This window comes from Oceanisphaera sp. IT1-181 (genome assembly GCF_033807535.1).
In the GTDB taxonomy this organism is placed as follows: domain Bacteria; phylum Pseudomonadota; class Gammaproteobacteria; order Enterobacterales; family Aeromonadaceae; genus Oceanimonas.
On sequence record NZ_CP136856.1, the window covers coordinates 902,166 to 1,132,851 of the forward strand.

Genomic DNA, 230,686 nt, shown 5'->3' on the forward strand with positions numbered 1-230,686 from the left:
TCAGCATTGCAGGATAGTGAGTGTTACAGCGGTCTGCTATAGGGCTTGGTGCCATAGTAGTCGTGGATACTCTTTTCCCACATCGCATCCGCCATATCGGGCCAGTCATCTTTCTCAAAGCCGGGAGCGTTATCTAACAGCTCTTTATTCGCGTCAAGTATGAAGCGTTTTTCGACGGTATCCAGCGTTAGCGCACTCCAAGGCACAGCGAAAAGCTTGGTGCCCATGCCTAAAAAACCACCAAACTCTAATACCGCATAGCTCACATGGCCTGAGCGCATATCGAGCATAATCTCTTTGATGTCACCTAAATTTTCATCTTGTCTGTTGTATACATTGTTGCCCGTCAAGGTGTTGGCACCCATTAGGTGAGGGCCGGGGCCATCTTTATCATCGATACTCGAAGAACCGTTTTGGAATGGTTTATACATACCTAAAGAATCACGATTTTCGTAGTTCATATTAGATCTCCGTAGCGGATGTTAATGGTTGTCTATGCATCGCATAGCAGGGTTGCTAAACCCGCATCAAAACCATAGTGGTGCCAGCGCAGACAGTCTGTACGGTATCGCACACTTCCCGCAATAGCCTTAGTGAATTGCCGGCAGTGGATGCCGGCTCTTTAGTACTCAGGCGTTTACTGCTGCGGTTTGGTGCGCCTGATCAGGCTGACTGCGTAAATCCATCTGCTGGGCCACCGCAGACAACAAAGCTTGTAGGGTGGCGGACGTGGTATCTTCGGCCAATGCGGCAGCGCTGCAGAGGGTATCGTTGATGCGTACGCGGATACACGCCAAGGCGTTGGCTTTGGTGCCTTCGCCTAAGGCGAATTCGTCATACGCTTCTACCGCCACTACCACACCGAACTGGGTTTTTAACGCTTCTGCCACCGCTTCTACCGCCCCCGAACCTTGCCCTTTAAGCTGCACTAAATTAGTGGGAGTGCCAAAGCGCACTTCGGCCTGTACACCGGCTTGGTCCCGCTGCAGATCATAGGTCGCTAACGCCCAGTTCGGATCCACCTTAAGGTATTTTTCCTCAAACAAACGGTGGATGGTTATTGAGTCAATTTCACCGCCATTGGTCTCAGCTTCTGCCTGCACCACTTTACTGAATTCAATCTGCAACCAGCGGGGCAGTGTAATGTCGTAATCACGCTCTAACACATAAGCTACACCGCCTTTACCGGACTGGCTGTTGATACGCACCACTTCATCGTAATGACGGCCAAGATCAGCCGGATCTATAGGTAAGTAGGCGACATTCCACACGTCGTCTGGTTTACGTAGTGCCAAACATTTGCGGATCGCATCTTGATGGCTGCCAGAAAATGCCGTAAACACCAGATCGCCGGCGTAAGGATGGCGCGGATGAGTCGAGATATCAGTACAGGCCTCAACCGTCTCCACAATTTCCGCCATACCGGATAAATCCAAGCGCGGATCTATGCCTTGGGAATACAGGTTCATCGCCATGGTGACCAAGTCCATATTGCCGGTGCGCTCACCATTACCCATCAAAGTGCCTTCCACACGATCGGCTCCCGCCAAGACAGCCAACTCCGCAGCCGCCACGCCGCAACCGCGGTCGTTATGGGTATGCACACTGATGCTAAAGTGCTCACGATGACGCACATGGTCGCATACCCATTCAATTTGATCGGCAAACACGTTGGGCGTCGACATTTCCACGGTAGCGGGCAAGTTAATGATCACCCCTTGGCCCAGATCCGGACGCCATACGTCATTCACGCTATCAATCACCTCGACGGCAAAATCCAGCTCGGTGCCGGTAAAGCTTTCAGGGGAATACTGGAACGTCCATTCGGTCTCGGGCGCCAAATCTGCGTGCTCTTTAACCCAGCGTGCGCCGTTAACGGCAATCTCGCGAATGCCTGCACGATCCAAGCCAAACACTTGCTCACGCTGCACCGTAGAGGTGGAGTTATAGACATGCACTATGGCTTTATCTGCACCTTTTAAGGCTTCATAGGTACGAGCGATCAAATCGGCCCGCGCCTGAGTTAACACCTGAATGCGCACATCTTTAGGAATGCGGTTTTCTTCGATCAGTTTGCGACAAAAATCAAAGTCTGGCTGGCTAGCAGCCGGGAAGCCAATCTCAATTTCCTTGAAGCCCAGCTTTACCAGCAAATCAAAAAGGCGCTGCTTTTGAGTCACGTTCATCGGCTTGATTAAAGCCTGATTACCGTCACGCAGATCAACTGCACACCAACGGGGTGCCTGCTCGATCACCTGGTCCGGCCAACGACGGTTTGTTTTGCCCACTGGCTTAAAAGCTACGTATTTTTTATGAGTAAAGTTTTGATGAGTAAAGCTCATGTGCAGACACCTTAAAATTTGGCTCGCGAGATATGCCAATAGAATACCGCACATGCTCAGGCTAAAGATTGCGTTCTAATGCTGCATAACCATTTTCTTAGCAATAATATCGCTTAATTTTTGGTTTTTGGGGGGATAAACGCCAAGTTTTTAAGGGTGGTGTATAGGTGGTGTGCTTGATTAGGAATTAGAGCGGGTGAGATCGTTAAGTAGAGTAAGGCCGGTCGACCGGGGCAGGGCATAGACTAATTACTCTTTGCCCTTGTAGGGTTTGGTGAAATTTGTAACGGATTGTCTGAAAAGTGGTTGAATAGGAATCAAGCGTGGAAAAAATTAACGCCGCATTCAGCGGTTTATTCGCTTCAATGTCTTGTTAGCTTTAAGCCTTATTCCAATCTTTAGACCGGATTCTCCCAGTCTGGTAGTAAGTTGAAACAAGCTCCATATAGTCGCGGAAGTCTTCATTTTCGATAAGTATTCTATTCGTAGACTCCCAATCAACATCTTGCCGAGATCGGGCAGGCAGTGTCATTTCGCTTTCACTTGGATTTTCAGGGTTCAGCAGAATGACCCCGATACCATGTAACGCCGACAACATCCTCAATTCTTTTTCTGTATTAGCATCGCTTATTGAAGTGGCAACCAAATACCCCTCGTTCGCCCAGCTAGAGTTACTGACAGCTTGGAAAAAGCTTCTTCGAGCGTTAGATACATTTAGCTCTTTTTTGACTTCAAATGACCATAGACGAACGCTCTGTCCTCCTCCTTGCTTAACACAGTTCCTGACTAACTCATTCCATTCCTTATCAATGGGCTGCATCGCAACAATATCAGGGTGAAGCCATTGATTGCCGCCACTGCCTCTTGAGTTTCTTGAGCGTTTCTCATCTATTCTTTGACAATAAAGCTTAAGTTCTGTCTTGAGATACTCTATTAATAAGGGGTACAGGTCATGCTCTGATAATGCGTGGCTTGTCGCTGGAGCAGTATCGATATCAACCTCGTCAGCATCAGGCCAATCAATACCTGTATTTTCTGGACTATCCGTAGATTTTTTATCTGGATCGTACCAATACAATCTGGGTCGGGGCTTATCCTGCCAAAACACATGAGGACTGCGGTTAGCAATTTGATCCTTCTGTGCCCCTATTTCAGCAACAATCTGAGTTAAAAAAGCTTTTTCATCAACGAATCTGGGGTTGGCGCGTTTCTCTGCGTAGTCTTCTGGGTATAAATTTACTATCGACTCAGCAATCGTGCGCGCGTTGAAGCGTTCTTTAGGGTTGCCACAAAGGAACTGAACCACTTTTTGTGACTGCGATAGTTTTGACAAAACCTACTCCTTTGTTTAACGCGATTCTTTGTAAAGCTAACATTTTTAATACTGCGCATACGCGTTTTTCACATAGCGCTGGTTATGCTCCCCTTGCTCTATGAGGCTGTTTTAAAACATAAAACCGTGGCTAAGTCCTCTTTATTAAAGAGACGGCCATACTACAAAAGACAGATGCAGTGTAGCCGTCCGGCTCTTCGGTGCAGAGGACTTCGACGGTGTGGCGATGCAAGATGATATGCTCAGTTAGATTTTCAGAATGCTATAAAAGCGCACAGGTATGACCTTTCTAATTCGGTGAGCTCGATCTGGAAGATCAATATGTCACTAGTCATTTTACTAGACGCTCGCTTACAGCAGGCTTCAAATAGGACTTTACAAGTTCCGCATTGTAGGCAGCACTGGGAGAGAAAGAAAGGGCTGGGCAGGAGTACGTGGCCATAGATTGATCTAGGGTATGTTTTAGATAGCATTATCAACTATTACCTGACATACCGACATTCGTATAAGTGACGGCTTGAACTAGCTATGTGGGGATTCTTGAGAGGCTGGTTTAAGAATTAATTTTAAGTTGTTGATTTATATGAAGAGCTGGCGCCCCCAGCAGGAATCGAACCTACAACTAAGTCTTAGGAGGACCTTGTTATATCCATTTAACTATGGGGGCGGCGCTGACTCGTATACTAACTTTTTTTAAGCTTGTAGCACAATACGCAAGCGGTTAAGTGGCGGTTTATTCGGCGGCAAGCACTGTTATACGTCTAACGCTGTACGCTGTCAGTTAAAGACGCACTGGTACTGCCTTTGACGTATGGCGCAAAATGTAAGACGGCTTTTAGATTAGGAGGCAAAATATTACTAGACGTTTTGCTGCGCAAAACCGGCCAGCTAAAGCGGCCTACAAAGTGCCAGCCCTTACCCCATCTAGATCCCTTTCAGATTTGATCCCTATTTTTCCGTGTTCTTCCGTGGATTCCGTGGCAAAAATAGCTTTAGTCTTTAAGAGCTAAACCGAGATCCTGACGTGCGTCAGGAAGTCGGCAAGGGGCGGACAAAAAATACCGAGCTATTGCTCGGTATTTTCTGCAGGTTTGATCTTTTACGTATCGCGTACGGCGTACGGCGTATGACGTAAAACGTTGCTTTACAGCGTGGCCGCTTTCATCTCTTTCACGAATGCGGTCAGGGCAGTCGTTAGCGCATTTATATCATCTTTATGTTGCTCGATGATTTTCACGATAGCGGAGCCCGATATTGCACCGGCTGCACCCGCTTTTATCGCTTCGCGCACTTGCTCAGGGGTAGAAATACCAAAGCCAAGCAAGGAGGGCGGCGCATTGTACTTAGCCAACGTGGCGAGCAAGGTATCTACTGGCTTGCCGGCTTTGGTCTCGGTACCGGTTACACCGGCGCGGCTTAGCAGGTACGTATAACCCGCACCGGCTTCGGCAATGGCTTTCAGTGTGGCTTCGTCGCCATTGGGCGGGGCGATAAAAATGGTTTCTATGCCCGCTTTGGTGGCGGCGGCTCTAAAGGGCGCCGACATTTCTAATGGTGCATCGGCTACTAATACTGAGTCTACACCTGCGGCTGCGGCGCGGCTGTAAAAGCTGTCCATGCCAGGTGCGTAAACCAAGTTGGCGTACACCAATAAGCCGATAGGAATCTCGGGATATTTAGCGCGCACTTGGGTCAGCATATCAAAGCAGGTTTGGGTGCGGGTACCGGCATTTAAGGCGCGAATACTGGCCGCTTGAATGGTCGGGCCGTCGGCTACCGGATCGGAGAAGGGAATACCTAGCTCCAATGCATCGGCGCCGCCGGCAATCAGCGCATCTATGACTTTGAGCGAGTCAGCCGGATTGGGATCGCCTAAAGTAATAAAGGGCACAAACGCACCTTGATTAGCCGTAGCTAAGCGGTCAAATAAGCGTTGATAACGGCTCATTACATTTCTCCCTTTTGCGCTAAAATCTCGGCGACGGTAAAGATATCCTTGTCGCCTCGGCCGGATAAGTTAACCACTAACACTTGTTCTTTTTCAGGCTCTGCTTCCGCCATTTTTAGGGCGTAGGCCAGAGCATGAGAAGACTCCAGTGCCGGAATAATACCTTCATTACGGGCTAATGCTTGGAAGGCATCGAGTGCTTCATCATCGGTGACCGACACATACTCGGCGCGGCCAGTGGTGGCCAAATGTGCGTGTTGTGGGCCCACAGACGGGAAGTCGAGGCCGGCAGACACTGAATAGGACTCAGACACTTGGCCGTCTTCGTTGTGCATCATCAAAGACAACATGCCAAAGAAAATGCCCTTGGTGCCTTCGCCCAAGGTGGCACCGTGCTCGCCGGTGCTAATACCTTTACCGGCAGGCTCAACGCCAATTAAGCGCACATTTTCTTCGTCGATAAAGTCGGCAAACATGCCAATGGCGTTAGAGCCACCGCCCACGCAAGCGATCACCGCATCGGGCAATTGGGCTTCGTGTTGCATGATTTGCACTTTGGTTTCTTCACCTATCATGCGCTGAAATTCACGCACTATGGTGGGGAAGGGGTGCGGGCCGGCGGCGGTGCCCAGCATATAGTGGGCGGTTTCGTAGTTACCAGCCCAGTCGCGCAGCGCTTCGTTACAGGCATCTTTGAGCGTAGATGAGCCGGCGTGTACCGGTATTACTTCGGCACCCATCAGCTTCATGCGAAATACGTTGGGCTCTTGGCGAGCGCAGTCTTTAGCACCCATGTAGATGCGGCATTTTAAGCCCATCAAGGCACAGGCCAAAGCGGTGGCCACGCCATGTTGGCCGGCGCCGGTTTCGGCGATAATTTCGGTTTTACCCATGCGCTTGGCGAGTAATGCTTGGCCCAACACTTGGTTGGTTTTGTGGGCGCCGCCGTGCAGTAGGTCTTCACGCTTTAAGTAAATACGGGTCTTGGTGTTTGATGCCAAATTACGCACGCGGGTTAATGGCGTGGGGCGGCCAGCGTATTCGGTGAGCAGTTCACGAAATTCGCGATCAAACTCAGGATCTTGCTGGGAGTCCACAAAGGCCTTTTCTAATTGCAGCAAGGCGGGCATTAGGATTTGTGGCACATACATGCCACCAAAATCACCGAAGAAGGGGTCGAGTAAGCTCATTATTTAATTTTCCTGCGGCCAAATGAACGAAGAGAAGTGAAAGCGGCTTTTAATTTCTCGGCATCTTTTTGGCCGGGGGCGCTTTCTACACCAGAATTAAAATCCAAGCCTACGCAGCCAAGGCTGGCGGCCTCTGCGGCGTTGTCTGGATTAAGACCACCGGCCAGCATGGCTTGGCTGCGGTCGGTTAATTTATTCAGCAAACCCCAATCAAAAGCCTGACCGGTGCCACCGTTTTGGCCTGCCGCTTGGGTATCAAACAACAGACGGTCGGCATTCTTTGGTAAAGAGTTGGGCAGCTGATCACTGACCGGCACCGACTTCCAGACCGCTAACTCTGGGTGAGCTTGCTTGAGGGCGTCGATAAAGGCGTCATCTTCTTCGCCATGCAGCTGCACTGCGTGCAAGCCTAATTCTTTAGCGGTTTGGCTGACTTCAGCAAGATCATGGTTTTGAAACACACCTACATAATGCAAGGGAGCGGCGGCCATAATGGTTCTGGCTTGAGCGGTGGTGACATAGCGCGGGCTATGGCTGACAAAAATCAGGCCGCCGTGCACGGCACCGGCGGCATAGGCGCTGGCTGCATCTTGCGGGCGAGTGAGGCCGCAGACTTTATTGGCGCCTAAAATTAGCTGGCGCACGGCCAATTCAACGTCGTCTTGGGCCATTAAAGAGCTGCCAACCAAGAAGCCATCGGCGTAAGCAGATAATTCTTGAACCTGAGAGTGATGGTGAATACCGGACTCGGAAATAACGATGCGATCAGACGGGATGAGCGCCGACAATTGTTTAGTGCGATCGAGGTCGATAGATAAATCCCGCAGGTCACGGTTATTAATGCCGATCACCTTGGCGTTTAGCGCGATGGCGCGGGCCACCTCTTCTTCGCTGATCACCTCTGTGAGTACGCCCATGCTGAGTGATTCAGCCACCGCATTGAGTGCTACGTATTCTTCATCGGTGAGTACTGACAACATCAGCAAGATGGCGTCGGCCTGATACAAGCGCGCTAGCTTAATTTGATAAGCGTCGATAATAAAATCTTTGCAGATCACCGGCTGGGTCACTTGGCTGCGCACTTGAGTGACGAAGTCGAATTGGCCCTGAAAATACTTCTCATCGGTTAATACCGAAATAGCCGAGGCATGACGACCATAGACTTGGGCAATGGCGTCTAAGTCAAAGTGTTCGCGAATTAAGCCTTTAGAGGGCGAGGCTTTCTTACATTCTAAAATAAACGCTGGGCTCTTGGCCTCAAGCGCCGCCACAAACGGGCGATCGCTGGGCGTTAATTTAGCCTCAAAGCTGCTTAATGGCTGGCTGACTTTGTGCTCAGCCACCCAGATTCTTTTGTCGGCAACAATTTTGCCTAATACGGTACTTAACATTGACTTAACTCCGCCAGTTTATTGGCCACATCCATGGCTTTGCCTGATTTTAACACAGCCAGCACCTGGGCTACGGCTTCTTTTAGGGTCTCGGCTTGGCCGCTCATCACCAGCAAGGGCGCCACATTTAGGGCAATGACGCCTTGTTGTGCGGGCGTACCGCCGCCTTGCAATAAGGCCACGGTAATATCTTTATTTTCGCTGGGCTCGCCGCCGGTAATGGCGCTGATGTCATAGCGCTCTAGGCCTAATTCTTCGGGGGTAATAGTGTATTCACTGATCTCACCGTCGAGAATTTCTGCCACCGAGGTGGGGCCATGAATGGCAATTTCATCCAAACCGCTGCCGTGTACCACCATGCCACGCTTAAGGCCCATGGCCAGTAAGGTGTCGGCGATGGGACGCACCAATTGCTCGGAGTAAACGCCAAGCAGCATAAAGTCGGGCCGTGCCGGGTTAATAAGCGGACCCAGCACGTTAAAGATGGTGCGGGTTTTCAGCGCTTTGCGCACCGGTTGGGCGTGGCGAATACCGCCGTGATAATTGGGCGCAAACAAGAAGCAGACGTTCACTTCATCGAGGCAGCGGCGGGCTTGCTCGGCACTCATATTCAGATCTATGCCTAGCTGCTCCAGTAAATCCGACGATCCAGACTTAGAGGACACGCCACGGTTGCCGTGTTTGGCCACCTTAATGCCACAGGCCGCAGCTACTAAGGCCGAGGTAGTGGAGACGTTAATGGTGTTCATGCCATCACCGCCGGTGCCGACTATATCGCAAAATGCGTATTCGGGACGCGGGAAGGGCGAGGCCGCATCCAACAGTGCTTGGGCGGCACCGGCAATCTCATCCGGTGTTTCGCCTTTCATTTTTAGTACCGTCAGCAAAGAGGCCATGGTCATTTGATCCATGTCGCCTTTGAGCAGCTCGCTAAATAAGCCATGAGACTGAGCACGACTGATGTGCTCGCCGCGAAACAGCTGATCCATGGCCTTGCCTTCTGGCGCGCTTAAAAAGGCCAAACTTTGGGCCAGCAGCTGCTCGCCTTCGGTGGTCATAATGGATTCTGGGTGAAACTGAAAACCGAGCACCCGCTTGGCGGTATCTTGCACCGCCATGGTCATGCCTTGGTAATCGGCAATCACCGGCAAAGAGCTGGGAATGTGCGTGCCCACCAGTGAGTGATAACGGGCCACGGGCAAGGGATTAGATAAATTGGCAAATACCCCTTGGCCATTGTGCGTAATGAGCGAGCTTTTACCGTGCTTAATTTCACCGGCGCTTTCTACCACGCCGCCGTAGTGCTCGACCAACGCCTGATGACCCAAACAAATACCCAAGATAGGGAAACGGCCGATACAGGTGGTGATAAGTGCGGGCATATTGCCAGCGGCACTGGGCACGCCTGGGCCCGGCGACAGTACTAAGATGGGCCGCTCATTTTGCTGCTCACTGGCTTCCATGGCGGCCATCAATTGCGCCACCGGCACAGTATTGCGATAAACCTTAACGTCACTGCCGAGGCTGCGAAATTGGCCGACCAAGTTATAGGTAAAAGAGTCGTAGTTATCGAGTAAGAAAACGGTATTAGTCATGGCTCACCTCCGCCAGTGTGCTGCCGTGGGCCAGTGCGATGGCGTTAAGTACTGCCGCCGCCTTGCTGCGAGTTTCATCGGCTTCGGCTTGCGGGTCTGAGTCATAGACCACACCGGCACCGGCTTGCACATGGGCCACACCGTCACTAACAAAGGCCGAGCGGATCACGATGCAGGTATCCATATCGCCATTGCCGTTTACATACCCCACGGCACCGCCGTAGCTGCCACGACGTTGTTGTTCTACTTCGCGGATAAGTTGGCTGGCGCGAATTTTTGGTGCACCGGTGAGCGTGCCCATGTTCATGCAGGCCTGATAACCGTGCAGCGCATCTAAGTCATGGCGCAGCGTACCGACTACGCGGGATACCAAGTGCATCACATGGCTGTAGCGGTCCACACTTAATAAGTCTTTCACGTAGCGGCTGCCGGGCTCGCTAATGCGCGCAATGTCGTTGCGGGCTAAATCCACTAGCATCAGGTGCTCGGCGGTTTCTTTGGCGTCTTGGCGCAGATCTAATTCGATGCGACCGTCTAAGTCTAAATTAATGCTGCCATCTTTATTGAGGCCGCGCTTGCGGGTACCGGCAATCGGGTACATTTCTACCATGCGGCTGGCATGGTCAAATTTCACCGAGCTTTCTGGGCTGGCGCCAAACAGCGTGAAATCTTGGTCGTTCACATAAAAAAGATACGGGCTGGGATTGGTCTGCTTGAGCTTACGATAAGCAGCCAATGGGCGTGGGCAGGGCAGGCTAAAGCTGCGAGAAGGCACCACTTGGAAAATATTGCCGACCTTAATGTGTTCTTTAAGATTGATCACGTCCGCTTTAAATTCCGCGTCGCTCTTGCTGACTTGAATCTTACCCTGCAATTGGGTGTCAGCCGTGGGTTGCGGATGAGTTTGGCCGCAACTGATGGCGAGAGCATCAAGGCGCGCTTGCAATCGGTCTTGCTCATTGGGCTCAAAAACACAGGCGCTAAGTTGGGCGCTGTCTTGTTTATGATCCAATGTGATCAGCGTTTCGGCGAGATAAAAGCAAAAGTCAGGGCAAGCGTTAATGCCCTCAGGCACGACATCTAACTGCTCGAAAGAGGCAATGAGATCATAAGCGAAGGTGCCGGCCATAAACACATGTTGTTGGCCAAGATTTGCACTAAAGCGTGTTAAGATTAGGCGCAAGGTTTGTAGCACCGACGGCGCTTTTAAGCGACTGTCTTCGTCTAAGGTATCGTCCGCTTGGGAGAAGGTGACCGTGAGTTGCTGCAGTGACGTCTGTTGCAGTGAAGCAGGCAGTGAAGTACGTTCACCGCCGAGCGCTTGCTCGACTAAGTCTAATGCCGGTAAGCCATTGGCATTTAAGGCGGTTAGCGTAACGGTGCGGCCTTGGCAAACGAGGCGTACACACGCATCCAGCATTAACAGGCTTTGAGTGCCGGCTTTGGTATCAATTTCTGCCGACTCCAGTAGCATGCTGTTGTCGCCCGCTTGAGTCAGGGCGGCAAATAACGCCAGCGGATCATCGGTATAGGGTGCATCTTGCAGTAAGACGTGGAGTGAACCATACGCCATGGAATATTCCTTATTAGTTAATCTCGATCATCAGGGATTTGCCTGATCACCTGGCGGGCAATGTCTTCATCTATGATGGTGACGAATGCCGTTGCGATTGGAGTTAGTCTCGATTGGGGTTGCCATCGCCAAAAATTACGCTGCTTTGGTTTCATCGCGCCACCTTTTGCTGGATAATAAAAAAGCCCGCACTGGGGCGGGCTTTTATGTTCGCTGAGACTTTGAGACGAAGACAGCAAATCACACCCGCAATTAAGGAGTGTGCCACCACCAAGTAATGCCTTGGCTAGAACTATCTTGGATAGCACTAGGGAGTGTGGAGATTTGCTGAACTAAGTCTTGAAAAAGCATGACGCTCTGCTCGTTGAACTGAAACTGTATACAGTTAAACGATATTAGGGGTGCCAAGTCAACCCTGAGGACAGGATTATTTTAATACGCATCGATTTGCACAGTCATTCCACCGCTTCTGATGGCCAATTAACACCCACCGAGCTGCTGGCGCGTGCTGCCGAAAAAGAGGTGGATATATTGGCGTTGACCGACCACGACACTCTGGGCGGATTAGCCGAGGCGGCAGTAGCGGCAGAAAAATATGGCGTGCGCTTAATTAACGGCGTAGAAATATCCTGTTTATGGCAAGCGCTCGAAATCCACGTGGTGGGGCTTAATATTGCGCTCGACCACGAAGGCTTGAATGCCTTATTGGCCGAGCAGCAAGTTAGACGCGAGCAACGGGCCCACTTAATGGCCGATCGCTTAGAGAAAGCCAATTTTCCGGGTGCCTATGAAGGTGCCCGTGCTTTGGCCGGTGACGCACCCATTACCCGCACCCATATGGCGAAATGGTTGTTGAGTCAGGGCGCGGCTGAGTCTATACCTAAGGTGTTCAAGAAATTTATTAGCCGTGGCAACACTGGCTATGCCCCGCCTAATTGGTGCTCGCTTGAAGAGGCCATTAGCGCCATTCAGCAAGCGGGCGGCGTGGCGGTATTGGCGCATCCCACCCGTTATGACTTGTCGAACAAGTGGGTGAGAAAAATGATTGTCGCTTTTGCCCAAGCCGGTGGTGACGCCATGGAAGTGTCCATGGGACAGCAAAGTCCTCAAGAAAGAGCCACCTTGGGCGAGTGGAGCAAAGAATACAATTTAGCAGCGTCAGTGGGGTCGGATTTTCATTTTCCCAGCCAGTGGCGTGAACTGGGGCGCCAATTATGGTTGCCCAAAGAAGCGACCCCAGTGTGGACGCGTTTTATTTAAATCATTCCGGGAGGAATCATGAGTCAGTATTTTGAACTGCACCCCGAAAGCCCCCAGCCACGCTTGATCAATCAAGCGGTGGCTATTATTCGCCAAGGGGGTGTTTTGGTGTACCCCACCGACTCTGGCTATGCCATTGGCTGCTTGGTGGGTGATAAAAACGCCATGGAGCGTATTTGCCGCATCCGAAAGATTGAAAAAGATCACAACTTCACATTAGTGTGCCGAGATTTATCCGAGCTGTCGTTTTACGCACGGGTGGATAACGGTGCTTTTAGGTTGATGAAAAATAACACCCCAGGTGCTTATACCTTTATTTTGCGTGCGACCAAAGAAGTGCCTAAGCGCCTGCAAAATCCGAAGCGTAAAACCATCGGCCTGCGAGTGCCGAATAATCCGATCACCCTGGCGTTGTTAGAGGCGCTGGGCGAGCCGTTAATGTCCGGTAGTTTGATTATGCCCAATGAGACAGAGGCGGAATACGATCCGCAATTGATCCGTGAGCAGCTCGAAAAGCTGGTGGACTTGATCATAGATGGTGGCGTGCTAGATCCTAAGCCGACTACCGTGATTGAGCTCTACGATGATACCCCTGTGATTGCCCGCGTTGGTGCCGGCGACACCACTCCTTTTGAATAAGTTCTTTGGTAAAAAGTGAACAACATGACTGAAAAATTACAAAAAGTGCTAGCGCGAGCCGGTAAAGGCTCACGCCGTGAAATTGAAGCGCTGATCAGCCAAGGACGAGTGAGTGTCGATGGTAAGGTGGCCACTTTAGGTGACCGCGTCACGGGTAAAGAGCAAATTCGCTTAGACGGCCATCAGGTAGAAACTCAGTCTGAAGCAGATGTGCTGTGCCGCGTATTGATGTATCACAAGCCAGAAGGCGAGATGAGCACCCGTAAAGACCCCGAAGGCCGGCCAACGGTATTTGATCGTCTGCCTAAATTACAGGGTGCGCGTTGGATATCCGTGGGCCGTTTGGACGTGAATACCTCAGGTTTATTGCTGTTTACCACAGACGGTGAATTAGCCAACCGCCTGATGCACCCCCGCCACGAAATAGACCGCGAATATGCGGTACGCGTATTTGGTGAAGTGGATGAAGCCATGCTGCAGCGCTTGCGCAAAGGCGTCATGCTGGAAGATGGCATGGGTAAATTCGACACCCTCAAGTACAGCGGTGGCGAGGGCATGAACAACTGGTTTCATGTGACGCTAAAAGAAGGCCGTAACCGCGAAGTGCGCCGCTTGTGGGAATCCCAAGAGATGCAGGTAAGCCGTTTGATCCGCGTACGTTACGGCAAGATTGAGTTGCCACGCAACGTGCCGCGCGGTGGCTGGATAGAAATGCCGTTAGACCAATTAAACTACTTGCGTAGCGAAGTGGGTTTAACGCCAGAGTCGGAAAGTAAAGTCGATGTGGATGCGCCTAAGCGTTACAAGCAAGTGGCACAAATTCGCAAGGCCGTACGCCGTCACAACTCCCGCACTAACAGCGGTGGCACCGGTGCCGGAGCGGGTGCCAGTACTGGCACTGGCCTGAAGAAAAAGCCCACCAGCCGCGCCCGTAATCCGCGCCAAAAGCAAAAGACACGGATTTAGAAATAGCTTTAAGCGGTACGCCTTACGCTGTACGTTTAAAAAACAGTACCTAGCTAAATAAAAAGCACTGAGCCTGAAAAAGGCTCGGTGCTTTTTTTATGTATTAAAGCGCAGGGCGAAATACTGCGGTTACGTCATGCTGATACTGAATCAAGTTCAGCATGACGTAGCCGGTATGACGGTTAAGTGCGCTGTAGCCTGTCCTTAAGCCGTCATCCTGATGCCCATCAGGATCTCGTTTAAGTTTTGATAATCCGAAGTCATACCAATCTAATTAAAAATATGACCTATCTCGTAATTTCGGTGAAGAGGACTTCAGCACAGTTTTTTACCTTGTAGCCGTCAACTTGTTCGACGGGCCAGCTTCGCTGGCTGTTTTAAAACATAAAACCGTGGCGAAGTCCTCTTTATTAAAGAGACGGCCACACTACAAAAGACAGATGCTGTGTAGCCGTCCGGCTCTTCGGTGAAGAGGGCTTCGACGGTCTTGCTAAGCTGGATGATATGATCTGTTAGATTTCCAGAATGGTATAAGACAGCAAGCAGCACCAAGAAAAACACCCAGCCTAGGCTGGGTGTGGGATCTTATTTTTCTAGCTTCTCGCTTTATTCCGGCATCGGCGGTTCGGTTTTCATGGAAAGCTGAACTTCGGCGGCAAATTCGCGGCGTGAGAAGCGTACTCGCTCTTCCGGACTAAAAGTTGCGTAGCGGCCGAGCTTTTCCACTTTACGAAGCCTAGGCACTAAGCCGGCGCCATTGGCAGTTTGAATGGCCAATCCTGGGCGGGCGTTTAGCTCCAGCAACATGGGGCCTTTAAACTTGTCCAATACCATGTCGGTGCCAATATAGCCTAAACCCGACATCTCGTAGCAAGAGGAAGATAAGCTCAAAATTAGCTCCCAGTTGGGTACCTTCAGCTCCAGCAAGTCACGGCCGGTATCCGGATGGTAACGAATCGGCAGGTTATGCTGCACGGCGCGAATTGCCTTGCCAGAATTAATGTCCAGCCCCACGCCCACCGCACCTTGGTGCAAGTTGGCTTTGCCATCTGAAGCTTCGGTAGACAAGCGCATCATGGCCATTACCGGAAAACCTTTAAACACGATCACGCGGGTGTCGGGTACGCCTTCATAAGAGAAGCCATCAAACACATCATCAAAGTTGATGAGCGCTTCGATTAGCGCCACATCGGGCTTGCCGCCTAAGGAAAACAGGCCAGCCAAGATGTTAGACACATGGCGTTCTAAGTCGTTGATGCTCTCTGCTTTGCCACTGGGCTTAAGGAAGTGTTGACCGTCTTGGCTGACGATCACCACTATGCCTTTACCGCCTGAGCCTTTGGCGGGCTTAATACAAAAGCCCGGCCAGTCTTTGATCTTATCGAGCAGGCTTGAGACCTGATGCTGAAACTCAATCACGCCAATCAAGTCCGGCACCGTGACGCCTGCATCTAGCGCGATGCGTTTGGTTTCCAGCTTATCGTCCACCAGCGGATATAAACGGCGCGGATTATAACGGCTGATATAAGAAATATTGCGCTGGTTCATGCCCATAATGCCCATGTCACCCAGCGCAAACGGAGACGCGTATTGTGCTAACCAGCGTTTAATCATGCTTTTTACCATCGGTTTTACTATCGGTATTGTATTCGTCTACCAAAGGCTTAAAACGCTTGAGCTCGGTTAGACGATAACCGGTGTAGTTACCCAATAGCAGCACTACCGCCATTACGATCAGCTGCAGTCCTAAGAAGTTAAAGGTGATGTGGCGAACCACTTCGCTGTTCATGGCCAAAAACGCCACCACTGCCACCATCAAGGAGCCACCGCCTTGCTTCACCACTTCTTTAGGACCTTCTTCTTCCCACAGAATCGACATGCGCTCTATGGTCCAAGCCAAAATAATCATCGGGAAGAAGGTGATCTTCATGCCCTCGGTCAAGCCGAGTTGATAGGCAATAATGCTAAAGAAGCCAATAATGCCGATTACCATGATGATCACCGCCGATATTCGCGCCACCAATAGCAGGTTTAAGTGCGACAGGTAAGAGCGCAAAATTAAGCCGGTGCCCACTATTATTAAGAAACCCACCAAGCCGGTAATCAAGCTGGTTTGAATAAAGGCCATGGCGATCAATACCGGCATAAAAGTACCGGAGGTTTTGATGCCGATAATGATGCGCAAAAACACCACCACTAACACGCCAATCGGCACCAGCAAGATACCTTTAAATAGCGCCTGTTCTTCTAGCGGCAAGTTATACAGCGACACGTTAATCCAGTGAGGCTGGTCAAACTTTTTCGCCAGCGCCACGTTCACCGGTTGCTCTTGCTCGATCATGGTAAAGGTGACGCGGGAATTGCTGCCGCCCACTAAATCCAGCACCGGAGAAGAATTATATTCCCACATTAAAAGCTGTTCTTGATTACCTTGCTCACCGGTGTCCGGATTAAAAATCTCGTACTCCTTGCCCTCATAGACCTGTACTAGGTTAACGAGTGGCTGGCGGCGGCGGCCATCTTCTAACTGCAAGCCTTGTAACAGACGGGCGGGCACGGCGGCTCTGTGCAGCATTTCAATGAGCAAAGGAGCTGGCGACTGATATTGCGCCAATAACTCGGCATTTTGACTGCTGTTCTTTAGCTCTTTCAGCAGCTCGCGGGCCAGCGTTAAGCCGTCGGCTGAGCGTTCTTCTGCTTGAGTCAGCACCTGATCCATGGCCGTGGCGTAGGGCTCGGGCACTTCGGTCTGGGCAATGCGCGGTATCTCGGTAGACAAAGGTGCCTTGGCGAACGGGTCGTGCATCATGTCGACTTTGTAGTACAGCTCTTGGGGGCCAGACGCATTGCGAATGCTCCACTCAGCACGGCTGCCGCCTTTAGCTTCGACAAACGCTAAGCCGTAGCCTGGCGAGGCCGCTGACTCGTTCATCAGGGTAAAGCCGGGCTGGCTACCGGGAATGGCCAATGAGGCTTTGACCGGTTTGCCTTTGGCTTCAAATTCGACCTTGGCTTCAATGGACCAAATTTGGCGTTTTTCGCCCGGCAACCAAGGCACTTCGTAGACGAAGTGGCGCTGTAACATTAACGCAAAGCCGATCAAAAACAGCGCGGCCACAATGATATAAAAGGGTTTACGAGAATACATTTACTTACTCGCTTGTAGCAGGAGTGGGGCGCTTAGGTTTGCCTTGGACGTTTTGACGGGCAATATCAACCACGGCGATGTCTTTTAAAAACTCACGGCCCAGCAGCACTGAATAGGTCATCTGGCTACGATCAGTCAGGGTAAATTCAGTTTTTTCCGCCAATCGACCCAAGCGCATGGTGAGCTCGACCACAGGGCGACGCTCTATGTCTTCGGCAGACGCTTGACGAATACGCACATAACGCACTAAGCGGGTCTCAACCTGTAGCTTTTCATCCACGCCTTCGTGCGCCATGTTAAAGCTCACCCAAGGTTTGCCATCGCGCTCGAACACCGTAATGTCTTGCGCACTTAATGATGAGGTGGTGGCACCGGTATCGATACGGGCCGCGAAGCTGTCGTTAACTATGTCTAACCACACTTGTTCGGTTTCACCGACCACCAGTTTGCCGTCTGTGGTTTCGTTTTTCGTTACTTCAGTGGTTTTGGTGGGTGTCGCGACCGGTTGCGGCGCGATCACGGGGCGATTGATCTGCTTTTTCAAGTTTCTAATATCCTGTTGCAATGCCGCCATAAAAGCATGGTGATTATTGCTCAGTTGCTGATTTTGCTCTGACATAGTGCCCAGCAGTCGGGTTTCTAGACCGGACAGACTAGCACTGAGCTCAGGCTCGGTTATAGGTTGAGGCTGGGGCAGCGCGTCCATCGGTGACGTCTGGCTAACACAAGCGGTTAGCAACAAGGGGAGGAACAGTGATGTCGCAACTTTAGTCATATTGTGCCTCTTGTTGATGGTTTTGTGGGTCAACCGGTTTATTGGCGATAATAATCGTCCGAAGAGGTGCCGGATAACCCTCTATGGTTTTACTTGCGTCCGTTGGATCTAAAAAGTCCGCAAGTGATTCGTTACGCATCCATTCGGTGCGTCTTTGTTCGTCTAGGCTGGTGGTACTTTCATCCACCACCCGGATATTTTCAAATCCACACTTTTGTAACCATCCCACTAGGGCGGCGGAGCTGGGAATAAACCAGACATTGCGCATTTTTGCGTAACGCTCGCCCGGCACCAGCACTTGGTTGGCGTCTCCGTCAATGACTAGCGTTTCTAACACCAATTCGCCGCCATCGCACAACTGCGCTTTTAATTGCAGCAAATGCTCGATAGGTGAGCGTCTGTGATAGAGCACGCCCATAGAAAACACAGTATCGAAAGCCCGCAGCTCTGGAAGCTCTTCTATACCTAAGGGCAATACTTGAATGCCTTTGTAGTCATTGGTGAAATGCTTAACGGCTTCAAACTGGCATAAAAACAGCGCTGAAGGATCTATGCCTACCGCCATCTTGGCGCCGGCACCGCGCATGCGCCATAAGTGATAACCGCTGCCACAGCCTACATCTAGCACATAGCGATGTTTAAGCGGGCTAATGTGCGGCAGTACTCGATCCCATTTCCAATCGGAACGCCATTCGGTATCTATGTGCACGCCGTGGATTTCAAACGGGCCTTTACGCCACGGATGAAACTGATCTAACAGGCTGTTGATCTTTTTTTGTTCGCCTAAGCTTATCTCGCCGGGGCGTCCGATGCTGACGCTATCAGTTAATTCTATGCGGTCAGTGTCGATATGCGGCAGTTTATACAGTGCGCGCACCCAGCGGGCCAGATCGCCATGCAGATTATTTTTTTGCCAAGCATGCAATTGCGCCGGCAAGCAATGCAGCCAGTGTTGTAGCCGACACTTGGCAATTTGCTGGTAAAAACTACTAAAATCAATCATTTAATAAAAATCCATTACTTGGCCGCGCGCTATTTAATGGCGACCTTTTACTTAACCGCGACCCGATACTTAATGGCAACCTGTTACTTAATCGCAACCCATTATTTAATGGCGACCATGGAGCCAAAATTAAAACACTGAAACCACATGTCCACATGACTAAAACCAACCCGGGCCAATCTGGCTTTATGTTGCTCTGGAGTGTCTGGGCGCAAGACGTTTTCTAATGCGGTGCGCTTTTGACTGACTTCCAGCTCGCTATAGCCATTGGCGCGTTTAAAGTCGTGGTGCAAATCAATCAATAGCTCGTTCACAGTGTCATTAGCGCTGATAAACTTTTCACTTAAAATAAGCACGCCGCCTGGGTTTAAGCCCAGATAAATACGACTTAATAAGGCTTCCCGCTTATCTGGGTCAATAAATTGCAGCGTAAAGTTCAGCACCACGATAGATGCGTTCTCAATGGCTATCTCGCAAATGTCCGCTTCAGTCAGCTCAACTACAGCCTCAGATTTAAACGATGCCAAATGACTGGCCGCACGCTCTAACATGGCCGGTGAATTATCTACCGCCACTATGGTGCAGCCAGGCTGGGACAAATTACGGCGCATTTCTTGAGTGGCCGCACCGAGCGAACAACCTAAGTCATACAGCTGGGTGTGTGGCTGGGCGAAGCGGGCGGTCATCATGCCGATGGCGGCAATAATATTGGAATAACCCGGCACCGAGCGCTTAATCATGTCGGGAAAAACCTCGGCCACTTTTTGGTCGAAGTTAAAGTCGCCAAGCTCGGCGATAGGGGTGGCGAAGATGTGATCTTTTGCTTGCATAACTAACGAATAATAACCTGTGTTGTACGCCAGCACTTAGCTGACACAATGGTCGCCATTGTAAAAGAAGCAACTGCAGGCGACAAACTAATTAACTGTTCACAGCAAAGAGCACTAAGCGCCAAGCGAAACACTGACCTAGCCCTTTGCCGTCATCCTGACGTACGTCAGGATGACGTTTTTGTTTTAAACCTAGTGCGAGATACTGGGGCGAGCCCGTAAGACGGCATAGGGAAAGGGCGGCGTTTTTTAACTTATAGCTTAAATCTGACGCCTCCCATGTCCTAAAACAATAGCCCCTGTGGGCTTGGGGCGAGTCCAGGAAAGTCGGGCAGGGGATGGTGCAGTGCTGCGGCAATCTCTGCCGCCAATATGGGCGCCAACTGATTATCGGCGGTGTGCACAAATAAATACACCGACTTGCCCTCAGTTAACCAGCCTTGAATGCGTGGCAGCCAAGCTTGCCAAAAACGGTGATTATACTCGGGCTGTGGATGACCAATAAAGCGGATCACCGGAGCTTGCCCCGTACTAATAATATGCACCGGTACTTGGGGCTTCTTTTGCTGGGCGTCGGCTAATGTCGGTGTCGTCGGTGGGCAAGAGAACACGGGGCGTGAGTCCATAATAATGCGATTGGCATTATATTCGAGTAATAAACGATTGAGCATGCGCTCCGCTTCACCCTTAGCAAAAAATGCCGGATGCCTAACCTCAACGCCGTATTGCAGATCTTGAGGCAGGGCGTTTAATAAGTGGGCAAGGCCATTGAGCTGTTCAGGCCCACAGGCGGCGGGCAATTGCAGCATTAGCATGCCGAGCTTATCGCGCAGTGGCGCTAGCTGTTCAATAAACGACAAAGCGATCGGTACATTATCGATCAACTGCCCTTGATGACTAACGCTAGCCGGAAATTTAAAGGTAAAGCGAAAATCATCCGGCGTTTGGCTGGCCCAGCGCACCAAGCTATGGGTATCCGGCACCCCATAAAAGCTGGTATTGCCTTCTACGGAATTAAACACTTGAGCGTAATCCAATAAATGCTCGGTACTTTTCAGGTTCTTACTCAGCAGTTGGCCAGGCCAAGCCGGATGCGACCACTGACTCAAACCAATATATAACGACGACATAAAGATCCTTACAAAAGCGCCAAGCACCAAGCTACAGATTAACAACAACTAACACTAAAAATACCAAGCCCTGATCTTAGCTCTTACCATTAATAAATAAGCTCTGTTCACTTGTCGCCAGTGAACTGCTTCCGTGCGTTCCTGTGCGTTACGTGGCAAAAATAAGGAACTGTCATTGGTTCATCCTTAGCTCGGCGCTGGGCGCTGTATTTCGAGAGCATCACATAAACACCTGATGAGTGCTACTATGGGCAGCCATTTTACAGCCAGCAGCAGTCTTGAATAACGCCATGTCTCCCATTCAGTCATCAGCCCCGTTATCACCTCCTAGTCATCCTAAGCCCAAAAAATACTTAGCCGATCAATCACTGCCTCGAGCCTTATTTAGCATGACCTGGCCGATGTTGTTTGGCGTGGTGGCGTTAATGAGTTTTCAGCTGGCCGACAGTGTCTTTATCAGTATGTTAGGGCTGCAAGAACTGGCGGCGCTGGGCTTTACGCTGCCGATACAGCAAGTATTAATCGGCGTACAAATTGGTATTGGTATCGCCTCCACCGCACTTATTTCTCGTGCCATTGGTGCGGGAAAATCAGGGCGCGCTAAACACATGGGCGGCTTGGTGGTACTGGCAGGTTGTTGCGTGACATTTCTATTGTGTGCCTTCATCTGGCTGCTGCGCATTCCGCTACTCACCGCCTTGGGTGCCAGTGCCGAGCTGTTGCCTTACACCGAAGGCTATTGGCTACCTTGGCTGGCCAGTGCTTGGTTGGGCGCTTTTTTATATTTTGCCAGCAGTGTTGCGCGGGCCAATGGCGATATGCGCTTACCCGGCTTAATGATGGTGGTCACCAGCATCATTAATATCCTGCTGGATCCGCTGTTTATTTTCACCTTTGGCTGGGGCTTGCCCGGCGCCGCCTATGCCACTATTGTCGCCTGCACGCTGGGCTCAGCCATTATGTATTCCCGAATATTAAAGCGTCATTGGCTGGACTTTAAACCCAGCAAACTGCCGATAGGTCCGGCGCTGCGTGATATTTTTAATACCAGCGCACCGGCCATGCTCAGCCAATTGATGCCAGGTTTGGCGGCGTTACTGGCCATTCGCTTAATCGCCGGCTTTGGTGGCTCGGCCATTGCGGCCTGGACGCTCGGCAGCCGCTTAGAATTGTTTTCCATTGTGATTGTGCTGGCGCTAACCATGGCGCTACCGCCAATGGTGGGGCGTTTACTGGGCTCCCAACAACTGGATCGCGTACATAGCCTAGTACTGGTTGCGGTACGTTTTGTAATAGGCCTGCAAGTCATTATCGCCTTGTTTTGGCTGGCCAGCCGCTGGTTAATTGCGCCGGCGTTGGCACCCGACGCTGACACCGAGCGTTATCTGCTCAGCTATATGTTGTGGGTGCCCATCAGTTATGCGGCGCTCGGGGTGTGCATGCTAATTGTGTCGGTGTGCAACGCGCTGGGTATGCCGATGCGGGCGGTGTGGATTTCCGTATTACGTTTGTTTGCCTGCTATCTACCGGCCTTATGGCTGGGCGCCACACTCGCCGGCATGAGCGGCTTATATATAGGAGTGTTGCTGGGCAACGTGGCCGCAGGGCTACTATCTTGGCAGTTTTATCAGCGTGGCTTAGGGCATTTAACACAGCGCCAAGCGCCCAGCTAAGAGATAAACCAACACCAAGACTGTTTTTGCAACGGAATCCACTGAAGAACACGGAAAAATAGTGATCAAATCTGAAAGTGACTTTTGTTGGTAAGAGCGCAAACAAGGCTTTACGCCATACGCAACATCTGCACGAATGTAGAGGCCGCTTTAGCTGGCCGGTTTTGCGCAGCAAAACTAAGCCACTCAGACAACAGCAGGCTTAACAAAGGGCGGTGTTACCCAATGTGAATGGTTAATTTTGAGTGTTGAATTAAAAAATTAGCCTTTTACATTGCCCGAGCCCGGTGTTTTATTTTAGCTGGGCGCTATTAATGCGTGGCGCTACACGCCACCGGCCAGCTGAAGCGGCCTCTACTGCGTAAAGAAGCGGGAAGGATTTTACCAAGCTCGCTGCTTTCCCTTATACTAGCGCGCTATTCAATAACAAATTCATGCGGTGCGGCCAAATTTCGCACCACAACACAATAGGAAGACTCCATGCGCACTCATTATTGCGGGCAAGTTGACGCAGCTCTGGTCGGTCAGAGCGTGACTCTAAGCGGCTGGGTAAATCGTCGTCGTGACTTAGGCGGTTTGATTTTTATCGACATGCGTGACCGCGAAGGCTTGGTGCAGGTGTTTTTCGACCCAGATAAAGCCGAAGCTTACGACTTGGCGTCGACCTTGCGTGCCGAGTTTTGTATTCAAATGAAAGGCATAGTGCGTGCCCGCCCCGAGTCGCAAGTCAATAAAGACATGGCCACCGGTGCGGTAGAAATTTTTGCCCATGAGCTGACCATCATTAATAAAGCCGAAGCTTTGCCGCTGGATTTTAACCAAAATAACTCAGAAGAGCAGCGTCTTAAATATCGCTACTTAGACTTACGCCGCCCTGAGCAGGCTATGTATTTAAAGACGCGCGCTAAGGTGACCAGCCGCGTGCGCCGCTTTATGGATGACCAAGGTTTCTTAGATATAGAAACCCCTATGCTGACCAAAGCCACCCCAGAAGGTGCGCGTGACTACTTAGTGCCAAGCCGCGTACACAAAGGCCATTTCTATGCGCTGCCTCAGTCGCCACAGCTGTTTAAACAGTTGCTGATGATGAGCGGCTTTGACCGTTATTACCAAATCGTGAAGTGCTTCCGTGATGAAGACTTGCGTGCCGACCGTCAGCCAGAATTTACCCAGATCGACGTTGAAACCTCTTTTATGAGCGCTGAGCAAGTGCGCGAGATCATGGAGCAGTTGGTCACCGAATTATGGAAAGATGTGATTGACGTGGACTTAGGCACCTTCCCCATCATGACCTATGCGGAAGCCATGCGTCGTTTTGGCTCCGATAAGCCAGACTTGCGTATTGCCACCGAATTAGTCGATATTGCCGACTTAGTCAAAGACGTGGATTTTCAAGTGTTCGCAGGCCCTGCTAACGACGCTAACGGCCGCGTAGCAGCTTTGCGCGTACCCGGTGGTGCGGCATTATCACGCAAGCAAATTGATGAATACGGCAAGTTTGTCGGCATTTATGGCGCTAAAGGCTTGGCGTGGATGAAAGTGAACGAAGCCGCTAAAGGCTTAGAGGGCGTACAGTCACCCATCGCTAAGTTCTTAAACGAAGAGATTGTGACCGAGCTGCTGGCGCGCACTGGTGCGACAGACGGCGATGCTATCTTCTTTGGCGCAGATTCAGCCAAAATAGTGAGCGACGCCATCGGCGCACTGCGCTTAAAGCTGGGCAAAGATTTAGACTTGTTTGAAAAGGGCTGGCGCCCGCTGTGGGTGGTCGACTTCCCAATGTTTGAACAAGAAGCAGACCGCTTATACGCCATGCATCACCCCTTTACTGCCGCCAAAGACTTAACCGCCGAACAGCTGCAAGCCGCGCCGTTAACCGCGCTGGCCAATGCCTATGACATGGTCATTAACGGCTACGAAGTGGGCGGTGGCTCGGTGCGTATTCACCACAGTGAGATGCAGCAAACCGTGTTCCGCTTATTGGGTATTAACGCCGCCGAGCAACAAGAGAAGTTTGGCTTCTTGCTTGAAGCATTAAAGTACGGCACGCCGCCGCACGCCGGTCTCGCCTTTGGTCTGGACCGCTTAGTGATGCTGTTAACCGGCACCGATAATATTCGCGATGTGATTGCCTTCCCGAAAACCACCACCGCCTCTTGCTTGTTGACCGATGCGCCTAGCTTGCCTAACCCTGACTCTTTATTAGAGTTGGCGATTCGCACCGAGATACCCATGAAAGCACCTAAGAATGAGCAAGCGGACAAGGCTGATAAAACCGAACAGGCTGGCAACTAAGCATGGCTTATAAGCACCCAGAGTCGGTATTGGTGTTGATCCACACCGATACTCACGTGTTGCTGTTGCAACGCTTGGATAATCCGGACTTTTGGCAATCGGTGACCGGCAGCTTGGAAGTGGGTGAAACCCGCTGGCAAGCGGCTGAGCGCGAATTACTGGAAGAAACCGGTTTACAACTGGGTGCGTGCGCCGAGCTGATTGAAACTGGGCGCCGAGTGCGCTTTGAGATTTATCCCCGCTGGCGGCACAGATACCGCCCGGGCGTGACCCATAATTGGGAATACGAATTTTACTTTCGTCTGTCGAAGACTACAGAGGCGGCGCTCACTGAACATCAAGCTCAGTGCTGGCTGCCTTTTGCGGAGGCCCGTGAAAAAGCCAGCTCATGGACCAATAAATTGGCCATCGACAGGCTGATCCAAGCTAAGAACAACTCTAAGCTTGGAATAAAACTAAGCTCAGAATAACTCTTAGCTAATAATAACTTTAGTTCTGAATAAAAAGGGAGAGAACACTGATGGCAGGTCATAGCAAATGGTCCAATATCAAGCACCGCAAGGCGGCAAAAGATGCCCAGCGCGGTAAAATCTTCACTAAATTAATTCGCGAACTGACCACGGCGGCCCGTGAGGGCGGCTCAGACGTAGGCACCAATCCACGTTTGCGCGCGGCGGTGGACAAGGCGTTGTCCAATAATATGACCCGCGATACGGTAGACCGTGCCGTTAAACGCGGCGCCGGTGAGTTGGATGGTGCCGCATTAGAAACCGTGATTTATGAAGGCTACGGCCCTGCAGGCACGGCGGTGATGGTGGAATGCATGACCGACAACCGTAACCGTACGGTGGCGGAAGTGCGTCACGCATTTTCTAAAAATGGCGGCAACTTAGGCACCGACGGTTCAGTGGCGTATCTGTTTGAGAAAAAAGGCGTGATCAGCTATCAAGGTCTTGATGAAGACACCGTGATGGACGCGGCCCTTGAAGCCGGCGCCGATGACGTAGAAGTGCATGACGATGGCTCCATTGATGTGTACACCCAGTGGGAAGCATTTGGTCAAGTAAAAGACGCGCTGGATGCAGCAGGGCTGGAAGCGGTCAACGCCGAAGTGACCATGATCCCCTCTACCAGTGCCGAGCTTGATGAAGAAACAGCGCCTAAATTTATGAAACTGATCGACATGCTAGAAGACGCAGACGACGTACAAGAGGTGTATCACAACGCCGATATCTCCGACGAACTGGCGGCATTGCTCTAAGCGAGAAGCGAGAAGCCGGAAGCTGGAAGCCAGAAGTGTTAAGCGGGAGCCTGAAGCTGGAAAATCTTTAGTGTTGGCTCTTCACGTTTCATTTCTGGCTTTTAGCTTCTAGCTGACAGCTTTAAGCTTATAGCTTTCACTGATGGCCATTATATTGGGCATAGATCCGGGTTCGCGTATTACCGGATATGGCGTGGTTCGCCAAGAGGGCAGTAAAATGACCTACCTTGGCTCGGGCTGTATTCGCATGACAGATACAGAATTAGCGCCACGGTTAAAGAAAATTTACGATGGCGTTAGCGAAATTATTTTACAGTTTCAGCCGGACTTATTTGCCATTGAGCAGGTGTTTATGGCGAAAAACCCCGACTCAGCACTCAAGCTCGGCCAAGCCCGCGGCGCGGCCATTGTGGCCGCCGCCAATGCGGGCTTAGAAGTAGCTGAGTATTCGGCGCGCCAAATTAAGCAGGCGGTAGTGGGGCAGGGCGGTGCCGATAAAGCCCAAGTGCAGCACATGGTAGTGCGGTTATTAAGCCTACCAGGCACGCCTCAAGAAGATGCGGCCGATGGTTTGGCGGTAGCCCTGTGCCACGGCCATACCTACCAAAGCCTGATCAGCATGGCCGGCCAAGTGCGCGGCACAGTGCGCGGAAGGATGCGTTGAGCTAACGCTCGTTAAACGTTAAACGCCGTACGCAATACGTTTAAGCAAATAGCGGTGTAGCAGTGTTTATCTTTAACGTACGACGTACAGCGTAAGGCGTATAGCTGTGTATTACTGGATATTCATCCAGTAATTTATTATTCTTATGCCCTTGCGTTGGTGTTAGGAGACGGGTGTGATTGGTCGGTTAAAAGGGATTATCAGTGAAAAACAGGCGCCGGAGATCTTATTAGAGATCAATGGCGTGGGTTATGAAGTGACGTTACCCATGAGCTGTTTTTATGACTTGCCCAATGTGGGTGAGCCCGCCACTGTGCTCACCCACTTTGTGGTGCGTGAAGATGCGCAGTTATTGTTTGGTTTTAATACCAAAACTGAACGCGCGCTGTTCCGAGAGCTTATCAAAACCAACGGCGTAGGCCCTAAGCTGGCGCTGGGCATTATGTCTGGCATGACCGCAGAACAATTTATTTATCATATTGATCAAGGTGATATTAAAGCCTTGGTGAAATTGCCGGGCGTGGGTAAGAAAACCGCCGAGCGTTTGATCGTGGAAATGCGCGACCGCCTGAAAAACTTCGGTGGCTACGATCTGTTTAATCCCGCTCCCGATGCAGTAACGCAAGCCGGCCAGATTGATGGTGCCAAGAATGAAGCCATTGCTGCGCTGCAAGCGCTGGGGTATAAGCCCGCCGCCGCAGAACAAATGATCACCAAAGTCGCTAAGCCCGGACTGGACGTCGAGCAGCTGATCCGCGAAGCCTTGCGTTCTCAGGCATAACTACTCAGGTATAAGCATGATTGAAGCAGACCGTTTTATCGATCCCGCACCGGTACCTCATGAAGAGGAAGTGATCGATCGCGCGATTCGCCCGCGATCACTGGCGGATTATCGCGGCCAAGATCATGTGCGCAGCCAAATGGAGATCTTTATCGAGGCGGCGCGCCGCCGTGAAGAGGCGCTGGATCACCTGTTGATTTTTGGCCCGCCGGGTTTGGGTAAAACCACCTTGGCCAATATAGTAGCGTTAGAGATGGGCGTGAGCATTAAAACCACGTCCGGTCCTGTATTAGAAAAAGCCGGTGACTTGGCGGCCATGCTGACCAATCTTGAAGCGGGCGACGTGCTGTTTATCGATGAAATCCACCGCTTAAGCCCAGTGGTGGAAGAAATATTGTATCCAGCGATGGAAGATTATCAGCTGGATATTATGATTGGCGAGGGCCCCGCCGCGCGCTCCATTAAGCTGGAATTGCCGCCTTTTACGCTCGTGGGGGCGACTACCCGTGCGGGCTCGTTAACTTCGCCGCTGCGGGATCGCTTTGGCATAGTACAACGGCTGGAGTTTTATCAAGTAGCGGATTTGGCCCATATTGTCAGTCGTAGCGCCAATAAATTAGGCTTGATTATTGATGACGAGGGCGCCTATGAAATGGCCCGTCGTGCTCGTGGTACGCCGCGTATTGCCAACCGATTGCTGCGCCGAGTGCGCGACTTTGCCGAAGTGAAAGGCAGTGGCGAAATTAACGCCGATATCGCCGCCCAAGCGCTGGATATGCTGGATGTAGACAAGCAAGGCTTTGACTACATGGACCGCAAGCTGTTGATGGCACTGTTAGATAAATTTATGGGCGGGCCTGTGGGTTTAGATAACCTAGCCGCGGCTATCGGTGAAGAAAAAGAAACCATTGAAGATGTGATAGAGCCGTTTTTGATCCAACAAGGTTTCTTACAGCGCACCCCCCGTGGCCGCATGGCCACGCCGCGTGCTTATTTACACTTTGGTTTCGAGCTGCCAGAAGGACGCTTGGCTGAAGCGGTGAGGAGTAAAGCGTGAGGAGTGAGGCGGTTTACGCCGTACGCAAGAGGCCACTTTGAGCGCGCCCGTGGCGTGCAGCGCCACGTATTGAATACAGTCGGTGTACCTATCGTTGCTGCTTTAGCTGCGCCCAAAGTAATTTACTTTCGCCATACGCTGTACGTTGAAGATAAAACCGTTATTGGTCTCAACTTATAGCGTACGGCGTAAAGCGTACCGCGCTTGCTTGTTCCCCTCACTCTTCACACCTTACCCTTCACCGGCGTGGCATCCATGCCGAGAATTGTCGTCGCTGTTGGCCATTGTCTTCTCTCCTAAATTTCTCTCATGTATAGTGTTGGCATGTTTTTTGGGCCTCTCTCAATGGTTGAACAAATGGGTTGAACAGTTGGGCTAAACAAATGGGCTGAACGAATGATGTCTAATGCAGTCTTTACTTGGCCGGTGCGGATCTACTACGAAGATACGGACGCCGGTGGTATTGTTTACAACGCTAATTATTTGAAATATATGGAAAGAGCGCGCACCGAGTGGTTGCGTAGTCTGGATGTAGAACAAGATACCTTGCTCGAACAAGGTGTGGCCTTCGTGGTGCGTAAGGTGGAGCTGGATATGTTGAGGCCCGCTCGCTTCAATGATGCATTAACAGTCACCGTGACGGTGAAAAAGCTGAAACGTGCGTCTATTGTGTTTGAGCAAGAAATTCTGGATGATGCGGGCCTTTCTCTGGTGCGGGGAACCGTGCTGATTGCATGTGTTCAAATAGCTCATATGAAACCCTTTGCCATTCCTGAGCCGCTGATGGGAGTAATATCAGGTGCATGCTGAAATATCGTTTATAGGTCTTTTTTTACAGGCCAGCTTACTGGTTAAATTTGTCATGCTGCTGTTGCTGGGCATGTCGGTATTGTCGTGGGCGATGATCTTTAATCGCCGTAAAATACTGACTACGGCACAAAATGACTCCACCAGCTTCGAAGATAAGTTTTGGTCAGGCTCTGATTTAAGCCGCCTTTATCATGAGAGCAATGCGCGCCGCGATAATTTAGCTGGCATGGAGCAAATATTTTACGCGGGCTTTAAAGAATTTATCCGTCTGCAAAAACAAGGTCGTTCTCAAGAAAGCCTGCTCGATGGTACCTATCGCACCATGCGCGTCGCCCTGTCTCGGGAAGTGGACCGTCTAGAAACTAATTTATCTATGCTGGCGACCATTGGCTCGATCAGTCCTTATATCGGCCTGTTCGGTACCGTTTGGGGCATCATGAACGCCTTTATCGCCTTGGCAGAAGTGAAACAAGCCACGCTGTCGATGGTGGCACCGGGTATTGCCGAAGCCTTGATAGCAACGGCATTGGGCTTGTTTGCCGCCATTCCAGCCGTTATCGCCTATAACCGTTTTAGTTATCAGGTAGAGCGTCAAGAGAACCACCTGGCCAACTTTATGGACGAATTTTCGACCATTTTGAACCGCCAAGTGGCGGCAGGTAAAGCCTAATGCAAGGCTACAAGCGCAGACGGCGCAAGAGCGTGGCCGAAATCAACGTGGTGCCCTATATCGATGTGATGTTGGTATTGCTGATCATCTTTATGGCGACCGCCCCCGTGATCACCCAAGGTGTAAACGTTGATTTACCCCAAGCGGAAGCGGAAATGATGCCCGAAGACAGCGATAAGCCGATTGTGGCGTCCGTGGATGCGGCCGGCGTTTATTATCTGGATATTGGTGACAGTGAGAGCCACATCATGGACTTGCTGACTTTGTCGGAGGCGGTGATGAGCCAACTGCAGGTGACGCCTAAATCACCGGTAGTGGTGCAAGGAGACGCTCAAGTGCCCTACGACGCCGTGATCAAGTTGATGGCCACGCTAAAAGCGGCCGGTGTGCCGAGCGTGGGCCTGATGACGCAGCCGGAGTCTTAAGGTTGTGATGACGGAGCAAGACGGAGTTAAACGATCAATCATCATCTCACTGGGCCTGCACCTGGTGGTGGGCGTGGTGTTGCTGGTCGGCATGGATTTTCAAGCGCCTAAGCGGCCGTCACAGCCAGCTTCTATTATTGAAGCCACCATGATTGATAGTGGCATGATGGCCCAGCAGGCTAAGCAGTTAGATGCGATGCGTGCCGAACGTGCGCAAACGCAAGCTGCAGAAGAATCGCAAGCGGCGGCCGCGGCCGCCGCAGAGGCAAAAGCCGCCCAACAAGCGGCGGAGCAAGCACAGTCTCAAGCGGCGGCGCAAACCGCAGCACAAGAAAAAGCCGTGGCGGCCGCACAAGCAGCAGCCAAGGCCGAACAACAAAAAGTGGCCGCGCAACAAGCTGCCGTGCAAGAGAAGCAAGCCGCAGAGGTGAAGGCTGCTGCCGATGCGAAAGCCGCTGCCGCGGCAAAAGCAGCAGCGGCCACTCAAGCCGCTGAAGCCAAAGCAATCAGTGATGCTAAGGCATTAGCCGCTAAGAAGCTGGCGGATGAAAAAGCAGTAGCGGATGCACAAGCTAAGAAGCAGGCAGACGCTAAAGCGCAAGAGGCTAAAAAAGTGGCGGAGGCCAAAGCTGCTGCGGATGCAGAAGCCAAAAAAGTGGCCGATGCCAAAGCACAAGAGGCCAAAAAAGCCGCTGACGCTAAGGCCGCAGCCGACGCTAAAGCACAAGAGGTTAAGAAGGCCGCCGATGCTAAAGCCGCCGCTGATGCTAAAGCGGTAGAAACCAAGAAAGCCGCCGAGGCTAAAGCCGTTGCTGATGCAAAAGCGGCTGAAGTGAAGAAGGCCGCCGACGCCAAAGCCGCAGAAGCTAAGAAGGTTGCTGATGCCAAAGCTGCTGCCGATGCTAAGGCTGCTAAAGCCGCAGCCGATGCAAAAGCGGCAGCCAGTAGCCAAGCATTAAAAGATTTGGAAGCTATGATGGGCGACGACTTAGGTAAGAGCAGTGCGCCGGCCGCCCCGTCACAAGGTGAGATTGATCAGGCCAGAGCTATGATACAACAAGCGGTTGAACGCCACTTTCAAGTGAGTTCAACCATGCAAGGTAAACAGTGCGTGGTGAATGTGCGTTTGGCCAACGATGGCTTAGTGCTTCAGGTAGGCGATGGCAGTGGCGATAATGCCGTGTGCCAAGCGGGTATAGTGGCGATCCGCAAGGCCAGCCCTTTACCTATGCCTAAAAACCCGGAACTAATTAAACAGATACAAAACCTGAATCTAACTCTGAAACCGAGGATCTAGTGATGACGAAACGATGGATGTGGTTATGGTTACCGCTGTTATTTTCCACAGCACTAGTGTTAACAACACAAGCAAACGCGGCCTTTGAAATTGAGATCACCGGCGGCACAGACAGTGCGCGTCCGGTGGCCGTGGTGCCGTTTAAATGGACCGGTAGTGGCGCCATGCCGCAAGATGTGGCGGACGTGATTGCCAGTGATTTTCGTAACAGCGGCATGTTTCGCCCGTTGGATCGCAATCGTTTACCCCAGCAGGTATCGAGTGCCAGTGAATTAGACCCTAATCTGTGGCGCCAACAGCAAGTGGATGCGGTGATGGTGGGCTCTATCGAGCCGGCCGGTAATAATCAATATCGTATTAGCTTTGAGCTGGCCGATGTATTGGATCAAAGTGGTGCTAAGTTGCTAGAAAGCCGTACCGCGACCGTGCCTGCGGCGCAGTTACGTCAATACGCACACCGCATGGCAGACATTGCTTTTGAAAAACTGACCGGCATTAAAGGCGCGTTTTTAACCCGTATTGCCTATGTGAACGTACATCACGGAGCGGAATTCCCGTATCAGCTGAAAATTGCCGATTACGATGGCTTTAATGAGCAGTTATTACTGCGCTCACGCGAGCCCTTAATGTCGCCAGCTTGGTCGCCGGATGGCCGTAAGCTTGCTTATGTGTCATTTGAGAACAAGAAAGCCGAAATTGTGGTACAAGACATCTATAGCCAGCAGCGCCAAGTGGTGAGCTCACAGCAGGGCATTAACGGTGCACCGCAGTTTTCACCAGACGGTAGCAAATTGGCGTTAGTGTTATCCCGTGATGGTCAGCCAGAAGTGTATGTGCTGAATTTAGGCAATAAGCAATATACGCGTATTACCAATAACCGCAGCATAGACACAGAGCCCACTTGGGCGGCGGATGGTCAGTCGATCTACTTCGTGTCTGAGCGGGGTGGTAAGCCGCAAGTTTATCAGGCGAACGTTAACTCCGGCGAAGCGCGCCGCGTGACGTTCCAAGGTGATACTAATTTAGGTCCTCGTGTAACGGGTGATGGCAAAAGCTTAGTGCTGGTCAGTCGCGCACAAGGAAAATACCGCATTGCTCGTCAAGAGCTGGATGGAGGTCAGTTGCAAGTGTTAACCGAAACACAGCTCGACGAATCCCCAAGCCCGGCTCCTAACGGCACTATGATTATCTATAGTACGACTTACCAGGGCCGTCAGGTGCTGTCTTTGGTGTCTATGGATGGTCGCTTTAAGGCCAGGCTTCCCGCACGAAATGGTGATGTTCGTGCACCAGCATGGTCACCGTACCTTAACTAATCTAATAAAAAACCAAAGGAAATAAAAAATGCAAATGAAGAAATTGCTGCAGAGTCTGGCCATAGCACTGCCGATGTTGACCTTAGCTGCTTGTAGCTCAACCAGTGACTCAGATGCCCTGGGCGGCGCTGACGACAGCTATCAGACTGGTGGCGGCGTACAAACTGGCGGCATGCAAAATGGCGGCGCTATGTCAGCCGAAGAGCAGATGCGTCAGCAATACGAAGCCCTGCGTCGTGAAAACGTCATCTACTTTGAATTTGACCAAGACGAAGTGAGCGGCCATTATGCACAAGTGTTAGAAGCGCATGCCAATTACCTGCGTTCTAACTCTTCTGTTAGTATTTTGGTGGAAGGTCATGCGGATGAGCGTGGCACGCCAGAGTACAACATTGCCCTTGGCGAGCGTCGTGCGAAAGCAGTGACCAGCTACCTGCAGAGCTTGGGTGTAAGTGGTGCTCAGTTGGCTATAGTTAGCTACGGCGAAGAAAAGCCAGCTGATGCCTCACACACTGACTCTGCGTTCTCTAAGAACCGTCGTGCGGTTCTGGTTTATTAAGGTTTAGATTGATCTTATGACCTATAAATTAGCGGCCATAGTAATGGCCGCTGTTTTATCCACCGCTTGCTTGGCGCAAGCGCCAGTAGGCAGTGTGGGTAGCAGCGGCTCGGTAAACGATAGATTGGCAGAGTTAGAGCGCGGTTTTAATGCCCGTAGCCAATCACAAATTACCCAACAAAATCAGTTGAACTCATTGCTGCGCGAAGTTAGCGAGCTGCGAGGAACACTGGAAGAACAAAGCTATCGTCTTGAACAGGTTATCGAGCGGCAAAAAGATATTTTGTTACAGTTGCAAGATATCGCACAGCCTCAAGCGGCGGCCACGCCACCCGCGCCCGCTTCTAATGAGCCTGACACCAAGACGGCCAGTAACAAAGCCGAACCTAGTGCAAGTAATGCAGCTGCAAGCACTAATAGCAGCACAGCTAACACCAGCACGACTACGGCCCACGGTAATGAACAAGCGGCCTACGACAATGCGGTGAACTTGGTATTGCAGGATAAAGACTATGCGGCGGCTATTCCTGCCTTTGCACGCTTTATCACGCAATACCCAGAGTCTAGCTATGTGCCTAATGCGCATTACTGGCTGGGGCAGCTGTTGTACACGCAAAAGCGATTCGATCAAGCTAAAGCGCAATTTGCGCGGGTGGTCGAGGCCTATCCTCAATCCACTAAGCGTGCTGAGTCGTTATTAAAATTAGGTCAGATCGCGAAAGAGCAAAATAACAATCCTCAAGCGCGTGTGTACCTAGAGCAAGTGTTAAATGAATATGGCAGCAGCAGTTCAGCGGCTTTGGCGCAACAAGCGTTAGATGGGTTGTAAAAGCAGCAATTAGATTTGTTGAATACTCATAGTGCTCACTCCTTAAGCAAACAACATTAAATGACGATTTAGCTGTTGCACCGAAAAATAAAATCCGTATTATAGGCCGCCGTTGGCAGGGGAGCTTTAGAGCTCTAGTTGCGGACGAGAAAAAGCGTTTTTAACGCGTAAGTAAAGAGCAAGTTTGGGGCATTAGCTCAGTTGGTAGAGCAGTTGACTTTTAATCAATTGGTCGCAGGTTCGAATCCCGCATGCCCCACCAGATTAAGCAGTGCAAGTACGTCCCAGGGTGATTAGCTCAGCTGGGAGAGCACCTCCCTTACAAGGAGGGGGTCACTGGTTCGAGCCCAGTATCACCCACCAAATTGAAATAAAGTTATGGTTTATTGGCAGGTGCCGTAAACGGTGAGTGCGGTAAACGGTAACAGAAACCCAGGGTGATTAGCTCAGCTGGGAGAGCACCTCCCTTACAAGGAGGGGGTCACTGGTTCGAGCCCAGTATCACCCACCAAATTGAAAGCAGTAACCGATTTATCGGGGCATTAGCTCAGTTGGTAGAGCAGTTGACTTTTAATCAATTGGTCGCAGGTTCGAATCCCGCATGCCCCACCAGATTAAGCAGTGCAAGTACGTCCCAGGGTGATTAGCTCAGCTGGGAGAGCACCTCCCTTACAAGGAGGGGGTCACTGGTTCGAGCCCAGTATCACCCACCAAATTGAAAGCAGTAACCGATTTATCGGGGCATTAGCTCAGTTGGTAGAGCAGTTGACTTTTAATCAATTGGTCGCAGGTTCGAATCCCGCATGCCCCACCAGAATTTGTGTTTAGTAATAAAGAGTAAGAACGTCCCAGGGTGATTAGCTCAGCTGGGAGAGCACCTCCCTTACAAGGAGGGGGTCACTGGTTCGAGCCCAGTATCACCCACCAATTTTAATGATAAGTGCCGTATGGCAGTTATTAGTACTACCGATTTATCGGGGCATTAGCTCAGTTGGTAGAGCAGTTGACTTTTAATCAATTGGTCGCAGGTTCGAATCCCGCATGCCCCACCAGATTTAGAAAAAATCCCAGGGCGCTTAGCTCAGCTGGGAGAGCACCTCCCTTACAAGGAGGGGGTCACTGGTTCGAGCCCAGTAGCGCCCACCACTCTTTTGAGTAGAAAGTTGAATAAATAGTAAAGCAGTAAAAGTAAGTCCCAGGGTGATTAGCTCAGCTGGGAGAGCACCTCCCTTACAAGGAGGGGGTCACTGGTTCGAGCCCAGTATCACCCACCATATTTGTAGTAGAAAATTGAACAGCAGTAACCGATTTATCGGGGCATTAGCTCAGTTGGTAGAGCAGTTGACTTTTAATCAATTGGTCGCAGGTTCGAATCCCGCATGCCCCACCATCTTCAGTACTATCCTTCCTGCATTACCCATTCTTAATATTCCTTTTTGACTATCCTTTTTAGATAAGTACTACAGCCGCACTGCGGATTTTTTATTTTGTTTTTTCGATTAACAGCCGGATAAAATCGTATGCCTTGTCCTTTATGCCTCGTAAATTTGGGTTACTCCCCCAGTAGCGTTATAATGCCAGCCCTTGACGCAATCCGGATGGAACACGGGAACCTGTTATGACTGAAGCTGTTGATATCTACGAATTTGACTATCCATTTCCCGCCAAGCCGGCTGTGCTGACGGTTGATCGGCAGCGGGAACTGACAGAGGAAATTAAAGGACTGCTCACTGCGCGTAATGCGGTGCTGGTGGCGCACTACTATACGGACCCTATTATTCAAGCTCTGGCCGAAGAGACCGGTGGCTGCGTGTCTGACTCGCTAGAAATGGCGCGTTTTGGTAAAGAACATCAAGCCAAGACGCTGATCGTGGCGGGCGTGCGTTTTATGGGCGAGACCTCAAAAATCCTCAGCCCAGAAAAAACCGTATTGATGCCCACTCTTAAAGCCGAGTGCTCGCTGGATTTAGGCTGCCCTGCGGATGAATTTACCGAGTTTTGTGATAATCACCCAGACCATACGGTAGTGGTGTACGCCAATACCTCGGCGGCAGTAAAAGCGCGCGCCGACTGGGTAGTGACGTCAAGTATCGCATTGGAAATTGTTGAGCACTTGGATAGCGAAGGTCACAAGATCATTTGGGCGCCGGATCGCCACTTAGGCGCTTATATCGAAAAAGAAACCGGCACCAAGATGCTGCGCTGGCAGGCGGCGTGCATCGTACACGATGAGTTTCGCGCCAAGGCCCTAAAAGGCTTAAAAGCACAATATCCAGAAGCGGCGGTATTAGTGCACCCAGAGTCACCGGCTTCTGTGATTGCGCTGGCCGATGCGGTGGGCTCCACCAGTCAGTTGATTAAAGCGGCACAAACGTTGCCCAACAAGAAACTGATAGTGGCCACGGATCAGGGCATCTTTTACAAGATGCAGCAAGCCTGCCCCGACAAAGAGTTGGTGGCCGCTCCTACCGGCGGTAACGGCGGTACGTGCCGCAGTTGTGCTAGTTGCCCGTGGATGGCGATGAACGGCTTAGAATCGATTCGTGACGCGCTACGGGACGGCGGTGCTACTCATGAGATACAAGTGGATGAAGCCACGCGTATTAAAGCCATGATCCCACTGGAGCGGATGCTCAACTTCGCCGCCGAGCTAAAAATGAAAGTGCAGGGGAATGCTTAACTGATAGTGAAGGGTGAAGCGTGAATAGTGAGGAGTAAAAGATAAAACACTTCGCCTGCAAATTCGGCGTTTTTCTCCTCACACATTACGCTTTCTCTTTACACAAAAAAAACGGCACCGAGATTACTCTCGGTGCCGTTTTTATTTTAGTCTTTTTCTTCTCACTGCCCTTATGCTGTCTTCCTGACGAAAGTCAGGATCTCGCTCTTTGTTGTTAGTGACTAAGAGCAGATACCGGGGCGAGCCCGGCACGACGGCATAAGGAAAAGACGGTATTTATCTTTAACTTACAGCGTAAAGCTTACGGCTTAAAGCTGTGTGTTACCGATTCTCTTCGCCGCCTAGGGCTTCGATAAGATCGGGTATGAAATTGGACAGCTCGCCGGTCACCAAGGCAAAGTCCGCGTCAAAGCGGGCGGCCACGTCTTCATTAGTCACGTCGTCGTTTTGCTCGCGCAGCTCTTCAGAGAATTTTAAGCGTTTTACGCTCATGTCATCAGAGAGAATAAAGCTGATGGTTTCGGCCCAGTTTAGCGCCAACTTAGTGACCAGTTTATCCGCCTCTAAATGCACTTTGATTTCTTCGCTGAGCAAGTCGTGTTGCTTGGCGCGAATAATACCGCCGTGCTCCAGCGCTGAGCGCAGCTCTACTTCGTCTTCTAAAGCAAAGCCAGCTGGTGCGGCACCTTCTTTAAGCCATTCGGTGAGGGTGAGCTCAGGCGGCGTGGTCATGGCCAGCGGCACTACTGGCAGTGAACCAATGCTCTTGCGCAATAAAGCTAATAAGTCTTCGGCGCGCTTAGCAGAGCTGGCATCCACAGCAATAAAGCCATCTTTCGGATTAATCCACGCGAAGGTTTGCTGAAAACGGCTAAAGGCGCGGGGCAGCAGGTCGACAATGATCTCTTCTTTGAGCGCGTCTTTTTCTTTTTTCTTCAGCGCGCGGCCTTGCTCAAGCTCAATGGCTTCTGCTTTTTCTGCCACCATGTCATTGATTACCGAGCCGGGTAGCATTTTGTCTTCTTTTTTCGCACACAGCAAAATCTGCTCACCGGCCACGTGAGTCATGGCCTGGCCGTGTTTGCCTAATGGAGAAACCCAACCAAATTTAGACTGTTCTTGGCTGCCACAAGGCGTAAAGGGTAGGGCTTCGAGCTGCTTTTCCAGATCTTCTAATGACACATCAAACGGGCGGGTAAAACGATAAATCTGCAGGTTCTTAAACCACATAGCATCCTCGATAGCGAGCCACAAAAAACGCATTGTACTGCAAACTGGCTTTGTGATCAGGCTGTCATTATCAAGCTTGGCTTACCGATCTGGCTCACAGTGCCTTATTAAAGGGCAATTGGCTTGCTTAAAGCTCTATACACTCAGCTAAACACTCAGCTAGACAAGCACCTAAACACGCACCTACACTTAAATTCTCGCCGGAGAGCAGCTAATGATACGCGCCGCCAAGGCTATTGATGAGGAAGCCATTCAAGAAGTCTGGCTACTCGCCTCCTTACAAGCCCATGATTTTATTCCCGCCGCCTTTTGGTGGCAGCAACAAGCTGCCATGCGTGCTCGCTATTTACCTGCCGCCGAAATTTGGGTGTGTGAGCGAGCACAAGAAGTACAAGGGTTTGTGGCCTTGGTCGATGATTACTTGGCCGCGCTGTTTGTTCGCCCAGATTGCCAGCAACAAGGCGTAGGCCGAGCGCTGCTCGACTTCGCTAAGCAACAACGCATTCAGCTGTCAGTAAAGTTGTATTGTGAAAATGACATAGCCGTGAATTTTTATTTAAACCAAGGCTTCACCGTGATTAAAGAGGGCACAGACGTTGCCAGCGGCCAGCCAGAGCTGTATTTGCAGTACCGACAGGCCACCGATGACAGAGCATCCCTTTCACTATGCCAACATACTTAGTGGGGCCCCATAGGTAGTGTAGACATAAGCCGTGCAGCAGCTAAATATGCCACGCCAAGGTGCTAGCTAATTCATATCCCGCTCATCGATCCCGTCTAATCATGTGGCTTTGTCATTAATGCCTAATCGGCAAGTCATTGATAAAAGGTAATCAATTCATAAAACTGTCACACTTACTGCTAATAATGGTCATACAGAGTCAAGGCCCGTAAGGACAGTAAGATGACACGGAAAATACTGGTAGTAGAAGATGAAGCCGCCATTCGCGACATGTTGTGTTTAATGCTGGAACAAAAAGGTTTTAGCCCTGAGCCTGCTGCTGACTTTCAGCAAGCGGTTAACCTACTCAAAGAACCTTACCCCGAACTGATTTTGCTGGATTGGATGTTGCCCGGTGGCAGCGGTATTCAATTTATTAAACAGTTAAAGCAAAGTGAGCTCACTCGTCAAATACCGGTGATCATGCTCACCGCCCGCGCCGAAGAAGAAGATAAAATCAAAGGCCTAGATGTGGGCGCCGACGATTACATTACTAAACCCTTTTCCTTAAAAGAGCTGACTTCGCGCTTAAATGCGGTGCTGCGCCGGGTAACACCCATGGCGGTAGATGAGGTGGTGGAGGTGCAAGGCCTCAAGCTTGATCCAGTGACCCACAGAGTCAGTGCCCATGAACAAGCGCTGGAGCTAGGCCCTACTGAGTTTCGATTATTACACTTTTTTATGACCCATCCCGAGCGCGTATATAGCCGCGAGCAATTGCTGAATAATGTATGGGGCACCAATGTCTATGTGGAAGACAGAACCGTGGATGTGCACATTCGTCGTTTACGTAAAGCGATATCGCTCGGGGGGCACGATCAAATGATCCAAACCGTGCGCGGTGCCGGTTACCGCTTTTCAACACGCCTTTAGACTGACATGCAATTATCAGCATCTAACCCAGGTTGGTGGTGGCGGCTGCTGCTTTATTACGGCGGTTTTGCGCTGCTGGGTTTGGCATTAGGAGAGGTCACACTCGGGCTATTGGTCGCCACCGTCGTGCATTTATTGTGGCACTCGCGGTTTCAGCGCAAGCTTGCCATTTGGTTATGGCGGGATCGCAGCTTGATCCCGCCGCAAGGACAGGGCAGTTGGGAGACCATTTTTAATGGTTTATATCGCTTGCAGCTGCGCCAACGCGCGCGGCGACGAGAGCTGGCACGTTTGATCCGCCGTTTTCGCCAAGGTGCCGAAGCGCTGCCAGACGCGGCCGTGGTGATAGGTCAAGATGGCGGTATTATTTGGTGTAATAAGTTGGCCCAGCAGCTATTAGGCTTTCGTTGGCCCGATGATGCGGGCCAGCATATTGGTAACTTGATTCGTACTCCGCTGTTTATTGCTTACCTGGAGCGCGGCGAGTTTCAAGACCCATTAGAGCTGGCTTCACCGCAGCGTGAACAAACACTGCTGGAGTTTCGCATCATGAGCTATGTGGAAGATCAATGGTTGCTGGTGGTGCGAGACGTCACGCGCTTGCGAAGCCTTGAGCAAGTGCGCAAGACCTTTGTGGCTAACGTTTCCCACGAGTTGCGCACTCCCTTAACCGTGCTAAAAGGCTACATGGAAATATTAGAAGAGCCGCCAGAGCCCGCCATGTGGCAAAAAACGCGCTTGGTGATGCTGGATCAAACTTTGCGTATGGAAGCGCTGGTTAAGCAATTGATGACCCTGAATCGTATTGAGGCTTCAAACTCGGTGGCCAGTGACCAAGTGGTGGATCTGCCGGCCATATTGGCGATGCTAAAACTGGAAGCGCAGGCGCTCAGTGGCGAAAAAGGCCATGAACTGTGTTTTGAGGTTGATGAGCAACTTTTGGTGTTGGGTGATCAGGAGCAACTGCGCAGCACTGTTTCTAACTTGGTGTATAACGCCATTCGCCATACTTCTGCCAACACGCGTATTGTGGTGGAATGGCGCCGCGAAGGGCAGCAAGCGCGCTTTTCGGTCACAGACTCAGGTGAGGGAATAGCGTTTGAACATCTTAATCGACTCACAGAGCGCTTTTATCGGGTTGATAAGGCGCGCAGTCGCCATACGGGTGGCTCAGGGTTGGGCTTGGCCATAGTGAAGCATGCACTGGCCCACCATGACTCACGATTAGAGATCAGCAGCCAGTTAGGCAAAGGCAGCTGCTTTAGTTTTACCTTGCCCGAGCACCGCGTACTTGAAAAAAAGCTTAAAGCTGAGAGTTAGAAGCGGGAAAGACCGCGTCTACAGGGTGTGCCGTGGATTTTAACTTCGGGCTTCTAATTTATAGCTTCCCGCTTTCTTTGTTCTTCATCGTATTTGTCACAGCTTGGTCATCGCTATTTCATCTCTCTGTCACATAGAAAGGCAATACTGGCGACGTCTAAAGGAATCGAACCCAAACGGAGATAAGCATGAAACTGAATACTCTAGTGACAGCTCTTGGTTTAACGGCCGCTCTGGCATCAGCGAATGTACTGGCTGCCGTAGATAGCAACTTAGCGGATTATGAAAAAGTAAGTGGTATTTCCGGTAACCTATCCTCGGTTGGCTCCGACACTCTGGCTAATATGGCCACGCTGTGGGGAGAGGCGTTCACTCGTCATTATCCGAACGTGAATATTCAAATTCAAGCCGCGGGTTCCTCTACTGCACCGGCTGCCCTCACCGAAGGCACGGCTCAATTTGGCCCTATGAGCCGCGGCATGAAAAGCAATGAAGTAGAAGCCTTTGAAAAGCGTTATGGCTATAAGCCGACCGCAGTGCGCGTGGCGATTGATGCCTTGGCGGTATTCGTGCATAAAGACAACCCTATCGAAGGCTTAAGCATCGATCAGGTCGACGCTATTTTCTCCAGCACCTTAAGCTGTGGTAGCGCTGAGCCCATTACTCAGTGGGGACAAACTGGGTTAAGTGGCGACTGGGCTGCTCGTGATATTCAGCTCTATGGTCGTAACTCAGTATCCGGTACTTATGGCTACTTTAAAGATGAAGCGCTCTGTAAAGGTGACTTTAAAAATAACGTGAATGAGCAGCCAGGCTCGGCCTCGGTAGTGCAATCGGTTTCTTCGTCTTTGAATGCGATTGGCTACTCGGGCTTAGGTTACAGCACCTCAAGTGTGCGGTCGGTCCCGTTGGCGGCAGCCGGCTCTAAAGATTATGTGGCAGCCAATGCCGATAATGCCACCAGTGGCGATTATCCCTTGTCGCGCTTTTTATATGTTTACGTGAACAAGCACCCTAACGAGCCGTTAGGGCCAATGGAAGCCGAATTCGTGAAGCTGATGTTATCTAAGCAAGGGCAAGAAATCGTCAATAAAGACGGTTATGTGCCGGTGCCAGCGAGCGTAATTGAAGCAGACTTGAAGAAGTTAGGTTTATAAAAGACAGTAATTTTTAGCCGCCAGATGTCAGTATCTAAATCACATTAGGCTGAGCTGTAACTGTTAGAGCATCCACTGTTATTTGATTTTTCCCCGAGCTTACCCTCGGGGTTTTTTGCTTTTTAGCGATATGATTTTTAGTCGTCTGCTTTGCCTTGCATTTTGGGTTGCCGTTTATGTCGCAACTTATGTTACTTGTGATGGTGATATGTAACTAAGAGGCGCTAAATCAAAGGAAAGTCGGCGATATAGGCAATAAATAGTGCAGAATGACCCTGCGATACCTTTTTTATTAGCGACAAATGTGGCTATATAGAGAGCCCGTTTAGGCGCACAAGGTAGCGGCAGGAGTCGACATGGAAATCAGAAAAATCCGCAGTGGTGAGGCCGGTAGCATTTGGCGCTTGCTCCACGATACCGTGCACCGCATTAATCAGGCGGATTACAGCCAAGATGAACTCGTGGTGTGGGCGCCCGATGAATATGATGCGCCCCATTGGGTGAGTCGCTTTATTCGCACTCATCCCATAGTGGCGACCGAAGGGCGAGAGCTACTCGGCTTTGCCGAGTTGGCCGAAGATGGGCGTATTGATTTATTTTACGTGCATCATGCGCATCAAGGTCTGGGTGTGGGGCGCGCCTTAATGCAGCGCCTTAAAGCCGAAGCCGGCGCCCGCGGTTTGCAACAGCTTTATTGTGAAGCCAGCATTACGGCTCGGCCTTTTTTTGAGCGCATGGGCTTTAGCTTTGTCGAGCAAAGAGAGTTGGAGCGCAAAGGCGACCGAGTGCCGGTATTGCTGATGGAGAGTAAGCTATAAGCTTGGTTTTGCAGAATTTCTGAGTATTTACTTCAACAAAAACGCGACCGCATATCGGTCGCGTTTTTGTTTTAGGTGCTGCTTTAGGTGTGTTATACCAAACGCACTAATTTTATGATCTAATATATGCTCAGATAGGAGCTTATATGACCCCTGATTTCCCCAAATTAATGCGCGAAACATCTGACGCAAGAATGCGCCTGAGACTACTTGCTATCTCTCATTTCGTAGATGGAAAAAATCGCACGCAAATCGCTGAATTCTTGAAAGTGAGTCGGAACAGCGTTAACAACTGGGTTAAGTCCTATCTAAACTTTGGGATAGAGGGATTAGCTGAGAAGCAACATACAGGCAGGCCCTCACAATTGACTGAAAAGCAGTTATTACAGTTGAAACGGTATATCGCTTCTAATGCAATTAAGCCAACAGGAGGTAGGCTCCAGGGCGCAGATATTATTGAATATATCAAAGAGGAGTTTGACCAATCTTACAGTTTGTCAGGTGTATATAAGTTATTGAGAAAACTAGATTTAGTGTGGATTACGACCCGTTCTAAGCATCCCAAGCACTCCCTAAAAGCGCAAGAAGCTTTTAAAAAAATTTCTCAACGACACGATCCTTAAGATCCCCGGTCATGTCTGCTTAAAAAACGTTAAAATCTGGTTCCAAGACGAGGCTAGGTTTGGTCAGCAAAATACAACTACACGGATTTGGGCAGAAAAGGGAAGTCGTCCCCGTGCGGTACAACAGCAACAGTTCGAATATGCATATTTGTTTGGGGCAGTATGTGTCAGCACCGGTGAATCAGAGGCAATTATTGCTCCGGTGAGCAACATGGAGGTGATGAAAAAGCACCTCGAATTAATCTCTGAGGCAACCCCCTTTGGACAGCATTCAGTTGTCATTATGGATTAAGCGAGTTGGCATCAATCCTATCTTGCTGATGAATTTGATAATCTCACCATAATCCATCTCCCACCTTACTCACCGGAGTTAAATTCAATAGAACAAGTTTGGAGCTGGTTGCGACAGAATGAAATTGCCAATCGATGTTTTGAGGGTTATGAAGATATCGTGGATAAACTATGTGGTGCTTGGAATCGGTTTCGCGAAGATAAAAACAGGGTCATTTCACTCTGCTTTAGAGATTGGACTAAACTGACTAGTTAATTAGTGTGATTGGTATTAGATACTTAGCTGTTAGCCATTTATGGGGCCAAAATAGGCTAGATCTCACGACAGCTCTGAAAAGCAGGCAATAAAAAACCCACCAGAAGGTGGGTTTTTTATTTGATTTGGTCGGCGTGAGAGGATTCGAACCTCCGACCCCTAACACCCCATGCTAGTGCGCTACCAAGCTGCGCTACACGCCGAATCGGTGGTCACTATATAAGCCCGTGTAAAAGGGCGCAAGCTCCTTTTGTTATTTCACGTTCGTTTGCTGCTTTCTTATCCGTTATGGACCTTTTTCGTGCATGTTAGCTGCAGGCTTCGCTTTTTTACGCTCACAAAGCCAGTATCGGCTTCATCAAGCGGCCGTGCTTTAGCCCTATGATGGTGTTTGCTGCTCACTATTTTCTGCAGCGCACTATTTTGTCATACTGGGCGGCCAGCGGGGACGATTGTCTTAATAAAGAGCGACGTCTTGCTAAACAAACTGAAATAAAGTGCTGATGAACCTAAAAGAGCTACCGATGAACCAACACGAACAAGACCAATATTGGATGCGCCAAGCCATGCGCTTGGCGGAAAAAGCAGAGGCGCAAGACGAGGTGCCGGTGGGCGCCTTGGTGGTCTACCAAGGGCAATGCATCGCCGAGGGCTGGAACCAATCCATTGGTAGCCATGATGCCACAGCCCATGCGGAGATCATGGCGCTGCGCCAAGCGGGGCTGGCCTTAGGTAATTATCGACTGTTGGACTGCACTTTATATGTGACGCTTGAACCGTGCATGATGTGCAGCGGTGCCATGGTGCACAGTCGTATTGCACGATTAGTGTACGGCGCGGCGGACGCCAAAACCGGTGCTGTGGACTCGAACTTACAGCTACTGGCCACGCCAGGCTTAAACCACAGGGTCAGCTGGCAGTCGGGTGTGTTAGAGCAAGACTGTGCCAGCCAATTGAGTGCTTTTTTTAAGCGCCGACGCGCCGAGCACAAAGCGGCGCGGCTTTTAGCGCGGGCGAATGAGAGCTAGCTGGTGGCAAATAAGAGTTAGCGCGTAGCGAGTAAGGTAGAGTAAGCCTGCAGTTAAGCTTGCTCTGAATCCTGCTATTTGAATCTTTTATAGCGTGGCGATCAGATCAAGACTCACCACTAGGTCCTCACCTAAGGCTTGCAGCTGCTGCAGTAGGTCGTGCAGCAATTGGCCATACGGCAAGTTGATCATAAAGTTAGCTTCAAAAACCTGGGTGTCGGTCGTGGGCGCCGCATAGCTGGCGGTGTGCAGTGATTTAATGCGGACATTGAGCGGTGCTAGCACCTCGAACAGCTCGGCCATGATGCCGGGGCGCTCAATGGCCGTCACCGTGAGGTGTGCCGCTTGGCCCATGGGCGTTGCCCCTCGGGCGGTTAATACTTGTATTTTCAGGTCGGGTAATTGTTGTAGCGCTTGGCTGAGTGGCGCACTGTGAATAATTGGGACTTGGATCTCTAACAGGCCCGCAATGTGTCCGGCCAGCTCGGTCAGATGACTGGCTTGCCAACTGCCTTGATGCTGTTTGATAAGGGTGGCGACCTGAGCAAGCAACGCGACGTTATCTGGGCCTACTTTATCATCGGCATCGATTTTCTCTGCATCAATTGAACCAAGAAGGGTAACGATGAGCGTCTGCATGATAGCTTCCAAGCAAAAAAGATAGATATGTTCAAGATAGTCGTGTCTGACCAAAAACGAATAAATCCCTCACACCCCACATTCTTTTCTCCTATAGGTGCCAGTTAGTGACTGGCCGCTATCACTTCAGGGGCGACTGTCGCTTCTTCTCCGATTACTGTCACATAGTTGTCATATCTTGCCCCTACAATAAACACCACTGGATATTTATCGAGGTGGACCCATGTCAACCCAAACTCAAGCCCAAGCCCTTGCTTTGTCGGGCAGTCGCAAGCGCTGGTTGAAAGACCGCATAGCGCAAATCGGCGTGACCACCGGCGGCATTTTGGTGCTGGTGACTTTATTATTGATTTTCTTATATCTGCTCTATGTGGTTAAACCCATTTTTGATAGTGCGCGGGTGGAGCCGGGTGCTGAATTCAGCTTGCAGGAACGCAGCGCCGGCACTAGTCGAGAATTGGGCGAGACGGTGTTGCTGGGGGTAGAAGAGCAAAATGAGTTGGTGTATCGCTTTAACGATCAAGGTGACGTCGATTTTTATTCTTTGCCACAACAGGGTAAGCGCGTTCATAGCCTGAATATCGACCGCGAGGTGACCAGTGTCGCCCGCAGCATTAGTCATAATATGGTGGCCTATGGCCTGATTGACGGCACCATTATGGTGCTGACGCCTAAGTTTAACGTCAGTTATCCGGATAATATTCGCACCATTGACCCACAAGTGACCTTTCCGTTTGGCGAGCAGCCCTTAGTGGTGGACGAGGCAGGGCAGAGCCTTACTCAGCTTAGCGTGACCAGCCAAGGTCAAGACTTGCTGGTGGCCGGTATTACTGAGTCAGGTCGTGGCGTGCTGACGCGTTTTGCCGGCAAAGAAAACTTTATGACCGGTGAAGTGGAGCTCAGCTCGACTCAAGTCGAGATTCCAGGCTTGCCCAGTGACGTGGATCAGTTATTGCTGACGCCGAATCTGCGCTTCTTGTTTGCGCGCAGCAAAAACGAAGTGTATGTGTTTGATGTGCGCAACATCAATAAAGTGGCGCTGCGCAACGTGCTCACCATGAATGCCAAAGGTGCCAATATTACGACCTTAAGCCTATTGTCAGGTGGTAACTCGATTTTGGTGGCCAACGATAACGGTAAAATATCTCAGTGGTTTGAAGTGGCGCGTGACGGCAAGCGTGAGTTTATCTTTATTCGCGACTTTGCCACCCAAGGCGCAGTGACCCAAATTACTTCTGAGATAAATCGTAAAGGATTTATTACCACGTCCAGCACGGGCAGCTTAGATATTTTCCACACTACCGGTGGCTCGCGACTGTTTTCTGCTCCCTTAGCTGAGTCGCCGGTGTCGGCGCTGGCCATGTCGCCGCGCAACTCCATGTTGTTGATGCAAAGCGGCGATACTGTTTCCACCTTTTATGTGGAAAATGAACACCCCGAAGTCACCTGGCGCGCGCTCTGGACCAAGGTGTGGTACGAAGGCTACCCCGAGCCTCAGTATGTGTGGCAGTCCACGTCGGGCAGCAGTGACTTTGAGTCTAAGTTGAGCTTGGTGCCTATCTCGTTTGGTACCCTGAAAGCGGCATTTTATGCCCTGTTGTTTGCCATCCCTATTGCCATTGCCGGTGCGGTGTACACCGCTTACTTTATGTCGTCGGGCCTGCGCAAAGTGGTTAAGCCTACGGTGGAGATCATGGAGGCCCTGCCAACGGTGATTCTGGGCTTTTTGGCAGGACTTTGGCTGGCACCCTTAATTGAAGGTCATTTGCCGGGCATGGTGATATTGCTGGTGATGCTACCGGTGTCGATTTTGGTAATGGCCTTTGCTTGGCATCACCTGCCTAAGTCTTTGCGCAATTGGGTGCCGGAAGGTTGGCAATGCATTATCTTGCTGCCGCTGGTGATCTTGGTTGGCTGGAGCTCTTTTGCTTTAAGCCCTTGGGTAGAAGACGTGTTGTTTGGCGGTGACGCCCGCGGCTTTTTGACCAACGAACTGGGCATTGGCTTTGATCAACGCAACTCTCTGGTGGTGGGTATTGCCATGGGCTTTGCGGTTATTCCCACCATCTTCTCCATTGCCGAAGATGCGGTGTTTTCGGTACCCCGGCATTTAACTAACGGCTCACTGGCGCTGGGTGCTACTACCTGGCAAACCCTGACCCGTGTGGTCATGCTGACCGCCAGTCCGGGTATTTTCTCCGCCGTGATGATGGGCTTAGGCCGAGCGGTAGGCGAAACCATGATAGTGCTGATGGCCACCGGCAATACGCCGGTGATGGATCTCAGTATCTTTAGCGGCATGCGCACCTTGGCGGCCAATATAGCGGTGGAAATGCCAGAGGCGGAAGTCAACAGCTCACATTATCGAGTGTTGTTCTTGGCCGCGTTTGTGCTGTTTATTTTCACTTTCATGTTTAACACGGTTGCTGAGTTTGTTCGCCAGCGACTGCGTGACAAATACAGTTCAATGTAGGGGCGGACCACATGAATAAATGGTTTAAATCGGGCGCGCCTTGGATCTGGATGACCGGCGGTGCCGTGAGCGTCAGTTTGGTGGCGGTATTGGGTTTATTACTGCTGATTGGCTGGCGCGGGCTGACCTTTTTCTGGCCGCACAGTATCTATGAGTGGCAGGTGAGTACGCCGGCGGGCGAGCAGTATACGGTGATTGGTGAAATTCATGATCGCGAGCAAGTGTCACTGGCGCAGCTGCGTGGCGCCGGTCTGGCCATGGAAGGGGTGACGGCTGAGACTTTAACGCGTTTTTTAATTAAAACCGGTAACCGAGAGTTTGTACCGCTCGATTTTCGCTGGTTACTGGAAACCAACATTGCGTCTCGGGCGCAGCCGACTGATTTAGTGGTGTTAGAGCGCTCTAATAACGGCAATTTTTACGGTTATCTGGAGCAGGTGCGCCAAGGTGACAATGCGGTAAGTGGCGACTTGCGTGAGCAGTTGCGTGACAGACTCGAACGGGTGCAGAATCTTAACCGTGAGATGAAGTCACTACAAAGAGGCGACATTGGCAGTATTAGTTATCAGCTTGAGCAGCTACGCCTAAAGCAGCGCCGCTTAGAGCTTGAAGGAACGGCCACAGAGAGTGCATTGGCGGATATTCGCAGTCAGGAGCAGCAGCTTAGAGCCGATTACCAGGTGTTAGAGAAGCAATTATTTGCACTGCGCACCGAGTCGCAGCGCGATAATATTGTGGTGCGTGATATGCGCGGCGAGTCGGTAACCTTGTCGTTGGGTAGCGTATTGGATGCCACTTGGCCCAATGACATGGGAACCCTGGCCAAAGCGCTACACTGGTTTTCACAAATAGGTAAGTTTGTGAGTGGTGAACCCCGTGAAGCCAACACCGAAGGCGGCGTGTTTCCAGCCATCTTTGGCACCGTATTTATGGTGATCTTGATGGCCATTATCGTCACGCCGCTGGGTGTGGTGGCGGCGATTTATCTGCACGAATATGCGGGCAAAAATAACCTGACCAAAATGATCCGCATCGCCGTGATCAACTTAGCCGGGGTGCCGTCCATCGTGTATGGCGTGTTTGGTTTGGGCTTCTTCGTGTATATGGTCGGCGGCTCGCTGGATCAGCTATTTTATCCGGAATCCTTACCCACGCCGACCTTTGGCTCGCCTGGGGTGTTGTGGTCCGCGTTAACGCTGGCGATTTTAACCTTGCCGGTGGTTATCGTCTCCACCGAAGAGGGCTTGTCGCGCATACCCAGCTCTGTACGCCAAGGGTCACTGGCCTTGGGCGCTACCAAAGCGGAAACCTTATGGCGCATCGTTATCCCCATGGCGAGTCCTGCCATTATGACCGGGCTTATTTTGGCCATTGCCCGCGCGGCGGGAGAGGTCGCACCCTTGATGCTAGTGGGTGTGGTAAAGCTGGCGCCCAACTTGCCGGTAGACGGTAACTTTCCTTTTCTACATGTAGAGCGAAAATTCATGCACTTGGGCTTTCACATCTACGACGTGGGTTTTCAAAGCCCGAACGTAGAGGCGGCACGCCCCTTGGTTTACGCCACTTCTTTCTTGCTGGTCACGGTAATAGTGGGGCTGAACTTGACGGCAATTGGCATCCGTAATCACCTGCGGGAAAAATTCCGCTCTCTCGATCAATAAGCGGTGCGCCTGTGATTTGCTTGCGCCAGAGACCCCAGTTTGAGGTAATAATATGATGAACATCGCCATGCCTAACAATCAGCACATGAGCCAAGAGCAGAATGTCACGCTAGAGCCGCAGCGCATGAGTGCGGAGCAAAAAGCATTGGAAATACGTAACCTGAATTTATTCTATGGTGGGAAGCAGGCGTTATTTGACGTCAATATGAACATTGCCAAAGGTCAGGTAACGGCATTTATCGGGCCTTCGGGCTGTGGTAAGTCAACCTTGCTGCGGTGTATTAATCGCATGAACGATTTAGTAGATCATTGCCGCATAGAAGGCGAGATCCTGTTACACGAGCAAAATATCTACCACAAAAGTGTGGATGTGGCGGCTTTGCGCCGTCGGGTGGGCATGGTGTTTCAGCGGCCCAACCCTTTCCCGAAGACCATTTATGAAAATGTGGTGTACGGTTTGCGCCTGCAAGGGATCAACGACCGCCGCCGACTGGATGATGCGGTGGAGCGATCGCTGCGCGGTGCGGCATTGTGGGATGAGGCTAAAGACAGATTGCATGAAAATGCCTTTGGCCTGTCTGGCGGTCAGCAACAGCGTTTGGTGATAGCGCGCGCCATTGCCATAGAGCCTGAAGTGTTATTGCTCGATGAGCCTACCTCGGCCTTGGATCCGATTTCGACCTTGGTGATTGAAGAATTGATCCACACCTTAAAAGATCAGTTTACGGTGGTCATCGTCACCCACAATATGCAACAAGCGGCGCGGGTGTCTGACAACACGGCGTTTATGTATATGGGTGAGCTGATTGAATACACAGACACCAATACCTTATTTACCACGCCGACTAAAAAGAAGACCGAAGACTACATTACCGGTCGCTACGGTTAAGGAACCAGCAGATGAATCAGCAAAAACTCAATAAACATATTTCTGGCCAGTTTAATGCGGAGCTCGAAGAGGTACGCAATCAGGTGCTGGTGATGGGCGGCTTGGTCGAGCAACAGCTCAGCGATGCTATTACTGCGATGCACAAGCAAGATCTCGATCTGGCACGCCAAACTGTCGCCAGAGACCAAGAGGTTAACGCACTAGAAGTGGAGATAGCTGAAGACTGCACCCGTATTATCGCTAAACGCCAGCCCGCAGCGTCGGATTTACGACTGGTATTGGTGGTGCTAAAAACCATTACTGATTTAGAGCGGATCGGCGATGCTGCTAAGCGCATTAGCCGTATGGTTATCGATAATGCCGATCAACCACAGCCGCCTTTGGTGTCGATTGAAAATATGGGACGGCGCGCGGTGAGCATGCTGCATCAAGGCTTGGATGCGTTTGCGCGTATGGACTTAACGGCCGCTATTGCAGTGCACAAACAAGATAGTCAGCTGAATCGTGATTATGAGTCTATAGTACGTGAGCTGATGACATTTATGATGGAGGATCCGCGATCGATCCCGCAGGTGCTTAAAGTACTTTGGTGTGTACGCTCGCTAGAGCGGGTAGGGGACCGCGTGCAGCACCTGTGTGAATACATCATTTATTTTGTGAAAGGCAAAGATGTGCGCCACCGCAGTGACGAAGATATTTACAATTTATTAGACTAAAAACTAAGCGCGCTCGTAAGTTAACGCCAGCCTGCGTGATTTATGTGGCCAGTAGCCCTGACATTACTGGGTGTATTTTTCGCAATAAAAGCGAAATTTATCGCTGCAGGGAAGAAAATGCTGAGTTTATAGTCAAATTGTTTTTTATTTTTTAAGCTGCTATCTATTTGAATTTTAAGTGTTTTAATTCACATAGTGAATATTTATGCACAATTGGCATAGATTGCGCTGTTACTAATAGCAATTCATTTTTGCCTCTGACTCCCTACAAGGGGTAAACTATGAAACCAAGCGATTAGGGTTAGTAATCGGTCTTAAACACACTACTGACAACTAGAATAGAAGAAGAAAAATATGACGGAACGTACTCATCTCGGCACTTTACAAGTTGCTACCGTTCTTCATGATCTGGTAGTAAACGAAATTATTCCCGGCACTGGTGTTGAGCCAGCAGCATTTTGGGCAGGTATGGAACAGATCGTTAACGATTTGGCTCCTAAAAACCGCGCTCTGCTAGAAAAGCGGGAAGCCTTGCAACACCAAATCGATGAATGGCACCAGGCTAATGCCGGTTCTTCGTTTGATGCGGCAACTTACAAGAAGTTCTTAACTGACATCGGCTATTTATTGCCGGCTGCAGCAGACTTCACCATTACCACTACTAATGTTGACGCTGAACTGGCTACCTTAGCCGGCCCGCAACTGGTGGTACCTGTGAACAATGCTCGCTTCGCGCTCAATGCCGCGAACGCTCGTTGGGGTAGCTTGTATGACGCCCTTTACGGCAGTGACGCTATTTCTGATAAAGATGGCGCAGAAAAAACCAAAGATTTTAATCCAGCTCGCGCCGCTAAAGTAGTCGCTTGGGGTCGCAATCTGCTGAACCAAGCCGCACCTTTAGCAGTGGGCAGCCACGCAGACGCGACCACTTACGCCATCGTAAACGGTGCACTGCAGATTACGCTGGAAAATGGCGAAGTGACGAGCTTAGCTGATAACAGCAAGTTTGTGGGTTATAACGGCGACACCGCCGCTCCCAGCTCGGTATTGATCCGAAACAACGGCATTCATATCGAACTGCAATTCGACCCTAATAGCCAAGTGGGCGCGACTGACAAAGCCGGTATTAAAGACTTAGTGCTGGAAGCTGCGTTATCTACCATCATGGACTGCGAAGATTCCATCGCCGCCGTTGATGCAGAAGACAAAGTGGGAGTGTATCGCAATTGGTTGGGCCTAATGAAGGGTACCCTGACCGAGAAGATCAAAAAAGGCGATAAAGAGTTCACTCGTAGCCTGAACCCGGACCGCGAGTACTTAGCGCCCAACGGTGAAGCCTTCAGCTTACATGGCCGTAGCTTGTTGTTCGTACGTAACGTGGGTCACTTGATGACCAACGAAGCGGTACTGGACAAAGACGGCAATGAAATACCAGAAGGTATTCTTGATGCCATGGTTACCAGCCTGATTGCGATGCACGACTTGAAAGGCAACAGCGAGTTCCGTAACTCGCGCACTGGCAGTGTATACATTGTTAAGCCGAAGATGCACGGTCCTGAAGAAGTAGCCTTTGCTTGTGAGCTGTTTGAGCGCACCGAGCAAGTGCTGGGCTTGAGCCACAATACTCTGAAAGTGGGTATTATGGACGAAGAGCGCCGCACCAGTGTTAACCTCAAGGCCTGTATTGCCGAAGCGAAAGAACGTGCGGTGTTTATTAACACCGGCTTCCTCGACCGTACTGGTGATGAAATTCACACCAGCATGGAAGCGGGCCCTGTGGTACGCAAAGGCAACATGCGCAAGCAAGCCTGGCTCAGCGCCTACGAAAATAACAACGTAGATGTGGGTTTGGCAACGGGCTTACAAGGCAAAGCACAAATTGGTAAAGGCATGTGGGCGATTCCAGATAAAATGGCCGAAATGCTCGAAACCAAAATTGTGCATCCCTTAGCCGGTGCTAACACCGCTTGGGTACCTTCGCCAACGGCCGCTACCTTGCACGCTACCCATTACCATCAGGTGAATGTGCATGACCGTCAAGACGAGCTGAAGTCTCGCGAAGCAGCTAGCTTAAATGCACTGTTGACCATTCCTTTGCTGACTCAAGAAGCAAAAGACAGCCTAACTGCCGCTGAAATCCAGCATGAACTGGATAACAATGCGCAGGGTCTGTTGGGTTATGTGGTGCGTTGGATTGACCAAGGTGTGGGTGTGTCCAAAGTGCCAGACATTAATGATGTGGGCCTGATGGAAGACCGTGCTACTTTGCGCATCTCAGCCCAGCACATTGCTAACTGGTTGCGTCACGGTATCTTGAACGAAGAGCAGGTGATGGAGTCCATGAAACGCATGGCCGCCATAGTTGACCAGCAAAACGCCGGTGATACTAAGTACACCAATATGGCACCAAGCTTTGATGGCATCGCCTTTAAAGCGGCTTGTGACTTGGTACTGGAAGGTCGCACTCAGCCAAGTGGTTATACTGAGCCACTGCTGCACGCTTATCGTCGTAAGCTGAAAGCCCAACAGGCTTAAAGCGCCCCGACTCATTGGCCTAGGCCCTTGGTTTGAGGAATACAGTCAGACGAGCACAAAAATCCCCAGCCCTAGCTGGGGATTTTTTTCACCCTAAAATTTAAGCGCCATCAATACTGGTTTGCCGATACTGGTGACCAACGCTGTCTGCCATTCTTCTACAGGCAAGATAGTGGTTCGCTGTTGCGGGTACAAAACACCCGTCCCTTCACGTTTTACATCGAAAGTTTATCCACGCCGCTGTTTAGTCTGGGTGAATACTGTCACTCTTAGCTGTTATTTTTCACTTGTTTTCGCAATTGTTATTACCACTTCACTCACTTAACTTTACGAATAGGGTTGGCATGCTTACACGTTTGGTTATTTCGCTGTCTGCGTTAATTTTCAGTGTCTTCTTACTTATGGGTGGCAACACCTTTGTGATGACCTTGCTCGGCGTTAATTTAGGTCTTAAAGGCGTTGAACCGACCCTGATTGGTAGCATTATGGTGTGCTACTCAGTGGGCTTCGTGTTGGGCTCTTTATATGGTCCTAGAGTGATTAAGCGAGTGGGCCATATTCGCGCCTTCGCCGTGTTTAGTGCCTTCTTGGCCAGCTCGACGCTGATCTTCCCGCTCACTGACAGCATCTTGCTCTGGTCTTTGTTGCGCGCCTTTGGCGGCATTGCCGTGGCCGGTTGTTTTATTGTTATTGAAAGCTGGTTTAGCGCTGTGGCCAGTAACGATAACCGCGCCACGTTGTTTTTCTCTTACCAAATTTGTACTTACTTGGCGGCCACCGCTGGTCAGTTATTAATTGGCTTTATTGACCCTATGGCGTATATCCCTTTTACACTCGGCGCCATAGTGCTGATCGCCGCCTTAGTGCCTATCTCATTGAGTCGCATGGATGCCCCCACCATAGAGCACAACGAGCGCATCAGCGTAAAGGCCATTATTAAAGAGGCGCCCGTGGGCTTATTGGCGGCGCTGTGCAGTGGCATGCTGATCAGTAGTTTCTACGCCATGGCACCGGTTTATGCCATTAATGTGGGGCTTAAGGTGGAGCAGTTATCCTACTTTATGGCCGCTTCCGTGTTCGCTTTTATTATTTTTGCCTTGCCGTTGGGCCGCTTATGCGACCGCTTAGATCGCAGCAAAATCATGGTGTGGATTAATGCTTTAGTGGCGTTAAGTGCGCTGGGCGTGGTATTTGCCGGACCTTATCATCTGGGCTTTTTAATTGGTTTTTCGGCGCTCTATATGGGCATGGTGGCGGCTATTTATCCGGTGGCAGTGGCCATTACCAATGACCGCATGGAGGCTCAACATATAGTAGCGGCCAGCACGACTTTACTGCTGAGCTATGGCCTAGGCAGCACCTTGGGGCCGTTGTTTAGCTCCAGTATGATGTCGTGGTTTGGTGCGCAAGGTTTGTATTATGGCTGTGGTGCTATCGCGCTTGTGTTGGGCTCTTACACTTGGGTGTGGCGTTTGAAGTCCAGAGTGGTGGAAGTGGAAGATCAGGCGCAATATATTCCGAGCTCCGCAGAAACCGTGGGTGTGATCAGCGAACTGGATCCGCGAAACGAAGAGTTTGTGGATGTGCCAGAAGAAGAGATTTATCCGCACTTAGAAGCAGAAGAAATTGCCCAAGCGCAAGCCTGTCAAATGGAGCTAGATTTGCCGGAGCCAGAGCTCGATGTAGGTGAAGAAGAGTCAATACTGGTGCCTCACTAGCCACACTACTAAAAACTTTTTACTAGTTACTAATACCGCATTCTTAATAGCCCTTTGATCAGCCACTGCTTAAAGGGCGGCTTTGCGTGCAGGGCTGGCAAGAGAGCTGTGATTAGCTATGCTTAATGGGTGTTGCGCTGTCATCGCAGTGTCAACTTTGAGTGCTAGGCTGCAGATTAAGCGTTGAGATTAACTCGCCGACACTCACGACAGATAATCACGACAACTCAATAGTAAGAGGGCTACATAATGGACTATGTTGCACAAAAAAATACTGCTGTTGCTACCACAACGCCCTGCATATGGAATGCAGACGATTGTTATCCCGCCAGTTTGTTGTACTGGCTACAACAACAAGCCGACCCGTCAAGGGTTATACTTGAGCCTACTGATTTAGCGCTGGAGGGCGCATAAAAGGTGTTATTACTTTAAACCCAGCTGCAAATGCGGCTGGGTTGTTGTTTTTAGCACCCCATCACAGCCACAGCCATTCCCCTTGCTTTGAATCCCCGTTAGACTTGAGCTCTGAATAATGCGCCACGCCAATGTGGGCCGCACTTTTGAGCTCAGCAGGAACCAGATTAGATGATCCGAGTCGCCATTAACGGCTACGGCCGCATAGGTCGCAGTATATTGCGGGCTTTTTATGAACGTGGCCTGCAGCCTTATATGAAAATTGTTGCCATCAATGAGCTGGCTGAGCCAGAAGCCATGGCACACCTGACCCGTTATGACTCCAGTCATGGTCGCTTTGGTGAAGAAGTGACGCTGTTACCCGGTGCGTTCGAGATTGCCGATGATATTATCCATTTATGTCATGAGGCGGATCCGGCGAAACTACCCTGGCGTGAGCTGGGTATAGACTTGGTGCTGGAGTGCACGGGCGTATTGTCGAGCCGAGCGGACGCCGAGCGTCATTTAAGTGCCGGTGCCAAAAAAGTATTATTTTCGCATCCCGGTGATAACGATCTAGATGCCACTATCGTCTATGGTGTTAACCATCAGCAGTTAACAGGCCTTGAGACCATGGTCTCTAATGCCTCTTGTACCACCAACTGCGTGGTGCCGGTTATCGAAACACTGCACCGGGTGTTTAATATTAAATGCGGTAATATCACCACCATTCACTCGGCGATGAACGATCAGCAAGTGATTGATGCTTATCATTCGGATTTACGTCGCACCCGCGCCGCCAGTCAGTCGATTATTCCGGTGGACACCAAGCTTGCCAAAGGCGTGGAGCGCATCTTGCCGCATTTTGCCGGCAAATTTGAAGCCATCTCAGTGCGCGTGCCCACCATTAACGTCACCGCCATGGACTTAAGCGTGCTGGTTGAGCACAAGGCGACGGTGGAGGCGGTAAACCAAGTACTGCGTGAAGCGGCACTGGGTCCATTAAAAGGCATCTTGGGCTACACAGAGGCACCACTGGTGTCGGTAGACTTTAACCACGACCCCCATTCGTCGATTATTGATGGTACGCAAACCCGAGTCAGTGACGCTAACCTGATCAAAATGCTGATGTGGTGTGATAATGAATGGGGCTTTGCCAACCGCATGTTGGATACCAGTTTAGCTTGGCTTAACGCCGTAAAATCTGCTTAAAAACACACTTAACCGCCTTACATTTAACTGAAGATAAGGGACGCCCTAATGTCTGTCATTAACATGAGTGAGCTCGATTTAGCCCATCAACGAGTGCTGATCCGTGCCGATTTAAACGTACCCATTAAAGACGGCGTAGTCAGCTCAGACGCACGTATTTTGGCCTCACTGCCCACCATTAAAGCCGCACTTGAGCAAGGTGCCAAGGTGATGGTGACCTCGCATTTAGGTCGTCCGACAGAAGGCGAATATTCGGCTGAGTTTTCACTGCAGCCGGTGGTCGATTATTTACAAAAAGCCTTGAGCGTGCCGGTGCGCTTGGCCACGGATTATTTAAACGGACTCGAGCTGGCTGAACAAGAGCTGGTGGTATTGGAAAACGTGCGCTTTAACGTGGGCGAGAAAAAAGACGACGAAACGCTATCGCGCCAATATGCAGCTTTATGTGATGTGTTTGTGATGGACGCTTTTGGTACTGCCCACCGCGCCCAAGCGTCCACTCATGGCGTGGCGAAGTTTGCGCCCATCGCCTGTGCCGGCCCTTTATTGTCGGCGGAGCTTAACGCGCTGGCCAAGGCCTTGGATAACCCCGCTCGCCCGTTAGTGGCGGTAGTGGGCGGCTCGAAAGTCTCGACCAAGCTGACTGTGCTAGAATCTCTGTCGACCATTGCCGACCAGTTAGTGGTGGGTGGCGGTATTTCTAATACCTTTGTGGCCGCAGCCGGTCATAATGTGGGCAAGTCGCTCTATGAAAAAGACTTGATCCCCGAAGCCCAGCGTTTGATGGCTAAATGCGCGATTCCGCTGCCCACCGATGTGCGCACCGCCACCGAGTTTTCTGACACCGCAGTGGCGACGGTAAAAGACGTGTCTGAAGTACAAGATAATGAGCTAATCTTTGATCTCGGTGATGAGTCCGCTCACGTGCTGGCCGAGATTTTAAAAAATGCCAAAACCATTATCTGGAATGGCCCAGTCGGCGTGTTTGAGTTTGAAAACTTCCGTGCTGGCACCGAAATCATCGCCAAGGCCATTGCCGAGAGCGACGCTTTTTCCATTGCGGGCGGCGGAGATACCTTAGCGGCCATCGACTTATTCGGCATTAAAGACCAAATTTCCTATATTTCTACCGGTGGCGGTGCTTTTCTTGAGTTTGTAGAAGGCAAAACCTTGCCCGCCGTAGCTATGCTTGAGCAAAGAGCCAAAGGCTGAGCTTAAACAAAAGCTCGAACCTAAACCCCAACACAGATTTATCTCGGGCGCTGCGTCTGTAGCGACCGATTATGCTTTAGAGAGGAGCGAGAAATGTCCCAGAAAATTTTAGATGTGGTTAAGCCAGGCGTGGTGTGTGGTCACGATATGCAAAAAATCTTTGCTATCGCCAAGCAACAAGAATTTGCTCTGCCTGCGGTAAACGTAGTTGGCACCGATTCGGTGAACGCCGTATTAGAAGCTGCCGCCAAGGTAAAAGCGCCGGTAGTGGTGCAGTTTTCTAACGGTGGCGCAGCATTTTTTGCCGGTAAAGGCTTAAAGATGGAAGGGCATCAGGCGGCGATTTTAGGCGCTATCTCAGGTGCGCATCATGTGCATGCTATGGCCGAAGCCTATGGCATTCCGGTGATCTTACACACGGATCACGCGGCAAAAAAACTGCTGCCTTGGATTGATGGCTTGTTGGATGCCGGTGAAAAACACTTTGCCCAAACCGGTAAGCCGTTGTTTAGCTCGCACATGATCGATCTTTCTGAAGAGAGCTTGGCAGAAAACATCGAGATCTGCGGCCAGTACTTAGCGCGCATGAGCAAAATTGGCATGACGCTGGAAATCGAACTGGGTTGCACTGGCGGCGAAGAAGACGGTGTCGACAACACCAGCATGGACAGTTCATTGCTGTATACCCAGCCAGAAGACGTGGCCTATGCCTATGAAAAATTGATCGCTATTAGTGACATGTTCACTATCGCTGCATCGTTTGGCAACGTACATGGCGTGTACAAGCCAGGTAACGTTAAGCTGACGCCAAAGATTTTAGATAATTCACAAAAATATGTGTCTGAAAAATTTGGGTTGCCGGCTAAGTCGCTGGACTTCGTGTTTCACGGCGGCTCAGGCTCATCGGCGGCAGAGATCAAAGAATCGATCGGTTATGGCGTGATCAAGATGAACATCGACACCGACACTCAGTGGGCGACTTGGGTGGGCGTAATGGATTACTACAAGGAGAAGCAGGATTACCTGCAAGGCCAAATTGGTAACCCAGAAGGCGACGATAAGCCAAACAAAAAATATTACGACCCACGCGTGTGGTTACGTGAAGGTCAAAACCAAATGATAGCGCGCTTAGAGCAGGCATTTACCGAGTTAAATGCGATTAACGTACTTTAAGTAAGTACTACTTCTAATTAAATACCGGCCCTGTGCCGGTATTTTTTTTGCCTGCTATTATTAAGCCACAATTTCGCTTTGACGAGCGCGCCTCGATACTTAACAATCAAGAATGGCACTGGTTTTGGGTGTCCATTATTGGATGGCGAAAGTGAGCAGGTGACAACAGCCAATCGGCGCTGAAATTAGACAACTTAGAGTGCAGCTTGCGGGCCAATCATGGTGACTATCGCTGTGGAGTGATGTTCGTGGCCGCATCGATATCGACCGGTTACAGAAACCTAAAATGAATTTGGACCATTAACTATGACACTCTATCGACAGCTTATACTTACCATGTTGTTACTGTTCGTCATGTTATTTCTTACCGTTTACACGGTGCAGTTTAACGCCACTAAAAATTATTTGGCCGCCCAGCAAGAAACCACCGTTATTAATACGGTTACCGCCTTAGGCTTGGCCTTAACACCTTATTTAGAAACCAGTGATGCGGTGGGGGCCGAGTCGGTGATTAACGCCATTTTTGATGGTGGCTTTTATAAGAAAATACAATTAGATCTGTTAGCCGCGGGCACACAAATTAGCCGTGAGCATGACGCACCCGTGCAAGGTATTCCTACTTGGTTTACTCAGCTTCATTTATTCTCCGGCGCTAAGCATGAAGCTACGCTTACCTCAGGCTGGTTACAGCTTGGCCGATTATCGGTTGAAGGACATGCGGGCCAAGCTTATTACCAGCTATGGCAAGTGATGAGTCGCCAAGCCTTTTGGTTTGCGCTGTGCTTTTTGTTGATATCCGCTTTGCTAGTGTGGGCATTGCGTTACTTGTTAGCGCCGCTGTATGACATTGAGCGCCAAGCTGAACAGGTGACCGAGCGTCATATTAATCAGCCTATTCCGTTGCCTAAAACGAGAGAATTAAGGAAACTGGTCTTCGCCATTAACACTATGTCTACTAAGTTGAGTGTCCAGTTTCAACAGCAAGCAGACGAAGCGGAGCGCTTACGCCGTCGTGCATTTTGGGATCCTACTTCTGAGTTGGGTAATCGTGCTTATTTCGTTACTCAAACTCAGTCTTGGTTGAGTGCAAGTAACCGCGGTGCAGTCATGCTAGTGGCCGTCGATATGTTAGCAGAGGTGGATCAAGAACAAGGTTTTGCGGCTCGAGATCAGATGATCAAACAGATCGCCGCGCAATTACGCCAGCTTTGCCAGCGCTATAGTGATCATGTTATCTCCCGCATTTCTGCCCGAGAGTTTGCACTGTTAATACCCGAATATAATAATGAGCATTTATTTTTATTAGGCGAGGAAGTTAATCGTTTAATCAGCGATTTAGTAGTGAAGCCCGCGCCTGCTGCTGTATCTTTGGTCGGCATTGCTGTGATCACCGCACAAGATAATGCCAGCTTATTGCTGACCCGTGCTGATAACGCATTAGGTCAGGCGCGAATGGATAATACTGCCGCTGTGGTCATCGAAAATGGTGGCGCACAAGCAAGCTTAGGCCGTTTGGCGTGGAAGCAATTAATTGAAACTGCGTTACGCGATGATTTATTTGAGTTAAGCAGCCAAGCCGTGTTTGCCGTTAATGGTCATTTACTGCACGAAGAATTATATATTGCTATTCGTACCCCTGAAGCTTGCTATAGCGCCGGGTCTTTCCTTGCCATGGTGGAGCAATTCAAATTAGGACAGCAGTTAGATCTGCATATTATTAACCGTGCACTCCAACACTTAGCAACCAAGCCTGAGCTGCGCTTAGCTGTTAACCTCACTGCATACAGTTGCCGCCAACCTGAGTTTTGGCATAGCTTAAACCAATTATTATCACAGCACACTCAAGTGAGTGAGCGATTACAGTTAGAGCTACCAGAGAGTGTATTTTTATTGCATAAGAGTGCACTGATAGCGCCCCTTAGCTCACTGACCTTGAGCTGGGGCATCGATCATTTTGGTCGACATTTTGACTTACTCACTCAACTGGGCGAGTTAAAGCCCGTCTACGTTAAGCTTGATTATGGCTATAGCGCTCAAGTGACACAGCCCGATTATGATGGGGCTTTTTTAGCTGCCGTGTGTCGTGCCGCCCATAATATGGGCGCGCAAACCATTGCCACTCGCGTCGAAACCGCGCAGCAGCTGGCCATCTTACAAACCCTCTATGTGGATGCTTATCAAGGCTTTGTGAGCCCGCCACGGCCTTTGGTTTAATTATCCTAAATTTTCGAACGGTATGAGCATAATTGACTGAGCTTGTGTCTTTATAATTGATGCTAATAGTTTTAGTCATCGTCTTTGCTATCGGCAGAGCCTGAGTCCGTCACCAGAGCCGTAACGATAAACGTGGAGGATATTTTGCAAGTTGCCGAGAGCTTGTTGCTACCGCTTAATGCGTCTACTATTGACACACTGGGCTTGAATACCGCCGCAGTGGACGATGTGCTTAATTGGCTAGCCGTGTATAGTCACCCTGACTTATGAAATGACTCATACTTTAATTCTGTTAGTTTTACACGCTAAACAATGAGGCCGTATTTATGCGCACCAAAGCCCTGAGCACTCTCTCCTTACTGCCGCTACTCATTAGCAGCAGCGCCTTTGCCATTGCCGTCCCCGATAAAGCGCACTTGATGACGCAAGGGCAATCTGAAATTCGCGTCGCTCCCGATATGGCTACCTTAACGGTGATGGTTACGGCGCTTAAACCCGAAAGCCTTGCTGCCAAAGAAGAAGTGGACACCAAAGTGGCGGCTTTATTCAGTAACTTGGCCAGTTTAGGCGTCACTAAGAAAGACATCGACAGCGGTAATGTGATCACGCGGCCCGATTATCAATACGGCAAAGATCAAGCACCGCCTAAATTACTGGGCTATCAAGCGGAACGCCAAATCAGTGTGCGCTTATATGATCTCGATAAACTGAGTGAAACCCTGAACACCATTTTAGTGCAGGGCGTACAAAATATTCAGCAAGTGAGTTACGACCGCCGCAATGCAAATGAGCTACGCCAACAAGCCCGTATCGCGGCCGTTGCTCACGCGCGCACCATTGCAGAAGAGCTTAGCCTGGCGGCGGATCGTAAATTAGGCGAGGTCTACGCCATTGAGTATCAGCAACCGCACCAATCCGCGTCGCGTCACTATGGCATGATGGATGCGAAAATGGCCTCCAGTGAAGAGCTAGATGCCAGCTATGTACAAAACGAAATAGAGTTTAGCGACCAAGTGCAGATGGTGTTCTTACTCAATTAATCGTCAAGGTAAGTAAAATGCGAGGGGGGATCATAGACATGAGTCCCCCTTTTTTATGCGAAAAGTAGTCGCCAAATATGGCTTAATAAACGTCAGTCAACGAGTGTCCGTAAGTAGTATATTCTTCTCGGCTAACCTTCAAAAAAAATTTATAACATCAAAAAATGTGACTTTGATAACATAAATTCCCTCAGGCCGCTGTTTTTGATACTTTAAGGCATACTCACGCAGCTGTCAGAAAGGAACAGGTCATGGCTATCTACTCTTTAGATAAAGATAAGATTAAAATTTTATTACTTGAAGGCGTACATACAGGCGCTGTTGAGATGTTCAAAAATGCAGGTTACAGCAATATCGACTATTTAAAGACCTCATTGACGGACGAAGAGTTAAAAGAACGCATAAAAGACGCACATTTCGTGGGGTTGCGCTCTCGCACCCAGATCACCGAATCGGTACTGGATGTGGCAGAAAAGCTGGTGGCCATCGGTTGCTTCTGCATCGGTACCAACCAAGTAGACTTAGACGCAGCGGCCATTCGCGGTATTCCGGTATTTAACGCGCCCTTCTCCAACACCCGCAGTGTGGCCGAATTAGTATTGGGCGAAATACTGTTGTTGTTGCGTGGTATTCCTGAGCGTAACGCGAAGGCACACCGTGGCGAATGGCAAAAAACTGCGACTCATGCCTTTGAAGCTCGCGGCAAGCGCCTAGCGATTATCGGTTATGGCCACATTGGTATTCAGCTGAGCATTATTGCTGAAAGCATTGGCATGCAAGTGTCTTATTACGATATTGAAACCAAGCTGTCATTGGGTAATGCCACTCAGGTCTACGACCTAGAACAGCTGCTGAGTCAGGCTGATGTGGTGACCTTGCATGTGCCGGAAACCCCACAAACTCAGAACATGTTTGGTGCCGCCGAGCTAGCCATGATGAAGCCCGGCTCCATCTTGATCAACGCCTCACGGGGTACGGTAGTGGACATAGATGCGCTGGCCAGTGCGCTCACCACTAAGCACCTTGCCGGTGCGGCCATTGATGTGTTCCCGGTTGAGCCTGCGTCTAACGACGAAGAGTTTGTGTCACCGCTGCGTAACTTCGACAACGTGATCTTAACGCCGCACATTGGTGGCTCTACCCAAGAAGCACAGGAAAATATTGGCTACGAAGTAGCAGGCAAACTGATTAAGTACTCAGATAATGGTTCTACTTTATCTGCGGTTAACTTCCCAGAAGTGTCGTTGCCAGAGCACCCAAATACCAGCCGTTTGCTGCACGTACACCACAACAAACCGGGTATTTTGAGCCAGATTGTGCAGGCGTTTTCTGTAGAAAACATCAACATTGCTTCTCAGTATCTGCAAACCACACCGACCATTGGTTATGTGGTGATTGAAGTAGAAACGGCACAAAGTGAGCAGGCACTGATTAAGTTGAACAGCATTGAAGGCACTATTCGCGCCCGTATCGTGCACTAAGATAATTGCTAAGCTTGAGTGAACACAGGTTTAGTGAGTAAGAGCTTGAGTGAGTAACAGTGTGAGTGAGCAAAAAGGGGCCATGTTGGCCCCTTTTTCATCTCTAAAATTATTCATTTGCCGCTAAAAATTAAGCCGCTTAAAAGCTAGGTGGTTGAATATCCATTTCATCCACAAACCGCTCCACGTTCATCTCTGCCTGCTTAACCGCATCAAAACTGGCAATGTGAAATACCGCGTCGCCTTCATTGACTAACGGCATGGTCAAACAGCCGATAACAATGCCGCTCTTAGGTGCAATCACTTCCCGCTCTTCGGCGCTTAAGGGGGCAGTAATAGTACCCAGGCATTGACCTTTACTGACCCGATCGCCCAAACGCGCTTTAAGGTGCAATAAGCCATCTTGCTCGGCCCGGATCCAGTTACTAGACTTGGCAATCATGGTGTTCATCTGTGCTTTTTTTACCGTGGGTTTGAGCATGCCTAAGGTGCGCATCACGTTTAAAATGCCACGAGTGCCCGCTTTAATGGCCACCGGCTCAAAGCGCAGTGCTTCTCCCGCCTCATATAAAATCACCGGAATATCACGGCTCTCGGCCACGGCGCGCAGTGAGCCATCACGAATACTGGCATCCAAAATTACCGGTGCGCCAAAGCTTTCTGCCATGCTGCGGGTAATATCACAGTCTAACTTGGCGCGAATTTGCGGCAGGTTGGCTCTGTGAATGGCACCCGTGTGCAAGTCGATGATGTGCGAGCAATGACTGACGATTTGATCGACAAAAAAATGCGCCACTCTCGAGCCTAATGAGCCTTTTTCACTACCGGGAAAGCAGCGATTTAAATCGCGACGATCCGGTAAGTAGCGAGACTTATTAATAAAGCCAAACACATTCACTACCGGCACGGCGATAAGGGTGCCCTTTAAGCGCGCCGGATTGACACGGCTCAGCACTTGATTGACGATCTCAATGCCGTTGAGCTCATCCCCATGAATGGCAGCACAAATCAGCAGCACGGGACCGGGATGCTTACCGTGAATAATCTCCAGCGGCACCGTTAATGGCGACTGGGTATACAGTTGAGCCAAAGCTAACTGCAGCACCTTGCGCTGGCCTGGTGCGACTTCAATACCCGCTAACGTAAAGGGTGCCGTCATTAGCCACGCTCGCGAGTTTTGGATTTCTTGTGGCTGTGCTTTTCAATGTAATCGATCATCATGTCGGCTACATCTTTGCCGGTGGCCACTTCAATACCTTGCAAACCCGGTGATGAGTTAACTTCCATTACCAAAGGCCCACGCTTAGAGCGCAATAAATCCACACCCGCTACGCTTAAGCCCATGGCCTTGGCGGAAGCAATGGCGGTTTTACGCTCTTCTGGCGTAATACGAATAAGCTCGGCGGCACCGCCGCGGTGCAAGTTAGAGCGAAACTCACCTTCTTTGGCTTGGCGCTTCATGGCGGCAATCACTTTATCGCCGAGCACGAAACAGCGAATATCAGCACCACCGGCTTCTTCAATAAATTCCTGCACCATAATATTGGCTTTTAAGCCCATAAAGGCTTCTAGTACGCTCTCTGCGGCCTTGCGGGTTTCTGCCAATACCACGCCAATGCCTTGCGTACCCTCAAGTAGCTTGATCACGAGCGGCGCGCCACCCACCATATCGATAAGATCCGGCACATCGTCAGGTTTGCAAGCAAAGCCGGTGACGGGCATGCCGACCCCTTGGCCTGACAACAGCTGCAAGGAGCGCAGTTTATCCCGTGAACGGCTGATGGCTGCCGAGTGATTCAGCGAGTAGCAGTTCATCATTTCAAACTGTCGCAATACGGCACTGCCGTAAAAGGTCACACTGGCGCCAATGCGGGGAATGATGGCGTCAAACTGTTCCAGCTCTTTACCGTGGTAGTGAATGGAGGGCTTATTATCATTGATGTTCATATAACACTTGAGGGCATCAATAACGCGCACCTCATGGCCGCGAGCTTCGGCAGCCTCGCGTAAGCGACGGGTAGAATAAAGGGAGGCATTGCGAGACAGAATAGCGATTTTCATGGGTGTGGTGAGGCTCTCTATACGTTGTGAGGTGAACTATGACTGCAGGCCCGGTTAACTATCCTGATTGTTTCTTACTATTTGCACTAATTATTCGCACTATTTACGCTAACAATGCGCTGAGCGCCATCAAGAAAAAACCGGTCTGGGCACAAAAAAAATTGAATAGGTGCTTAACTTATCGGTAATGGCCTACGGTTAAGTTAGTCATAATAACAAATCCCCGCAGGCATTGGGCTTTCATTGTCTGCGGGACTGTGTCTAAATGGTGTCATACAGAGCTAGCTACTAACGCTAGCCGTTTCCATCGCTAGGAGGAAATGATGTCTACTGATCTAACTGCATCCAACAATCCATCTTCTAACTCACGTTATATAGACACGCTGACTGTGGGTCAGCATGCTTATCTTTATTACAGCTTAGCAAAGCTTGACCACGCTAACGCCATTTCTGAGCTACCCAAATCCTTAAAAGTACTGACTGAGAACTTGGTACGCAACTTAGATAGCGACACCGTCACGGCTCAAGATATTGAGGCCATGCATGAGTGGCTAAAAGATGCGCGCTCGACTCGGGAAATTGCCTTTCGCCCGGTGCGGGTGTTAATGCAAGACTTTACCGGCGTGCCGGCGGTGGTGGATTTGGCCGCCATGCGCGATGCGGTGCAACGTTTAGGTGGCAAAGCCGAGCAGGTTAATCCGCTGTCGGCGGTTGACTTGGTGATTGACCACTCGGTCATGGTGGACGCCTTTGCCAGTGATCAGGCTTTTGACACCAACGTCGACATGGAAATGGCGCGTAATGGCGAGCGTTATGCCTTTTTACGCTGGGGCCAGCAAACCTTTGATAACTTCAAAGTGGTGCCACCGGGTACCGGTATTTGCCATCAGGTTAACCTCGAATACTTAGGCCAAACGGTCTGGCAACAGCAAGTCGGCACAGATACGGTCGTGTGCCCAGATACCCTAGTGGGTACCGACTCACACACCACCATGATTAACGCCCTCGGCATACTGGGTTGGGGCGTGGGCGGCATTGAAGCGGAAGCGGCCATGCTGGGCCAGCCGATTTCTATGCTGATCCCAGAAGTAATGGGCTTTAAACTCACCGGCCAATTACGCGAGGGCATTACCGCCACCGACTTAGTCTTAACGGTGGTAAAAATGCTGCGTGATCGTGGCGTGGTGGGTAAATTTGTGGAGTTCTACGGTGATGGTTTAGCCACGCTACCATTGGCGGATAGGGCGACCATCGCCAACATGGCGCCAGAATATGGCGCGACCTGTGGCTTCTTCCCGGTGGATGAAGAAACCCTGCGTTACTTAACGCTGACCGGTCGTAGCGCTGAGCAAGTTGAGCTGGTTGAAGCTTACAGCAAGGCGCAAGGTTTATGGCGCCACGCAGGTGACGAGCCAACATTCAGCGATACAATGAGTCTGGATATGGGCACGGTCACCGCCTGCTTAGCGGGCCCCAAACGTCCGCAAGACAGAGTCGAATTATCGCAAGTGCCGCAGGCGTTTAGTTTAAGCCGCGAGCTTAGGGTTGAGCCCAGCGCAGAGTCAAAGACGCGCTTAGAAAACGAAGGTGGACAAACCGCGGTGGCGGTCGAGCAATCATTAACCAGCGCTCAATTTTGCATGAACGGTAATAACTATCAGCTGGAAGAGGGGGCCGTAGTGATTGCCGCCATTACCTCTTGTACTAACACCTCTAACCCTAGCGTGTTGATGGCAGCCGGTCTGCTAGCTAAAGCGGCGGTAGAAAAAGGCTTAACGCGGGCTCCTTGGGTGAAAACGTCATTAGCCCCTGGCTCCAAGGTGGTCACGGATTATTTAATTGCCGCCGGATTGATGCCCTATTTGGAGCAGCTCGGTTTCTATTTGGTCGGCTACGGTTGTACTACCTGTATTGGTAACTCAGGTCCCTTGCCAGATCCGATTGAAGAGGCCATTAAGAAAAATGATATGACGGTGGCAGCAGTGTTATCGGGCAACCGTAACTTTGAAGGCCGTATTCATCCATTGGTGAAATCCAATTGGTTGGGCTCGCCGCCGTTAGTGGTCGCCTATGCGCTGGCGGGCAGCATGAATGTGGACATCACCACAGAGCCGCTGGGTAAGGACCCGCAAGGTCAGCCGATTTACTTGAAAGATATTTGGCCATCGCAACAAGCCATTGCCGATGCGGTACAGTTAGTGACCAGCGACATGTTCCATAAAGAATATGCGGCGGTTTTTGAGGGCGATGAGCACTGGCGCGCCATTAAAGTGGAGCAAAGCGCTACCTTTAACTGGCAGGCAGATTCCAGCTATATCCAGCATCCGCCGTTTTTCCAAACCATGGAAAAAACGCCTGAGCCTGTGGCCGACATTAAGGGGGCGAGATTACTGGCCATCCTCGGTGACTCTGTGACTACCGACCATATCTCACCGGCAGGCAGCATTAAGGCCGACAGTCCGGCGGGGCACTATCTGCAATCTTTAGGCATTGAAGAAAAAGACTTTAACTCCTACGGCTCACGCCGCGGTAACCACGAAGTCATGATGCGCGGCACCTTTGGCAATATTCGTATTCGTAACCTTATGCTAGAAAATGTGGAAGGCGGCGAAACGCGCCACTACCCCAGCAATGAGCAGTGTTCGATTTATGATGCGGCCATACGCTATCAAGACGAAGGCGTGCCTTTGGTGGTAGTAGCCGGTAAAGAATACGGCACTGGCTCCAGTCGCGATTGGGCAGCAAAAGGAACCTTGTTACTTGGGGTACGGGCTGTAATTGCTGAGTCCTATGAACGCATTCACCGCTCAAACCTGATCGGCATGGGCGTAGTGCCGCTGGAGTTTATCAGCGATACCGCCGAAAGCTTAGGCTTGAAAGGAGATGAGCTGTTAAGCATCAAAGGCTTGAACGACTTAAGCCCCGGCAAAACGCTGACCGTGGTGATTGAGCGCGCAGATGGCAGTAGCCAAGAATCTCAAGTGCGGTGTCGTATCGATACCAGCAATGAGCTGACCTACTACCAGCACGGCGGCATCTTGCACTACGTGATCAGGCATATGCTGGAATAACTAGCGATAAGTTTGAAGCTGTAAGCTAGAAATTAAGCTCAAAACTAAATCAAAAGCACCGAACCTAAAGGCTCGGTGCTTTTTTTGTTCTTTTTAGCTTGGCTCTGTCTTATCCCAGCGTGGCTAAGATCACCTGAGCCGGTGAAAAGTGGGCGTAGGCTAAATCGCCTGGGTGCCAAATTATGGCTTGATGGTTAGCTGTAGTTTGCTCGCTATGGTGCGGCAGTTGGGCACACAAAGCTTCACCTATCTCTAATTGCAGCAGTACCTCATCAAACTCCTCGCCGACTAATACTTCACTAATAATGCCTGCCAATACATTATCGCCTTTAGGGACTTGAAGGGGGTCTTTGGTGAGGCTTACCCATGGTGCCTTAATCAGCGCTAAGACTTCTTTCTTAGCTTCCAATCCTAAACGTGCACAGCTAGCGGCGGTTATGTCGGCGTACAAGGAAGTGTCGCCATCTAGCGTTAAGCAGACTTTACCACTCAGATCACTTAAATCCAGAGCACTGACTTTGGCAAAAAATTGATTGCGGGCACTGGTTTGTAAGGAAAATCGCGCTACTACTGACAACAAACTATCCAGCGAGGTGGTGTCATCTTGTAGCGCATCCACAGCCATGCGTTCTATCTGAGTGAGCAAACTGTAAATTTTTAATAATCGCTCACCATATGGCGTCAGCGCGGCACCACCACCGCCTTTGCCGCCTGTTTCGCTGCTTAGCACCGGATGCTCGGCCAAGATATTCATGTCTTTGATGGCGTCCCATGCGGACTTATAACTGATGCCTGCGGCCTTAGCGCCTTGGCTAATGGAGCCATGGACACGAATTTGCTCGAGTAAGCGGATGCGTCTGGGGTTCACAAACAGTTGTTGCTGGCTGTGCAGGGTCAATGATATTTGCAGATCCATGATGCATCCTTAAAAGTAACTCGCGCTATTGTGGTTAAGCGAAGTTGGCTCGGCAAATAATTCGCTTGGCCATTCTCACTAGCTGTTTTCGTTGTGTTTATAATTACATAACGATAAGGTGTAAGCGATGTGCATTCTTTTATATAACCAGTGGATGGAATAATAGATGAAAAAAGCATCGGGTTTATCGTTATTATTTATAGCGCTCGGCTGTTCAGCATTGTTGTCGGCACCCGTGTCAGCCGCTGAGATTCGCGTGGCCGTGGCCGCTAACTTTACTGATGTAATCAAGCAACTGGGTGAAGAGTTTGGCAAGCAAAGCGGTCATAAAGTGTCTGTATCCTCGGGGGCGACCGGCAAGCTGTATGCGCAGATTAAAAACGGTGCACCTTATGATGTTTTTCTGGCGGCAGATGAAAAGACGCCGACTTTGCTGGATGAAGAAGGGGTGTCCATCGCCGATACCCGTTTCACTTATGCTCTAGGCAGCTTGGTGTTGTGGAGTGCGGATGAGGCCTTATTTGATAAGGGACAGTTTGATAAAGGTCAGACCGATAAAGCTCAGAGCGTGCTAAAAAAGCAAGCATTTAGCCATATATCCATCGCTAATCCCAAGACGGCCCCTTATGGCCGCGCGGCACAGCAAACCTTAGAAAAGCTGGGATTTTGGGATCAACTGCAGCCGAAAATGGTACGTGGTGAGAACATAGGCCAAGCCTACCAGTATGTGTACAGCGAGAACGCGCAGCTGGGCTTTGTGGCCAAGTCACAAGTGTTTAAAGATGATGCTTTCACTGGTGGCTCTTATTGGGAAGTGCCCACAGAGATGTACGACCCTATTGTACAGCAGGCGGTATTATTAAAAGATAATGCTCCGGCTCGTGAGCTGCTCGATTATCTTCGCTCACCAGAAGCGGCGGCGGTGATCCAGTCTTACGGTTACAGCATCAGTCCTTCGGACAGCGTTAAGCCATAAGCGGTAAGCTATCAGCTAAAGATGAATTTCTTGTAAGGGCTAAAGAGTAAGGGAGCGGTCGAACCGATATTTAGTCCGTGTATAGCGTGGCAAAAATATTCTTTAGTTTTTAGCTTTCATATTGGCGTTAAGAAAAAGGAAGAAGGATGTCTCTGTCTCCAGATGACATTACCGCTTTGCTGGTCACCTTGCGCTTGGCCGGCATTACTGTGGTGGTGCTGCTTATTATTGGCATGCCGCTGGCTTGGTGGTTGAGCCAGACCCAAAGTCGTTTTAAGACCGCCATCGAAGCCATGGTGGCTTTGCCGCTGGTATTGCCGCCGGTAGTGCTGGGTTTTTATTTGCTGCTGGCGCTGGGCCCTAATGGCATCTTTGGTAAGGCGTCCATCGCCTTGGGGGGCGGCACGCTGGCGTTTAGTTTTACCGGTCTCGTTATCGGCTCTGCTTTTTACTCGTTGCCGTTTGTGGTGCAGCCATTGCAAGGCGCGTTTACTAGCATTGGCCAGCGACCGTTAGAGGTGGCGGCCACCTTGCGAGCCTCGCCGCTGGACCGCTTTTTTACGGTGGTGGTGCCCTTAGCGCGGAATGGTTTTTTAACCGCCATTGTGTTGGGTTTTGCCCACACCTTGGGGGAGTTTGGCGTGGTATTGATGATAGGCGGCAATCTGCCGGGCGTGACCCAAGTAGTGTCCATCGCCATTTATGACCACGTAGAAACCCTGCAATACGGGCAGGCGCATGTATTGTCGGGCTTATTATTAGTGCTATCGTTTACAATTTTATTGGCGGTGTATGCGCTTAATCGACGTTTTGCGGTGGTGCGTATATGACCATTAAGGCGGCGTTTAAGGTACAGCGGGCGCGCTTTACGCTGGACGTAAATTTTGAATTGCCAGCACAGGGCGTGACCGCCTTATTTGGCCCTTCTGGTTGTGGAAAAACCACGCTGTTACGTGCCATGGCGGGCCTTGAGCGCTGCCCAGGACACTTTTGGCTCGGCGAACAATGTTGGCAAGATCAACAATTATTTGTCCCGACTCACAAACGTCGCTTGGGTTATGTGTTTCAAGAGGCGAGCTTATTTGCCCATTTGTCGGTACAGCGCAATTTAGAATATGGCTGGCGCCGCTTACCCCAGGCACTGCGGCGCGATGATAAAGAGCAAATTATCGACTGGCTGGGCTTAACGCCGTTACTCGCTCAAGGGGCCGCTGAATTATCCGGCGGTCAACGCCAGCGGGTTGCCATTGGCCGCGCTTTATTGAGTAGCCCTGAGTTGTTATTACTGGATGAACCGCTGTCTGCATTGGATGGTAAAGCGAAACGCGAAATACTGCCCTTGTTAGAGCATTTATCGGCTCAAGCAAAGGTGCCGGTATTTTACGTGACCCATGCACCTGAAGAAGTGGAGCGCTTAGCGGATCGGGTGTTATTAATGGATCAAGGCCAAATAAAGCATAACGACAGCTTACAGCAAGCGCTGGCTCGCCCTCACAGCCTGTTATACAAAGATGATGAAGTCGCGGGCATTATTAGTGGGCAATTGCGCCCAAGCCTACCCGATGGCCGCGTGCCTTTTGATTATGGGACAGGTAATGATGAGACCGATGTTGATGAGTTAAGTGATGCAGGGGCGGGGCGGATCTGGCTGACTGGCCATGATGGAGCTGTAATTGGTGCGGGGCGGCTGCGTATTTTAGCCAGTGATGTCAGCGTGGCGTTAGCGCCGGTGACCGGCATTTCTATCGTTAATCAGTTACCCGCTCAAGTGGTGAGCATGATAGACACGGGCCAAGGGCGGATGCTGTTGCGTTTAAGTTTAAGGGGCGGAGAGCAAATACCGGCGCAGCTCTCTGCTTATTCTGTTGCTCAGTTGGATTTAAAAGTGGGCAGCAACTGTTATGCGCTCATCAAAGCGGCGGCGCTGTTAGTGTGAGTGTTGGTGTTACCTATGATATTAGAGCTGCTTTTTTAACGGCTGCTTACTAGGAAGAACATGCAAGCCGATAATAGAGACCAAAGCACAATAGAGTTAAACCTTGAAACAAGGCGATGAAGGAAAGGACCTGTGCATCAGAACCTGCTGCACAGGTTTTCGCGCCTAAAGCACGCGACTACAATCGTGCAATATGTCGTTTTGTTTCGCGATTTTCGTAACAGAGAGTGTACTAAAGAGGATTTTATCTATGGCTTAGCGCGGCACTTAAATTCATCGCCGTGCTATTTACCACTGTTATTGGTGCTTAAGCTGTGTATTTCTTCACACCATCGGGAATACCGATCACTAACACATCGGCGCCGCGCTGAGCGAACAGGCCATTGGTCACCACGCCCACTATGGCGTTGATCTGGGCTTCTAACTCGCGGGGTGTGGTAATGCTTAAATTCTGCACGTCGAGAATGTGGTTGCCGTTGTCGGTTACCACACCTTCACGATACACAGGTGTGCCGCCAAGCTTTGCCAGCTCGCGTGCCACATAAGCACGCGCCATGGGGATCACTTCTACTGGCAGCGGAAACTTACCCATCACTTCTACGGTTTTAGTCTCATCGACGATACACACGAAGCGCTTGGCCACGGCGGCCACGATTTTTTCTCGCGTTAATGCCGCACCGCCGCCTTTGATCATGGCCATGCTGGTATCTATTTCATCGGCACCGTCTACATAGACATCAAATTCGCTGATGTCGTTGAGATCAAATACTTCAATGCCCAGCTCTTGCAGTCGAACCGTTGAGGCTTCTGAGCTAGAAACGGCGCCCTTGATTTGATCTTTGATAGAGCCGAGCGCATCAATAAAGTGGTTTACGGTAGAGCCAGTGCCCACACCCACGATACTGCCAGGCGTCACGTAATCCAGTGCAGCCCAGGCGGCGGCTTTTTTCATTTCATCTTGTGTCATTAAATGGCTTCTTGTTAAATTAAAACCAGCGCCCAGCGTAAGGCCCGCGGCACTCGAGTGAGAAATATGAGGGCGTATGATAGCAAACCCAAGTTGGCTTGCCTCCCGCTTTGCGCCTTAGTTTATGTGGTCACGTTTTCACCAGCGAAAATGCTCGGTCGGCGTCAATAACTCAGGCAAGGGCACATCCCAACTGGCAATGGGCAGGGCGGTCACTTGTTGGCAGTCGTGAGCTAACCCCACAGGCTGGGGGCCTAAGTTGGAAGTCTGACTGAGCGTGCGGTCATAAAAACCGCCACCCATGCCCAAGCGATTACCCTGAGCATCGAAGGCGACCAAGGGTGTATAGATAATATCTAGCTGCTGCTTGGGCACTATTAAGCGAATATCTAGCTGAGGCTCAAGGATACCTAAGACATTAACGTGCATGGGAGTATCGGGCTGATAGCCTAGAAATAACAAATGGCCTGCGCAAAACGGGTGCAGCACTGGCAGACACACCTGGCAACCTTGCGCCCAATACCAGTTAATTAATGGCAAGGGATCCAGCTCACCGTCATTGGCCAGATATAAGGCCACCGCCTTGGCCTGCGCTAAGTGCGGTGCCTTCGCCACTTGGTGTACTAGCTGATGGGCAGCGCAAGTTTGCTCGGCCTGAGTTAACTGGCGTCGAGCGTGGCGTACTGCTTGGCGAATTTGACGTCTTTCACTCACTTATTAACCCCTTATGGCCGCGCAGCGTTTGCTGCGAGCTTGCAACTTAAAGCTTAGGTTTTCCCCAAGGGCCCGTAATGAGCTCAATATAGAGCGCTTCCACCTCAGTGCGTGCCCAAGGAGTGCGCCGCAAGAAGGTGAGGCTAGATTTAATGCTGGGATCACTTTTAAAGCAGTTGATATTGACGCGCCGCGCCAACTCTTGCCAGCCTAAACGTTCAACCAGTTCAGTGACGATGGTTTTAAGCGTGAGGCCGTGCAGGGGGTTATTGAGTTGTTCTGTCATGCGTGAATAACCTGTTAGTAGGATCTTTAAGAAAACGCGTTAATTATAACAGGATTTACAGGGGAGGGAGGCCAGAGCTGACTAAAATTGTAGAAAGTCAGTGGCTAAATTTAGGATCCCCAAGGTGCCGTTGCGGGTGTGAGTCCTTGAACCGAGAGGTTCAAGGCGGAACTCCGGTATCTACCGCAGGCTTCTCGGTCGGGCCGAGCATGCACAATAGTAAACAACACGGCTTTCCTTTTTTGTTAATATCGGCTCAGGGACGTCACCCTACTGACAAACACCCCAGGGAAAGCGAAACTTTTTAGTAATCTAGGAGCAGAATACCAGTATTAAAATCTGATTTCGACCCTAGTGAAACAATTTATTTTACCTTTAATCTTAGCCTCCTTTCTTGTGGTGTTAACCCACTTTGTTGGCCAAGGCTTCTTCGATAGTATGCTGCAGCATCTTAATGCGCTTGTCCATGGCGTCAGCATATTGGTAGTTTTTATCTTTTTCAAGCTCCAGCTCATGGCTGATGTTTAAGGCAAGCATGATGGCGATTTGCTCGTTAGAGCCCGCCTTGCCGCTTTGCTTAAAATTACGAATTCGCTCATTAAGCGTCTCGGCTGCCCGCTGCAATGCAACTTCTTGCCCAGCAGGACAGGCAACCTTATAAGGTCGCCCCAGAATAACAATATCTATTATTGCCGCTGTGGTCATGTAATCCTCAGATGGCTATTTGCAGAAGGCGATGAAATTCTGGCGACTATATAGCGCCACACCAGAAGTTTCAAGTGGTGGCTGGCTTGAGTGGGATCAGAATGCTAGGATCTGGACCAATATTTCCCACTTTTTCACCAATTGAGTAAATGATGAACGACAAAGCCCGACTCAACTACGACGCTTTCACCACTTTATTAGAGCATCACAACATGGTGGTGACCGCCGCCGAAGTCCATGGCGTTGTTTGTGGCTTGATTTGCGGTGGTCTTGCGCAAACCGACATTCGTTGGCAGCAACACTTCAATGGCCTACTCAACGATGACTTTGCACTGCCGAGTGAAGTGCAAAAAGCCGTTAACTTATTATTTTCTCGTGTTGCTGACGAACTGCTTAATCAAACTCATTTTGAGTTACTACTGCCCAGCGATGAAGAGTCACTCGATGAGCGCCTTGACGCTATGATGGAATGGTCTGCGGCTTTCTTAGCCGGTTTTGGTGTCGTGCAGCAAGAACTGAATAAAGCCTCAGATGAATTGCAGGAAATGATCCAAGACATTAGCAGCATTACTCAAGTTTCCAGCGACTTTGACCAAGAAGATGAAGAAAGCGAAACCGCGTTTGTGGTGCTGTACGAACATTTAAAGTTGGGCGCTATCCTCGCATTTGAAGAATTTGGCAACGGCCAGTCTCAAGCGAAGCGACCAACAATCCATTAAGCAATCATTGATTAAGCAAGCATTCGCGCATCAACCATTCACTCATTAACCATAGTCTAGCCTAATGACTCATTATGATGTGGTAATTAACGGCGGCGGTATGGCCGGTGCCGTATTGGCGTTAGGGTTAAGCAAACTTAGCCGAGCCTGCGGCCAGCCACTGCGCATCGCTGTGATTGAGCACGCCAGTCCGAGCCTTGATCAACATTCGGGTTTTGATGCCCGCAGCATTGCGCTGGCCGGTCACAGCCGTGAGCTATTAGAGCAGTTAGGCTTATGGTCGTTACTGGATGATTTGGCCACTCCTATCAATGCTATTCAGGTCACGGATCAAGGTCACCTGGGGCAATTGAATCTTAGCGCCGCCGATTATCGACTGCCTGCTTTAGGTTATGTGGTAGAGCTACACCCGGTGGGCCTGCGCTTATACCAGCAGCTGCAAAATAATCCGCACATCGACTTGTTGTGCCCCGCAAAAGTCCACACCTGGCAGCAGCACACCAGCCTCTTGCAACTGACGCTGCAAGATGGCCGAGAGCTAAGCACTCAGTTATTGGTGGGCGCCGATGGCAGCCACTCCGTGATTGCCGGCCAGCTTAAGCTAGAGCGGCGCCAGTTTGATTACCAACAAAGTGCCATTATTGCCAATGTGCAAACCCAGCTGCCTCATCAAGGTCGCGCGTTTGAGCGTTTTACGGCTCAAGGTCCGCTGGCCTTATTGCCGATGAGTGCTGGGCGCAGTTCACTGGTGTGGTGTGTGTCGCCAGCGCGCGCGCGCGAGCTGATGAGCTTAGACGAGCCGGGTTTTATGTCGGCCCTGCAGCAAGAGTTTGGTTATCGTTTAGGCAAAATTACCCGCAGTGGTCAGCGCAGTTGTTATCCGCTGCATCTTAATGAAGTGCGTCGCCCTTGGCATCACAGAGTAGTGCTGGTCGGCAATGCGGCGCATTTATTACATCCCATTGCTGGGCAGGGTTTTAATCTTGGCTTGCGAGACGTGGCGGCCTTAATTGTCGCCCTGCAACAAGAGGTGTCTCAGGGGGATCGAGTGAGCGACTTAGGGGCGCATGCCGTGCTCAGTGGTTATGGCCAGTCGCGATTAGCGGATCAAGCGGAGCTGGTGGGCATGACCTCGGCGTTGGCGTTATTGTTTTCAAATACGGATCCCTTGTTAGCAACGGGCCGTAATCTGGGGTTGATGACCATCGCAGCCTGCACTTCCTTGAAAAGTAAATTGGCCTGGCGGGCCATGGGCAAGAGGTAACCGCATGCAAGCAACAGATGTGATCATAATTGGCGGTGGCATAGTGGGCTTAACGCAAGCCTTGGCCTTAGAGCACAGCGGCTTAAAGGTGGCGGTCATAGAAAGCCAGCTGCCTGCCGAGCAGTTGCCGGATATTCCAGAAAACCGCGTGAGCGCCATCAATCTGGCCTCACAAACCTTGCTCACTCGTCTGCAAGCGTGGCCCAGTGACACCCGCCGCTTAGGTCCTTATACCGCAATGCAAGTGTGGGAGGCAGACACAGCGGCGCAGATTGAGTTTTCAGCCAGCCTGATGCATCAGCCTCATTTAGGGCACATTGTTGAAAACCGCCTGCTGCAACTGAGCCTACTCGCTCGGGTGCGGCGCAGCCCGCATATTGAGTTTTATGCGGCGCGTGCCAATACGGTATCGGTAAGTGAGCAGGGGGCCTTCGTGTTGCTTGATAATGGAGTGCCCATTACGGGGCGCTTGCTGGTGGGGGCTGATGGCGCGCGCTCTTGGCTGCGCGACCAGTTGCAGCCGGGCATGGTGGAGTGGGACTACGATCACCATGCATTAGTGGCCACCGTACAGACCACTGAACCCCATCAACAAACCGCACGGCAAATCTTTCGTGGTAACGATATTTTGGCGTTTTTACCGCTGGCCGATGCGTACCAATGCTCTATTGTGTGGTCGTGCCCACCCGAGCAGGCTCGCGCGCGCTTAGCCTTATCAGACGCCGACTTTAATCAGGCAGTCGGGCATGCCTTTGATTTTCGCTTAGGCCCTTGCCAAGTACTGGGACCGCGCATGGCCATTCCGCTGAAAGCCCGTTATAGCCAGCAGTTTTGTGGCCCACGTTGGGTATTGATTGGTGATGCGGCGCATACGGTGCACCCCTTAGCGGGGCAAGGTGTGAATTTAGGTTTACAAGATGCGGCCGCCTTGGCCCAAACCTTGGCTGAGTTACAGCAACAAGGTCGTGACATAGGTGCACATAGCGAGCTGAAAGCCTTTGAGCGTTGGCGCAAAGCCGAAGCCGTGACCTTATTGGCGGCGATGGAAGGGCTGAAGCGATTGTTTGGCAATGGCCATCCCTTATTACGGCGCTTGCGCGGGTTAGGGCTTAATCTGACGGACAAGTTGACTCCGCTTAAGCGACAGTTAGCCGCCCATGCGCTGGGCACCGGCGGCTTACAGCCCCAATTGTCTCGCCCAGATGCGGTATTGCCTGAGTCTCCTACAACACAACACCGTTAATGGCTTAACGCGGCTGGCAGTGCGCCACATAACCTATAATTCACATCGGCTGCTACAGCCACCTATTTGTCCTAAAGAATCGAGCCGTTAACTGCACATTAAAAATTATCGTCTATTCTTTTCTCGTCAACAGACCCTAGTAATCAAAGCCAAATCAAGCCGGTGGTTTACCATCGGAGCGGTTTTATCCACTTGGGCTGGCGTATAACCGAATATGATGCTGTTAAAGCGGTGATTAAACAGCAGATGTTCGCTTATTAAGCCGGCCCCAAGAAAAAGGAAGCGCAGTGATGACTCAGCACACAGCTTTGTATCCACAACATCTGGCCGCCGGCGCCAAAATGGTGGATTTTCACGGTTGGGAAATGCCCATTCAGTATGCCTCTCAGCTAGAAGAGCATCATATAGTGCGCACCAGCGCCGGCATGTTTGATGTTTCTCATATGACCATCATTGATATTACTGGCCACGAGGCTAAGCCGTTTTTACAGCGATTGTTAGCCAATGATGTGGCGCGCATTACTGAGCCGGGCCGAGCCATCTACAGTGCCATGTTAAATGAGCAGGGCGGGGTGCTTGACGACTTGATCACCTATTATTTTGCCGATGATTACTATCGCCTGATCGCAAACTCCGCCACTCGCGATAAAGACTTAGCTTGGATTGAGCAACAAGCAGCAAGCTTTGACGTCGCGGTGAAAGCGCGCCCCGAGCTGGCCATGATAGCCGTGCAAGGGCCAACGGCTAAGGCTAAGGCCAGTCAGGTATTTAACGATGAACAAAATGCCGCTATTGTTGGGGCAAAGCCTTTTTATGGCGTACAAAGCGGTGACTTATTTATTGCCACCACTGGCTACACAGGTGAAGAAGGCTATGAAATTATCGTGCAGGATAGCCACGCCGCTGCGCTCTGGGATGCTTTGTTAGCGGTGGGCGTTAAACCTTGCGGCTTAGGTGCGCGAGATACGCTGCGCCTAGAAGCGGGCATGAACTTATATGGCCAAGATATGGATGAGTCAGTCACACCGCTTGAAGCCAACATGGGCTGGACGGTGGCTTGGGAGCCGGTGGAGCGTGAATTTATTGGCCGAGCCGCCATTACGGCGCAAAAAGTCGCCGCCCAGCACCCTAAGTTAGTGGGGCTGATGTTGAAAGAAAAGGGCGTGCTGCGCACCGGTGCTGCCGTGCGCTTTGCAGATGAGACAGGGCAAATGCAAGAGGGCGTTATTACCTCCGGCAGTTTTTCTCCTACACTGGGCCACAGTATTGCCTTGGCGCGAGTCTCAGGGCCCATTGGTCATGAAGCGCAAGTTGAGATGCGTAACAAATGGCAGCCGGTGGCAGTGGTCAAGCCGCCTTTCGTACGGTTTGGTAAAGTGGTTGATACTATTTAGTTAAATTAAGTTTAATTGTTTTAAACTGGTGTACGTTAAAGCTAAGTATTTTAAACCTAAGTGCTTTAAGCCTAAGTACTTTAAGTATAAGTATCTGTATTAAGAGGAAGCAACAGATGAGCAATCTCCCCAGTGAACTGAAATATGCCCCTACCCACGAGTGGGTGCGAGTAGAAGAAAATGGTGAAGTGGTGATCGGAATTTCTGAGCACGCCCAAGATTTATTGGGTGATATGGTGTTTGTTGAGTTACCTGAAGTAGGGCGCAACTTAGACGCCAGTGAAGAGTGCGCCGTGGTAGAGTCGGTAAAGGCCGCTTCCGATATTTATGCGCCGGTCAGTGGGGAAGTGATTGCCATCAATGAAGAGCTGGAAGACAGCCCTGAGCTCATTAACTCAGACCCTTACGGTGACGGTTGGCTGTTTCGCGTGAAGCTCACTGATGAGTCTGACTTAGAAGAGTTACTCAGCGCCGCCGGTTATCAAAGTGCCATCGACGAAGAATAAGCATTAGCCTCCAGTTGTGGGGGCTTTTTTTGGCCCAGTGAATGAGGACCTATAGTGAGTGTGGGTTTATCCTGAGCGTAGGGTCGAATTCATTCGACCGTTTGGTGCTTGATAACCAGAACCACACATTACTTGGCCGTATCTCGTCCGTGGTATAGCCAATCAGTTGAAATAAGTGTCTGAGCTCCTAGTCTTGGTTAAACAGTCAAGAGGAAGGTAACGCTATGCAGCCGTCTTTGTTTGAACTTGAACAGCACAATGCTTTTATTCGCCGCCATATCGGACCCAACGAGCGGGATATTGCCGCTATGCTCGCTGTGGTTGGCGCTGCGTCGCTCGATGATTTAATCACCCAAACGCTGCCTAGCAATATCATCAATCAGCAGCCGTTAGGCATTGGCGATAGCCGCACCGAGGTGGAGGCGTTGGCGTATTTAAAATCCTTGGCTCAGCAAAACCGAGTCTATAAAAGCTACATTGGCATGGGCTATCACGACACGCATGTGCCACTGGTTATCCAACGTAATGTGCTGGAAAACCCCGGTTGGTATACGGCTTATACGCCGTATCAGCCGGAGATTGCCCAAGGGCGACTAGCAGCGTTACTTAATTTTCAGCAATTAACTCAAGACCTCACGGGCTTAGACTTAGCCAGTGCCTCTTTGCTAGATGAAGCCACGGCCGCCGCCGAAGCTATGGCCTTAGCGAAGCGGGTCAGCAAAAACAAAACCTCGAATCTGTTCTTTATCGCTGCGGATGTGCATCCGCAAACCATAGATGTGGTGCAAGAGCGCGCCGCTCATTATGGCTTTGAGATCTTAGTGGCACCCATTGAGGCGGTATTGGAGCAGTCGGTGTTTGGTGCTCTTTTTCAGTATCCTACTACTAGTGGCGAGATCCAAAACCTCAGTCCGTTTATCAGCCATGTGCAAGCAAAGCAGGGCATTGCGTGTGTGGCGGCAGATATCCTATCGCTGGTGTTGCTTACGCCACCCGGTGAGTTAGGGGCCGATGTGGTGCTCGGTAATGCCCAACGCTTTGGGGTGCCCATGGGCTACGGCGGGCCCCATGCGGCTTTTTTTGCTACTCGCGATCAGTACAAGCGTTCGTTACCGGGGCGCATTATTGGCGTGTCCAAAGACAGTCGAGGTAAACCGGCGCTGCGCATGGCGATGCAAACCCGTGAGCAACATATTCGCCGCGAAAAGGCCAATTCTAATATTTGTACCGCTCAAGTGTTGCTGGCCAATATGTCGAGTTTTTATGCGGTCTATCATGGGCCAAAAGGCCTAAGGCGCATTGCCGAGCGCGTACATCGATTGACCTGTATTTTAGCGCTGGGCTTAACGCAGCAGGGGCTCACCCTGAAACACGATACGTGGTTTGATACGCTGACCATATTAACGACGAAGGCTGAAAAAGACGCCATCATAGGGCGGGCCGAGGCCGCTGGCGTGAACTTGCGCACCGACTTAGATGCCTCTCTTGGGGTGTCGCTGTCAGAAACGACGACGCGCGAAGAGGTGCTGGCGCTATTTACGATCTTTTTAGGGGAAGGGCACGAGCTTGATATCACCGAACTAGATAGCCAAATATCGAGCAGCCCAAGCTCTGCTATCCCTGCTGAGCTGCAGCGCACTAGCGCCATTTTAAGTCACCCGGTGTTTAATCGTTATCACTCGGAAACTGAGATGTTGCGCTATATCCACGAGCTGGAAATGAAAGACATGGCGCTCAACACCAGCATGATAGCGCTCGGCTCCTGCACCATGAAGCTCAATGCCACCGCAGAAATGGTGCCCATTGGATGGCCTGAGCTTAATCAGTTACATCCGTTTGCGCCCTTAAATCAAACCCAAGGGTATCAGCAGATCTTGAGTGAGCTCAGTGAGTGGCTAGCAAACATCACCGGTTACGATGCGGTGTGCCTGCAACCCAACTCAGGCGCGCAAGGGGAATATGCAGGTCTGTTAGCGATTAAGAAATACCATGCGTCTCAGGGCGAGGCAGAGCGCGATATTTGCTTGATCCCAAGCTCGGCGCACGGCACTAACCCCGCGTCCGCGCAAATGGCCAACATGAAAGTAATAGTGGTGGCCTGTGATAAACAAGGCAACGTGGACTTGAGCGATCTCAAAGCCAAGGTTAAGGAGGCGGGTGAGCAGTTATCTTGCATCATGATCACCTATCCCTCGACGCACGGCGTATACGAAGAAAACATTCGTGAAATATGTGCGCTTATTCATCAGCATGGCGGCCAAGTGTATATGGATGGCGCCAATATGAACGCGCAAGTGGGCCTGACTTCACCGGGTTTTATTGGTGCCGATGTCTCGCACCTTAATCTGCACAAAACCTTTGCCATTCCCCATGGTGGCGGTGGTCCTGGTATGGGGCCGATTGGCGTTAAGGCGCATTTAGCCCCCTTTGTTGCTGGCCATGCGGTGATAAAAACCGCGGCTGTGAGCCGTGATAATGGCGCCGTGTCCGCAGCACCCTTTGGCTCGGCCAGCATCTTGACTATTAGCTGGATGTACATGGCCTTGCTCGGTGATGAGGGCCTAAAGCGCGCCTCACAATTGGCCATTCTGAACGCCAACTACTTAATGACCTGCTTAGCCGAGGATTATTCCATTCTCTATGCGGGGCGTAATAATAGAGTGGCCCACGAGTGCATAGTGGATGTGCGGCCCTTAAAAGCCAGCAGTGGGATCAGTGAGTTGGATATTGCCAAGCGCTTAAACGACTTTGGCTTTCATGCGCCGACCATGAGCTTTCCGGTGGCGGGCACCCTAATGATAGAGCCGACCGAGTCAGAGTCTAAAACCGAGATTGACCGCTTTATTGCTGCCATGAAGCACATTCGCCAAGAAATTCGCCACGTCGAAACGGGGCACTGGACCTTGGCTGACAATCCCTTAGTGCATGCGCCGCATACCCAAGACGATGTGCTGGTTGCTGACTGGCAGCACGCTTATAGTCGCGAGCAAGCCGCTTTTCCTACTCCAGAAGTACGGCGAGCCAAGTTTTGGCCAAGCGTTAATCGTATCGATGATGTGTATGGGGATCGCAATTTATTCTGCAGCTGCTTACCGTTAGACGCCTATCAATAATCAGCTTAGGTAAGCGCAAAGCTCACCTTAAATATTCCCACGCTCGCGTGGGATTTGGTTTACTGCTAAATCTGTGGCACCCACTTTGGGCGAGTTGTGGCGTCGAAATACCGCAATAAGCTTGGTGTCGATAGCCTTTTGTGCTGCAATACCAGAAATTTATGAGTCCTTTCGCATTTAATATCGAGTGCTAATTATTTCTGAGGATAATTTAGTGAAAAAATCTGTCTTTTTGGGCTGTGCTGCTGTACTTGCTGTTTCTGCTCCTGTGGCCGCGGATGTGTTTGGCGCAAAAGTGGGCGTGGACTATGTGTATTCCGATCTAGACGTGAATGGCTTTTCTGCCAATGAGCATCAAGATAACTACCATGCTTACGCGGCGTTTGAGCACTTTATTCCCTTGATCCCTAATGCATTAGTGGAGTATTCCACTCATGGCTCTAGCACCGTTGGTTTCGATCAATTCTCTGCCACTGCTTATTATGAGTTACTGGATAATAGCTTGCTGTCATTGGATGTGGGCGCCGGTTATAGCCGTTACTCAGATATCCAAGTGGGTGGCAGTGTTAGCAGTCAAGGTAGTCCGCACGCGTATGTGGCAACAGAAGTGATGCTGCCAGTGACAAACTTCTCGGTGTTTGCTGACGCTAAAGTATTTGGCTGGGAAGATGTGAGCGGTGAAGAAGCCCGCGTTGGCGTGCGCTGGGCGATTGAATTACCCATAGAGCTAGGTGTGCGCGTCGGTTACACCATGACCAATGTGACTTTCGATAATGCGTTGGCTAACAATGATTTAAAGTTTGAGTCTGACGGTTGGATGTTAGGTGTAGACGCTCGCTTCTAAGATTAACGAATGTGTTAAAAAGGCTAACTCAAGTTAGCCTTTTTTCATTATACGGCTAGAATAATCATCGTGATGACAGAAATAGTCTTAGCGAAATAATAATTTCATTACCAAGCTGGCAAATATTGCCGTTAGTGGATAAGGTAAATGAGCGACACTTTTTATTAAAACTGATTTTTACTCTTCACCATCAGGAGGCCCTATGAGCCAGAGATATGAAACAGAAAGAGCGGTATTAATGGATGACGTCAAGCAAGTGCTAAAAGATGCTGAAGTGTTATATAAGGCTGCAGTAGACGATGGCACTCAAGAGGGCAAGATTTTAAAAGAAAAATTAAAAGCTCAGCTAACCAAAGCTCAAGAGCAATATGCACAGCTTGAAAGCACAGTGGTTGAAAAAACCCGTGAAGCCGCCTCTAGTACCAATGATTGGGTGCATGAAAAACCCTACCATGCGATGGGCGTGGCCGCAGTCGCCGGATTGTTGTTCGGTGCATTCCTAAGCCGTTGTGGTCGTTAACAATAGCTCACTATTAAGCTTATGTCAGGCCATCTATTAGGCTTGATTGTCTAGCTTGATTGTTAAAATAAGTAAAACAGCTTCACTTGCCCTTGAGTAACCCTAGCCGGGGTGTTCGAGGGCAAGCCATGCATAGGGCGGTATATTGATGAGCGGCCAAATCAATTCGTTAAAGGAGCTAGTACAGACTGCGACCGAACTCTTATTTGTGCGCTTCAAATTAGCTCGTATTGAGTTTGTGGCGCAAAAAGAGCGCATGGTGCGGTTAGGTATACTGGCGTTGGGTGCCATTATGCTGTTTTTTATGGCTTATATTAGTTTGTTATTTGGGCTAAATGTGGTGTTAAGCCCACAACAAAAAGTTTGGGTGTTCTTTGGCTTAGCGGCACTATTATTTATTATTATGCTGAGCATATTTTGGAGCATAGCGCATAATCTGGCGCACCAAAGACGGTTTTTCGCCGACACGCTGCAAGACCTACAAGAAGATGTAGCCTACGTACAAGGCAAAAAGACCATGACCGATTGGTCTTTAAAGGAGTAAGCCATGCATCCTTCTTTGCAAGAAGAACAAAAATTACTGCAACTCAAAGCCGAGGCCTTGCGCTTAAAGTTATTGAGTAACCAAATGCGTCGCCAACAAGAGCCATCGGGGCATGATATTTGGGGTATCGTCAGTAGTTTACCCAAGGCTGGGCTGCTGTGGCGCTTAGCCAATATGCCCCATAAAGTACGCAATAAGTTTATCTTGGGCGCGGGACTATTAGCGCTGCTTTATTTGCGCTTCTAAATAAAATAGCGCCGAGTGCTCGGCGCCCAGCTAAAAATAGCGACTTTCTTTTCTCTGTTCCCCCTTTTTTGTTATCAGCTGCGATAATCGCCAATGTCGGGGCGTCGGCTTGGGCCATGCAGGGCAACATCCACCGGATGAAAAGCTTTGATGGCCTCAAAACAAAAATCCCCGACGGCTCTGTGTAACGCTTGTGGATCGTGGTTGGTAATAATGATCACGCTTTTCCCTAAGTTACGACGTCGACGCAATAGATGCCCTAAAAAGCTCGACTGACTTTCTGCTAGCCGAGCCCGGTTGGCCGCCACTTCATCGAGGATTAATAGATCCACCTCTTCGAGAGCACGTCGATAGAGATTACGACTTTCTTGATCTTCAATCACGCCAAAAAACAAACGGTCTACCACCGATGCCCATTGCTGAAAAATAACCGACTTTTGATGCTGATAAATAAGGTCGTGAGCAATGGAGCCTGCCAATGTTGATTTTCCGGTGCCAAAATCGCCGTAAATTAAAATGGCGGCACCGCCTTTTTCTTGCCAATGATCGAAGGCATTAATGAAGTGATGGGCCATATCAATGTGATGGCCTAACACGGGGTCTTCGCGGTCCATGTTAGCAAACACCCATTCCGGATTAAGATCCGCCTGGGCTAATAAGCGCTCGGTGCGCTTTTGCTTGGCTTGTGCTTGTGCTTGTTGCACATCTTTATTGGCCTGCTGCTCATACTGACGCTTCAATTCTAAGTAATCATAACTGGGCAAGGTACCGCCGGCGCGCAATTGTTGTAAGCGGTTTAATACCTGCTTGGCCTCGCCGGGTTTAGCCGTGGGCGATAAATCTTTTTGCGGCCTAGGGCGACGGCGGCGACGCGCAATATCATTCAGGTCGGCGGCAATTTCTTCAGCTGTTTTCTTCATCAGACTCGCAGTCTCCCTGGTTCGTGGCTTTTAGGCGTTGGGCCTCGGCCATCATTTGTTGAGCCCGCTTGCTGGGGCCGGTTTCAATTTTTGCTGGCAGCTGCTGGTAGCCGCTGTCGACTGAGGGAGCGGGCGCGCGTTTAATGCTGCGTTGATTCTTAAGTTTACGCACTAATTTCAGCATCCACTGATGCTGGTTCTCAAATACTTCCGGTCGGCCTAACCAATAAGCAATAAACTCGCCCAGCTCGATCTCGTCAATCGTGCTATCCAGTAAACCACATAAGCGAGCCAAACCGGAAAACTGTTGATCAGGCCGCCAGTCGGGATGCATGGCAAACTGGCGTGATGGCAAAGGTGCTAAGCCCTGCAAGTGCTTAAGCGGCAATGAGAATACGGCGCCATGAAAATGCTGTGGGTGCGGATTATGATGCAAGCTAAGTAAGCCCACTGCCACTAACTCTTCCACTAGCCCGCTAAGCGTCGCTGGCGTCACCCGATAATGGTATTCACCTTGGCCTTGCACGGTTAATGCCTTGCCGAGCAAAGGATAGTCCAGTGGCTGCGTCTTATCGCCCAGCGCCTGATGCTGTAGATAGAGCTGATATAAGCTGCGAGCAGGGTGCGAGAGCGACGGGGAGGTGAGTGCTTGGTATTCTGCCGGTGTCATTGTGCCACTTTTACCAAATAAAGATGTACCAAATGAAAAATGGATAAGCAATAAAAAGCGTGCTTAAAAAAGAGACCTACTGAAAAAGGTCTAAAGCAAGACTAACAAAAAACAGCTTAACAAAAAGCCTGCGCAAAGTTGCTGAACAAAATCTGCTGCAGCACTCAAAAATAAACTAGGCTCAGAGTATAACCCATAACCTGAGTGCTAAAGCTGATGTTTCATGGCTCACCGCTTCTTTTAGTGATCGAGGACGACACCGTATTTCGCCAGTTAATGGTTGCTTACCTTGAGCTATGGGGAGCAAGAGTGCTGGAGGCAGATACTGCCATTGAGGGCTTAAATCAAGCCATTGCTTATCGGCCAGACGTAGTAATAACAGACTTATTGTTGGAGAAAGAATCAGGCATTCCACTTATCGGTCAGTTAAAACGCCAACTGCCGAGTCTGCCTATTATCGCCATCTCCAGCCAAAAAAAACTGTCGGTGGTAGCACAGGCGTTACGGGCGGGAGCAGAAGATTACCTTATCAAACCGATACGCCATTGGCGTGCTGTAGAAGCAGCCATTATTGGCTGTCTTGAGCCTGACTTACCCCTGTTATGCCAAGAGCTAAATGAGCATGTTAGCTACTTTAGTCAGCATGACATAGCCGCGAGTCGCTTATGTCAATCATGGCAGCAGTTACCTGAGCGCAATGTAGGAAAGTGGCTATTAAGCTATCGTCAAAGCTCACCTTGGTTGCTCACCGATTACATTGAATTAGAGCAAGATATGCTGTTATTACTGGCGGAATTTAATCCGCTAGATAAAAACAGCCCAGTACTCATGACCCTGTTGGCGCTGGTGTTGCATGAACCGCTGCGCCAATACCAAAATAGCCCCTGCGCCTTGCTCAATAACCCAGCCAAAACTTTGGAATATATTAACCAGCTGTTGTTAAATGCAGGCTTGGCCTGTCAGGTTAATCTGGCGTTATTTCGGCTGCAAGCTAAGGGATGTGAGGTGCAGCTCGCCAATGGCGGCATGCAAGGCAATGAATGGCTAAGACTGTGTAATGTCGGCACATTAGGGATAAAAAACGTGACAGCGAGCCCACTGAGTTACCCTTGTGGGCTGCCTTTTGCACTGCGCGTGCAGGGCGGATTTGGCGGTGAAATACAGGTCACCGCCCGCCATAACTGCGCCAATTAAGTGAGCGGCTTAAAATTTAAGCTGTTTTAAGTAGCGGCTTAAGTCTTTGCCAAGCTCGGGGTGGCGTAAACCATACTCGATGTTGGCCATCATTAGCCCCAGTTTATTACCACAGTCATGACTTTTTCCTGTGATGTGATGCGCATCCACTGCCTCTTGCTCCATCAGCATGGCAATGGAGTCGGTCAGTTGAATTTCATCACCTTTACCCAGCGGCGTTTTACTGAGTAGCGGCCAAATATTGGCGGACAACACATAACGGCCGACGACGGCTAAATTTGAGGGCGCTTCTTCGCGAGCAGGCTTTTCGACCATGGCTTCAATGGCCGCAGACTCACCTTGAGCCAATTTGCTGTCGCCAATATCCACAATACCAAACTGATCCACGTGCTGCTCTGCCACCGGCTCCACCAAAATCTGGCTATGACCCGTGTCACTAAAAGCTTGGATCATGGCGGCCAGGTTATCTTTGGCTAAATCGCAACTGGCATCATCGATCAATACATCGGGCAGCAAAACGGCAAAAGGCGCATCGCCCACTAGCGGTCGTGCGCACAAAATAGCATGGCCTAAGCCTTTTGCTTCGCCCTGGCGTACTTGCATAATGGTCACATCGGGCGGGCAAATGCGTTTTACTTCTTCTAGTAGCTGGCGTTTTACGCGCTTTTCAAGCGTGGCTTCTAATTCAAAACTGGTATCAAAATGGTTTTCAATGGAGTTTTTACTGGCATGGGTAACGAGGATAATTTCTTTAATGCCCGCACGTACCGCTTCATTAACCACATATTGGATCAAAGGTTTGTCTACTACCGGTAGCATTTCTTTAGGAATAGCCTTGGTGGCCGGCAACATACGAGTGCCAAGGCCTGCCACTGGGATCACCGCTTTGCGGATCGCCGTTGGTAACGCAGCTTTAACCGGATTGTGTATATAAGAAGTGTGCTCAGACTGACTGGAAGGCATAGACATCATCTAATAAAATAAGGGTTGTGTATCATAACCAATCACAGCCCTCTCCACCATATAAGAGAGGGCTAAGACAATGAGCGGGTAGCTTTTACTGCACCTTGTCTTTTTATCGACATAAGTCTCCTAATGATAAAATTGACTTATTCCGTTAGTAAGTGACGGTTCTTTTCTATGGTAGCGGCACCTATGCCACTGACTTTCGTTAAGTCATCCACTGAGCCAAAAGGACCGTGTTGTTCTCGGTAGGCGACGATTGCCGTGGCCTTAGCTGTGCCTATGCCGCTGAGTAGGGTGAGCTGCTCGGCACTGGCGGTGTTGATGTTAATGCTCGTTACCACGGCACTGGGTGCCGATTCGCTTGGCTGGTCTTGAGCGAGGGCGGGGCTGGATAGGGTCAAGAGTCCCGTTAACATACTTGCCATCAGTATTTTATTCATCTTCATGTTCATCACTCCTTGATGAAAGTCAGTTAGATGTCGTCCTTTGGACATCTTAAAGCCTTGCTCATAAACTCACATTTGGCCAATAAATAAACATAAAGAGTGATGAGCAATAAAAAAGGCAAGCGTGAAAAAATAAATAACCGGCCTAAGCCGGTTATTTTTTAATATTAATGATGAAATAATATTTTATTATGGCAGCACTTTTTTGAACGGCTTGACGATAACGGAGGCATACACGCCTGCTGCCACGTAAGGGTCTGCATCAGCCCATGCTTGTGCGGCGTCCAGTGAGCTAAACTCGGCAATCACTGTGCTACCAGTAAAGCCCGCTTCTGCTGGGTCTTCCGCATCTATGGCAGGGTTAGGGCCGGCTACCAGTAAGCGACCTTCGGCGGCCAACGCCTGTAAGCGACCTAAATGAGCAGGGCGAGCACTTTGGCGAAGGGACAGACTATTGGGATTGTCTTGGGCAAAAATCACATACCACATGAAGAGTCCTTATTGCATGAGTTGCTTGAGTTGCATAAAAAATAAAAAAGGCTGCATGCAGCCTGATTAATGGAGTGAATATTAAGTTTGTGGTTTATTTTCCAGCGCTTGCTGCTTACGATACAAATAAATGGCGGTGGCAAAGGTAAATAATAAGGTCATGCCTAACAGGCCAAAGACCTTAAAATTGACCCACACCTCTTGTGACATATTAAAGGCGACGTACACGTTGAGGGCGCCACAGGCGGCAAAAAATAGCGCCCAAGCGATGTTAGCCTTATCCCAGATGATATCGGGTAAGATCATTTCCTTACCGAGCATTTGTTTGATCAGGTTTTTCTGAAAACCGTAACGGCTCACCAAGAGACCGACGGCAAACAGCGCATTCACAGCCGTGACTTTCCATTTTATAAAATCGTCACTCTGGAAAAAGATGGTCAGGCCACCAAAAAATAACACCAGTACCAAGGTGATCAAGTGCATTTTCTCTAACTTTTTGTTCTTGATCCAAAACACCAGCATTTGAATACAGGTGGCGGCCATCAGGGCGCCGGTTGCCGCATAGATATCGACGGTTTTGTAGACCACAAAAAAGATGATCAGAGGCAGAAATTCAGCGAACTGTTTCATGAGGCATTAATCCAAACAACAAATATGCTGACAGTTTACCTACAGCCGGCTCGGCTGGCAAAACATTGCGCATCAGCAGCTAGGGCAGGGCACCAATGCGCGGGGCGTTTGCTAAGCAAAAGCTTAGCGCCGACAGAGTCGCGGCTTGGATTTTTGTTTATCCAGTAGGCTCTTTAATAATAGCGCGCTCAGCACTATGGCTCCGCCCCATAAGCCTTGTGCACTGGGTGCCTCGCTCAAAAACAGCCAGACCAAGAGGGTACCGAAGACCGTTTCTAGCAACAGTAACAAGCTGACTTCTGCTGAGGGTAAATATTGCGGGCCTTGCTGAATAAGGGTAAAGCCGATGGGCAGTAATACCAAGCACAATAGCACCAACCATCCGAGGTTTGCCGCATCGGGCAGGGCTAGGGTGCCGCTCCAGCCGAATGCCAGGGCCGCCGTAATTATGCCACTCAGGGCGAGCATGGGGCTCATGTCGATGTGGGGCTGGCTGTGCGCCAGGGTGAAGTTGCCGGCTAATCCTAGGGCTGCCAGCAAGGCAAAGGCACTGCCCAACCAGGAGCCTGATCCCAGGTCGTCCAGAACTATCAAGCTAATGCCGGCCATGCAGCCGCCAATGGCAAGCCAGGTGCGCAGGGGAAGACGCTCCTGCAAAAAAAAGCGACTCAGCAGGGCGGCTATGAGGGGAGCTGTGGCCAAAATAACCAGCACATTAGCGGCTTTGGTAAAGTGGTTACCCAGTATAAAACCTATGGTGCTCAGGCTGAACAGCAGGGCACAGCCGATTCCGGCACGGCCACAGGTCAAATAAGCCCGCCACCATTGGCTTTTATAGCGCAGCAGCACTATCAGCAAGAAGCCGATTATGTTGAGCAGACCTCGCCACAGCACCACTTGTTCGGCCGGCAGGCTGATCAGGCGCAATATTAAGGCATCGGGGGCAATCACCAGCACGCCTAACGCGGTGAGCAGCAGTCCTTTTTGATGGTTATCCATAACACTTGAAGTGGGGGAAGGATGAACATGATGCTAGTACATTAGCGCCAAAATCCAAGACGTGCAGGGCAAAGGCTGCGCTGAACGCCCAGCGCCAAGTTAAATAAAGGTCCGTGTTTATTTTTCGCCGTCATCCTGACGCGCGTCAGGATCTCGGTTTTTAACGTGCAGAGTAAAGGTTAAGAGTGAAGGAAAAGCACTGAATTTACCGGTTCGGTGTTGTCCGTCCTCTTCACTCTTTACCCCTCACCCCTCACGCTAATACAGCTTGACTGCTGTCTCTGATCACTAGCTCGGGGGTGAGGGTGAGTACCCGCCTTGGGCTGGTTGGGTTTTTAATGCGGGTGAGCAGGGTGTCTACAGCCAAGGCGCCCATGCCGGCTTTGGGTTGCTCGACGCTAGTCAGCGCTGGCACTAGATAATGCGCCAGTTCGATGTTGTCGTAACCGACAATTGACATCTGCTCAGGCACCGTCACTTTCGCATCAGCCAAGGCGCGCAACGCCCCCATGGCCATCATATCGTTGGCAATAAATACTGCCGTTGGCCGCTCGGGCAACGCCAGCAAGGCGTTCATGGCGCTGTTGCCACCGGCCAGCTCAAAATCACCTTCACTGATCCACTCATTGCGCACCGTTAACCCAGCTTGGTTCATAGCAGTTTTAAAGCCTGCCAGTCGCTCGTCTGCCGCTCGTGTGCCCAGCGGGCCGGTAATGCAGCCAATATGACGATGCCCAAGGCTAATTAAATGCTCGGTGGCCAGTTGACCGCCAAGTTGCCCGCCATCCTGAATAATATCGGCAACGATATCTTGTGGCCCCCAGTCGGCCAGCACCAGTGGGATATTGGGGTAGCGCTCAAAAATACCGGCACCCAGCTCCAGCTGGGTGCACATTAAAATAATACCGTCGACGCGCTTTTGCAGCAGCATTTCCATGTTGCTGTTTAACCGCGCCTTATCGTCTAGGGTATTGCACAAGGCAAGGCTGTAACCCAGCTCGAAACAGCGTTGTTCTACCCCTTGTACCACTTCGGCAAAAAAGGGGTTGGCGCTACTGGTGACCAGCATGCCTAAGGTGCGGGTTTCGTTGACTTTTAGGCTGCGCGCTAACGCTGAGGGCGCGTAATGTAGATCTTTGATGACCCGCTCCACCCGCAGGGTGATCTCTGGGCTCACAAAGCGGGTTTTATTTAGCACATGGCTGACCGTTGAGGTAGATACCTGAGCCTCACGGGCGACATCTTTAATTGTGGCCAATTAATAGAGCTCCGGCATTTAGTTAGCGTCCAGCAGGGCCTGAATCTCGGCCAGATATGGAATCGAGGTTTGGGCGCCATGGCGGGTTACCGACAAGGCCGCCGCGGCTTGCGCAAATCGTACCGCCGTCATTAATGGCTGACCTTGTTGCAGGGCCGCCAGCAGGGCACCGTTAAAGGTATCGCCCGCCGCAGTGGTATCAACGGCGTTCACCTTGAAGCCCGGTATTAACTGGCCAGCCTGACCACGCACGCTCAGCCAGACGCCTCTTGCCCCCAGCGTAATAATAACGGTGGCGATGCCCTTGGCGTGCAGTGCGGCTGCCGCCTGTGCCGCGCCAGCGTCATCATTCACCGCCAGGCCAGTTAGCCGCTCGGCTTCGGTTTCGTTCGGGGTAATCATATCCACCAACGACAGCAAGGCATCGGGCAGGGCTTGTGCCGGTGCCGGGTTGAGCACCACAGTTGCGCCCTGAGCCTTGGCCTGAGCGGCGGCGGCGATATTGGTATCGAGCGGGATTTCCAGCTGCAGCAACAGCTGCTCGCAGGCGAGACCGGCATGATGGCGTTGCAACTGCTCGGGGGTTAACCGGCCGTTGGCGCCAGCGGCCAGAGAGATGGTATTTTCACCCTCGGCATTCACCTGAATAAGGGCCACGCCGGTATTCACACCGCTTATCGATTCTATGGCCTCGGTATTTATGCCGTCGGCGGCAAAGCCCTCGACTAGGCTTTTGGCCAGGGAATCGTCACCCACGCAGGCAATAAAGCGGGTGTGGGCACCGGCGCGCACTGCCGCTACCGCCTGATTGGCACCCTTGCCGCCGGGCACAATTTGATAATCACTGCCGGTCAGGGTTTCGCCCGGGCGCGGAAACTGCGCCAAGCTAATAACGTGATCGATATTAATACTGCCAACTACGGTTAATGTCATGGTGTAGGCCTTACTTGCTGATCACTTGCAGTGGCACGGGAATATGCTGTTCGACAGTTTCGCCTTTGAGGATCCGGTCGGCGGTTGCTACTGCGATGGCACCAATTTGGTTGGGCTGCTGGGCAATGGTGGCCGACAAGCGTCCGCCCTGTACTGCCTTGATGCCGTCTTCGGTGCCGTCAAAGCCAACAATCAGCACGTCTTTTCTATTGGCAGCCTGCAGGGCACGTAAGGCACCCAGTGCCATTTCGTCGTTTTGGGCAAATACCGCCTGTACGCCCGGGTTACCGGCCAGCAGGTTTTCCATTACATTCAGGCCTTTGGTGCGGTCAAAATCCGCCGGCTGGCTGGCCAGCAGTTCAAAGTTGTGCTTGGCAATTGCCTGTTTAAAGCCTTCGCCGCGCTCGCGGGCCGCACTGGTGCCGGCAATACCTTCGAGCTGGATCACCTTGGCATTGGCACCCACTTGCTCGGCAATAAAATCACCGGCCATCAGACCACCGGCCACGTTGTCGGAGGCAATGTGGGACGTCACATCACCACGGCTGGCGGCACGGTCTAGGGTGAGTACTGGCAGCTTGGCGCGGTTGGCCAGACGAATGGCATTGGCGACGGCATCCGAGTCGGTGGGGTTGATCAGCAATACCTTGGCACCGCGCACGCTTAAGTCTTCGACGTTCGACAGCTCTTTGGAGGGATCATTTTGTGAGTCCAGCACGATCAGGTTGTAACCAAGCTCGGCCGCTTTTTGTTCGGCCCCTTCTTTCATGGAGACAAAGAACGGATTGTTCAGGGTAGAAATAACCAGCGCCAGAGTATCCTTGGCATAAACGCCGCTACTCATAGTGGCACCGAGCAGAGCAACAGAAAGCAGGGTGGTCATTTTTTTCATGATGCGAATTCCTTAATGATAACGGCCTGAAGTCAGCCTGAGTGTTACTTGTGTTTGTTGTCGACCAGCACGGCCAGCAAAATAACGGTCGCCTTGGCAATCATCTGGTAATAAGACGACACGTCCAGCAGGTTAAGAGCATTATTCAAAAAACCGATAATCAAGGCGCCAATCAAGGTTCCCATAATGGCCCCTTTACCACCGGCTAGGCTGGTGCCGCCTAATACCACGGCGGCAATGGCGTCCAGCTCATAGGTAGTGCCCGCGGTGGGTTGGGCCGAAGACAAGCGGCTGGTCACGATAATGGCGGCCAGTGCCGAGAGCATGCCACAAATGGCATACACGCCCATTTTTACCCGGGCTACGTTAATACCCGACAAGCGAGCGGCAGCTTCGTTGCCCCCTACCGCATAAATATAGCGGCCAAACCGGGTATGGTTAAGCAGATACCAGGCACCCAGAAAGGTCATGGCCATTAACCACACCGGCACCGGTATGCCAAACACATAGCCGGTACCAAACCAGGCAAAAATATCACCGGCATCGGTAAAGCCGGTAGAAATGGGCCGGCCTTCGGTATACACCATGGTGACACCGCGCAGCAGCGTCATGGTCACCAGAGTGGCAATAAACGCCTGTACCCGGCCTTTGGCCACTATCAGGCCACTGAAACCGCCTAGGGCAAAACCCGCCAGCAATACCACCGGCAGGGTGATGAAAATAGACAGCTCCATCGACACCATGCTGGCGGCAAAGGCGCCGCACAGGGCCAATACCGACCCCACACTCAAGTCGATGCCGGCGGTCAGGATCACCAGGGTCATGCCCACGGCAATAATGGCGTTAACCGAGGTCTGGCGCAAAATATTGAGCAGGTTGTCCACGGTAAAAAAGTTAGGGTTCAGGGCCGACACCACGGCAATCAGCACCAGCAGGGCAATCAGCGATTTTTGGGCAATCAGCCACTCTTTGCTGAACCAGTGGCGGTTATTGGTGGTAGTCATCATGCTTGTTCCTTTTGGTGGGTTTTACCGACGGCCGCGGCCAGCAGTTGTTCTTGGGTTGCGGTGACGGCGTTAAATTCACCATTAATACGCCCTTCGTGCATCACCATAATTCGATCACTCATGCCCAATACTTCTGGCATATCGGATGACACTAAAATAATGGCCATGCCTTCTTCTTTAAAACGGTTGATCAGCTGATAAATTTCTTTTTTAGCGCCCACATCCACACCGCGGGTGGGTTCGTCCAAGATCAGTACCTTGGGTCGGGTCATCAGCCCCTTGGCAATGGCCACTTTTTGCTGGTTGCCACCGGACAAGTTACCGATCAGCTGCTCGCGACCGGGCGTACGGATCTTGAACAGGTTAATAAAGTCGTCCACCGCACTGCGTTCGGCATCGTGATCCAGCTGGGGGCCTCGGCTGTACTCGGCCAACGCCGACAGGCTCATGTTAATTTTGACCGATAACCCCAAGATCAAGCCATCGCCTTTACGGTCTTCCGAAATATAGGCAATACCGGCAGCCAGGCCTTGTTGGGGATGATTGGCGGCATAAGGTTTGCCCGACAACCACACTTGGCCTTGGGTACGACGCTCAGCGCCATAGAGTGCTTTAACTAGCTCGGTACGCCCCGCGCCCATCAGGCCGGAAAATCCGAGTATCTCACCCTGATGCAAACTAAAGCTCACATCACTAATGCCCGGCGCACTTAAATTCTCGACCTTAAGTACTTCCGGACCCTGAGGCACTGTAATTCTCGGATATTGCTCGTCTAATTTGCGCCCGACCATCAGTTCAATAAGCCGTTCTTCATCAATATCGCTCACCGCGGCTTCGGCAATCCATTTGCCATCGCGTAATACGGTCACGCGGTCGCAAATATCGAAAATTTCCTGCAATCGGTGAGAGATATACACAATAGCGCAACCGTCGGCCCGCAGCTCTTCAATCACGCGGAACAAGGCTTTGGTTTCGGTGTCGGTCAGGGCATCGGTCGGTTCATCCATCACGATAACATCGGCCTTGAACGACAACGCCTTGGCAATTTCCACCATTTGCTGGGCACCAATGCTCAAATCGCCCAACCGGGTGCTGGGAGACTGGCGAATCTGCAAACGGTCGAGCAATACCTGAGCATCGGCATACAGCCGAGTCCAGTTGATTTTGCCAAACGCATTCACCGGCTCTCGGCCGAGAAAAATATTTTCGGCTATGGTCAGCTCATCCAGCAGGTTCAGCTCTTGATGAATAATGCCAATGCCTTCCTGTTGCGAGTCACGGGGGCCTTTAAAACGACAAGGCTGGCCACGATAGACAATGCTGCCCGCGTCCGGCTGATAAATACCGGTGAGCACCTTCATCATGGTGGACTTGCCGGCGCCATTTTCGCCCATCAAGGCCATCACCTGGCCGGGATAAACATTCAGCCCAGCCTGATCAAGGGCTTTTACGCCCGGAAACGCCTTGTCGATGCCAGTTAACGATAATATGGGAGTATTGTCGTGGGGCACAGTTTGAGACAGTGCTGATATTATTTTGTTGGCCATAACCACCTCAAAAAGGCACGCCGCAGCGCAATATCAGGTTGGCGTAAGGCGTACATTCACCGGTGCGCACTACGGCCTTGGCCCGAGTGGTATCTTGTTTGAACTGCTCATGGCTAATGTAGCTCACTGCTATCTCTTTGCCCTGAGCAATGGCTGCCTCGGCAATGCGAGCCAGCAGCTGCTGATGCAGCTTGGGGCTGACGGTGATGATTTCTTGTGCCAATACCACAGATTCCAGCTGTAACTCGGTTAACAGCGCCGCCAACACGGCCTCTACGCTGGGTAAACCTGGGCTCACGGCCAAGTCGATACACTCAGGGCCGGCGGGAATGGGCAATCCTGCATCGGCCAGTACGATTTGGTCAGTATGGCCGACGCTGGCCACTAACGCTGATAAATGCCGATTCAGTAAGCTGGTTTTTTTCACAAAATTTGCCTTTTTGGGCCCGCTCACCGTTTTGAGTATGCTCAAAGCTAGCGAGCGAAACGGTTGCGCAATCGATTCGATGGCGGATTGTAGACAAAAAAACCATTTTTTGTATATTTGTAATGATAAAAATGAGAGCTGGATCAAAAAAGCCAGACGAACAGTTGGTATATGTAAAAAAATGAGCATAAGCCAAAGCTAGCAGCACAGAGTCAGGGTTAGAGTAAAGGGAAGATGAACAGCAAGAGAAGCCAGCGCGACTTAATGTTAAAATAGCGCATTATATTTATTCTGCCATTTGGCTCAGTACAGGTACTTATGTTGTACATCCCTTCCCTAGACTCTGAATTTGCTGCCTTGCTGGCGCCGATACACGCTTTTTTACGCTGCGAAACGCCAGATGCTTGGCTCGAACAAGCAAAGCTGCCCGAAAACTTAAGCCTCATTTTACGGGACCATTTACTCTGTGAGTTAAAAGCCGCTCAAAGTGCCATGTTTTTACTAAAGCGTTATGCGTTAACAGAGCAGGGCGTTAAAGACATTTCAAAGATGATTGAACCTTATGAACAGTTCGCTTATACCCGAGTAGGGAGTTTAGAAAGCCTCAAAGGTATGAATGTCTTATCTAAGACCATTGAGGCTCGTCCTGACTGTGCTTATGGGCAAGATATGATTGATAAAATGGTGCTGTTGATCAGAGAAGAGTTACACCACTTTTACCAAGTGTTAGAAATTATTGAAGAAAACCAAATCAAGTATGATCCCATACCTGCTTCACGCTATGCCAAGATGATGCTAAAAAAAGTCCGTACCTTTGAGCCAGAAGCGCTGGTAGATAAGCTGATTGTTTGTGCCTTTATTGAAGCGCGTTCTTGTGAACGGTTCGCCAAGCTTGCCCCACATCTCCCGCCTAAAATCGGCAAATTCTATGTGTCACTACTGCGTTCCGAAGCTCGTCATTATCAAGATTATTTGGCGTTGGCTGAACAGATAACTGGCGAAGATATATCCGATAGAGTGGCGCTTTTTCGAGAAGTTGAAGCAGAGCTTATCCAAGCACCGGATGCGGATTTTAAGTTTCACAGCGGTTGCCCTAGGCCCTTCGGGCAGCAATAAAGGGGGCGGAGTCATTTTAACTTAATGACTCCGACGGAACCCTGACGCTCGCCAGAGTGACGGCTTAAAACATAGCAGTACGCTTTAAGCCGTACGCGGTACGTCAAAGAAGAAGGGTATTTGTCTTTAACGTATGGCGTACAGCGTAAGACGTATAGCTGGTTTCACTTCTCTTTTGGCCGCCAGCGATATTCATTGTGGTAATTTTGTAACAGACGTAAGCCTTGCTCGCTTTGCGGATTGCTCAATACCTTTTTCGTGGGGCCTGCTTCTACTACGTGGCCGTCATGCAATAAAATCAGGTGGTCGCTGATGTGGCGTACCACGCCTAAGTCGTTGGCGACCAGTACGTAAGATAAGCCTAAGCGTGTTTGCAAGCTGAGTAACAAATTGATGATTTGTGAGCGTACCGAGATATCCAAATTAGAAATGGCTTCATCGGCCACGATAATATTGGGCGATAAAATCAGCGCGCGCGCCAAGGCGACCCGCTGTTTTTGGCCAGTGGAGATCATTTGCGGGTAAAAATGATAATGATCCGGCAATAAACCCACCATACGTAAAGTGTCTAATACCAACTCATGACGTTGCGCCGCATCTAAATTGGTATTGAGGCTAAGCGGCATCTCCAGGATCTTACCGATATTACTGCGTGGGTTAAGCGAGGTATTGGGGTCTTGAAATATCATGCGCAGTAGCTGGCAGCGCTTTTTATCATCACCGGGTTCAATCTTCTCACCATCAATATAAATATTGCCTTGGGTGGGCGGCATCACGCCCGCCAGCACCTTGGCCAGCGTACTTTTACCTGAGCCGGAATCTCCCATAATGGCCAAGGTTTGGCCGCGGTCTAAGGTAAACGACAAGGGATGAAAGGCGGTTTTTCTGACTTTGCGAAAAAAACGACTATGAGTGACAAAACTACGGCTAAGGTTATCCACCTTAAGTAAGGGCACTTGGCTGCCGGTGGTGGGTTTGGGCTGCACTTGATCCATCCAGTTTTGGCTGATGGGCGCGCGTTCCAGCGGGCTTAGACGATCGACATTTTGGCTCATTTAGACTTAGGCTCCGGCATATTTAGCGGAAAGTGGCAGTAATAACTTTGCCCTTTGTACTTAGCCAAGGGCGGCGTTTGCACGCATTTTTTTTGCGCGTTGGGGCAACGAGGGCCCAGTCGACAACCAATGGGTAAGCTTTGCAGCGGCGGTATGGCACCCGGCAAGGTATTTAACCGAGACTTATGGGGCAAACTGCCGTCTAAATCCGGCATCATATGTAATAAAGCGGCCGTGTAAGGGTGGTGGGGCTGGGTGAGTATTTGCTCACGACTGCCAGACTCCACCGCTTGGCCGCAATACATAACGGTAATGTTGTTGGTTAACTGAGCAAAGGTGGTGAGATCGTTACTGATCAATAAAATCGTGGTGCCCGACAGCTTATTCACTCGCTCTAACAACCGTAAAATCTGCGCCTGATTGGATGCCTCTAGGGCGTTAGTCGGTTCATCTGCCACTAATAATTTGGGTTGATTGGCGATGGCCATGGCAATCATGACTTTTTGGCATTCCCCTTCTGAAAGCTCAAAAGGATAGGCGTTGATCACCGCTCTTGAGTCGCGAATGCCCACTCGGTGCAGCAGTGACAAGGCCTCTTTATGGCGCCAATTCCAATGTTTCCAGTGCCAGCGCTGCCACCAAAGACGGCCTTTCCCCGCTTTGCGGGCGGGCATGGCTTCTTTTAGCTGAGCGCCCACTTTTTCTGACGGATCTAAACAACTGGATGGCTCTTGAAACACCATGGCGATATCGCGGCCCATGATGCGTCGGCGCTCGGCCGGCGACAGGCTTAATAAGTCGATATTATCAAAGTGCATGCGGTCGGCTGTAACATGCCAAGTATCTTTGGCGATACCGACTATGGTTTCTGCCACCAAGCTTTTACCCGAGCCTGACTCACCGACCAGCCCACGTATTTCTCCCTCGGTCAGCGTTAAATTAAATTTATCCACCGCCTTTACCCAGCCTTGAGGGGTTTCAATTTCGATGGTGAGATTTCGAATATCAAGCAGCGGCATCAGTCCATTACCTCATTTATTGCCTGGCGTAGGCCTTCACCGACCATATTGACCACTAATACCGACAGTAAAATAGCTAGGCCCGGTAAGGCGACCGTCCAAGGGGCCAAGTAAACCAGCTCCATGGCATCGGCGAGCATGGTGCCCCATTCGGGTTTAGGCGGTTGTGCGCCCAAGCCTAAAAAGCCGACGGCGGTAATGTCTAAAATCGCCACCGATAAGCCGCGTGTGGTCTGGCTAACAATGGTGTCGCTTAAGTTGGGTAGCACCCCATAGCGCAACATGTGCCAGCGGGTGCCGCCATCTAAGCGCAGCGCGGTCAGGTATTCTTTTTGCATCTCTTGAGACACGGAATTATAGATAGCGCGGGTAAATTGTGGCGTGAGCGCCAGCGTAATGGCGATCAACGTATTCAGCAGGCTAGGGCCTAAAATGGCGACAAAGATAATCGCCAGTAATAAAGAGGGAATCGATAATAAGGTGTCGAGTAAATGGTTGAGAATGCTGGCTTGATAGCCTTTGCTCATGCCGGCCACTATGCCCATGCCGCCGCCCACCAAGAGTGCCACCAACACGGCCAACACACCATTACCAAAGGTGAGGCGCGTGCCAAAAATCAGCCTAGATACCAGATCCCGACCTAAATCATCGGTGCCCAAAAAAAAGTCGATATTGCCATCGGCGGCCCAAGAGGGAGGCATCAATAACGCATCGTTAAATTGCGCCGTGGCCGCATACGGGGCCAGCCAAGGGGCAAGCAGGGTCAGTAAAGACAAGAGCCCTAAGCCCCATAAGCCAATCATGGCCAGCATATTTCTTCTAAATACACCCCAGGTTTGTTCCAGCGGCGAGCGCACATGCACTTCCGGATAAATATTACCTTTGGCTGGCATAGATAGCCCTCCTTCTGGCGGGGTAAATCAAGGTGGAGAGCACTTCAACGGCGGCGCTGGCGACTATGGTAAAAGTCGCGATAGCCAAGGTGCCGGCCTTGATCGCCGCATAATCTTGCAAGGCGATACTGGTTATTAACCAGCGGCCTAAGCCTGGCCAGTCAAAGACAATTTCCGTCATGATAGCCGAGGTCAGCACGGTACCAAACTGCAGCCCAAGCGTGGGAATGGCCATGGGGAAGGCATTGCGCAGGCCGTGGCGCAAAATCACGTGATTTTCGCTTACGCCTTTAGTTAGCGCGGCACGAATGTAATTTTGCTTAAGCACCTCGAGCAAGGCGCTGCGAATTTGGCGGATCACTTCTGTGGTCGGCACTATTGCCAGCACTAAAGCGGGTAACACCAAGTGGCGCAGCGCATCAAAAAAGGCCGGCCAACGATAAGGTGTGTCCGCTAATAAGGTATCTATGGTCATAATGCCGGTCACTTGTTCAATTTCATACAATAAGCTCAGCTGCCCAGATACCGGCAGCCAGCCTAAGTTCAGTGAGAAAAACATCACCAGCAATAAGCCTAACCAAAACACCGGCACCGAATAACCGATTAAGGTGCCGGTTAAAATCGAGGTGTCTTGCCAACGATTTAAGTGCAGCGCCGCCCAAGTACCGGCCGGCACCCCCACCAGTAAAGAGATAATAAACGCGGCCAAGCATAACTCTAAGGTGGCAGGGAAATACTGCCCCAAGGTGCCCAGTACCGGCAAACCAGACACGCTTGATACGCCAAAGTCACCCGTCAGTAGCTGTTGCAGGAATAGGCTATAGCCTTCTATAAAGCTCTGGGTAGGCTGGCTTAATAACTGAAATTCCAGACTAAAAGCGATCAACGTCAGCATCAAGAGGGTACTGATCAGCAGGCCGAGCCGACGCAACAAATAAAGCAGCATGCTTACTCCTTTTCTGCCAGCTGAAAGTTAATGCCGCCATAAGGCAATAACTGCAGCCCAGCGATAGAATACCGATAAGCCAAGTGGCGCCGACTGTGTACTAAGGGGATCAGTGCTACGTCTAGCTCCGCCAAATATTGTGCCGCTTGATAATAGGCGTGGCGGCGCAGCTGATCAGGCTCGGTTAAGGCGAGATTTAATTCCACTTCAAAAGCGGGATTACACCAGCGGCTGGCATTGGTGCCCGCGCCAATGGCCCGACAGCTTAGCAAGTTGCGCAATATATTGTCTGGGCTGGGAATGTCGGCGGACCAGCCGGTGAGCACCGCATCTTGCTGGCCGGCTAACAGAGAGTTGCGCAACACTTGCTCATCCAAGGCGCGCAAGGTGAGTTTAATGCCCAGCGGCGCTAATTGTTGTTGCAACAGTTGGCCGGTTTTCAGGCCATCTGGATTGTAAGCCCGTGCGCCGGCGGGCATTAACAGCGTCATCTTAAAGCCCCCACTTAAGCCTGCTTGCGCCAATAGGTTTTTTGCCTCGGTCAGTTGTTGCTCACGCTCTGAGTCTGTGAAGGGCGCGGGCTGAGCACGGCCAGCGCCGCTTTTCGTCGGCATTAGGGGTGAGCTTGTCGCTGGGCTTATAGTTGGATTTATAGCTGGGTTGATGTCCGAGCTAATAAATGAGCTAGGGTGCGCCAATATCGCCTGTTGCCAGAAGGTGGCGGGTAATAATGACTCCGCCAAGCTGGCCCGGCCAAAGTACACCGCTTGCAAGATGTCGTTTTTATTTAACGCCAAGCGGATGGCGTTGCGTACTCTGTGATCATTAAAAGGCGGCTTTTGAGTATTAAGCGCCAATACCGCCACATTGCTGCCAGCAGCGGCACTGAGCGCTATGTCGGGATGCTTTTGTATGACCTCAAGCTGGCTGGCGGCGGGGTTGGCCATGGCATCACATTCACCGGATAACATCTTGGCTAATCGCTTAGAAGACTTAGGCGTGATATCAAGCACCAAGTGCTGCAAACCATCCCCAGTTTGCCAGTAATTAGGGTGGCGGTGATAGCGAATAAACTCATCGGGTCGATAAAGATTTAATAAGAAAGGCCCAGTGCCTACCGGCTGTTGATCCAGTAATTGTGGCGTGCCTGCGGCCAGTAATTGCGCGCCGTACTCGGCGGATAAAATCACCGCATAATCACTGGCTAAATAATGTAAAAAATCTGCATTGGCATGATTAAGAACAAACTCTACTTCGTGCTCATTGACGATGTGCACTTGCTTGACCAGCTGCGCCCAGCTAATGGCGCTAAAAAAGGGATAACGGCCGCCACTCACCAGATGATAAGGGTGCTGCTTATCGGCTAAGCGCGTAAAGCTAAACACCACATCTTGGGCATTAAAGGGCCGGCTGGGGCTAAACCAAGGGGTGTGATGAAAGGCGACGTCGGGCTGTAAACGAAAACGGTAGCGCAAGCCATCGTCACTGCGCTGCCAATCGGTGGCTAATGCGGGTCTGGGTTGTTGGCTGAGTGGGTCTAAGGTCAGCAGTCGGTCATAGAGCTGGTGGGCGGTGGCATCTAAGGTTTCGGTAGAAATAACCAATTGCGGATTAAAGCTTGAGGGGCTGCTTGGCGTGCAATACAAGAGACTGTTTTGCGCCAATTGTGGATCCTTTTCATTGCACCCGGCTATTAGCAAGGCGGGCAGCAGTGCCCAGAGCCATAAACGCATGCGTAATCCTTGTTTGGTTGCTACTCGCTGTGAGGAAGCTTACCGGCGTGTTTGCGCAGCAAACCCCGTAACTGATGATAACTTAAACCCAATAATTGCGCGGCTTGGCGTTGATGGTACTGGCTTTGGCGTAAGGCCGCGCTCAGCCAGTCTACCTCTTGTTGCGCCAAGTGGGCTTTTAAGTCCAGTGGTAACACTAAGCTGGGGCTATTTTTAGACTCGGCGTTAGTGCTGCTTGTCGCCGCGCCATCACTCGGTCGCCAAGGAGAAGCAAACGGATCCAGATACAAGGCGTCCAGCTCAACCTCTGCTTGTGCGTGGCGGTACAAACTGCGCTCAATCACGTTTTTTAGCTCTCGCACATTGCCAGGCCAAGTAAAGTCCAGCAGTTGTTGGCGCACGCTTGCGCTAAAGCCGGCAAACAGCGGCCAACCCAGTTCCATGCAAAAATTAACGGCAAAATGCTCAGCCAAATGAATGATATCTTGGCCCCGAGCGCGCAAGGGCGGCAATGTAATCACATCGAAGGCCAATCTATCAAGCAAATCGGCTCTAAAGTCACCTTTTTCTGCCAAGGCGGGCAGGTCTTGATTGCTGGCGCACACCAAACGCACGTCTACGCGCACCGCTTGGCTGCCGCCCACGCGCTCAAACTCACCGTATTCAATCACCCGTAGCAGCTTTTCTTGCACGCGCGGGCTGGTGCTGGCCAGCTCATCTAAAAACAGCGTGCCACCATTGGCACGTTCAAAACGGCCTAAATGGCGCTTTTGCGCGCCGGTAAAGGCGCCCACTTCATGGCCAAACAGCTCGCTCTCGAGCAGGGTCTCGGCCAAGGTCGCGCAGTTGAGTGACACAAAAGCCTGCTGCCAGCGCGCCGATAAATAATGCAGCCGATGCGCGATCAGCTCTTTGCCAGTGCCACGTTCACCCACCACTAGCACCGGCTTAGTTAACTGCGCGAGGGAGTAAGTTTGCTCTAACACCCCGAGCAGGGCATTAGATTGGCCAATTAATTCGGTATTCATAGGCACTCGCACTGGCGAATTTGTATAAATACTAGTTAATTACGCCATTTTCGTAAATGGCTTCGAATAGTAAGAATAAAATAACTATTCATATCAATACGTTATATTTTCTTCATTGTTGGCATGTAACTTGTATTAATTATTCTGGTATTAGTGATACATGAGTAAAGAAAGCAGAGGTTTTGCTTAAAATTTGGTAACCCAAGCCCAGATAAGGGCATTACCCGTAGTGAGGAGCAACAGCATGAGTATTTTTTCCCGATTGGCCGATATTGTTAACGCTAATCTGAATTCCATTCTCGATAAGGCAGAAGATCCGGCAAAAATGGTGCGCTTGATCATTCAAGAGATGGAAGATGAGCTGGTGCGCGAGCGCTCTAACTTAGCGCGCTTTTTAGCAGAGAAGAAAGATCTATTTCGCCAAGTGGAGCGTCATCAGGAGCGAGTGCTGGAATGGCAAACTAAGGCTGAGTTAGCGTTAAGTCGCGATCGTGAAGATTTAGCGCGCGCCGCTTTGCTAGAGAAAAGTAAACAACAAGACTTGCTCAATGCCCTGCAGCGCGAGCAGCAGGTTATCGCCGAGAGCATCGATAAGTTGGCTGAAGCCATCAGTGCCCTTGAAGCAAAGTTGGTGGATGCCCGCTCTCGCCAGCAAGCCATGCAATTGCGCGAGCGCAGTGCCCAAAGTCGTATCAAGGTACAAGATCGCGTGCGCCACAGTGAAAATGCCTCGGCGGTGGATAAGTTTGACCGCATGGAGCGAAAAATCGACGAGTTAGAAGCCAAAGCCGATATTTACAGTCAAGCGAAAGGTTTAGAGCAGTCCTTTGCCGAGCTTGAAGTGGATGATGCGATTAGCCGCGAGCTGGAAAAATTAAAAGCCAAAATGAAGCCCACTCCAGCGGGTGCTGCGCCCCAAGCCAATCTGAATAAGGAGCAGTAATGTCTGAACTTGCCTGGGCCTTAGTGGGCCCGTTAAAAATATTTTTACTGTTGGTGGTGCCCATTTGGTTAGTGCTGCATTATCGCGCTAAACGTCGACTGGACGACGGCCTAGGTGACAGTGCTCGCTTGCGCTTAGAGCAAACCCTCAGCCAAACGGAGCAACTCACTGAGCGGGTTGCTACCTTAGAGCGATTATTAGATCAGGAGGTCCCCGGATGGCGTCAACCTTAGTCAATTTTTACCGTGATAAAGCTAACGGCAAGCTGGGCGGCGTCTGTGCTGGCATAGCCCGCAAAGTCGGCGTTGAACCTTGGCTGGTGCGAGTGTTAGCTGTGACCTGCTTAATATTCACCAGCTTTTTGACGCTGATATTCTACATTGCCGCTTGGTTATTACTGGACGATAAACCCACGGTGGCCGAAGCTGAGTCTAGCCACATCAAAACTGCCGGCTGGCAGTCGGGCTTGTCACCGAATGAAGGACTGACTCGCTTAGAAGAGCGATTAAAAAACATCAACACTCGGGTGGCAACCATGGAGCGCTTACTGACCTCAGAAGAGTTTAGGGTGCGCCGAGAGTTTAACGAGCTGGATAAGCATTAATGGATAAACGCGATTCATGGTTTAGGCTAGATTAACGGGTATTAGCGCAGGGGTGAGCGTGTTTAGGTTTACACACCCTTGTTTAGGTTTACACACTATTAAGGTATGCCGACTTTTGTCGTGACAAGAGCTGAGCAAAGCTGCGAGTCGGCATGGGCCGTGCTTTAATCGATACAGCGCACTTATGATGACTCAAACCCAATATAAGGATAAGCCAATGAAAATCGATAAGTTAGTCAGCCAATTTTTAGGCAAGGGCCAAAGCTTAGGTAACGTTAGTGAGCTGGTAAAAGGTGCCGGTTTTGGCAAAGGTGCGGCGACGGGCGGTATTTTGGGATTATTAATGGGCAGCAAGGGCGGCCGTAGTATGGCCGGTGGCTCGTTGAAATACGCAGGCTTGGCCGCCGCCGGTGCCATGGCGTGGAAGGCCTACCAGAGCTGGCAGCAAAATCAGAGCCCAGCTCAGGCTCAGCCTGCCACGGCCGCAGACTTACAAGCGCGAGATGCGCACTTTGCAGCGGATCCAGCGGGAGCAAACGACGAATCGTTTCAGCTGGCATTAATGCGCGCCATGATAGCGGCCGCCAAGGCAGACGGGCACATAGATGCGGCTGAGCAGGCGCATATTTTTGCACAAGTGGAAGAGATGGTGTTATCTGCGCCAGAGAAAGCCTTGGTGTTTGATATGCTGTCAGCCAACTCGTCGCTGGCTGATATTGCAGCCTCAGCAAAGGGCACAGAGCAAGCAGCAGAGTTGTATCTGGCATCACGATTGGTGATAGATCCGGATCAAGCAGTAGAGCGGGCATATCTAGAGGCATTGGCGCACAAGTTAAATTTACCCACAGAGTTAGTGGCGCATCTTGAGCAACAGGCATTACAAGGAGTGGAGTAGTAGCAGTAAAGCAAGGGGAGAAAAAGATTAGAACAAAGAGTAGAACAAAATATGGGGTGACCGACGGGGCTCGAACCCGCGACAACCGGAATCACAATCCGGGACTCTACCAACTGAGCTACGATCACCATTGATGGCGCGCCCTGCAGAAATAACTTGCGAATGACTATTTAGAAAAATGATATCTATCAATCACTTGTAACAAGCACCTCAACAGAGGAACTGCGGATTGTACATAGCTTTGTAGCTACCTGCAACAGGTATCAGCTAGTCTGTGTTCTAGCTAGACATTTTGCTTATTCAAGCTGTATCTCGTAACACTAGGAATAGGGGGAACTTAGTGTGTTTAGCGTAAACCTGAATTTTCCCAAAAATCGGATCACCTTTCTTTGGTGTTCCACGCAATTCAACTCTAAAAATATCGTGTAGTGCTGGCGCTGTGTGTGAATAGATTGGGTGATGAGTGCCGTTAACTTCAATCCGTGCAAGCACAGACGCCTAATGTTGGTAAATAGTAGGCTGCGGCTAGCTCAAGGCTGAGCGTTGTGGGGTACGGTTATATAAAGCGGCACCTAAATGCTAAATATCCATGCATAGTGAATGGTTATTACTAGGGCGTGCGTAAGGGTAGGCATTAGAGCTTTCTAGCGGCTAGTGCAGTATAGCTATTTCTTTAGGGTGGGAAGCTGCGTTATATGGTGCTACTGGCGAATGTAGGGGGGGTGGCTATATTAGCGCTTGTAGGGTGTTTGGGCTGCGTAGCTATTGGTTAGGCGTAAGAGTTGCTTGTAGGGCTGCTGGCGCGCACTTACGGCTGCTTGTGGGTTGTAGCTGCGAGCCAAAGACAAGAAAACCCCAGTTAAGGGGCTTTGTAGGTAATTATTTTCTTACACGGTTGATAGTGGGGTTGTTGCAAGACAATTCTTTCGGATTGGCTACTCATACTATAAACACAAAAGCGAGTTTGCCCTTCTAACCATTCAGATCGGAGAAGCATTGTCGTAGCCATTGCTGGAGCAGAAGCAACCAACAACAGCAGGTAAATTAGTCTCATACCTCTGCTACCTCTTTCATCTTCTTAGATACTGTGGCAATAGTTGCCCGTGAGCATCCAGCGTGTTCCATTATTTTTGTGTAGCTAAAGCCAGCCTCTAGCAGCTCTCTTATCTTAGCGTGAAGCTCTGTGTTAACTGGGCGGCCTTTGAAGCTATCTTTATTGTTCTTAATCCCTTGTGCTTGTCTGCGTCTACGGTCGGCATAATCTTTATTGCTTATGGCTGCCAACATATCCAGCATCATAGAGTTGAGTGCTTCCAGCATACGGCTGGTGAACTCGTCGCCTGATTTAATGAGCTGGTGACTGGTTGGAAGGTCTAGGGCAACGATACGGATACCCTTGCTATCAATGATAGCTCTTAGCTCCTGCCAGTCGTTAGCGTTTAGACGAGATAGGCGGTCTACTTGCTCAACTAATAAAACGTCCCCTCTCTGCGCTATGTCTAATAGGCGGAACAGCTCAGGGCGTTGGAGACTTGCACCTGATTCATTTTCAACAAACCATGCAGCTACTTCTGTCCCTTGTTCTTTTGTGAACTCCATAAGCTCTTGTTTAGCTCGTCCTGCGTCCTGCTCTTTGGTCGAAGCTCTTAGGTAAGCGTAAATACGGCTCATATAATTCCCCTTAGTTGATTGGTCTGTTTTGAGTGGTTTAAATATAGCAGTCTGCTAAGGGTAGTTCAATAATAATTTTTAGGCAGTAGAGGGGAGGTGGTTGCTGGTTTCTTTTGGTTATACTCGAAACATACCACCTAATTTGTGGCATATGGGCTTGTCTGTAACGGGGCAACCCCAATGAAGGGGCTTTGATGAATAGGTTGTTCTAGGTTTAGCGCTGGCGCTAACGGTGAGCGGGGCTGTGTGGGGTTGTACGGCTACCCACTTACACAGGTAGCCGTAATAGTTCTATCTACTCCGTACTTCAATTGTGCCAGCTTCATTTGGGGGGAAGTAGCACTTAGCTGCATAAGGAATTTTAACGCCATAGGCATTAAGAGCATCAAAATCTACGCTGATAACTACGTTGTGAGTAGTTGGAGCCTTATAAGATGAGGTTCTTTTTACTTTGTGGCTTATGGTTCGTTCTTCAATCATATCCCAGCAAGCCATGATTGCATCGCGCTTATCCCATGAGCTTTCCTTTTGTGTACGGGCTGGGGTTTTATTCTTTATTTCAAACTCATCTAAATAAATACGGCTTTCATTTTTACAATCAACCCAGAATTTTAAGTGGTTGATGGTACTTCTGCTATCGCTTAACGCAGACATTAAAACGTAGTCACACTTTCCACTATCCACTGCCATTTCTGCCGCTTTCCGTCTAAAATTATCCATTTCAGACAGGCGTGATCTGTATTTCACACTATAGGTTGGGAAGTTCTCGGCTGTAAAAGGGGGTATGGCTGTGGAGCTTATCTTTCTGGCGTAAGGGTCGTCACCTAAGTCTTGCCCTTTATCTACAAACTGACTGGACACCCAACCCCTGTATGAATGCCCTAAATGCTCAGGATCTGTAACTCTAACCCAAGACCAATCGCCCTTGGTGCATTCTTCATAGACAGTCAAGGTGTCATTTATAGAGACGTAAGCGGTGTTCCTAGTGTTCTCACTTGCCTTTTTATTTACTACTCTTTCAAAGTTAACCCCTGCACCCGTCCTTACATTTATGGAGCTACCCAATATATTATGGCTTTTTCCCGTTATCGTCGTTGTAGCGTCACAAGCTGCAGGCGGGGGTGGTTGAGGCTTTGGCTTCGTATCTGTGTAGTTCTCTTGGAAATGAAAATATGTATAAACTACGACAACTATCAAAGTGATAATTTTCCACATGGTTTTTCTCTATCTTTTTATTTGTGTAAAGCAATAATGTAAGCTTTATATTACACATAAAATATGTTATTTGTTTGTTGCGTAAATTGTTGATGTTGTTAATGATAGTTGGCATTGCTACCAGTTAAATGGTTTGCGGATAAGGGTGATTACCGTGCCGCCTCCACCATCTAATCAACCTACGAGCTAATAAGCCTTGGGCTACTCATTCGGGCTTTTTGTGTTTCATTTTCTTATTGTGGTTTGTTTGCCTCTAATGGGCTGCTACTGTAGCTCTATGGGAACGGCTAAGGCTTGCTATGCTCTCCTTGCTCTACTCTGCAACAATGCCTCTCATAAGATTCTAAGAAGCGTAAAAGAGCTACCAACCACCTCCTATATTACCCCTAGTGCTAAGAAAACAGTTTAAGAAGATATAAACGTAAACCCCCATATGAAAAGAGCTGTTCGCTTGACTGTTCCCACTAATCCAAATAAGCCTTAATCCCCCTGCAACCCTTGCCAGCACAGGATACCAACCCTTTCATAAGAAAAATAGAGTAGATGTTAATAATGTAATTGGTGTGTTAAATTCAAGTTAATAACCTTAGTTTAAGTATGGGGTTAGTATACTTATAGAGGGGTATTTCTGAGGGGAGTTTAAGAGGCTTTCTAGGAAGGTGTAAAAGGTACTCAGAAGGTTGAGCTATAGGGGCTATTGCAATCACCTACAACATAAGAAAAGGAGTGATAAGCAAAGCAACTCCAAGCTGTTAAAGCTCTTATAAGGGCTTATCTGCAAGCACTGCTATAAGGTCTATGATCTGACATTTGCAGAGGTTCCTTATAAGTATTTGATAGTTTGGGATTTTTGTTTTATCCCTTCTTGTTGTTTTATAAATACCGTTAAAGCAAAGCGACACAAAACATGTAAAGACCCTATACATAAAATGTGTCGTTATCCTTAATATGCAGCCGTTTGTGTCGGTTGTAAGCCCTGTTTATCCATCCACTTGGTGCAGTCTTTTAAAGTGACAGGGGTTTGATTGCGAGCACACCGACTTTTCCAACTTCTGAAAGCATTGGAAAGGTTTTCTGGAATCCCTAAGCCCTTTGGCGTGAGCTTAACCCCAGAGATAGCACGATCATAACTATCTTTTTCAGCCTCTAGCTTCTTCCCATCAATGGCATAAGTCATAACCAACTCACCACCTTTAAAGTGACCATCAAGTAGGTAGCGAGCTGCCCGCTCATCTGGAACTACAACAACATAAGTGGTGTTTGGGTTGCTGTGATTGCGTATAGCCCCACGGGTGCTGGCTTGGAAGACTGGTTCTAGGTAACGCTGGGTAATGTATGCCTGTTTGAGCTTTTCTTTATCTATCTCGTACAAGTTCGCAAGGTTTTCTATTTCCTGTAGCTCTGAGTTGTTAGGGTTGGTTTGATAGATAGACACTATGGCTTCATACGAGATTAAATCATTGCGCCCGTGTGGGTTGTAAGCCATACGATCCCGTTCACCCCAACTTCCGCTAGCTTGATAAGAGTTTAGCGTGTAGGTGAACCCATCTTTGTTGTAATCAGCTACTACCTGCTCGGCATTCGCTCTCATGGCATGGTAAACGGTGAGCCCATCTTTGTCGTAATTACCATTACTGCCGATACGTAACACTCGATCACTATCAATACACTTATTCTTGGTGTAGTTGATACCAGTTAGTAAAGGAACCACCTTGATCCGCTCAGGGTTGGCATAGGCTGAGTAGTTCGGCTTTATGTCAGAACATGGGGTAAATACAGCTCCCTGTGCTTTCATTAGCAACGGAGTGGCCAACCCTTCAATCTGAGCCGCTAACATATAAATCTTATCTGCGTATTGTAGGTGGCTAACCCAGTTAAAAGCTACACTCCAGCGGAACCCATTATTTTTATCGCGTGTTATAGTCGAGCCAGATTCTAAACTGACAAGCATAGACTCGATTTTATCTGAGCGTGTCTGCTCTTCTCGTATAGCCTCTATCTCAGCCAACCCATGATCTGGGTGCGCTGTATACTTACTATCATCTAGATTGCTGTCTGTTGTACGCCTTAAAATGTCATCAATGTCTTTCGTGTTGTTCCAAGTCCCTCCGTCTAACTGGATAGCGGCTGGAATTTCGTCTATTATAACTGTATATCCGTCTAGTAAGCTGGGGGCTATTCTCATAAACCCCTGATGGCAACATAAAACAACGTCTATGCCAGCTTTCAATTTTTTCTCAATTGTTGCAGTAACTGGCAGAGTGCGTCCACTATCATCAGTAATGGCAATAGCTTTGCTACGCTGAATATCATTATAAGTCTGTCTAGCCAGTTCTTGGCCAATGCATACGACAATAAATTTATTTTCCATTGAGTTGTTAATGTGCTGGATGATGGCGTATGTTTTACCACCTGCTGGGATTGCTTGGATGGTTAGTATTTCAGTCATTGTTTTCAGTGTTCCTCTTCTTATTTGTTCATTAGTTGCTCATTCATCATTTGGTACAGGCAGCTTAATATAAATGCCTGACGGCTCATAGCTCCACGCTGCTTATCTATCCAATGTAACAAGGGGAGGGGGATTCTTAATTCAGTCATGTGTCGACTCCTAATTTTATTATTTTTCTTTTGTTATGTTACTGAAGGTTTGCCATGATGGAAGTGTAAATAATCAATAGCGCTATAAAATCAGTCATTTTCTCTCTCTTTTGTTGAAATCTAGTTGGCTTTTGTTTGTAAGTTGGCGAACTGTACTTAATGTGATTTAGTTGCATGTGAAGTTTACTTAACTGGTTTTTTATGTTATTAGTGCCAATGATAAGGTGTCGTTTTTTATTTGAGTTGTTCATCTTATTCCTTTTTTAATAAAGTTTACGGTAGTGTCGTTGTTAAGCCTTTATTCTAAGTAATCACGCATAACTTATGTGGAAGTCATTACCCACTCCCTTGAATAGCGTTGATACTTCATTCACTAACTTGTCTTTCTTCCAAGAGGTAAAGCTTCGCCAGTGATATTTAGCTTGCTTCCACAATATCTCGATCAAGTTCAATTCCGGGCTGTATGGGGGGAGATAAAGCAGTACAAACTGATGATCATACAGCCACTTATCTCGCATCGAGGGGGCGATAAAATGATGGATTGACGCATTGTCCACGACCACAATCGTCAATTTATCCTGGCAGGAAGATTGCGCCAACTTATCTAAAAAGGGTACCACGTGTTGCCGTTTCACTGAGTGTTCAAAAAGTTCAAAATGCAGCTTACCGGTAGCATAGTTCAGTGCGCCAATCACATTCACACGCTTACGGCTTGCACTGGCATCAGCGAGATGAGTGACACCGAGTGGTGCCCAGGCCCGCTGTACATTCGGTACGCAGGAGAAGCCACTTTCATCGCAGTAAAGAAGTTCTATTTTGTCTGCTTTGGCCCTTCCTTGGAGTCTTGCCAAGCGGCCTTTTGCTTCCTGGAAGGCTGCTTCGTCTCTTTTTTTTCGAGGCTGAGCCGGGTTCGTTTGAAAGATAGCTTTCTGGCTCTTAGTCCAACCGAAAGGCGGTCCAAACTGAATGAAGGGGCATCAGGATATTGGTCGCGAACGCGGACAGCTATCTTAGCCAGCGTCAGTGGCTCAGAGCGGGCAATATCTGCAGCCATATCCAACATTTCAGCTGTCAACTTGGGCGGTCGGCCGCCTTTATGCCCAGTCAAAATGCCGACCAATCCCGTAGTTCTCCAGCCTTTTGTCCAGTTGTAGATCGGTTGATCGCTTATCCGAAACATCTGGGCAATCTGGACAACCGTAGAGCCATCATTCAGCGCGAGCAGTGCGAGAGCCCTTCGTCTGAAATCTGGGAAAGGATGGTGTTTTGACATCTCTTTCAGAGTGATAGTTTCTTCGGCTGTTAGTGGTTGTCCTAATAAGTGTCGCTTCATATCTGGGCCCACAAAATGGCATCTATAATGACAGTGTAGATCCACATGAGTTACGCGGCATTACTTATGTGCTGCTGGTGCGTTCAGCTATAGGTGTGAGTAAAGCAGTTATAAGCGGCACCTTTCTCGATAATCTCTTGGCTATAGCGTTGTAATTTCTCAGTTTTTGCTCGTCCGTATCAGCAGGAAAAAGTTTTTCAACTAACGCCCACAAACTCGGTTGACGCTTAGTGGTTTGCATAAATTAAACTCCTCTTTTTAAATTTCTATTTAGGATTGAGGTTGCCAGTGGGGTTAGTTTTTCGGTGGAGACAGCTTCTGTTTGACCGCCTGACTCCGTAAATGTAAACTCGATTTTATTCATTTAATATATTCCTTTTTAGTTAATTTTAAGCATGCAAAAAACCACCAAACTATTGAAAGCTGGTGTGTATTACAGTGTTGGAATTAGTGAGGAGTAGGGTTAACTAGCGCCTCTAATTTAGTGATTTGTATCTCGTCTTGGTGTACGAAGTACAATTCACGGATTAGCGAAGCGGCCCGATTATTAAGCGTTCCTGTTGTGGGAATTTCAAAGTGTTCTAATAGTGTGTCTAAAGTGAAGACAGTCTTGCGACTGATGTTACAGCGGAGATTGTTTGTAAAAGTTTTTTGTACTGCATTCATAATTATAAATCCCAAGATTACGGATGATAGAGTGCAACCCTGATATTCAAGGCTGTAGCATATTATCCACTTGGAATTGTGTGACGGCGGATGGTCACTAATGCACTTGCTAGAGTGGGTTTAAAATAAGGCCCACCTACATTTATTATACCAAATTACACTGCGCTAGTCAAAGTATATTTCACTTTAGTGGCCTTTATATTTGGCAGTGCTAACAGTGGTGGGGCTCTAAGAAGTTAAATATATTTAACAATAATTAAACGTGTCATGGCTTGGTACGTCACTAAGTGATGATATAAAATAAAGGTGTTAATAGTCTTAGTAATCCCCTAATTTTAATAGCAGATCGCGTCATGTTAGCCGCACAATCTAAATATGCACTAACCCCCGGAATCAGCTGAGACCGCATTGTGCCTAGGGATAGGACATTTTCTAGGTTACGCAGTACCACAGTAGAGTTTTGTCATTTTTTACCACTATTGCTCTCAAACTAAGGTGTGGCGCGGTTCATATGAGGGGATTGGTAAGGATAGCCCTCTAGTTTTTATTTTATTATGCAGTTTTTAGCAATAATGTTCATCATAAGCCCATCTATACGGCATACGACAGTTAACCTATTACCTGTATCTAACCTGCCAAGTTGATAGCTCATGGAGTCATCGAAAAAAGCTTGTATCTCTGGGATCTGAAACTGTTGTCCTGTGCCGAGAGTGACGTACAAGTTATTCATGATGTCTTTCTTGATGCTGCTGATAATCCCTGTTAGCTGTATTACTTCGCCTTTGTACCTGTTGTCAGCACCAATTTCATTATTTTCATAAGCTGATAGTATATCCCCAATCCTCACATGCATTATTTCTTCTTGAGTTATAGTGTTGGTTGAAGAGATAGTTGATACATCATTATTATCTTCTTCAAATAAAGCAAAAAATAAAGTAAGAGCAAGCCAAGCGAAAGAGATTACTTTTGATTTTTTAGTATGACCGTCACGTAAAGTAAACCAAGCAAAGACAATTGGTAGAAGAACGATACCGACACCTAATAAAACGCTAACGGATCTTGTTTTTTTTGGAGCTTCAAAACTTGGCCTACCGCAATGTGGGCAAGATTCAGCCAAGTTTGATATGTCTTTGTTACAGTCGGGGCATGTGATGATTGCCATAATTTTTCCTTTGTTACTCAATTTATTAGTGTGAATTGGTAGTTTTAAAGATAGATATGCTAACAAATAATATCGCATAGTTACTGTGCAAGTTTTTAGTAATATGGCTCAATATTATGAAAAAGATCAGTATGTACCCATACGAATTATTCCTAATTACTTATACAACCGAGCCGCCAGTTTAGGTTGTTACTCTTTTTCAATAGGCCATTTGGAAAACGAGAAAATCCATATAAAGATAACATTGAAAATTGGTATTAACATAATTAGTGACCACCAGCCTGAGTACCCAGCTTTTTTAGCTATCGGGCTAAATGTTGGTATCGCTATTAAAATGGATAGTAACATTATAAGAAGTTGCCAAACGCTGATTCCTAACATATTTAATTTTCCTCAACTGAATATGTATTCCACTTAGTGATGCTAAGTATCAATGCACAAATTAAAATACCTATCCAAGGTATCATAACAGTGAGGCTAGTCGCTGGGTTTAGACCTGCTTTTTTGTATATCAGCCAAGCTGGGGGTAATAGGCAGATGGCTTGTAATATTGATTGTGTTATAAGGTCTATCATTAATGTGCTCTCTTTGTTGTTTAGACGGAGGTTGACCTTTTTCGTGCGGGTGCATCTTGCATTCTATCAAGGGACGAGTAGAACTATTGTTTTCAGTAAGTTAATTTTGTTGTACCATATTGTCTCTATCATCTTATTATTTTAGCATTATTTCCCGAAAGTGATCGAAATACATAGCGATGCGACCATGAAGTAACTCACACTCACCAATGAGAGCCCAGTGATATTCATTTCCTTTGTGTATTTTTCTTTCACTAATAATTTTATCTTCTATTTTTCCCATTTCTTTTAGAAATTCTTTGTTGATTGGCTGCTCTGCGATATCAAGTGCATAAGGTTTGGTGAAGGTTTTTTCATAGTTCTCAAAGTAGTTCCTTCTTTTTTCATCAGTATAACTATTACTTAAGTCCTTTAATATTGGTCTCATTGTATTGATGTATTCGTTGCTGCTATTTCCCCATGCTAAGTATCTTTGAGAGTAGCCGCACATCAGTAGAGATTCAACAAGATTTAGAGTCCATGTTTGCATATCTTCCTTAGATGGATCCTCGGCGGCCATTACAGGGGTTGTAGTGAATAATGCTAGAGTTAATGCAATGCTAATTATTTTCATTATTACTCCCTAAAATAAGATCGAAGGCTCTCGCGATAGAGGCAGAAAATGGCTTTAAAGAGCTTACCACTAAGCCAAAGAATGCCAAATCCTAATATTAAGCCAAACCAAGCGGCTCCGCCTCCTTCATTCGTAAGTGTTGAAAAATCTGCCCCAACAAATTTGATACAGCAAGATGATACAGCAAGATGATACAGCAAGATGATACAGCAAGATAAGTAGTAATATCCCGATAATGAAGGTACAGAAATTACTGGCAGCCTTCTCGATTTCCCCCATAATAGTTGTGCTTTCTATTTTCTATTTTCTATTTTCTATTTTCTATTTTCTATTTTCTATTTTTATCCCTAGATACCAGTGATAGCAGAAAGATGAGGGAAAAGAAACCGATTGAGTCTGGCTTTTAGACGGTGGTTAAGCTTTTTCCTGCTCATGCTGATGCATCCTGTCCAGTACAGAGCGTAAAAACTTCAAGCTTCTCCCCTTGCCGTAGTGGTGGATCATGCCTTCACGGCTCCAGCCCATCAAACTGACAACCTCCATTTCGGTTGCTCCTGACTCAATCAGCCGAGTGTTCAAGCTGTGTCTGAAGCTGTGGCTAGTGCCTTGATCTACGATACCAGATAAAAATTTATTTACAGCCGCAGAGCAACTATCACCTTTAAATTTGTGATCTTTGAAGTAGCGGGTAAAGCGTGTACTTGTCCTGGCTGTGCTGCTGCCGTCACTATCTTGGCAAACTCAAGGCTCATGCCAGTGAGGGGGATCAATCGTTCGCTGTTATCGTTCTTCAGCCCTCGTTGTTCATGGGGTTTGATAACAAGATGAGGAATCGGTGTATCGAGCTTGATGTCTTCCAGCTTCAAACCACCTATCTCGGCGTTTCTACAGCCCGTGTCGTAAAGTAGGCCAACAATCTGAGCCGTGATAAGCCCTGACTTCTTCCTGATGGTCTCCTTGAGCTTCTGAAGCTCTACAGCCTCGAACGTGTGGCGCTTCTCTGCATCCTTCTTGATGTTATCAAAGGGAACACCAGCAAAGGGGTTGGGAATGCCTGAGTCGTGTAGCTGTAGGGTTAACTTAACTTGCCTGCTAATAAAGCCAACAGCTTTCTTGATGGTGGCGGTCTTGAGCTGATGGTCTGTCTTCAGGCTCTCTACAACTCTAAGAACATCCCTCTTTTTTATGTGGGATAAGATAGGGGGAAGCTCTGAGAAATATCCAAAGCATCGGGCTATCTCAGTCGTTTTCTTCTTGTTACCCAGATACGACTTCAGGGCGTTGGTTTTGATTTCATCCAACGTAATGGGCTGTTCTTCTGCTGGCGCTGGTACAAGTTCGGCAGGCAGTGGGCTTGCTGGTGGGATGGTGAACACAGGGGGAGGGGTGATGTTATGGCGTAATAGCTCAAATTCGTTGTTGTGCTGTAAGGCCAGTTCTTGGGCTTTCTGTGATGCTGCGTTTAGATCTTTGGTTTTAAGGGAGTAAACAAGTTCACGCTTACCGTTGTAGTGGTGGCGTAATGGGGAGGGGATGGCACGGCGATAGTAGTATAAGCCGCTGGTGTTGCGTTGTTGCAGATAGGATACGGATACGGAGAAAGCTCCAATCCTGAATGTAATTTTTTGCATGGTTAGATCCTTGGAGAATCAACCACAAGTTACAGCGGGGCTTGTAACCTTTTATGTAACCTAGCTTTTATGTTGGTTGGGGTTAAATCCGGGAAATAACAGCGTTTTCAAGCTGTTAGACTCTACCAACTGAGCTACGATCACCATAGATGGCGCGCCCTGCAGGATTCGAACCTGCGGCCACCCGCTTAGAAGGCGGGTGCTCTATCCGACTGAGCTAAGGGCGCACTGCGCTACATTTTTCCATAACGCTATGATAAATAACGTCAAGGTGTAACGGGGCAGCATAATACCCATTTGCTCGCCTGTGGTCAACGGCTTTATCGCGCTCACGCGCGCCGGGGCGCTTAATTGACGTTGTGGGTGCAAAATAGCGACCCACCATCCGCGAAAGCTGTTGCGGCTTGCTTACCAAAGCCAATAAAAAATGCGACAATCGGCGCAGGTTTTTAAAGGTGAGAATCAACGCAGATGTCAGCTAAAATAATCGATGGAAAAGCGATTGCACAGGCAGTACGTAGTCAGGTAGCAGAACGTGTGGCAGAACGCACGCGCGCCGGAAAACGTGCACCAGGCCTGGCGGTCATATTGGTCGGCGCCAACCCGGCCTCACAGGTCTACGTGGGCAGTAAACGTCGCGCTTGTGAAGAAGTGGGATTTATTTCTAAATCTTATGATTTGCCAAAAGACACCACAGAGCAGCATTTACTGGCTTTGATTGATGAGCTGAATAATGACGCCACCATAGACGGTATTTTAGTACAATTACCGCTGCCTAATCACATTGATAGCACACCGGTTATTGAGCGTATTCATCCTCATAAAGACGTTGATGGCTTTCACCCTTATAACATAGGTCGCTTGGCACAACGTATTCCGGCCCTGCGCCCCTGTACGCCCAAGGGCATAATGACGCTGATTGAGCGCAGCCACATTAAAACCCACGGGTTAAATGCGGTAGTGGTGGGAGCTTCTAATATAGTGGGCCGCCCCATGACCCTAGAGCTGTTATTAGCCGGTTGCACTACGACTACGTGCCATCGTTTTACTGAAGATTTAAAAACCAAGGTTGGCGAAGCGGATTTATTAGTGGTCGCAGTGGGTAAGCCTGAGTTTATTCTTGGTAGCTGGATTAAGCCCGGTGCCGTGGTGATAGATGTGGGCATTAATCGCTTAGACGACGGTCGTTTAGTGGGCGATGTGGAATATGAGGCCGCCGCCGAACGCGCCGCTTATATTACTCCAGTTCCAGGTGGCGTAGGCCCCATGACGGTGGCCTCATTAATAGAAAACACCTTGATTGCCTGTGAGCGCTATCACGATCAATAACAGGATTGCCCATAAACACAAAGACGCCTTGTCATTTAGGCTCTATCCTCTATAAATACTTGTTTTTTATAAGACTTATTTTATAAGGACCAGTCATGCAGTGGCCCAGCAAGGACGTGCTTTACACGGTTATCTTTGGTACCGAAACTCCGGCGGGCCGCCGTTTTGATCTGGCGCTTATCGTCGTTATTCTGCTGTCGATAGCGGTGCTGCTGCTGGACTCGATGAGTTCGGTGCGCACCCATATTGGCGGTACCCTGTATGTTCTGGAATGGACCTTTACCCTGTTATTTACCGTGGAATACGGGGTTCGGGTTTATTGCGCCCATAATCGACTGGCCTACATGCGCAGTTTTTACGGCGTTATTGACGTATTAGCCGTTATGCCAACCTATCTGGCGATGTTTATTCCCGGTGCCAACTTGTTGCTGATGGTGCGATTACTTCGCGTATTGCGGATTTTTCGTATTCTAAAGCTGTTTCGCTATGCCCATGAAGCCAATGTACTGTTGCGCTCGCTGAATCAAAGCCGACGCAAGATCATGGTTTTTTTCAGCAGCCTTTTTATATTGGTGACGCTATTTGGCTCTTTATTGTATGTGGTGGAAGGGCCGGAAAACGGCTTTACCAGTATTCCCATCAGCATTTATTGGGCCATAGTGACCATTACCACGGTAGGTTTTGGTGACATTACGCCACAAACGCCGCTGGGGCGGGGCATTGCTGCCATTACCATGTTGATGGGCTATGCCATTATTGCGGTGCCAACCGGTATTCTCAGTGCCGAGCTGGGGCGAGAAATGCGCCGAGAGTACGATATGCGCCATTGTCCGCAATGTGACAAGACTGGTCATGACCAGGATGCCAAATACTGCAAATATTGTGGCGGGGGCATGGAGCCAAAACCTGCGCCGACACCGGTGCAAGAACAAGAACAAGAACAAAAATAAGGGAGCCCAGGCTCCCTTATTATTATGCTAACAACACTAATTAATTGTTGTCATCAGCTTTTAATTCTTCTAATTTTTGATCAGCAGCATCGGCCGCATCTTCAATGGCATCACCGGCTTTTTCTACTTGCTCGGCTGCACCATCTTTAAGATTTTTAGCGCCTTCTTTAAGGTCTTGTGCGGCTTGGTCTAACTGCTCACCGGCTTTTTCCATGGTGCCAGCTTCTTGATTTTGCTCTTGCAACTGCTCAACAGTGGCGTCTATTTTTTCACCTGCTTGTTCTGCAGGGCCTTTGTTGTCACAGGCAGCCAGACCAAAAGCGGTAACAGAAGTTAATAGCAAAATATTAAGTAGAGACTTTTTCATGTTGTGCTCCTAGTAGAATTTTAGTGTGACCTGAGTCACTTTATTGTTTTAACCCCTCATTAATAGCGTAAAACTCGATACAACAACAGCGTTTTAAAAAATTTAAATACGGTGTTTTTTATAAAAATTTATGCATATCAACCACTAAGCGCAAGCTGCGAACGAGGTTGTCGTAATAAAGCGCTAAAAGTAACCGTTCAATCGGTCAGACTCTGTCTTAAGCTGCATAAAAAACTAATGTTGGATAAAAACCTAAGGCATCGCGGGATGGTTAATTTTTTATTAGCTGCATTTACTAACAGAGACTGCGCGGGCAGTCGCTGATGAAGTTTATGTATCTATCTAATAACCGCCCTGCATAACGCGGACTACCGCTTAGGCTTTGCTGAGTATTATGGCTCAACGAGCGCCTCTTCTAATATTTCGTTCAATCGCTCTTCTGCTTCTTCCGAGGCGACTTGGTTAGCATGCTCGAGTGCTGCTTTTTGCTCTTCAATCACAGCAGGCTCTGGCGCTTGATCGTTTGTGGCGAGGATTTCTGGTTGAACGGGCTCATCACCTACTGTTGCCGCGGGCTCGTTTGCCAACGACTCTTCGGTGACTTGATCTATCTTATCGCCAATATCGGCAGAGGGCCCTGAAGGCTCACAGGCGGTGAGGCCGAGTAAGGCCGTGAGTATCAAGCTGGTGGTGAAAATGCGCATAGCAGAACTCCTGGTGAGTGAAGTTATTGATAAGTTTATCAGTAAAATTGTTAGTGATGGCCTGTGGGTGTGGGCAACCCATACTAATCAAAAAGTAAGGCGCCAATTATGGCGCCCTGAATTGTTTTTACAATGTTGAGCGCAGTCACTGCGCTTATTTTCGACGCCAACGGGTACCGGCTGCGCCATCTTCTAGCACTATACCCATGCTGGTGAGGCTGTCGCGGGCCGCATCTGCCGCCGCCCAGTCTTTGTTGGTGCGTGCATCTAATCTGGCTTGGATCAAACGTTCTATTTCAGCAACGTCATCATCAGCACCCGCAGTGCCACGCAAGAAGGATTCGGGATCTTGGTCCAGTAAACCCAGCACACCGCCTAGCTTTCGTAGCTGGGCGCCAAGGCCGGCGGCGGCTGCATCGTCTTTGCCTTTTAAGCGGTTAATCTCGCGCGCTAAATCAAACAGCGCCGAGTAGGCCTCGGGCGTATTAAAGTCATCATTCATGGCGGAGTTAAAGCGCGTCACAAATTCCTCGCCGCCGCTCGGGACGACCTTGGGTAGGTCACGCAGCGCCGTATAAAAGCGTTCTAAAGCACTGTGGGCTTTGTTCAAGTTGTCATCTGAATAGTTCAGTTGGCTGCGATAGTGGCCGGACAACAAGAAGTAGCGCACGGTTTCGCCGTCGTAATGCTTGAGCACATCGCGAATGGTAAAAAAGTTGCCGAGTGATTTAGACATCTTTTCTTGGTCGACCATCACCATGCCTGAGTGCATCCAGGTATTTACATAAGGCGTGTGATTGGCGCAGCAGCTTTGGGCGATTTCGTTTTCATGATGCGGAAACTGCAAATCCGAGCCGCCGCCGTGAATATCGAAGTGCTGACCTAAATGCTTGCCGTTCATGGCCGAGCACTCTATGTGCCAACCTGGGCGGCCTAAGCCCCATGGCGATTCCCAGCTCGGCTCACCGGGCTTAGACTGCTTCCATAATACGAAGTCGAGCGGGTTACGCTTAGTGTGCTCTACCTCAACCCGCGCACCGGCTTGCAGTTGCTCGAGATTTTGGCCGGAGAGTTTGCCGTAATCTGCAAAGCTATTGACCGCAAACAAGACATCGCCGCTGTCGGCCACATAGGCGTGCTCGTCCGCCAACAACTGCTGTACCATGCTAATAATTTCTGGGATATGCTGGGTGGCCTTTGGCTCTATATCTGGGCGAGCCAGTTTTAAAGAGTCAAAGTCTTGATGCATGTCAGCGGTGAGGCGCTCCGTTAAGGCGTCACAGCTTTCACCATTTTCGGCGGCACGCTTAATGATTTTATCGTCAATGTCGGTGATATTGCGTACATAGGTCAGATCATAACCGAGGTAGCGCAAATAACGAGTCACCACATCGAAGGCGACAAAAGTGCGGCCATGGCCAATGTGACATAAGTCATAAATGGTGACACCACAGACATACATGCCGACCTTGCCGGGAATTAAAGGGATAAATTCTTCTTTTTGTCGGGTCAGAGTATTGTAGATTTTCAGCATGATTCCACATCTTGGTGAGGGTATTAGGGATAAAAGCACCACTATTGAACCTTTAATGGCTAACAGGTGCAAGTCTTGCGCGTGTTGGGGGTTCGCTATCGGGCCTGTATGCGCTAAAATCGAGCATTGACACTCTTTCATCTGATATTGGAATCTGATTATGGTCACACTACATACTACCCATGGCGACATCAGCCTGAACTTGTTTGCCGACAAAGCCCCTGAAACCGTAGCAAACTTCTTACAATATTGCCGCGATGGTCATTATGACGGCGTGCTGTTCCACCGTGTTATTGACGGCTTTATGATCCAAGGCGGCGGTTTTGACGCCGATTTTAAAGAAAAGCCCACCCGTGCCTCGGTTAAAAACGAAGCCGATAATGGCTTATCTAACAAGATAGGCACGGTTGCGATGGCGCGTACTTCTGAGCCGCATTCGGCTTCCGCGCAGTTTTTTATTAACGTGGGCGACAATGACTTCTTAAACTTCAAATCCGCCACTAACCAAGGCTACGGTTACTGCGTGTTTGCTGAAGTGGTTGAAGGCATGGACGTGGTCAATGCCATTAAAGGCGTGGCCACCGGTAATCGCGGTCATGTGCATCAAGACGTACCAGTAGAAGATGTACTGATCACTGGTGTGACCGTTAGCGAGTAAGCCGTACGCTTTACAGGATTGGTTGAAATTCAATCAATATCCGCAGCGCACCCACAATGGCAGCTTAGGCTGCCATTTTTTAGCCTCATTATCTTAACTCTTAACCTGTAACTCTTAACAGTGGCGCTTAATTTCAACCCGTCGCCAAGCGTTAAGTTAATGGGCGTTAGCCATTTTTATTAAGAAGAGCCATTAGTGAAACACACCACGCTTTTTATTGCTGACTTGCACTTGAGCGCCGATCGCCCAGACATGACGGCGGCGTTTTTACGCTTTATGGGCGAGGACGCGAAAGACGCGGATGCCTTGTATGTGCTGGGTGACCTATTTGAGTTTTCCATCGGCGATGATGAAGTCAGTGCGCTTAATGGCGAAGTGGCGGCGGCCTTTTTGGCTTGTAGCCAGCAGGGCACACCGGTGTATTTTATTCACGGCAATCGTGACTTTATGGTGGGGCGACGCTTTGCCCGCGCCGCTGGCATGAGTTTATTGCCCGAGCACAAAGTCATCGACCTATACGGTGAGCCAACGCTGGTGATGCACGGCGATACCTTGTGTATCGATGATGCGGGCTATCAGCGTTATCGTCGCGTGACTCGCTGGGGGTGGTTGCAATGGCTGTTTTTACGCTTGCCGCTTAAGTTTCGCATGGGCATTGCTGATGGTATTCGCAGCAAAAGTGCCGCCGCCAAAGAAGGCAAGGTAATGCAGGTGATGGATGTGAACCAAAGCGAAGTGGAACGACAAATGCAGCGCTATAAGGTACGCACCCTGATCCACGGCCACACCCACAGACCGGCTATTCATAGCTTGTCGGTTAACAATGAGCCAGCCCGGCGTATCGTGCTCGGCGATTGGTACACTCAAGGCAGTGTCTTGGTAGTAAGTGCGCAGGGTGTTGAGCTACAAAATCGCGCCTTACCCGAGGTTTAAGTCTTACATGATGTTTAAGGAGCCCAGATGCGGATATTAGTGGTGGAAGATAATCCGGATATTCTGGTGAATATCGTGGATTACCTGACCTTAAAAGGTGCGGTGGTGGATGCACTCTATAACGGGCAAGCTGCACTGCAGCAGACTCGCCGCCACGAATACGACTTGCTGGTGCTGGACTTATCCTTACCCGGATTAGATGGTTTAGCCTTGTGTGCTCAGCTACGCGCCGAGCAAAATCCGTTGCCCATAGTGATGCTCACCGCCCGTGATACCTTGCAAGATAAGCTCAGCGGTTTTGAAGTAGGGGCTGATGATTATTTGGTGAAGCCCTTTGCCTTGCCCGAGTTATGGTCACGTATTCAAGCGGTGCTGAAACGCTCTCAAAAACAACAGGCTCGGATACTCAAGGTTTGCGATGTCACATTGGATCTGGATTTGCGCCAAGCTTGCCGTGCGCAACAGCTGCTGAATCTCAATCCCAAATGTCTGAAACTGCTTGAGATCTTAATGCGCTACGCACCCAATGTGGTGAGTCGTGACACCTTAATCGATCAATTATGGTCCGACGACCCACCGGACAGCGATGGCCTTAAGGCGCACATTTATTTACTGCGCAATCAACTGGATAAACCTTTTAGCGAGGCCTTGCTGCAGACGGTGCACGGGCAGGGCTATCGGCTGGCTGTCAATAAGCAGGCCAATAATGATCAAATAGGGAAATAGACCCATGCGCCTGACCATTAGAACTCGGCTGCAACTGGCACTTAACTTAGTGATAGTGGTCATTAGTCTGCTGGCGGCGGCGGGCATGATAATGCTGGTGTACTGGTTTGAAAACACCCTGTTTTATAATCATTTGCAAAGTGATCTCACGGATCATATGCACAATCAGCAAACGGTGAGCCAGCCTTTGGTGCTGCCCATGACCGACACCACCTACTACAAGTTGCCCAAAAACGATCAACACTTATTGCCGGATGCCTTTCGTGGCTATCCAGCCGGTGGCCATGAAGTTTTGCTCGGCAACAAAGCCTATAACTTATTTGTGCGCCACGAAGCGGGCTGGGTCCATGTATTGGTCCAAGATCAGAGCGAGTTTGAACGCTATGAACAGTTGATGTTTACCGGCATTGGGCTAAGCGTGCTGTTGATATGGGGCTTAGGTTTCCTCTTTTCTCGGCGTTTAAGCCAACAAATACTTAAACCCGTGGCTACCTTGGCCCAAGAGGTGGCACATTTGCCGGAGCAGCCCGGCAGCCAGCTAACCCATCATTATCCCAACGATGAAACTGGTCAGTTAGCGCGCACCTTTGATCGTTATGTGCTGCGCGTGAATGAGTTACTGCTCAGAGAGCAGCAGTTTTCAGCTAATGCCAGTCATGAGCTACGTACCTGCATGATGGTGATCCGCGGCGCCTTGGATATGCTGGCGGTCAGTGAGCCTACGCCGTTGGTGGCGCGCCAACTGCAGCGTATCGACGGCGCGCTTGGCCAAATGCAGCAGCAAACTGAGCTGTTTTTACAGTTGTCGCGCACACCCGACTCCTTGGCGGGAAATAACGAACTCAGTCCCTTGGCCGAGCTGGCTAAAGCCCAATTGGCCCATTGGCAGCCGTTGGCGGACAGCCGAGGGCTGAAACTGAGCTTAGCTGTGATTGGGCAAGTGCCAGCCTTGCCGGCCAGCATGATGGTGGCGGTGTTGAATAACCTGTTGCGCAATGCCATACAGCACACGGCAACGGGCGGCATTAAGGTCGAGGTCACGGCGAATTATTTGCGGGTGTCTGATACCGGCAGCGGCATCAGCGCCGAGCTACAAGCTAAGGTGCATGAGCGAGGCGTGAGTGTGGCCAACCCCGAAGGATTTGGTTTGGGATTGGCCATAGTAGAGCGTATTTGTCAGCACCAAGGCTGGCGGCTGCAGATATCGACGCCGCCCGCCGCCGACTCTGCTATTCCGTCAACTCTCGCTACTCAGGCGACTAACGGTACTCAGCCAGCTCACTCTACAGAGACAACTAACGGTACTCAGGTGACTATTTATTTTGTCGCGGCCGAGGTTAATAACACGGACTTATGTGACGCCAACTGCTGACGACAGCTGCTAAATATATCAAGCTGGGGTCGGTAAATCGCAGTTGATACATCCAGTAAACCCAGCATGGAGTCGAACAGGTTGTCGTGGGAATATTCATTTTCCTTAGCCTGTGTGGCTAAACAGCCTTCATCCAGTTGTTTATCGGCCGCAAAACCTTCAGAAAACCAGGTTAACATGGGCACCTGGGTTTGCTCTTTGGGGGCCAGCGCATAGGGCATACCGTGCAGATATAAGCCAGACTCACCTAACGACTCGCCGTGATCCGACACATACAGTAAACCGGTATCTAAGTCGTCACGCTCTTGTAACTGCTTAATCACCTGGCTGATAATGTAATCGGTATAATAGATAGTATTGTCATAGGTATTATTGAGCTGGCGTGCATCACAGTTTTGAATATCGCTGCGCTGACAATCCGGCTGAAAATGGGCAAATTCCTGAGGGTATCGCTTGTAATAGGTGGGGCCATGGCTGCCCACCATATGCAGCACTATCAGGTTGCTCTCTGCTTGATTAGAGGCAGCGGTAATACTTTTTAGCTGCTCGCTTAAGCCTTCTAGCAGTACTTGATCTTGGCAATAATCCCCATCACACACCGGATTGGTGGCATTGGGTTCAAACGCTATGGTCTCGGTCCGCGCACAGGCCCCTTTACAGCCGCCGTCATTTTCTAACCACACCGTCTTAATACCGGCGCGCGCCACTATGTCCATTAAATTGTCTTGGTTGGCAGCTTGAGTATCGGAAAAGTCTGTTCGAGATTGGTGTGAAAACATGCAAGGCACAGAGACCGCAGTAGCGGTGCCACAAGAAGTTACATCCTGAAAATACGTGACGCTTGGCATGTTAGTGTTGGCGTTACTGTTAGCGGCACTTTTAGTATCAGAGCGGGCGTTAGTTAAGGCTTGAGTAAAGGCATTAGTGCCACGCTCATAGCCACCGAGTTGAAAGTTGGCAGCGCGTGCGGTTTCTCCCACCATCATCACCATCACCTGTTTGCGGCCCGTTTTAGCCTGCGTGAGTAATGTGGCGTCTTCGCCCAAGGTTTGATAGGGCTCTGGCGTAGTAAAGTAGCTATCGTCCAAATACTTATACAGGCTGTGGGCAAAGTGGGTGGGAATGATCATCTTGTTGAGGTAATGGTTATTGCGCCCCACAGAGGCGTAGTCTTTGTAGTAAAAGACGGCAATCAGCAGTATCACCAATACAGATAACACCACAGACAACAGCTTCATGACGAGCTCGCGCCACACAGTACTGCGGCGGATGGTCATTTTCAGCAGCAAAATAGCAGGCAGCAGACCGGTGAAGACAAACCACAGCAGGGCGCTAGCATTGAGGTAAGATTTGGCCTCGCCGGCATTGGTTTCCAACACGTTCACTATCATGTCGCGATCGACTATGGTGCCGTAATGGAACATCACATAGTTGAGTAATGCCGACAGTATAATAAAAGGTATCAGCACCCATTTTTCTAAGCGAAAGGGGGTGAGCAAGCTAAAGATGATGGTAAAGCAAGCAATGAAAAACACCGGTATGGTAAGCATAAAGCCGAGCTTGAAGTCACTTAAACTTTCCAGAATACCGACTAATTTGGCCAGTAAAGCCAGATTCAGCACCACAAAGAAATAACAAGCTGCCAAAAACACCAAGCGCGTTGGCGTCAGTGAAAAACCGGTGTTCGCGGTTGGGGTATTTGGTCTCGGCGTTGTTGCAGGCTCAGCTAATGAGTCCATGTTAAGCTCCCAGTCAGAGATAGAGAAATGACGATAATGTTGGCCAAGGGTAGGCTGGGGCAGGTCAAAAAAAGGTAAAAACATTCAAATCCAAAATTTTTTTTAATTTAGGGTTACTCAGAAAATTTAGTCGTTCTTTTTGCACTATATCCGTTCCGCCACGCCTTAACTTTACCTGATTACGTATGACCCTCAGCCATGATGTGCGCTGTTTTGGTTTGTTCTTTTCTCGTATCCATACCCTGCTGCGATATCAATACAAGCAGGGTGCAGCAAGGCTATTTCTTTGCGGTAGAGGCCGCTTTAGCTGGCCGGTTTTACGCAGTAAAACAAGAACCTACAAACCACATCAATGTTAAACGAGGTGTGTTTTGTAGGTGCCTTTGTCAACGCCGTGCGGTTTGAAGATCTTGGTGGCGCTCCGCGCCACCGGCCAGCTACTCTTTACCTAAGACAAGGGCCTCTACGGTGCAACGTTTTGAAATTTGGCGTGGTTGTGGGTCTCGAACGTATGGCCAGCAGGATATTCGACATGCCTCTCTGTAACCTATTGAATTCATTGATGCTTAATTTACTGAAACATAGCTGAGCTTTGTGGGTAATCAGGTAACTTTATGCCTTAGCGCTATACTCGGTACTCTGTGCCTTTACTCAAGCTTCAGTGACGAAGTGAGAGCAGTGAGGAGTTAACGTCACGCTTTTGACCCTTTTTTCACCTAGTAAACGTAATAATCCCAAACTCTGATATTGCCATGGAAGACATCATCATGATCCGCATTAAACATACCTTGGGGCCTGCTTGGCCTTTTATCTGTTTTATACTGCTCAATTTACTGCTGCTGAGCTTGAGTCGTTTAGGTCTTGCTGCTTGGCAGTTTGAGCGGGTGACGGATACCGGAGGTTGGGGGCATCTCTTGTTGCAGGGATTGCGCATCGACGCATCGACTATGGGCTGGCTGTTTGGTGTGCCCATGGTCTTTACCATGTTACTGGCCGATGGAAATGCGCTGGGCCGAGCTTGGCTGGTACTAATGCGACTTTGGCTGGTGGCCGGCAGTGTGTTGCTGCTCTTTATGGAGCTGTCGACACCGGATTTTATCGCCACCTATGATCTGCGCCCCAACCGTTTGTTTGTGGAATATCTGATGTATCCCAAGGAAGTGTTCGCCATGTTACTGGGCGGACATCTGCTGGCCTTACTAGTGGTGAGTCTGACCTTGCCGCTGGCGGTTTGGAGCTTGTGGCGTTTTTCGGCTCGGGTGTGCCGAAACTTGAGTTATCCGCGTTTTTACTGGCGGCCGATACTGGCGGTGCTGGTGCTGGCCGTCGGCTTTATGGCTGCCCGCTCTACGCTGGGCCACAGAGGCTTGAATCCGGCCATGGTGGCTTTTTCCACCGATCCATTGGTGAACTCGCTGGTGTTGAACTCCGCCTATTCGGTCGGATTTTCACTACGCCAGCTAAGCAAGGAAGAAAATGCCGCCGCCTTGTATGGCCACATGGCAGAAGACGAGCTGTTGGCCACGCTGCGCCAAGCCAGCGGCCGCCCTGACAGCGACTTTGTCTCGGCCGCCTTGCCGAGCTTGACTTACAACCAGGCCACTTACCGCGGCAAGCCTAAGAATCTGGTCATTATTCTGGAAGAAAGTTTGGGCGCGCGTTTTGTGGGGTCGCTGGGCGGCTTGCCGCTGACGCCTAATCTGGATCGGCTTTCACAACAGGGTTGGATGTTTGACCAGCTGTATGCCACCGGCACCCGTTCGGTACGAGGTATAGAGGCGGTTATCACGGGTTTTACTCCCACGCCGGCCCGCGCGGTGGTGAAACTGGATAAGAGCCAGACCGGATTTTTCACTATTGCTCAGCTATTACGCCAGCATAAGTACAGCACCAGTTTTATTTATGGTGGTGAGGGTCATTTCGATAACATGGCCAGCTTCTTTCTGGGCAACGGTTTCGAGACCATCATCGATCAGCGCGATTATTCCCAGCCGGAGTTTGTCGGCTCCTGGGGGGTAAGCGACGAGGATCTATTTAACCGAGCGCATCAGGAATTCGAGCGCTTGTCTGAGCGCGAGCAGCCGTTTTTCAGTCTGGTATTTAGTTCCAGCAATCACGATCCGTTCGAGTTCCCCGATAATCGCATCGAACTCTATGAACAGCCGAAACAGACGCGCAATAATGCGGCTAAGTATGCGGACTATGCGCTGGGCCGTTTCTTCGATCAGGCGCAGCAGGCGGATTACTGGCAAGATACGCTGTTTTTGGTGGTGGCCGATCACGACTCTCGGGTGTATGGGCCTGAGTTAGTGCCGGTGAAAAATTTTCGGGTTCCGGGGCTTATTTTGGGGAAGGGCATAGCCCCGCAGCGAGATACGCGGCTGGTTAGCCAGATTGACTTGGCACCGACGCTGTTATCCTTGATGGGCATTGACAGCGAGAACCCCATGTTGGGCCGAGATTTGACCCAACAGCCTGCCGATGCACCCGGTCAGGTGATGATGCAGTTCGACAAGAACTTTGCCCTGCTGAGCGAAGATAAGCTGGTGGTGCTGCAGCCAGAAAAAGATCCGCTGAGTTTTAGCTATTCGTTTGAGACGCAAAAAATGAGCCCTGCGCCACTCGATGTGGCGCTACTGCAAACCGCCAAGGCGTACGCCTTGTGGGGCAGTTTGGCGTATAATCGCGGGCTATATCGCTTGCCTGATCCGACTGTCGCCCTAGATAATTCGGTGGCCGCAAATGTTGAATAAGCAGTGAATCAGCGATTGAATCAACTATGGAATAACGCCATCTATTCAGAGCCGTAGGGCCGAAAACATTGATAATTAACACCACAACATGAAGCAAACCAACGGAATTTATTTTATGAAACCAGGAAAAACAGGGCTGGCGCGTATTGTGGCTGCATTCGGCTATTCATTACGGGGCCTAAAGGCGGCCTATCGGCACGAGGCGGCTTTTCGTCAAGAATGTTGGTTAGTGGCGGTGTTGTTGCCCATCGCCCTTATCTGGAACGTAGGGTTGCTGGCAAAAGCGCTGCTAATTGGCAGTCTGTTGCTGATATTGATTATCGAATTGTTAAATTCAGCCATTGAGGCGGTGGTGGATCGTATTGGACCTGAATATCACGAACTATCGGGCCGAGCCAAAGACATAGGGTCGGCAACCGTACTGCTGGCGCTACTAGTGGCTGCGATAACGTGGGGGCTGGTGTGGCTCGACACCCTCGGGTAACATCATAATTGCTTTGCTGCATCAACACGGCGTAAACACTGAGTTAACGACTCATTAACAATGCTAATGATGCTATTTAAAGTATTCATTTCTATTATGACAAGGACGTCTCTAGTATCGGGGTATGTGCTTAGTCCGGTTACTCATTAAGCGGCACAATAACCCTTAGTTACTGTCATATAGGAAGGAATCCTTACCATGCAAATGCCAAGAACTCTGAACATTCCCAACGGTGAAAAAGTCCAGGGTATGTTTTCCAAGCAAGAAATGGCTTCACGCCAAGATAAACTGCGCGGCTACATGGCCAGCAATGACGTAGACGCTGTGCTGTTTACTTCTTACCACAACATTAACTATTTCAGTGACTTTGTGTACTGCCGCTTTGGCCGTGACTACGGTTTGGCCGTGACCCAACACATTCATACCACCATTACTGCCAACATTGATGGTGGTCAGCCATACCGTCGTAATGCATTGGGCGACAACCTGGTGTATACCGACTGGCAGCAAGACAGCTTCTTTTATGCGGTCAAGTCACTGATTGGCGGCGCGCGTCGCATCGGTGTTGAATTCGACCACATTAACCTGCAAAACCTGGATAAACTAAAAGTAGCCTTCCCAGAAGCTGAATTTGTCGATATCGGCGTGCCCACCATGAAAATGCGCATGATCAAGTCGGCAGAAGAAATTGCCGTGATCAAGCAGGGTGCTCGCGTAGCCGATGTTGGCGGCGCCGCTATCCGTGACGCCATTGGTGTTGGTGTGCCAGAGTATGAAGTTGCACTGGCCGGTACTCAGGCCATGATCCGCGAAATTGCTAAAACCTTCCCCCATGGCGAGCTGATGGATACTTGGGTATGGTTCCAGTCTGGTATCAACACCGACGGTGCTCACAACCCGGTAACCAGCCGCAAGATTGAAGCTGGCGACATCCTGAGCATGAACACCTTCCCGATGATCGGTGGTTACTACACGGCGCTGGAACGTACCCTGTTCAGCGAGCATGTATCCGACCGTCACCTGGAACTGTGGGAGCTGAACTGTAAAGTACACCGCCGCGGTATTGAGCTGATTAAAGCCGGTACTCGCTGCTGTGACATCGCCCTCGAGCTGAACGAAATTTTCGCCGAGCAGGATGCACTGCAGTACCGCACCTTCGGTTACGGTCACTCTTTCGGTACCCTGAGCCACTACTACGGCCGCGAAGCCGGACTGGAACTGCGCGAAGATATCGAAACAGTACTGGAGCCGGGCATGGTAGTGTCTATGGAGCCGATGATCATGCTGCCAGAAGGCATGCCGGGTGCCGGTGGTTATCGTGAGCACGACATTCTCGTGATTAGCGAAACCGGCGTTGAGAACATCACTCACTTCCCATTCGGTCCGGAACACAACATCATTAAAGGCTAAAACAGAGCTCAGCCCATCCTCTTGCAGAGGATGGGCTTTTTTGCCATATAGCCTATATCAGGGGAAATATTTCAACTTTATAAAGAGAAAAAAGAGCCTGATCATAGAGCCAATTACTTATATGACATGTTCCAGTCGTTAATTTTTATCGCAGGTAACTTTCTAGTAGCGGCACCAGGTATTAGCTCCGATTTTTACACTCGGTGTAATCCACAGGTCATGGTGGGAAGGGACTGTTACTCATGTATATATCAAACCTGTCGATTAGCGAAGATGGATTGTTTTCTCTATTAAGAGCTCATTGCAAGATACATCCAAATTTACATAAGGATAGCGATGCGTTCTCAAGACAATAGAAGCTAATGGATAGCTATAATAATAGAGAGGTAAGATACAGTGAAAAATGAAAATGTAGTGCCTAAGAAGCCTACGAATCACAAGGAGCCTCTTGTCGTTCCTCGATTCACAGGTTCTGATTTACCCCCCCTCGGTAGATTGCTCATTCAGTTCACCCCACCAGCCGCTATCATCGCACTTATTATCATGGTGTTGACGAATCCAGATGGCGTGGCCGCTGTTATTTTTGACATGCGAACCTATGTAACAGGTGGTTATACCTGGTTATTTATACTTTACTCCCTATTCTCTGTTGCTGTGTGCGCTTGGCTGGTGTTCAGCAAGATTGGCAAACAGGTGCGATTGGGTGGTCCTAATGCGAAAAAAGAGTACAACAACTTTGCCTGGTACTCGATGCTGTTTGCCTGCGGTCAGGGCATCGGACTGATATTTTGGTCTGTTGCTCAACCGATTATGCTGCGCAATGAAAGCCCGGTGATTAACGCACTGGAAGGTGATGTTGCTGGAGGAGGAATTGTTTGGGCTTACTTCCACTGGGGGTTTACCGCTTGGGCTATGTATTGCGTAGTAGCAGTCTGCTTGGCCTATTCGCATCATAATCTGGGTAAAACGCTGACCTTCCGAGAAGCGACCGTAGACATTTTACCTAAATGGTCTCAGGCTGGCGCCGGTGTAGTCGTTGAGCTGCTGGCGATAATGGCCACGATTCTTGGCTTGTCAACGTCGTTTGCCTTTGCGGCCATGCAGTTCTCTTCCGGACTTGGCTCTTTTACCGGCGTGGTTTCTAGTTCCACCATCTGGCTGTTGGTCATTGTGGGCTTGGGGACGGCAACGGCTATCTCAGCCTTCTTCGGCATCAGCAAGGGCATGCGTCTGATCAGTGAAACGAATTCAATTTTAAGCATAGTACTTGTAATCGCTGTCTTAATATTTGGACCTACCTTGTTCATCGTTTCTAACATGACTCAGACCTTTGGCTCTTACTTTACCAACTTTATACCAATGAGCTTTTGGACCGATGCCCCTAGCACCGCTACACCAATGGAATCTTGGCAGGAGAGCTGGAATGGTTGGTGGACCGTGTTTATCTGGTGCTGGGTTATTGCCTTCTCACCTTTCGTTGCAGGTTTTATCGCCCGCATATCTCGTGGCCGTACACTGCGTGAATTCGTGATCGGCGTGACCGTGGTGCCTTCTTTGATAGTTATGGTGTGGATTGGTGTACTTGGATCCGCGGCAATTTACTATGACGATCAAACAGGAAATGGTATCTCGGCAGCGGTGGGTGAAAACGTATCCAGCGGTCTGTTTGTTATGCTGGAGTCGGTACCGCTTGTGGGTAGCCTGTTGCTGGTTGTGGCAACTATCTTGGTGGCAACCTACTATGTAACATCCTTGGACGCTGGCACCTATGCGCTTGCAGAGTTTGTATCTGCACCAAAACAGGCGGGTCCGTGGTTTAGAGTAGTGCTGGTTGCCAGTATTGCTGCTGTTGCAACTGTGCTGCTGACCGTAGGGGGAAGTGGCGTCGTAGATACCGTGCAAACCGGAACCATCATAGGTGCGTTCCCGTTCTCTATTGTTATATTGCTGATGATTGCAAATACAATAAAACGGTTACTGAACCGGGACCGGTCAACCAAAGAGTTGGAAAAGGCGGTAAATAATCCTGACCCAAGTGTAGAGCTCAAAGTTGATGCTAGTGGTGAAGCTCAGGTTATTACTAATGGTCACTCAGTGGTGCCTGAAAGAAGTTAGTACTGTAACGATTAATATTCATAGCTGAATTTTTCTCTACTTCGTGCTATGAGGGTAATTATATAAATAACTGGCCTGGCAGAAAACATCTGCCAGGCCAGTTTTAAAGGTTAAGGGAACGACTTAAAACATGTCGCTACCATCTTTAAATTTAAATAGGTGAGAAATAATGGTCAACTTAGAATTGATGGATTGGAAAACGTATGCTGCCCAAGTCAAGGATGGCGAAGCCGTTATCATGTTGCCGATAGGTGCTATTGAGCAACACGGTCCTCACATGTCGATGAACCCGGATGTCTTGATCCCCAAAGCCATCTCCGAAGGCGTAGCCAAGAAGGGGGGATCTATTCTGGTTGCCCCTCCTATTTCTTATGGCTATAAGTCACAAGTCAAATCAGGGGGAGGAAACTTTTTCCCTGGAACTACATGTATCAATGGCAAGACACTGATTGATATAGTAAAAGATGTAATTGTTGCTTATGCCAAGCATGGCAACAGAAAATTTGTGTTGGTCAATGGCCACTTCGAAAACTCGATGTTTCTGGTCGAAGGAATAGAGTTGGCACTCGAACACTTGAGACATGGTGGCATCGAAGCCCAGGTTATACTGCTGTCATATTGGGACTACGTGACTCAAGAAACAATTGAGACCGTATTTCCAGAAGGCTTTACCGGCTGGGATGTCGAACATGGCGGAGTGCTTGAAACCTCATTGATGTTATATTTGCACCCTGAGTGTGTGAATATGGACAAGGTTATTCATCACGAACCGGCAACCTTTCCTCCATATGATATATTCCCATCCGATGAGAGTTGGGTTCCTAGTACAGGTACTTTATCATCAGCAAAAAATGCCACTCGGGAATATGGTGAAATACTATACAATGTTTGTGTTGATGGTATTTATCAGTCTGTTAATGAAAGATTTAGTTAGTTAATAAAATATTTCATTAATTAAAGGCAAGCCAAGTTCATGGCTTGCCTTTTTTCTAGCGACAACTCCAGAACTGGCTCCCCCAGGTTGATACATCAAAATCCGCTGTTTGAACATGCCCAGGACCCATACCTGATGGCATCTAGGTGCTCTTTTTCATAACCAGAACGGCGCTTTACGTTATGGTTTTACCGTCACTTTACACTTAGCCTTAACACCTCATTAACAATACTGATGATGTTATTTAAAGTATTCATTTCTGTTATGGTGAGGACGGCTTTAGTATCGGGGTATGCGCTTAGTCCGGTGTTTTATTAAGCGGTACAATAACCCTTAGTTACTGTCATATAGGAAGGATCTCTTACCATGCAAATGCCAAGAACTCTGAACATTCCCAACGGTGAAAAAGTCCAGGGTATGTTTTCCAAGCAAGAAATGGCTTCACGTCAGACTAAACTGCGCGGCTACATGGCCAGCAACGACGTAGACGCTGTGCTGTTTACTTCTTATCACAACATTAACTATTTCAGTGACTTTGTGTACTGCCGCTTTGGCCGTGACTACGGTTTGGCCGTGACCCAACACATTCATACCACCATTACTGCCAACATTGATGGTGGTCAGCCATACCGTCGTAATGCATTGGGTGACAACCTGGTGTATACCGACTGGCAGCAAGACAGCTTCTTTTATGCGGTCAAGTCGCTGATTGGCGGCGCGCGTCGCATCGGTGTTGAATTCGACCACCTCAACTTGCAAAATTTAGATAAACTAAAAGTAGCCTTCCCAGAAGCTGAATTTGTCGATATCGGCGTGCCCACCATGAAAATGCGCATGATCAAGTCGGCGGAAGAAATCGCCGTGATCAAGCACGGTGCCCGCGTGGCCGATGTAGGCGGCGCCGCTATTCGTGACGCTATTGGTGTGGGTGTGCCAGAATACGAAGTCGCATTGGCCGGTACTCAAGCCATGGTGCGTGAAATTGCTAAAACCTTCCCTCATGGCGAGCTAATGGACACTTGGGTGTGGTTTCAGTCGGGTATTAATACCGACGGTGCTCACAACCCAGTTACTAGCCGTAAAATTGAAGCCGGTGACATTCTCAGCATGAACACCTTCCCCATGATTGGTGGTTACTACACGGCGTTAGAACGTACTCTGTTCAGCGAGCATGTGTCCGACCGTCATTTGGAGTTGTGGGAGCTGAACTGTAAGGTACACCGCCGTGGCATCGAGTTGATTCAAGCCGGTACTCGCTGCTGCGATATCGCTCACGAGCTGAACGAAATCTTCGCCGAGCAGGATGCGCTGCAATACCGCACCTTCGGTTACGGTCACTCTTTCGGTACCCTGAGCCACTACTACGGCCGCGAAGCTGGACTGGAACTGCGTGAAGATATCGAAACAGTACTGGAGCCGGGCATGGTAGTGTCTATGGAGCCGATGATCATGCTGCCAGAAGGCATGCCGGGTGCCGGTGGTTATCGTGAGCACGACATTCTCGTGATTAGCGAAACCGGCGTTGAAAATATCACAGGTTTCCCATTCGGGCCTGAACACAATATCATCAAGGGTTAATGCACAGAGGCTCGCCAGTTTGGCGAGCCTCTTTTATTTATGAAGATAAACCATCACTTATTATGATGGGATTGGCTTAGTTGTCATATGTTTACAATTATTGGTAATAACAGAGACTCGTTATTGCCAAGCTACTTCTGGTGAGGCCGGTTACTACCGGTGGAATCAGGGATTGTGCAACCAACGTGAATACACGTCGCTCAAAGAGGTAGAAATTATGTTGTCTCACTCATGGACCATGGGTAGTTTTGTTTATTTAAATGCCGCTATTTTGGTATGGGTCGTACTGGCCTATGGCTATCGACAGTTCATCCACAAGCCGCGTCATGAAGACTAAGTATCAGGCTTGTTACTCGAATTAATCAGAGTTAAAGGGAATGTATGATGGATAATTATGACTTGTTAAACTGGAGCCTACTGCTGGGGTCCTTTGGCATCTTGATCTTGATCGGCTACCTGTCGAGCCGCGCGATCAAAGACAGTGACGCCTCCGGCTTTTTGGTGGCAGGGCGCAGTTTAGGCCCATTTGTGGGTGCTGGTACTATAGTCGCCACCGGTTTTAGTGGCTGGGGCTTTATGGGCTCCCCGGGTGTTGCTTACGAGTTTGGCTCGATAGAAGTGCTAGGTAACTTCTTTTTTGCGCCGGCCATGGTGATTGCCGTGCTGTATTTTGCTCACTTTCTGCGTAAACGCGCCGAAGAACTGGGTAGCTGTACCATACCCGAGTATGTATCTCAGGTGCACGGCGGTGGCTCAGGCATTGAGCGTTGGGTCAAGGGCGTTGCCGCGGCTATTACCATAGTGCTGCTGCTGGTGTTCCTGACCAGTCAAATTAAGGCCGTGGGTCTGTTGGGAGCCTCTTGGTTGGGCATCAGCCTGACGGAAAGTGCACTGTTGATGATTGGCGTGATTATACTCTACACCATGCTGGGTGGCTTGGCTGCTGTGGCTTGGACCGATACCTTGATGGTAGTGGGTATGTGCATTGGTGCCGTGGTGATGATGGTACAGATTTTTACCGATGTGAATCTGACCGAGTTTATCGAACGGCTAAATGCGGTTGATCCCGAGCTGCTCAATCCGACGACTGCGGCGCCTTATGGCGAGAGCAAGAGCTCTGTGTTCTTGGTATTACCTTATGCCTTCCTGTTTACTGCTGTGTTGCCTTATATGGCGGTACGCTTCCTGGCATTCAAACCGTCGGTGAAGATGCATCATGTGGCAATTTGGGTAGCTCCGTTGGGCATCTTGTTGAGCTTGGTGCCGATTATTGGTCTGTATGTGCGTATCGCTCATCCGCCACTGGCCGACTCGGATCAGGCGATGCCGGTATATTTGGCTACTTTCTTGCATCCAGCACTAGCAGGGGTCATTACCTTGTTTATTCTGTTTGCCATGAAGTCAACGGCTAACTCGCTATTGCATACAGTATCGAGTGCGGCTTCTCACGACATGCGCACCGCTCTGTTTCCTAATAGCACCGCGAGTAACCAGCGTATCTTATGGATCAACCGTAGCTGGGTGGCTATTCTTGGCTTAGTCGGATTTGTGATGATGCTGTTTGCACCGCCCTTTATGTTGTCTTGGTTGGGCATTCTCGGTTCGGGTACCTTGCTGGCAGTGATGATTGGTCCGGTGTTTATTTCTACTTTCTGGCAAGGCAATGCCTACGGCGCCTTGGCCGCCATGTTCACCGGTCTGTTCACCAGCGGTAGTTTCCTGCTGTTCACCGATGTGGGCTGGGTAGAAGGACCGCTATACGGTTGTGCCGCTTCCAGTGTGGTGTATATAACCGTCAGTATGATGACGAAAAAAGTAAGCTCTGCCGCTATGGCTCGTAGTTACTAACCTAGTTATTAACTGATTATAATTGTGAGAAGTCAAAGCCCAGCTTAGCTGGGCTTTTTTTATGGGTAGCGTAAAGGTCAACACTGAGCCGTTTGCTATCTAATATTATAGAGCGTGGAGGCCTTGCTTTAAGTAGTCGAGCAGCATGTGTGAGGCGGAAGTTAGCTTATTTGGCTCGTAACAGAAGCCGATAGACAGATTACCGAGGGATGGGCAGGGCGCAAAGGTAACTGAGGCTTCCAGCCCTTCAGGTACCGTACTTTTGGACAAAGCGCTAATACCCAAGCCCGCCTTGACGGCGGCATGAATTCCTAACAGGCTGGAGGTACTGTAAACGATGCGCCAGGGCAGGTTGGCTTGGTTAAGGGCGTTGACAATGGTCTTACGATATAGGCAGCCCTTGGGATAGAGGATTAGCGGCAGGGGCTCGCCGGGTTCTAGCATCAGGTTATTACCGCGTATCCATACCAAGGGCTCTGTGATGTAATCTGTCAGGCGCGGCTGGAGCTGGCCATTTTCTTCTATTGCCATAACCAGATCGTATTCGCCCTTGCCGTAATCCTGCAATAGATTGGCGCTGATGTCGCTGCTTACGTCCAGAGTCACGTTGGGGTAGGCTTGAGCAAAACGACCTATGGCTGTGGCCAGAAAGGAGACTTCAAAATCGTTGGGGATCCCTAACCGCACCGAGCCGCTAACCTTGGGTGCACTCAATCGCGAGACTATGGCATCGTTTAAATCCAGCATCTTCTGCGCATAGCCCAGTAGCAGCTGGCCTTCCTCGGTTAACTGTATACCGCTGGAGCGATGAAACAGCCGGATATCGAGCAGCTCTTCTAACCGCTTCACTTGCAGGCTTATCGCCGGTTGCGAGCGCCCCAAGCGTTCACCCGCAGGGGTAAATCCCCCCAGCTGATTGATAGTGACAAAGGTACGTAACAAGTCCGTGGGAAGATTCTTCATCCTGAAGTGCCATCATTTTAGAGATTAATGTTTGTATTATTAGCATTAATTTCATAAATGGGGAAGGGAGCAGTAACAGTTAAACGCAACGGTACACGTTAACCTGTCTTTAGGTGGTAACTCAGCACTTAGAGACAACTGGGTAGCCACTCCGACACGCTAAGCCGCATCCCTGCGACGCTCAGCACATGACTTGTGCCATCACTATCAACAAAAAAAGTGTGACTAAGAGGTAGAGTTACACTTGATGCAGTTCGGTATAAAACGACTTACTGCTCCTTAAAACAGCCAGACGCGGTAGCCTTCGTCTTCTAACCCTAGAATATCAATTTGACCATAGCTGCATTCTGGTCCTTTGAGCATGGGCACCACTTGGCCGGTGCTTTGCTCATGACCAAAGGCAATCACGCAGGTTTCACAGGCACCTTGGATCACGCCTAAGTCTTGCAGCTTGCTAAATAACGGGTGCAGCTGATGTTCGGGGTTGGTCAGCAAACCCGGCCAAGCGGCACCTTCTGCTGCAAAATACAGATCACTGGTATTGCCGCGCTCATAAGCTTGTAGTGCATGGGTGAGCGCATGAAAGACGCGGCCTTGCTCTTGTTCACCCGCATAAACCATAAAGGCGTGCTTGTTCTTCATCAGTGGCTCCTAGGTCTATATGGTGCCTGTTATTCAGGCGTGCTATCGGTGGACTTTTTACGTTTCAGTGGCGCCATACCATCAGATGAGCCCAAGCCGGTGCCAGGTTCTAAGCGGTCGCTGCGATCTTTAAAGGCTTTTTCTGGCTTTTTCTTTTTCGGTGGCTGGTAGGCATTAGGTCCACCTTTGCCTTGGTAACCATTGCCACGAACTGCGGCTTTACCTTTAGGCTTATCTACAACTGGGCGCAAACCTTTGAATTTGCCCACTAACCCTTCAAAGGTCATAAAGCTAATATCTTGCTGCAAGAAGTGCTCGACACGCTTAAAAGCGTCCCAATCGTTGGGCCCCACCAAAGACATGGCCACACCTTTAGCACCCGCTCGACCCGTACGGCCAATGCGGTGTACATATTCTTCGGCCTGCTTTGGCATATCGAAGTTCACCACCAAAGATACCTGCAACAGATCCAAGCCGCGCGACGCCACGTCTGTGGTGATCAGCACCTTAAACTGGCCACGGCTAAAGCTGTCCATAATGCGGTTACGCTCAGCCTGACTCATGTCGCCACTGAGGGCCGCGGTGGACAAGCCTTGCTCTTTGAGCAGGGTTGCCAAACGCTCGGTATCGGGCCGAGTGGCGGTAAAAATAATGGCTTGCTGATAAGGTTGCGAGCTTAAGATATGCTGCAACAGCGCTTGCTTGTGATCGAGGTGATCACACAGATAAAAGCGCTTTTCGATGTCCACATGCTCGGCGTTGGCCGCGCCTACCGCAATGCGTTTGGGCGCTTTTAGCAGCTTATGCGCCATCTCATTCACTTGTGCGTGATCCAGCGTGGCCGAGAACATCAAGGTTTGACGGCGGCGATGATCGGCGGCGTCATTAATTTGGTTCAGCTCTTTAGCAAAGCCTAAGTCCAACATGCGATCCGCTTCATCCATGATCAGCAACTCAAGGCCGTTGAGCATTAAGGAGCGGGCATTCAAATGGTTGGCTAAGCGCCCAGGCGTGGCCACGATCAACTGTGGTTGTCTGCGCAGTAGTTTGATTTGGTCGTTGAAGTTTTCACCGCCCAATAACAGGGCGATGTTATATGAGGTACCACTGGTCAGTGAGCGCAGCTGTTCGTACACTTGCTTGGCCAACTCACGGGTAGGCGCCAAAATCAGTGCTCTGGGATCGCGTTTACCGAGCGCTTTGGTCTTCATTAACCGGTGCAAAGACGGCAATAAGAAGGCGAGCGTTTTGCCAGAACCGGTTTTAGAAGATGCGATCAGATCAAAACCGCTGAGGATAACGGGAATGGCCTTGTCTTGGATCTCGGTAGGCGTGTGTAGCCCTTGATGATCCAATGCGGATAAAAGACGGGTATCCAAACCAAGATCTTTAAACGGTTCTGTGTGTTGCGCCAAGTTGCTGCTCCAGGGTGAAAGATAAAAAGTTAACGATAAAAAGCATCATAAAATGGCTGCTATTATATAAGAATTTTGCGCACAAGTATTGCTTAGCGCGGTGGCAGGAAGAAACCGTGAGGATTTTACCAAAATAGCAGGTAACTGTTTGGTGTCTAGATGAAGGGACGAAGCCGCTCAACGTGTGCAGTAGTTGATTAAGTCTACCTTAACTGGCTGTCTTTACTGGCGCGGCGGTTAATACTGCTAAAATCTTGGCCTTGTTTCTCTTGGTCTGCTTGGCAGTTGATGCATAAGCGCACGCCAGGCACGGCTTGTCGGCGTGCTTCAGGGATAGGCGCATCACATTCTTCGCAGTGGCTGAGGCTGTCACCTACTTTGAGCTGACTACGCGCCTCTTTTACTGCGTCTGCCACACTGGCATCAATTTGTTCTTGCACGGCGCCATCTTTTGCCCAACCTACTGCCATGGTTTGCTCCTTAAATCATCAAGCTGTTCTTATGGTAGATGACTATTTTTAGACGAATATTTAGCAACGAGAATAACCCCTTGTTTGTGGCGCATAATTAGCTGCAGACCCGAACTTTAATGCTATTTCCCCAGTAATTCCCCCAATGGACGTAAGTTGGTCACGTGATCACACAGTGACTTGATGACCATCAGTAAGGGCGTGGCAATAATGAGCCCCACCGGGCCCCAAATCCAACCCCAAAATAATAGGCCCACAAAAATCGCCACCGGATTTAAACTCGATAAATGGCTGGTTAACCAAGGAGTGAGCAAGTTACCTTGAATGCTGGTTATTGCCAAAGAAGTGCCTGCCACAATAAAGGCCATGTCTAAGGTGCCAAATTGCAAAAAAGCGGCAATGGCGGTGCCAATAAAAATGAGTAAAGGCCCCAGATAAGGAATACCACTGGCCACGCCAGCCATGAGTCCCCAGAGGCCGGCTTGCTCTACGCCCAGTAGCCAAAATGCCAACCCAGTTACACCGCCCACGAATACCGAGCTTAATAACATCACAAATAAAAATCGGCGCACCTGATGGTGAAAGTCTTCCATGATATGGGCGGCTTTGCGCATTCGCTCAAACGAAGGGCCTGAGATACGGATCACCTTGCGCCGATACATCTTACCAACCGCTAATAAAAAATAAACCAGCAACAGAGCAGAGAAAGTTTGGGAAATCACCACCACAGCCGCCGAGGCATTGCCCATAATAAAAGCTTGCACGTTAAAAGGTTTGTCGACGATACGCACCGAGGTCACGCCAGGGGTGCGGACTTTTTTCTCGCTGGTGCTATCTTCAATTTTTTTGGCCGCTTCTTGGGCCTTCTCTATGATGCTGGCTTCTTTAACGGGGGAGCGAGCGGCAGTTTTTTGCAGCTTACTGATCGCGATTGGGATTTTATCGAGCATGGCCACGGCTTCGCGTTGCAGCGGAATACTGGCGCTGATGATGAGCGTTAGCACTAGACCCACCACCACTGCGGCACTGAGCGGACGCGGAATTTTTAACTTATCAAAGGGAGAGAGCAGCGGGTCCAGTGCATAGCTAATAAACACCGCCACGATTAAGGGCAAGAGGACGGCTTGTGCCCAGTCGATAAAAAAGATGCCGGCTAAGGTGGCTAAAATAATGAGTGAGGCGTTGCTCGCATTAAAGGCATCGATCAGCGGTGGCTGGTTGCTATCAGTTTTTCTACGGTTAAATGAGGCATGTTGATGCTCTGTCATTAAATGTTACATCCAATGTATGAATTTAAACAGTGTAAGCTTCTTTTGGTTATTGTGCTCAGTACGCAGGGCTAACGCATGCTCGTTTTTTGAGCACGTTAGACTTATTTTCAATAGCCTATCGTTCATTAATTAATAATATATTAAACACTCAAAACAAAAAGCTCCAAATGAAATAGCTTGTTGTTTTGTTTAATACTGCTCCATCGACCTGTACGTTTTTCATACTTTGATGCGTCGCCCCTGGCTCAGTACGCCAACCGATAACCACAGCCTTGACCCTATCCGAAATATAGGTTGTTCACAAAGCCACGGCCGCGATTGAGTTATCTCATACGGCTCCAAACTGTGGTTTTTGTATAGTTGGATGATAAATACCATGAATAAAAAAGGGCCCCGCTAGGCCCTAGATGTTTATGTTATCAGTTAGTTATTACCTGGTCGGCATGTGATTATTTAGCCGTGGCAGGTTTAGCAAGCATGGCCTCTTCGGCGTGATATTGGGCGGCTTCTTCTGGGCTGAGTTTGGGTGAGAACCAGCCTAGGTGCGCGTAGGCTATGCCGATCAGCGGCGACAGCCAGCAGGCGAAGGCCAGCGGAATATACAGCAGGTTCTCGGTCTGTCCTTCGGCAATGCCCAAACCTAAGGCGGTGATCACCACGGCACCACCGGCGTTCCACGGAATAAGCGGTGATATCAAAGTACCGCCTTCCTCAACGGCCCGCGACAGGTTCAGCGCCGAATAGCCTTTGGCACGGTAGGCGGGAGCAAACATGCGCCCAGGCAGCGCAATAGACAGGTAGGGGTCGCCGCCAATCACGTTGGTCATGGCCGAGGTGGCGATAGCGGAAGTCTGGATGGCGCCAAAGCTTTTAGCGCGAGTCAGAATTTTTTCCATTATCACTCCTAGGCAGCCGGTACGCTCCAGTACGCCGCCGAAGGCCAAGGCCACCAGCATCAGGGTGATCACCCAAGTCATGCTCTGTATGCCACCGCGGTTGAGCAGGGCATCGATTTCACTCACGCCGGTATCAATCTGATAACCGCTGAACATAAAGTTAAAAGCCTGCTGCAGGCCTACGTCCTGGGTCAACATGGCGGTGGCCAAGCCCAACATGGCGCCGGCAAATAAAGTCGGCAGGGCAGGCATTTTTTTCAGGGCCAGCAACACGGTCACGCCTAAGGGCAGCAGCAAAGGCCACGACAGATTGAAGTGCTGATCCAGACCACTGATGATGTTCTCGATACGACCGAAGTCCACGGCTTGATCGCCAATCATGCTGAAGCCGGCGAACAAGTAAATGACCAAGGAAATCAACATGGCCGGAACGGTGGTGGGCAGCATGTTGCGAATATGGTCGAACAAATCCACGCCAGTCACCGCCGGGGCGAGGTTGGTGGTGTCTGACAGCGGCGACATTTTGTCACCGAAGAAGGCGCCCGATACCACGGCGCCGGCAGTCCAGTACATGGGAATATCGAAACCGTTGCCGATGCCCATTAGTGCTAGGCCTACAGTGCCGGTGGTGCCCCACGAGGTGCCTAGCGACACCGATACCACGGCGCAGATCAGCACGCTGGCAGCCAGAAATAGTTCGGGGGAGATCAGACTCAAACCCAACTTGATCAGATAAGGCACGGTACCGCTGGCAATCCAGATGCCGACAATCATGCCCACGATAATCAGAATGCCTACCGACTGCAGACCTAAACGCACTACGTGCATGATACCGTCTTCCATCTCGGGCCAGCGGTAGCCACGCAGCCAGCCGATAAGGGCGGTGATAGCCACGCCGATGGCGAGCGGAATATGGGGGGTGAAGTTGCCGAAATAAAACAGCTGCACGCCTAGCACGACAAAGGTCAGTACGATAGGCAGGCAGGCCAGCCAGAAGCTGGGTTTACGGGGGGGTACTGTGACCATGGTTCTCTCCTTGAGCCTGTGAGGCGGGTCGGTTTGTGCAACCGACCTGTGACATATCCCGAGGGACACAGTCAGACTAAGGTAGGCATGTATAAAAGTTATGGTGCAAATGTAAAAAATTGTAACAAAATTGTATCAGTGGTCGCGACCAAGGCGAGCGATGAGCGAGGAAAGGTCTTTTTGTGTCTCTATTATCGTCTGGTCCAGCTCGATGGCGAGGTTGTGTGTCACCAGGTTCTGCTCTTCCGCCACCTGCTCCAGTCGTTCCAGCACCCCAGCCAACGGGGTCTGATCCAGCATGCGGGCAGTACCGGCCAGCCGGTGTGCCAGCTGGCCCAGTTCCAGGTGATCTTCATCCGCCAGCGCCTGTTCAAGGGCCGCTTGGCCTGCGGGTAACTCGTCGGCGAAGCGACTGAGCATGGCTTGCAGCCGAGGTCGGCCCAGCACTCGCAGGTGTTCTTGCAGCAGGGGCTGTTCCAACTCAGTCGTTATGCGGATGCCCAAAGCCTGCCCCAATGCTAGGGTGAGCCTTGGCCATTGCACCGGCTTGGCCACCACTGCCTTGAGCCCAGCGGCCAGATAACGGCGAATGTCGTCGGGGGCCACGCTGGCGGTGAGGGCAATCACCGAGGTGTCTCGGTTCAACCCCTGAGTTTGGTGGCGAATGCTGCGACTGGTTTCCAGGCCATCGATGCCTGGCAGATGCATGTCCATTAGAATAAGGTCAAAGGCCTGATGCCGAGCCATCTCGAGTGCCTGTTCGCCGCTTTCTGCCTGACTCACTAGGTGACCGTGCTGCTCCAGCATGGCTGCAAGAATAGCCCGGTTGATGGACACATCTTCCACTAGCAGCAGGCTGAGGCTGGGCAGGGCGGTCAGCTCGGTTTCTTGCTCCGGGGCAGGGGTATCGACACGCGTCAGCGGTAAAAAAAAGCCAAAGCGGCTGCCCTGGCCGGGGGTGCTGTGCAGGGTCATGCTGCCGCCCATGGCTTCGATCAGCCGTTTAGAGATGGCCAGCCCCAATCCGGTGCCGCCATAGCGGCGAGCTATGCTTTCGTCCGCCTGAGTAAAGCGTTGAAAAATGCGGTCCTGTTGCTCGGGGGCAATGCCGATGCCGTTATCTGCTACGTTGAACTGCCAGCCGCCGTCCACCGCTCGGGCATCGAGCGTCACTTGGCCGCCGGTATCGGTGAACTTGGTGGCGTTAGACAATAGGTTGATCAGCACTTGGCGCAGCCGTCCGGCGTGGCCCGAGAGCCAAAGCTCGGCGCTGGACGCGTCCAGTTGCAATTGGATCTGCTTGGCTTCGGCGTAGCCCTGCATCATGGCAACACTGTTCTCTAGCAGCTCGTTTAGGGCGAAGGGAGCCGGCTCTTCTGGCAGCGGGCCTTGCTCTAGCGCCGCATAATCGAGCACGTCGTTAAGCAGCATCAATAGATGCTCGGCCGAGTGCTGCAGTACGTCGAGCATGTCTTGCTCTGGGCTGTCTTTTAGCGCGGGTCTGAGCAGGGTAAGGGTGCCCAGAATACCGCTCATGGGGGTTCGCAATTCGTGGGTCATGTTGGCGATAAAGCGGCTTTTTGCCATGTCGGCTGCCTCGGCCGACTCCTTGGCTTGGCGCAGGTGGTGGGTACGTCTGTCGACTAGGGCCTCTAGTCGGTCTTTATCGTGTTGCAATTCGCTCTGACGGCGCTCGACTGAGCGGCGCATGGTGTTGATGGCGCCTACTAGGGTGTCCAGTTCGTCGGGCAGCTGGCCGGGTGAGCGAGCGAGGGCTAGCAGCGGGCTGCCCGGCTGGCCTTCGCCAATCTGCGCGACATGACGGGCCATGCGTTCTAGATGTCGGGTGACGCGGCGCTGAAATACCAGCATCAGGCAGAGGGCGATAGCCAATATGGTCAGGGTTTGGCCCAGCAGTATGGCCTGGGCACGATCAATCAGCTGCTGGTTAATACTCTGCTGGCTGAAGGCAACCTCGAGCCGGCCTACTTGCTGGGGCCCCAGCGCCGAGCTGGGATAGATTAAATTGAAGCCATGCTCATGCACGGACTCACCGCTGTCGCTGTGGGCCAGCAGCAGCGGTTTGCTAAGGGCGTCACCGGTTACGGTCAGTCGAGCCATGTGCGGCATGTCGAGCATGCTCGCCAGCTGCAAGCGGGCTTGGGGCAGGTTCAGATCCCACAAGCTCTGGGTCAGGCTATCGAGATAGCTTTGCTCGATGAGAGTAAGACGGTCGTCCAGATCCTGCTTTATCTGGCGATGGTCAAGCCAGAGCTGTAGGGCGGTGGACAGCAGCGAAAGGGTCAGGCTGACGCCCAGCACCAGCCAAAACAAGCGAAAACTCAGCGGATGCCGGCGCCGGTAACGGGGCAGCAGGGTTAACAGGGAATTCATTCAAGGGGCGTCCAGGTAATGGCGTTCAAAAAAGAAGGTAATGCGTTGAATATAATGATCGTCGGCCAGCACTTGTAGCCGTGCCGATAAGGCCGGCAATAGTGGCTCTAGGCGCGAGCCTTTGGGTAAGGCCAGATGATAATATTCCAAGGTGAGCAGTTCTGGCAGGGGAAATATTTGGCCGGTCAGTCCGAGCTTTTGTGTCTGTAGTTTGCCAGTGGACAGACCGATGGGCATGTAGTCGATGCGACCCAGTGCTAGCTTACGAAAATTCTGCTCGCCGGTAGATACCCGCTCAACATGAAGTCGCCGAGCGGAGGCTTGGTCGAAATCGTCCCCGAAGCTGTCGCCAAATAGCAGGCCCCAGGTCTTGCCGTCCAGATTCCAAGGTGACACGCTACCATTGCCGAAATGGGTAAAGATCCCTACGGGATCCGCGACGATGGGCGTGTCGCTGAACAGAAAATACTGCTCACGCTGACGAGTTTTGTAAGCGGCGACAATTAAATCCACTTTGCCCTGGCGTGCCGCCAGCTGACAGCGCTCCCAGTTGCCGAATACCTGCATGTTTACCGTATAGCCGTGCTCGGCCAGCAGCTTACGAACCAGATGGGGAGCAATGCCGACTAGCTCGCCATCTTGTTCCCAAGACAGTGGTGGATACATGGGGTGGCCGCAGGCTGTAAGAGTCTTGCTTGGACTTGGAGCAGAAGTCGGCGTTTGAGCGTAAGACGACAGCGACGGCAGCAGGGCCAGCAGTAGCGTGAATATCAGTGGCACGGCACCGACCTGGGGGTAAAGACGTAACCGGCACCATGTACGGTAAGGATAATTCTAGGATTGGCCGGGTCGTCTTGCAGCTTACGTCGCAGCCGGCCCACCAGCACGTCTATGGTTCTATCGTTGGGGGCCCACTCGCGGTTTTTTATCTTATCCAACAGCTGATCCCGCGACAAGGTCTGCCCCGAGTGACGTAAAAAAGCCCCTAATAGCTGGTATTCGCCGTGGGTCAGCGGGGTTTGCTGGTCGTGTTTATCGAGCAGTACCCGACGGTCCAAGTCGATGCGCCAGTCGTCAAACTGATGAATATTGGTCGTGTGCACGGCGTTGCTTGTAGCGGCGGTGGCTCTTACTCTGCGGACCAGATTCTTGGCTCGGGCCAGCAGTTCGCGGGGGTTAAAGGGTTTGCACACATAGTCGTCGGCGCCGCACTCTAGTCCGACAATGCGTTCTATCTCGTCCTGACGGCCGGTCACCAGAATAATGCCCACCTCGGAATTGGCGCGTAACTCGCGGGTCAGGGTCAGGCCATCCTTGCCCGGCAGTCGAATGTCCAACAGCACGAGATCAATGTCTTGTTCTCTCAGTATCTGCTCGGCTTCTTCTGCACTGCGGGCTGCAAACACCTGATGCTGCTCTACCCTAAAGTACTCTACCAGACACTCTCGCGTGGTATCGTCGTCTTCCACAATCAAGATGCGGATATCCATATCGTTTGTTCTCGTTTTTCTTGGGGATTGTGCATATTAGTGTCCGCAGACCAACGTTTAGCGGCGGCGATGTATAGCTGTCAATATGACCATACCTGTCCCCTTTAATTGCGCTTTAGACGGGCCTGACTTGGGGGAACGCCAAAAAATTCTTTGAAACAGTGGCTAAAGTGGGTTGAGCTGACGAAGCCACAGGCCACAGCGATATCAGAAATACTGGCGCTACTTTGCAGTAGCAGGCGACGGGCGTGGGTAATGCGTAGCTCCAGATAGTAACGGGACGGGGTGGTCTCGAGGTGGCTCTGAAACAGGCGCTCGATACGCCGGCGCGACAGGCTCACGTAGTCCGCCAGCTCTTCGATACCAAGCGGCTCTTCGATATTGCAGCTCATCAGTCGTAGCAGGGTACGCAATGAGTCGGGCAAGGTTGGGTCGTTTTCGGCCTGAAAGGGTGAGGAGTGGCCGTCGTCGGTCATGCGATCGCTGCTGAGAATTTCGCGAATGGCGCGCACAATAACCGGGCCGTGTAACCGCTCTATTAATGCCAGCATCATTTCCAGCGCACTGTTGGGGCCAGCACAGGTCAGTATGCGCGCTTCCACCACCATGGTTTGCGGCGACACCTGTACCTGAGAGAAGCCTTCCCGCACGAAGGCATGGTTGTCTGGATGCAAGGCACAGTGCAGCCCGTCGAGCACTCCGGCGTGAGCCAAAGGCACGGCGCCGTTCCACAGGCCACCCAGTACCTTCTTTCGCTTAGCCGCCGCCTTCAGCAGTAGACTCAGCGGCGTGTATTCGCTCAGGCTGCAGCGAAAGCCGCCGCACACAATCAACACATCCAATGTACCTTCGCCTTCCAGCATCACTTCGCCCAGAATGCGATTGGCCGAAATGTCGATACCCAAATCACTTTGTACCTGTGTGCTTTGCAAACCAAAGGTGGTAAAGCTGAACAGCTGCGCGGCCTGCACTAGGTTGGCGGTAACCAGCGCATCCACGGCGGCGGTAAAGGCCATCATCGAAAAATGCGGTTGCAGTACAAAACCCACGCTGATGGGCTTGGTATTAGTTTCGCGCGTTGGCAAAAAGGCACTGTTGGTGTCACGCAGACGATGACTAAAATGGCGATTTACATTGCGGTTAGGCATATATGGATGTTTACCCAAGTAAAAGGGACCGTTACTTATATAGAGCATGGTGAAGGTGTTAAATCTTACCTTGCTCGATCTGGCTTTGCATCTTAATCCTATCCAGTCAACTTGGTTATTACTGAGTTGTATTGAATTTAGACTGCAAATGTTACTTTAATGTGAACCTTTGTCGCGGGTAGGTAGCTTTAGGCCGCACCCAGTCAGCCCTTGGCTTAAAATAGTCAGTAGTATCTGGTTCATGCAAGGCACTTAAATTAATAAACAGTTAACAAGTAGCGCCAAGCCATCAGGGATATTCACGTTTCGGGCGTCACCCGAGTCGATCAAGGAGGTTATAAGATGTTTAACACCCGCACCCGTATTCAAGACATGGACCCTACATTGTGGGCGGCCATGGAAGAAGAAGCCGTTCGCCAAGAACAACACATTGAGCTGATCGCTTCAGAAAACTACACCAGCCCGGCCGTAATGCAAGCGCAAGGCTCGGTACTGACTAACAAGTATGCAGAAGGTTATCCTGGCAAGCGCTATTACGGCGGTTGTGAAGCGGTAGACAAGGTAGAGCAGTTAGCCATCGATCGCGCCAAAGAACTATTCGGCGCCGATTTTGCCAACGTACAGCCTCATTCTGGCTCTCAAGCCAATGCCGCCGTTTATATGGCGTTGTGTAACCCAGGCGATACCGTGCTGGGCATGAGCTTGGCCGACGGTGGCCACTTGACTCATGGCGCTAAGGTTAGCTTTTCTGGCAAAATGTATAATCCCGTGCAGTACGGCTTAGACGAAGCTACCGGCGAGGTGGACTACGACCAAGTTGAGCAGCTAGCACTTGAGCATAAGCCGAAGATGATAGTGGCCGGTTTCTCTGCTTACTCCAAAGTAATGGACTGGGCGCGCTTCCGTGCCATTGCCGACAAAGTAGGCGCTTATCTGTTTGTTGACATGGCTCACGTGGCCGGTTTGGTAGCGGCGGGTCAATACCCAAACCCAGTGCCTCATGCACATGTGGTAACCACTACAACTCACAAAACATTACGTGGCCCTCGTGGCGGCTTGATCTTGACTAAAGGCCAGCCAGATCTCGAGAGGAAGCTTAACGCTGCTGTGTTCCCTGGCAGCCAGGGTGGCCCACAAATGCACGCCATTGCGGGCAAGGCCGTGGCTTTTGCCGAAGCACTAACACCTGAATTTGTCGATTATCAAAAAGCGGTAGTAGCTAATGCGCGCGCTATGGTGCAGGTCTTTCAAGACCGTGGTTTCGATGTGGTATCGAACGGAACAGATAATCACCTGTTTTTGCTCGACTTGTCGGCCAAAGGCATTACCGGTAAAGACGCCGATCAGGTGCTGGGCACTGCCAATATTACGGTAAATAAGAATGCGGTACCTAACGATCCTCAGTCCCCCTTTGTGACTTCGGGTTTGCGTTTGGGTACCCCTGCAGTAACGACTCGTGGTTTCCAGGAAGAGCATTGCCGCAAGCTAGCGGGCTGGATCTGCGACATTTTAGAACATATGGACGATCCGGCAGTGATTGTTGCGGTGAAGGACCAGGTTGCCAGCCTGTGCAATAGCTTCCCAGTATATCGCTAAATTTTTGAATACAGGCAGGGTGCGCAAAGCGTGCCGCCGACAGCATTAACACGGACAGGTGATAACTATGCAGAAATATTCCGGATTCGGGCTCCTTAAGCACGCTTTGACGCACCATGAAAATTGGCAGCGGGTATGGCACAACCCCAAGCCCAAGGCTGGGGGTTACGATGTGATTATCGTTGGCGGTGGCGGCCATGGGCTGGCCACGGCTTATTACCTGGCAAAAGTACATGGCATCACCAATGTAGCTGTCATCGAAAAAGGTTATCTGGGCGGTGGTAACACGGCGCGTAATACCACTATCGTACGTTCCAACTACTTGTGGGACGAGTCGGCTCAGCTGTATGAGCACTCCATGAAACTGTGGGAAGGCCTGGCGCAGGAATTGAACTACAACCTGATGTTCAGTCAGCGCGGCGTGCTCAACTTGGGCCACACCATGCAGGACATGCGCGACATTGAGCGCCGAGTAAACGCCAACCGCCTGAACGGCATTGATGGCGAAGTACTCAGTACCAAGCAGGTGCAAGATTTAGTGCCCATTCTGGATTGCTCCAAGAATTCCCGCTATCCAGTGCTGGGTGCCTCTTGGCAGCCGCGCGGTGGTACCGCCCGTCACGACGCCGTGGCCTGGGGCTATGCCCGTGCCGCCGATGCTTTGGGTGTACACCTGATCCAGCAGACCGAAGTGACCGGCATCCGCCGCGAAAACGGTGCCGTGACCGGTGTAGAAACCACGCAAGGCTTTATTGCTGCGCCCAAGGTAGCGTGTGTTACTGCCGGTAACTCGGGCGTAATGGCTAAGATGGTAGGCATGCAGTTGCCGCTAGAATCTCATCCATTGCAGGCCATGGTGTCCGAGCCGGTCAAACCGATACTGGATACGGTAGTGATGTCTAACCATGTGCATGGTTATATCTCTCAGTCTGATAAGGGTGACCTAGTTATTGGCGCCGGTATCGATAGTTACTTGGGTTACGGCCAGCGCGGTTCCTTCCCGACAGTGGAAGAAACGATGGCAGCGATTGTGGAACTGTTCCCGATTTTCAGCCGAGTGCGACTCAACCGTACTTGGGGCGGAATTGTTGACACCTGTCCTGATGCCTGTCCGATTATTTCCAAGACGCACATCAAGGGCCTGTATTTCAACTGCGGCTGGGGCACTGGTGGCTTTAAGGCCATCCCAGGCTCGGGCCACGTATTTGCTCACACTGTCGCCAAGGATGAGCCGCATCCTCTGGCCAAGGCATTCCACGTAGACCGCTTTACCAGCGGCCACTTAATCGATGAGCACGGCGCGGCCGGCGTAGCCCACTGAGGAGATAGAAATGTTAAATATTCACTGTCCGCATTGCGGCGAGCTTCGCGAAGAAGAAGAGTTTAACTATGGCGGCGAGGCACACATTGCCCGCCCGGCCGACCCCAGCGCGATCAGCGATGCAGAATGGGCTAAGTATTTATTTATGCGTAAAAACCCGCGTGGCCTACACCATGAAATGTGGTATCACGCCTCAGGTTGTCGCAAGTTCTTTAACGCAACGCGCCACACAGTGACCTACGAAATTCAGGAAACTTACAAAGTGGGCGAACAGCCCCAGAAAGGAGACCAGTCATGAGTCAGCCGCATCGTCTTCAGGGCAAAGGTCGAGTAGACCACGGTAAAACGCTTAGCTTTATTTTTAACGGCAAGCGTTATCAGGGACTGTCAGGCGACACCATCGCCTCGGCTTTGCTGGCTAACGGCGTCGACGTGGTCGGTCGCTCTTTCAAATATTCACGTCCGCGTGGCATTATGGCCGCCGGTGCCGAAGAGCCGAACTGCATCTTGCAGGTAGGTTGCTCAGAAGCCACCATGATCCCCAATATTCGGGGTACTCAGGCCGAGTTGTACGATGGCCTGACGGCCACCAGCACCAATGGCTGGCCAAACGTAGACAAAGATATCATGGGCGTAATGGGTAAGCTCGGCGGCAGCATGATGCCCCCCGGTTTCTACTACAAGACCTTTATGTATCCTCAGTCCATGTGGCCGAAATACGAACATCTGATCCGTAAAGCTGCCGGTCTGGGCCGCGTGCCTAAAGCCAATGACCCGGATACCTACGACAAGCTGAACCACCATTGCGATCTGTTGGTGGCCGGTGGTGGCGCCGCAGGTTTGGCGGCCGCGTTAGCGGCGGGCCGACGTGGTGCACGAGTGATTCTGGTTGATGAACAAAACGAGTTTGGCGGTCATTTACTGCACAGTACTCAACCCATCAACGGCCAAGCGCCGCAGTTATGGGTGCAGGCAGTCGTAAAAGAACTGCAGGCGCTGCCTGATGTTACCTTGCTGCCTCGCAGCACGGTGGCTGGCTACTACGATCATAACTTTTTAACTGTGCTAGAACGCCGTACCGATCACTTGGGTGAGCGTGTTTCTGATAAAACTCGCCAGCGTTTACACCGTATTCGCGCCAAGCAAGTGCTACTGGCCACCGGTGCACACGAACGTCCATTGGTTTATGGCAACAACGACTTGCCCGGTACCTATGTAGCCAGTGCGCTGTCTACCTACGTTAACCGCTATGGCGTGACCCCAGGTCAGCGCTTGGTGCTGATGACGTGTAACGATTACGGCTATCAAGCTGCTATCGATTGGTTGGATGCAGGCCGCGAAGTTGTGGCAGTGATCGACAGTCGTCCTCAACCGAGCGGCATGCGCTATTTGGCACTCAAAGCTCGCGGCGTGAAGATTTATACCGGTCACGGCTTAATTGAAGCTGTTGGCAAAAAGCGAGTAACTGCGGCTAAAGTGGCAAAACTATCTAGCGATGCCAGCCAAGTTACCGGTAAAGCCGAGACCTTAGCTTGCGACATTATCGCTACTTCAGGTGGTTGGAGCCCGGTAGTACACTTGTCGGCTCACACCGGTTCGCGCCCCGTCTGGAACGACGACATTATTGGCTTTGTGCCTGGCGAAACCGTGCAAAAGCAGTTACTGGCCGGTGGTGTACAAGGTAGCTATCAGTTATCGACTGTATTGGCCGAAGGTCTGGCCGCGGGCAAAGCTGCCGCCGAGGCAACTGGCTATGGCGAGATTTCTGCCGATGTAGTAGATGCCGATATCGTTACCGAAGATCCAAAAGAAGATGCGGCGCAAGCGCTGTTTATGGTGCCTCACACATTGAAGAGCAGTCGCTCGCCCAAGCAATTTGTGGATTACCAAAACGACGTAACGGCAGCGGGTATTGAGCTGGCCGTGCGCGAGGGCTTTGAGTCCATCGAGCACATCAAGCGCTATACCGCCATGGGTTTTGGTACCGATCAGGGCAAGTTGGGTAATATCAACGGCATGGCCATTGCGGCCCGCGCCATGAATAAGAGCATTGCTGAAACGGGTACCACGGTATTCCGTCCTAACTACACGCCGGTGACCTTTGCCGCCTTTGCTGGACGTAATGCGCACCACCTGTTTGACCCGGCTCGTTTTACTGCCATGCACGACTGGCATGTAAAGCAAGGCGCTGAGTTTGAAGATGTAGGACAGTGGAAGCGCCCTTGGTTTTTCCCAAAATCTGGCGAAGACATGCACCAAGCGGTTAACCGCGAGTGTGTAGCTGTACGTCAGAGCGTGGGCATTTTGGATGCCTCTACGCTGGGCAAAATTGATATTCAAGGTACCGGTGCCCGTGAATTTTTAGCGCGCATTTACACTAACGCCTGGGCTAAGTTAACCCCCGGTAACTGCCGCTACGGCTTAATGTGTAAAGAAGACGGTATGGTGTTTGACGATGGGGTAACTGCCTGCATCAACGATAACCATTTTGTGATGACTACTACCACCGGCGGCGCCGCAGGCGTACTGCAGTGGCTGGAATTATGGCACCAGACCGAGTGGCCAGAGCTGGAAGTGTATTTCTCTTCCGTAACCGATCACTGGTCAACCATGACGGTGACTGGCCCTAATAGCCGCAAGGTACTGGAAAAAATCTGTACTGATGTCGACCTGTCGGGCGAGAACTTCCCCTTCATGGGCTGGCGTGATGCCACCATTGCTGGGGTGCGCGGACGTATCTTCCGTATCTCGTTTACTGGTGAGCTGAGCTTTGAGATTAACGTGCAAGCCAACTACGGTTTGACCGTGTGGGAAGCCGTGATGGAAGCGGGTGCCGAGTTTAATATTACGCCTTACGGCACCGAAACCATGCACGTACTGCGGGCAGAGAAGGGCTTTATTATCGTCGGTCAAGACACCGATGGCTCGGTAACTCCGTTCGACTTAGGCATGGACTGGTGTGTAGGTAAAACCAAGCCGTTCCCCTTTATTGGTCAGCGTTCTTGGACCCGTGAAGACACGGTACGTACCGACCGCAAACAGCTGGTTGGACTCAAGTGTAAAGAAGCGGCCACGGTTATTCCTGAGGGCGCACAAATTGTACTGGAGCCTAACCATCCAGTGCCGGTACCCATGGTGGGCCATGTGTCATCCAGCTATTACAGCGCCAACCTAGGCCACAATATTGCCATGGGTGTGGTTAAAGGCGGATTAAGCCGCATGGGTGAAACGGTTTACTGCCCGCTGGCCGATGGTCGCGTGTTGGAAGTCGAAATCACCAGCCCTGTATTTTATGATCCAAAAGGAGAGCGTCAGCATGTCTAACATCACTGCAATTATGGCTGAAGCCGACACGGCAGTACGAGTGGAATCTCCGCTTTATCACGCTAACCTGCCGGCGCTTGCCAAAAAAAATCAGCAAGGTGAAGTGGTGCTACGCGAAAAGGCGCTGCTGGGTCATCTGGTATTACGTGGTAATGCAAGCAACGAGTTGTTTGCCAAGACTGTGTCTAAGGTCTTGGGAGTGGCTTTGCCGACCACGGCCTGTGGCTCGACAGAAAACAATCAGGTGTTGGTGCAATGGCTAGCACCGGACGAGTGGTTAATTATTACCGAAAGCGGCAAAGAAGAGCAGGTGCAAGCTCAGTTGCGCGAGCAATTATGCGGTCATTACTCTTTGGTTGATGTGAGCGGTGGTCAGACGGTATTAGCGATATCTGGCCCTAAAGCCGAGATGGTACTTCGCAAGTCGTGCCATTACGATGTGCACCCCTCCAGCTTGCCTACCGGCAAGTGTGTGGGCACCACCTTTGCCAAGACCACTGTGCTGTTGCGCCGCACCGGCGCCGACAGTTTCGAGATGGTAGTGCGTCGCAGCTTCTCCGACTATGTCTGGATGTGGTTGCAAGATGCCAGTCGCGAATACGGCCTGGTCATTGAAAAGTAACTAAGCCTTGCTCATCTGCGCTGCGGCGCAGGTGAGCACATAAATATTACGCGCCGGGTGTTGTAACCCAACGCCCGGTACATTTCAGCAGGAGGCTGACTCATGGCAGAACACGATACCCTGATCTTGACCGCTAGTTGCACCAGTCGGCTGGGGTCGGTAGACGCCGTTACCGGTTATTTGCGTGAACAGGGCTGCTATGTGGCCGACATGCAAACCTTTGATGATGCCCGCGCCGGTCATTTTTTTATTCGCACTGAATTTAGAAAACCCGAGCAGGGAGAATTTGATGAAGCCAGCTTTCGTGATGGCTTTGCCCTGCGCGCAGCTGACTTTGCCATGGACTGGGAACTAAGCGAGCGCAAGCGCAAGCCTAACGTAGTGATCATGGTGTCTAAGTTTGATCACTGTCTTAACGACTTGCTATATCGCTATCGTACCGGCCAGCTAGCGATCGAAATACCGGCCATTATCTCCAATCACCCGGATCTACAGCGGTTGGCAGACTGGCACCATATTCCTTTTTATCATCTGCCCGTTAACGCCGACACTAAGGCCGAGCAAGAAGAACAAATTTGGAAAATAGTGCAGGAATCACAAGCTGATTTGGTGGTGCTGGCGCGTTACATGCAAGTGCTTAGCCCCGAGCTGTGTAATCGCTTGGCGGGGTGGGCCATTAATATCCATCACTCGTTGCTGCCGGGCTTTAAGGGCGCACAGCCTTATCATCAGGCATATGCTAAAGGCGTAAAGTTGGTCGGGGCTACCGCCCACTACATTAATAACGAGTTGGATGAGGGCCCCATTATTACTCAGGGCATTCAGACGGTAGATCACAGTCATTATCCGGAAGATTTGGTTGCCAAGGGTAAGGACATCGAGTGTTTAACCTTGGCTAAAGCCATTCAGTATCACATCGAAAAACGGGTGTTTATGTACCAGAGCAAGACGGTAGTACTGGGCAGTTAATACTCGTTCGATGTATTCCCGACAGGGGGTGGCAGCAAGCGCTGTGCCCGCTGTCTATTAAACAAGCTTGCTTGGCAGGTTTGTGAATGTAATAAAGAGTCATGACAAGGAGACATCATGTCTAACAATATCAAGTTATTGCGCGAAGCTCAGCCTGAGGTGTTATTGGACGCTACTCAGTGGGAGAAGTTATCTGGCGACCCGCATACGGTTAACCTGAACGCTTATAAGTCAGAAGATGGCACTAAGCTGATGGGTACTTGGATGTGTACACCAGGTAAGTGGGCAGTAAACTATGATAAGTGGGAATATTGCGACTTCCGTGAAGGCTATTGCATTCTGACGCCCGAAGGCGGCGAGCCTATTCACCTGAAAGCTGGCGATATTTTCGTAATTGAAGTTGGCTTTAAAGGCACATGGGAAGTAGTAGAAACCGTACGTAAGTACTTCGTTTTTGCCTAATTGTCGTTGCTTAAGTTAGGCAACAGCCTGACGTAAAGAATGACCTCGGCCTGCGCATTGCGCAGGCCGATTTTGTTTCTGATACTGTTTCAATCAACAAGCCGTGTGCAATACGTAAATACTCTGTTGGGTGTCAAAATTTTGCTCCTACAAGAGACAAAGCGCCGTCCGGTTCGTTGGGCGGCTTTATTCGACCGAACAAAGAACATTGTGCCTGCCGAACACAGATATTTTTCAGACTCTTAAGCGATTAGACGAGTCATGTTAAAGCGGCGACACACCTTCAACTTCCATCACCGAGCTGGCATCCGCGCGTTCGATAATTTTAACTAATGCCGATTGGATCACTTCGTCTTCTCGCACATCTGCTTGGCTGACAAAGCGTTGTTCTTGCTCAGCCGCGCCCTGTTCTTGAGTAAAGCGGATTGCCACCTCAGTCGCACAATCGCTACTGGCACCAAAATACTCCAGAGTAATTTGTGGGTAGCCTTTAAACCCTTTTTTAACCTGTTTGGCGATGCGTTTTTTTGCTTTGTCTATGTGCATGTCGGGTCCTTTATTGTTTAGAAAGTTTAAGCTTGAAGAGCGGAGCTTAAGTATTTAACCATTGGACGCTAAGCACAGGACTAAGGCAAGACCTTAACCTACGCGAGCCTAAGAGCAGATTCATACCAATTTGAAAAACTAGCGAGTTATGATCTTCCTTTTTCTGGAGCACCGTTATGCTTGGGTTGAGGAGTGTAGTTATTCTGTTGGACATCAAGATTTCGCGTTAGCTTTACGTCGCTTTTCGCTCCGTTGTTATGCGCCCTTATTCCGTCTTTGCGAGCGTAGCGCGGCAATCCATGCTACAACGGCGCGGTACATAACCAGGGGTTGCCGCGTCGTTGCACCCCTCGCATAAGTAATCACGCATAACTTATGTGGAAGTCATTACCCACTCCCTTGAATAGCGTTGATACTTCATTCACTAACTTGTCTTTCTTCCAAGAGGTAAAGCTTCGCCAGTGATATTTAGCTTGCTTCCACAATATCTCGATCAAGTTCAATTCCGGGCTGTATGGGGGGAGATAAAGCAGTACAAACTGATGATCATACAGCCACTTATCTCGCATCGAGGGGGCGATAAAATGATGGATTGACGCATTGTCCACGACCACAATCGTCAATTTATCCTGGCAGGAAGATTGCGCCAACTTATCTAAAAAGGGTACCACGTGTTGCCGTTTCACTGAGTGTTCAAAAAGTTCAAAATGCAGCTTACCGGTAGCATAGTTCAGTGCGCCAATCACATTCACACGCTTACGGCTTGCACTGGCATCAGCGAGATGAGTGACACCGAGTGGTGCCCAGGCCCGCTGTACATTCGGTACGCAGGAGAAGCCACTTTCATCGCAGTAAAGAAGTTCTATTTTGTCTGCTTTGGCCCTTCCTTGGAGTCTTGCCAAGCGGCCTTTTGCTTCCTGGAAGGCTGCTTCGTCTCTTTTTTTTCGAGGCTGAGCCGGGTTCGTTTGAAAGATAGCTTTCTGGCTCTTAGTCCAACCGAAAGGCGGTCCAAACTGAATGAAGGGGCATCAGGATATTGGTCGCGAACGCGGACAGCTATCTTAGCCAGCGTCAGTGGCTCAGAGCGGGCAATATCTGCAGCCATATCCAACATTTCAGCTGTCAACTTGGGCGGTCGGCCGCCTTTATGCCCAGTCAAAATGCCGACCAATCCCGTAGTTCTCCAGCCTTTTGTCCAGTTGTAGATCGGTTGATCGCTTATCCGAAACATCTGGGCAATCTGGACAACCGTAGAGCCATCATTCAGCGCGAGCAGTGCGAGAGCCCTTCGTCTGAAATCTGGGAAAGGATGGTGTTTTGACATCTCTTTCAGAGTGATAGTTTCTTCGGCTGTTAGTGGTTGTCCTAATAAGTGTCGCTTCATATCTGGGCCCACAAAATGGCATCTATAATGACAGTGTAGATCCACATGAGTTACGCGGCATTACTTAGGACGACCAAGGTTTGGCTCTGGCCTGTTGTAGGATTGACTTATTTTAGGTAAGAGTAATACCATTCTAAGTAAGTATGTGACCTGTTCACATTAAGCCAAAAATCACCGCGCCGAGCCGAAAGCTAAAGACCAAAGACTATTTTTTGCCACTGAATCCACTGAATCCACGGAACTTACGGACGCAGTTCACGTGCGGCAAGTGACTAAGAGCCTCGATGGGAAGGGCGCATCCTATTCAAGCTAGGGTGCTTGGCTCTTACTACTTAGCGTCACTTTCAGATTTGATCACTATTTTTCCGTGCCCCCTCGTTACAAAGAAGCGTGGCGAAAAGGCCTTGAGCAGTGAGTTTTCCAGATTAGTATAATCGACCAAAACACTTGAAAGCATAAAAACGGCGCCTCTGTGGGCGCCGGTAGTCTGTGGGTATGACAAAAACAGGATTATTTTTTATCGAGGGCTTTTTCAGTTTCCTCTGAGTGCCAAATGTTGTTACTGACTTCGACTTCATTCACTACTTGAGTGTCATCATCACGTTCAAGATTAACTTCAAAGCTGTGATCGCCTTTGACGATTTCAAACTCTACATCATCGTCGTCGACATCATTAATAGAGGTAATTTGATAACCCCTGTCTTCGAGTATCTTTTTATAGTCGTCAAACTTTTTCCCCACTGGCATGGCTGCCGCCAGCGCCTCTTTTTCTTGTGCCCAAGTGTCAGCGAATTGTGCATCGCTGTAACGGCCCGGATGTTCTTTATCGAAGGTCACATCGCTGGCATCGTAATCCGCATCTTTTAAAGCGCGCTTGGTTGAGTCTGCCCGCCAGATGTTATTGGTAACCTCTAGATCTTTTAGCTTGCCGTCGGAGACTTCAGACTTCACTTCAAACGTATGATCGCCTTTAACCACTTCATATTCCACGCCGCTGTCAGACTCTTGGTTAATGGCAGTGAGGCGGTAACCGGCTTTTTGTAATCGGCTGCGTAACTGTTCGACCGTCTCTGAGCCGATTAAATCTTTTTCCAGCGCAACCCTTTGCAGATCGTAGTTTTCTAGCCCCATACGATCTTGCCAGACATGTTCTTTAGGATCGGTATCTGCCGCTACGCTGATATTAGCGTAAGACATGGTCAGTGCGGTGATGATGGCGGAGAGTAAAAGTGGTCACGGTTTTCATGGTGTCTGCTCCTTAAGGTACACAAAACAACACAAAATTGGAGGTCTACCGAATGTGTAAGGTACTGCCGCAGTCTTTACTGACATTAGTGCTCATGTATAAAGTACCCATGTATAAAGTGTCCATATATGACATATCGATATAACAGTGTGCATGTATAAGTTCTGCGCATTTTAAGTGCGCGGCGAACGGTTTAAGAGTGAACCAAGAATAAGGTTATCGCCAATAAACACCTGAAATTTTTTCAAGTCAGCTTAGCGGATAAACGGGAGGAAGATCTTGCATGAAGTGACAGGGCGCCTTCACCGAACGTCTCAATCCCCACTGCCCTTAGGCTTTAGCGAAAGCATATGATCTGTGCCGCAAATTGCAAAATATTCAGTCTTTTTTGCTGGGAATTGGGTTAGGATGCTCGCTGTGCTCACGCATTATAGGTGCGTTGCCCGGCAAAGCGCCGACTTAAGTAGCCATAACTTATTGTATTTTAAGCTAATGATTAGGTGAAGTAATGAGCGATGCGGGATTTAGAACAGTTAAAGCCTCACAGGTGATCCTTAAAGAGTTGATGGTGCCGTCTTATGCCAACTTTGGTGGCAAGGTACACGGAGGCGTAATTTTGAGCCTAATGGATAAAATTGCCTATACCTGTGCTGCTTCCCATTGCAAAGGCTATAGTGTGACGGCCTCAGTGGACTCGGTTGACTTTATGAACCCAGTAGAAGTTGGCGACTTACTGACGTTGTACGCCTCCGTCAACTACGTAGGCAGCAGCTCGATGGAAGTGGGCATTAAAGTCGAATCAGAAAACTTTCGTGAAGGCACAGTAAAGCATACCAATACCTCCTATTTCACTATGGTTGCCTTGAGTGAAGAAACCCGTAAGCCGGTTAAGGTTGCCGGGTTGTTATTGGAAGATGAGGATGAAATTCGCCGTTTTGTGATGGGTAAGTTACGTAAAAAATTACGTCGCGCCCATCAGCAAGAGATTGACGATATTGGCGAGGCACTCAAGATTGGCCAAGCCATGGTCGAGCTGGAAGGTGAGAACTGCCACTTAAGCCAGCTGGCCATTCAAGGTAAAGTTGGGCAGTAACAAGGTGCTTAAGCCCGCTGCCGGCCATTCATTTGCCCCACACTGGCCAGCGTTAGTGAGCGGTGAGCAAGGTGGTGATTATGCCTGTGTGGCAGGACTTGATGCGCTTGAAGACCAGCGGCTATGGCCGGGTTGTCGGCTAGTTGACAGCCAAGGATGGGTCTATCTTCTGTCGCAGGCAAACGACGGCGCCCTGTACTGGCACCGTCAACCCGAGTTAGTATCTTTGCTCGAGCTTAATCATGAGCTAAAACGTTATGCTGCCAATTTAGGCGTATGTTGCACAGTCAAGCTGGCCATACGCACCTTGGCCGATGCTTTCGCCCTAGTGGTGTGGCTGGAACAGCAGTAAGTTACATCTTCGCCAAGTAACGGGCGAAGATGTTGGCCGAGTGAGAGATAAACCTATGAAAGTTAACTTGCGCAAGCTTGGCTGGCTGTTATTGCCACTGACGTTAGTGCTGCAATCTTGTGGTAGCGCACCGCCGCCGCCCGTGAGTGGTCCTGTGGTGGTGAGTGCTCAGCAGGGCAAGGCGTCTTATTACGGGACCCGCCATCACGGTCGTAAAACCGCCAGTGGCGAGCGTTTTAATAAAAATGCCTTAACCGCCGCCCACCGCACCTTGCCATTTGGCAGCTTAGTCCGGGTGACCAACCTCAATAATCACAAGTCCATAGTGGTGCGTATTAACGACCGCGGCCCTTATGCCAAGGGGCGTATTATTGACTTATCCGAGCAAGCGGCACGCGAGCTTAATATGATCCGCGCCGGTGTGGCGCAGGTTAGAGTTGAGCAGCTGAAATAGTCAGCTGAGTTAGCTGGCGATAAACCACGGGGCGGGGCCAGTCTGCGGCACTTTTGGGTAGGTCCCGCTTATTGGCCAGCTGAATGGCGGCATTAATCCACCCCGCATGGCCCACCGCCAATCGTGGCGTGCTGGGTGATGCGTTATCTTGCTGTGTTAGCCATGATGCAACTCTGGCGAACAACTACTGTAGATTTTCTCCGCCGCTCGGCGCATAAAAACTAAAGTTGTCACACCAAGCGTCTATGTCTTGTTTGGCAATGTGCTGCCAAGGTTTGCCGTCCCAGTCACCAAAATTAAGCTCCGCCAGTGCCGGCGCTACCTCACAGCGAAAACCCCGCTTGGCTAATATGCGCCCCACACCCAAAGAGCGTTGTAAGGGACTGACCCAGAGCACTTTAGGCAATCTATGACGGCGGGCAAAGCGCTGGATCTGATTAGCCAAGCGGCGCAATTTACGTTGATCCACGCCCATATCGGTTTGCCCCAAATACACCCCTACCGCATGCAGCGGCTTAGGATGGCGCCAAATATACAACTCCATCACAGCTCCTGCTTTGTTTTAACTCTTACTCATAATATTTTTCAGATTTGATCTCTATTTTTCCGTGTATTCCGTGGCAAAAATAGCGTTGGATTTGGTGTTATGTTGGCATTTCAAGGTAAGACTCATATGCTATCAGACTATGCCATCAATCGGGATCTTGCCGGTCCACCTTTTTAATAAACAGGATATTAACCAACATGGACTCACTTTCACAATTAGCTTTGGGCGCCGCCATCGGGGTTGCCGTGATGGGCAAACGGACTGGGGTGGGGCGATCGGCATTGGTGGGCGCCTTTTTTGGTACCCTACCAGATTTAGATGTCTTGATTGATTATGGTGACCCAGTCAGCAATATGACCTTTCACCGCGGATTTAGCCACGCGTTGTTTTACCTGAGCCTAGCGTCACCAGCGCTGGCCTGGTTACTGTGCCGCTTGCTCGGCCAGCAAAGGCACTGGCGCAGTTGGACACTGACCATCTGGCTGGTGCTGATTACCCATGCACTGCTGGATAACATGACGGTGTATGGCACCCAGTTGGCGCTGCCTGTTACCGATTACCCCTTTGCCATCGGCAGTATCTTTATTATCGACCCGCTGTATACCCTGCCGTTATTCATCGGGCTGGCGATGGCGCTGTGGCGACGGCAACAGCGCGGGCTAAACGCCAACCGCTGGGGTCTATATTTGAGTACCCTGTATTTGTGCTGGAGCTTAGTGGCGCAGTGGCAGGTGACGCAAACCGCCGATCGCTGGCTGGCGGAGCAGGGCGTTAAGGTTGAGCAACGGCTGGTAACCCCCACCGCATTCAATACCCTGTTATGGCGGGTGTTGGTGATCACGCCACAGGGGTACAGTGAGGGCTTTATTTCATTGTTTGACCGAGAGCCTCCGGTGTTTAGCGAACACGACCGAGGCAACAACTTGTATCTGGCGTGGCAACAGCATCCTGCGGTAGCGCGCTTGGCTTGGTTTAGCAAAGGCTACTTTAAGATGAGCGAACAGCAAGGGCAGCTGATGATCACCGACTTGCGCATGGGCCAAGAGCCCGGTTATGTGTTCAACTTTGTGGTGGCAGAGCAAGGGCCAACCCTAGAGTGGCAGCCCTTGCCTCAGCCGCAACAAATTAGTGCACGCTTGCCGCTAAAGCCGGCGCTGCATTGGCTGTGGCGTCGGGCTCAAGGAGAGCCTTTGCCGTCGTTGCCAAGTTGGTTGGCAGACAGCCAGTTTGACTACTCGGCTGCAGATAAGGTCTTAAAATAGGTTCCATGCCTTTTAATACCTGCACTGGTAAAGCGGAGGTAAAGGTAAACTTGTCTGATTGCTGACCCGGTACATACGCGGTCAGGGTACCAAAATGGTGTTCGCCCAAATAAAACACAAAAGTGGCGGTGCGGTTACGGGCTTGAGAGGTGAGCACTTGGCCATAACGACTCACGGTTTGAATACGATTATCACCGGTGCCGGTTTTACCCCCTAAGGTGAGCGGGTTGCCATCGCTGGAGGTAAAACTGCCTTGCAAGCGGCGCGCTGTTCCGCCTTCTACCACTTGCGACAGTGCATTTTTTAATACTCCGGCCACGTCTTTATGCATCACGCGTTTCGCTTGCTGTAATTGCGGTGCCAGCTGGGTTTCATAAGGCGTATTGGCGGCAAAGTGCAGTTGGTCCATGCGCACTGTCGGCAGGCGTATGCCATCGTTTAAAATAATGCCCACCAGCTCCGCCAGTGCTACAGGTTTGTCGCCAGAGCTACCAATGGCGGTGGCCAGCGAGGGCACTAAGCTATCAAACGGAAAGCCCAGTTGCTGCCAACGTTGGTGAATATCGCTAAAGGCTTCAATCTCCAGCATGGTGCGAATGCGGGTGTCGCGCGCACTGCGGTGACGCGTTTTAAATAACCAAGCGTACACCTCTTGGCGCTGCTCAATACTGGCATCGGCGGCATCACTAAAGCGCGTCTCAGGGTGCTGCTGCAGATAACTTAATAACCACAGCTCTAACGGGTGCACACGAGCAATGTAGCCTTGATCTGCAAGGTTATAAGCACCGGGCCCATAGCTGTCGTATAGCTGTTGTAGCCTTTTTTCATTGAGCGCCGCACCTGGTAAACGCTGTTTGATAAAGGCATCAAATTCAGCTCGGCTGGCGTTCGGCAATAAATAACGGTGCACCGCCGCTAAGCGAGTGGCAGTGGGGCGCAGGCCATCAAAGAAATGATTTAACTGCTCATCGGTGGTTTTGTTTTGGTATTTACGCCAAAAGCGCAGTAAAAATACTCGACCTTCGCGGTCGGCAAAGCGGCTTAAATACTCTTGGCGTTCAGGATTTTTATCATCACTTAGCAATTGCGCGCGATTTTCATTTTGATAAATGCTGTAGCGCACAATATCGCGCATTACCCGAATAAAGGGCAGGTTAATAGACTCGCGCAATGCCTCAATCATGGTCGGGTTACGGCTATTATCTTGGCGGCGAAAGTTGTTGAAGGTATGCAAGCCGCCGCCGGTAAAAAATCGCTCGCCGGTACTGGCGGAATAGCGCCGCGCTAGGGCTGCGTCCAGCATGGGCTGCAAGGCTCGGTCTGAGTTGCGCAACAAATACTGAATCGCCCACTGGCTCAAATAATCTTGGGCAGCGGGTTTAAGCTCGCGCAATTTTTCTGGAGAAAAGCCTGCATATTGCTGATGTAACTCGGCAATAATCTCCAGATAGGTGGCCATCACCCTGAGTTTAGCGGTAGAGCCCAGCTCCAACTTGCTGCCTTCGTTAATATCAAAGGGCTGCAAGGTGTTATCGGTTTGCACTCGCACATAAAAACCCTGCTGGCCACGCTCAAACAGCGTAAAGCTGTAGCGCACCTCGGCAGTTTTTTCCGGTGATAACAAGCGCTCGCCGTATAAACCGATGGCGCGGGCCACATCAGGATCCGCCAGTTGTTGTAAGTAATCGGTCACTTTTTGCTGTAACTCGGCATTGAGCGTGGTGCTGGCCGATAAGTCTAAGCGGTCCAGTTCATAAAATGACATGCCCAGTAAGTTAGCTAAGCGGCCGCGGGTCACTAATAGGGTTTTGCTGTTTTCTACATATTGGGTAACAGGATGCGTACTGAAATTACGAAACTCCAGCCGTTGAGCCAAGGCCGCATCGCGCAAGGCTAGGCTTATCATGTCTGCCTGCGCTTGTATGCGCAGATAACTGTCGGTTAACTGGTGTAGATCCTCGCGCCCTGCATGTAAGTAATAAGAGGGGCGGCGTTGGGCAATCATTAATGCGATCACTTGGCGCAGCGCCAAGCCTTGCTCGGCAAGCTGCTCGGTGGGCGCTGCGTTTGCATCTAATAAGCGGTTTACTTCATCCAGCTCGGCGCCAAACCATAACCAAAGACCATCGCCGATGCCGTTAATTTCACCGTGGCCGGGGGCGGCGGCCAATGGCACCGAGTTTAAATAGGCAAGGGCAATATTTTGGCGTGCCGCTAAGGTCTCGGGGCCATTTTGATAGGCGCGCACACTGGCGGAAATCATCTGGCGCAGTTTTTCACTGGCCGATTGGGTTCTCCCGCCAGGGGAGTGGCGAAATTTTTCTATTTGCGTGGCCAAGGTACTGCCGCCGGCCGAGTCATCTTGCAGATCGAGCGCACGGCCTAATTGGGACAATGCAGCCTTAGTAAAGCGCGGCCAATCGACGGCGGGGTTAATGGCCGGAAAGTCCGAGCTTAACAAGTCGCGGTTTTCAATAAACAACAGCGTGTTCACCACCAAGGGAGCAATGCTGGCAAAGTCCCTGTAATGGCGCTGTGGATAAAGGTAGTCATAGATAGGCTCGCGGCGACAATCGCCGACAAATAGCCCCGTCTGGGTTTTCTCTAAGTAAGGAGGAAACAGGCCATGACTGGTATATTGTTGCAGCGCGGGTGAAAACTGCACCTGCTGAGTAATCATAAACTGTTGGCTTTTAAGGCGCGCCAGTAAATCCGGCAAGCGAGCGTAGCCTAAGCGTTGATCGAAAGGCCCATGTTTGGGAAAACTGATCGCTTCACTGGATCCTGGCTCCAATGAATAGCTTAAGCTGTTGGCGTAGCGCGGGATCTCGCGGGCCTGCAACCAAGAGGTACGCATCTCATAGGCCAGCAGCCCGCCTGCCGTCGTGATAATTGCAAGCACGAGTAGCCAAATAAATAGTCGCCAAAACCGTCGCCGAGTCACAGTAGGAGCTGGCTCAGTGTTGTGCCGTGTGGCTTGTTCAACGTTTGGTACTGTTCCCATCAATGACCCCTTAGCGCCACCAAGTATTAGGGCTTCTTACTAGTAAAAGCTTAGCTGTGTGCTCGGCTTAAGTACTGATAACGAAGAATTATTTTTATTTTTTTTGACCTGAGTTTGATCGGGGGCAGTTTACTACCGCCTATGTAATAAAGCATTACAATGCGTGTATTATCGCAAACGAGTAATAAATGTGTGTTAAGGCGCGGTATCAGCGGCTTACCGAGTGTTGAGACTTCGGTATTGAAGGCGTTAGGGCAAAAGGCCAACGTGATGCCTAAAATAGAGCGTTTGGTGCATAAGAGTGCGCCTGAAACATTAAAAAGAGTTTTCATCTAAGGTCATTCGGTTAGCATGATCTTCGCTAAGCGGATATGGGCAGGGCCGCATTTTTTGAGCACACTTTTAGTACAACATAAGTAGTGCAACCAATGGTGCAGCCAAGGCCCGCTTGAAAAAGGATCGTAAGTGCTAAGAAATTTACTGGCGGCGATGATGATGTGCAGTATCAGTGGCCCGCTGTTAGCGGCTCAGGCGATATTTGCCGGTGGTAGTTTTTGGGTGATGGAAGCCCTGTTTGCCGAGCGAGTGGGCATTAAGCAAGTCGACGTTGGCTGGATACAGTCCAGTCACCAACACACTCGCCGCCAAGTGGTGCGGGTGGAATACGATGCCAAGCTTATCGGTTACGGCGACTTGCTGACCTTATATTGGGCCGCCGTTGATGCAAAAGATGGCCAAGGACAATATTGCGATCGAGGTGCTGAATTTAGCCCCGCCCTCTATGTGCAAACGCCACTGCAGCAGCGCTGGGCTCAGCAAAGTCGGGCCCAGCAAGCTTTGATGCTAGACGGCTCCAAGTTAGAAGGTTCGACGCTAGACACATCTAAGCTAGACACATCTAAGTTAGGCAGCCCCAAGTTAGACCGTAAGCTGGCGGTGCGCATTTTACCGGTGGGCGACTTTATGCCCGCAGAGGCGCGCCATCAGCATTACTATCGTCAACACCCTTGGTTGTATGCTAACTATCGGCGCCGTTGTGGGTATCCTGCGGGTGAAAAGCTGACAGTGCCGGCCCGCGCAAGCGTCCCGTTTGCCACCACAGCATTATCTGCTCAGCAATAGCGGCGGCATCGTTTAGGTCCAGCAAGGGCACGGGCGCGATTAGTGTTAGATCGTCGGTGGCAAGGGCTAAAATATGCTTATCTTGCTGACAGAGCAGCGGTTTTTGGCATGCGGGTCTGTGTACTTCTATCTTGTTAATGGCCGCGTGCCGAAAGCCCTCGACCAATACTAAGTCGAGTTGGTCTAAGCGCAGGCGAGCAAGAGATTCATATAAGTCAGGCTCTTGCGCAATTGGGTTTTCAAAGGTGACAATACTACGCTTAGGTCCGGCTAATAAGCATTGTTGGGCACCCGCATGGCGCAGCTCAAAGCTGTCTTTGCCAGGCAGGTCTTGCTCCACGTCATGATGAGTGTGCTTAATAAGCCCAATGCGCAGCCCTCGTTGGCTAAGCGAATGCACCAGTTGTCGCAGTAAGGTGGTTTTACCGCTGCCGCTAAAACCGGCAAAACCCAATAGAGCATAAGAACAATGAGATCTAGTCATAACAACACGCCTGAGATGGTTGCAATTGTCGACTAGTGTGCCACGGTAACGAACTTTAGGGTGAATCTCTGTGGCCAGAGCAAGATCAGAATGAGATCAATACAAGAATAGTCGCGCTAGCTCTTGGTTAAGTGCCGATTCAGGTTATATTAAGCGCGTCAAACTAACTAATTTACAAACATAACAGGGCTGTTGATGAATAAAAGTTTATGGGGGCTGCTAGCGGTGCTCTTGCTGAGCATGAGTGCCAACGCACAAGAAGTTAGCTTTCGCCTAAAAGGTCTCAAAGGCGAGCTAAAAGATAACACCCGTATTTACTTAGATCAGCTCCCCCCCATAGAAGCGGAGCAGCTGCCGCGTTTTCGTAAAGATATTCAACAAGCGGTCATTACTAGCCTACAAGCGCTGGGCTATTACGAGCCTGACATTGAAATTACTGCCGATAAAAATAAGCCGGAGCGGGTGTTAGTACGAGTTAAGCCCGGTGAGCCGGTGCGCATCCGCACGCTGAATATTGCGCTCAACGGCGAGGCCAGCACAGATCCGCAATTTGAGCTGCTGCTCAGCCAGTTAGCGCTGCAAGAAAACCAAGTTTTTCAGCATGATGTCTATGAAAAAACCAAGGCCAGTTTATTAAGCCTAGGCCTATCTCGTGGCTATTTTGATGCCCAATATTCGCTGCATCAGGTCTTGGTCCACCCCGAAGACAAGGCCGCCGACGTTAACTTATTGTTTGACTCAGGTCCGCGTTATCGCTTTGGTGAGCTGGTGTTGGACTCAGATAGGCCAGTGGCCCGCATCTTAGATCCCTTAATAGACATCAAGCCCGGTGATCCCTATTTAGCCAGCAAGCTCTCCGGCTTGAGCCGTTCCTTATCGACCACCGGTTATTTTCGCCGCGTAGAAATTCAGCCCAACGTGGCCGAGGCCGATGAAGAGCATCGCATTCCTTTGTATGTGACACTGCGCGCGAAGGCGAATAACGAAGTGGAAGTGGGCGTTGGTTTTTCTACCGATGAAGGCCCCCGATTTTCGAGCAGCTGGGATAAACCTTGGATTAATAGCTTAGGTCACAGCTTACAAACCAATCTCAAAATATCTGAGCCCAAACAAGACATTACCGTGGTCTATAAAATTCCGCGTGGCAACCCGCTCAATCATTATTACACGGTGCAAGGTGGCTATCAGATGCTCGACCAAGACGACACCCAGAGTGATCGAGTGGTCGCGTCGGTGCACCGTTTCGATAAAGACCCGGATGGCTGGACACGAGATGTATTTTTTCGTTCAGAATTTGAGTCTTATACCCAAGGTAAGCAAGAAGATGAAAGCTTCTTGCTTATTCCGGGCGTATCTTACAGCCGTACCCGAGTAAAGGGCGGTCTAGATGCTTACTGGGGAGATTCGCAAGTCGGGATACTTGAGCTATCTGAACCCTGGTGGGGCTCAGATACCCGCTTTGTACGGCTGTTTGGCCGGACCAAATGGCTGCGCACCGTAACAGAAGGGCAACGTGTGATTGCTCGCGCCGAGCAGGGCGCGGTATGGGTGGACGACATCAGTGATTTACCTCCGTCACTGCGCTTTTTTACCGGTGGTGATATGACGGTGCGCGGCTTTAGCTATCAGTCGATCACGCCCGTGGATGAAAACGGCGATCGCTTAGGGGCAAAATATGCCACAGCGCTGAGTCTGGAATACGATTACAAAATTGCCGAAAAATGGCGCTTGGCCACCTTCGTCGATACGGGTACCGCCACCAACGATTATCGCGAAGACTGGAAAGTGGGCTCCGGTGTGGGCGTGCGCTGGCAAACACCAGTAGGACCGGTACGCATCGATTTGGCCTTTGGTGTCTCCGAAGAGGAAGTGCCGATGCGAATTCACTTTACCTTGGGGCCTGAGCTATGACTTTTGCACGAGTGTTAAGCGGTGTGGTCGTTGGCCTGTGTCTGCTGTTAATGGTGCTGTTTAGCCTGTTATTTACCCAAGTGGGCAACCAATGGTTATGGGGAATAGCCAAACAACAAGTGGCCGGCCTTGATGGCACCTTGGCCTCTGGGCAACTGGGCGAAGGCTGGCATTTTACCGAGTTAAGCTATGAGCAAGACTCACTGGCCTTCTCGGCACGAGATATCCACTTTGGCTGGCAGTTGGGTAAGTTATTAGACCGCCGCTTGTGGTTACAAGAGCTGGTGGCTGAAGACTTAGAAATTACTATTAAGTATTTCCCTGACAGCACCGATGAACCCAAAGAGCCGCTGGCTGACATCACGCCGCCGCTGCGTATCGATCTCGATAAAGTTCGTGCCGACCGCGTGACCATTAATCTGCCCGGGCAAACCATAGCGTGGCAAAGTGTCGAAGTGGGCGTGCACTGGGACAAAGAAGGCATGGTGATCACCGGACCTAATATGAACGGCCTGGTCATCACGCTGGATGCAGAAGATGCCACTAAACAGGCCGGCAATACGCTGGACGAGCAGCCAGAGTCCGAAAAACAAGCGCAGGCGCAAAAACAAGCCAAGGCCGCCGGTAAAGTGGCTTCCCCTGAGCCCTTATTCGTATTGCCAGAAATTGTGCTGCCGTTTCCCATTAAGTTACAAGAATTTAGCTTAACGGACAGCAAGCTGATTCAAAACGGCGAAATTCAAGCATTGCATGCCCTGCAGCTGGAGCTAGAAGGGCGAGGCAGTGAAATAAAGATTATTACCGCCAGCCTCGACCATGAACTGGCCACCGTGCAATTAGGCGGCCATGTCACTCTAACTGGTGATTATCCGCTGGATTTAGCGCTCAGCTCAACAGTGAAAAAGCCGCTGCTTGATGGGCAATTAGCGGGGCAAACGGTAGCCGCCACCTTGACCGACAATCTGGCCAAGCTCAAAGGGAAATTGGTGTTAGGCGGTGTGCTTAACGCGCAAGCAAGCTTAAGCGCCGAGCCCCTTAATCCGCAATTGCCCTTTGATCTGGCGCTGAATTGGCAACAATTAGGTTGGCCGTTTAATGATCCCGAATGGCGATTAGAGCAAGGTAAACTACGCCTAAAAGGTCGCCTGGAAGATTATACATTAACACTCAGCAGCGAAGCGCACGGGCCCGACTTGCCGCCGGTGGGCATTAAACTCAGCGCCAACGGCGACCTTAAGGGTGCCAAGCTTAAGCCATTGACGCTGATGCTGCCTAAAGGTGAAGTGCAAGTAGACGGCAAAGTCAGTTGGAGCGACGGCATTAATTGGCAAGGCATATTGGCGCTCAGCGACGTAGACCCTGGCGTCTTTGTGGAAGGTATGGACGGCAAGCTTAACGGTAAGTTAGATACTCGCTTTGTGTTACAAGGAGAAAAATGGACCCTGAATGCCGAGCCGGACATTAAGGGTTTTTTGCGTGATTACCCGCTGTCACTAAAAGGTCAAGTGAGCCTTAACCAAGCACTGCAAGGCAGCATTAAACAATTACAGCTGACTAATGCGGATAATAAGCTCACCGTGAACGGCGACATTACCGACCGCTGGCAGTTAGATGGTGTATTGTCGGCGCCTAATTTAGCCGTGTATGCACCGGGATTATACGGTGACTTAGCCGGTGATATTAAGGTGCGCGGCGCACTTAAATCCCCTGAGTTAAATGCGGAGCTAACAGGCAAGACCGCCGGCTTTAACGACAACGAAGCCAAAGATATTCGTCTGCAAGCCAATGCCAGCCTAGGTGATAAAGCCAAGGGGCAGCAGATGAAGGGCGATCTGCGCTTAACCATAGACCGCATTCGCTCCGGCGAGATGCGCATCGATAAGCTGCAACTGATTGGTTCGGGTAACGAGGCGGCGCACCGTTTGAGCCTTAACTTTAAGGGCGACCCGTTAGCGGCGGATTTGAACCTGACCGGCAGTTTAGGTAAAGACGGCTGGCGCGGGCGCTTAACCAAAGGCGAGCTAAACACGCCGCTCGATAAGTGGGCACTACAACAAGATTGGCTGCTGGCTTATCAAGGCGACACTTTTAACGCGCAGCCTCATTGCTGGCGCTCGGGCAAGGCATCTGTGTGTTTTGATGCCATTCGTGCCAGCGCGGCAAAAGGCCAAGCAGGCTTGCAGATCCGTGACTTAGACTTAGCGCGCTTAAAGCCATTTTTCCCCAATGATTTTTCATGGGAGGCGACGCTGGGTGGCACAGTGGCGTTGCAATGGAATGGCAAGCTGCCAAAAATAAACGCCAATATCAGCACCACGCCCGGCACTTTTGTCAGTAATGGTACCCGCCTTGCGTATCAAACCCTGTCACTGACCAGTGAAATGTCCAATAACCAACTGCGTAGTACGCTGGATTTTCGCTCCACTAAGTTGGGCGAGATGGGCGTGCAAGCCAATGTGGCGGACTTAAATGGCAAGCGGGCGTTGAGCGGTAACTTAAAAATCGAACAGTTAAAGCTCGATTGGTTAGCACCGCTGCTACCCGAAGTGGCGCGCCTGCAAGGTACGCTGGCGGGCCAAGGCCGATTTGAAGGTACGCTGGCTGCCCCCTTGTTGTTTGGTAACATTAGCTTAACCGGTGGTGAAATCGACACTTACTCCGATATGGTTAAAGTGCGCGACTTTACCACCCGCCTCGATATTAGAGGTACCAATGCCACTATTAACGGCCAGCTTAAAGTCGGGGACGGGCCCTTATATATCTCCGGCGAGCTAGATTGGCGCCAGTTGCCGGTGAGCGGTGAAATTCGTCTTCGAGGCCACGATTTAGAAGCCGGTTATCCGGGCATGGGCCGAGTGCGTGTTAGTCCTGATATGACCATCACTTTAGGTGAAGTCGCCAAGGTGCGAGGGCGCATCTTGATCCCTTGGGCACGCATCGAGGTGAAAGAGTTGCCAGACAGTGCCGTGTCTTTGTCGTCAGACGTGATCATAGTGGACTCCTCTGGAATTATTCCGGAAACGGCACCCAGCTTGCCCATCGATATTCGTATTCAGGTGCAACTGCTAGAAGACGTGCGTTTAGCAGCCTTTGGCCTAAAAACCCGACTTGAGGGCAAACTCAATATTGTGCAAAGGCCCAACCGAGCTATGCGCGCTACGGGGGAAATCCGCTTAGTTGACGGTAAATTTAAAGCCTACGGCCAGAATCTATTGATCCGCGAAGGCAGTATCTTATTCAATGGCCCCTTAGATGTGCCTAACCTGAAAGTGGAGGCTGTCCGTAATCCTTCGACTTTGTCCGATAGCAGCATTACGGTGGGGGTGCGGGTTACGGGTACCGCCCAACAACCAGAATTATTGGTGTTCTCTGAACCGGGTATGCCCCAAGCCGAGCAATTGTCGTATTTGCTACGCGGGCGCGGGTTAGATGGCAGTGGCGACACTGACGGTAACGCCTTGGTGCAATCTATGCTGCTGGGTGCCGGTGTGGGCAAAGTGGGCGGGGTAGTGACCAATATCGGCGAGTCGTTGGGCTTAAAAGATGTGATGCTAGACACAGGTGGCAGTGGCGATGATACGGAGGTGAACATTACTGCCTATGTGTTGCCTGGCTTACAAATTAGCTATGGCGTAGGCGTGTTCTCCTCGATTGGCGAGCTTAGGCTGCGTTATGAACTGTTGCCCCGTTTGTACCTGCAAGCAGCCAGCGGCTTAAACCAAGCCATAGACCTGTTTTATCGCTTCGAGTTTTAGGCGCTGAAGCGGTAAGGGGTAAATAGTGAGGGGTGAGGTGAATGAAGGAGTGATGTGCCTTATCTTTCTCCTCACGCCTCACCATTCACAATAAGTGCTGTGGCAGATTCTGGCTTTGGACGCACACTTGGCTCATGCTTTTTGCCGCCAGCTTGGGTAAAGTAAGAAACTGTGAATTTGCACACTGCCGAGTAAACGCCCGAATATGATGTCTTTGCCTTTATTGCAACAGGAACGGCTCGCCCGCGCTATGCTGGTGTGCATGGCGTTTTTCTCCCTGTTTGCGATGCATCTGTATCTGCCACACCTGTTTGGTATCGGCCTGCAATTGCCTTTTAACCAAATGGGCTGGTTGTGTATGGGCGTGATGACCACGCTCGGGCTGTGGCATTGGCAGCGCCGCCGCCTACTGACCAGCCGCTTTTGGTTAGGCATGTTGGCGGCCAGTACGCTGCTCTGGGTTCCTTTCTTTTATCTGCATAACAATACCGTGGCCGGCCATGCTTTACCCCGCATGCTGGCGCTGTGCGGCGGCTTACTGTTTTATTTAGCCTTGCAGCAATGCCGCTTTAGCGAGCGGGGCCGACGCTATTTACTTTATTGTTTACTGGCGGCGGTGAGTGTCGAGATTTTATTGGGCTTAGCGCAATTTTTTGTGTTGCAGCCGGATAATAGTTTTGGTTACAACACCGCAGTGCGCTCGCCCTACGGTATTTTTCAGCATCGTAATGTGATGGCCAGTTTCGTGGCCACCGGCATGATCTTAGCCCTGTATTTATGGTTGCATGAAGCCAAGTCGCCTTGGCGCGGGTTTGTGCTTAAATCTGTGTGGTTTGCGGCGGTATTAGGTGCGGGCGGCGTGCTGATCGTGTTATTACAATCCCGTGCTGGCCAGTTGGGCTTATTGCTGGGCGTTTTATTGTTACAACCCCTGTTATGGCAAACGTTGATCAAAACCCGTTCTAAGCGATTATTGCTTAGCCTGTTGTTGATCCCCATTGGCGTGGGGCTGGGTATCTATGGGCTGGATGCTTTTGAGATGAGTAAACGCAGCTTTAGCATTTATACGGATGCGGACGGTCGCTTCGATATTTATGCCCATGGGTTGCGCATGTGGTTGGACAAGCCTTGGTTTGGCTTTGGGTACGGCAGTTTTGAGTCGGCTTTCTATAGTACTTATGCCACTTGGCGCGAACTCACGCCGGGTGCTGAGCCACTCTTTACCGAGATGGGCCACCCACATAATGAGTTTTTATTGTGGGCCATAGAAGGCGGTATTTTACCGCTGCTGGGCTTGGTGGTGATGAGCGGCTTAGTGCTGCAGTTATTGTATCGCTTGCCCATAGCCCAAAGTTTGGCGTGGGTGGGCGTGTTAACGCCTATTTTTATTCACAGTCAAACCGAGTTTCCATTTTATCATTCTCAGCCTCATTGGCTGATGGTGTTGGTATTAATCTATGTAATTGATGCCCAATACGGTCAGCGGCGCTTACTGCCTCAGCCACCTAGCTGGAGCCGTTGGCCAATTCGCGCTTGGGGCATAGGCTTAGTGGTGTTTATGGCCACCGGCTTGGTGGCGGGCCAACAGCTAACCCGCTATGCAGAAAATGATCAACATTCTCAAGCCGAGCTTAAGCATGTGGTTAATCCACTGATCTGGTATGACAGAACCGCGTTTTATCGCCATCATTGGCAGCTCACTCAGGCCTTGTTAAGCAAAGATCAAACCGAGTTATTAGATTATGCAGATTGGGCGCGCCGCTTTGTGCTGCACACCCCCCGCGCCGGCGTTTATTACAATGCCTATTTAGCGCTGGGTGCCGCAGGCCAAGAAGATGCAGCCCAGCTTTGGTTAGGGGAAGCGCGGCGTTTATACCCGAATGTGCAGTTACTGCGCACGGTCAGTATTCAGCATGCACGGGATCATTTAGCAGTTATTCAACCGACCATGACGGCCGCTGAGCTCAACGATGCTATTCCGCTATACGACCATCTGCGCCCAGCCATAGGCGGCGCTTATTAAGGCCATGGTTAGCCTTGAGTCTTGAACGTTGAATATTTTTTGTAATTGGCTAATGCGAAGCGTCCAGCAATCAGACTGCATAGTCCGATCGCTGGGCGCAATATTATTTACCCTTGGCTATCAATTAGCAGTAGCCGCTGCTGGGCTAAGGGCACAGAGCTAAGCGTTTCTACTTGCACAGCGTCTTGTTGCCAATCAATGCGCTGGCCGGTGCTGGCATATAAGTGTTCATTTACGCTGTCGGGTGTGGCGTCTGGCGCTAGCTCAGCTCGCTTACCGCCGGGCAGGTAAATGGCACCATTATTAAAGTCGACGGCAAAGGCGATAACGCCCGGGAGAATAAAGAACAACAAGCCCACGCCATTGGCGATGGCCACTACAGGGTCGATACTGCCGCCTTGTTGGCCTTTGCGCTCGGGGTAAAATACGGTGCCGCAGCCGACTAATTGCGAGCTCAACACGCCTGCGAGCAACAAGGCGAGGGATTTTTGCTTGAATTTGCTCATCTAGATTCCTTATTAAGATTGCGGGCAATCAGTGTACGCAATTGCGTCCGGGATGGGAGTCATATTCTCACTATTATGACAGCCCTTGGCGTTAGGCAAGGTTTTGGTTAGCGATGCACAGCAATTTAGGCCCAGTGCACAGTTTTGCACTTTTAAAGGCCTAACCGAGCTTGGTTTTATTAATCAAAGACTTATTGCTGAGGCATCATTTCTTTGTCCGGTAACAAGGCTATAATGGCCAGTCTGACTGTGGCTAGGGCTCTGATTCTAACTAAGAGTAGGGCGCGGTCTGGCACTCATTTAAGGAGCTTTTTCATGGTAGAAGAAACCATTTTCAGTAAAATTATCCGTAAAGAAATTCCCGCTGACATTCTGTATCAAGATGACTTAGTGACGGCGTTTGCTGATATCGCGCCTCAGGCTCCCACGCATGTACTGATCATTCCTAATGTGTTGATCCCCACGGTTAACGATGTCACCGCCGAGCATGAGCAGGCCTTAGGCCGCTTATTTACCGTGGCGCGCAAGTTGGCCAGTGAGGCGGGCATTGATGAAAGCGGTTATCGATTAATCATGAACTGCAACCGCGACAGTGGCCAAGAGGTCTACCATATTCATATGCATTTGCTGGGTGGTCGTTGTTTGGGACCGCTGCTGGCGAAGTAGCTCTCGCTAAAAAACTAGGTTAAAAGCGTAGGTTAAAAAACTAAGTTAACAAAAATAAGTTAGCCAAAATAAGACCTCTCCCTCTGTGAGCCAATTAAGGAAGCTTATGAATCCGTTTCGCTTAACAATAATGCTGGCCAGCTCGCTCGCCTTAGCTGCCTGTACTATGCCCAATCCGTATTCTTCGCAGCCTGCGCCGGTTAAACCCAGCCGGCCCACGCCTACTACGCCCACCAAACCCACTCAGCCGCTGCCACCGCCCGTGGTAAAGCCGCCAGTGATTGAGATGCCCTCGGCACCGCCGAGCCCCATCCCTGAAATGCGCAGTGAAGACTTAAGCTATTTAGTCGACGGTCTGGCCAATAAGTTAAAAGGCAGCTCAGCCATTAACGAAGTACAAGGCCCGGTATTGCTCGATAACATCAGTAATCAAGCGGGTGGCCCGATTGATACTAATGGCTTAACGGCTCGCTTAAAAAGCAATTTAAGCGGTAAGTTTAACTTCGCCGATGGCGCCAAGGTGAGTAGCCTGCGCGAACAGTTGGCCTATCAAGGTGGCCGCGCCGACATTGCTTCGCTGGTGCGCTTAGGTAAGCAAAGTGGGGCGGATTATTTGCTGTCTACCACTTTAAGTCGCAATGGCGCTAACTTGGCGTTAAAAGGGCAGCTGATGGAGCTGGCCAGTGGCGAGGTACTCTGGTCTGACAGTGTGAGTGGACGCTAATTTACTGGCGGAGTTGCTGCCTGCTCAGTTTCAGGGGCAGCTTACGCCGTTAGCTGGCGGGCTTACCAATCACAGTTGGCGGTTAGATGCCCCTCAACAAAGCTATTGGCTGCGTATGGGCAATACGCACAGTGAAAGCTTGGGAATTAATCGTGGCCAAGAATTAGTGGCGCACCAAGCGGCGGCAGATGCGGACTTGGCGCCGCTTATTCATTATGCCAAGCCTGAGTTGGGGATCTTGCTATTAGACTGGTTGCCAGAGTCTGACTGGGAGCTGTTAGTGGGCGAGTCACATCAAGACTGCGCTCCTAATTTAGCGCTCTTGATGGGTAAAGTGGCGCAATTACACCAGCTAACGCCAGTGCTTAATGCCTTGAGCTTAAATGAGCAGGCAGAGCATTATTTACGCCAGTTAAGTCCGCTTTCTGCTGAGCACCAGCATTATGCGCGCTGTTTTGAGCAGGCAAACCTTAATCTCGACTACTCACCGGTGTTTTGTCATCACGATCTTAATGCGGCCAATGTGCTGGGCGCGCGACCGTGGTTAATTGATTGGGAATACGCCGCTTTTGGGGATGCCGCTTTTGAACTGGCGGTGATCGCCGACAGTTTTAAGCTGAGCGAGCAGGGTGTACGACAATTGTTAGCGGATTACAATGCCGCCGGCGGTGAGGTAAGTTACGCGCGTTTTCAGGCGCGCCGGCCTTGGGTACAATGGCTGACTCTGCTGTGGGCTGCACTGCAATATCAATACACAGGGCAGTCAGATTATCGCCTGCTACAAGAGCAAGCCACCCGCCAGTTAGCGCATGATTTAGCAGATTTTCAGGCTCGCTAATACTGACTTTCACATTCATATATTATCCACATATTTAGCGCACTTAACCGAGCGCACCATGGAGTTTCGATGGGCCCCTTTATTCTTGATTTGCACAGTTATGAGCTGGACGGTGAAGAGCGTGAGCTCTTGGCACACCCGACGGTAGGTGGCGTGATATTTTTTAGTCGTAATTACCATGACAAAGCGCAACTGGCGGCCTTAGTTAAATCGATTCGTGCCGTAAGCCCCGGCTTATTACTGACAGTGGATCATGAAGGTGGGCGCGTGCAGCGCTTTCGCAACCAATTCTTCCCCTTGCCGGCTCCCGGCTTATTAGCGCAGCACAACGGCAAAGACCGATTATCCCTGCTAGAAGATGCAGGCTGGTTGATGGCGGCTGAATTATTGGCGCTGGATATCGACGTAAGTTTTGCACCTGTACTGGATTTAGAGCGTGGCTCTGAGGTTATCGGCGATCGCAGCTTTGGCCAAGATCCCGAGCAGGTTATTGAGCATACGGGTGCCTATATTAAAGGTATGCACAATGCCGGCATGGCCGCCGTGGCCAAGCACTTTCCTGGGCACGGCAGTGTGCGGGCCGACTCCCACAAAGAAAGCCCGGTGGATGAACGGGACTTTCATGCCATAGCCGAGCTGGATATGGCGCCGTTTAAGACTTTAATTAGCCAAGACTTAGTGCAAGGCATAATGCCGGCCCATGTAATTTATGCGGCGGTGGACGCCAACCCGGCGGGTTTTTCTGAGTTTTGGCTTAAGCAAGTGTTACGCCAGCAGCTCGGCTTTAAAGGTTTAATCTTTAGTGATGATTTAACCATGGAAGGGGCGGCAGTGGTGGGCGGTTATGCACAACGTGCGCACAGTGCGCTACAGGCTGGTTGCGACTTATTGCTGGCTTGTAATCACCGAAAAGGCGCCATTGAGATTATCGAAGCTTTGCCCCATGATCTGAACTGCGACTTTTCTGCGTTACGCGGGTCTATGGCTAAAGGTGGCGATATAATGCGCAGTGCACAATGGCGCGCGGCCAGTGAGCGGATGCAACGCTTTCTTGATCGCTAGTCAGTACTATTAGCCAGTACTATTAGTTAGCATTATTAGCCAGCACGATTAGCTGCGAACGGGTGGCAAGCAGAGTACAAAAAAACGCCCGATAAACGCTAAAAAATAATGATCCCGAATGTATTTTATGCAAAGATAAAGTTGTGATCTAGATCACAACTTTTTGCCTTTCCTGTTAGAGTAAGCCCCTCAACAGAATCTACAGTTATAACCATATCCGTTCAGCTGGCAGCCAGTTAGCGCTACTAGCACAACCCCGAGTGCGCTTATAACCCTAGGTTTTACTATCTTGTTTAAGGACCAGATAAATGACGAAGATTATCGTAGTGGGCGGCGGTGCCGGTGGGCTGGAATTAGTGACTAAGTTAGGTCGCAAATTAGGGCGTAAAGGTAAAGCCGAGGTGATATTAGTAGACAGAAACCGCACCCACTTATGGAAGCCTCTACTACACGAAGTGGCCGCTGGCGCCATGGACGCGGGCATAGATGGCCTTAGCTATCGCTCCCACGCCCATAACCACGGTTTTAGCTTTCACCTAGGCTCACTGAGCAACCTAGATCGCGAGCAAAAAACCATTACTCTGGCGGCCATGCTGGATGAAAGCGGCAAGCCGATGTTGTCGGAGCGTACCTTAGAATACGATATCTTAGTGCTGGCGATAGGCTCAGTATCTAACGACTTTGGTACCAAGGGCGTGAGTGAGCATTGTATTTTTCTCGACCGTCCGCAACAGGCTGAGCATTTTCATGACGAGCTGATGAACCGCTTTATGCAGTATGTAGAGGGTGAGTTAGGCAGCGATAAAGTGGAGATCGCCATCGTCGGCGCCGGTGCTACTGGAGTTGAGTTATCCGCCGAGTTATATAACGCGGTCGAACACTTAAGCGCGTACGGTTTTGATCACCTAGATCCGGACTGCCTACGCTTAACCCTAGTGGAAGCAGGCCCGCGCATACTGCCGGCACTGCCAGATCGTCTCGCGGGCATGGCACAAAAAGAATTGCGTGAGCTAGGTGTAGACGTGCGCACCAATACCATGGTGGTGGAAGCCACAGATAAGGGGCTGATCACCAAAGATGGCGAGCTTATCCCCGCCACTCTTATGGTGTGGGCGGCGGGTATTAAAGCTCCCGATTTCTTAAAAGACATTGGTGGTCTTGAAAACAATCGCAACAACCAGCTCATCGTAAACGGCACGCTGCAAACTACGCGTGATGACAGCATTTTCGTGATTGGTGATTGCGCCTATTGCATGCAAGAAGACGGTAAAGCGGTACCGCCGCGTGCCCAGTCTGCTCACCAAATGGCGAGCATGACGCATCGTAATATTTTGGCGTTATTAAATAATAAGCCCCTGAAAACCTATATCTATAAAGATTATGGTTCTTTGGTCAATCTCAGCCGCTACACCACGGTAGGCTCCTTAATGGGCAGCCTAATGCGCGGTACCATGATGGTCGAAGGCCTGTTTGCGCGGGTCGTATATATGTCTTTATACCGTATGCACCAAGTGGCGCTACACGGCTATATTCGCACCGGCCTGATGATGTTCGTAGGGCGAATTAACCGCTTACTGCGCCCGAAATTGAAATTGCATTAACAGCTAGCACCCAGCACCCAGCTAAATAAAACCCCCGAACCTGATGGTCCGGGGGTTTTATTGTTTGTACACGGTGTTTGTCGTGAGCCGTCTTCCTGACGCAGGTCAGGATCTCGATTTAGTCTTAGTCTTAGTCTTAGTCTTAGTCTTAGTCTTAGTCTTAGTCTTAGTCTTAGTCTTAGTCTTAGTCTTAGTCTTAGTTCTTCGGCTCGGCATCACTTAGCCCAAGCCACTTAGCTCACTAACTGCGGTGCGCTCACTAGCGCAGGTTCGCTACCTTAGTGGCCATTTTCACATACGCCACTTCACTCTTATAAAAACGATCACCCTCTACTTGCATACCAAATCGTTGATAAAAACCGATGGCGGATTCTCGTGCATCACACCAAAAGTAACTGAGCTTGGCTTGTTTAAGGTAAGCAAAAATAGCGCTTAACACTTGAGTGCCTACGCCTTGGCCTTGAAACTGGGGCAAGGTGGCGTATTTGCGCAGTCGTGCCTGCTCGCCCTCAATAAATACTGAGGCGACACACACCAAGGTATCGTCAATAAAGCCACCAAAGTGTTGGCCTGCAGCGTCGTTTTCTACCTGTGAGAAAGCCGGCGGTCTATCGGGCCACAGCACCAGGTGGCGCACAGGTATGGTTTGTTGCCAGTCAATTTGGCGAATAGTTAAGTTGGGTTGTAGCCTAGGCTGCATTGCTTGGATCCTTTACTCACAGTTTTTATACCTTAAAAATGCCTTCTTCTTGAAAGCGGTTCATAATACGTTGTTGTATTTTAGGTGCTAATTCTAAGCCAAATTGCTGGCCCGCCTGCACGGCTTCTTCTGAGATAGTCGGCAGTACTTTCAGCATTTTTTTACCCAGCACAGTGTTATTGAAGTCGATCATTTGCTGCAGCTCCTCTAACGTAAAATTTTTACTGTAAATGGGATGCATCATTTTATGGAATTGGCCATTAATGACTAACTCTTCGTTGATCAGTGCTAGGCTTTCTTCTTCGATAATGGCGAATGCTTTGGGATTAATGCTGGGCTGAGACTGTTGTAACATATGACTCATCTGCTGGGAAAAGGCACTGGAAAACTGATTGCCCATCTCAATGGCGGATTGACCGGTCTGCTCGAGCAAAGTGTCTATTAATTTTATTTTTGTGGCCGAGATATTATCGGCCGCAAAAACTTGCACCGACCACATACAGACTAAAACGCTCACTAACAGTGATTTTTTTCATAAAAGATCCTTCTTTGAGATGAAGTTTTTCGGTGATGCTTAAATTTATGCAGATCTTGATATTGTAGGCAATAAATTAGGTGAAGATAAGTAATTAATATATGTTAAATTTATAATGGTAATTAATTGTTATATTTAAAATCACTATTAATAAATAAACAAGTATTCAGGAAGTAAGCATTCGGGTAGCAAGTATTAACATATAGCTCTCACTATTAATTTTATGATGGCACATTGAGCGATTATTAGTTTGAATAAACAACCCGCGAGCCGTTAAGCCCGCGAATTGTTTCTGCCTCAGTTACTAACTAATGACTTAAATGGGGTAGCGGGCAATCGCGGCTAAGTCGTGGCCGCCTGGAATATCCGCTTTCCGTACCGCCATTACCTTAGCGCCGGTGCGCAGTGCTCGGCAGCTAATTTCATCGACCACGCCATAATTGATGGTATCGCCTTCACCGGCAAAGCTCACCGCACCGGTTTCTTCATCTATATAACCCTGCACCACACCGTCAATATCCACCAATAAACGCTCTATGCCGCCAAAGGTAGCCAGGCGCGCCGCATCTGAAATATCGTTGGTGGTACGCTTTTGGCCGGTGCGCTCGGTAAATAAACGCTGAAAATCGTCAATCAAGCTTTGATAATGAGCGTCTAGCACGGGCCGTGCCGCCGTGGCTAACTCAGCTGGGCTTAAATGATCTGGGTTGCCAACAATACTGGAAGGTAACACCTGTAAGCGAGTCAGTGAGCGAAATATGCCATCGAGTGGTTGCGTGGCAGCCAACACTAACGGATGGTGAGAATGCAGGGTAAAGGGCCGTAATGCGGCATTAATTTTGCGCACATAGTTTGCCAAGTAAGCATGATGGGCTTGTCCGCTGGGTTTGTGGTCTTTACCGCTAGAGTCTTTATCGGCCACGTGATTGGTGGCGTCCGCCGCATTATCAGGCAGGTTGGGCACCACTACCTCTTTGGCCGGTAAATCTGGAGACACTTGAATTAAACGCACCGCATTTTCTGACAGCGCCAGAATATAAGCCGTATGCGAAAACGTCACCGCTCGCAGTAATGGTTTAAGGTGAAATCGGTCCGACACTTCCACAATACTCTGTAGCTTGTTGGCCAAGCGATAGGTGCGCAGTGACTCAGGCGTGGCCAAAATGGCGAGGCTGTTTGCTTGGTAATCCCAAAACCCTTTATCGGCTAACAAGCCATCAAACTGTTGCTGCAACTGCTGAATACGGCGCTTTTCAATGCCAGCGACCTCCAGTTGTTTGATGGCTTTCTTGATCAAGTTATTAAGCGTGACCCGAGTTTGTTCGGTTTCACGGCTAATAGGAGTGGTGGCTAAGTAGATAGAGATGCTCGCATCTGAGCGTAGTAGATTAAGGTTGCCGACTTCTTCGACACTGGGCATGTCTAAGTAATACATCAAAAAACCTCCAGCAGGTGACTGAGATTTAACCATAGCATAATGAAGGCATAACAAAACCCCATTGCCAAATAGGCGATGGCCGCAAAAATAGCTCCTACTAGTAAGGCGCTGCCTATGGTTGAGCGTGGCCGATTTAGGCGTCTTTAGCCGACTCCGACGCTAGCCGCATAAACTGGCTAAACAGTGGCTCAACCAGATGCATAGAAGAGTTGAGCCTGTGGTCACCGGGAATTAAATGCAGGCTGCAGTTATGCTGTTCGGCAAAGCGAATGGAATGTGCAGCAGGGATAATATCGTCAGACCAACCGTGCACCACGGCCACAGGTGCATACTGGCGTTGAGAATTAGGCTGAGCGTTAGGTTGATACTGCTGAACTTGGTAGCCGGGTATATACAAAGCAGGGGCCAGTAAAAATACCCCTGCAACCGTTACCGGCTCGCTTGCCTGCTTTGCACTTGTTGGCTTTTCACTTGCCAGCTTTTGAGCCGTAACAAGTGCCACATAACCGCCCATGCTGGAGCCGACCAGTAGCACCTTGCCGGTCTCTTTTTGTAAGAGCGACACCAACAGCTCAACGCGCTGATCTGGGTCGTCCATGCCACTGTAATCAACACTTTCAACGGCATAACCCTGTGCTGTAGCAAGTTCTGCTAGCCTCGCTATCTTACTGCCCCAAGGGCCACTTTCTTTACCGTGCGCAAAGTATACTTTCATATTGAACCCCTTTTATAGTGCCCATCTTTATGCAACCGCTGACCAGTAGTTTCAGCGAGTGGCGGTTATTTATTCGCACTCGTTTCAAACTGCACGGATTCTTTGTGTAAGTTACGGATCACCACAGTGCCCGCCAGCTTATCGTGCCAACCTTGCTTGCGCTTATCTATGCCTATCCAAATAAAGCCTAGGCCAAAGGGCACGGTTGAGATGATGTAGGCGAAGTACCGGCCTATGGCTTGGCCGGTACTCATTTTATTGCCCGTTAGCGCATCTACAATTTCTAGTTTGGTGGCCATTTTACCCGGCGTAGCTCGGTACTTTAACCAAAACCAGATGGTGCCCACAAAAGGTAATATATAACTAAACAGCAGATCCCAAATTCCATGAATATTTTTATCTTCAATAAAAAAGGCATCGCCATAGATGAAGAATAAAGGCACCACCGTAATAATAATTAGCACCACCATATCAATCAGTGATGCACCACAGCGGATCCAAAAACCTGCGTATTCTTTGTTTTCCATGTTTAATGTCTTCCTTATTAGGCAATGGTTTTTGATATCTAGCGCTTAAGCTTTTTTAATATGCCATTAAGCTCATACGAAGCCAACTCATGCGCTGGCATTATAAGCGAGCCGAGTCCTGATATTAAAGTGCGGTTACGCGTATTTCTCTACTGGCGATGCACAGCGATGAGCGTCATTAAGCTGCAACATCTCTGCGCAGTTGGCTTGTAGGCACGGGTAGCGCGAATTGATTGATCTAGATCAATGTTACCTCTGAAATGCCTATTGGTGTGTATTCAGCCTTGGTTATTAAAACTACAATGGCATTTGGGCTAATAAAGGCTTGGATTCCAACGCTTTTTATTGTGTTAAAAGGATCACATTCGACAAGGTAACGGGTATGTCAGATGCTCAGGTTAATCTCTCCAGACGGCAACTTTTTACTCGTCGACACATCATAGATACGCCCTCGCTACCTTGGGTAAAAGCCGCGCAATTTACCGATTTATGTACCCAATGCGGTGAATGTGTAAAGCACTGTCCCACGCAGATTATTCGCGCCTCCGATGGCGGTTTTCCGCGGGTGGATTTTCAGCTAGGCGAATGTACCTTTTGTTATCAGTGTGCCGACGTCTGTCCTGAGCCGTTATTTTTGCCTAAAACAGAACCTGCTTGGCAAGCCAAGGCGGTGATTACAGCAAGCTGCTTGGCCACGCAAAACGTAGATTGTCGAAGCTGCGGTGACAGTTGTGAGCCGTTCGCCATTAGTTTTAAGTTGGCAGTGGGCAGGGTGGCACAACCGCAAATAGACCTAAATAGTTGTACTGGTTGTGGAGCCTGCGTGTCAATTTGCCCAACCTCGGCCATCACCATTAACCAACCCCAATTAGGGAGCGCAAATGTCACTTAATGAAGTGCATATTTCCAGTTTAGTGGTGCACGCTGTGCCCCAACATTTGAGCGTGGTCAAGCAACAAATTGAAGCTTTTGACGGCGCAGAAATTTATGGAGAAAGTGCTGTCGGTAAATTGGTGGTAGTGATTGAAACCCAAAACCAGGGCTACATTACCGACACTATTGATGCCATCAACCAGCTTGAGCACGTATTAAACGTCGCCTTAGTTTTTCATCAAATCGAGAGTGAACTCGATGATGAAATCAGTACCACAGAATCGTAACACTGGATTCTCAGCAAGGATGAATGATGAAAATGACAAGACGTGCATTTGTGAAAGCAAATGCAGCCGCTTCAGCAGCGGCCGTAGCTGGGATCAGCTTACCTCTAGCTGCCACTAATTTAATCGTCAGCTCCGATGAAACCGCCATTAAATGGGACAAAGCCCCTTGTCGCTTTTGTGGTACCGGTTGCTCGGTGTTGGTCGGCACCCAAAAGGGCCGAGTGGTCGCCACTCAAGGTGACCCAGAAGCGCCGGTGAACAAAGGCTTAAACTGCATTAAAGGCTATTTTCTGTCGAAAATTATGTATGGCAAAGACCGCTTAACCACGCCTTTGCTGCGTATGAAAAATGGCCAATATGATAAAGACGGCGACTTTGCACCCGTCTCATGGGATCAAGCCTTTGATGTGATGGCCGAGAAATTCAAAAAAGCCCTCAAAGAAAAAGGCCCTACCAGTGTCGGTATGTTTGGCTCTGGCCAGTGGACGGTAATGGAAGGCTACGCCGCCTCTAAATTAATGAAAGCGGGTTTCCGTTCCAATAACTTAGATCCCAACGCGCGTCACTGCATGGCCTCTGCCGTAGTGGGCTTTATGCGCACCTTTGGCATCGATGAGCCCATGGGCTGTTATGACGACTTTGAACACGCGGACTCTTTCGTGCTGTGGGGCTCGAATATGGCCGAAATGCACCCGGTACTGTGGACGCGCATTACCGACCGCCGTTTAAGTTACTCCCACGTTAAAGTGAACGTGCTCTCTACTTATTACCATCGCAGCTTTGAATTAGCTGATCGGGGCATGATTTTCCACCCGCAATCGGACTTGGCGATAGCCAACTTTATTGCCAACTACATCATTGAAAACGATGCGGTGAATTGGGACTTCGTGACTAAGCACACGCATTTTAAACAAGCCGCCACCGACATCGGTTATGGCCTGCGCGATGACGACCCCTTACAAGTTAGCGCGCAAAACCCCAACTCTGGCGATATGTCAGATATTTCCTTTGAAGAATATAAAGCCTCGGTCGCGCCCTACACGGTAGAAAAAGCCCATGAAATGTCCGGTGTGCTGCCGGAAGACTTGATTGCGCTGGCTCAGCAATACGCGGATCCCAACACCAAGGTGATGTCGCTGTGGACCATGGGCATGAACCAACATACTCGTGGCGTGTGGATGCAAAGCTTGGTGTACAACCTGCATTTGCTGACCGGCAAAATCTCTGAGCCGGGCAACAGCCCGTTCTCGTTAACTGGCCAGCCTTCTGCCTGTGGCACGGCGCGAGAAGTGGGTACTTTCTCCCACCGCTTACCGGCCGACTTATTGGTGGCAAATCCTGAGCACCGCAAAATTGCCGAGCGAATTTGGCAATTACCCGCCGGCACTATTCCGGCCAAGCCGGGCTTTCATGCGGTCGAGCAAGACCGCATGCTCAATGACGGCAAACTGAATGCCTACTGGGTGATGTGTAATAACAACATGCAAGCGGGCCCGAACATCAATAATGAGCGCATGCCGGGTTACCGTAATCCAGATAACTTTATCGTTTGTTCTGACCCGTATCCGACTGTGACCGCACAAGCCTCGGATCTGATTTTGCCTACCGCCATGTGGGTAGAAAAAGAGGGCGCGTACGGTAACGCCGAGCGCCGTACCCAAGTGTGGTATCAGCAGGTGTCGCCAGTAGAAGGTGCTAAGTCTGATTTATGGCAAATCATGGAATTTGCTAAACGCTTTAATATTGAAGAAGTGTGGGACGAAGCACTGCTGAGCCAAATGCCGGAGCTGCGTGGCAAGACCATGTATGACGTGTTATTTGCCAACGGCAAGGTGGATAAATTCCCACTGTCTGAAGCCCAAGAACTGAACGATGATGCTCAAGCCTTTGGCAATTACGTACAAAAAGGCCTGTTTGAAGAATACGCCGAATTTGGTCGGGGCCATGGCCATGATTTAGCGCCTTATGACGTTTATCACCAAGTGCGCGGTTTACGTTGGCCGGTGGTGGATGGCAAAGAAACCTTATGGCGCTTCAACCCAGAATATGACCCTTACGCCAAGCGCGAAGGCCGTGATTTTTACGGCCACCCAGACGGTAAGGCGCTGATTATTTCAGCGCCCTATGAAGCACCACCGGAAGTGCCCGGTGAGGAATACGACTTGTGGCTCTGTACCGGCCGTGTGCTTGAGCACTGGCACACCGGCACCATGACCCGCCGCGTGCCCGAGCTCTATAAAGCCGTACCCGATGCGCATTGCTTCATTCACCCTGACGATGCCGAGTCTCGTAATTTACGCCGTGGAGATGAGGTTTTAATTGAGTCGCCGCGCGGCGAAGTGCGCGCACGGGTTGAAACGCGGGGTCGTAACCGTCCGCCAAAAGGCTTGGTATTCGTGCCGTTTTTTGATGCGCGTATTCTAGTCAACAAGTTGATTTTGGATGCGACAGATCCGTTGTCTAAACAGACCGATTACAAAAAATGCCCAGTGAAGATAACCAAAGTTTCCAGCATATAAGAGTCGCGAGCCTGTCAGTGCTTACTCAGGTAACAGGGCAGTTAGGATTAAGGTCACTCATAAATGAGCCATGAGTGACCGCAAAAAATGGAGAGGTTATGAAAAAAATCATCATGGCATGGCTTGCCGCCAGTGCGCTGCTTGGTGCCGTCACACTGGGTACAGTGCAAATTGCACAGGCAGAAGAAACCGCCAATATGCCAAGTTACAGCAACCCAGGTGGTATTGGCGGTGTGGCATCGTTACGGGGATTAAGTGAAATAGAAACCACGCGCCCAGCGGACGAGTTTAAGCGTTTCCCTAAAGATCATCATGTAGAGACCAGCTATGTGTATCAACCGCCCTTGATCCCACACACCATTCGCAACTATGAAGTGTCGTTAAACGCCAACAAGTGTTTGTCGTGCCACAGTTGGAAAAACGCCAAAGAGATGGGCGCCACTAAAATCAGCGTAACGCATTATGTGAATCGCCAAGAACAAGTGTTGTCCGATGTGTCGCCGCGCCGGTACTTTTGTTTGCAGTGTCATGTGCCGCAAGCGGACGCCCAACCTTTGGTTGATAGCACCTTTCTGAGCGTTGATTCACTGCGTTAATAACACGCACTCAAAGAGTAGAGCGATGAAACTATTAAAGAGATTTTGGCGGCGTTTATCTACGCCCAGTAAAGCTGCAGCAGGCGTTATCTTACTGATGGGCTTTATCGGTGGCTTATTGTTTTGGGGTGCCTTTAACACCGGCATGGAAGCCACCAATACGGAGCAGTTTTGCTCCAGCTGTCACGCGCCCATCGTTAAAGAGATCCGTGAAACTATTCACTACTCTAACCGTTCTGGCGTGCGGGCCATTTGCTCAGATTGCCATGTACCTCATGGCTGGACCGATAAAATCGTGCGCAAAGTGCAAGCTTCCAAAGAGTTAGCCTTTCACTTTATAGGCACCATAGACACGGACGAAAAGTTTAAGGAACGCCGCGGTCACTTGGCCCATCGTGAGTGGCAGCGCATGAAAGACAACAACTCACAAGAATGCCGTAACTGTCATCAGTTCGACTATATGGACTTCTCCGAGCAAGGCCCCCGCGCCGTGCGCCAACACTCAACCGCACTGGCCGCAGGCGACAAAACCTGTGTGGATTGCCATAAAGGTATCGCCCACAAACTGCCGGACATGAGAGACGTAGTTGGTTGGTAATAGTTGGTTGGCAATTAAGAAGCGCCTGAACAAGAGGAGCAACGAATGAGCACATTAGAATACGTTATTTGGCATATTTTAGGTTACGCCGCCATGCCGTTCATTATCTTAGGTGGCTTTATGGCTGTGGCTATCGTGTGCATCAGTATTTTAGCCATGACCAAAGACAAGCAACTTGATTAACAGCAAGAGCGGGCAGGGCAACCTTCCCGCTTTTATATTTTTGTAGGTAAACGCTTGCTCTCGCATTTCGCCGCAGGTAACGGTTTAAACTATCGACACAGACACCAACCCCCTTTTTCGCCACGGAATACACGGAAGAACACGGAAAAATAGAGATCAGATCTGAAAGGGATCTTTAATGGTACCTGATTACCAACAAAGCTCAGCCATGTTGCAGTGAACTAATCACCAATAAATTCAAAAAGTTACATGGAGCGACTCATATTTTCGGTAAGAATATGGGGCTCAGTTTGGTATTTTGACCTTGTAGGGGCCCGTCTCTTCGGCGAAGAGGACTTCGGCCCGGTTTGGTGTTTTGGTCTAAATCTAAACCTCAGTAACAGCCAGCAAAGCTGGCCAGCCGAATAAATTGGCTGCTACAAAGAACAAACCAAAACAACGCGCATCATGGCTGAAGTTCATACGTAATCAGGTAATGGTCAGGGCTAAAACAAAGCTTTAAGCCGTCAGCTGTACGCTATAAGTTAAATATAAGCCCTCGATTCTGTGACCTTTGTAGGCTGCCGCTTTAGCTGGCAGTCCCACTTCAGCAGGATTTTAAAACATTTTTCGTAACGGATGAATGCGGAACCCAAGCAAAAGTGATAGGCGAAATAAAGACTTAATATGCGGGCGGGTTTGGGTGTTTAGCTTGGTGCTCGGCGCTATCTGGCATGATCACTTAATATTCCCCATCGTTGCTAAGCTTGTGTCAGCGGAATACTTCTCTAAGTTGAGGACGAAATGATGACCACTCATATCGAAATTAAACACCATGGGGCCGTGCTCGGTGTCACCGGCTCTTGTCATGAGTTACGAGTAGGGGAATCTTCAATACTGATTGATTGCGGCTTGTTTCAGGGTACCGATTTTCGTGAAGACTTGGATATTGATTTTGAAATTGAGCACATTCGCGCCCTCGTGGTCACCCACGTGCACGTGGATCACGTAGGGCGTATTCCTTATTTGTTGATAGCCGGCTTTAAAGGCCCCATTTTTTGCACCGAGCCCTCGGCCGAGCTGTTGCCCGCCATGCTGGAAGATGCGCTTAAGTTTAATGAGAAGTACAGCAAGCAGCAGGGTAAGCAAATATTAAAGCAAATGGAGCGCCAGCTGCGCCCGCTCCCTTATGAGCAGTGGCAGTCGCTGCTTGGCACCGATATTAAGTTTAGGTTTCAACACGCAGGGCACATTCTAGGCTCGGCCTATGTGGAGTGTGAAGCAGGCGGCGAGCGGGTCATCTTTAGCGGTGATCTAGGTGCGCCAAACTCGCCGCTGCTCATTGAAACCACGCCGCCAACACAGTGCGATGTATTGGTGCTAGAAAGCACCTATGGCGATAAAGATCATGAAAGCCGTGTTGATCGGCGCTTGCGCTTAAAATCCTTAGTGGAGCAGGCCTTTATGGATGGCGGTTTGGTGTTAATCCCCGCCTTTAGTTTGGGCCGTACCCAAGATTTACTGTATGAGCTAGAAGGCATTATTCACGACTTTGGCCAAGACCATGCCGCCCCTAATGTGCCTTGGAACAAGCTAGAAATTATCCTCGACTCGCCGCTGGGAGCCAAGATTACCGAGCTGTATCGCAGTTTAAAATCGTACTGGAATCAAGAAGCTCAAGACTTACTAAAACAAGGCCGTCACCCACTGACCTTTGATCAGTTAACGATTATCGACAGTCATGAAGATCACTTGATCTGCCTTGAAAGCCTCGTTAAATCCGACAAACCGGCCATCGTGATTGCCGGCTCCGGCATGTGCGCCGGTGGGCGCGTGGTGAATTATTTAAAAGAGCTATTAGCCGATCCACACAACGACGTTATCTTTGTTGGCTTTCAGGCCGAAGACACGCCTGGGCGCGTTATCGTCCAAAACGGCCCGCGCTTTGGTGAGGACGATCCTACTGACGAACCAGACGAATATGCGTGGGTAGAGTTAGACGGTGAGCGCTATGAAATTAACGCCCAAATTCACAAACTCAACGGCTACTCGGCCCACGGCGGACAAACCGATTTAATCAACTTCGCCCTGGCGCTAGATCCACCCCCAAGGGAGATCCGCTTAGTGCACGGCGAAACTGCGGCCAAGCTGGTTTTACAAGCCAAGCTGCAAGCACTGCTGCCCAGCGTGGATGTGGTGATACCGCTAATGGAAGACGCAGGCTAAAATAGCGTCTCTAACCTAATAAAAAAAGCCCCTCTCACGCATGCGTGGGAGGGGCTTTTTATTTTACTTAGCTTACGGCGTTATACAGCGCGAGCTGCTGTGGTGTCCGCGTTATGCTCTTGAATCGCCGGATTATTACCTGTATCTGCTGATGAGAATGACTCTGGAGTATGACCCTCAGCACGGCGACCATCAAGACGTTCAAGCAAGGCTGCGTTAGCACAGTTACCCATCACGTTGAGCGCGGTACGCAAACCATCAGTGAAGCGATCTACACCTGCGACAACCGCAACCCCTTCCAGCGGTAAACCGGCAGCACCCAGTACCGTGGTCATGGCTACCAGTCCGGCTCCGGGCACACCTGCGGTAGAGAAACTGACTAACAAGCCGGTGGTAAATACGGTGAGTACCAGCGAGGTGGTAATGTCGATGTTGAACAGCTGGGCGACGAACAGCGCATTAAAGCCTTGCAGTACGGCGGCACCATCACGCTTAAGGGCAGTACCGAAAGGCAAGGCAAAATTGGCCAGCGATTCGTTCATGCCGTAGCTGCGCGCATTGCCAAGCGCTAGCGGCAAAGTGGCGCCTGAGCTTGCGGTGCCCAGAGCAAACCCTAAGCTCTGGCCAAAATGTTTAACGAAGCTTAACGGGCGAGCACCGGTAATGGCCAGCAATACCAGATAGAACAGGGCCATCAAGGCCAAAGCCAGCGTTAGGCCAATAACATACATGCCAAGACGCAGCAGTAAATCCAGTCCTTGGGTCGCGATCACCGAGGTAATTAACGCAAACACGCCAAGCGGGGCAATCTTGAGCACTAATTCCAGCACCTTGAGGGTGACGTTATAGCCACTTTCAATAACGCGGCGCAGTGGGTCACTCTCTGCTGGCAAGGCGCGCATGGCGGTGCCGATTAACGCGGCGGCGAGAATAACCTGCAATAGGCTACCACCGCCCAGAGCGGTAAATGGATTATCTGGCACTAGCCCTACCAACCATTGACTAAGGCTATCCGCTTGGCGGCCGGTGGCGGTTTGACTCACTAAACCCTCTGTACCGCTGCCCGGACTCAACCATTGGGCCACCAGCATGCCCAGCGCCAGTGCGATGGCACTGGTCAACACATAGCCGATCAGCAGGCGACCAGCGCGACGGCCCACTTCGGTCCCGCCTTCACGGCTGGTCAAGCTTAGGATCAGGGCACTGAACACCATGGGCACGACCACGAACTGCAATAAGCGCAGAAAGATGTTGCCCAGCGGCTTCAGCAAGTTGGCATCCAGCCAGACGATAGCACCTGCAGGCAGTGATCCCGCTCCGGTATTGAGGGCGAGGCCGGTAACAATGCCCAGCACAAGAGCAAGTAAGATCTGACGAGTTGCGGACATGTAGACTCCGGATATCGGCGGTGGCGGCAGCCAAGCCAAGTGAAATGATGTGGAATTTTGGCATTATTGTTTTATAAGTTAGCTATATCAATAGCTTGATTGATACCGATATGGAATAAGGTAGGTCATTTGAGTTACACCAGATGCGAGCGTGTTAAGCGCGCCCGCTTTTGTAAGGAAATTGAGCAGGGAAGAGTATTCAGCAGCAAGCTATGCAAGCCCCATGTAAAGCGAGTGCGAAAACATGGGGGCTGTTAGATTAAATAGGGGCTGTGAGCCACAGTTCTGGATACGGGTATCACATTTAGATTAAGGGCTTTCCCCTGACTCAGCATGGTTCAATACCTGTGCCAACTACTTAGTGGGCATCAGGGTAATTTCGCGTATATCGCATCTTGGATTGGCAGAAATGGCATACATCACAGCGTCCGCCACATCGCTTGGGTCTAGCTTGTCCGGTTTGGCTTCGTCAAAAAAGGGCGTGTTGACCATGCCGGGGCAGATAGTGGTGCAACGACCATTCCACTCCGCCATTTCAGCCGCTAAATTTTGGCCAAATCCGTAAGCAAACCATTTGGTGGCCCCATACACGGAGCCTTTCAGGGTTTTCTTGCCGGCAACAGAGCTGGTAATAATAAAGTGGCCTTGGGTTTCTTTTAATGCGGGTAGGCTGGCTTTAGCAGTAAACAGTAACGCATTGATATTCACATCCAGCATGGTTTTCCACTCACTTGGCTCACCGTTTTCGATACCAGGAGTGTTAACACCCGTGCCCGCATTGGCGAACACCACGTCAATTCTGCCAAATTTTTCTTTAGCCTTTTCAACCACCTTGGTAATTTCATCCAGCTTTGATACGTCTGCCGTCACTGCTAACACCTTATCTTCACCCCAACGCTTCACTATTTTTTTGAGTTTATCTGTGCTTCTCGCCGTGATCACGACCTTGTGCCCCGCTTCAATGACCTTATCTACGGTCGCCGCCCCTATGCCGCTAGAAGCGCCGGTGATCAGTACTACTTTTTCATTTTTCATGGTGTTTATCCTTAATATAAGCGATGTTTAGCTCGTTAACGTGAGCGCTATAAGCCTGTCATTCTTTTCTCACTACAGGGTAGTAGAGTGATCTAATATCAACAGCAGAGCCTTTTCCTGCATCATGATCTCACCTGATTACCCACAAAGCTCAGCCATGTTTCAGTGAACTCAGCACCAATGAATTCAATAGGTTACAGAGAGGCATGTCGAATATCCTGCTGGCCATACGTTCAAGACCCACAACCACGCCAAATTTCAAAACGTTGCACCGTAGAGGCCGCTTTAGCTGGCCGGTGGCGCGGAGCGCCACCAAGATCTTCAAACCGCACGGCGTTGACAAAGGCACCTACAAAACACACCTCGTTTAACATTGATGTGGTTTGTAGGTTCTTGTTTTACTGCGTAAAACCGGCCAGCTAAAGCGGCCTCTACCGCAAAGCAATAGCCTTGCTGCACCCTGCTTGTATTGATGTCGCAGCAGGGTATGGATACGAGAAAAGAACAAACCGAAACAGGGTGCATTATGGCTGAGGTTCATACGTAATCAGGTGATCTCAAGCTGACACAACAAACCGGAGTAATGATGAAAACTAAAATTATGGTCGCGCTTACCACTGTCGCTTTTGCACTCACGGCTCATGCCGCCCAAGACCCTGTACCTGAGATTATTTTTGTACCCGATAATGCTCAAGTGGTGGAAGCCGAAAACAAATGGTTTGGTGGCTTTGAACTGGAAGCCAACATATCAGGCAGCACACTGCTTGATATCAGTGAACAGGTGAAAGCTTTTTACACCGATAAGGGCTTTGAACTGAGCCAGGAACAAGCCGATGACGACGACATTGAGCTGCTGTTCGTTAAAGAGCAAGAGAGTGTTGAAGTCGATATCGAGTTAGAGCATAACGACATTATCGAATACAGCGTCGATTACGAAACTAAATAACGGCGGCTTAGCCGTCGATAATGCAACGGCGGTAGCAACGACGAGAGTGTAGGGCGGCAAGAAAAAGGGTTAGCTTCAGCTAACCCTTTTTTGTGTTTAAATTTTATCTGTTAGCCATAAGCTTAGTGTTAGTTAAGCTGGCGCGAGTTAGACCGGATAGCGGGCGATTACCGCTAAATCGTGGCCGCCTGGAATATCCTGTTTGCGTACCGCCATTACCTTGGCACCGGTGCGCAAAGCACGACAGGTGATTTCATCGACCACACCATAATTCATGGCATCGCTTTCGCTATCAAACATCACTTCGCCGGTTTCATCGTCAACAAAGCCATCGACCACGCCGTCAATATCAACCAACAGTCGCTCGATCCCGCCGAAGGTGGCAAGTCGCGCCGCACTGGAAATATCCGTGGTGGTACGGCTTTGGTTGGTGCGTTCTTCAAACAAGCGCTGGAAGTCGACAATAATACTGGCGTAATGGGCGTCAAGTATTGGGCGGGCCGCCGTTGCCAGATTGGCTTCGTTTAAGTGTTCAGGATTACCGGCAATCATGTCTGGTAATACGGCGGTCGAACTTAGCGAGCGGAACAAAGACGCTAACGGTTGGGTGGAAGCCAGCAGCAGCGGGTTATTGCTGTGCATCAGTATCGGCCTAAGTGCTGCATTAATTTTACGCACATAGTTGGTTAAGTACGCTTTGTGTCCTTGCCCCGCAGAGCGGTGGCCGCTGCCTTTAAAGTCTTTGTCGACCAGCTTATTAGTGGCATCTGCCGCATTCATGGGCATATTAGGCACGTCAATAACGCGGGGTGGCGAGTTAGGAGAGATCTCGATCAGTCGTACGGCATTTTCTGAAAGCGCTAAAATATGCGCCGCGTGGCTAAAGGTAATCGCACGCAGTAGCGGTTTTAGATGGAAGCGATCGGACACTTCAACAATATCGGTCAGCTTGTTCGCCAAGCGGAAGGTGCGCAATGATTCCGGTGTGGCCAAAATCGCCAAACTGTTGGCCTGATGCTCCCAAAATTCCTGATCCGCTAACAAGTCATCAAACTGATCTTGTAATGCTTGGATATGTTGTCGTTTATCGAAGCCGGTTTTTTCAAGTTGGCTAATGGCCTTCTTGAATAAGCTATTAAGGTGAGTACGAGTCTGCTTGCTCTCTCGGCCAAGTGGCGAGGTTGGCAAGTAGATAGAGATGCAGGCATCGGAGCGCATCAGGTTGAGATCACCGATTTCATCGGTACTAGGCATGTCCACGTAATACATTCAAAGCCCCTTGTAAGTCCAAGTTCTCGATTACCGAACATAGCACATGGAACAGCGAAATAAGCGCCTTCGCAGAGCATAATCGCCACCGATCACCAGACTGAGAACCAGATCGCTTTATCGGAATTATTGCGACTAAATTTCGGGTTACTCAGTGAACTTACCGTGGTTTTGCATTGTCCTATACGAGCTGTCCAACAAGCCTTCTAAGTTGGTCATCAGGTTGGCTATTATTGAGAAGGCACCTGTTTATTGAATTATCTGTTTACTAAACTACGTGTTTGTAGAGCTACCTATTTATAAAATGCGAGGGAACAGATCATGAGCATAAAAAAAACGGCATCAGCACACTGGGAAGGCGATCTTAAAAAAGGCAAAGGCACTATCTCGACCCAGAGCGGCGCTTTGAAAGAAAATCCTTACGGTTTCAATACGCGTTTTGAAGACCAGCCCGGCACCAATCCGGAAGAGTTGATTGGCGCAGCCCACGCCGGCTGCTTCTCAATGGCATTTTCTATGCTATTAGGCCAAGAAAACTTCACCCCAGACAGCATCGACACCAAAGCCACGGTAACCCTAGAAGAACAAAGCGACGGTTTTGCGGTAACTGCCGTACATCTAGCAATGACCGCCCGCATTCCCGGTATCGATCAAGCCAAGTTCGACGAGATAGCCGGTAAAGCCAAAGTCGGCTGCCCCATCTCCAAGCTACTTAATGCCAAGATCACGCTAGACGCCAAGCTGCAGAGCTAACATGAAAAAGGGTGCCTCAATGAGGTACCCTTTTTGTTTGTTTCTAGCATGAGTGGCTTGTTAGTTTTATATCAATGGCGGATGAAGGTCTACTCCGCCCCTATGCTGCTGTGTTGCCTATAGGTGACGTTAACCAGCCATTTAGTGACCAAAAAGCAGGGCAAGCTTCGGAAGCGAGCCAGATGATTTATATATCATCACCGCAGCAGTAATTAACATGGATGTCTTGTTAGCGCTATATCTCCTAGAGCGTATAACGCTAAGCTAAGCGGCGCAGCTGGCTGCGTCCAATGCTTGAGCGCCTTGTTAGGCTATTTTGAAAAGAAATACTCTTTTTTGTTATTATAATTCACATGACTCTTCAACATTTTCTTGTTGTTATTCGTCGTAGGATCATTTTTAACATCAGAATTTGAAAGAATGGCATTAATAGACGACTCCGCATATTTCTTACCATTATCTTGAATAATTTTTTCTTCTATAATCCAACTCTTGAGTTCTTCAGCTGTAAATGGTTCAACTAAGATTCCTGTTTTAGTTGCATTCATAATTTGTCCAATTAATGTCATCGGAGGTTTTAACATCGTCTAATTTCCTTTTTTACATTTAAGTATCAATATTACAGATATATAGCCTAACACTAATGTAGGGCGCCCACTGTTTGAACGTATCAAGCAGACTAACTTTTAAGCCAAAAATAGCGAAGTTATTGGGTCGCATTGCCCGCCTTGTTAGACAGACTGATAACACTAAATAAAACTATCAAATAGCACTTATTACCTTGCTAGTCATCTGAATAGTTATTATCTATTATACTTGTAAAGTCAGAATAAAATTGCTGAGAAAGATATTTATATCCATCATGATTATGCTCATAACAGTAATCAACATTGTTAATTTTAGTTATAAATACAGGACCATTACCACCGTCAGCAGCTATAACATCGTGCCATCCATAATGAACGATACTAATAATTCTAGAATCAGGATGTTCTAACTCTCTACGTGCATGGACTTCACTTTGGGCAGGCATCATATATTGGTATTGCTCATCTAAATTTCTTAGTTTTGCTAAGTAAAAACGTGCTTTTTTTGCCATGATATTACCCTCGATTGTTTACTGCCTAACGCCAACATAAGCGTCAATAAAATAGTTGGTTAAATGTTGAACGAAGTGAAAAAACCAACTATTTAATGTTGTTGTTATGTGCTTATTAATAAAGTAAGTTTTCATATTTTTGTGGTAATAAAGCAAACTCGCCCCAACCTAACCTCTCAAGACAAAGACCTGCTCCACTTTCAGTGATAGTGCCGTACATTAGAATAACTCTCCCCTTAGATTCATCACTAATTCCTTTTTCTTGTTGGTCTTCATCCGTCTGCTTAAAATAGAAGTCAGCATGGTTTCTGTGCTTATAAACCAACTTAGTCATTCTTATATTTTGTGGCGTTTTTCCTGCGTTGGACGATTTAATTATTTTTCCATAATATAATCTAGGTTTGTCATCCACTTCTGAGACTGTTGAGATATCTGTAATTAAGTCAATTAGCTGAACTGCATACTGACCTCGTGGCATGAAAAAATATCTATGGATATTATCATCAAATTTAGTAACTAGCCCGCGAACCGTTTTGAACTTGCTAGGGAGTTTAAAAGACTCTCCACGATGCCGGCCAATAGGAACATCCGCCTCTGGACCGTCTAGTTCCTCAACTGGAGTTTGATCATATTCTTTTGCGTCTTTTTTTGGGGGAATTGGCTTAGTTTTTATGAAACCTTCAACGATTACTAATTCTTCATTTTGTATGGCTTTTTTAGCTTCTTCCTCTGTTAAATATTTTTTACCTTCTGCTCTTTTCGTTCTTAAACCACAATCTGTTTTAATTCCTCTAGAGTGTCCGAAGTATGCTTTTCTCCCATTATCAGATACATCTTTATCTTTCGGTGAACGATATAAGTTAGCGCAACATTCGGGACAAAACAATTGGCCTCTCATCGTAGCCTCATATTCACTCACTAGAACTTTTTTCGCATTTTTTCTTAAAGTATCTTTGTCACCATTTACAAAAGACCAATCATCTAGGTTTAATGCATATTTTATTCTATTATCCATTGGAACTCCTTTGATATAACAAAACACATAACGCCTCATTAAGAGGCAAAAAATTGTTAGCCAAAATCAGTGAGGTACGAGCACGGCCAACTGTTTTTTGTCCTTTTGAATGACTTGTTAGCTGGTTACCCATTGAACACCAAAGATAAGAGCTCCATACTTGTCATAAATAAGATACAACATAGATAAAGTCATAATTAAGCACATTCCTGACATTATATAATCGAACTTAGAGTTATTCTCATTATTTAAAAGCCGCTTAGTGGTACGGGCGAAAAGATAGCCGCACATAAGTAATTGAAAAATAAGTACAATAGGGAGGAATAATTTAACTCTATCATCTATTTTTAATACTACATCATCCCAATCAACAACTTGAAAACCATCTTTATAACCTTTTATGCGTCCATTAATAAAGAATTCACTATCTTGATTCCCACTAAATAGAACATTAATCAAACCACCATCTCCGGACTCTATTGCTTCATCCCCAACTATATTTATATATAAACAATTTTTTTCTCCATTTACATCTAGAGAAAATTGTAAGTTTTCTCTAGATGTTTCTATGAATCTTGCTTGTAAAATACGCGTATTTTCATTGGGGCATAACCGCAACCTATCTGTTTCTGAGAACATAGATTTATCAAGGTAATTACCACCTGCGTTCCACATCAATATATCTGTAGAATACAGATTATCTATTTTATTTCTTTTCCAAAGGAGAGTTAAATCACCTGTTTTATCTGTAACTTCAGCCAATAATCTTGATGTCTGTACCGCATATTTAGGTTCAACTTCAGCTTTGGCTGCAAAGTAAAGAACCACGGCCACACTTATGCCTATAATTATTCCAGTCAATGGATGCTTAATTATTTTATTGAACAACTTTCATACTCCAGCGTTTTTTACCAGCTAACGCCCGCTTAAGCGGAAAAATATAGCTGGCTAAAATGTTGAACGGAGTGAAAACAGCCAGCTGTATTTTTTCCGTTTGAAGCGCTTGTTAGCTGACATTACACAATTTTTTGACTCTACTCATATACAATTCCATATCATGTTCTTTGATACCTTTATATGTAGCGAGTCCATAAATAAATTTAGTAAATGAGCTACCTTTGACTTTAGAGTGATCTATTTCACTTTCTGAATTAAGGCAGTATTCAATTAAGCTATCTTCATACCCAAAGAGTTTTGAAGGTATTGTAGGTACGATATCCGCTTGGTTATAAATATGGTACGGACTTGCAAAGTGCTCCATTGCATGGAAATTCCCGTACCTTGGCATTCCAAATACGTAACAAGAGATAGTTCTAAGGTGATAGTTAATTCTGTTATGGCTAAAATACCGATCTCTGTAAGGATCTTCATTCCAAATACCATGTAATATAGCAGCTAATGCTCCACCAAGAGAATGAACCGTAACGTATATTTTATTTCCTTCCCCATAACGTGTTGTGATTTCTGAAAATATTTCACGAATACAACTTATAGTAGCTTTGTGAAAGCCTTTGTGAAAAAATATGTCTCTATCTTTATACGGGTGTGGGCGAGATTTCATAGCATTTATATTAACAAGCCAATCATAAAGTTGCTGAGTTCCTCGCATCGATACAAATATAACCTCTTTGACCTTTACAATGATAGCGATCGCATATGGTCTTTCTACAATGAAAAAATCACCAAAATCAGAGTTGTTTAATCTTTGGGTTAAATTAGTCACCCTTCCATTTTTTATAATTTGTTTATATTCCTCACAGGGAATCAAATTAGCTCTATTTGCATTCTTTAATTCGTACTCTGGAATGTGTAGGTAAGCAACTTTTGAAAATATCGAAGAAACGTAAGCCTTATTCCAATCAAAAGACCCATCCTCCCAATTATTGACACTATTAATAACCTTCCAAGCTTCTGTAATTCTATCGGTGACTTCCATACCCTTCCTTGTCAGCTAACGCCCGCAGCACGCGTGGCTATGTAGTGGAGGCGAAGCCGCAACGGAAAAAGCCATCGCTGTGACTGCGCTTGTTATATTTACAGTTCTATCATATCTGCAATCTGGTAGCCCAAATTACTGACTTCGAAGACTTCTCCTTTATGCCCTCGCTCAATCAGTAAATCTTTATATGTTAGCTCTTCAAGGGCAGCTTCCCATTTTGCAATCTCTCTTCGATCGCTTGATGGGATAAAGTTTTTACCGTTAGTTTGTATATCTGTTCCACCGCTGTGACGTACATGCAATATATTTCCATGAGGATCTAGGCTTGCTTCTTTAAGCAGAGCTCTGGCTTCTTGACTTAACTCTGGCAATTGAATTGAAGACTCTACAGGAGGTGCGATACTCTCCGAATTTATATCTTTAAATAGCGGGTGTTCGTTTAACTTAAGTTGTAAATGACGATAGAATTTTTCTTTGAAGTCAGTATGACTATCGTAACTTTCGTAAAGACCACGACTTTGACAGGATTTTTTAAACTCTTTCAATTCTTCGACCTGCTTTAGGTCTACTGTATCCATCGCAACAGGCTGACTAGAAAAATAGAGCATGGCCGGCTTGCCAGTTGATATATGCTTTTCGATTTCTTCGACAGTTCCGCTTACGTATTTAGCTGTAGGAGTCCCAATACGAGTCCAAAACACACCTACTAAAAAATCACACCTATCTAAAACTTGCTTATTGATGATTTCTTGGGCGCTTCCACCCATTTCGGGTGAGGAGTGCGACTCCCATCCAATTGGCATTAATACGATATTTCTTGCCTCGGAATGCACTGCGTTCCATTCATAAATGACGTCACGAATAATTGTTCGTTCTGAAGCCACGTCTCCGGGAGACGCAATCATTACGTTAAAAACTTTTGATATGTAACTCATGCAGAAAAACTCTCCGTATAAATATAACGCCGCCAACACAGGCGAGCGTCAGCGAGTCCAGCCAGCTTGCTGGCGTTTGTGATTGGCCTTGTTATGAGTTTCAAGCAAACAACTAACATGGGAGGCCTGTTAAGCTGAGGGTGTTAATATGGGTGGCTGGTTAGTCTGCTCTATTTGCTGCGACCGACGTATACAGCCAAAGACATAATTACCAAGACTAAAGTAGTTAAAATTTGAGTGAACACATAAACTTCACTACCAATACAATTTAGAGCTGTTCCTACATTTGTAAATGTGCCGACAGATAAGGAATCATAAACTGAATTTAACCATGCATATGGTCTTGACGGATCTAAAGTAAAATATAAGGAAGCCGACAAAATATAAATTTCAACGTAGCTAACAGTAGCAAGGCGAATTCGATCATATTTTGTTAGAAAAGTATTCCTCTCTGACATTTTATTTTTTGGTTTAGACACTACATCTTTATAGAAAGCAATTGAAATTTCACTACACCTAGAGAAAAAACGCACAGAAGAAAACCAAAATAGAAAATCTAAAATGAGTTCAAGATAAAAAAATATTCCAATTAACAAATACCAAACACCTGAAATTATAATATTATACTTATTCCACACTTTAATAAATATTGTTTGATAATAATTTCTCTTGAACAATTCAAAATCATGACCACTTAACGATTTAAATATCGATGCAGTACAATAATCAGGTGAATATAAACGACTTTTATTTTTCCATACTTCTTTTAACAATGACTTAAAAGAAAATTTAACGTAACAACGTAAGTGAAAAAGTTTAGCTAAAAACAAAACTAGAAAATAAACAAAAAAGGCAGCTAAAAAAGAACTAATACTTGAGGTATAAATATAAAAAAAAGAGTAAATACTTTCCAAAAGATCACAAATCACTAATTAAATACTCCGAGATTACGTTTGAGCTATAACAGCTTAATATTGCGCATGCACGTTTTTGTGCATCGTATTTTTCATCGTTACCTCTGATAAGAGGCTGTTTTATTGTGATATTTTTAATATTGTTGTCCCTTATCACGACGTTCTAAACGCGCATGCTCGAATTGTCCGTTGCTGATGCTTATTTTCTTCACCTGCCTGAATTTTAACACTCTGATTATTATCGATTTTATTTTATCCTTCGGATCAATCCGAGCATGACAGTTGTACATTTTGAGCATGCCTATGTTTAACAGAGTGCTGTTTATAGGGCAGGCTACCGCCGACTCATGAAGAGCGAGACTCTTTTAATCGAGAATATTTGAGGCCAGATCATCAACATTACTGTAACTGAACTCATACGAAGCTGCCGCATTATAGACAAAGTGAGACGCAATTTGAAAGAGAAGCTGCAGCTTATACTCGGGAGTAGGACTTACTCCCACAGGCCACGCCGCAATTGACGGGGAGGGCAAAGGGATCTGCGTAGCCGACCATCACATTACAGGGACGTAATGTGCTGAGCGCCACAGGGACTGTGCTTGAGCGAGTCGGCGTAGTAGCCCCTTTGCACGCTAGCTAACATCTGATCGGAAGCAATGGTTTTAGTCGATTATTGCTCAAACTAAAATTACCTGCGCGTAAGCGAATGCTTCTTAGATTTTCATCCATCAATGAACTCCGTTTTCCGCTATAATGCCGCTTCATTTTTTTAGCCTAGCCAACGCTACCTCGTCGTTTTCGACTGAAGGGCGGCCTTGAGCTATTGGCTTGCTCAGTGTTTTTTGAGCTTCAGCATTAGATTTTAAGTGAGATTTCAACATGATCGGATTTGACTACGGTACTTCAAACTGCGCGGTTGGCGTGATGGAAAACGGCGCGCCGCAGCTGTTGGCGCTGGGCGAGCATGGCCGTTACATTTCGTCCACCTTGTATGCACCGAGTCGAGATGTGATTGTTAACTGGTTACATAAGAACTTGAGTGCGTCTGAGCAGCCAGCGTTTCAGCAGCAGCGCACGCGTCAGCTGCAAAAAGGGCAGGGCGCATTACGCGAGCTGGTGCTAGACGGCTACCCCACTGAATTGTCGTTTGGCCAACAAGCGCTAAAAGATTACCTGCAAGAGCCGGACGAAGGCTATTACATCAAATCCCCTAAATCATTCTTAGGTGCCACCGGTTTGCTGCCACAACAAGCTGAACTGTTTGAAGACATAGTCGCGGCCATGATGAGCAATATTAAAACACTCACCGAGGCCAGGCTGGGCAGAAACGTTAGCCAAACCGTGATTGGTCGGCCGATTAACTTTCAGGGTTTACGCGGTGAAGAGAGCAATCGCCAGGCCATTGAAATATTAACCAATGCCGCCAAGCGGGTTGGCTTTAAAGACGTAGAGTTTCAATTTGAACCGGTGGCTGCCGGCTTTGAATATGAAGCCAGCCTAAGCACAGAGACCAAAGTGTTAGTGGTCGATATTGGCGGCGGTACTACCGACTGCTCAATGCTACTGATGGGCCCTAAACAAGCGGCCTCGCAAGACAGAACTGCCGACTTACTCAGCCACAGCGGCGAGCGAGTGGGAGGTAATGATTTTGATATCGCCTTTGCCCTAAAAGGCATAATGCCGAGCTTTGGCTTAGACAGCATGTTGAAAATCGGTAAGCCCATTCCTACCAACAGCTTTTGGCAGGCAATGTCGATTAATAACATTCATAACCAAACCGAATTTTACAGCGCCGCCAATGCGCGCTTTTTAGAGCAGCTAGTGCGTGATGCCGAACAGCCTGAATTACTAAAGCGCTTATTAACCGTGCAGAAAAACAAGCTCAGCTATCGGGTAGTGAACGCCGCCGAGCAAAGCAAAATCGGCTTAACGGACAGCACAGAGCAGTTGGTGAATTTATCCGATATCGATAAAGGCTTGAGCTTAAATCTGGATCGAGAAGGTTTTGCTAAAGCCTGCAACCGTGAACTGAGTGCCATCACCGCGTTAATGACCGATGCCATTGCCCAAGCAGGCTGTGAGCCAGACGTAGTGTTTGTGACCGGTGGTACCGCTAAATCACCAGTATTGAATGAGTTTTTAAAGCAGCAGTTTCAGAATACGCCCATTGTCATCGGCGACCACTTCGGCAGCGTAACCGCAGGCTTAACCCGCTGGGCAAACAAGATTTATTCGTAAGTCAGGTGAGAAGTGAGACGTAAGAAGCAGGCGAAAGGGGAAGGTGGTTGAGAAAAACCCGAACCTGTTTTGCAAGAGAATGCACGGCAGGATACAGAAATTGAGTTGCTTGCCGTTTGCCTCTGGCATCAAGCACAGCACACTCGGACGCAGGTGGTGCTGTATTGGCCTGCTTAAAGTCAGTAGGCCTTTCACCAATTTAAACCTGTAACGCTTAGTATCCTCTCACCCAAAAAGGTTTTCTTTTGATACTAATCGCAAAGAATGCTGCGCCTAAAACTGCAACCATTAGCCCCCACAATAAAGCGTCGGATTCAGAGAGTTTAATGCCTATTACCATCGAAATAAGTCCTCCAATAATAAACAGCAGTGCACCGCCGCCATCAGGACGTTCTTCGTAGGATCCACAACTTGCACATATCTCAGCTCCAGCTAGCAGTTCATATTTACAAAATGGGCATGTCTCATCCATGATTTTATTCCTGTGAAAAACTCAATAATAAGGGGTGAAACTTAAGGAAACTCACATTTTTTAGATAAAGCTAGGGCGTGTTGACGTTTCACGCTAAGTCATTGAAATAAAATAAATTTAATAAAAACGGCTTTTTGTGATTTTCCTTTTAAATCAATCTGTTATAGCGAAGCGGGAACAGGCCCTAATGTTGATTATGCGTATTAACACTTATGCTATTTATTGTGTGCTTATTTTACATAGTGCTTAAATGAGCTAGCCCTCATTGTCCGCGTTCCTGCTGGCGGACGGGTCTTTCTTGTCTAAGTTCTTAAGATAGCAGCATAGATACTCAGGTGTACGCGAGCGTGGGTTTTTTTAACTGCAATATTTAGGGAAATAGGATAGTACAAAAAAACAATGTCATAAAAATTATCTAAAATAACGGCGGTAACTGTGTTTAAAGCGGACGAGGCATTAAATCTTTAGCGACACATTAATTTATGCTTGTTTTGTATCACAACCCTAGCTAAAAGTTCAATCGAGTCCGTTCATTATAGGCAAAATCAGGCGCGATTTAAAAGGCTGAATTAGCATCTATCATCAATGACGAAATTATCTTCGATACTTGCTTACAGTATCAGCTAAAACTTGTGATTATACAGTAGGGCTTATGGGGTAAGCGGTAGTCAGCCCGATGTTTGCTTTACATTAAGAGCGAGATCCTGATTTTCATCAGGACGACGGCATAAGGGCGAGATGCTGATTGGCATCAGGACGACGGCTTAAGAGAGATCTTGATGAGGGTTAGGAAGACGACATCAACAGAGTCTATTGCCGTCTCACCGTCAATTAATTCATATTTAACGCTAGGGCGGATGGGTAGCCGCGCTCATGCGCTAGCTTAATGGCCAGTGCTTCTACTTGCGTGGCGCTGTGTTGGCTGGTGATGGCCAGTTGCGGCGAGAGGCGTGGATTTTGTAACTCATTACTCATCACTAAACCTTCAACACTTTGCTCTAGGCAGTCCCACTTCAACCAACCTAAATCTGCTAATTTAGCCACTATGCGATCCGCGGCCGTGAGCGCCGATGAGGCTTTGACGATTTCTACTCGCGCATAGTGCGCACCTTCAAAGGACACATCGGCGGCGCGCAGCGAGGGGTCTGAGCCTGGAATTTGCTGGGCACCGAATAGCGGCTTGCCGCCCACGGTGGCGCTGGCGAATGCAGGCAGGATGCGGGCCATGTGATCGATAGCACCTTGGGTGCGAGCGGTCACATCCTCGCTCTGCCAACCTTGATCAATTTGCGTTTGATAGGATTTGGGCAATTGTGGCTGGGCACTTAAGGCGTTACTGGCCACTAAGCCGTTTTTAAACAGCGTTATGCTGTCGGTCATGCCGTGCAATTGAAATACGCCATTGGGGTAGGGCGTTAATTGCGCCATGCCTTTGGGCGTGCCGCGCTCGCCGTGAAAGATCACCTCTGGCCAAATGCCCTCGGTTTGCCAATGGGCCACATAAGCGGCCTTGTATTCCACCAAGCGCTGGCGACGGTAACCCGCCATATCATCAACAAGGCCGGTACGAAAGCCGCAGGCGTTAACTAAGAAATCCACTTTGTGCTGTTGGTTTGAGCCAGTACCGGCATGATTTTCTGTATTAATCAGCCAGCCATCGGGCAATTGCACAAGATCCGTGGCGCGCGTATTCAGCAGCAGCTGGCAATGGGGTGAATCTTGTAGCGCCAGCGTGGCGGTGGCCGCCATGCGAAACAGGCTCCAGCCGTATTCTTGCACCAAAATCAGCGGAAACTTTAAAGTGTCGGGATTAAGATTGTGCGCCAATGGGATCAACCAATCATCGTGGCTTTGGGCTTTTTTAGGCAGGGGCCGTTCGGCCAGTGCCACAAACTGCTCGCGGGTGTAACAGCGATAATAATCATCTGGCTCACCCAATACCTTGTTCGCCGGATCCATGGCCACTAAGCGCTGATATTCTTTGGCCACTTGCTTGAGTCGCGGTAAGAGCGCATTGGCATCGCCTGCATCTGAAGTCGGAATAGCAATCACAGTCGGGCGGCGATTAATGCTGTGCGGATAGGCACGCACCGAGTCGATGGATTGGCGTAGTAAGGTTAAGCACTGAATATCGCTAATTTCGCGATACAGGTTGCCGCCCGCATGCAGGTGACAAATGGGCGGGCCATTGAGCAGGCCATTGCTGGCTTCAATTAACAGGGTATTAATGCCTAAATCCGCGAGGCGCAGTGCTACCGTAGCACCGGCCACGCCACCCCCTAGAATACCGACGGTAAGGGGGCGTTGAATGGCGGCATGACAAGGGTGTGTATTCATTTATTCTCAAAAGCGTTATGTGAAACGTAAAGTGTGAAGCGTAAAGAGCTGCGGTTAAATCTAACACCTAAATATAAAAAGCTCTTTCGCCACGGAATCCACGGAACCCACGGAAAAATTAAGATGAGATAAATACGAAGGGCTCTTGGGGTAGACCTTATACATAAGAAGCCCTTTCGCTTTTGACCTGTCTTTACGTCCGTGTTTTTCCGTGTATTCCGTGGCAAAAATGGGTTTAGAGTTAGTGTGCTATTGTCCTCTTCACTCTTACCCCTTCACTCTTTACGAAGTCTGATGCTTGCTTAGCTCAGTTAACAAGTCGTTGATTAGCGCGAGTCTTGCGGCGGCGTCGTGGCTGGGTATGGCGAAGCGTAGCTTGGTTGGCCCTTCCATTTTGTAGAGGCGCGGTTGGCTTTGCAAGAGGCCGACCAAGAACATGGGATCGATGGGCGCGTCTTGGGCGAATGTTATGTTGCCGCCATTGGCGCTGGCGTCGATCTTATCTATGCCTAATGGATTGGCTTTTAGCTTAAGGCTGGCCAGTGCCACCAAGTTTTTGGTGGGCTCGGGCAATAGGCCAAAGCGGTCAATCAGCTCTACTTGTAACTCACGCAGCTGCACATCATCTTCGGCGGTGGCAATGCGTTTATACATGGATAAGCGCATGTTCACATCGGGAATATAATCGTCTGGTAAGAGTGCCGGTACCCGCAGTTCAATCTCGGTTTGGGTGCGCAGCAATTGATCCAGTGCCGGCTCTTTGCCGGATTGCAGGGCCTTGACCGCTTGCTCAAGCATTTCCATATACAGGCTAAAGCCGATGGTGGTGATCTGACCACTTTGTTCAGCACCCAGCAGCTCGCCGGCACCGCGAATTTCAAGGTCATGAGTGGCCAGTGCAAAACCGGCACCTAAGTCCTCTAGTGCTGAAATGGCCTCAAGGCGCTTTTTGGCATCCGTGGTCATGCGCTTAGGATCTGGCGTCATCAAATAGGCATAGGCCTGATGATGAGAACGCCCCACACGGCCACGCAACTGGTGCAATTGCGCCAAACCGAGTTTATCTGCGCGGTCCATGATAATGGTGTTGGCGGTGGGCACGTCGATGCCGGTTTCAATAATGGTGGAGCACAATAATACGTTGTAGCGCTGATGATAAAAGTCGGTCATCACCCGCTCTAGCTCGCGCTCGCGCATTTGGCCGTGGGCCACGGCAATGCGTGCTTCTGGCACAAGAGTGGCCAGTGTTTCGGCGGTATTATCGATGGTTTGCACGTCGTTGTGCAGGTAATACACCTGACCGCCACGTTTGAGCTCACGCAAGATGGCTTCACGGATGGTGGCAGGATCTGACTCACGCACAAAGGTTTTTACCGCTAAGCGCTTGGCCGGGGGCGTGGCGATAATCGACAAGTCACGCATGCCGCCCATGGCCATGTTTAAGGTGCGCGGAATGGGCGTGGCGGTGAGCGTAAGAATGTCCACGTCGGCGCGCAGCGCTTTGATCTGATCTTTTTGGCGCACGCCAAAACGGTGCTCTTCATCCACCACCAATAAACCTAAGTCTTTAAAGCGAATATCTTTGCTTAATAACTTATGAGTCCCGATCACAATATCTAGGGTGCCGTCTTCCATGCCGGCCAAGACTTTTTCTTGCTCTTTGCCGGTTTTAAAGCGGCTGATCATCTCTATGCGCACCGGCCAGTTGGCGAACCTGTCTCTAAAGTTGTCGTAATGCTGTTGCGCCAGCAAGGTAGTGGGCACTAATACTGCCACTTGCTTGCCATCGTGCACCGCCACAAAGGCGGCGCGCATTGCCACTTCGGTTTTACCAAAACCCACATCACCACACACTAAGCGGTCCATGGCTTTGGGCTGAGTCATGTCGGTGAGCACGGCGTTAATGGCCATTAGCTGATCGTCGGTCTCTTCAAACGGGAAGGAGTCCGAAAATTGGCGATAGGCTACTTTGTCGTGAGTCATGGCCTGGCCCGGTTGTGCGGCGCGGCGCGCGTATACATCCAGTAATTCCACCGCTACGTCTCGAACTTTTTCTGCCGCTTTGCGTTTGGCTTTGGCCCAGGTTTCGTTACCCAGCTTATTTAAGGTGGGGTCGTCAGCACCACTGTAGCGGCCTACTAAATGCAGCGCGGTTACCGGCACATACAGCTTGTCGCCGCCGGCGTATTCCAGCGTTAAGTATTCGGACTTTAATCCGCCTGCATCCAGCGTTTGCAGGCCTGTGTAGCGGCCCACGCCGTGATCCAAATGCACCACCGGCTGGCCAATGGATAGCTCGGCCAGATTACGAATGAGCGTATCTGGGCTTAGGCTCTTGGACTTTTCACGGCGGCGGCGCTGAATAACGCGCCCACCCAGTAAGTCGCCTTCGCAAATGAGCGCTATGCTATTTTTCGCGGCTTTGGCACTCAGGATAAAACCCTGCGACAGCGGGCCGACCAATAAGCCGATGGCATCTTTACCCTCGGCAAATTCGCTAAGGCTGTTATAAGGCCAAGGCTTAATGGCGGAGCCTGCAAACAGCTCAATTAAGGCTTCACGTCGACCGGCAGTCTCCACCGAAAATAACACCCGGCCTTTAAAATCTTTGCAAAACGACAGTAACCGACTTAAAGGTTCGCTTTTTTGATGCTCAACTTCTAACTCGGGCAGCGGGCTAATGGGCGCATTGAGCCGGTCGCCTTTTTCTAATACTGGCGTTTGGTTAAGTTGTAATTGCGGCCAGTGATTCAGCTCGGCCAATACCGCATTGGGTTGCAGATACAGCTCATCCGGTGGCAGCAGGGGTCGCATAGTGTCGTAGCGACGCTCTTCATAGCGAGTTTGTACATCTTGCCAAAAGGTCTCGGCGCTTGCAGATAGCTCGCCCACGGTAAGCACTAATAAAGACTCGGGCAGGGAGTCAAACAGGGTTTGAGTGTGCTCAAAAAATAGCGGGAAGTAATGCTCAATACCGGCGGGAAACTGGCTTTGGCTGACTCTGTGATACAAAGATTCAGGCTCGTTGCGCAGCGCAAAGCGCTCGCGATAGTTACCGCGAAAGCGCTCTATGGCCGGTGCATCGGTGGGGAATTCGCGTGCCGGTAACAGGCGCACCGAGCTTACGGTATCGCGAGAGCGCTGGGTGTCTGGGTCAAAGGGTCGCAGGGTATCGATTTCATCATCGAAAAAGTCGATGCGAAAAGGCTCGCGAGAACCCATCGGATATAAGTCGAGCAGGGCACCGCGCGCCGCATATTCGCCGTGGGTCAGCACTTGATCCACAGCCCGATAGCCGGCGCGCTCTAAGCGTGAGCGTAGGCCATGCATATCTAATTTATCGCCGGTTTTTAATAACAGGCTGTTTTGCTCTAACCAGTCCCGCGGCGGGGTGCGCAGCATGAGCGTGGTAATGGGTACGATCAGCACGCCGCGCTTAAGGGTCGGCACGCCGTATAAGGTTTCTAGCCGCTGGGAAATAATATCTTGGTGGGGCGAAAACTGATCGTAGGGCAGAGTTTCCCAGTCTGGGAACAGCTGCACCGGTAATGGCTGCTTTTGACTTTCGTCTTGTTTCAACAAGTGCCGCACTTCTTGCTCTAAACGCAGCGCGGTGGGCGTGTCCGGCACCACCAACAGCACCAGTTGTTGCTCGCGGATCACTTGTTGGGCGATGGCGAGACTTAAGCTGCTGCCAAGCAGTTGCCCAAGGCTGGCTTTAGGTCTGGGCGTGGGGCTAGCTATCTGGATCATTATGTTGTGGGGCCGTCTTTTTGGGCGCGGCGTTCGGCGCGGGCTTTAAGTTGCTTAGCCTGCAATTGCAGGCTGGCACGAATAAGGGCGTCGCGGTCTTGCTCGCGAATGGCAGTAAAGTCACAGCGATAGTGGTGAGGCTCTTGTGCCTCTTCTTGCGCCTTAATCTGACCATAACCGTATACGGCCACCGATAGCTCGGGTAAAAACAGCTTAAAGCGTAAAATGCTGTCGTTTGCCCAAACGGTAGGTGAGATAAAAGTAAAACCGCCGCCGCCTAAGGTTAAGGTATGATGGCGCTCAGCAGGGTCGTCTTCGCTGGCTAATACATAGCTGAGCACTAAATCGATCTTACGTGATTGTGAGTTAATGATCTCGACCAAATCGCCGGCATGTTCGTCTAAGTTGCGCAACATGCGGGCGTTATTGGTATCGATGCGGGTAACTTCACTGATAAGCTTGAATGGCGCCGGAATTTGGGCCTCCAAGGTGTCGACGTCGGGCACGGTTTCGCCATCCGCCAGGGGGCACAAGTTAACTTGTGCTCGATAGTCGATGCTGAAATAAGGGTCTGCCATCATTCGCTGCTCTTGTTGCGCCATTCACATACCTTTATTATTCCGCAACTTGCGGGTTAGGTAAAACTCTTTAAAAAACGGATGATTAGACCATGTTTCAACCCCTGACGTTAATGTTGGGCTTACGCTATGCAGGCGCACGAGGCCAACGTAGCTTCGCGTCCTTCGTATCTGGCTTTTCGACCATCGGTATTTTGCTCGGTGTGGCCGCACTGATTGTGGTGTCGGCGGTGATGAACGGCTTTGAACAACAGCTTAAAGACCGGCTGTTAAGCGTGATCCCCCATGCTGTAGTGACAGATGCTCAAGGTAAATTGGCGGATCCCGCCCAATACCAAACGCTGTTTGCTGACAATAAAACCGTGCTAGCGAGCGCGCCTTTTATTCGCGCCGAAGCCATGGTGCAGGGGCCGCGCCATTTAACGGGCGTGGAGATGTATGGCATAGACCCCGCTAATGGGCAAGACAGCATCTTACAAACCATTGATGCGCGCACCCGTGAATACTTTGAATATTTGCCCTATGGCTTAGTGATGGGGGCGGGCGTGGCCTATTCATTAGGTGTTGAAGCGGGCGATCAGGTGCGCGTAACCGTGACCGAGGGTAGCCGCTTTACGCCGCTGGGTCGCGTGCCCAGCCAGCGCTTGTTTACGGTGGTGGGCACCTTTAGTACCGGCACCGATGTAGACAACCTGCTGATTATCACTCGTTTAGAAGATGCCAACCGTTTATTGCGCTACGCACCCAATCAAGCATCAGGCTTGCGTTTGTGGTTAGACGACCCCTTTGCGTTATCGGCCTTACCAGCGCTGCCCGATGGGCTTGAATATGAAACCTGGCAGCACAGCCGTGGCGAGTTATTTCAAGCGGTAGCCATGGAAAAACGCTTAATGAGCCTAATGCTGGCGCTGATCGTATTGGTGGCAGCCTTTAATATTTTGTCGGCCATGGTGATGGTGGTGACCGATAAAGAAGCGGAAATCGCCATGCTGCAAACGTTAGGTCTTAGTCGCGAGCGCATTATGACGGTGTTTATGATCCAAGGTGGCTTTAGTGGCGTGTTGGGCAGCCTATTGGGCTTTGGCCTAGGCGTGTTGGTGAGCCTCAACCTAGATGCCGTGCTCAATGTGTTGGGCATTAATTTTTACGGTGCCGCGGGGGGCAGCCAGCTACCCGTGCTGTTATTACCGACCCAGCTGATTACCGTTTTGTTTTCTACTTTAATTCTTTGCGTGTTGGCCAGCCTGTATCCGGCGTGGCGAGCATCACGCGTTCATCCTGCCGAGGCGTTGCGTTATGAATAACCCCCTATTAGTGGTTGAAAATTTAACCAAAACTCATTTAGACGGCGCCGAGCCCATCACCATTTTAGATGGCGTGAGCTTGCAGCTAGCCAAAGGCGAAAGCTTGGCGGTGGTCGGCAGCTCGGGCTCGGGCAAGAGTACCTTATTGCATTTGCTGGGCAGTTTAGACGCGCCTACTAGTGGGCGAGTATTGATTGACGGTGATGATCTGCACCAGATGCGCAGCCGTGCTCAAGCGCGGTTTCGTAATCAGCACATGGGCTTTATCTATCAGTTTCATCATCTGTTGGGCGAATTTAGCGCATTAGAAAACGCTGCCATGCCGCTGTTGATTGCCGGCCGACCGGTAAGTGAAGCCAAAGCGGAAGCGGAAAAACTACTGAAGCGCGTGGGTTTAGGCCATCGTCTTGAGCACAGACCCTCCGCGTTATCCGGCGGTGAGCGCCAACGAGTAGCCATAGCCCGCGCCTTGGTGAATAAGCCGCGCTTGGTGTTGGCGGATGAGCCCACCGGTAACTTGGACGCACACAGTGCCTCTGAGGTGTTTGCCTTATTGTCTGAGTTGCAAAGCGAGTTGGGCACCGGTCTGGTGGTAGTGACCCACGATTTAGGCTTGGCGGCACGTTTGGATCGCCAATGTCAGCTGATAGACGGTCGCTTAGTGGATGGCCAGTTAGTGGACGGGCGCTGGGCGAATGAAGGCTTGTTGCGCACTAAAGACCAATTGGTAGTGGCCAAACTGATTTCACAGCAGGAGCAAGCTTAATGTTTCGTCCGTTAAGTGTGTTTTGGGGCTGGCGCTTTAGCCGTGCTAAACGTCGCAATCGCTTTATCTCTTTTATTTCGGTGGCGTCCATTTTGGGCATCGCCATTGGGGTGAGCGCGCTTATCTTAGGCTTGTCGGCCATGAATGGCTTTGAGCGCGAGCTGGAGAATCGCATTTTATCGGTGATCCCCCACGGCCAGTTAGTAACGGCCAAGGAGCCGGTAACCGATTGGCAGCCCATTGCCGAACAACTGGGCAATGCCACTGGCATAGTGGCGGTGTCGCCATTTGTGCCGTTAGAAGGCTTATTAAGCCGCGGCGCCAAGCTTAAAGCGGTGCGCATTCAAGGGGTAGATCCCACGCTTGAAGCGCAAGTTTCCACTTTGGCACCTTATTTAGATGGTGCCAGCTTAACCGTGCTTAAACCCGGTGAGCGCGGCTTGGTGCTAGGTAAAACTATTGTTGATCAATTAGGGCTCAAGGTCGGCGATGCAGTGTCGTTATTGCTGCCAGCTCCCGGTGGTGATGGCTTTGCTTCGCCCAAACGCCATAGTTTTACCCTGCAAGCGGTGCTGAGTTTAGGCGGCCAACTGGACAGCGTGCTGGGTTATACCCATCTACAAGATGCGCAACAGCTGCTGGAGCTGGATGATACGGTGATGGGTTTTCATATCCGGGTAGATGAAGTGTTAGCGGCGGATAAAATCACCATGTATGCGGCCATGGGCCTGCCGGTGGCGTTTTATGTCAGCAGCTGGATGGAAAGCCAAGGTAATATTTATCACGATATTCAGCTGGTGCGCACCCTGATGATAGTGGTGTTGCTGCTGGTAATGGCGGTGGCCAGTTTTAATATCGTCTCGACCTTGGTGATGGCGGTTAACGAGAAGAAGGGCGACATCGCCATCTTAAAAACCATGGGCGCGGGTCCGTGGCAAATTCGCGGCGCCTTTGTGGTGCAAGGCATGCTCAACGGCATCACAGGTGTGCTGCTCGGCGGGCTAGTGGGCTTATTGCTGGCCACGCGGCTATCGGAAATCGTCGGCGGAATTGAGAAAATAACGGGGCACAGATTCTTAAACCCAGATATCTATTTTATCGACTTTATCCCTACCGAGTTTCACTGGGCGGACTTATGGTTGGTAACGGGCTCGGCCTTGACGCTGATTTTTATCGCCACTATTTATCCCGCTTGGCGCGCCGGTAAGTTGCTACCAAGGCAATTGCTGGGAGAAGCCTAAGACACAGCGGCCAGCGTTAAGCTGTCAGCCATCAGAAAGACATAAGAACAAATCAGCACCAAACCAAACCAAAAAGCCCCATTCTCGGAATGGGGCTTTTTTATGGCTAAATGATTTACGCCTGCGGCATAATGCGAGAACAAGTGTTCGCCTACAAAAACACCATCTTACGTTGTACGTGCTGTATTTGGTTTTGACCTTGTAGCTGCCAATTTATTCGGCAGGGTTTTGCTTTTGAATAAAATTATCTTGTTACCAATAAGGCCAAGTCGCGCCGAATACTCATTACATAAAACAGGGGGTCTACAGAAGCAGTATCTTGTCTGATTTTCATCAGGTGGACGTTTGAAAGAAAGTAGTAAACCATAAGTTCAACAACTTAATCATCCTGCTTCGCAGGACCGCCGAATAAATTGGCGGCTACGGGATTCGGAGTTTCTTCTTTAACTTCCAGCTTTCTTAGCGCTTATCTGTGCCTCGCTTGCCAAGCGCGGATGATTTTGCAGCGCCAGTAGAGGCGGGTGAGTAACCAACCGGCCAGTGCGGAGATCACGGCCAGCGTGAAGGCGCCGGTCAGTAGCGGTGGGGCTATGCCCCAAAAATCATGTTCTAACAAATTTGTAAAATCGCGCACCGGTAAGCCCAGCATACGCACACCTAACTGATAAGCGCCGTACATCATGGGCGCTATGGTGAGCGGATTACTGAGCCACACCACGGCGATGGCCAGTGGCAAGTAACCACGCAGTGCCAATGCCAAGCCAATGGCGATAAAAGAGTGCAACGGCAGGGGAAGCCACACGGCGAATAAGCCGGCCGCCATGGCAATGGCCGAAGAATGGCGGTTGTGATGCCAATAGTCGGGTTCCAGCAGCCGTTCGCCAAATAGCCCTAACAGCTTATTGTTACGTAACGTCGCTTGGCTGGGCATTTTGGAGCGTAGCCATTTACCTAACATGACGGGTTCCCTAACACTCTTGGTTTCTTAACATAAGATATTTCCCAACATTATTGGCGAGGCCTTCTGCGTTTCCAGCGTTTAGCGATGTTCCAACGCCACAAACCGTGGATCACCATGTAGCCGATAGCAGCACTCACCACCGCCATCACCAAACAGCCGAGTAAAAATGGCGGCGCCACTGAAGACATGGCACTGCTGAGCCAGGCGAGGCTAAGTTCAAAGTGTTTATAGTGGTGGGGGCGATTGAGTAAAAATGAGCCAAGACGATAAGCAAAGTAAAACATTGGGCCCATGGTCAGCGGATTCGTCAGCCACACCAAAGCCGCAGAGAGCGGTAAGTTGACCCTAAAGAACATGGCCAGCATGGCCGCCACTACCATTTGAAACGGGATGGGCATCCAAGCACAAAACAGCCCCACGGCAAAGGCGCCGGCGGCTGAATGACGATTAAGGTGCCATAAGTTATTGTCGTGTAGCCGACTCCCTAACAACCTTAAATGTTTATTATTTTTAATGGTGCCCGGATCTGGCATCAGGCGTTTTAACAGCTTTTTTGGCATTTATATTAAGTCCGCAATACTTACCTGATGGATAAGCGACTTTTTTCATTTTGCTTAGGCGTATCAAGCATCATTATCTGGCCTTGGCTCCCGAGCTGGGACAATTGGATGCCGCTGGCCTGCTTAAGTCTAATAAGCTGGCGGCGAAGGCCGATGCTGGCTTGTTTATTGCTCGGCTTTGTGTGGGCGCTCTGTTATAGCCATTGGCAATTAAGTTGGCTGCAATATCCCACTTTGTTTGAACGTACGCAAATCATTGCCGCCCAAGTTGAAGCGGTGCAATCACATGGTCGTAAACATAGTAATACAAGTAGTAAATTGATTGTCAGGCTCAGCCACCTCAATGGTCAAGCACTTTCCCCAGAACCGCGCCTGTTGCTAAGCTGGCAAAGCGAGCACCCACCGCCTCAAGTGGGCCAGTCTTTACAGACTATTACTCAGTTGCGTTTGCCCCATGGTTTACATAATCCGGGCACCTTTAACCGCAGTCGTTGGCTGTTAGGACAAGGCATAACGGCGCAGGCCAATGTGAGCAGTTTGCTCAAGATCACACCTACCTTCACCCCTATTACCCTGAATCGTCGAGCGCGCTGGGTGATGGCCTTGCAACAACACACCCAAGGCTTGAAGGCGCAAGCGTGGATTTTGGCGCTCAGTGTCGGCGATAAAAGCGGTTTACAGATGAACGACTGGGCCATGCTCAGAGGCTTAGGCATCAGTCATCTATTTGCCATTTCTGGCTTGCATATAGGATTAGTGGCCGGTTTAGGCTTATTACTGGGGAGAGTACTGGGGAGCTTGACGGGGCACAGACACTACGGTGTGCTGTTAGCGTTGGGCTTGGCCTTGGCTTACGCATGGTTGGCGGGCTTTTCGGTGCCCACTCAGCGGGCGTTGATGATGCTGCTCTTGTGGCTAAGTATTATGGGCTGGGGGCGTTTTTGGGGTGGTCGGCGCATTTTATTACTGACCGCTAGCTTGTTATTAGCAGCCAAGCCATGGCTGGCGCTCAATCACGGGTTTTGGTTGTCGGTGCTGGCGGTGGCCGCCTTACTCTTGCTTGCGGGCTGGCAAAAGCGCGCTAGCCTGTGGCGCTTGCAGTTGGGCTTAACGGTGTTATTGCTGCCCTTGGTGATGTTGCTATTTGGTGGCTTAAGTTGGTTATCGCTGCCTGCGAACTTAGTTTTGATCCCGCTGTTTACCTTAGTGCTGATCCCGTTGTTGCTGCTGGCCTGTTTATTGTTATGGCCGGCACCCATCTTATCTCAAGGCGTGTTTAAGCTATTAGATACGTTGTTTAATGGCTTGATGGCTGGGCTGCACGGCCTTAATGAGTTGGCATCACCTTGGGTATGGCTATCGGCACCGCAATTAGCACTGGGCTTTGGCTTGTTACTGTTGCCGCTGTTGTTGTTACCGAAAGCGCGCAGCCTAAGTTTATTGCCCGCCAGTCTGCTGGCGTTATGGTTGTTACCTCAACCTAAATGGGAAGTACGAGTGCTGGATGTGGGGCAGGGCTTGACGGTATTGGTGAGCCAAGGTACGCGGGCGTTGCTTTATGACACGGGCAATCGCTTTCCTTCGGGCTTTAATATGGCGGATGCGGTGATTTTACCGCTGCTGCGTCATTTAGGGATTAGTCAGCTTGATTATGTGGTGATCAGCCACAACGACCAAGATCACAGTGGTAATCGCGATTATTTAGCCCGCACCTTGCCCATTGGCCAGCGTTGGGGCGCTTGGCCTGCGGGCCAACAGTGTCGGGCTGGCCAAAAAGCACGCTGGGGTGAGCTTAAGTTAAGGGTGTTATGGCCGGTGAACTTAAGCGGCCACAGCAATAATGACTCCTGCGTACTGCACATTACCGATGGTCGGATATCGGTATTATTAACCGGCGATATTGAAGCCAAAGCGGAGCAAGGCTTGTTGGCGACCCAACAAAACGTGCAGGCCGAGCTATTGCTTAGCCCTCATCACGGTAGTAATAGCTCCTCCACCTTGGCGTTTAATCAGGCCGTGAACCCTGATTGGGTGGTGCATACCGCAGGCTTTGGTAATCGGTGGGGTTTTCCCTCAAGTGAGGTGCTGGCGCGCTTTGAGAGTCAAAAAGTGCCGCAAATTACGACCGGAGAAGTAGGCATGGTGCACCTAGTGGCAGAGGGCGAACACTGGCGTTTAGTGCAGCATCAGCGACCCGGTGCTTGGTATGATCGGCTCAATACTTGGTTGCAGCACACTAAACCGTTAGAATAGCCGCTTGTTTTTCAAGGTAGAGACCTTATGTCCCAAGATGCACATATTTCTTCATGGCCGGTGCTTAAGCGATTATTGGGTTATGTAAAGGAGCGCAAACTCGGTTTGTTGATGGCCGTTATTGGCATGGTGGGTTATGCCGCCGTGAATACCGCCTTTATTTCTGCCGTAAAACCGCTGATTGACGATGGCCTCACCGGTCAAGATCCCGCCTTCTTAAAGATGATGCCGTTTTTTATCTTGGGCATGTTTTTTCTCCAAGGTCTGTTTTCTTTTATGTCCAGCTTTTGCATGGCCTGGGTAGGTAACCATGTGGTGCTCTCCTTGCAGCAACAGGTGTTTGGCAAGTTAATGGCCATGCCAGTGGCCTTTTTTGATCGCCACAACAGCGGTAACTTATTATCTAAAGTGACGTATGACGCTTCGCAAGTGTCTTCTGCGGCCAGCTCTACCTTGGTAACTTTAGTGCGTGAGGGCGCCACCGTGATTGGCTTGCTTGCCATGATGTTTTACTACTCTTGGCAGTTGTCACTGGTGTTTTTTATCGTGGGGCCGATAGTCGGCGTGATGATCGCCATTATCAGTCGGCGCTTTCGCCGCTTAAGCCGTGGCATGCAAGATGCCATGGGTAATATCACCAGCAGTACCGAGCAAATGCTCAAAGGCCATAAAGAAGTATTGATGTTTAATGGCCAAAAAGTGGAAGCAGATCGCTTTCATGGGGTCAGTAATGCGGTGCGCCAGCAAAACATGAAGATGGTGGCCACCGATGCCACCGGCACCTCTTTGGTACAATTAATAGCTTCTACCGCCTTGGCAGCCTTGGTCTTTATGGCCAATGTTGATGGTATGCAAGACAACATTACCCCCGGTACTTTTATTGCGGTATTAGGCGCCATGTTAATGCTGATGCGCCCATTAAAGAGCCTGACCCAACTTAACTCCTCTTATCAACGGGGCATCGCCGCCAGCCAAAGCTTGTTTGGTTTGCTTGACGCTGACGGCGAGACAGATACCGGCACGCGCAGCTTAACGCGCGCCACCGGCAATCTGGAATTTTCTGGCGTGAGTTTTACTTATCCCACCAAAGAAGCGCCGGCCCTAAAAGATGTCAGCTTTAGCCTGACCCCCGGCAAAACTATCGCGCTAGTAGGCCGTTCTGGCTCAGGTAAAAGCACCATCGCCGGCTTATTAACGCGTTTTTATGATATTAGTCAGGGCGAAATACTGCTCGATGGCGTGGATCTGCGTGAATACAAGTTAAGCGACTTGCGCCGCCAGTTTGCGCTGGTCTCGCAACAGGTGCATTTATTTAACGACAGCATCGCCAACAACATTGCCTACGCGGCAGAAGGTGAATACAGCCGTGAACAAGTGATAGCCGCGGCCAAAGTGGCCTATGCAGATGAATTTATCACTAAGCTTCCCCAAGGCTACGACACCGTGATTGGTGAAAATGGCGCTAGCTTATCCGGCGGCCAACGCCAGCGTATCGCCATTGCGCGCGCTTTGTTGCGCAATGCGCCGTTACTGATCTTGGACGAAGCCACTTCGGCGCTGGACACCGAATCTGAGCGCCATATTCAGGCGGCCTTGGATGAATTGCGCAAAGACAGAACCGCCATCGTCATCGCCCACCGTTTATCGACCATAGAAAGCGCCGATGAAATCTTGGTGATAGACGAAGGTCGCGTGGTGGAGCGGGGCGCTCATGCGGAGCTGATGGCCCAGCAAGGCGTGTATGCACAGCTAAGAAGTATTCAATATGGCGAGCAATAGCAGCGCCGAGTCTAAAGGTGAAGGACTAAGCAGCGCTTGGTATAAGGGCGCTTGGTGGTTGTGGCTGCTAGCACCCTTAAGTGTGCTGTTTGCGCTGATAAGCTCACTACGCCGTGCCTTATTTAAGCTTGGTCTTAAGCCTGTGTATCGCGCGCCTGTGCCTGTGATTGTGGTCGGCAACTTAAGTGTTGGCGGCAACGGTAAAACACCGGTCGTGGTCTGGCTGGTGCATTGGTTGCGCGCACAAGGGTATAATCCGGGCGTGATCAGTCGCGGTTATGGCGGCAAGAGCGAGCATTATCCGCTGTTGGTGCAAGCCGATACTCCCGCAAGCGCCGCCGGTGATGAGCCGATATTGATTGTTAAGCGCACCGGCTGCCCGTTGGTTGTGAACCCCAAGCGGGGCGATGCGGCAGCCTTATTGGTGAGTTGTGGCGTGGATATTATTATCAGCGACGATGGCCTGCAGCACTATGCTTTGGCCCGCGATATTGAGCTGGTGGTAGTGGACGGCAAGCGTCGTTTTGGCAATGGCCATTTATTACCCATGGGGCCGCTGCGCGAGCGCAAATGGCGCTTAAATCAGGTGGACGCCATTATTAACAACGGTGGTCCGACTCATGAGCATGAATTTTTAATGACGCTGGCGCCAGGCGCGCTAGTGCCAGTTAGCTCAGCTGATCATGCTACACCCAGGCCACCGAATCGGGTGCATGCCTTGGCGGGCATTGGCCATCCACCACGATTTTTTAACATGTTAGAGCAGTTGGGCTTTACACTAGAGCAGTGCGTGGCGCTGGGCGACCACCAAGCCGTGGCCAACAGCCAGCTGCATTCATTACAATCTGCCCCTTTGCTGATCACCGAAAAAGACGCGGTGAAATGGCCAGGGGGGCACGACAATACGTGGTATGTGCCGGTAGATGCGCAGTTGCCGCTGGCTTTTGAACACCTGCTTTTAACTCGACTTAAGGAGCTACACCATGGCGATTGATGCAAAATTGGTGGAAATTATTGCTTGCCCTATCTGCAAAGGAAAACTGCAGTTAGACCGAGCCCACAATGAATTAGTGTGTCGTTTTGATCGCTTGGCTTATCCCATTACCGAAGATATTCCGGTATTGCTGGAAAATAAAGCCCGTAAATTAAGCCTAGATGAGCTGCCCGCATGAGCTTTGTGGTGGTGATTCCGGCTCGATTTAGCTCGACCCGCTTGCCGGGTAAACCGCTGGCCGATATTCATGGCAAACCCATGATCCAATGGGTAGTCGAGCAGGCACAAAAAAGCAGTGCACTAAGAGTGGTGGTGGCCACCGACGATGTACGCATTCTTGATGCGCTGCGTCCCTGCGGCGTTGAGGTGTGCTTAACCAGCCCCCACCATGACTCCGGCACCGAACGCTTAGCCGAAGTGGTCGAGTTATTAGGCTTGAGCGCCGACGATATTGTGGTCAACGTGCAAGGTGACGAGCCCTTGCTGCCGCCCGCACTGGTGGATCAAGTGGCCAATTTATTGGCGGCTAGCCCAGCACCCATGGCTACTTTGGCCACGGCTATCGACTCGCTAGACGAGCTACAAGACCCCAACGTGGTGAAAGTGGTGCAAAGTGCCCAAGGACTTGCCTTGTACTTTAGTCGCTCCATGCTGCCCTTTGACCGCGACGGCATGGCCAATGGCGCGCCGGATCTCAGTCATTGTCGCCGCCATATTGGTATTTATGCCTATAGAGCCGGGTTTATCCGCCGTTATTTAGCGTTGCCCATCAGCCCGCTTGAGCAATTAGAGAAACTCGAACAGCTCAGAGTATTGTGGCATGGGGAGTCAATTGCCATTGCGGATGCCTGTGAGCGGCCGCAACCGGGTGTGGATACCCCCGCAGACTTAGAGGCCGTACGCCGGCAATTAGCGGCACTAGTCGGCTAACGCGCTAAAAGTGACATCTTCTGTATTAACGAATTCTGTAAAAATCTGTAATAAAAATGAAAGGGGTATTTCACCCCGCTGTTATGACGATTAAACGTCACATCAAAATCTTTGAGGAATATTATGATTACCCTGGGTGAATACATCATTAAGAACCAAGCTGACTACCCCAGCGCCAGTGGCGAATTGTCGTCGCTACTATCGTCTATCCGCCGCGCCGCCAAGATAGTGAACCGCGAAATTAACCGCGCCGGTTTGGTCACCGACATTATTGGTGGCAGCAACAATAGCGAAAACGTACAGGGTGAAGTGCAGCAAAAATTAGATGTGTTCGCCAACGACATGTTTAAAGCCGCCCTCGAAGCCCGTGGCGAAGTGTGTGGTATTGCCTCAGAAGAAGAAGACCACTACGTGGCTTTTGATGATGAGCGCCAATGCAACGCCAAGTACATCGTATTGATGGATCCGCTCGATGGTTCTTCAAACATCGACGTGAACGTGTCTGTGGGTACTATCTTCTCTATCTATCGTCGCGTGACCGAAGCGGGCCAGCCGGTCTCCATGGATGACTTCCTGCAGCCTGGCATCAACCAAGTGGCCGCCGGCTACGTGGTTTATGGCTCTTCTACCATGTTGGTGTACACCACGGGTAACGGCGTGCACGGCTTTACCTACGACCCCACCTTGGGCTCGTTTTGCTTGTCTCACGAGAACATTCGTATTCCTGAGCAGGGTTATATTTACTCCATTAACGAAGGTAACTACATCCGCTTCCCAGAAGGCGTGAAGAAGTACCTGAAGTATTGCCAAGAAAAA

General features: G+C 49.9%; 203 protein-coding genes, 15 tRNA genes, 1 other RNA gene and 3 pseudogenes (1 of these 222 running past the window's edge). 121 read left to right on the forward strand and 101 right to left on the reverse strand.

Annotated elements, in window-relative coordinates; all coding sequences use genetic code 11:
- Window positions 1-23: 23 nt before the first annotated feature.
- From R0134_RS04155 to R0134_RS04200, 10 genes and pseudogenes are all read right to left on the reverse strand, one after another.
- Window positions 24-461 carry a PRC-barrel domain-containing protein gene (locus tag R0134_RS04155; RefSeq protein WP_319783599.1) on the reverse strand — a complete coding sequence of 146 codons (438 nt, stop codon included), beginning with the start codon at window positions 459-461 and terminating at the stop codon, window positions 24-26.
- 168 nt (window positions 462-629) lie between these two features.
- Window positions 630-2,342 carry a 2-isopropylmalate synthase gene (locus R0134_RS04160; protein ID WP_319783600.1) on the reverse strand — a complete coding sequence of 571 codons (1,713 nt, stop codon included), beginning with the start codon at window positions 2,340-2,342 and terminating at the stop codon, window positions 630-632.
- Between the two features lie 379 nt (window positions 2,343-2,721).
- Window positions 2,722-3,675: an HrgA protein gene (locus tag R0134_RS04165; RefSeq protein ID WP_319783601.1), complete on the reverse strand. Its 954-nt coding sequence runs from the start codon at window positions 3,673-3,675 to the stop codon at window positions 2,722-2,724.
- A gap of 592 nt (window positions 3,676-4,267) precedes the next feature.
- Window positions 4,268-4,342: transfer RNA gene (locus R0134_RS04170), tRNA-Arg, on the reverse strand.
- A gap of 477 nt (window positions 4,343-4,819) precedes the next feature.
- The gene (gene trpA / locus R0134_RS04175; protein WP_319783602.1) at window positions 4,820-5,623 is read right to left on the reverse strand and encodes a tryptophan synthase subunit alpha; all 804 of its coding nucleotides are present in this window, start codon (window positions 5,621-5,623) and stop codon (window positions 4,820-4,822) included.
- Window positions 5,623-6,813, reverse strand: coding sequence for a tryptophan synthase subunit beta (trpB, locus tag R0134_RS04180; RefSeq protein ID WP_319783603.1), 1,191 nt, complete (start codon window positions 6,811-6,813; stop codon window positions 5,623-5,625). The genes trpA and trpB overlap by 1 nt, the downstream gene beginning before the upstream one ends.
- Window positions 6,813-8,204 carry a bifunctional indole-3-glycerol-phosphate synthase TrpC/phosphoribosylanthranilate isomerase TrpF gene (gene trpCF, locus R0134_RS04185; RefSeq protein WP_319783604.1) on the reverse strand — a complete coding sequence of 464 codons (1,392 nt, stop codon included), beginning with the start codon at window positions 8,202-8,204 and terminating at the stop codon, window positions 6,813-6,815. Before trpCF ends, trpB begins: the two co-directional genes overlap by 1 nt.
- Complete coding sequence (gene trpD / locus R0134_RS04190) at window positions 8,198-9,193, reverse strand: anthranilate phosphoribosyltransferase (protein ID WP_319784298.1); 996 nt, start codon at window positions 9,191-9,193, stop codon at window positions 8,198-8,200. Before trpD ends, trpCF begins: the two co-directional genes overlap by 7 nt.
- A 9-nt stretch (window positions 9,194-9,202) precedes the next feature.
- Window positions 9,203-9,799, reverse strand: a pseudogene (locus R0134_RS04195) (aminodeoxychorismate/anthranilate synthase component II); the annotation flags it as partial.
- The gene (locus tag R0134_RS04200; RefSeq protein ID WP_319783605.1) at window positions 9,792-11,372 is read right to left on the reverse strand and encodes an anthranilate synthase component 1; all 1,581 of its coding nucleotides are present in this window, start codon (window positions 11,370-11,372) and stop codon (window positions 9,792-9,794) included. The pseudogene R0134_RS04195 and the gene R0134_RS04200, both read right to left, overlap by 8 nt.
- 435 nt (window positions 11,373-11,807) lie before the next feature.
- Between R0134_RS04200 and rnm the strand changes: the two genes are divergently transcribed.
- Genes rnm through rluB form a run of 3 tightly spaced genes read left to right on the forward strand, consistent with a single transcriptional unit; the run spans window position 11,808 to window position 14,237 of the window.
- Entirely contained in the window at window positions 11,808-12,632 is an 825-nt protein-coding gene (rnm, locus tag R0134_RS04205) for an RNase RNM (protein WP_413641450.1), read from the forward strand.
- A gap of 18 nt (window positions 12,633-12,650) precedes the next feature.
- Window positions 12,651-13,271: an L-threonylcarbamoyladenylate synthase gene (locus R0134_RS04210; RefSeq protein ID WP_319783607.1), complete on the forward strand. Its 621-nt coding sequence runs from the start codon at window positions 12,651-12,653 to the stop codon at window positions 13,269-13,271.
- Between the two features lie 24 nt (window positions 13,272-13,295).
- Window positions 13,296-14,237: a 23S rRNA pseudouridine(2605) synthase RluB gene (gene rluB / locus R0134_RS04215; protein ID WP_319783608.1), complete on the forward strand. Its 942-nt coding sequence runs from the start codon at window positions 13,296-13,298 to the stop codon at window positions 14,235-14,237.
- Between the two features lie 606 nt (window positions 14,238-14,843).
- Here the strand turns inward: rluB and R0134_RS04220 are convergent.
- From R0134_RS04220 to R0134_RS04245, 6 genes are all read right to left on the reverse strand, one after another.
- Window positions 14,844-15,851, reverse strand: a complete 1,008-nt coding sequence (locus tag R0134_RS04220) for an alpha-L-glutamate ligase-like protein (protein ID WP_319783609.1) — start codon at window positions 15,849-15,851, stop codon at window positions 14,844-14,846.
- Window positions 15,844-17,385 (reverse strand): inactive transglutaminase family protein, encoded by a 1,542-nt coding sequence (locus tag R0134_RS04225; RefSeq protein ID WP_319783610.1) that lies wholly within the window; start codon window positions 17,383-17,385, stop codon window positions 15,844-15,846. The genes R0134_RS04220 and R0134_RS04225 overlap by 8 nt, the downstream gene beginning before the upstream one ends.
- A gap of 4 nt (window positions 17,386-17,389) precedes the next feature.
- Entirely contained in the window at window positions 17,390-18,160 is a 771-nt protein-coding gene (locus tag R0134_RS04230; RefSeq protein WP_319783611.1) for an ATP-dependent zinc protease, read from the reverse strand.
- Window positions 18,153-19,163, reverse strand: a complete 1,011-nt coding sequence (cmoB, locus tag R0134_RS04235) for a tRNA 5-methoxyuridine(34)/uridine 5-oxyacetic acid(34) synthase CmoB (RefSeq protein WP_319783612.1) — start codon at window positions 19,161-19,163, stop codon at window positions 18,153-18,155. Before cmoB ends, R0134_RS04230 begins: the two co-directional genes overlap by 8 nt.
- Before the next feature lie 101 nt (window positions 19,164-19,264).
- Entirely contained in the window at window positions 19,265-19,993 is a 729-nt protein-coding gene (cmoA, locus tag R0134_RS04240) for a carboxy-S-adenosyl-L-methionine synthase CmoA (RefSeq protein WP_319783613.1), read from the reverse strand.
- Between the two features lie 284 nt (window positions 19,994-20,277).
- A complete protein-coding gene (locus tag R0134_RS04245) occupies window positions 20,278-21,123 on the reverse strand; it encodes a DUF72 domain-containing protein (RefSeq protein ID WP_319783614.1) in 846 nt (281 codons plus the stop codon).
- A gap of 290 nt (window positions 21,124-21,413) precedes the next feature.
- Between R0134_RS04245 and R0134_RS04250 the strand changes: the two genes are divergently transcribed.
- The 26 genes from R0134_RS04250 (at window position 21,414) to nadA (ending at window position 37,440) form a co-directional block, all read left to right on the forward strand.
- On the forward strand, window positions 21,414-22,796 hold the full coding sequence (locus R0134_RS04250) for an MATE family efflux transporter (protein ID WP_319783615.1): 1,383 nt from the start codon (window positions 21,414-21,416) through the stop codon (window positions 22,794-22,796).
- A 480-nt stretch (window positions 22,797-23,276) separates the two neighbouring features.
- Window positions 23,277-25,091 carry an aspartate--tRNA ligase gene (gene aspS / locus R0134_RS04255; protein ID WP_319783616.1) on the forward strand — a complete coding sequence of 605 codons (1,815 nt, stop codon included), beginning with the start codon at window positions 23,277-23,279 and terminating at the stop codon, window positions 25,089-25,091.
- Window positions 25,092-25,093: 2 nt separating this feature from the next.
- A complete protein-coding gene (gene nudB, locus R0134_RS04260; RefSeq protein WP_319783617.1) occupies window positions 25,094-25,561 on the forward strand; it encodes a dihydroneopterin triphosphate diphosphatase in 468 nt (155 codons plus the stop codon).
- Window positions 25,562-25,611: 50 nt separating this feature from the next.
- On the forward strand, window positions 25,612-26,352 hold the full coding sequence (locus R0134_RS04265) for a YebC/PmpR family DNA-binding transcriptional regulator (RefSeq protein ID WP_319783618.1): 741 nt from the start codon (window positions 25,612-25,614) through the stop codon (window positions 26,350-26,352).
- A gap of 142 nt (window positions 26,353-26,494) precedes the next feature.
- Complete coding sequence (gene ruvC / locus R0134_RS04270) at window positions 26,495-27,016, forward strand: crossover junction endodeoxyribonuclease RuvC (RefSeq protein WP_319783619.1); 522 nt, start codon at window positions 26,495-26,497, stop codon at window positions 27,014-27,016.
- 175 nt (window positions 27,017-27,191) lie between these two features.
- The gene (gene ruvA, locus R0134_RS04275; RefSeq protein WP_319783620.1) at window positions 27,192-27,797 is read left to right on the forward strand and encodes a Holliday junction branch migration protein RuvA; all 606 of its coding nucleotides are present in this window, start codon (window positions 27,192-27,194) and stop codon (window positions 27,795-27,797) included.
- 16 nt (window positions 27,798-27,813) lie between these two features.
- Window positions 27,814-28,854 carry a Holliday junction branch migration DNA helicase RuvB gene (gene ruvB / locus R0134_RS04280; RefSeq protein ID WP_319783621.1) on the forward strand — a complete coding sequence of 347 codons (1,041 nt, stop codon included), beginning with the start codon at window positions 27,814-27,816 and terminating at the stop codon, window positions 28,852-28,854.
- 399 nt (window positions 28,855-29,253) lie between these two features.
- Window positions 29,254-29,664 carry a tol-pal system-associated acyl-CoA thioesterase gene (gene ybgC / locus R0134_RS04285; RefSeq protein ID WP_319784299.1) on the forward strand — a complete coding sequence of 137 codons (411 nt, stop codon included), beginning with the start codon at window positions 29,254-29,256 and terminating at the stop codon, window positions 29,662-29,664.
- A 1-nt stretch (window position 29,665) separates the two neighbouring features.
- Window positions 29,666-30,334, forward strand: coding sequence for a protein TolQ (gene tolQ / locus R0134_RS04290; protein ID WP_319784300.1), 669 nt, complete (start codon window positions 29,666-29,668; stop codon window positions 30,332-30,334).
- Window positions 30,334-30,759, forward strand: coding sequence for a protein TolR (tolR, locus tag R0134_RS04295; RefSeq protein WP_087034784.1), 426 nt, complete (start codon window positions 30,334-30,336; stop codon window positions 30,757-30,759). Before tolQ ends, tolR begins: the two co-directional genes overlap by 1 nt.
- A 7-nt stretch (window positions 30,760-30,766) precedes the next feature.
- Entirely contained in the window at window positions 30,767-32,056 is a 1,290-nt protein-coding gene (tolA, locus tag R0134_RS04300; protein ID WP_319783622.1) for a cell envelope integrity protein TolA, read from the forward strand.
- Between the two features lie 2 nt (window positions 32,057-32,058).
- Window positions 32,059-33,372, forward strand: a complete 1,314-nt coding sequence (tolB, locus tag R0134_RS04305) for a Tol-Pal system beta propeller repeat protein TolB (protein ID WP_319783623.1) — start codon at window positions 32,059-32,061, stop codon at window positions 33,370-33,372.
- Window positions 33,373-33,400: 28 nt separating this feature from the next.
- On the forward strand, window positions 33,401-33,931 hold the full coding sequence (pal, locus tag R0134_RS04310; RefSeq protein WP_319783624.1) for a peptidoglycan-associated lipoprotein Pal: 531 nt from the start codon (window positions 33,401-33,403) through the stop codon (window positions 33,929-33,931).
- 16 nt (window positions 33,932-33,947) lie between these two features.
- Window positions 33,948-34,760 (forward strand): tol-pal system protein YbgF, encoded by an 813-nt coding sequence (gene ybgF / locus R0134_RS04315; RefSeq protein WP_319783625.1) that lies wholly within the window; start codon window positions 33,948-33,950, stop codon window positions 34,758-34,760.
- A gap of 186 nt (window positions 34,761-34,946) precedes the next feature.
- A tRNA-Lys gene (locus R0134_RS04320) sits at window positions 34,947-35,022 on the forward strand.
- Window positions 35,023-35,047: 25 nt separating this feature from the next.
- Window positions 35,048-35,123, forward strand: a tRNA-Val gene (locus R0134_RS04325).
- Window positions 35,124-35,195: 72 nt separating this feature from the next.
- Window positions 35,196-35,271: transfer RNA gene (locus R0134_RS04330), tRNA-Val, on the forward strand.
- Window positions 35,272-35,296: 25 nt separating this feature from the next.
- Window positions 35,297-35,372: transfer RNA gene (locus R0134_RS04335), tRNA-Lys, on the forward strand.
- Window positions 35,373-35,397: 25 nt separating this feature from the next.
- A tRNA-Val gene (locus tag R0134_RS04340) sits at window positions 35,398-35,473 on the forward strand.
- Between the two features lie 25 nt (window positions 35,474-35,498).
- A tRNA-Lys gene (locus R0134_RS04345) sits at window positions 35,499-35,574 on the forward strand.
- Between the two features lie 37 nt (window positions 35,575-35,611).
- Window positions 35,612-35,687: transfer RNA gene (locus R0134_RS04350), tRNA-Val, on the forward strand.
- Between the two features lie 49 nt (window positions 35,688-35,736).
- Window positions 35,737-35,812 (forward strand) — tRNA-Lys (locus R0134_RS04355).
- An 18-nt stretch (window positions 35,813-35,830) separates the two neighbouring features.
- Window positions 35,831-35,906, forward strand: a tRNA-Val gene (locus R0134_RS04360).
- A 52-nt stretch (window positions 35,907-35,958) separates the two neighbouring features.
- Window positions 35,959-36,034: transfer RNA gene (locus R0134_RS04365), tRNA-Val, on the forward strand.
- A 40-nt stretch (window positions 36,035-36,074) separates the two neighbouring features.
- Window positions 36,075-36,150: transfer RNA gene (locus tag R0134_RS04370), tRNA-Lys, on the forward strand.
- A 228-nt stretch (window positions 36,151-36,378) separates the two neighbouring features.
- Window positions 36,379-37,440 carry a quinolinate synthase NadA gene (gene nadA, locus R0134_RS04375; RefSeq protein ID WP_319783626.1) on the forward strand — a complete coding sequence of 354 codons (1,062 nt, stop codon included), beginning with the start codon at window positions 36,379-36,381 and terminating at the stop codon, window positions 37,438-37,440.
- A gap of 321 nt (window positions 37,441-37,761) precedes the next feature.
- Here nadA and rdgC read toward each other — a convergent pair whose 3' ends face one another.
- Window positions 37,762-38,670 (reverse strand): recombination-associated protein RdgC, encoded by a 909-nt coding sequence (gene rdgC / locus R0134_RS04380; RefSeq protein WP_319783627.1) that lies wholly within the window; start codon window positions 38,668-38,670, stop codon window positions 37,762-37,764.
- Between the two features lie 214 nt (window positions 38,671-38,884).
- Here rdgC and R0134_RS04385 point away from each other — a divergent pair, with 214 nt between their 5' ends.
- From R0134_RS04385 to R0134_RS04410, 6 genes and pseudogenes are all read left to right on the forward strand, one after another.
- Complete coding sequence (locus R0134_RS04385) at window positions 38,885-39,352, forward strand: GNAT family N-acetyltransferase (protein WP_319783628.1); 468 nt, start codon at window positions 38,885-38,887, stop codon at window positions 39,350-39,352.
- Between the two features lie 222 nt (window positions 39,353-39,574).
- Window positions 39,575-40,264 (forward strand): phosphate regulon transcriptional regulator PhoB, encoded by a 690-nt coding sequence (gene phoB, locus R0134_RS04390; protein WP_319783629.1) that lies wholly within the window; start codon window positions 39,575-39,577, stop codon window positions 40,262-40,264.
- A 6-nt stretch (window positions 40,265-40,270) separates the two neighbouring features.
- Window positions 40,271-41,584: a phosphate regulon sensor histidine kinase PhoR gene (phoR, locus tag R0134_RS04395; protein WP_319783630.1), complete on the forward strand. Its 1,314-nt coding sequence runs from the start codon at window positions 40,271-40,273 to the stop codon at window positions 41,582-41,584.
- Between the two features lie 188 nt (window positions 41,585-41,772).
- Window positions 41,773-42,741: a phosphate ABC transporter substrate-binding protein PstS family protein gene (locus R0134_RS04400; RefSeq protein ID WP_319783631.1), complete on the forward strand. Its 969-nt coding sequence runs from the start codon at window positions 41,773-41,775 to the stop codon at window positions 42,739-42,741.
- Window positions 42,742-43,097: 356 nt separating this feature from the next.
- On the forward strand, window positions 43,098-43,559 hold the full coding sequence (locus R0134_RS04405) for a GNAT family N-acetyltransferase (RefSeq protein WP_319783632.1): 462 nt from the start codon (window positions 43,098-43,100) through the stop codon (window positions 43,557-43,559).
- A 146-nt stretch (window positions 43,560-43,705) separates the two neighbouring features.
- Window positions 43,706-44,729, forward strand: a pseudogene (locus tag R0134_RS04410) (IS630 family transposase).
- Between the two features lie 126 nt (window positions 44,730-44,855).
- On the opposite strand, the gene R0134_RS04415 reads toward R0134_RS04410, so the two are convergent.
- Window positions 44,856-44,932: transfer RNA gene (locus R0134_RS04415), tRNA-Pro, on the reverse strand.
- A gap of 321 nt (window positions 44,933-45,253) precedes the next feature.
- On the opposite strand from R0134_RS04415, the gene tadA reads away from it, so the two are divergent.
- A complete protein-coding gene (gene tadA, locus R0134_RS04420; RefSeq protein ID WP_319783634.1) occupies window positions 45,254-45,757 on the forward strand; it encodes a tRNA adenosine(34) deaminase TadA in 504 nt (167 codons plus the stop codon).
- Window positions 45,758-45,844: 87 nt separating this feature from the next.
- Here tadA and R0134_RS04425 read toward each other — a convergent pair whose 3' ends face one another.
- Window positions 45,845-46,396: a glycine cleavage system protein R gene (locus tag R0134_RS04425; protein ID WP_319783635.1), complete on the reverse strand. Its 552-nt coding sequence runs from the start codon at window positions 46,394-46,396 to the stop codon at window positions 45,845-45,847.
- A 223-nt stretch (window positions 46,397-46,619) separates the two neighbouring features.
- Here R0134_RS04425 and R0134_RS04430 point away from each other — a divergent pair, with 223 nt between their 5' ends.
- From R0134_RS04430 to serA, 13 genes are all read left to right on the forward strand, one after another.
- The gene (locus R0134_RS04430) at window positions 46,620-48,869 is read left to right on the forward strand and encodes an ABC transporter permease subunit (RefSeq protein WP_319783636.1); all 2,250 of its coding nucleotides are present in this window, start codon (window positions 46,620-46,622) and stop codon (window positions 48,867-48,869) included.
- Between the two features lie 11 nt (window positions 48,870-48,880).
- The gene (gene pstA, locus R0134_RS04435) at window positions 48,881-50,530 is read left to right on the forward strand and encodes a phosphate ABC transporter permease PstA (RefSeq protein ID WP_319783637.1); all 1,650 of its coding nucleotides are present in this window, start codon (window positions 48,881-48,883) and stop codon (window positions 50,528-50,530) included.
- 52 nt (window positions 50,531-50,582) lie between these two features.
- Window positions 50,583-51,419, forward strand: a complete 837-nt coding sequence (pstB, locus tag R0134_RS04440) for a phosphate ABC transporter ATP-binding protein PstB (RefSeq protein ID WP_413641423.1) — start codon at window positions 50,583-50,585, stop codon at window positions 51,417-51,419.
- Between the two features lie 11 nt (window positions 51,420-51,430).
- Window positions 51,431-52,135: a phosphate signaling complex protein PhoU gene (phoU, locus tag R0134_RS04445; protein WP_087034769.1), complete on the forward strand. Its 705-nt coding sequence runs from the start codon at window positions 51,431-51,433 to the stop codon at window positions 52,133-52,135.
- Between the two features lie 354 nt (window positions 52,136-52,489).
- Window positions 52,490-54,670, forward strand: coding sequence for a malate synthase G (locus R0134_RS04450; RefSeq protein ID WP_319783638.1), 2,181 nt, complete (start codon window positions 52,490-52,492; stop codon window positions 54,668-54,670).
- A gap of 344 nt (window positions 54,671-55,014) precedes the next feature.
- The gene (locus tag R0134_RS04455) at window positions 55,015-56,388 is read left to right on the forward strand and encodes an MFS transporter (RefSeq protein WP_319783639.1); all 1,374 of its coding nucleotides are present in this window, start codon (window positions 55,015-55,017) and stop codon (window positions 56,386-56,388) included.
- A gap of 585 nt (window positions 56,389-56,973) precedes the next feature.
- Window positions 56,974-57,993, forward strand: coding sequence for an erythrose-4-phosphate dehydrogenase (gene epd, locus R0134_RS04460; protein ID WP_319783640.1), 1,020 nt, complete (start codon window positions 56,974-56,976; stop codon window positions 57,991-57,993).
- A 48-nt stretch (window positions 57,994-58,041) separates the two neighbouring features.
- On the forward strand, window positions 58,042-59,205 hold the full coding sequence (locus R0134_RS04465) for a phosphoglycerate kinase (protein ID WP_319783641.1): 1,164 nt from the start codon (window positions 58,042-58,044) through the stop codon (window positions 59,203-59,205).
- Between the two features lie 93 nt (window positions 59,206-59,298).
- Window positions 59,299-60,378, forward strand: coding sequence for a class II fructose-bisphosphate aldolase (gene fbaA / locus R0134_RS04470; RefSeq protein WP_319783642.1), 1,080 nt, complete (start codon window positions 59,299-59,301; stop codon window positions 60,376-60,378).
- Window positions 60,379-60,684: 306 nt separating this feature from the next.
- Window positions 60,685-62,592, forward strand: coding sequence for an EAL domain-containing protein (locus R0134_RS04475; protein ID WP_319783643.1), 1,908 nt, complete (start codon window positions 60,685-60,687; stop codon window positions 62,590-62,592).
- Window positions 62,593-62,736: 144 nt separating this feature from the next.
- Window positions 62,737-62,862 carry a hypothetical protein gene (locus tag R0134_RS04480; protein ID WP_319783644.1) on the forward strand — a complete coding sequence of 42 codons (126 nt, stop codon included), beginning with the start codon at window positions 62,737-62,739 and terminating at the stop codon, window positions 62,860-62,862.
- Between the two features lie 56 nt (window positions 62,863-62,918).
- Window positions 62,919-63,632 (forward strand): SIMPL domain-containing protein, encoded by a 714-nt coding sequence (locus R0134_RS04485; protein ID WP_319783645.1) that lies wholly within the window; start codon window positions 62,919-62,921, stop codon window positions 63,630-63,632.
- A 251-nt stretch (window positions 63,633-63,883) separates the two neighbouring features.
- Window positions 63,884-65,113 carry a phosphoglycerate dehydrogenase gene (serA, locus tag R0134_RS04490; RefSeq protein WP_319783646.1) on the forward strand — a complete coding sequence of 410 codons (1,230 nt, stop codon included), beginning with the start codon at window positions 63,884-63,886 and terminating at the stop codon, window positions 65,111-65,113.
- A 139-nt stretch (window positions 65,114-65,252) separates the two neighbouring features.
- Here the strand turns inward: serA and R0134_RS04495 are convergent, their stop codons facing one another.
- A complete protein-coding gene (locus tag R0134_RS04495) occupies window positions 65,253-66,272 on the reverse strand; it encodes a succinylglutamate desuccinylase/aspartoacylase family protein (RefSeq protein WP_319783647.1) in 1,020 nt (339 codons plus the stop codon).
- Window positions 66,272-67,174, reverse strand: a complete 903-nt coding sequence (rimK, locus tag R0134_RS04500; RefSeq protein ID WP_319783648.1) for a 30S ribosomal protein S6--L-glutamate ligase — start codon at window positions 67,172-67,174, stop codon at window positions 66,272-66,274. The genes R0134_RS04495 and rimK overlap by 1 nt, the downstream gene beginning before the upstream one ends.
- A 320-nt stretch (window positions 67,175-67,494) precedes the next feature.
- Here rimK and acnA point away from each other — a divergent pair, with 320 nt between their 5' ends.
- Window positions 67,495-70,245 (forward strand): aconitate hydratase AcnA, encoded by a 2,751-nt coding sequence (acnA, locus tag R0134_RS04505; RefSeq protein ID WP_319783649.1) that lies wholly within the window; start codon window positions 67,495-67,497, stop codon window positions 70,243-70,245.
- 109 nt (window positions 70,246-70,354) lie between these two features.
- Here acnA and R0134_RS04510 read toward each other — a convergent pair whose 3' ends face one another.
- A complete protein-coding gene (locus R0134_RS04510) occupies window positions 70,355-71,161 on the reverse strand; it encodes a TOBE domain-containing protein (protein ID WP_319783650.1) in 807 nt (268 codons plus the stop codon).
- A 166-nt stretch (window positions 71,162-71,327) separates the two neighbouring features.
- Between R0134_RS04510 and modA the strand changes: the two genes are divergently transcribed.
- From modA to modC, 3 genes are all read left to right on the forward strand, one after another.
- Entirely contained in the window at window positions 71,328-72,137 is an 810-nt protein-coding gene (gene modA / locus R0134_RS04515) for a molybdate ABC transporter substrate-binding protein (protein WP_319783651.1), read from the forward strand.
- 152 nt (window positions 72,138-72,289) lie between these two features.
- The gene (modB, locus tag R0134_RS04520; protein ID WP_227875188.1) at window positions 72,290-72,967 is read left to right on the forward strand and encodes a molybdate ABC transporter permease subunit; all 678 of its coding nucleotides are present in this window, start codon (window positions 72,290-72,292) and stop codon (window positions 72,965-72,967) included.
- The gene (gene modC / locus R0134_RS04525; RefSeq protein ID WP_319783652.1) at window positions 72,964-74,073 is read left to right on the forward strand and encodes a molybdenum ABC transporter ATP-binding protein; all 1,110 of its coding nucleotides are present in this window, start codon (window positions 72,964-72,966) and stop codon (window positions 74,071-74,073) included. The genes modB and modC overlap by 4 nt, the downstream gene beginning before the upstream one ends.
- A 307-nt stretch (window positions 74,074-74,380) precedes the next feature.
- Here the strand turns inward: modC and rpiA are convergent, their stop codons facing one another.
- The 5 genes from rpiA to zapA all read right to left on the reverse strand — a co-directional run bounded on the left by rpiA (window position 74,381) and on the right by zapA (window position 76,745).
- The gene (rpiA, locus tag R0134_RS04530; RefSeq protein WP_319783653.1) at window positions 74,381-75,040 is read right to left on the reverse strand and encodes a ribose-5-phosphate isomerase RpiA; all 660 of its coding nucleotides are present in this window, start codon (window positions 75,038-75,040) and stop codon (window positions 74,381-74,383) included.
- A gap of 138 nt (window positions 75,041-75,178) precedes the next feature.
- A complete protein-coding gene (locus tag R0134_RS04535) occupies window positions 75,179-75,754 on the reverse strand; it encodes a 5-formyltetrahydrofolate cyclo-ligase (RefSeq protein ID WP_319783654.1) in 576 nt (191 codons plus the stop codon).
- A gap of 46 nt (window positions 75,755-75,800) precedes the next feature.
- A complete protein-coding gene (locus R0134_RS04540) occupies window positions 75,801-76,040 on the reverse strand; it encodes a VF530 family protein (protein WP_319783655.1) in 240 nt (79 codons plus the stop codon).
- Between the two features lie 112 nt (window positions 76,041-76,152).
- Window positions 76,153-76,335: non-coding RNA, 6S RNA (gene ssrS / locus R0134_RS04545), on the reverse strand.
- Between the two features lie 107 nt (window positions 76,336-76,442).
- Window positions 76,443-76,745, reverse strand: coding sequence for a cell division protein ZapA (zapA, locus tag R0134_RS04550; protein ID WP_319783656.1), 303 nt, complete (start codon window positions 76,743-76,745; stop codon window positions 76,443-76,445).
- Between the two features lie 149 nt (window positions 76,746-76,894).
- Here zapA and R0134_RS04555 point away from each other — a divergent pair, with 149 nt between their 5' ends.
- From R0134_RS04555 to R0134_RS04600, 10 genes are all read left to right on the forward strand, one after another.
- Window positions 76,895-77,464 (forward strand): UPF0149 family protein, encoded by a 570-nt coding sequence (locus R0134_RS04555; protein ID WP_413641424.1) that lies wholly within the window; start codon window positions 76,895-76,897, stop codon window positions 77,462-77,464.
- A 64-nt stretch (window positions 77,465-77,528) separates the two neighbouring features.
- On the forward strand, window positions 77,529-78,728 hold the full coding sequence (gene ubiH / locus R0134_RS04560) for a 2-octaprenyl-6-methoxyphenyl hydroxylase (protein ID WP_319783657.1): 1,200 nt from the start codon (window positions 77,529-77,531) through the stop codon (window positions 78,726-78,728).
- 4 nt (window positions 78,729-78,732) lie between these two features.
- Complete coding sequence (locus tag R0134_RS04565; RefSeq protein WP_319783658.1) at window positions 78,733-79,971, forward strand: FAD-dependent oxidoreductase; 1,239 nt, start codon at window positions 78,733-78,735, stop codon at window positions 79,969-79,971.
- A 290-nt stretch (window positions 79,972-80,261) separates the two neighbouring features.
- Window positions 80,262-81,365: a glycine cleavage system aminomethyltransferase GcvT gene (gene gcvT / locus R0134_RS04570; protein ID WP_319783659.1), complete on the forward strand. Its 1,104-nt coding sequence runs from the start codon at window positions 80,262-80,264 to the stop codon at window positions 81,363-81,365.
- A gap of 116 nt (window positions 81,366-81,481) precedes the next feature.
- On the forward strand, window positions 81,482-81,871 hold the full coding sequence (gene gcvH, locus R0134_RS04575) for a glycine cleavage system protein GcvH (RefSeq protein ID WP_319783660.1): 390 nt from the start codon (window positions 81,482-81,484) through the stop codon (window positions 81,869-81,871).
- 224 nt (window positions 81,872-82,095) lie between these two features.
- Entirely contained in the window at window positions 82,096-84,984 is a 2,889-nt protein-coding gene (gene gcvP / locus R0134_RS04580; RefSeq protein ID WP_319783661.1) for an aminomethyl-transferring glycine dehydrogenase, read from the forward strand.
- A gap of 214 nt (window positions 84,985-85,198) precedes the next feature.
- Window positions 85,199-85,828, forward strand: coding sequence for a TIGR04219 family outer membrane beta-barrel protein (locus R0134_RS04585; protein WP_319783662.1), 630 nt, complete (start codon window positions 85,199-85,201; stop codon window positions 85,826-85,828).
- A 202-nt stretch (window positions 85,829-86,030) separates the two neighbouring features.
- On the forward strand, window positions 86,031-86,348 hold the full coding sequence (locus R0134_RS04590) for a glycine zipper domain-containing protein (RefSeq protein ID WP_319783663.1): 318 nt from the start codon (window positions 86,031-86,033) through the stop codon (window positions 86,346-86,348).
- A 148-nt stretch (window positions 86,349-86,496) separates the two neighbouring features.
- Window positions 86,497-86,892: a phage holin family protein gene (locus tag R0134_RS04595; protein ID WP_319783665.1), complete on the forward strand. Its 396-nt coding sequence runs from the start codon at window positions 86,497-86,499 to the stop codon at window positions 86,890-86,892.
- A 3-nt stretch (window positions 86,893-86,895) separates the two neighbouring features.
- Window positions 86,896-87,138, forward strand: a complete 243-nt coding sequence (locus R0134_RS04600) for a hypothetical protein (protein ID WP_319783666.1) — start codon at window positions 86,896-86,898, stop codon at window positions 87,136-87,138.
- 74 nt (window positions 87,139-87,212) lie between these two features.
- On the opposite strand, the gene R0134_RS04605 is transcribed toward R0134_RS04600, so the two are convergent.
- Window positions 87,213-88,058: a DnaA ATPase domain-containing protein gene (locus R0134_RS04605; protein ID WP_319783667.1), complete on the reverse strand. Its 846-nt coding sequence runs from the start codon at window positions 88,056-88,058 to the stop codon at window positions 87,213-87,215.
- Window positions 88,042-88,728: a DnaT-like ssDNA-binding domain-containing protein gene (locus R0134_RS04610; protein WP_319783668.1), complete on the reverse strand. Its 687-nt coding sequence runs from the start codon at window positions 88,726-88,728 to the stop codon at window positions 88,042-88,044. Before R0134_RS04610 ends, R0134_RS04605 begins: the two co-directional genes overlap by 17 nt.
- Before the next feature lie 243 nt (window positions 88,729-88,971).
- On the opposite strand from R0134_RS04610, the gene R0134_RS04615 reads away from it, so the two are divergent.
- On the forward strand, window positions 88,972-89,922 hold the full coding sequence (locus tag R0134_RS04615) for a response regulator (RefSeq protein WP_319783669.1): 951 nt from the start codon (window positions 88,972-88,974) through the stop codon (window positions 89,920-89,922).
- 9 nt (window positions 89,923-89,931) lie between these two features.
- Here R0134_RS04615 and galU read toward each other — a convergent pair whose 3' ends face one another.
- From galU to rbsD, 11 genes are all read right to left on the reverse strand, one after another.
- Window positions 89,932-90,774, reverse strand: a complete 843-nt coding sequence (galU, locus tag R0134_RS04620) for a UTP--glucose-1-phosphate uridylyltransferase GalU (protein ID WP_319784303.1) — start codon at window positions 90,772-90,774, stop codon at window positions 89,932-89,934.
- 257 nt (window positions 90,775-91,031) lie between these two features.
- Window positions 91,032-91,382, reverse strand: a complete 351-nt coding sequence (locus tag R0134_RS04625; protein ID WP_413641425.1) for a ComEA family DNA-binding protein — start codon at window positions 91,380-91,382, stop codon at window positions 91,032-91,034.
- 141 nt (window positions 91,383-91,523) lie between these two features.
- Window positions 91,524-91,823, reverse strand: a complete 300-nt coding sequence (locus R0134_RS04630) for a YciI family protein (RefSeq protein WP_319783670.1) — start codon at window positions 91,821-91,823, stop codon at window positions 91,524-91,526.
- A gap of 81 nt (window positions 91,824-91,904) precedes the next feature.
- Window positions 91,905-92,453, reverse strand: coding sequence for a septation protein A (locus tag R0134_RS04635; RefSeq protein ID WP_319783671.1), 549 nt, complete (start codon window positions 92,451-92,453; stop codon window positions 91,905-91,907).
- Between the two features lie 123 nt (window positions 92,454-92,576).
- Window positions 92,577-93,452, reverse strand: a complete 876-nt coding sequence (locus tag R0134_RS04640; protein WP_319783672.1) for a DMT family transporter — start codon at window positions 93,450-93,452, stop codon at window positions 92,577-92,579.
- A 253-nt stretch (window positions 93,453-93,705) separates the two neighbouring features.
- Window positions 93,706-94,710 carry a substrate-binding domain-containing protein gene (locus tag R0134_RS04645; protein WP_319783673.1) on the reverse strand — a complete coding sequence of 335 codons (1,005 nt, stop codon included), beginning with the start codon at window positions 94,708-94,710 and terminating at the stop codon, window positions 93,706-93,708.
- An 18-nt stretch (window positions 94,711-94,728) separates the two neighbouring features.
- Complete coding sequence (gene rbsK / locus R0134_RS04650) at window positions 94,729-95,643, reverse strand: ribokinase (RefSeq protein WP_319783674.1); 915 nt, start codon at window positions 95,641-95,643, stop codon at window positions 94,729-94,731.
- Between the two features lie 10 nt (window positions 95,644-95,653).
- On the reverse strand, window positions 95,654-96,535 hold the full coding sequence (gene rbsB, locus R0134_RS04655; protein ID WP_319783675.1) for a ribose ABC transporter substrate-binding protein RbsB: 882 nt from the start codon (window positions 96,533-96,535) through the stop codon (window positions 95,654-95,656).
- A gap of 44 nt (window positions 96,536-96,579) precedes the next feature.
- A complete protein-coding gene (gene rbsC, locus R0134_RS04660) occupies window positions 96,580-97,542 on the reverse strand; it encodes a ribose ABC transporter permease (protein ID WP_413641426.1) in 963 nt (320 codons plus the stop codon).
- Window positions 97,539-99,089 carry a ribose ABC transporter ATP-binding protein RbsA gene (gene rbsA, locus R0134_RS04665; RefSeq protein ID WP_319783676.1) on the reverse strand — a complete coding sequence of 517 codons (1,551 nt, stop codon included), beginning with the start codon at window positions 99,087-99,089 and terminating at the stop codon, window positions 97,539-97,541. Before rbsA ends, rbsC begins: the two co-directional genes overlap by 4 nt.
- 7 nt (window positions 99,090-99,096) lie before the next feature.
- A complete protein-coding gene (gene rbsD, locus R0134_RS04670) occupies window positions 99,097-99,516 on the reverse strand; it encodes a D-ribose pyranase (RefSeq protein WP_319783677.1) in 420 nt (139 codons plus the stop codon).
- Between the two features lie 318 nt (window positions 99,517-99,834).
- On the opposite strand from rbsD, the gene miaE reads away from it, so the two are divergent.
- The gene (miaE, locus tag R0134_RS04675; protein WP_319783678.1) at window positions 99,835-100,632 is read left to right on the forward strand and encodes a tRNA isopentenyl-2-thiomethyl-A-37 hydroxylase MiaE; all 798 of its coding nucleotides are present in this window, start codon (window positions 99,835-99,837) and stop codon (window positions 100,630-100,632) included.
- 164 nt (window positions 100,633-100,796) lie between these two features.
- Here the strand turns inward: miaE and R0134_RS04680 are convergent, their stop codons facing one another.
- From R0134_RS04680 to pspF, 6 genes are read right to left on the reverse strand one after another with little or no spacing between them, the layout of a single operon-like run.
- Window positions 100,797-101,627: an ATP-binding cassette domain-containing protein gene (locus R0134_RS04680; protein ID WP_319784306.1), complete on the reverse strand. Its 831-nt coding sequence runs from the start codon at window positions 101,625-101,627 to the stop codon at window positions 100,797-100,799.
- Between the two features lie 56 nt (window positions 101,628-101,683).
- Window positions 101,684-102,706, reverse strand: coding sequence for an oligopeptide/dipeptide ABC transporter ATP-binding protein (locus tag R0134_RS04685; RefSeq protein WP_319783679.1), 1,023 nt, complete (start codon window positions 102,704-102,706; stop codon window positions 101,684-101,686).
- Window positions 102,706-103,599: an ABC transporter permease subunit gene (locus R0134_RS04690; RefSeq protein WP_319783680.1), complete on the reverse strand. Its 894-nt coding sequence runs from the start codon at window positions 103,597-103,599 to the stop codon at window positions 102,706-102,708. The genes R0134_RS04685 and R0134_RS04690 overlap by 1 nt, the downstream gene beginning before the upstream one ends.
- Window positions 103,583-104,545, reverse strand: coding sequence for an ABC transporter permease (locus R0134_RS04695; protein WP_319783681.1), 963 nt, complete (start codon window positions 104,543-104,545; stop codon window positions 103,583-103,585). Before R0134_RS04695 ends, R0134_RS04690 begins: the two co-directional genes overlap by 17 nt.
- A 2-nt stretch (window positions 104,546-104,547) precedes the next feature.
- Window positions 104,548-106,278 carry an ABC transporter substrate-binding protein gene (locus R0134_RS04700; RefSeq protein ID WP_319783682.1) on the reverse strand — a complete coding sequence of 577 codons (1,731 nt, stop codon included), beginning with the start codon at window positions 106,276-106,278 and terminating at the stop codon, window positions 104,548-104,550.
- A gap of 20 nt (window positions 106,279-106,298) precedes the next feature.
- A complete protein-coding gene (gene pspF / locus R0134_RS04705; RefSeq protein WP_319783683.1) occupies window positions 106,299-107,306 on the reverse strand; it encodes a phage shock protein operon transcriptional activator in 1,008 nt (335 codons plus the stop codon).
- Between the two features lie 244 nt (window positions 107,307-107,550).
- Here pspF and pspA point away from each other — a divergent pair, with 244 nt between their 5' ends.
- The 4 genes from pspA (at window position 107,551) to R0134_RS04725 (ending at window position 109,748) form a co-directional block, all read left to right on the forward strand.
- Window positions 107,551-108,249 (forward strand): phage shock protein PspA, encoded by a 699-nt coding sequence (gene pspA / locus R0134_RS04710; protein ID WP_319783684.1) that lies wholly within the window; start codon window positions 107,551-107,553, stop codon window positions 108,247-108,249.
- On the forward strand, window positions 108,249-108,482 hold the full coding sequence (gene pspB, locus R0134_RS04715; RefSeq protein ID WP_087034714.1) for an envelope stress response membrane protein PspB: 234 nt from the start codon (window positions 108,249-108,251) through the stop codon (window positions 108,480-108,482). The genes pspA and pspB overlap by 1 nt, the downstream gene beginning before the upstream one ends.
- Window positions 108,467-108,853, forward strand: coding sequence for an envelope stress response membrane protein PspC (pspC, locus tag R0134_RS04720; RefSeq protein WP_319783685.1), 387 nt, complete (start codon window positions 108,467-108,469; stop codon window positions 108,851-108,853). The genes pspB and pspC overlap by 16 nt, the downstream gene beginning before the upstream one ends.
- A 217-nt stretch (window positions 108,854-109,070) precedes the next feature.
- Entirely contained in the window at window positions 109,071-109,748 is a 678-nt protein-coding gene (locus tag R0134_RS04725; RefSeq protein ID WP_319783686.1) for a tellurite resistance TerB family protein, read from the forward strand.
- A 52-nt stretch (window positions 109,749-109,800) separates the two neighbouring features.
- Here the strand turns inward: R0134_RS04725 and R0134_RS04730 are convergent.
- The 12 genes from R0134_RS04730 to R0134_RS04785 form a co-directional block, all read right to left on the reverse strand.
- Window positions 109,801-109,876: transfer RNA gene (locus tag R0134_RS04730), tRNA-His, on the reverse strand.
- 922 nt (window positions 109,877-110,798) lie between these two features.
- A complete protein-coding gene (locus R0134_RS04735) occupies window positions 110,799-111,419 on the reverse strand; it encodes a recombinase family protein (RefSeq protein WP_319783687.1) in 621 nt (206 codons plus the stop codon).
- Between the two features lie 291 nt (window positions 111,420-111,710).
- Window positions 111,711-112,634 (reverse strand): SH3 domain-containing protein, encoded by a 924-nt coding sequence (locus tag R0134_RS04740; RefSeq protein WP_319783688.1) that lies wholly within the window; start codon window positions 112,632-112,634, stop codon window positions 111,711-111,713.
- A gap of 943 nt (window positions 112,635-113,577) precedes the next feature.
- Window positions 113,578-115,083 (reverse strand): hypothetical protein, encoded by a 1,506-nt coding sequence (locus R0134_RS04745; protein ID WP_319783689.1) that lies wholly within the window; start codon window positions 115,081-115,083, stop codon window positions 113,578-113,580.
- A 460-nt stretch (window positions 115,084-115,543) separates the two neighbouring features.
- The gene (locus R0134_RS04750) at window positions 115,544-116,083 is read right to left on the reverse strand and encodes an IS630 family transposase (protein WP_319782623.1); all 540 of its coding nucleotides are present in this window, start codon (window positions 116,081-116,083) and stop codon (window positions 115,544-115,546) included.
- Window positions 116,044-116,565, reverse strand: coding sequence for a helix-turn-helix domain-containing protein (locus tag R0134_RS04755; RefSeq protein ID WP_319782624.1), 522 nt, complete (start codon window positions 116,563-116,565; stop codon window positions 116,044-116,046). Before R0134_RS04755 ends, R0134_RS04750 begins: the two co-directional genes overlap by 40 nt.
- 64 nt (window positions 116,566-116,629) lie before the next feature.
- Window positions 116,630-116,806 (reverse strand): hypothetical protein, encoded by a 177-nt coding sequence (locus tag R0134_RS04760; protein ID WP_319783690.1) that lies wholly within the window; start codon window positions 116,804-116,806, stop codon window positions 116,630-116,632.
- Window positions 116,807-117,775: 969 nt separating this feature from the next.
- The gene (locus R0134_RS04765; protein ID WP_319783691.1) at window positions 117,776-118,393 is read right to left on the reverse strand and encodes an OB-fold protein; all 618 of its coding nucleotides are present in this window, start codon (window positions 118,391-118,393) and stop codon (window positions 117,776-117,778) included.
- A gap of 711 nt (window positions 118,394-119,104) precedes the next feature.
- Window positions 119,105-119,581 (reverse strand): hypothetical protein, encoded by a 477-nt coding sequence (locus tag R0134_RS04770; protein WP_319783692.1) that lies wholly within the window; start codon window positions 119,579-119,581, stop codon window positions 119,105-119,107.
- Between the two features lie 414 nt (window positions 119,582-119,995).
- The gene (locus R0134_RS04775) at window positions 119,996-120,124 is read right to left on the reverse strand and encodes a hypothetical protein (RefSeq protein WP_319783693.1); all 129 of its coding nucleotides are present in this window, start codon (window positions 120,122-120,124) and stop codon (window positions 119,996-119,998) included.
- Between the two features lie 92 nt (window positions 120,125-120,216).
- Entirely contained in the window at window positions 120,217-121,212 is a 996-nt protein-coding gene (locus R0134_RS04780; RefSeq protein WP_319783694.1) for a DUF6538 domain-containing protein, read from the reverse strand.
- 150 nt (window positions 121,213-121,362) lie between these two features.
- A tRNA-Arg gene (locus tag R0134_RS04785) sits at window positions 121,363-121,439 on the reverse strand.
- Window positions 121,440-121,683: 244 nt separating this feature from the next.
- Here R0134_RS04785 and folD point away from each other — a divergent pair.
- Window positions 121,684-122,541 carry a bifunctional methylenetetrahydrofolate dehydrogenase/methenyltetrahydrofolate cyclohydrolase FolD gene (folD, locus tag R0134_RS04790; RefSeq protein WP_319783695.1) on the forward strand — a complete coding sequence of 286 codons (858 nt, stop codon included), beginning with the start codon at window positions 121,684-121,686 and terminating at the stop codon, window positions 122,539-122,541.
- A gap of 95 nt (window positions 122,542-122,636) precedes the next feature.
- Entirely contained in the window at window positions 122,637-123,491 is an 855-nt protein-coding gene (locus tag R0134_RS04795) for an ion transporter (RefSeq protein ID WP_319783696.1), read from the forward strand.
- Window positions 123,492-123,531: 40 nt separating this feature from the next.
- Here the strand turns inward: R0134_RS04795 and R0134_RS04800 are convergent, their stop codons facing one another.
- The 3 genes from R0134_RS04800 to cysS form a co-directional block, all read right to left on the reverse strand.
- Window positions 123,532-123,858, reverse strand: coding sequence for a hypothetical protein (locus R0134_RS04800; protein ID WP_319783697.1), 327 nt, complete (start codon window positions 123,856-123,858; stop codon window positions 123,532-123,534).
- A 392-nt stretch (window positions 123,859-124,250) separates the two neighbouring features.
- Window positions 124,251-124,562, reverse strand: coding sequence for a hypothetical protein (locus R0134_RS04805; protein ID WP_319783698.1), 312 nt, complete (start codon window positions 124,560-124,562; stop codon window positions 124,251-124,253).
- A 154-nt stretch (window positions 124,563-124,716) separates the two neighbouring features.
- Window positions 124,717-126,096, reverse strand: a complete 1,380-nt coding sequence (gene cysS / locus R0134_RS04810) for a cysteine--tRNA ligase (RefSeq protein WP_319783699.1) — start codon at window positions 126,094-126,096, stop codon at window positions 124,717-124,719.
- A 160-nt stretch (window positions 126,097-126,256) separates the two neighbouring features.
- On the opposite strand from cysS, the gene R0134_RS04815 reads away from it, so the two are divergent.
- The 4 genes from R0134_RS04815 to R0134_RS04830 all read left to right on the forward strand — a co-directional run bounded on the left by R0134_RS04815 (window position 126,257) and on the right by R0134_RS04830 (window position 129,785).
- Entirely contained in the window at window positions 126,257-126,754 is a 498-nt protein-coding gene (locus R0134_RS04815; protein ID WP_319783700.1) for a peptidylprolyl isomerase, read from the forward strand.
- A 195-nt stretch (window positions 126,755-126,949) separates the two neighbouring features.
- Complete coding sequence (gene lpxH / locus R0134_RS04820) at window positions 126,950-127,687, forward strand: UDP-2,3-diacylglucosamine diphosphatase (protein WP_319783701.1); 738 nt, start codon at window positions 126,950-126,952, stop codon at window positions 127,685-127,687.
- A gap of 27 nt (window positions 127,688-127,714) precedes the next feature.
- Window positions 127,715-128,413 (forward strand): response regulator transcription factor, encoded by a 699-nt coding sequence (locus tag R0134_RS04825; protein ID WP_319783702.1) that lies wholly within the window; start codon window positions 127,715-127,717, stop codon window positions 128,411-128,413.
- A gap of 4 nt (window positions 128,414-128,417) precedes the next feature.
- A complete protein-coding gene (locus R0134_RS04830) occupies window positions 128,418-129,785 on the forward strand; it encodes a HAMP domain-containing sensor histidine kinase (RefSeq protein ID WP_319783703.1) in 1,368 nt (455 codons plus the stop codon).
- On the opposite strand, the gene R0134_RS04835 is transcribed toward R0134_RS04830, so the two are convergent.
- Entirely contained in the window at window positions 129,731-131,608 is a 1,878-nt protein-coding gene (locus R0134_RS04835) for a phosphoethanolamine--lipid A transferase (RefSeq protein ID WP_319783704.1), read from the reverse strand. The genes R0134_RS04830 and R0134_RS04835 overlap by 55 nt on opposite strands.
- 683 nt (window positions 131,609-132,291) lie before the next feature.
- Here R0134_RS04835 and R0134_RS04840 point away from each other — a divergent pair.
- The 7 genes from R0134_RS04840 to R0134_RS04870 all read left to right on the forward strand — a co-directional run bounded on the left by R0134_RS04840 (window position 132,292) and on the right by R0134_RS04870 (window position 142,646).
- Window positions 132,292-134,277 (forward strand): LTA synthase family protein, encoded by a 1,986-nt coding sequence (locus R0134_RS04840; protein ID WP_319784307.1) that lies wholly within the window; start codon window positions 132,292-132,294, stop codon window positions 134,275-134,277.
- Window positions 134,278-134,392: 115 nt separating this feature from the next.
- Window positions 134,393-134,761: a diacylglycerol kinase gene (locus R0134_RS04845; protein ID WP_319783705.1), complete on the forward strand. Its 369-nt coding sequence runs from the start codon at window positions 134,393-134,395 to the stop codon at window positions 134,759-134,761.
- Window positions 134,762-134,959: 198 nt separating this feature from the next.
- Window positions 134,960-136,171: a M24 family metallopeptidase gene (locus tag R0134_RS04850; RefSeq protein ID WP_319783706.1), complete on the forward strand. Its 1,212-nt coding sequence runs from the start codon at window positions 134,960-134,962 to the stop codon at window positions 136,169-136,171.
- Between the two features lie 396 nt (window positions 136,172-136,567).
- Complete coding sequence (locus R0134_RS04855; protein WP_319783707.1) at window positions 136,568-138,286, forward strand: BCCT family transporter; 1,719 nt, start codon at window positions 136,568-136,570, stop codon at window positions 138,284-138,286.
- A 169-nt stretch (window positions 138,287-138,455) separates the two neighbouring features.
- On the forward strand, window positions 138,456-139,220 hold the full coding sequence (locus tag R0134_RS04860) for a creatininase (RefSeq protein ID WP_319783708.1): 765 nt from the start codon (window positions 138,456-138,458) through the stop codon (window positions 139,218-139,220).
- 366 nt (window positions 139,221-139,586) lie between these two features.
- Window positions 139,587-140,798 carry a M24 family metallopeptidase gene (locus tag R0134_RS04865; protein ID WP_319783709.1) on the forward strand — a complete coding sequence of 404 codons (1,212 nt, stop codon included), beginning with the start codon at window positions 139,587-139,589 and terminating at the stop codon, window positions 140,796-140,798.
- A 381-nt stretch (window positions 140,799-141,179) separates the two neighbouring features.
- Complete coding sequence (locus R0134_RS04870) at window positions 141,180-142,646, forward strand: sodium:solute symporter family transporter (RefSeq protein ID WP_319783710.1); 1,467 nt, start codon at window positions 141,180-141,182, stop codon at window positions 142,644-142,646.
- Window positions 142,647-142,751: 105 nt separating this feature from the next.
- Here the strand turns inward: R0134_RS04870 and R0134_RS04875 are convergent, their stop codons facing one another.
- From R0134_RS04875 to R0134_RS04920, 10 genes are all read right to left on the reverse strand, one after another.
- Window positions 142,752-143,609 (reverse strand): LysR substrate-binding domain-containing protein, encoded by an 858-nt coding sequence (locus tag R0134_RS04875; protein WP_319783711.1) that lies wholly within the window; start codon window positions 143,607-143,609, stop codon window positions 142,752-142,754.
- Between the two features lie 279 nt (window positions 143,610-143,888).
- Window positions 143,889-144,251: a hypothetical protein gene (locus R0134_RS04880; protein ID WP_319783712.1), complete on the reverse strand. Its 363-nt coding sequence runs from the start codon at window positions 144,249-144,251 to the stop codon at window positions 143,889-143,891.
- Window positions 144,252-144,280: 29 nt separating this feature from the next.
- Window positions 144,281-145,630 carry a DEAD/DEAH box helicase gene (locus R0134_RS04885; RefSeq protein WP_319783713.1) on the reverse strand — a complete coding sequence of 450 codons (1,350 nt, stop codon included), beginning with the start codon at window positions 145,628-145,630 and terminating at the stop codon, window positions 144,281-144,283.
- Between the two features lie 239 nt (window positions 145,631-145,869).
- Complete coding sequence (locus tag R0134_RS04890; RefSeq protein ID WP_319783714.1) at window positions 145,870-146,136, reverse strand: DksA/TraR family C4-type zinc finger protein; 267 nt, start codon at window positions 146,134-146,136, stop codon at window positions 145,870-145,872.
- Window positions 146,137-146,258: 122 nt separating this feature from the next.
- Window positions 146,259-147,404 (reverse strand): AI-2E family transporter, encoded by a 1,146-nt coding sequence (locus R0134_RS04895; RefSeq protein WP_319783715.1) that lies wholly within the window; start codon window positions 147,402-147,404, stop codon window positions 146,259-146,261.
- Between the two features lie 452 nt (window positions 147,405-147,856).
- On the reverse strand, window positions 147,857-149,329 hold the full coding sequence (nhaC, locus tag R0134_RS04900; RefSeq protein ID WP_319783716.1) for a Na+/H+ antiporter NhaC: 1,473 nt from the start codon (window positions 149,327-149,329) through the stop codon (window positions 147,857-147,859).
- A 135-nt stretch (window positions 149,330-149,464) separates the two neighbouring features.
- Window positions 149,465-151,723 carry an ATP-binding protein gene (locus tag R0134_RS04905; RefSeq protein ID WP_319783717.1) on the reverse strand — a complete coding sequence of 753 codons (2,259 nt, stop codon included), beginning with the start codon at window positions 151,721-151,723 and terminating at the stop codon, window positions 149,465-149,467.
- On the reverse strand, window positions 151,724-152,503 hold the full coding sequence (locus R0134_RS04910; protein WP_319783718.1) for a substrate-binding periplasmic protein: 780 nt from the start codon (window positions 152,501-152,503) through the stop codon (window positions 151,724-151,726). It abuts the gene before it with no gap.
- Window positions 152,494-153,213: a response regulator gene (locus R0134_RS04915; protein WP_319783719.1), complete on the reverse strand. Its 720-nt coding sequence runs from the start codon at window positions 153,211-153,213 to the stop codon at window positions 152,494-152,496. The genes R0134_RS04910 and R0134_RS04915 overlap by 10 nt, the downstream gene beginning before the upstream one ends.
- A gap of 104 nt (window positions 153,214-153,317) precedes the next feature.
- Window positions 153,318-154,361 carry a GlxA family transcriptional regulator gene (locus R0134_RS04920; protein ID WP_319783720.1) on the reverse strand — a complete coding sequence of 348 codons (1,044 nt, stop codon included), beginning with the start codon at window positions 154,359-154,361 and terminating at the stop codon, window positions 153,318-153,320.
- A gap of 342 nt (window positions 154,362-154,703) precedes the next feature.
- Between R0134_RS04920 and glyA the strand changes: the two genes are divergently transcribed.
- From glyA to R0134_RS04955, 7 genes are all read left to right on the forward strand, one after another.
- The gene (glyA, locus tag R0134_RS04925) at window positions 154,704-155,957 is read left to right on the forward strand and encodes a serine hydroxymethyltransferase (protein ID WP_319783721.1); all 1,254 of its coding nucleotides are present in this window, start codon (window positions 154,704-154,706) and stop codon (window positions 155,955-155,957) included.
- A gap of 67 nt (window positions 155,958-156,024) precedes the next feature.
- On the forward strand, window positions 156,025-157,278 hold the full coding sequence (locus R0134_RS04930; protein WP_319783722.1) for a sarcosine oxidase subunit beta family protein: 1,254 nt from the start codon (window positions 156,025-156,027) through the stop codon (window positions 157,276-157,278).
- Window positions 157,279-157,288: 10 nt separating this feature from the next.
- Entirely contained in the window at window positions 157,289-157,576 is a 288-nt protein-coding gene (locus R0134_RS04935; protein WP_319783723.1) for a sarcosine oxidase subunit delta, read from the forward strand.
- The gene (locus R0134_RS04940; protein ID WP_319783724.1) at window positions 157,573-160,602 is read left to right on the forward strand and encodes a sarcosine oxidase subunit alpha family protein; all 3,030 of its coding nucleotides are present in this window, start codon (window positions 157,573-157,575) and stop codon (window positions 160,600-160,602) included. Before R0134_RS04935 ends, R0134_RS04940 begins: the two co-directional genes overlap by 4 nt.
- The gene (locus R0134_RS04945) at window positions 160,595-161,224 is read left to right on the forward strand and encodes a sarcosine oxidase subunit gamma (RefSeq protein WP_319783725.1); all 630 of its coding nucleotides are present in this window, start codon (window positions 160,595-160,597) and stop codon (window positions 161,222-161,224) included. Before R0134_RS04940 ends, R0134_RS04945 begins: the two co-directional genes overlap by 8 nt.
- A 102-nt stretch (window positions 161,225-161,326) precedes the next feature.
- A complete protein-coding gene (gene purU / locus R0134_RS04950; RefSeq protein ID WP_319783726.1) occupies window positions 161,327-162,193 on the forward strand; it encodes a formyltetrahydrofolate deformylase in 867 nt (288 codons plus the stop codon).
- A gap of 117 nt (window positions 162,194-162,310) precedes the next feature.
- Window positions 162,311-162,655 (forward strand): cupin domain-containing protein, encoded by a 345-nt coding sequence (locus R0134_RS04955; RefSeq protein ID WP_319783727.1) that lies wholly within the window; start codon window positions 162,311-162,313, stop codon window positions 162,653-162,655.
- Between the two features lie 264 nt (window positions 162,656-162,919).
- On the opposite strand, the gene R0134_RS04960 is transcribed toward R0134_RS04955, so the two are convergent.
- The 4 genes from R0134_RS04960 to R0134_RS04975 form a co-directional block, all read right to left on the reverse strand.
- A complete protein-coding gene (locus R0134_RS04960; RefSeq protein ID WP_319783728.1) occupies window positions 162,920-163,201 on the reverse strand; it encodes a hypothetical protein in 282 nt (93 codons plus the stop codon).
- Between the two features lie 362 nt (window positions 163,202-163,563).
- Window positions 163,564-164,103, reverse strand: coding sequence for an IS630 family transposase (locus R0134_RS04965; protein ID WP_319782623.1), 540 nt, complete (start codon window positions 164,101-164,103; stop codon window positions 163,564-163,566).
- Window positions 164,064-164,585, reverse strand: a complete 522-nt coding sequence (locus R0134_RS04970) for a helix-turn-helix domain-containing protein (RefSeq protein WP_319782624.1) — start codon at window positions 164,583-164,585, stop codon at window positions 164,064-164,066. The genes R0134_RS04965 and R0134_RS04970 overlap by 40 nt, the downstream gene beginning before the upstream one ends.
- Window positions 164,586-165,095: 510 nt before the next feature.
- Window positions 165,096-165,782, reverse strand: coding sequence for a hypothetical protein (locus tag R0134_RS04975; RefSeq protein WP_319783730.1), 687 nt, complete (start codon window positions 165,780-165,782; stop codon window positions 165,096-165,098).
- 557 nt (window positions 165,783-166,339) lie between these two features.
- On the opposite strand from R0134_RS04975, the gene R0134_RS04980 reads away from it, so the two are divergent.
- The 3 genes from R0134_RS04980 to R0134_RS04990 are packed head-to-tail and all read left to right on the forward strand — an operon-like array spanning window position 166,340 to window position 167,730.
- The gene (locus R0134_RS04980; RefSeq protein WP_319783731.1) at window positions 166,340-166,924 is read left to right on the forward strand and encodes an acyl-CoA thioesterase; all 585 of its coding nucleotides are present in this window, start codon (window positions 166,340-166,342) and stop codon (window positions 166,922-166,924) included.
- The gene (locus R0134_RS04985; protein ID WP_319783732.1) at window positions 166,914-167,276 is read left to right on the forward strand and encodes a DUF4144 family protein; all 363 of its coding nucleotides are present in this window, start codon (window positions 166,914-166,916) and stop codon (window positions 167,274-167,276) included. The genes R0134_RS04980 and R0134_RS04985 overlap by 11 nt, the downstream gene beginning before the upstream one ends.
- A gap of 55 nt (window positions 167,277-167,331) precedes the next feature.
- Window positions 167,332-167,730, forward strand: coding sequence for a septal ring lytic transglycosylase RlpA family protein (locus R0134_RS04990; RefSeq protein ID WP_319783733.1), 399 nt, complete (start codon window positions 167,332-167,334; stop codon window positions 167,728-167,730).
- Window positions 167,731-167,914: 184 nt separating this feature from the next.
- Here R0134_RS04990 and R0134_RS04995 read toward each other — a convergent pair whose 3' ends face one another.
- A complete protein-coding gene (locus R0134_RS04995; protein WP_319783734.1) occupies window positions 167,915-168,274 on the reverse strand; it encodes a histidine phosphatase family protein in 360 nt (119 codons plus the stop codon).
- Window positions 168,275-168,525: 251 nt separating this feature from the next.
- On the opposite strand from R0134_RS04995, the pseudogene R0134_RS05000 reads away from it, so the two are divergent.
- Window positions 168,526-168,945 (forward strand): annotated as a pseudogene (locus tag R0134_RS05000) (metal-dependent hydrolase); the annotation flags it as partial.
- Between the two features lie 457 nt (window positions 168,946-169,402).
- On the opposite strand, the gene R0134_RS05005 reads toward R0134_RS05000, so the two are convergent.
- A complete protein-coding gene (locus R0134_RS05005) occupies window positions 169,403-172,543 on the reverse strand; it encodes a transglycosylase domain-containing protein (protein ID WP_319783735.1) in 3,141 nt (1,046 codons plus the stop codon).
- A 465-nt stretch (window positions 172,544-173,008) separates the two neighbouring features.
- On the opposite strand from R0134_RS05005, the gene R0134_RS05010 reads away from it, so the two are divergent.
- Window positions 173,009-173,665 (forward strand): peptide-methionine (S)-S-oxide reductase, encoded by a 657-nt coding sequence (locus tag R0134_RS05010; RefSeq protein WP_319783736.1) that lies wholly within the window; start codon window positions 173,009-173,011, stop codon window positions 173,663-173,665.
- Here R0134_RS05010 and mobB read toward each other — a convergent pair.
- Window positions 173,562-174,149, reverse strand: coding sequence for a molybdopterin-guanine dinucleotide biosynthesis protein B (gene mobB / locus R0134_RS05015; protein WP_319783737.1), 588 nt, complete (start codon window positions 174,147-174,149; stop codon window positions 173,562-173,564). The two genes, R0134_RS05010 and mobB, sit on opposite strands and share 104 nt — an antisense overlap.
- Before the next feature lie 195 nt (window positions 174,150-174,344).
- Here mobB and R0134_RS05020 point away from each other — a divergent pair, with 195 nt between their 5' ends.
- The 3 genes from R0134_RS05020 to R0134_RS05030 all read left to right on the forward strand — a co-directional run bounded on the left by R0134_RS05020 (window position 174,345) and on the right by R0134_RS05030 (window position 181,838).
- Complete coding sequence (locus R0134_RS05020; protein ID WP_319783738.1) at window positions 174,345-176,060, forward strand: autotransporter assembly complex family protein; 1,716 nt, start codon at window positions 174,345-174,347, stop codon at window positions 176,058-176,060.
- Window positions 176,057-179,815 (forward strand): translocation/assembly module TamB domain-containing protein, encoded by a 3,759-nt coding sequence (locus R0134_RS05025; RefSeq protein ID WP_319783739.1) that lies wholly within the window; start codon window positions 176,057-176,059, stop codon window positions 179,813-179,815. The genes R0134_RS05020 and R0134_RS05025 overlap by 4 nt, the downstream gene beginning before the upstream one ends.
- Before the next feature lie 205 nt (window positions 179,816-180,020).
- Entirely contained in the window at window positions 180,021-181,838 is a 1,818-nt protein-coding gene (locus tag R0134_RS05030) for a PglL family O-oligosaccharyltransferase (protein WP_319783740.1), read from the forward strand.
- Between the two features lie 107 nt (window positions 181,839-181,945).
- Here the strand turns inward: R0134_RS05030 and R0134_RS05035 are convergent, their stop codons facing one another.
- On the reverse strand, window positions 181,946-182,344 hold the full coding sequence (locus R0134_RS05035) for a hypothetical protein (RefSeq protein WP_319783741.1): 399 nt from the start codon (window positions 182,342-182,344) through the stop codon (window positions 181,946-181,948).
- Between the two features lie 315 nt (window positions 182,345-182,659).
- Between R0134_RS05035 and hinT the strand changes: the two genes are divergently transcribed.
- The 5 genes from hinT to R0134_RS05060 all read left to right on the forward strand — a co-directional run bounded on the left by hinT (window position 182,660) and on the right by R0134_RS05060 (window position 187,235).
- Window positions 182,660-183,010: a purine nucleoside phosphoramidase gene (hinT, locus tag R0134_RS05040; protein ID WP_319783742.1), complete on the forward strand. Its 351-nt coding sequence runs from the start codon at window positions 182,660-182,662 to the stop codon at window positions 183,008-183,010.
- 106 nt (window positions 183,011-183,116) lie between these two features.
- Window positions 183,117-183,734, forward strand: a complete 618-nt coding sequence (locus R0134_RS05045) for a penicillin-binding protein activator LpoB (protein ID WP_319783743.1) — start codon at window positions 183,117-183,119, stop codon at window positions 183,732-183,734.
- Entirely contained in the window at window positions 183,724-184,572 is an 849-nt protein-coding gene (locus tag R0134_RS05050; protein ID WP_319783744.1) for a choline/ethanolamine kinase family protein, read from the forward strand. The genes R0134_RS05045 and R0134_RS05050 overlap by 11 nt, the downstream gene beginning before the upstream one ends.
- Window positions 184,573-184,641: 69 nt before the next feature.
- Window positions 184,642-185,634, forward strand: coding sequence for a beta-N-acetylhexosaminidase (gene nagZ, locus R0134_RS05055; protein WP_319783745.1), 993 nt, complete (start codon window positions 184,642-184,644; stop codon window positions 185,632-185,634).
- A 308-nt stretch (window positions 185,635-185,942) separates the two neighbouring features.
- Window positions 185,943-187,235: an NAD(P)/FAD-dependent oxidoreductase gene (locus R0134_RS05060; protein WP_319783746.1), complete on the forward strand. Its 1,293-nt coding sequence runs from the start codon at window positions 185,943-185,945 to the stop codon at window positions 187,233-187,235.
- A gap of 259 nt (window positions 187,236-187,494) precedes the next feature.
- Here the strand turns inward: R0134_RS05060 and R0134_RS05065 are convergent, their stop codons facing one another.
- The 5 genes from R0134_RS05065 to R0134_RS05085 all read right to left on the reverse strand — a co-directional run bounded on the left by R0134_RS05065 (window position 187,495) and on the right by R0134_RS05085 (window position 191,150).
- Window positions 187,495-187,935 carry a GNAT family N-acetyltransferase gene (locus tag R0134_RS05065; protein WP_319783747.1) on the reverse strand — a complete coding sequence of 147 codons (441 nt, stop codon included), beginning with the start codon at window positions 187,933-187,935 and terminating at the stop codon, window positions 187,495-187,497.
- 25 nt (window positions 187,936-187,960) lie between these two features.
- The gene (locus R0134_RS05070) at window positions 187,961-188,425 is read right to left on the reverse strand and encodes a DUF2059 domain-containing protein (RefSeq protein ID WP_319783748.1); all 465 of its coding nucleotides are present in this window, start codon (window positions 188,423-188,425) and stop codon (window positions 187,961-187,963) included.
- Between the two features lie 361 nt (window positions 188,426-188,786).
- A complete protein-coding gene (locus R0134_RS05075; RefSeq protein WP_319783749.1) occupies window positions 188,787-189,905 on the reverse strand; it encodes a hypothetical protein in 1,119 nt (372 codons plus the stop codon).
- Between the two features lie 136 nt (window positions 189,906-190,041).
- The gene (locus tag R0134_RS05080) at window positions 190,042-190,623 is read right to left on the reverse strand and encodes an alpha/beta hydrolase (protein WP_319783750.1); all 582 of its coding nucleotides are present in this window, start codon (window positions 190,621-190,623) and stop codon (window positions 190,042-190,044) included.
- 65 nt (window positions 190,624-190,688) lie between these two features.
- Window positions 190,689-191,150, reverse strand: a complete 462-nt coding sequence (locus R0134_RS05085; protein WP_319783751.1) for an RDD family protein — start codon at window positions 191,148-191,150, stop codon at window positions 190,689-190,691.
- A gap of 382 nt (window positions 191,151-191,532) precedes the next feature.
- Between R0134_RS05085 and napF the strand changes: the two genes are divergently transcribed.
- The 7 genes from napF (at window position 191,533) to R0134_RS05120 (ending at window position 198,411) form a co-directional block, all read left to right on the forward strand.
- Complete coding sequence (gene napF / locus R0134_RS05090; protein WP_319783752.1) at window positions 191,533-192,042, forward strand: ferredoxin-type protein NapF; 510 nt, start codon at window positions 191,533-191,535, stop codon at window positions 192,040-192,042.
- A complete protein-coding gene (locus R0134_RS05095) occupies window positions 192,032-192,310 on the forward strand; it encodes a chaperone NapD (RefSeq protein ID WP_319783753.1) in 279 nt (92 codons plus the stop codon). The genes napF and R0134_RS05095 overlap by 11 nt, the downstream gene beginning before the upstream one ends.
- 26 nt (window positions 192,311-192,336) lie before the next feature.
- Window positions 192,337-194,829 (forward strand): periplasmic nitrate reductase subunit alpha, encoded by a 2,493-nt coding sequence (gene napA, locus R0134_RS05100; RefSeq protein ID WP_319783754.1) that lies wholly within the window; start codon window positions 192,337-192,339, stop codon window positions 194,827-194,829.
- 98 nt (window positions 194,830-194,927) lie between these two features.
- Entirely contained in the window at window positions 194,928-195,425 is a 498-nt protein-coding gene (locus R0134_RS05105) for a nitrate reductase cytochrome c-type subunit (protein WP_319783755.1), read from the forward strand.
- Window positions 195,426-195,450: 25 nt separating this feature from the next.
- Window positions 195,451-196,023: a NapC/NirT family cytochrome c gene (locus tag R0134_RS05110; protein ID WP_319783756.1), complete on the forward strand. Its 573-nt coding sequence runs from the start codon at window positions 195,451-195,453 to the stop codon at window positions 196,021-196,023.
- A gap of 45 nt (window positions 196,024-196,068) precedes the next feature.
- On the forward strand, window positions 196,069-196,206 hold the full coding sequence (locus tag R0134_RS05115) for a TIGR02808 family protein (protein WP_319783757.1): 138 nt from the start codon (window positions 196,069-196,071) through the stop codon (window positions 196,204-196,206).
- Between the two features lie 783 nt (window positions 196,207-196,989).
- Window positions 196,990-198,411, forward strand: a complete 1,422-nt coding sequence (locus R0134_RS05120; protein WP_319783758.1) for an MBL fold metallo-hydrolase — start codon at window positions 196,990-196,992, stop codon at window positions 198,409-198,411.
- 80 nt (window positions 198,412-198,491) lie between these two features.
- Here the strand turns inward: R0134_RS05120 and R0134_RS05125 are convergent, their stop codons facing one another.
- Together R0134_RS05125 and R0134_RS05130 are read right to left on the reverse strand one after the other, a co-directional pair.
- Entirely contained in the window at window positions 198,492-199,799 is a 1,308-nt protein-coding gene (locus R0134_RS05125; RefSeq protein WP_319783759.1) for a dicarboxylate/amino acid:cation symporter, read from the reverse strand.
- Window positions 199,800-200,153: 354 nt separating this feature from the next.
- Window positions 200,154-200,834 carry an SDR family oxidoreductase gene (locus R0134_RS05130; protein ID WP_319783760.1) on the reverse strand — a complete coding sequence of 227 codons (681 nt, stop codon included), beginning with the start codon at window positions 200,832-200,834 and terminating at the stop codon, window positions 200,154-200,156.
- 586 nt (window positions 200,835-201,420) lie between these two features.
- On the opposite strand from R0134_RS05130, the gene R0134_RS05135 reads away from it, so the two are divergent.
- Window positions 201,421-201,780 (forward strand): hypothetical protein, encoded by a 360-nt coding sequence (locus tag R0134_RS05135; RefSeq protein ID WP_319783761.1) that lies wholly within the window; start codon window positions 201,421-201,423, stop codon window positions 201,778-201,780.
- A 147-nt stretch (window positions 201,781-201,927) separates the two neighbouring features.
- Here R0134_RS05135 and R0134_RS05140 read toward each other — a convergent pair whose 3' ends face one another.
- A complete protein-coding gene (locus R0134_RS05140; protein WP_319783762.1) occupies window positions 201,928-203,049 on the reverse strand; it encodes a hypothetical protein in 1,122 nt (373 codons plus the stop codon).
- Window positions 203,050-203,370: 321 nt separating this feature from the next.
- Between R0134_RS05140 and R0134_RS05145 the strand changes: the two genes are divergently transcribed.
- Window positions 203,371-203,802 (forward strand): OsmC family protein, encoded by a 432-nt coding sequence (locus R0134_RS05145; RefSeq protein WP_319783763.1) that lies wholly within the window; start codon window positions 203,371-203,373, stop codon window positions 203,800-203,802.
- Window positions 203,803-204,113: 311 nt separating this feature from the next.
- On the opposite strand, the gene R0134_RS05150 is transcribed toward R0134_RS05145, so the two are convergent.
- From R0134_RS05150 to R0134_RS05180, 7 genes are all read right to left on the reverse strand, one after another.
- On the reverse strand, window positions 204,114-204,386 hold the full coding sequence (locus tag R0134_RS05150; RefSeq protein WP_319783764.1) for a hypothetical protein: 273 nt from the start codon (window positions 204,384-204,386) through the stop codon (window positions 204,114-204,116).
- A 200-nt stretch (window positions 204,387-204,586) separates the two neighbouring features.
- Window positions 204,587-204,901 (reverse strand): hypothetical protein, encoded by a 315-nt coding sequence (locus R0134_RS05155; protein WP_319783765.1) that lies wholly within the window; start codon window positions 204,899-204,901, stop codon window positions 204,587-204,589.
- 115 nt (window positions 204,902-205,016) lie between these two features.
- Entirely contained in the window at window positions 205,017-205,916 is a 900-nt protein-coding gene (locus tag R0134_RS05160) for a hypothetical protein (RefSeq protein ID WP_319783766.1), read from the reverse strand.
- Window positions 205,917-206,033: 117 nt separating this feature from the next.
- Window positions 206,034-206,804: a hypothetical protein gene (locus R0134_RS05165; protein WP_319783767.1), complete on the reverse strand. Its 771-nt coding sequence runs from the start codon at window positions 206,802-206,804 to the stop codon at window positions 206,034-206,036.
- Window positions 206,805-206,922: 118 nt separating this feature from the next.
- Window positions 206,923-207,852 carry a lipase family protein gene (locus R0134_RS05170; RefSeq protein ID WP_319783768.1) on the reverse strand — a complete coding sequence of 310 codons (930 nt, stop codon included), beginning with the start codon at window positions 207,850-207,852 and terminating at the stop codon, window positions 206,923-206,925.
- Between the two features lie 98 nt (window positions 207,853-207,950).
- Window positions 207,951-208,790, reverse strand: a complete 840-nt coding sequence (locus R0134_RS05175; protein ID WP_319783769.1) for a DUF4062 domain-containing protein — start codon at window positions 208,788-208,790, stop codon at window positions 207,951-207,953.
- Between the two features lie 170 nt (window positions 208,791-208,960).
- Window positions 208,961-209,386 carry a hypothetical protein gene (locus R0134_RS05180; protein WP_319783770.1) on the reverse strand — a complete coding sequence of 142 codons (426 nt, stop codon included), beginning with the start codon at window positions 209,384-209,386 and terminating at the stop codon, window positions 208,961-208,963.
- Window positions 209,387-210,583: 1,197 nt separating this feature from the next.
- Here R0134_RS05180 and yegD point away from each other — a divergent pair.
- The gene (yegD, locus tag R0134_RS05185) at window positions 210,584-211,942 is read left to right on the forward strand and encodes a molecular chaperone (protein ID WP_319783771.1); all 1,359 of its coding nucleotides are present in this window, start codon (window positions 210,584-210,586) and stop codon (window positions 211,940-211,942) included.
- A gap of 214 nt (window positions 211,943-212,156) precedes the next feature.
- Here the strand turns inward: yegD and R0134_RS05190 are convergent, their stop codons facing one another.
- The 4 genes from R0134_RS05190 to R0134_RS05205 all read right to left on the reverse strand — a co-directional run bounded on the left by R0134_RS05190 (window position 212,157) and on the right by R0134_RS05205 (window position 219,106).
- Window positions 212,157-212,414 carry a hypothetical protein gene (locus R0134_RS05190; protein ID WP_319783772.1) on the reverse strand — a complete coding sequence of 86 codons (258 nt, stop codon included), beginning with the start codon at window positions 212,412-212,414 and terminating at the stop codon, window positions 212,157-212,159.
- An 831-nt stretch (window positions 212,415-213,245) separates the two neighbouring features.
- Window positions 213,246-214,751, reverse strand: a complete 1,506-nt coding sequence (locus R0134_RS05195; protein WP_319783773.1) for an FAD-dependent oxidoreductase — start codon at window positions 214,749-214,751, stop codon at window positions 213,246-213,248.
- Between the two features lie 282 nt (window positions 214,752-215,033).
- Window positions 215,034-218,504, reverse strand: coding sequence for a transcription-repair coupling factor (mfd, locus tag R0134_RS05200; RefSeq protein ID WP_319783774.1), 3,471 nt, complete (start codon window positions 218,502-218,504; stop codon window positions 215,034-215,036).
- The gene (locus R0134_RS05205) at window positions 218,504-219,106 is read right to left on the reverse strand and encodes a PilZ domain-containing protein (RefSeq protein ID WP_319783775.1); all 603 of its coding nucleotides are present in this window, start codon (window positions 219,104-219,106) and stop codon (window positions 218,504-218,506) included. The genes mfd and R0134_RS05205 overlap by 1 nt, the downstream gene beginning before the upstream one ends.
- 68 nt (window positions 219,107-219,174) lie before the next feature.
- Between R0134_RS05205 and R0134_RS05210 the strand changes: the two genes are divergently transcribed.
- Genes R0134_RS05210 through lolE form a run of 3 tightly spaced genes read left to right on the forward strand, consistent with a single transcriptional unit; the run spans window position 219,175 to window position 222,393 of the window.
- Window positions 219,175-220,386 carry a lipoprotein-releasing ABC transporter permease subunit gene (locus tag R0134_RS05210; protein ID WP_319783776.1) on the forward strand — a complete coding sequence of 404 codons (1,212 nt, stop codon included), beginning with the start codon at window positions 219,175-219,177 and terminating at the stop codon, window positions 220,384-220,386.
- Window positions 220,379-221,152: a lipoprotein-releasing ABC transporter ATP-binding protein LolD gene (lolD, locus tag R0134_RS05215; protein WP_319783777.1), complete on the forward strand. Its 774-nt coding sequence runs from the start codon at window positions 220,379-220,381 to the stop codon at window positions 221,150-221,152. The genes R0134_RS05210 and lolD overlap by 8 nt, the downstream gene beginning before the upstream one ends.
- Window positions 221,152-222,393 carry a lipoprotein-releasing ABC transporter permease subunit LolE gene (gene lolE, locus R0134_RS05220; RefSeq protein WP_319783778.1) on the forward strand — a complete coding sequence of 414 codons (1,242 nt, stop codon included), beginning with the start codon at window positions 221,152-221,154 and terminating at the stop codon, window positions 222,391-222,393. Before lolD ends, lolE begins: the two co-directional genes overlap by 1 nt.
- A gap of 466 nt (window positions 222,394-222,859) precedes the next feature.
- On the opposite strand, the gene R0134_RS05225 is transcribed toward lolE, so the two are convergent.
- A complete protein-coding gene (locus R0134_RS05225) occupies window positions 222,860-223,351 on the reverse strand; it encodes a DUF2062 domain-containing protein (protein WP_319783779.1) in 492 nt (163 codons plus the stop codon).
- Window positions 223,352-223,401: 50 nt separating this feature from the next.
- Window positions 223,402-223,914: a DUF2062 domain-containing protein gene (locus R0134_RS05230; RefSeq protein WP_319783780.1), complete on the reverse strand. Its 513-nt coding sequence runs from the start codon at window positions 223,912-223,914 to the stop codon at window positions 223,402-223,404.
- 153 nt (window positions 223,915-224,067) lie between these two features.
- Between R0134_RS05230 and R0134_RS05235 the strand changes: the two genes are divergently transcribed.
- From R0134_RS05235 to fbp, 6 genes are all read left to right on the forward strand, one after another.
- The gene (locus R0134_RS05235; protein WP_319783781.1) at window positions 224,068-226,167 is read left to right on the forward strand and encodes a DNA internalization-related competence protein ComEC/Rec2; all 2,100 of its coding nucleotides are present in this window, start codon (window positions 224,068-224,070) and stop codon (window positions 226,165-226,167) included.
- 27 nt (window positions 226,168-226,194) lie between these two features.
- Window positions 226,195-227,946 (forward strand): lipid A ABC transporter ATP-binding protein/permease MsbA, encoded by a 1,752-nt coding sequence (gene msbA, locus R0134_RS05240; RefSeq protein ID WP_319783782.1) that lies wholly within the window; start codon window positions 226,195-226,197, stop codon window positions 227,944-227,946.
- Window positions 227,933-228,940 (forward strand): tetraacyldisaccharide 4'-kinase, encoded by a 1,008-nt coding sequence (gene lpxK / locus R0134_RS05245; protein WP_319783783.1) that lies wholly within the window; start codon window positions 227,933-227,935, stop codon window positions 228,938-228,940. Before msbA ends, lpxK begins: the two co-directional genes overlap by 14 nt.
- Window positions 228,930-229,118, forward strand: coding sequence for a Trm112 family protein (locus tag R0134_RS05250; protein ID WP_087034643.1), 189 nt, complete (start codon window positions 228,930-228,932; stop codon window positions 229,116-229,118). The genes lpxK and R0134_RS05250 overlap by 11 nt, the downstream gene beginning before the upstream one ends.
- On the forward strand, window positions 229,115-229,870 hold the full coding sequence (gene kdsB, locus R0134_RS05255; protein WP_319783784.1) for a 3-deoxy-manno-octulosonate cytidylyltransferase: 756 nt from the start codon (window positions 229,115-229,117) through the stop codon (window positions 229,868-229,870). Before R0134_RS05250 ends, kdsB begins: the two co-directional genes overlap by 4 nt.
- A 123-nt stretch (window positions 229,871-229,993) precedes the next feature.
- Window positions 229,994-230,686 carry the 5' portion of a class 1 fructose-bisphosphatase gene (gene fbp, locus R0134_RS05260; protein ID WP_319783785.1) on the forward strand. Its footprint extends 327 nt past the window's final position, so 693 of the gene's 1,020 nt are visible here — the first part of the coding sequence; it begins with the start codon at window positions 229,994-229,996; the stop codon falls past the right edge of the window.

Excerpts from the sequence above, each read along its gene's own strand:
- R0134_RS04265 (WP_319783618.1), top strand. The coding sequence starts at position 25,612 with ATGGCAGGTCATAGCAAATGGTCCAATATCAAGCACCGCAAGGCGGCA.
- R0134_RS04200 (WP_319783605.1), bottom strand. The coding sequence starts at position 11,372 with ATGGCGTATGGTTCACTCCACGTCTTACTGCAAGATGCACCCTATACC.
- napF (WP_319783752.1), top strand. The coding sequence starts at position 191,533 with ATGTCAGATGCTCAGGTTAATCTCTCCAGACGGCAACTTTTTACTCGT.
- R0134_RS05005 (WP_319783735.1), bottom strand. The coding sequence starts at position 172,543 with ATGGGAACAGTACCAAACGTTGAACAAGCCACACGGCACAACACTGAG.
- R0134_RS05085 (WP_319783751.1), bottom strand. The coding sequence starts at position 191,150 with ATGGAAAACAAAGAATACGCAGGTTTTTGGATCCGCTGTGGTGCATCA.
- folD (WP_319783695.1), top strand. The coding sequence starts at position 121,684 with ATGTCAGCTAAAATAATCGATGGAAAAGCGATTGCACAGGCAGTACGT.
- pal (WP_319783624.1), top strand. The coding sequence starts at position 33,401 with ATGCAAATGAAGAAATTGCTGCAGAGTCTGGCCATAGCACTGCCGATG.
- nagZ (WP_319783745.1), top strand. The coding sequence starts at position 184,642 with ATGGGCCCCTTTATTCTTGATTTGCACAGTTATGAGCTGGACGGTGAA.
- R0134_RS04770 (WP_319783692.1), bottom strand. The coding sequence starts at position 119,581 with ATGAAAATAATTAGCATTGCATTAACTCTAGCATTATTCACTACAACC.
- ybgF (WP_319783625.1), top strand. The coding sequence starts at position 33,948 with ATGACCTATAAATTAGCGGCCATAGTAATGGCCGCTGTTTTATCCACC.
- R0134_RS05190 (WP_319783772.1), bottom strand. The coding sequence starts at position 212,414 with ATGGATGAGACATGCCCATTTTGTAAATATGAACTGCTAGCTGGAGCT.
- gcvH (WP_319783660.1), top strand. The coding sequence starts at position 81,482 with ATGAGCAATCTCCCCAGTGAACTGAAATATGCCCCTACCCACGAGTGG.
- cmoA (WP_319783613.1), bottom strand. The coding sequence starts at position 19,993 with ATGCAAGCAAAAGATCACATCTTCGCCACCCCTATCGCCGAGCTTGGC.
- rpiA (WP_319783653.1), bottom strand. The coding sequence starts at position 75,040 with ATGACACAAGATGAAATGAAAAAAGCCGCCGCCTGGGCTGCACTGGAT.
- R0134_RS04800 (WP_319783697.1), bottom strand. The coding sequence starts at position 123,858 with ATGAAAAAGTCTCTACTTAATATTTTGCTATTAACTTCTGTTACCGCT.
- R0134_RS04760 (WP_319783690.1), bottom strand. The coding sequence starts at position 116,806 with ATGCAAACCACTAAGCGTCAACCGAGTTTGTGGGCGTTAGTTGAAAAA.
- R0134_RS04905 (WP_319783717.1), bottom strand. The coding sequence starts at position 151,723 with ATGAATTCCCTGTTAACCCTGCTGCCCCGTTACCGGCGCCGGCATCCG.
- ruvC (WP_319783619.1), top strand. The coding sequence starts at position 26,495 with ATGGCCATTATATTGGGCATAGATCCGGGTTCGCGTATTACCGGATAT.
- R0134_RS05145 (WP_319783763.1), top strand. The coding sequence starts at position 203,371 with ATGAGCATAAAAAAAACGGCATCAGCACACTGGGAAGGCGATCTTAAA.
- R0134_RS04600 (WP_319783666.1), top strand. The coding sequence starts at position 86,896 with ATGCATCCTTCTTTGCAAGAAGAACAAAAATTACTGCAACTCAAAGCC.
- R0134_RS04830 (WP_319783703.1), top strand. The coding sequence starts at position 128,418 with ATGCGCCTGACCATTAGAACTCGGCTGCAACTGGCACTTAACTTAGTG.
- msbA (WP_319783782.1), top strand. The coding sequence starts at position 226,195 with ATGTCCCAAGATGCACATATTTCTTCATGGCCGGTGCTTAAGCGATTA.
- R0134_RS04685 (WP_319783679.1), bottom strand. The coding sequence starts at position 102,706 with ATGCCGCTGCTTGATATTCGAAATCTCACCATCGAAATTGAAACCCCT.
- R0134_RS04955 (WP_319783727.1), top strand. The coding sequence starts at position 162,311 with ATGTCTAACAATATCAAGTTATTGCGCGAAGCTCAGCCTGAGGTGTTA.
- R0134_RS04805 (WP_319783698.1), bottom strand. The coding sequence starts at position 124,562 with ATGCGCATTTTCACCACCAGCTTGATACTCACGGCCTTACTCGGCCTC.
- R0134_RS04775 (WP_319783693.1), bottom strand. The coding sequence starts at position 120,124 with ATGGAGGTTGTCAGTTTGATGGGCTGGAGCCGTGAAGGCATGATCCAC.
- R0134_RS05235 (WP_319783781.1), top strand. The coding sequence starts at position 224,068 with ATGCTGGCTTGTTTATTGCTCGGCTTTGTGTGGGCGCTCTGTTATAGC.
- ubiH (WP_319783657.1), top strand. The coding sequence starts at position 77,529 with ATGACTCATTATGATGTGGTAATTAACGGCGGCGGTATGGCCGGTGCC.
- pspA (WP_319783684.1), top strand. The coding sequence starts at position 107,551 with ATGAGTATTTTTTCCCGATTGGCCGATATTGTTAACGCTAATCTGAAT.
- R0134_RS04920 (WP_319783720.1), bottom strand. The coding sequence starts at position 154,361 with ATGCCTAACCGCAATGTAAATCGCCATTTTAGTCATCGTCTGCGTGAC.
- R0134_RS04475 (WP_319783643.1), top strand. The coding sequence starts at position 60,685 with ATGACACTCTATCGACAGCTTATACTTACCATGTTGTTACTGTTCGTC.
- R0134_RS04700 (WP_319783682.1), bottom strand. The coding sequence starts at position 106,278 with ATGCGTTTATGGCTCTGGGCACTGCTGCCCGCCTTGCTAATAGCCGGG.
- R0134_RS04870 (WP_319783710.1), top strand. The coding sequence starts at position 141,180 with ATGATGGATAATTATGACTTGTTAAACTGGAGCCTACTGCTGGGGTCC.
- R0134_RS04695 (WP_319783681.1), bottom strand. The coding sequence starts at position 104,545 with ATGCTGCTTTATTTGTTGCGTCGGCTCGGCCTGCTGATCAGTACCCTC.
- yegD (WP_319783771.1), top strand. The coding sequence starts at position 210,584 with ATGATCGGATTTGACTACGGTACTTCAAACTGCGCGGTTGGCGTGATG.
- R0134_RS05120 (WP_319783758.1), top strand. The coding sequence starts at position 196,990 with ATGATGACCACTCATATCGAAATTAAACACCATGGGGCCGTGCTCGGT.
- rbsA (WP_319783676.1), bottom strand. The coding sequence starts at position 99,089 with ATGGCCAACAAAATAATATCAGCACTGTCTCAAACTGTGCCCCACGAC.
- R0134_RS04385 (WP_319783628.1), top strand. The coding sequence starts at position 38,885 with ATGATACGCGCCGCCAAGGCTATTGATGAGGAAGCCATTCAAGAAGTC.
- rdgC (WP_319783627.1), bottom strand. The coding sequence starts at position 38,670 with ATGTGGTTTAAGAACCTGCAGATTTATCGTTTTACCCGCCCGTTTGAT.
- R0134_RS05140 (WP_319783762.1), bottom strand. The coding sequence starts at position 203,049 with ATGTATTACGTGGACATGCCTAGTACCGATGAAATCGGTGATCTCAAC.
- R0134_RS05075 (WP_319783749.1), bottom strand. The coding sequence starts at position 189,905 with ATGTATTACTTAGACATGCCCAGTGTCGAAGAAGTCGGCAACCTTAAT.
- R0134_RS04595 (WP_319783665.1), top strand. The coding sequence starts at position 86,497 with ATGAGCGGCCAAATCAATTCGTTAAAGGAGCTAGTACAGACTGCGACC.
- R0134_RS05030 (WP_319783740.1), top strand. The coding sequence starts at position 180,021 with ATGATGTCTTTGCCTTTATTGCAACAGGAACGGCTCGCCCGCGCTATG.
- R0134_RS05195 (WP_319783773.1), bottom strand. The coding sequence starts at position 214,751 with ATGAATACACACCCTTGTCATGCCGCCATTCAACGCCCCCTTACCGTC.
- R0134_RS04495 (WP_319783647.1), bottom strand. The coding sequence starts at position 66,272 with ATGACGGCACCCTTTACGTTAGCGGGTATTGAAGTCGCACCAGGCCAG.
- phoU (WP_087034769.1), top strand. The coding sequence starts at position 51,431 with ATGAATCAGCAAAAACTCAATAAACATATTTCTGGCCAGTTTAATGCG.
- R0134_RS04455 (WP_319783639.1), top strand. The coding sequence starts at position 55,015 with ATGCTTACACGTTTGGTTATTTCGCTGTCTGCGTTAATTTTCAGTGTC.
- pstA (WP_319783637.1), top strand. The coding sequence starts at position 48,881 with ATGAATAAATGGTTTAAATCGGGCGCGCCTTGGATCTGGATGACCGGC.
- R0134_RS04465 (WP_319783641.1), top strand. The coding sequence starts at position 58,042 with ATGTCTGTCATTAACATGAGTGAGCTCGATTTAGCCCATCAACGAGTG.
- R0134_RS04915 (WP_319783719.1), bottom strand. The coding sequence starts at position 153,213 with ATGGATATCCGCATCTTGATTGTGGAAGACGACGATACCACGCGAGAG.
- R0134_RS05135 (WP_319783761.1), top strand. The coding sequence starts at position 201,421 with ATGAAAACTAAAATTATGGTCGCGCTTACCACTGTCGCTTTTGCACTC.
- R0134_RS05150 (WP_319783764.1), bottom strand. The coding sequence starts at position 204,386 with ATGTTAAAACCTCCGATGACATTAATTGGACAAATTATGAATGCAACT.
- R0134_RS04780 (WP_319783694.1), bottom strand. The coding sequence starts at position 121,212 with ATGCAAAAAATTACATTCAGGATTGGAGCTTTCTCCGTATCCGTATCC.
- napA (WP_319783754.1), top strand. The coding sequence starts at position 192,337 with ATGAAAATGACAAGACGTGCATTTGTGAAAGCAAATGCAGCCGCTTCA.
- R0134_RS04625 (WP_413641425.1), bottom strand. The coding sequence starts at position 91,382 with ATGTCCAAAGGACGACATCTAACTGACTTTCATCAAGGAGTGATGAAC.
- R0134_RS04935 (WP_319783723.1), top strand. The coding sequence starts at position 157,289 with ATGTTAAATATTCACTGTCCGCATTGCGGCGAGCTTCGCGAAGAAGAA.
- pspC (WP_319783685.1), top strand. The coding sequence starts at position 108,467 with ATGGCGTCAACCTTAGTCAATTTTTACCGTGATAAAGCTAACGGCAAG.
- lpxK (WP_319783783.1), top strand. The coding sequence starts at position 227,933 with ATGGCGAGCAATAGCAGCGCCGAGTCTAAAGGTGAAGGACTAAGCAGC.
- R0134_RS04865 (WP_319783709.1), top strand. The coding sequence starts at position 139,587 with ATGCAAATGCCAAGAACTCTGAACATTCCCAACGGTGAAAAAGTCCAG.
- R0134_RS05060 (WP_319783746.1), top strand. The coding sequence starts at position 185,943 with ATGACGAAGATTATCGTAGTGGGCGGCGGTGCCGGTGGGCTGGAATTA.
- R0134_RS05065 (WP_319783747.1), bottom strand. The coding sequence starts at position 187,935 with ATGCAGCCTAGGCTACAACCCAACTTAACTATTCGCCAAATTGACTGG.
- ruvB (WP_319783621.1), top strand. The coding sequence starts at position 27,814 with ATGATTGAAGCAGACCGTTTTATCGATCCCGCACCGGTACCTCATGAA.
- modC (WP_319783652.1), top strand. The coding sequence starts at position 72,964 with ATGACCATTAAGGCGGCGTTTAAGGTACAGCGGGCGCGCTTTACGCTG.
- phoR (WP_319783630.1), top strand. The coding sequence starts at position 40,271 with ATGCAATTATCAGCATCTAACCCAGGTTGGTGGTGGCGGCTGCTGCTT.
- R0134_RS04860 (WP_319783708.1), top strand. The coding sequence starts at position 138,456 with ATGGTCAACTTAGAATTGATGGATTGGAAAACGTATGCTGCCCAAGTC.
- R0134_RS05045 (WP_319783743.1), top strand. The coding sequence starts at position 183,117 with ATGAATCCGTTTCGCTTAACAATAATGCTGGCCAGCTCGCTCGCCTTA.
- rbsC (WP_413641426.1), bottom strand. The coding sequence starts at position 97,542 with ATGATGACTACCACCAATAACCGCCACTGGTTCAGCAAAGAGTGGCTG.
- R0134_RS04400 (WP_319783631.1), top strand. The coding sequence starts at position 41,773 with ATGAAACTGAATACTCTAGTGACAGCTCTTGGTTTAACGGCCGCTCTG.
- R0134_RS04740 (WP_319783688.1), bottom strand. The coding sequence starts at position 112,634 with ATGTGGAAAATTATCACTTTGATAGTTGTCGTAGTTTATACATATTTT.
- R0134_RS04640 (WP_319783672.1), bottom strand. The coding sequence starts at position 93,452 with ATGGATAACCATCAAAAAGGACTGCTGCTCACCGCGTTAGGCGTGCTG.
- lolD (WP_319783777.1), top strand. The coding sequence starts at position 220,379 with ATGAATAACCCCCTATTAGTGGTTGAAAATTTAACCAAAACTCATTTA.
- R0134_RS04890 (WP_319783714.1), bottom strand. The coding sequence starts at position 146,136 with ATGGCAGTAGGTTGGGCAAAAGATGGCGCCGTGCAAGAACAAATTGAT.
- trpCF (WP_319783604.1), bottom strand. The coding sequence starts at position 8,204 with ATGTTAAGTACCGTATTAGGCAAAATTGTTGCCGACAAAAGAATCTGG.
- R0134_RS04155 (WP_319783599.1), bottom strand. The coding sequence starts at position 461 with ATGAACTACGAAAATCGTGATTCTTTAGGTATGTATAAACCATTCCAA.
- phoB (WP_319783629.1), top strand. The coding sequence starts at position 39,575 with ATGACACGGAAAATACTGGTAGTAGAAGATGAAGCCGCCATTCGCGAC.
- R0134_RS04850 (WP_319783706.1), top strand. The coding sequence starts at position 134,960 with ATGCAAATGCCAAGAACTCTGAACATTCCCAACGGTGAAAAAGTCCAG.
- purU (WP_319783726.1), top strand. The coding sequence starts at position 161,327 with ATGGCAGAACACGATACCCTGATCTTGACCGCTAGTTGCACCAGTCGG.
- R0134_RS04975 (WP_319783730.1), bottom strand. The coding sequence starts at position 165,782 with ATGTCTTACGCTAATATCAGCGTAGCGGCAGATACCGATCCTAAAGAA.
- pspF (WP_319783683.1), bottom strand. The coding sequence starts at position 107,306 with ATGAATACCGAATTAATTGGCCAATCTAATGCCCTGCTCGGGGTGTTA.
- R0134_RS04875 (WP_319783711.1), bottom strand. The coding sequence starts at position 143,609 with ATGAAGAATCTTCCCACGGACTTGTTACGTACCTTTGTCACTATCAAT.
- R0134_RS05155 (WP_319783765.1), bottom strand. The coding sequence starts at position 204,901 with ATGGCAAAAAAAGCACGTTTTTACTTAGCAAAACTAAGAAATTTAGAT.
- trpA (WP_319783602.1), bottom strand. The coding sequence starts at position 5,623 with ATGAGCCGTTATCAACGCTTATTTGACCGCTTAGCTACGGCTAATCAA.
- tolB (WP_319783623.1), top strand. The coding sequence starts at position 32,059 with ATGACGAAACGATGGATGTGGTTATGGTTACCGCTGTTATTTTCCACA.
- R0134_RS05205 (WP_319783775.1), bottom strand. The coding sequence starts at position 219,106 with ATGGCGCAACAAGAGCAGCGAATGATGGCAGACCCTTATTTCAGCATC.
- R0134_RS04630 (WP_319783670.1), bottom strand. The coding sequence starts at position 91,823 with ATGTGGTATGTGATTTTTGCCCAAGACAATCCCAATAGTCTGTCCCTT.
- fbaA (WP_319783642.1), top strand. The coding sequence starts at position 59,299 with ATGTCCCAGAAAATTTTAGATGTGGTTAAGCCAGGCGTGGTGTGTGGT.
- R0134_RS04430 (WP_319783636.1), top strand. The coding sequence starts at position 46,620 with ATGTCAACCCAAACTCAAGCCCAAGCCCTTGCTTTGTCGGGCAGTCGC.
- cysS (WP_319783699.1), bottom strand. The coding sequence starts at position 126,096 with ATGCTGAAAATCTACAATACTCTGACCCGACAAAAAGAAGAATTTATC.
- R0134_RS04450 (WP_319783638.1), top strand. The coding sequence starts at position 52,490 with ATGACGGAACGTACTCATCTCGGCACTTTACAAGTTGCTACCGTTCTT.
- R0134_RS04970 (WP_319782624.1), bottom strand. The coding sequence starts at position 164,585 with ATGAAGCGACACTTATTAGGACAACCACTAACAGCCGAAGAAACTATC.
- rbsB (WP_319783675.1), bottom strand. The coding sequence starts at position 96,535 with ATGAAAAAAATGACCACCCTGCTTTCTGTTGCTCTGCTCGGTGCCACT.
- R0134_RS04765 (WP_319783691.1), bottom strand. The coding sequence starts at position 118,393 with ATGGCAATCATCACATGCCCCGACTGTAACAAAGACATATCAAACTTG.
- R0134_RS04680 (WP_319784306.1), bottom strand. The coding sequence starts at position 101,627 with ATGGATCAAGTGCAGCCCAAACCCACCACCGGCAGCCAAGTGCCCTTA.
- R0134_RS04405 (WP_319783632.1), top strand. The coding sequence starts at position 43,098 with ATGGAAATCAGAAAAATCCGCAGTGGTGAGGCCGGTAGCATTTGGCGC.
- R0134_RS04735 (WP_319783687.1), bottom strand. The coding sequence starts at position 111,419 with ATGAGCCGTATTTACGCTTACCTAAGAGCTTCGACCAAAGAGCAGGAC.
- R0134_RS04635 (WP_319783671.1), bottom strand. The coding sequence starts at position 92,453 with ATGAAACAGTTCGCTGAATTTCTGCCTCTGATCATCTTTTTTGTGGTC.
- rimK (WP_319783648.1), bottom strand. The coding sequence starts at position 67,174 with ATGAAAATCGCTATTCTGTCTCGCAATGCCTCCCTTTATTCTACCCGT.
- kdsB (WP_319783784.1), top strand. The coding sequence starts at position 229,115 with ATGAGCTTTGTGGTGGTGATTCCGGCTCGATTTAGCTCGACCCGCTTG.
- lolE (WP_319783778.1), top strand. The coding sequence starts at position 221,152 with ATGTTTCGTCCGTTAAGTGTGTTTTGGGGCTGGCGCTTTAGCCGTGCT.
- gcvP (WP_319783661.1), top strand. The coding sequence starts at position 82,096 with ATGCAGCCGTCTTTGTTTGAACTTGAACAGCACAATGCTTTTATTCGC.
- rluB (WP_319783608.1), top strand. The coding sequence starts at position 13,296 with ATGACTGAAAAATTACAAAAAGTGCTAGCGCGAGCCGGTAAAGGCTCA.
- tolA (WP_319783622.1), top strand. The coding sequence starts at position 30,767 with ATGACGGAGCAAGACGGAGTTAAACGATCAATCATCATCTCACTGGGC.
- R0134_RS05160 (WP_319783766.1), bottom strand. The coding sequence starts at position 205,916 with ATGGATAATAGAATAAAATATGCATTAAACCTAGATGATTGGTCTTTT.
- galU (WP_319784303.1), bottom strand. The coding sequence starts at position 90,774 with ATGTTGCCGGCCACCAAGGCTATTCCTAAAGAAATGCTACCGGTAGTA.
- mobB (WP_319783737.1), bottom strand. The coding sequence starts at position 174,149 with ATGACTAGATCTCATTGTTCTTATGCTCTATTGGGTTTTGCCGGTTTT.
- R0134_RS05105 (WP_319783755.1), top strand. The coding sequence starts at position 194,928 with ATGAAAAAAATCATCATGGCATGGCTTGCCGCCAGTGCGCTGCTTGGT.
- R0134_RS04990 (WP_319783733.1), top strand. The coding sequence starts at position 167,332 with ATGAAAGTTAACTTGCGCAAGCTTGGCTGGCTGTTATTGCCACTGACG.
- R0134_RS05175 (WP_319783769.1), bottom strand. The coding sequence starts at position 208,790 with ATGAGTTACATATCAAAAGTTTTTAACGTAATGATTGCGTCTCCCGGA.
- R0134_RS05025 (WP_319783739.1), top strand. The coding sequence starts at position 176,057 with ATGACTTTTGCACGAGTGTTAAGCGGTGTGGTCGTTGGCCTGTGTCTG.
- mfd (WP_319783774.1), bottom strand. The coding sequence starts at position 218,504 with ATGATCCAGATAGCTAGCCCCACGCCCAGACCTAAAGCCAGCCTTGGG.
- R0134_RS04225 (WP_319783610.1), bottom strand. The coding sequence starts at position 17,385 with ATGTATTCTCGTAAACCCTTTTATATCATTGTGGCCGCGCTGTTTTTG.
- R0134_RS05250 (WP_087034643.1), top strand. The coding sequence starts at position 228,930 with ATGGCGATTGATGCAAAATTGGTGGAAATTATTGCTTGCCCTATCTGC.
- R0134_RS04835 (WP_319783704.1), bottom strand. The coding sequence starts at position 131,608 with ATGTTTTTACCTTTTTTTGACCTGCCCCAGCCTACCCTTGGCCAACAT.
- acnA (WP_319783649.1), top strand. The coding sequence starts at position 67,495 with ATGATGTCTACTGATCTAACTGCATCCAACAATCCATCTTCTAACTCA.
- tadA (WP_319783634.1), top strand. The coding sequence starts at position 45,254 with ATGAACCAACACGAACAAGACCAATATTGGATGCGCCAAGCCATGCGC.
- R0134_RS04220 (WP_319783609.1), bottom strand. The coding sequence starts at position 15,851 with ATGATTAAACGCTGGTTAGCACAATACGCGTCTCCGTTTGCGCTGGGT.
- R0134_RS04845 (WP_319783705.1), top strand. The coding sequence starts at position 134,393 with ATGAAACCAGGAAAAACAGGGCTGGCGCGTATTGTGGCTGCATTCGGC.
- R0134_RS05035 (WP_319783741.1), bottom strand. The coding sequence starts at position 182,344 with ATGAGCAAATTCAAGCAAAAATCCCTCGCCTTGTTGCTCGCAGGCGTG.
- nadA (WP_319783626.1), top strand. The coding sequence starts at position 36,379 with ATGACTGAAGCTGTTGATATCTACGAATTTGACTATCCATTTCCCGCC.
- R0134_RS04690 (WP_319783680.1), bottom strand. The coding sequence starts at position 103,599 with ATGCCAGCCAAAGGTAATATTTATCCGGAAGTGCATGTGCGCTCGCCG.
- hinT (WP_319783742.1), top strand. The coding sequence starts at position 182,660 with ATGGTAGAAGAAACCATTTTCAGTAAAATTATCCGTAAAGAAATTCCC.
- R0134_RS04590 (WP_319783663.1), top strand. The coding sequence starts at position 86,031 with ATGAGCCAGAGATATGAAACAGAAAGAGCGGTATTAATGGATGACGTC.
- R0134_RS04605 (WP_319783667.1), bottom strand. The coding sequence starts at position 88,058 with ATGAAGAAAACAGCTGAAGAAATTGCCGCCGACCTGAATGATATTGCG.
- R0134_RS04840 (WP_319784307.1), top strand. The coding sequence starts at position 132,292 with ATGATCCGCATTAAACATACCTTGGGGCCTGCTTGGCCTTTTATCTGT.
- R0134_RS04725 (WP_319783686.1), top strand. The coding sequence starts at position 109,071 with ATGAAAATCGATAAGTTAGTCAGCCAATTTTTAGGCAAGGGCCAAAGC.
- R0134_RS04250 (WP_319783615.1), top strand. The coding sequence starts at position 21,414 with ATGTCTCCCATTCAGTCATCAGCCCCGTTATCACCTCCTAGTCATCCT.
- R0134_RS05095 (WP_319783753.1), top strand. The coding sequence starts at position 192,032 with ATGTCACTTAATGAAGTGCATATTTCCAGTTTAGTGGTGCACGCTGTG.
- R0134_RS05125 (WP_319783759.1), bottom strand. The coding sequence starts at position 199,799 with ATGTCCGCAACTCGTCAGATCTTACTTGCTCTTGTGCTGGGCATTGTT.
- ybgC (WP_319784299.1), top strand. The coding sequence starts at position 29,254 with ATGTCTAATGCAGTCTTTACTTGGCCGGTGCGGATCTACTACGAAGAT.
- epd (WP_319783640.1), top strand. The coding sequence starts at position 56,974 with ATGATCCGAGTCGCCATTAACGGCTACGGCCGCATAGGTCGCAGTATA.
- R0134_RS04815 (WP_319783700.1), top strand. The coding sequence starts at position 126,257 with ATGGTCACACTACATACTACCCATGGCGACATCAGCCTGAACTTGTTT.
- R0134_RS05225 (WP_319783779.1), bottom strand. The coding sequence starts at position 223,351 with ATGTTAGGTAAATGGCTACGCTCCAAAATGCCCAGCCAAGCGACGTTA.
- tolR (WP_087034784.1), top strand. The coding sequence starts at position 30,334 with ATGCAAGGCTACAAGCGCAGACGGCGCAAGAGCGTGGCCGAAATCAAC.
- trpB (WP_319783603.1), bottom strand. The coding sequence starts at position 6,813 with ATGAGCTTACTCGACCCCTTCTTCGGTGATTTTGGTGGCATGTATGTG.
- R0134_RS04245 (WP_319783614.1), bottom strand. The coding sequence starts at position 21,123 with ATGTCGTCGTTATATATTGGTTTGAGTCAGTGGTCGCATCCGGCTTGG.
- R0134_RS04930 (WP_319783722.1), top strand. The coding sequence starts at position 156,025 with ATGCAGAAATATTCCGGATTCGGGCTCCTTAAGCACGCTTTGACGCAC.
- R0134_RS04960 (WP_319783728.1), bottom strand. The coding sequence starts at position 163,201 with ATGCACATAGACAAAGCAAAAAAACGCATCGCCAAACAGGTTAAAAAA.
- R0134_RS04555 (WP_413641424.1), top strand. The coding sequence starts at position 76,895 with ATGATGAACGACAAAGCCCGACTCAACTACGACGCTTTCACCACTTTA.
- R0134_RS04540 (WP_319783655.1), bottom strand. The coding sequence starts at position 76,040 with ATGACAGAACAACTCAATAACCCCCTGCACGGCCTCACGCTTAAAACC.
- R0134_RS04485 (WP_319783645.1), top strand. The coding sequence starts at position 62,919 with ATGCGCACCAAAGCCCTGAGCACTCTCTCCTTACTGCCGCTACTCATT.
- nudB (WP_319783617.1), top strand. The coding sequence starts at position 25,094 with ATGGCTTATAAGCACCCAGAGTCGGTATTGGTGTTGATCCACACCGAT.
- R0134_RS05210 (WP_319783776.1), top strand. The coding sequence starts at position 219,175 with ATGTTTCAACCCCTGACGTTAATGTTGGGCTTACGCTATGCAGGCGCA.
- R0134_RS05130 (WP_319783760.1), bottom strand. The coding sequence starts at position 200,834 with ATGAAAAATGAAAAAGTAGTACTGATCACCGGCGCTTCTAGCGGCATA.
- R0134_RS05170 (WP_319783768.1), bottom strand. The coding sequence starts at position 207,852 with ATGGAAGTCACCGATAGAATTACAGAAGCTTGGAAGGTTATTAATAGT.
- R0134_RS04230 (WP_319783611.1), bottom strand. The coding sequence starts at position 18,160 with ATGACTAAAGTTGCGACATCACTGTTCCTCCCCTTGTTGCTAACCGCT.
- R0134_RS05110 (WP_319783756.1), top strand. The coding sequence starts at position 195,451 with ATGAAACTATTAAAGAGATTTTGGCGGCGTTTATCTACGCCCAGTAAA.
- R0134_RS05080 (WP_319783750.1), bottom strand. The coding sequence starts at position 190,623 with ATGAAAGTATACTTTGCGCACGGTAAAGAAAGTGGCCCTTGGGGCAGT.
- glyA (WP_319783721.1), top strand. The coding sequence starts at position 154,704 with ATGTTTAACACCCGCACCCGTATTCAAGACATGGACCCTACATTGTGG.
- trpD (WP_319784298.1), bottom strand. The coding sequence starts at position 9,193 with ATGGATCAGCTGTTTCGCGGCGAGCACATCAGTCGTGCTCAGTCTCAT.
- R0134_RS04210 (WP_319783607.1), top strand. The coding sequence starts at position 12,651 with ATGAGTCAGTATTTTGAACTGCACCCCGAAAGCCCCCAGCCACGCTTG.
- R0134_RS04880 (WP_319783712.1), bottom strand. The coding sequence starts at position 144,251 with ATGAAGAACAAGCACGCCTTTATGGTTTATGCGGGTGAACAAGAGCAA.
- aspS (WP_319783616.1), top strand. The coding sequence starts at position 23,277 with ATGCGCACTCATTATTGCGGGCAAGTTGACGCAGCTCTGGTCGGTCAG.
- modA (WP_319783651.1), top strand. The coding sequence starts at position 71,328 with ATGAAAAAAGCATCGGGTTTATCGTTATTATTTATAGCGCTCGGCTGT.
- R0134_RS04160 (WP_319783600.1), bottom strand. The coding sequence starts at position 2,342 with ATGAGCTTTACTCATCAAAACTTTACTCATAAAAAATACGTAGCTTTT.
- R0134_RS05115 (WP_319783757.1), top strand. The coding sequence starts at position 196,069 with ATGAGCACATTAGAATACGTTATTTGGCATATTTTAGGTTACGCCGCC.
- nhaC (WP_319783716.1), bottom strand. The coding sequence starts at position 149,329 with ATGGTCACAGTACCCCCCCGTAAACCCAGCTTCTGGCTGGCCTGCCTG.
- gcvT (WP_319783659.1), top strand. The coding sequence starts at position 80,262 with ATGACTCAGCACACAGCTTTGTATCCACAACATCTGGCCGCCGGCGCC.
- R0134_RS05020 (WP_319783738.1), top strand. The coding sequence starts at position 174,345 with ATGAATAAAAGTTTATGGGGGCTGCTAGCGGTGCTCTTGCTGAGCATG.
- pspB (WP_087034714.1), top strand. The coding sequence starts at position 108,249 with ATGTCTGAACTTGCCTGGGCCTTAGTGGGCCCGTTAAAAATATTTTTA.
- R0134_RS04940 (WP_319783724.1), top strand. The coding sequence starts at position 157,573 with ATGAGTCAGCCGCATCGTCTTCAGGGCAAAGGTCGAGTAGACCACGGT.
- R0134_RS04895 (WP_319783715.1), bottom strand. The coding sequence starts at position 147,404 with ATGACAGAGCATCAACATGCCTCATTTAACCGTAGAAAAACTGATAGC.
- R0134_RS04825 (WP_319783702.1), top strand. The coding sequence starts at position 127,715 with ATGCGGATATTAGTGGTGGAAGATAATCCGGATATTCTGGTGAATATC.
- R0134_RS04565 (WP_319783658.1), top strand. The coding sequence starts at position 78,733 with ATGCAAGCAACAGATGTGATCATAATTGGCGGTGGCATAGTGGGCTTA.
- R0134_RS04755 (WP_319782624.1), bottom strand. The coding sequence starts at position 116,565 with ATGAAGCGACACTTATTAGGACAACCACTAACAGCCGAAGAAACTATC.
- R0134_RS04795 (WP_319783696.1), top strand. The coding sequence starts at position 122,637 with ATGCAGTGGCCCAGCAAGGACGTGCTTTACACGGTTATCTTTGGTACC.
- R0134_RS04510 (WP_319783650.1), bottom strand. The coding sequence starts at position 71,161 with ATGGATCTGCAAATATCATTGACCCTGCACAGCCAGCAACAACTGTTT.
- R0134_RS04945 (WP_319783725.1), top strand. The coding sequence starts at position 160,595 with ATGTCTAACATCACTGCAATTATGGCTGAAGCCGACACGGCAGTACGA.
- R0134_RS04610 (WP_319783668.1), bottom strand. The coding sequence starts at position 88,728 with ATGACACCGGCAGAATACCAAGCACTCACCTCCCCGTCGCTCTCGCAC.
- R0134_RS04980 (WP_319783731.1), top strand. The coding sequence starts at position 166,340 with ATGAGCGATGCGGGATTTAGAACAGTTAAAGCCTCACAGGTGATCCTT.
- zapA (WP_319783656.1), bottom strand. The coding sequence starts at position 76,745 with ATGACCACAGCGGCAATAATAGATATTGTTATTCTGGGGCGACCTTAT.
- R0134_RS05230 (WP_319783780.1), bottom strand. The coding sequence starts at position 223,914 with ATGCCAAAAAAGCTGTTAAAACGCCTGATGCCAGATCCGGGCACCATT.
- R0134_RS04745 (WP_319783689.1), bottom strand. The coding sequence starts at position 115,083 with ATGACTGAAATACTAACCATCCAAGCAATCCCAGCAGGTGGTAAAACA.
- rbsK (WP_319783674.1), bottom strand. The coding sequence starts at position 95,643 with ATGACATTAACCGTAGTTGGCAGTATTAATATCGATCACGTTATTAGC.
- R0134_RS04995 (WP_319783734.1), bottom strand. The coding sequence starts at position 168,274 with ATGGAGTTGTATATTTGGCGCCATCCTAAGCCGCTGCATGCGGTAGGG.
- cmoB (WP_319783612.1), bottom strand. The coding sequence starts at position 19,163 with ATGATTGATTTTAGTAGTTTTTACCAGCAAATTGCCAAGTGTCGGCTA.
- pstB (WP_413641423.1), top strand. The coding sequence starts at position 50,583 with ATGATGAACATCGCCATGCCTAACAATCAGCACATGAGCCAAGAGCAG.
- R0134_RS04425 (WP_319783635.1), bottom strand. The coding sequence starts at position 46,396 with ATGCAGACGCTCATCGTTACCCTTCTTGGTTCAATTGATGCAGAGAAA.
- miaE (WP_319783678.1), top strand. The coding sequence starts at position 99,835 with ATGTTGTACATCCCTTCCCTAGACTCTGAATTTGCTGCCTTGCTGGCG.
- serA (WP_319783646.1), top strand. The coding sequence starts at position 63,884 with ATGGCTATCTACTCTTTAGATAAAGATAAGATTAAAATTTTATTACTT.